Source organism: Lysinibacillus sp. FSL M8-0355, from assembly GCF_038008985.1.
Lineage (GTDB): Bacteria > Bacillota > Bacilli > Bacillales_A > Planococcaceae > Lysinibacillus > Lysinibacillus fusiformis_D.
Window position 1 is genome coordinate 3,805,341 of record NZ_JBBPAI010000001.1, and the last position, 230,686, is coordinate 4,036,026.

Here is a 230,686-nt window from a genome sequence, read left to right on the forward strand (position 1 = left end):
CTTGGCGGTTTCGTTGGAAGCCGTCTAGGAAAGCTAAGTTACCAAGACCACCTGCACCGATAATCCCTGCCATTGCAGTATAACCAACGAGGGCAACAGCCGTTACAGTAATCCCTGAAATTAGTGCTGGTAAAGATTCAGGGATCAGTACTTTCCAAATAATTGTGGATGTTTTTGCCCCCATTGAACGGGCTGCTTCAATGACACCTTTATCTATTTCACGTAACGCAATCAATACCATACGAGCGTAGAACGGGGCTGCACCAATAATTAGAGCAGGTAATGCCGCATTTGCTCCCCGAATCGTACCAAGTAAGAATTTCGTAAATGGAATTAATAAAATAATTAACACGATAAATGGGATGGAGCGGAAAATATTAACGATTGAACCCGTTAAAAAGTTAACCATTTTATTAGCCCATAGCTGATTAGGGCTTGTTAAAAATAGAACGATCCCAATGACTAACCCAAGAATAAATGTGACAACTGTAGAAATTGCCGTCATGTACAATGTTTCATACATAGCTTGCCACATATTTTCCCAGTCTACGTTTGGAAAAAGATTAGTTAGCATTTGCGATCACCTCCGTTTGTACTTCGACTGTATTTAAATAACGAAGGGCTTCAGCCACATTTGTTTTCGAGCCATCAATTTGCACAATCAGTGTACCGTATGCACCGTTTTTCGTTTGCGAAATATTACCATGAACAATGCTTACTTCTACATCAAATTGTTTCACAAGATGTGAGATAACCGGCTGTTCTGTCTTTTCACCAACAAAAATCAGTTTGACAAGTTGTCCAGTTGGATAATTTGTTTTGATTTGTGCCACCGTATCCTGTGTTTCCTTTGTATCTGTAATCTGAGATACGAATTTTTTAGTAATAGCCGCTTGTGGTGCTTGGAAAACTTGCAATACCTCACCACGTTCCACTATTTCGCCTGCCTCCATGACCGCTACACGATGACAAATTTTGCGGATGACATGCATTTCATGTGTAATCAAAACGATTGTTAAGCCTAAACGTTCATTGATATCAACGAGTAAATCAAGAATGGCATCCGTCGTTTCAGGATCGAGTGCGGAAGTCGCCTCATCACATAGTAAAACCTCTGGATTATTCGCTAATGCACGGGCAATCCCTACACGCTGCTTTTGTCCACCAGAAAGCTGGGATGGATACGCCCTGTCACGTCCCTCTAGACCAACAAGTGCAATTAATTCCTTTACTCGTGCTTCACGTTGAGCCTTTGAAACACCTGCTATTTCTAGAGGAAATGCAATATTTTCGGCAACTGTTCTAGACCAAAGTAAATTGAAATGTTGGAAAATCATACTTACCTTTTGTCTAGCTGCTCTAAGCTTTTGCCCTTTAATCGATGAAAACTCTTGACTGTTCACCGTTACTGTTCCTGTTGTCGGTTTCTCTAAACCGTTTAATAAACGAATCATGGTACTCTTACCAGCGCCACTATAGCCGATAATGCCAAAAATTTCACCTTTATTGATGGTAAGGTTGACGTCTTTGACTGCCGTTAATTCGCCATTTGCTGTTTTGTATTTCTTCGTAATATTTTGAAGCTGGATCATAGCGAATACTCCTTTTCTCATATAGAAAACCCCTTCACTCACAGACAAGTAGAAGGGGTCACGTATAATAACGTTAAACCGTTCTCTCATCTTTCAAAGAAAAATCTTTGAGTGATTTGGCACCTTTTCACTTTGTGATGGTTGCCGGGCTTCATAGGGCACTTCCCTCCGCCACTCTTTATAAGAGTTCGATATATTTAATGTTTTAGTAATATATTTGATACTTTACCACGCTAGTAAAGTTCAGTCAATTGATTTTTTTAACAATTCGTATAAAAATGGTACGGATTGAAAAGCATAAATCTTATCTGTCACTTTTCCGCCATCACTAACAAGTAAACACGGAACACTTTCAATTTGATGCTCAACAGCAACATGCTCTAAAAAATTTATATTCGCTTTACCTATTGGTAGCTGTGGCAGTAATTGTTCAATAATGGCCATCATTTTAGATGCCACTGCACACGTTCCACACATCGGTGTATATAAATAAAATGCAGCTTTCTGTCCCGACTGTTTTGCCGTTTCCCACTGCTCTTTTGACCATTCTTCCATTTCCTCACGCAACCTTACAAAATATATTCATTATGGATTGAAAAATGTGCACGCAGTAATATCATCGCTAACACTTTTCTTGGTGTCGTCTCTACTTCCTTATAGGTTGGCATTGTACGTAAATGCTCTGCCTCTGGATAATGTCTGTCCATTAATGCACGTAGCTTATCGCCTGAATTATCTGCATCAAAAAAAGTAAATAGCTCACAGCTCTCATAGGGATCGAGCAGCTCTTCTAATTGATGCACACCAATTGTACCATTCGTACATAGTATTGTAACATTCTCATTTAAAATTGGCTCAATTTGTAGCTTATCTGAGCGTCCTTCTACTATTAAGCATTTTCCCTCGAACATTACGCCACCTCCATTTAGACATCCCCATTATAAGTCATTATATAACAAAAAACGCCGGTAGTTTCCGACGTTTTTCGATTATAGCTTGTCTTATTCAGCGATCATTTCTTCGTATTGCTCTGCTGTCATTAGTTTTTCAACTTCTGATGCATCAGCAGGCTCCACAACGATCATCCATGCTTTTTCATATGGTGATTCATTAACGAATTCTGGGCTATCTTCTAAATCTGCATTTACTTCAACTACAGTACCTGAGATTGGTGCATACAATTCAGAAACAGTTTTAACTGATTCTACGCTACCGAATGGATCATCTGTTTTGATTTCGTCGCCAACTTGTGGAAGCTCAACGAAAACGATATCTCCTAATTCAGATTGTGCGAAGTGAGTAATACCAATACGTACTTTTCCATCTTCTGTTTTTACCCATTCATGTTCTTCAGAATAACGTAAGTCTTTAGGTGTGCTCATGCAAAAAACCCCTCCATAAATATGTAATATATTCACTTTCAGTGTGCCATACTTCTCCTATAAAAACAAGATTCAATTACGTGCCAGCTTAATTGCAGTCCACAATTTTTTCAAGTTACTTGAAATACATCTCTGTTAAAAATTTGTGACATCTGCCAGTGACTTTATCTCGGTTAGAAGAGTCGTTCGATCCTGTTTAAATACGGCTATTTCCAAGTTTGCTCAAAATCTGATTCTTTAAACCCTAGCGTTACTTTTTGGCCATCCGTTACGATTGGACGTTTGATTAACATCCCATCAGAAGCAAGTAGCTCCAGCTGCTCATCTTCAGTCATTTCCGCTAGCTTGTCCTTTAAACCAAGCTCACGATATTTCATACCCGATGTATTAAAAAATTTCTTCAAAGGCAGTCCACTGGCTTGCCAAATGGCTGTTATTTCATCCTTTGTTGGCGATTGCTCTACAATGTGTACCTCTTCATAGGAAACCTCATGATCATTTAACCACTTTTGTGCTTTTTTACATGTCGTACATTTCGGATAATGGATAAATTGAATCGTCATTAAAATGCTCCTCTACTGTCTTTTTCTGTAGTATACCATCATAATTGTTTCGAATGGTGGAACTTCTCTCATTTTCGTAAGCCTAACCATCCGTTTTGCTGTTCTATTCATCACTTTCTCCATTTTATCCGTCAATCTAGCTGTTCTATCCGTCAGTTTCAAGCTTCTATCCATCTCTCATAAAAAAACCTAGCTATCCTCTTACAGATAGCTAAGTGAAAGTGTATGCTATTAAACAATATATTTTTCAGCTTCGATTAGTTTAACAGAAGCTTCACGTTTCTTCGCAATTAAGTTATAAGGATTATTGCGTGTTAATTTACGAAGTGCAGATAATGTCATACGTGCTGCATCGCCATCTGCTGAAGCAAGAATTGTGTCTTTTGCTTCCTTTTCGATTTCTGTGAATGCTTCTTGGCAGAAGATTTGCGTGTATAGCAATTTCTGCTGTGCTTTTTCAGCGCCATCACGAGCAATTGCCTTTTCTGTACGTAAGACAGCTGACTCCATTGCAAATAATTGGTTAGCGATATTGGCAATATTCACTAATACCTCTTGCTCCTGATCAAGCTTCGCACCAAAGCGTTGTGCTGCTAAGCCTGCAGCTAATACAGCAATCTTCTTAGCATTTTTCACTAAATATTTTTCTTGTGCTAGTGGCTCTGTACCGATGTCTTCTGGCATTAACATTAGCAGCTCTTGCTGTAAATTTTGAGCAACTTGTAATAAAGGAAGTTCGCCTTTTAGCGCCTTTTTCATAAATGTGCCAGGGACAATCATGCGGTTAATTTCATTTGTACCTTCAAAAATTCGATTAATACGAGAATCACGGTAAATACGCTCTACCTCATATTCAGCCATAAAGCCATAACCGCCATGTAATTGTACGGCTTCATCTGCAATATAATCTAATGTTTCCGACCCAAATACTTTCGCAATAGAGCATTCAATTGCATACTCAGCAATAGCACCTGCAATTACTTTTCCTTGCTTTTGCTCTTCAAGGCTTAACTGGCTTAAACGATCCTCAAATAGACCAACAGTACGATAGTTTAATGATTCGGACGCGTACAATTGAGAAGCCATTGTTGACAATTTCTCTTTTGTTAGATTGAAATCAGAAAGCTTTGTTTTAAATTGCTGACGTTGGTTTGTATACTGGATAGCTAACTCCAATGCACGTTTAGAGCCACCAATTGTGCCCACACCAAGCTTATAACGACCAATATTTAAAATGTTGAAGGCAATGACATGCCCACGACCAATTTCACCTAATAGATTTTCTACAGGTACTTCCGCATCTTCTAATACTAATGTACGAGTTGACGATGATTTAATCCCCATTTTCTTCTCTTCCGGGCCTACTGAAACGCCATTGTAGGCACGTTCTACGATAAAGGCAGAGAATTTATCACCATCAATTTTTGCATAAACAACAAATACGTCAGCAAAGCCTGCATTTGTAATCCATTGCTTCTCACCATTTAAAATATAATGTGTGCCTGCCTCATTTAATTTCGCAGTCGTTTTTGCCCCTAGAGCATCTGAACCTGAGCCTGGCTCTGTTAATGCATATGCTGCGATTAATTCACCTGAAGCAAGCTTAGGTAAATATTTTTTCTTTTGATCTTCATTACCAAATAGAACGATTGGTAGTGAACCAATCCCAACATGTGCACCATGTGTGATGGAAAAACCACCTGCAACAGACATTTTCTCAGCAATTAAAGCTGAAGAAACTTTGTCTAGTCCAAGCCCTTCATATTCTTCTGGCACATCTGCTCCAAGCAAACCTAATTCGCCTGCACTTTTTAGGAGACGCACTGAATGCTCAAATTCATGGTGCTCTAAATTTTCAACTACTGGTAAAACTTCATTTGCTACATATTCCTCTGTTGTTTTAGCAATCATCTTATGCTCGTCAGTGAAATCTTCTGGTGTAAATACACGATTTAATTCCACATCTTCAATTAGAAATCCGCCGCCTTTAATGAAATCAGTTGTTTTTTCAGTCATGATAAATTCCTCCCAATATATCTATTTTGATTGTTTAATCCCCAAATGAACATGTATAGAAAAGCTTGATGTGAACATGTTCGGAGGCAACCGTAAACCGTACACCTCAAGCTGATCTAGAAAATTTTATAAAATTTCAAATACACCAGCAGCACCCATGCCGCCGCCAATACACATTGTCACCACGCCATATTTCTTCCCTTGACGCTTCAATTCATGAATAAGCTTTAACGTTAAAATAGCTCCTGTAGCACCTAGAGGGTGACCTAATGCAATTGCTCCACCATTGACATTGACTTTTTCTTGGTCGATGCCTAAATGACGTACTACCTGTAATGATTGAGAAGCAAATGCTTCATTGATTTCCCATAAATCAATGTCATCTATGGATAAACCTGCAATTTCTAACGCTTTAGGTACTGCCACAATCGGACCAATTCCCATTACTTCAGGAGGCACACCACCAACTGCAAAGCCTAGGAATTTTGCCATTGGTGTCAGTCCTTGCTGTTCGGCCTCCTCACGATCCATCACTAGTACAGTTGCTGCACCATCAGAAGTTTGAGAGGCATTACCAGCCGTTACACTGCCCTTTACATGGAAAGCTGGACGCAATTTTGCTAAGCCTTCAACTGATGTACCTGGTCGTACACCTTCATCCATACTAAATGTAAATTTTTTTACTTGTGGTTTATTGTGATCGTCTACGTAATGCTGTTCCACTTCGATTGGTACAATTTCATCATTGAATTTGCCTTCTTTAATCGCCTTTTCAGCAAGAACATGCGAGCGAACTGCAAAAGCATCTTGATCTTCACGACTAACATTGTACTGGCGAGCCACTTCCTCAGCCGTATGCCCCATACCCATATAATATTGCGGAGCCGTTTCAGCTAATGTCGGATTTAAGCGTGGTGTATTCCCCACCATCGGCACCATACTCATAGACTCGACACCGCCAGCTAGAATCACCTTTGAATGACCTAGCATAATTCGTTCTGCTGCATACGCAATTGCCTGTAAACCTGATGAACAAAATCTATTAATCGTTAGCGCAGGAGTTGTATCTGGTAATCCTGCTAGTGCCCCAATACTACGTGCTACATTCATCCCTTGCTCTGCTTCAGGCATCGCACAGCCTAAAATTAAATCATCAATCGGTCCTTCATAGCCCGCTCTTTTCAATGTTTCTTTGACTACAACAGCACCAAAATCATCTGGTCTTACTGTTGCTAAAGAACCTTTTTTTGCTTTTCCAATTGGAGTTCGTGCTCCTGCTACAATAACGGCTTCACGCATCGTATTAATCCCCCTTTGTTTCATGTGCAAGATTGATCTATTTTGTCAATTAGTTACGAAGTGGTTTACCTTTTAACAGCATGTGTTGCATTCTTTGCTGAGAAAGTGGATCAGCAACAAGGCTAAGGAAAGCCTCACGCTCTAAGTTCAATAGATACTGTTCGTCAACTAATGTACCGTACGGAACCTTACCACCCGCAATGACATAAGCTAATTTTTTAGCAATTTTTAAATCATGTTCGCTAATAAAACCTGACTCAAACATGCCTTGCGCACCGATGAGTAATGTTCCGTAGCCTGATGCACCGACCACTGGCACTTTTGTTGGAACAGGTGGTTGATAGCCCGCTTCGTAAAGCGCTAATGCAGCTTGCTTCGCATCGTATAGTTGATGGTCTGGGTTAACAGAAATACCATCTGCAAAGTTTAAGAAGTTATTTTCACGTGCTTCCTCACCAGAAGTTGAAACCTTCGCCATTGCAATTGTTTCAAATACTTTATTAGCAATATGTTGATAGTCTACATCTACGCCGTTCGGTAAGCCCTTTAGGAATTTTTGATAAAGCGCTTTATTACCACCACCGCCTGGAATTAAACCAACGCCAACTTCCACTAAGCCCATATACGTTTCCATCGTTGCTTGAATATGTGCAGCTGGTAAACAAACCTCTGCTCCTCCACCCAATGTCATGGCAAAAGGTGCTGCCACAACAGGCTTACGTGAATATTTGATTTTTTGCATAGCATCTTGGAATGCCTTAATCACGAAATCTAGCTCAAAAATATTATCATCCTGTGCTTCTACTAAAATCATCCCTAGATTTGCACCTACACAGAAGTTTTTCCCTTGATTGCCGATTACTAAGCCCTTATAGTTAGCCTCTACTTCATCAACCGCAAAGTTAATCATTTGGATAATATCTAAACCGATTGCGTTCGATTGTGAATGGAACTCAAGCAGTGCAACTCCATCACCTAAATCTATTAAACTAGCACCTGTGTTTGATTTAATAACACCATGCTTTTTCTTATAGCGTTTTAAGTTAATCTCTTTTTCATTGACTGGAACTTTCACATATTGCGAACCATCATAGTAAGCTACATCGCCATCTAATTCAGAATAAAATGTCTCAAAGCCATTCGCTAACATCTCTTTGACAAATGCAGGGACTTCTCGACCTTCAGCCTCCATTTTTGCTACAGATTCTTGTACACCAATAGCATCCCAAATTTCAAATGGTCCTTGTTGCCAGCCGAAGCCCCATTTCATAGCATTATCAATGGCTACAACATCATCTGCAATTTCACCGTGTAGCTGTGCTGAGTAAATTAATGTTGGAGCAAAGATCCCCCACAATAACTCACCTGTACGATCCTTTGCATAGGTTAATGCCTTCACTTTATTAGCTAACCCACGTGTTTGTTTCGCCATTTCAATAGAAGCTGTTTTTAACTTTTTCGCTGGACTATACGATAATGTTGTTGGATCAATCTCAAGTATCTCTTTTCCTTGTTTTAAGAAGAAACCTTGACCCGATTTTGCACCTAACCAGCCGTTTTCAACCATTTTTTGTAAAAACTCAGGTACTGCAAATACTTGCTGTTCCTCACCTATTGTTTGGTCGTAAACATTTTTTGCTACATGAATAAATGTATCTAAACCAACAACGTCTAGTGTACGGAAAGTTGCAGATTTTGGACGACCAATAAGTGGACCTGTTACAGAGTCTACTTCACCAACTGAATAACCACCTTTTAACATTTCCTGTAATGTGATCAGTAAACCATATGTTCCAATGCGGTTTGCAATAAAGTTTGGTGTGTCCTTCGCCAGTACAACACCTTTACCAAGCACATCTTCCCCAAATGTTTTCATGAAACTAACTACTTCAGGAGCAGTTGTATTAGCAGGAATCACCTCTAGTAATTTTAAATAGCGAGGTGGGTTGAAAAAGTGTGTGCCAAGGAAATGCTTTTTAAAATCATCTGAACGTCCCTCTGCCATAGCATCAATACTAATACCAGATGTGTTTGAACTAATGATTGTTCCCTGTGTACGAACAGCATCAATTTTTTCATAGAGACTTTGTTTAATTGGTAAATTTTCCACAACAACTTCGATAATCCAATCTACATCTTTTAGTTTCCCTAGATCATCTTCAAAGTTGCCAACCGTTAGTAGTGATAAATTTTTCTTAGAAGTAAGTGGTGCTGGCTTTTGCTTTAATAACTTTTGCAAAGCTCCGTTTACAATACGATTTCTTACAGCTGGATGCGCTAAAGAAAGACCCTTTGCTTCTTCCTCTTGCGTTAGTTCCTTCGGTGCGATATCCAATAGTAATGTTGGTATACCGATGTTTGCTAAATGTGCTGCAATTCCAGAGCCCATCACCCCAGAACCTAGAACAGCTGCTTTTTTAATGTTGTAAGTCACAAGCAATTCCCCCTTATTCTCCCATTGAATGAATAGCCATTCATTTTTTGGCCAAAAAAATATCAAGTGTACCTTAGTGGATTTTTGTCTTGTTGTTGGATGAGAATCACTCCATTCAACCAAGCACTACTAAGGTTTATCTCCGTTCTCATTACAACTCTTAATGAATGAAGATAAAACTACTTTTCTGTTTTTAGTGTAGATTATTTTGTCTAATTTAGCAATCTTTTTTCAAGAATTATTTTTGCAATATACATCTTTTTTTGTTCTTTACGAGCTAAAAGCAGACAATATGTAGCGCTCAAAACAGCCAAACAGAAAACTTTCAGGTTGAGAGAAAAATGTGTAGAATGAAAAGCAAGGAGAGTGAATACTGATGAAAACAATTACTACTGCAGAACAATTTAATGAACTAATCGCTGGTGACCAAAAAGTGCTAGTGAAATTTTACGCTGGCTGGTGCCCAGATTGCACACGCATGAATATGTTCATCGATCCAATCATTGAAGAGTACAACCAATATGATTGGTATGAGCTAAATCGTGATGAGCTTCCAGAAATCGCTGACAAATATGATGTTATGGGAATCCCAAGCTTATTGATTTTCCAAAACGGTGAAAAACTTGCACACTTACACAGTGCCAATGCCAAAACACCTCAGCAAGTAACAGAATTTTTAGCTGCACAATAATAATGAAAAAAGAGCTGCATTTCTTCTTGAAATGCAGCTCTTTTTGGAAGGGAAACATGATGCACCAACAATTGGCCTTATATGGAACATCACAATATGATGCATCCATTGCACCAAGCTATCGAAATTCTGCCTGTGGGCCCACTACGATTTACGTCATTTTAAACTATTTGAACAGTTCAGCTCCTTCTATTAATAAGCTTTATCGACAGCTTGGTGGCACAAAAATTGGTTTGTTCAAATGGCGACTGATTCACAACCTCCGCGAACTGCAACCCACCTGGGATATTCGAACTTGTTCACTAAAAGAAGCTTTACAAGAAATTGACGCAGGTCGCCCTGTTGCTATGCGTTTTGACCGCTATTTTAGCCTACAGTGGCAGAATAAAAAATCAACCTTTGCCTACCATTGGGTATCGCTTATTGGCTATACCATAAAAAATGATACGTTATCGTTAATATTTCATGATAATGGTGGGCCACAACGTGACAGTCAAATTCGGCAGGCTCTCTACAAAGACAATGACAAAGTATTATCGTTCGTTAAAATAACACCTCAGTAGGGCAAATAATGAAACGTCCTTATTTGCTCTCTCCACTCATTTCTCATAAAAAAACAGAGCATATTGCTATACTCTGTGATGATCCATTAAATAAGGGAATATAATGAGCGTGCATGCTTTGCAATTAGCGTGTAGCCTCTCTCTTCTATCTCTTTAAAAATTTGCGGTTCATAGTTTGGTAACATAAGGCTTGTAAAATCGGCATCAATTGGAACATTCGTTTGAATTGTTGCAAGCTCATGGGATAATTTCAGCATGTCCAAATTCTCTTGAATTTTTGTCCGTTGCCCTGGCTTTAATTCACCGAGCGACGCTAAAATTTTGTCAATCGAGCCATATGTTTGGATTAACGTTAGTGCTTGCTTAGGACCAATCCCCTTCACACCTGGATAGCCATCACTTGTATCACCCATAAAGGCTTTGACCTGTGCAAACTGTGTTGGTTCAATACTATATTCTTCTTTAAAGCGAGCATGTGTATAAATATCGTATTCTGTGTAGCCTTTTTTCATAAAAGCAATTTCTGTAGATGGTCTTAAAAGCTGAAGCAAGTCTTTATCACCACTAATGACAGTAATATCTGCCTGTTCCTGCCATTTGGTAATCATCGAGCCAATTAAATCATCAGCCTCCATGCCCTTCACTCCGAAATTTTGCCAGCCAATTTGCTGTGATAAATTTTTCGCCATATCAAATTGAGGGAGCATTTCCTCTGGTGGTGCTGGGCGATTCGCTTTATAGCCATCATATAAATCATTGCGGAATGTATGTGCCCCCATATCCCAGCAAACAGCCATATGCGTTGGCTTCATGATCGATTGTGCCGTTAACACATGTCGCACAAATCCTTGGGCTCCATTAGTCGGTGTTCCATCTGCCAGACGAATAAAATGCCCCATTGCAGCGGAAGCGAAAAATGACCGGAATAACAGTGCCATCCCGTCAATAATCAATAGTTTTGGTTTTGTTGTCATGCTATATTTCCTCTCTATTACAATACAAAGTTTGTATCTATTATTGTTTTCTACTTAAACATTATAGCAAACTTTCAATAATCAGCATTGTTAATACACGGAAATACGCTTACTTTACAACATAACCTTCCCTTTTTTCGAGATGCGATTGCGGTGATCCAGTTGAATCCCTGTTAACCATTGTAAAAAAGCTGTCACTCCAATCTTAACAGTTTCTGGACGCAGCACTCCTTCCTTCGGGTCGGCGTAAACAAAATCAATATGACGAACCCCTTCATTTTCACCAATTAGTTTAAGAATATCAAACAATTCATAGGCCGTTAAACCACCTGGTGTTGCTGCCGGAACATCGCGCGCAAACATAATATCAAGAGCATCTAAATCAACGGAAACATAAATGCGATCTACCTCATACATAAGCTGACGTAGCATTTCGCGGATTGTGAGCTGAATACCATCACGTCGCATTTGCTTTAACGTAATCATATGAATCCCTTGCTCTCTTGCATAATGAATCATTTCAGGAGAATTAAAAAAGCCATGCAGACCGACATTATACACATGTTTCCCCTCCACAACCCCTGCTGCCATTAACTGATGGATTGGCGAATCTTGCGCTAAACCAACCTCCTCTTGATTTCTTGCATCTAGATGCGTATCAATTTGAATAATGCCAATCCGATCTTGTGGAAAAGCATTCTTTATGCCTTTTAGTGAGCATGCTGTAATGGCATGATCGCCTCCAATCAAACAAGTAAAGCTTTTTTGAAAGGCGATACTTAAATTTTCCGCCGCCGCCTCGATGGCCGATTCTGAAAGCATTCTATCTTGTTCATGAATCGCCACATCTCCTATATCAACGACTGATAGCGCACGTAAATTTATCTGCTCATCTAAATTATACGATTGAAAGCTTGGCCAAGCTTTCCGAAATGCTGTTGGGTATTGCGCTTTTGTTGAGGCTCCACTGGCATACGATAAATGAGCACCATATACGACAATATCCACATCATTCGGGTTCGGATTTAGCTGCTGCTTTATCCATTGATGCATCGCTGATCCATTTTCTTGCTTCCATTGGCATTCTGGTTGTATAAACATATTCATCTACCACCTTTATATCTTTTCTATTCAAGTTAAATTGACCTATACGAACTTACGCTCTCCCTAAAAAGTCTTAACATATATCCTCTATAGTAATAGTACCATTCGTACATTCAACTTCGTCACTGTTTTTCTTTTTTCCTCTTTTCTTTTAAATTTTCTCCTTATACAACAAAAGAGCAAACTAGAAATCAGTTTGCTCTGCCCATTTTATATGAATAAATATTTGTTTTTCGTCCCGAGTTGGTGTCTTTCACGAGAGTTACCACTATTTTAGAACGCTTGCTCTTCTTTATAAGCGGCTTTCTCACCTCGAGAGCTATTGGACCACTTTCATGAGCAAGCTACCCTTCGTAAAGAAGATGTGAACCCCAACTTTGTTTCCAAAAATTCTCTACTTTTAATAAAAGCACTCGAATCCTCTACTTCTGCTGTTTAGAACGACTTTCACAAAGTTCTGCTACTTCATACATGGAGTAACTTTGAAAATCATATTGACTGCGCAAGGTCTGAAAATAACTTAATAGCTCTTCTAGCATAGCTAAATTTTTATCAAGATGTTTGCCAAAATTATGAGGATGCCACCATAAATGATAAAATGCTTGTGCCTGAGCAGCCTCGAGCATGCCTTCCTTTATGCGATTTACTTTTAAACCCTCGAATACACGTAACGGACTACAATAAGGTCTTAAAAAGGCACTTGATCGAATATTAATTAGTTGGTCCTCTTGCATATCCTCCAGTGTAGCCATATGATGACCAGTTAGATTCCAATAGCTATCTAGCCACTTTTTGGCACCCAAAAGTCTCCCCTTTTTCGTAAACTTTTGGGCATCATACAGAACATGATTTTCGGTACCTCTGTAGCAAACATAGCCCGCTTCTAAACATGCTGCTAAATAATCTTTGTTTACTTGATTACGGGGAAAGACTATGGATTTCATCGGAGCAACATACCCCTCACTAATCGTTTTTGTCGCATGTAAGTCTGCGCAAAAGGCTGCTTCTGTTTGACCATTCTCTAAGCAATAGAAATGAGAAAAGGTATGACTTCCTATTTCCTGATGTGGTGTACGTTTAATCTCCTCAATTAATGATTTCCCAAAATGCAAGAGATCCTCTTGTTCATTTTCGCCTACTTTTGCTAGCTGGCTATGCGCCGCAAAGCGCATGTTATCATATTTCACAGGGATACCTCGTAAATAATGAGCCATTTCTGCCTTTGATTCTGCAAACAATAATCCGACTGTAGCCCAAGTCGCATGTATGTCATATTGCTCAAATAACGCTAGTATCCTGGGCAAGGCTTTCCGTACACCATAAAGGTTCTTATTATATTGTCCATATCGAAATACATCATGGACACCCCAATTCAGCTCAAAATCTAATGAAATAACGAGACCCCCACCATTCATGTAACTACTTCCTCCATTTTTGCACACCTAGTAACAGTGCACGTATTTTGGATTGAGTAATATAGCCTGAGTAAACATGGACAAGCTTGCCTCCAAAGCTTAATTTAAAGGCTCGTACATTTCGATTGTCCGTTAACTCACCCATATCATATAAAACAAACCCTTGTGCTTTTAGATGCAGTAGGTTATGCCAGATTAAAAAACGATTAGCATAACGGATTGGGCGTTTTAAATGAGCTGGCATAGCTGATGCATGACAAGTTGCCACATAATAGGACATCGCTTTTTTCTCATGTACAATATCTAATCGATAGCACAATGTTTGTCCACAAATACTTTGGATCTCAGATAATAATAATGCCCCCTGTTCGTTGAGGAGCATAATAGTTTCCATTTGCGACTTGCCAATCGCTTCAAGCTTTTTTCTTTTTGCAAAATGATTATAAAATTGCTGAAAGGCTCGTAAGTTCTCCAGGGATGGCTCTTTATACAAAATGACTTGATAAGATTCCTTTTGGGCACGTCGTAAAATTTTGCGATTGCCTTCAGAAAGCGCTAAATACAATGATAGCTCATGCTCTTGCAAATGAATGTGAATCGTTTCACTTTTTACAAGCTTTCGACTAGGTACCAATGAATGTGTATACCCTACGACTTTCATTGATTTTCGAAAATTCGCTGGTTTTTCTAAAAAATAAAAATGCTGCATTGCGATATTCCATCGCTTACTTTTAATGGACAGAATGAACATCGCCCCCACTCTCTGTATATTTTTCTACACGCTGTCGCTCAAAACGAGCGATTTTATAATGTTTCATTCGAGAAATAGGTTTATAGCCTAGCTGTACTAAACGTTTACGTTTCCGCCATTGCCAAAAGCTTGCTGTTACCCACAATGTTTGTGCTGGTTTTATTTTTCGGAAATACGCTGTAATAATATCGATTTGTTTGAAAACATCATAGGCTAAAAAATAGGTTTCCTTCGGTAAGGCTTCTACAATTTTCATTGAATCTACACGCCAATTGGAGGCATGTAACGCAAAGGCTGGCTTATTCGTTTCCGCAAAGGAGTCTTTATAGATCTTATAGCCCTTATAATAAAGAGCAATGACTTCTTCCTGATCAAGCTGCATCGCTTCCTGAATGGACATTTCTTCAAATAAATTACCTACAGGCTGCTGTGGCGATACGTCCTCTAATGGGGATAATTCATACAGCTCCACTTGTTTCAAACGAATACATTTTTCTACGAATTGTTGTCCATATTCTAGCCAATCTTTTATCTTTCCATACTTTACTAAATAACGTAAATAGCCCAGTGTATTACGCTTCCAGTCCACAATTCGTTGATTGCCCTTTACGTGTTCTTTGAGCCGTTCCTTTAGCGTCAAAAAACCTGCCAATAGATTTGTACGTTTCGTACCACTGCTAGCAAGCATATGCCTCGTAAAATCAATGCTAGAACGCCAATCAAATTTATAAGGCTCATAGCCAATGCTCATATCAAATAAGTTATAGTTTGCTGCAAACGTTCGCTGAATGGTTTCCTGATTGACTATACGACCAGCACCAAATAAATTGAAGGTTGGCTCATGTGCCAGAGCATAAGTTACATAACGACCACGACAGCCAAGACCATAGGTGAAAGCAATCCACTGGTTTTCAAAAACAAGTGCATCGACCTCCACCTGTAATGCCTCTCCTTTTAGCATTGTAAGACGCTCAAAAAAATCTCTTTTCTTGCCCTTTGTAAAATCACTTGTATCTAGCTTCTTTGCCCAGCGTCTATCAAACAACCGAAACATTTGCCAAAGCTCGTCCTGTGATGGCTCACGCCTTGTTAAGGAGCCTAAATTTCGGAGCTTTCGTTCGCGACGATCAACACCATGCATTTTTCGCCGTTGCTGGAAATGATGCTGAAAATCTACTTCTGAAAAGGCGAGATAGGGTGTCACAACACGGAAAATACTTGTACGTAATTGTCGCTCTACAAAGTATTGCTCCACGACTTTTGTAGACACTTTACTTTCTAATAAGCCATGCAGTGAAAAAACAATATGCCGATGCCTCTTAATCAGTTCATCAAATACGAAGGTCGTTGCTTGTGGTAACCATTGATGTTTGGCAACAACCCCTGTATAGTTAGCAATATTTTCACCTGCAAAGGCATACACTCTTATCCCCCATCGAACAGATACCTTAAAGGGGAAAAACGCAATGATTGTCCCGTCATGTTCAATGGCGTAAAGCTCAACTCGTTCTTTACGCCCTACAATTTGCCACCAATTATAAAACCAAGCAAATTCTATAAACGGGTTATCATTGTCCTCTGCTTCTAAAATGGCATCCCAAATTTCCTTGTACCACATAAGCTCATCATCTGTTCTAATGCGAATTAATTGCAATTTAATCCCCTTTCTTCACAAGTTCTGAAACAGCCTGTTGATACACTGTTACTGTTTTTTGATACATGGGGATAAACGTGAAATCCTGCAAGTAACGACGTTCACTTGCATTCCCCATTTGTTGCCTTAAAATAGTATCCATTAACAATGTACGAAGCCTCTTCTTCAATAATTCATATTCTTCTCTCCCTACTAAAAATCCATTATCCTTATCTGCAATAAGTTCGTTCACACCACCTACATTTGTTGCAATAATTGGAAGACCTACACGCATTGCTTCAATGATAGAAATCGGCAAGCCTTCCCAATCTGACAACAATACAAATACATGGCTCTTCTCTAGATATGAATGAACGTCTAATTGATTGCCTAAAAAGGTTACACGATTCGTTAAACCATGCTGAACAACGAAACCCTCAAGAGCTGGACGTAAAGAGCCATCCCCAATTAATTGAAGATGCCAAGATAGATCTGTGAGCTCTGCTAATGCCTTTAGTAAAATATCCTGTCTTTTTGGCACTTCAAAACGAGCAACCATGATAATGATTGGCTGCTCCACGAATGTCTTTTCAGTTGCCTTGCTTCTCTCAATTCGATCAATTCCATTATGGATGGTCAGCAATTTATGAGCGGGCGCAACCTTTTCCAAGAGGGCTAGTTCCCGATCATATTCAGATACTGTAATTATTTTTGTTGTGAATGGCTGAACCGATTTTTCCACCCGATGATAGAGTAGCTTTTTCTTGCGGGGAACACCTTCTGTAAAACTCCAGCTATGTGCAGTAAAAACAGTTGGGATACGTAGTAAACTGCCAACGACACGACCTATTACACCTGCCTTAGATGAATGGGTGGCTACAACATCAGGTTGTATTCGTTTGAAGATTGCTCTTAATTGCCAAAATGTTTGAAAGTCTTTCGTTACATGAATATTTCTTTGCAAGGTAGGGATGGTGATCACTGGAATTTGTTGTTCTTGTAAGCACCATAATGAGGGCTGATAGGAACCTGTCACGACAGTGACTTCATGCCCATCTTGTTTGAGCTGGATAGCAAGTGCCTCCACATGCTTTTGTGCTCCTCCCACTTTATCCATTCGTGTAATAAGCTGAACAATCTTCAGTCTAGCCACTCCTTATTTCTTTAATAGGCACCTGTTCTTGCTACTACGACATAAAGTGTCTTCAACACAATTTGAACATCCATCCAAAAGGAATAATTTTCAACGTATTCAACATCATAAGAAATTTTTTGTCCATGTGAAATATTCGACCTACCGTTAATTTGGGCAAGACCCGTTAAGCCGGGTTTTACCTTCAGACGCCTGGCCTGTAGCGGGTTATACGCATTTGTAATGGTGGGAACCTCTGGGCGTGGTCCGACAATGCTCATCTCACCCTTTAACACATTTAAAAGTTGTGGAATTTCATCAATACTGAGCTTTCGAAGGATAGCACCCACTTTTGTAATCCGTGTATCTTGCTCTGTTTTAAAATAATAATCATCAGGGATACCGTCAGCACAAATAGCAGGCATATTCACTGGAATTGCTTGAATACACATGGTTCGTAGCTTCCAAATCACAAAGCGGTGATGATCGAGGCCAGTTCTTATTTGTTTAAAGAAAATAGGGCGACCTGTCGTCATGAGTAAAATGAGGAATACTATTAGCATAAGAGGGATTGTCATGAAAAGTAAAAATAATGCTCCAACTATATCAAATATTCTTTTGCCGTACTGACCATAGAATGTGAGATTCTGAGCTGTCTGAACGTGCAATACATCATCCTTTGCATTTTTTTAGCACTTATCACTATATATTCATTTTGAACATTTCTAGAACTATTAAAAAAAAGTGCCTCCTTTTATAAAAAAAAGAGTTATATCAGCGACCTATGCTGAATAACTCTTTTTGCCTTATTATATGCTTGCTTCCAAAATTTGAACATCACATTCAATCATAACGTTACCTTTTAACGCTTTACTAATCATACACGTTTGTTCCGCCTTTTGTGCTAAACGTTCCACTCTTTTTGCAAGTTGTTCTGATAATGCTTGGACAACAATCCTTGGGTTATGCACAATTTTCTCATAAGTAAATACACCATTTTCTACACTGACAAACCCATGCGCTTGCATGGATAATTGCTGCACCTCAATTTCTGATCTTTCAAGGAGGGCTGCTAATGTAATTAAATAACACGTTGCCGCTGCCCCTAACAGCATTTCATCAGGATTTGTCCCAATGCCAGGTCCATTCATTTCCTGAGGAATAGAAATTTCTGTTTGCAAATTGCTTGCTTTGATTTTCCCTGTACCATTTCTTCCCTCTGCCCATGTTAAATCCATTGTAAATTTATGCTGAACCATTCTATATCCTCCTTCTGGAGATGAGTATTCCTTTTATTCAACTATTGCTGTGTTTTTTTCTGCCTCAACATGACGACCTTTTTTAGTTACGGTTTGATACTCAGCAAGGCGAGCCGTTGTACGCCAATAGTGATAAATAAGGCGATCAAGCCACAGTAAAGCCTCCACTTTCGATACGGCTGTCTCTAACTCTACCACATTTTCAACAGTATGCTCGAAGTACGCATTTCGTTTGTCACGTCGAACTGCCGCCATTTCGGAGGATGTAACCTCAAGCAGAGTTGCAATCTCAGGTAAACGCTCATCCTCATCGATAATCAATAGAACTTTTTCCAATACCTCTAACCATTTTTGAGTTAACGTCACCTGCAATTGGAAGGCATTGGGGTTCTGCTCACGTAATGCCTTAGATAGACGGTACAAATGATCTAAAGCATGTAAAAGTGCTATATGCTTAGAACGTTCCTTTTGCGAAGAAGATTGTATAGCATCCATAAATAAACGTGTTTTTTCAATCGCCTCATCAATTTGAGCTAATTGACTGTCTATTTCGGCTGTTCGTTTTTTCCCTTGTATAAGGATAACAATGACAGTCGTCAATTCCTTGGTAATGTCCTGTAACGTATTGAAGGATACTTCTACAGCTACCCCTGGTAATTTAGCTACACTATCATCTAAATTCCGTGTTAAATGATTTCCTTTTTCAGGAATCATTTTTTCAATAGCCTTTGCGAAAGGGCGTACAAAAGGCACAAAAAGAATGGCTCCGATGACACTAAATAATGTATGGAAAACAGCAATGCCTAATGTTTCATCGAAGCTACCATTGATGGATTTCGTGACAAATTCGGTTAGAGTGAACATAAACGTTGCACCAAATGTTACTAGAATAGCCGTTACTACGTTGAACAATACATGTGTCACGGCTGTTCGTTTAGCAGCTGTTGATGCACCAATTGCAGCAAATAATGCTGTAGCAGTCGTACCAATATTTTGGCCAATAACTAAATAAGCTGCCTGTTCAAAATCAATAGCGCCTGCATATAAAGCTGTTAAAGTGGCGGCGATTGCGGCACTAGAAGCCTGCATAATAACTGTCATAATAAGACCTAAAACAATTAAAATTAGTATTCCACTAATAGAATTTGCACTAAATGCATCGAATGGAATTTTATCCTGTACAGCTGCCATTCCTCCCTGCAGGACATCAATACCTAAGAATAATAATCCAAAACCAGTAACTAGCCCACCAACTGCTTTGTAGTCACGAGGAGCAAGCAATTGCACAAACACACCAAGAGCAATGAAAGGCAGTGACATTGTCTGCATATTAATTTTGAAGCCGATTAGTGAAATAATCCAACCAGTACTTGTACTCCCAATATTGGCGCCAATAATGACACCAATTGATTGGACAAACGTGAGGAGACCCGCACTGACAAAACCAATGGTAATCAAGGTAGTGGCGGTGGAGGATTGCACTAGCATCGTCATCAATGTTCCTGATAATACCGAACTAATGGTCCCACCTGTAAAACGATTTAGCCATTTTTTCAAGGCATCTCCTGCCAATTCCTTCAAACCGTTAGTTAGCATCGTCATCCCAAGTAAAAATAAACCGATGCCCCCTAGCACATTGATCAACCTATCAACACTCCCTACTAAATAATCTCTATTGATGCTCGACTCCTCTTTGGAGACATTTTATTTCTTCATCGTACCATTATTGAATTTGAGAAAATAGGGATGTTTTCCTTTAACGAACAAAATAATCCATAATTTTACGAAAAACAAGATGATAATTTTTATGGTAGAATAGAATAAATAATTATTTAGGAGATTTTCAAATGATTTTAACAAAGCAAGAAGCAATACAAGCACTTAAAAAGAATAAGTTTATCGGTTTTACAATTACAACAGGCAATATTATTATGAAAAAGATCAATAAAACCGAATATAATATTTTTGTCTTTGAAGAAGGGCGAGATAAACCTTTACGTTATGTTGGTTCTATTATGAACGTTATGGCGACCATGAGCGATAAAGCTTCTAATAAAGATTTTGTCATTGTTGAACAACTTCCAGCAGCAAGCAGCAATGAGGAATCGCAAACATCTAATCAACAGGCAGCAACAGAAGAAAAAGTAGCACCAGCGGTAGAAAAAGAAGAAACTGTAGCTGAAGGAACAGAAGAAAGCCGTGCTATTGCTGGCTATGAAGGGCTATATGAAATGACAGTGAGTGGTCGCATTTTAACGGTCCGTGAAAATCGTCCTTTAGCTCGTTGTAATGACGAATACGGCTTCCATATTGCACGACTAACGAAGGATGGCAAAGCATCCAGTCATAATGTCTTTGAGCTTTGGAAGCAAACATTCCCTGAACTTGAGCACACTCAATTCAAAGGTGCGTTAAAAGCAAAATATGGTACAGGCTGTAAACTAATCGATAAACCTGGTATCCATTTTTAATGAAACACCCTCAGCAAAAAAGCTGAGGGTGTTATTTTTTAGAATTAATATATTTTTCGCCATTTGAACAACTTCACAATGTGAATTTTGGCTACCTTATGGAACCCAGCATACTGAAGCTTGCGCCGCCTGTGTCCATCATACCATGAAGCGATTGTACAAACCGCTCTCCCTTCACGCTGCACATCAGCAACAATGTCAGCTAGTCGCTGGCTATCATATTCCCTGATAAAGGACATATTTTCTGGCAGCTCATAAGAATAGTCAAGCATTTCTTCAATTGCTATTTTATCGTGTCTCCTATATAAAACTTGATTGTTTTCCCCAAACAGCCGATAGCCCTTATAGAAACTTGCAACATAATGTGCTCGCTCATTCAGCGTCATGATATCCTTCATTGTTATCTCTTGAAAGTTTACTAATTCTTTTGCTTGATTTTGCCCTGCGATATAAACGTCTAATATATGAATGGCTAGAATTCGTTGGAGTCTGCTTGTTAAAGCCTTTAACCAATTTTTTGCACTGGCATTCTTCACAAAATAACGCAGTTCCCCTAGTCGATCTCTCTTCAATTTCACTAGCTGATGATTATTCGTTAATAGACCTTTCAGGCGATCACGAAATACCATCCATGTTCGAATAACACGCTCTTTGACCCCTTTTGTACTCATGACAAACTTCCTTGTGAAATCAATATGTGTATACCATTCAAACTTATATGGCTCATAGCCACTTCCTAAGTCATAATAACGATAGCCAGAGTCATGGGCTTTTAACATATTTTCTTTTTCTATGATGCGACCAGGACCAAATAGATTGAAATCAGGCTCATGTCCCATTGCCTGACAGAAGTTACGCTCTCTACAGCATAGATCAATGGTAAAAGCAATCCACTGCCCTTCAAATTGCAAATGATCTACTTCTACTCGTAATACCTTGCTGTTCGTTTTGGCTAATCGTTCATAAAATAAGCGAGTTTGCTTTGCTGTAAAACCACTTTTATCAATTTTCTTTTGCCATCTTCTTGTAAATAACGTAAACATATCCTGTATATGATTGTGCTTCACACTTTGAAAGACTACTTGACCAAGTGACCTTAATTTATGTTCACGACGCTTCAAGCCTTTGAATTTTTTCCGGTGCTTTTTCAAAAACTCATCCAATGAGATCGATTGAAAATCTATATAGGATGTTACTGTTCGAAATATAGAATAAGGCATCTGGTATTCTATGGCATACTTTTCAAGCGCTTGCGAGGTAATTTTACTTTCTAACAAGCCATGAAATACTAACAAATAACGCTTATATTTTTGGCTAAATTCCTTTATTAAATAAGCAATTGCCTGCTCTAGCCATCGCTTTTCTGCTATGACTTCCATATAGGTCGCAAATCCTTGTCCTATAAAGCTAAAATGATGGATTCCATACCTCACAGAATGAATGAACGGAAAAAAAGCAATGGCCATGCCTTCATTTTCGACTACATAAATCTCTACATTGTCATGAGCCCCTAGTGTTGTCCACCACGTTGAGATCCATTCGTATTCAATAAAAGGATTATTATTATGCTCTCGTTCAAGTATTCCTGACCAAGTACTTCTATAGGGCTCTAATGTTTCAATGTCCGTGATGAGTCTATAAGCTAGCAACGTACTAAATCGCTCCTTTTTCCGTTTTCATCGCCATACATTTAGTAGCCACTATATTCCTAGCAAGAAAGTGTTAGAACATTTCCCCAATGTAAAAACCCTTCCTCATCAGCGTGCTGGAAGGGTTCCATCCAATTTATACATTCACAAGTGATGCCTCTTCTTTTGCTACTCCTTTGGCCATATATGTTGTCGCCACATAGCTTAAAGTCATACCAGGTCCAATTGTCGCTCCTGGTCCGGGATACGTTTCTCCCATAATAGACGCTGAACAATTGCCAGAAGCATATAAACCTTCAATTGGTTCACCATCTTTCTTAATCACCCGAGCATATTCGTCCACAACTAAACCACCTTTTGTACCAATATCTCCTGGATATAAACGCAATGCATAGAACGGGGCTTTCTTTATCTCTGCCAAATTTGGATTTGGTAATGTCGGGTCCCCATAGTAATTATCATAGGCGCTATCTCCTCGATAAAAATCATCATCATGACCGTTTCGTGCAAAGTCATTAAAACGATCTACCGTCGCTACTAGCCTCTCAGCTGGCACATCCATTTCTCTGGCAAGCTCTTCAATCGTCTCCGCACTTTTCACGATGCCATGATCATACCAACTTTTCGGGAAGGCTTGTCCTGGAAACAGCCCTGTAAAAATATAACGGCTTTTAGCAGAGGCATCAATCAATATCCAGGAAGGAACAGCCTGCTCTGTTGCTTCTTGATGCTTGTACACTTTCTCTACAAATTCATGGTAGGGTGCCGCTTCATTAACAAAACGTTGCCCTGTGCTATCCACTACCATCATATTCGGTACACCGCGATCTGCCACTAGGAAGAATGGTTGCCCTTGCGGATCAATAACAGAAGGCGCTCCCCACACTTTATCCATTAAATCTAACGTAGCGCCAATTTTCACGCCAGGTTCAATGATGTCGCCTGTCTGCCCTTCTGGTGAAGAAGTCCACGCAGCATTCGTTGGGCTAGGTAAATACTTTTCGCGGAGTGCCTGATTATGTGAAAAGCCACCTGATGAAAGAACAACACCCTTCTTTGCCTCAATGCGCTGCTCTTGCCCATCACGTTCCACAACGATGCCAATCACTCGTCCCTTGTCCATAATGAAATCTTTAAAGGCAGTTGATAGCCAAAGCTCGCCATTTGCCTCTGCAAGAGAGAGCCGTAAACGAGCCACTAAAGCCTCGCCTAAAGCTACTGGGTCACTCTTTGTCACCTTTGATTTTACTAAACGCGCCCCTAATTTCAGTGCAGTCGTTTTTCCTTGCAACGTTCGTGTAATCATATTCACCTTATGAAACTCGTAACTATTCATCGTAAAGCCTTTTGTTGATAGTGTTGCCCGACGCATAGTATTCGCTAAAGAACCCATTTTCGTTAAATCGAAAATCAGTGGTTCAATGGAACGTCCCTGTGACAAGCCACCGGGTTTTTCAGGATAATAATCCGAGTAGCCTTTTGCATACTGGAAGCGTATATGCTTAGTTTTATTGTATAAAAAGCGTAACATTTCAGGTCCTCTCGTAATATAAGCTTCCTTTAATGCTTCTGGCACACGATCACCGATTGTTGAATCTAAATATTGGCGTGCAAGCTCATGTGTATCTGGAACACCTGCGCCTTTAATGACATGATTATTCGGAATCCATAAGGCACCGCCTGAAATAGCAGAAGCACCGCCGTAGCGAGCTGTTTTTTCAATCACTAATGATTTCAATCCTTGTAATTTTGCTGTTAAACCTGCTGTCAATCCTGCTGCACCTGATCCTACTACAACTACATCATAACTTGCATCCCATTTCATTCAACCATTCCTCCCTATATGAGCTTAATCGATGAATCTGGTCTTTCTATTAAAAAGTATAAAATTAAACTAATATTCAGTCAATTGAATGAATTCGCTATTTTCCTACATTATGAAATTATCCACCGCTTTCTAGATACATTCTTGCAAGCATATTCATGTCCAATTAGCATATATTTGGAAAAATGACATTCAAGTTTATGATAGGGCGGAGGAACTTTACAGGTGAGTGCAATGATACTTGGCGGATTTCTATTTTTCAGTGTGAGCATTGGGGGTGCGATTGCCTGGATTTTCTCTAAGCTATTTCAGCATACGACACAGGGATTATCATTATTATGTGGGGGCTTTCTAGTAGGCATACTTGTGCTAGATATCATCCCTTCTTCATTTCAAATCTATCAATCATTCGGTATTATACTAGGCATTTTTATCGGTTATTTCATCTTTCAACTACTAGACACCTTATTTCATGCTTCACATACACAAAATCCATCGGTTTCTCTCCTAACTCTTGCTATGATTATCCATACAATCCCTATTAGTCTCACTGTTGGAAACTTACTTGGAAATGCTGCCTTAAGTATTTCTCTCACAGCCTCTATTATTCTTCACCATGTTCCAGAAGGCTTTGCTCTTTCAACCGCACTTATTTCTCAAGGGGAAAAGCTATGGAGACTTTTCATTTATTTCTTTATCTTCTCTATTTTCTTTAGTATCTTTATTTGGTTTGGACAATACTGGTCTTTACCGGAGAAAGCACAAGGGGTCTTAATGGGGATATCGATAGGATTAATTGCCACGGCTAGTATTTCTGAATTTATTTTGCATCAGCTACAGAAAGTCTCATTTAAATCATTTTTTATCTACCTCTTTTTAGGCTATTTCCTCAGCTATATTTTCCATATACTTGTGGAGTAAAAAAAAGGGTGTCTCTAATATAAAATGTACCCTATAAGATAGACACTTTCCAAAAGGTCATCTTATAGGGTATTTTTATTTATAATGAAGAAAAAAACGAGCGGTGGTAAATAGTATGACTAAAAATTTTTTTTCGGAACAACAACAGGCACAATTAAAATTAAATCCATACGTCAAATCAGTAAGCGCGAAAGCCATTACTTATACAGATGAATTTAAAGAATTTTTTATTGATGAATACGATAAAGGAAAATATCCAAGTGAAATTTTCCTTGAGGCGGGTTTTGACATTGAAGCCCTTGGTCCAGCGCGTATTCGGAGAGCTTCGAATCGTTGGCGCACAGCTTATAAAGAGCATGGGCTAACAGGTTTAGAAGATGCTAGAAAACATGCTTCAGGTCGCCCTTTAGAACGCGTATTAAGTATAGAAGAAAAATACGCCCGCTTAGAAGCGAAGATGAAATTGTTAGAAGCAGAAAACGAATTTTTAAAAAAGCTAGATCAACTCGAAAGGCAGCTGATAAGGAAGAAATCAAAATAAGTACTACACAAAAATTTGAGTTAATCCATCAAATTATTGAAAAATATCAATTAAAACGAATGGTACGATATCTTTGTGAAATGGCACATGTTTCACGCTCAGGCTACTATCGCTATTTTAGAGTAGAAGCTGTCTTAACTCGTCAAAAACAGAATGAAGAAGATGAAGTGGTGAAAGAAGTCATTTTAAAGGCCTTTCATTTCCGAGGACGAAAGAAAGGCGCACGTCAAATAAAAATGACACTAGAAAACCAATATGAAATTACGTACAACCTTAAGCGTATCCGTCGCATTATGAAAAAGTTTAATATTATCTGTCCCATTCGAAAAGCGAATCCAGCGCGTCGTATGGCAAAAGCAACGAAGGAACATCGTATATGCCCTAACAATTTACACCGCAACTTCAAGCAAGGTGTGGCAGGAAAAGTATTACTAACCGACATCACATATTTAATATATGGAGGCGGTAAACGTGCTTATTTATCAACGATAAAAGACGCCGAAACAAATGAAATTTTAGCTTATGAAGTATCTTCTACATTGAGTATAGAAATTGCGCTCAATACCTTACATAAATTGAAGAAACATCGCCATTTAAGGGAAGATGCCTTTATCCATTCGGATCAAGGTTTCCATTATACGAATCCAAAATTTCGAGCCTTAGTGAAGAAAATTGGCTTAGGACAGTCCATGTCACGTCGAGGAAACTGTTGGGATAATGCGCCACAAGAATCATTCTTTGGGCATTTTAAAGATGAAACAACTATTAGAGCATGTGAAACGTTAGAAGAAGTAAAGAAAGAAATTAAGAGTTATATGATTTACTACAATCATTATCGAGGGCAATGGAATTTAAAAAAGCTGCCGCCTGTAAAATACAGACAGCAGCTTCAAGAAGTTGCCTAACCTTTTTCAAAATGTCCTTTACAAAGGGTACACTTTATATTAGAGACATCCTTTTTCATTATTCTTCTTCACTTAGTAGCATTAAAGTAAGCGTTAAAATTTTAGAAACCTCTGCACGAGTCAGATTTCCTTTCGGGTTAAACTTCCCATTCGTGCCATTTAAAATTCCTAAATGCTGTAAGAGACCAATAGCTTCTACTGTTTCTTTACGCATTTGATTTTTATCTGTGAAAGTATTAGTTGTGCTCACTTGTGAAACATTAACTTCCATACTTTCTAAATATCTAGCCGTAATGTATGCCATTTCCTCGCGTGTAACAGGCTTTTTCGGCTCAAATTTTTCACCATTAAAAATATCAATTAAGCCATACTCTTCTAGAATCGCTACTTCCTTTGCACCCCAGAATCCATTCAGGTCCGTATAAGTAGCTGGTCCCTCATAATCTTCATTTACATTTAAGCCAGATGCTCGGAAAATAATGGCCGCTAATTCTCCTCTAGTTACTTGTCCATTCGGATTAAAAGTTGTGGCAGATGTACCCGTGATAATATCAGCTTGATATAGCAATTGGATATAGCTCTCAGCCCAATGACCAATGGCATCCTTAAAATAACCACCTGGCTTTAACTCAACATCTGCACGAGCAAATACTTGAACCATATCATTTAAATCCTCTGTGCTAACAGCTTCCCATTTCCCTGCTGTATAAACTTCACTCTTAAAACCATTGCCAGTTTGCGTAATTTTTATTTGAATCGCATTACCGAATAACTTTTTAAGCTCTTCGTAGTTTTCTTTAAATTCTTTTTCTCCCTCTGGATATAGGTTTGTACCATCCTTGTAGGATTGAAGAATCGACTCTAACGAAATTTTTACTGTAATACTATTTTTCGTTGTAACAATCGAGACTTCATCATTCTCAAAGCCTATTTTAGATAGCAATAGCATTTTATAAATATCTTGATAGGACATTGCCTGTAATTGACTAGTAGCTGCAACAGCCTGCTTTGGATGGATAATATTTGCCACATTTACAGTTTCCTGTGCCTGTGCCTGTCCACCAAATCCTCCTGTTAAACATGCAATACTTAGTGCACCAGCTAACATTACTTTTTTCATCGTTCTTCCTCCTTCAATTCATACACCAAGTGTACTAAAACAGGACTTAGTAAATCTATAAAAATATGTAAATAATTCAATAATTATAAGAAAGACCTATTTATTACATACTAAAATTTTACTACTTCCCTTTTTATTTCGGCATGTATTCAATTAAGCGACAAGGTAATTTTTTATTATTTCTAAAAAAATTTAATAATATTACCGCCTTATATTAATTACTAGCATGATTTTTATGTGTGTTTCTAGTCATAGATGCTATTGAAACCATCCGCCTCACATGTCCTAAATTTAACAACGACAAACATACAATAGAAAATCATGCTTACAGGAGGCTTCTTAATGGTTATCACCCCTGGTATTAAAGATTTACCCTATGTCACGCAAGTAAATGGTACGAAGTTTTTCACTTTGATTGCAGAAGAAATAACGTGGGAGCTTGTCGATGGAATCTTCATTCAGGCGTGGGGCTACAACGGTTCCACACCTGGGCCAACCATTCGTGTTTATCCGGGGGATCATATATGTATTCGTGTCATTAATCGACTACCTGAAAAAACTAGTGTACATTGGCACGGCTTACTTGTCCCGAACACAATGGATGGTGTTCCTCCCATTGAACCGTCACCTTTTATCGAGCCAGGGCATTATTTCGATTATCATTTTACAATTAAAAACCCTCCCGGAACATATATGTATCATTCGCATGTGAATGTCGCTGTGCAAGATAATGCTGGCCTTTTAGGCGGATTTATCGTTGAAGACCCATACTTACAAAACATTTCTCAGCACAAGGATTATCTATGCCTATTACAAGAATGGGCTGTCGATCAATTATCCTGGGGGAAGCTTACAAAAGGTACGTATCCTTTAAACTTTATTAAGCCTGAATTTAATTTCTTCACGATCAATGGCAAATGCTATCCTTTCACAAAGCCATTAGCCGTACATTTGGGTGATACTGTAAAAATTCGTTTTGGCAACATCCAAATGCATCACCATCCCATCCATTTACACGGTCACCAATTCCATGTCGTTGGGGCAGATGGTTTTCCTATCGCTAGCCACACACAAATTGCTAAAAACACCATTCTTGTTGCCTCTGGTGAAACATGGGATATAAGCTTTACGGCTAATAACCCTGGTATCTGGCCCATCCATTGCCATATGCCCCATCATGTTACAAACAATGGCGCACCTGGTATTGGGGGCATGTTTACTACAGTGAATTATCTTTAACATGGAGGACAGCTTAAAAGCTGTTCTTTTTAACGTTATATTTCTTTATTATTGGGTACATACTTGATAAGGAACATCACATAAATCTTTATATCTCTATAATATTAGAGTCTATCATTTGATTTTTATTGAAGGTTAGAAGTAGTATGGAATTGTAACGAAGGATTATCTACCTATCCACACTATTATATTAATGTAACAATTTCAAAGGAGGAATTTCGATGAATTATCAAAACATTACGGTTGCAGGTAGCGGTGTATTAGGAAGTCAAATTGCTTACCAATCTGCTTTCAAAGGTTTTAATGTAACCGTTTACGACATTAATGACGAGGCTCTAAGAAATGCACAGGATCGCATTACAAATTTAAAACCCTTGTATCAACAAGACCTAAGTGCAACACAAGAAGAAGTAGATGCTGCTTATGCACGTCTTACTTTTAATAGTGACTTAGCTCAAGCTGTTGCGAATGCAGACCTTGTAATTGAAGCAATTCCTGAGGTTGTGAGCATCAAAACTGAGTTTTACACAAATCTAGGCAAAGTAGCACCAGCAAAAACAATCTTTGCAACAAACTCGTCTACTTTATTACCTAGTCAATTTGCTGAGGCAACTGGACGCCCTGAGAAATTTTTAGCTCTCCACTTTGCAAATACTATTTGGAAAAACAATACAGCTGAAATTATGAAACACCCTGGTACAGATATGACAGTATTTGATGAGGTTGTAGAATTTGCACGTGCAATCGGCATGGTACCTCTACCATTATATAAAGAACAACCTGGCTATATTTTAAACTCATTGCTTGTGCCATTTTTAGATGCAGCTGAATCTTTGCTTGTAAAGGAAGTAGCTGATCCAGAAACGATTGATAAAACATGGATGATTGGTACTGGTGCTCCACTTGGGCCATTTGCTATCCTAGACATCGTCGGCATTAACACAGCCTATAACATTGTGGAAGCGAAAGCAAGTGCTACTGACGATGAAAACATGAAAAAATTAGCTAACCTATTAAAAACAGAGTACATTGAAAAAGGTAAGCTTGGTCGTGCAACTGGCGAAGGCTTCTACACATATCCAAACCCAAGCTTTGCTAAACCAGACTTCTTAAAAGGTTAATGCTTCAAAAGAGCAATTATCCCATTAAAAAGGAAAATTGCTCTTTTCTTTTGTTTCATGTAAAGAAATCCCAAAATCCAGGTGTGTCCTTAAATTCTTTTGTCGCCATTTTTTCAATAATTTTTAATTTGATCTCCTGTTCCAGATCCTCTCTTTCCTGATAACTTGTTTGATGAAGACACTGCTTAATTTTTGGCATGAAGTTCTCAATGATTATTAGCGTCTCCTCATTGTAGTTGTTTTCCATTGATTATCTCTCCCCTTTTTTAAGCATCTGCTGAAGTTTCTTTAATGCCTTTCGATGTAGATTGGATATATTTTGAGGTGATGTGTGTAATGTTTCTGCTATTACTTTAATCGTACAATCTTTGACATAAATCAGCTCTAAAATTTGAAGTTGCTTGCCCGTTAATGTTTTTAAAGCTTTAAAGAGCTGTTCGTTTTCAACCATGTCCAATAATCCTCCCTCAATTCTTACGTCTCCTCTAGTACACTCAGTCTCAAATAGGTCATTATCTACGATTAATAAGAAGCGGTTTTGCAATCTTCTCCTTTTTTTATCAAAATCCAAGCTGAAGAAATAAATTAAACTGCTGACATATGTTATTTTTCGAACCCTTATATAGTGAGTTTGAAAAATTTCATCAACCATTTTCCTATTACAATCGGTTGGATATAAAATGGCATTTTGAACCAAATAAAGATTTTTAGCATCAGCTAAAAAACTTCTAATAATTGGATTTTTAATCTGCTCTATATTCCTGCGAAAAAACGCCTCTATTTTTTGATACTCATTACACATTATTATCACTCCTATCTATCCGTCTTCTTGCTAAATAAAGTGAATATCCTCTCTCTATTATAAACCAAAAACAGAACAAATGTTCTATTTAAGATTAATTTATATTGATTTTATGGTGCAGCAATTCACTTTAGTCATTGTAAGGCACAACAATATTGAAGGAGGAAGATGTCATGATTACACCTGAAACGATTCAAATATGGGTTAGCTTAATTGGAAACTCTGGTTTCCCTATTGCCATTACCATCTATCTCTTTGTGCGATTCGAAAAGAAAATAGAGGTTTTAGAAGCGGTCATCTTGAGATTATTAGATAAAATGGAGCAATAATCAGCCTAAAAAAATTTACGGCAGCACTCTTTAAAAGGAATGCTGCCGTGTGACTTAACCGTGCAAATTCATACAATATATGTAAGAACAAATACTTTTTAGATGGGAGGGGATTTTATGAATCACAATAACATGCTGTCACCGAATATTGTCATGACCCTTTTTATCATGCTTGGCATTTCCTATAATTACTTTTACGATTCATTCGCCATTCAAATTGAATACTTAGGCAATCTAGGATTTTGGCTGACACTCCCCTTATCAATTATTATTATTGTGTTGAGTATATGGCTACTTAAAAAGAAAGTGTCCATTGTTAGCACTTTACTTATACTTGTTATGGCTGGTATTACTTTAGTCATTGCATTATTTTCATTGTTCCATTGGAGTTCACCATAAAAATTTATAGCCTTTGAAGGCTGACTTCAAAGGCATTTCTTTTTTTACTAGATGTACAGCACCATATAATCTTCATCAACATATTGCTGTCCTATTTTTAACGCACGCTTTTCTGTTCCAAACACCTGAAAGCCTAGCGATTTATATAGCCCTTTTGCTGAATCATTGGAAGACACAACCGTTAAATTGATCTGCTCAACGACCGCTAATACCTTTGCTTGATTAATGACGGCTAACATTAAATGTTTACCTAAGCCAAGCCCTCGCTTTTTTGGAGAAACATAAACGGCAAAAATGTTCGCTTTATGCTTTAGCTTCATTTTATTTTCCTGTACCAATGTCGCAACGCCCAGCAAATCATTCTGTTCAAATGCCCCGAATGTAAACGATTCCTGACCCTCGAGTCTACTTGCAAATAAGGCAAGCCCCATATCCTTTTCCTCTTCAAAGCTAGAACCAAATGCCTCCGGATTCATTTGTAGTCCCTCTAATCTCAAATGACGATATACCTCAGCATCTGCTGCTGTTAAAAGCCTAATTTCCATTCTTCCCCTCCTATAACACTTTTCATTTTTATCGACCCTAGCGAATAGCATTTGATGTATTTTTTCAAGAAAATGAAGGAGGTTAAAATAGATGTCTAGCAGTATCGCGAAACACACTCTTATACTGTCGGTGAACACTATTAGCAGTACAAGAAAAATACACTTTGTACTAAGTAATCAAGACATAGAGCAACCTTAACGAAACAATCGTTTTGCAAGAGTTCTTAAAAGATTTTGCTAGGCAAACCCAATGCATATTTTCAAGCTATACAGTTGCTGGTTATTTATAGAAGACATCATTTTCGTATAACACTAGGGATTTTTCAGGAGATTTGTTTTCTTATCAAGCATAACCTCTACTAAATAAGTGATATAGTATCAATTATTTACGGAAATGATTTTATTAAGCATAAAGGATAATTATATATGAAACACCTTACTTTTAGTGATTATAATCCGTTGTTGATAAAATAAACAAACCAAATTACATACATTAAAGAGAAAAAAAGATATATATTCAGAAAATTACGACATATTATATTGACACTGTGTCATTTTTAATTTAGTATATGCATAGATTCACCAGATTTTTTAGAAATGATAGAAAGAAGTTGATCTATGAAAGATGAAATTTACACAAAGGGGATGAAAGAATGGTTAAACATAACCACAGTATGGAAGACATTATGGAACGTGAGCAAGGTTTAAACAAGGGATTAAAGACAAATCAAATTACGATGATTGCCATTGGAGGTGCCATTGGGACAGGGTTATTTCTCGGCAGTAGCTTAGCCATCGGTCTAGCTGGTCCAAGTGTTATTGTGAGTTACGCTATAGGAGCTCTCATTGCACTATTACTAATGGGTTGTCTCGCAGAAATGACGGTTGCGCACCCTACAACTGGATCATTTGGTGCTTATGCTGAAAAATACGTAAATTCCTGGGCAGGATTTGCTATTCGGTATTCCTATTGGTTCTCATTAATCTGTTCAATTGGTACAGAGGTGACCGCTGTTGCCCTTTATATGCGGTATTGGTTCCCAAGTGTACCCAATGCTGTATGGATTATATTATTTGCTGCTATACTGCTTTATGTAAACGCTACCACAGTGAAATTATTTGGCGCTGTAGAATATTGGTTCTCCGTTATTAAAATCACTGCGATTGTCGGCTTTATTATTTTAGCTAGTATTGTTATTTTCGGGGCAGATAGCTCCTCCAATATTGGCATCCAAAACTACTTCAATGATGGCGGCTTTTTCCCACATGGTTTTTGGGGAATGTGGATGGGTATATTTATTTCATTATTTAGTTATCTAAGTATTGAAATGATTGCTGTAAGTGCTGGGGAAGCAGAGAACCCAAGGAAAGCTGTCCCAATTGCATTAAAATCAGCTGTGATTCGTTTAATTTTATTTTATATTGTAACACTTGTACTAATGCTGATGATTGTCCCTTGGGGAATGGCAGGTGCAGACAAGAGCCCATTCGTTAAAGTAATGGAAATATTAAATATTCCTGGTGGCGCATCCATGATGAACTTTGTTGTTCTAATCGCAGCGCTTTCGGCTATGAATAGCCAGCTTTATATTTCTACTCGTATGATGTTCTCACTTTCACGGGGTGGCTTTGCTCCGAAGCAATTGGGTAAGCTTAACAAAAGACAAGTTCCGACGAGGGCATTGCTCGCATCTGTTATCGGTATTATCATTGCTACAGCATTTTCGATTTTCAAGCCAGAATCAGCTTTATCGCTTATGATTTCAATTTCAAGCTTTGGCGCTATGTTTGCGTGGTTTATGATTTTCATTACGCATCTATTTTTCCGTAAAAAATACAAACCAATAGATGGAGAAAAACTACCTGTACGTATGATTGGTTATCCTTATTTAACCATTTTAGGAGCCGTTCTATTAGCTTCTGTCGTATTATCAACATGGTTCTCTCCTGATTTTAAAGCAACATTACTTGTCGGCTTCCCTTGGCTTATCTTCATTTCCATCTGCTATTATATTTGGAAACGAATAAACATAGCAAAAAATCGTGTCATCACAAATGATCTTGAGGAAGAGCAAGTAGAAACCATATAGCATAGTTGTTAAAGCGCTAAAACTAATAAGATACCTCCAAGACTGATAAAGGATAGGAAATTCTCTATCCGTCTTGGAGGTATTTTTCAGATGAATAAAATGGAAAAATAGCTCCTAGAAAACCAGATGTAAACTTGATCTTAATACTATTAGAAAGCAAAGCCATTCAGTTCAAAAAATCTATTGATCGTACACATAGCTAACAGCCAGATAAAGATGCTACTATATAAAAGGCCTGAGTTCCTATACTATACTGAACTCAGACCTTTTCAATTTCTTTTTACATTCATATAATCTCAGTTCTTCGAGTACAATTACACAATTTGACCTTTTAATAGATCCTCTGCGCTTTCACATGGTAGCTGTAAAGCTTCAGCAACCTTACGCATTGTAATTATACCTTGATAAACATTCAAACCTTTTCGCAATGATTCGTTTTGTAATAGTGCTTCCTTATAGCCCTTTGCTGCAATTTGTATAGCATATGGTAATGTCACATTCGTTAAAGCCATTGACGATGTTTTCGGCACTGCACCTGGCATATTACCAACTGCATAATGCACAACACCGTGTTTTTCGTATGTTGGATTATCATGTGTTGTTACACGGTCTGCTGTTTCCACAATTCCGCCTTGATCAATGGCCACATCTACGATAACAGAGGCTGGCTGCATGGCTTTCACCATCTTCTCTGTCACAAGTCGGGGCGCCTTGGCACCAGGAATAAGTACTGCACCAATAACCAAATCTGCTGTTTTCAATTGTTCTGCAATGTTGAAGCTATTGGATAGCAACGTTTGAATACGATCCCCAAATATCTCTTCAAGCTGGCGAAGTCGAGCGGGATTGACATCTAAAATCGTCACATTTGCACCTAAGCCTACAGCAGTTTTTGCTGCATTATAGCCGACAACGCCACCACCTATAATGGTTACATTCCCTTTTGCCACACCTGGCACACCGCTTAGTAAAATACCTTTACCACCATTTGTTTTTTCTAAATAATGTGCACCGATTTGCGCAGCCATTCGACCAGCCACTTCTGACATCGGAGCAAGAAGTGGCAGGCTTCCATCGGCTAATTGGACCGTTTCATAAGCAATGGCTACTACTTCTTTTTCTAAAAGTGCCTTCGTTAATGCTTCATCTGCTGCTAAATGTAAGTAGGTAAATAAGATTTGTCCTTTGTAAAAATAATCATATTCTGAAGCGATTGGCTCTTTTACCTTTAGGACCATTTCGGCAGCCCATACGTCCTTCGCCTTTGGAACGATGGTTGCACCAGCTTCCATATAGTGCTCATCTGTAAAATTCGAGCCAAGACCTGCGTTCGATTCAACAAGTACTATATGACCTGCAGCTATTAAAACACTTGCACTTGCAGGCGTTAAAGCAACACGGTTTTCCATTACTTTTATTTCTTTAGGTACACCAATAATCATTCCATTACTCCTTTATTATGCAACGATTTCCCGTTCATTTTTGAATTGCTCATACAATTTTTCATCCATAATTGTTTTTAGTATTTGAACGACTTCATACACCTCTTCAAAGGTGTTATAAAGTGCCACAGGTGCGATACGAATACCATTTGGTGCTCTAAAATCAGGAATAACTCCCTTCGCTTTTAATGCCTTACAAATACGAGCCGCTTCTGTATGTGTTAAAAAGATATGTCCACCTCGTTGCTCATTGATTACTGGGCAATTAACTTCGAAACCATATTCGCCCAAATATTGATAGTATAGTGCAATGAAATACTCTGTTAGCTGAATTGATTTCTTACGAATACGTTGAATGCCTGCTTCATTAAAGAGTTCCAACGCACCTAGCAGTGGCGCAAGGTTTAATAAATGTGGTGAGCCCATTTGATAAGCACCTGCATCTGGTGCCTGTATAAGGCTTGTTTCCATATCAAATTGCTTTTCTTTAGCCGAGCTAAACCAACCTGCCAAGCCTGGCTTTGTATTAAAATGCTTCTCATTGACGAATAATCCAGCGACAGCACCAGGACCTCCGTTTAAATGTTTATAATTACACCAGAAGGCAAAGTCCACATCCCAGTCATGTAGTGAGTGCTCTATAGAACCCACTGAATGACAAAGATCAAAGCCAATTAGAATACCACGCTGATGCGCTTCCTTTGTTAGCGCTTCCATATCAAGAATCTGGCCACTTCGATATAACACACCAGGAAGGATAATCAATGCCACATCATCTGTCATCGCAGATACAATATCATCATGCGCATAAAAGTGCCCGTCCTTACTACGAACATATTGAATATGCTCCTCAATATTTTCATAATGCAAACCTAATTGACTTTGTACTGCATATAAGTCAGTTGGGAAATTTAATTCATCAATAACAATTTTTGTTTTATTACCTGTTGGCTTATAAAATGTTGCAATCATTTGATGCATATTCACAGTAGTAGAACCTGTTGCAATGACCTCCTCTGGTTTCGCGCCTACAATCTTGGCCAGCTGAGCACCCACTTGCTCAGATAAATAAAACCAAGGATATTCCCCTTGCGTCCACCCATCAATGCCGTACTGTTTCCAAGAATCTAAAAGCGTCAACAGACTTGCCTCAGCTTTCTTTGATAAAAGCCCTAATGAATTCCCATCAAAATAAATGGTCTCTGGCTGAAGATAAAATTGTTCTCTAAATCCTTGTAAATCATCATTTTTGTCTAAAAAAGCTGCGTATTCTCTTGTAGGATTAAACTCCATATTAAACACCTCACCTTTCTAAAATAATGGTAGCATGGTCATCTTTTAACCACCTTATATTCATCTTATCAAAAAGTGACACAGTGTCAATATTTTTAAAAAAAGAATTTTTATGTTTTAAAATTGATTTTTAATACATAAAACAGAAAAAACCTCCAACAGGGGGAGGTTAATCAGTATAGAGGCCTTTCATATAAAAATGTACCATTAATTCTACATTTTGCTCGATTGAGACATTTGGGTCTTGCAAGCAACGCCAAAGGAAACTCTCATTAATGTGATACCACATATTTGCAACATCTTTGGCATTTAGATGGGCGTATGCAATATTATTATTTTGCACATATAAAATATCTTTCTCAATATGATCAATAAAGTGTTGCTGAACAAGAGACCATTTTTGACGAATTTCCTCTGAGCTCCCTATTGCCTCAAGAACCAGCTTCATGAGCTTCTCGTTTTCTATACCTTGCTTATTGAATGCCTTTACCTGGAATGTAATTTGCTCTCTTGCTTCTTCCTTTGATTTCGGAACAAAGCTTAACTTCGCAATATTGTACATTTTTTCAAGAAGCGAATCGATTATTTCTATTAAAAGTGCATCTTTATTGGAAAAATAAACATAAGCTGTGCCATGCCCAACACCAGCTTCCTTAATAATTTGCTTCATCGTTGATTTCTGAAAGCCCAGTTCGAAAAATACTTTTTTCCCAGCCTCAATTAATGTCCTACGCGTTTCATGAGCACGGTCTTGTTTAATTTGACTACGATTCTTCATATTACACCAACTTCCACTTTCTCATTATACAGTGATAAAAAATAACAAGGTATTACATGAGGTTGAACAGAACCAAAGCCAATTTTGATTGTACTTCAATCAAAACTGGCTTTCCTTTTCATTATAACATTTTTATTATGACGAAATAAGAAGAAACCTTTTATTACAGCACACTACGTTTTTTCTGCACCCTAACAACACTTAACTTCCCAAAACGAGTAAGCTCACAATCGCTTGTTCAAAATATTTTAATACAAAGTGAAAAGAGAAAGATACGCTGCTTGCACACGGTTAAGTAATAAACTTAGCTAATAGAAATTAAAAAGGCTTCCCATATCAAACTTATAACCTCAATTGTATTTTTTAATATTTAACTTTAAATTCTACGCACATTATTTAGTCACAAATAGTGCCCTAAAATAAAAGCGGCGTGTAAGCTCATATTAGCCCCCTCGCCACTCATAAATTTATCAATCCTTCAAGAAAATCAAATGACCCTTTTTCAAATATCCAATAGAGGAAATCAATAATAATCTAAAGTAGCATGCGTAAAAACTGTTCAAAATGTACGCCTGCCTCGCGTGGAACTTGCTCCTTCGATGTAGCTTCGATCGCGGCGGCTAAAAATGTCTCTGCCAGCTTCATAGACTCCACTAAATCTTGCCCACGCATCATGCCGCCCATCACAACGGATGCAAATAGATCACCTGTACCTGAATAGCTCTCACCGTTATAGTTGCGAATACTATGGAAAGACCGCTCCGCATCGACAAACATATTGCCAACATAACGCTTGCCCGCAGCTGCTGTTGGTGGATTCAATCCAGTAATAATGACGTTCGCTCCAGTCGCCTGTTGTAGCTGTTGTCCTGCCTCTTCAAGAGTCTGAATATACTCGATATCGTTTTGATAGCGCTGTAGCTTCTCATACGACAAACCTGTAAGCAAGCAGCATTCCGTAACATTTGGTGTAATAATGTCAGCACACTTCACTAACTCTTTCATTCGATCAAGTAACTCACCCGTAAACATTTTATAAACCTCGCCATGATCGCCCATCACTGGGTCAACAAGCAATGTCGTTTCATTGGCGTGAAACACGTCCAAAAAACGAAAGATATTATCGATTTGCTCCTTCCCTGTGACAAATCCTGTGTGAATGCCATCAAAGGTAGTTCCAAGCTTGCTCCACTCATCTACAAAATAGTCCATCTTTGACGTTAAATCCTCACAATAAAAACTCGAATACCCTGTTTGCGCCGTTAAAATAGCTGTTGGAAGCGGTACTGCTTGTACGCCCATTACAGACAGTACAGGTATCGCAGCCGTTAACGAGCACTTCCCAAAGGATGACATATCTTGAATTACAGCAACTTTTTTCATCATTCATTCCACCTAACTCATCCTGCTTATACTTACCTCATCGTATCACAATTAGAAAGATGCGAAAATAACCTCAATCTGACCTCTAATTTTTTTATAAAATTGACACTTTCACAACAGTCAGTCCTTTGCTAAAGTAAAAATCATCAAAATATTCATCATAGTGAGGAAGAGATAAATGCAAAATATACAAAGGCCATCATCCTTTACAAAATCACGCACGAAAACATTTGATTTAGTCATTACAGCTATTTTAGCAGCACTTGTTTTCGTAGCTACCATGTTCATCAATCTTAAGCTACCGATCGGGCAAGGTGGACTTATTCATTTAGGGACATCCATGCTTTTCATTTCAGCCATTTTATTCGGACCTAAAAAAGGGGCACTTGCTGGAGCCATCGGAATGGGTTTATTCGATATCGTAGGCGGCTGGTTAATCTGGGCACCGACTACTATTATTTCACGTGCATTACAAGGCTTCATCGTTGGTAAAATCGCCTGGTCAAAAGGACATACAGGTGATAATCTTGGGCTGAATATTTTAGGGGCCGTCGTATCCATGCCTGTGATGATTGCCGTTTACTATGTGGGGCAAGCCATTATGTTCAATAGCTGGATTGCACCGATGGCATCCATTCCAGGAGACGTCATTCAAAACTTTGTAGGCTTAATGATCGCCATTCCAGTATGTGTTGTACTGAAAAAAACACCTTATTTTAAAAAGAATTTTTAATCTAAAGACGCCATCTTGCTGTTTTGTACACTGCAATGATGGCGTTTTTTTATTGAGTAGTATGAAAAACAACGAATTTCTAGATAAAGCGAAACTAGCCTTGATCTTTTTCATACTATAGGGTGGAGGTGTAAAAATGCCAAGAGTAAAATACCGCGATGCAGACGTTGCTTTAATGGCAAGGATGATGAGAGCTGAGGCTGAGGGTGAAGGACAACAGGGTATGCTATACGTTGGCAACGTCATTGTCAATCGTGCAGTAGCATCTTGTTTAGACTTCAACGATGTTAGAACCATTGAACAAGTTATTTACCAGGTACAAGGTGGAAATTATTCTTTTGAAGCCGTTCAAAAAGGCAATATGTTTTACCAAAGAGCGAGAGAAACCGAAAAAAGATTAGCGAAACAAAATTTAGACTTCTGGCGAGATCATCCAGCAAAATATGCACTCTGGTACTTCAATCCATATGCCCCATGTCCCCCAACATGGTACGGCCAGCCGTTTACTGGTCAATTCAAAAATCATTGCTTCTATGAACCAGCTCCAGATACTTGTGAGAGTGTTTATATGGGATAGTGTAATATTTGAGTTCGCTACGCATTTTTAGTTATTCCTATATTAAATAAGGAAAAACATATTATTGACCAATGAAATAAAGGGGAACAATCTAAAACTTAGATGTTCCCTTTTTGAAATTGAGTTAGGATCATTCAGAAGATGGAGCACCAACGTTCAAACGATTTTTATACATTTACGAACAGTAAATAATAAAATGCATTAGTGAAATTGATTTAAACTCCTTATTTAATCTTGGAAACTAGTTAATATACCATCTTCAAAATAAAGATATTGCCCGTTTCCATAAACCCATTGTTCATAAGACCCGTATTCTGTTACTGTTCTATTAATATCATAAGGTGCGCCCCATAGTGATGCTAATACTTCGTCATATGTCATTCCAAGTGTAGGATTCATCCCCCTTGCATTTTCAATTTTTTCGTTCATTACTTTTTTTTCTTCAGCTCTTCTCTCCATTGTATATAAATTACTTCGATATTCATGTTCTATCCATCCCCAATCATTTAGAGTTATTGGCCCAAACGATGATGGATTGACATAAGACGTATTTGTTATTCCTGCTACAATTTCATCCCTCATTCTTCCAAAGTATTTAGGATTTACAGCAAGTGCTAGTGCTCCTGAAGCCTTATAGGAATTCTGATCGGTTTGTAAATATAAAGCATAATTATACATTGCTAAAAATTCTTCATTGTCTTCTAGTACTTTTGTATTCTCATATAGTTCTTGAACTTTTAGGAAATCTTTTGTTCTGACTGCTTGTTCCATCTCATCTAATTTTAACTTTTTCTCTTCTTCTATAATTTTTACAACCTTATTCCAATCTTCACGATTCAAAACGATTCTCATTCTGTTATATTTAGATCCCAAGAATTGTACATTTTTTTCCTGTATTAATTGATCTACAAATTTTGTCCCAACTGCTCTAACTTTATCAATTTCTGATTCTGATACATCTAAAGTTTCCATTTCAACTAAAAGATCCTCATATTTCCTTTCTTTTATAAGTGTTTCTAATGTTAAAATCTCTGCCTCAATACCGCTTTCCATATTTTTTTCTTTTATAACTTTTTCATCATTACAAGCAGACAACATTAAAATTAGACCAACACCGATTGCAATATGTTTAACTTTTAACACTGTTCATTACCCCTTTACGCTTTCCCCATTATGTAATATTGCTATAGAAAATCTTTTGTTCTTGAATGCAAAAAATAATAACGATCCATTGGTACTATTCTTATTTATCAATCTTTTCATAAAAAATAAATCCTACTCAGAGGAAACATCTTTTTAAATACCTAATTATGAAATATGTTACAAAAAGCTCAATATATACATTTTATATTTCTATGTAATTTTAATCAATAAGATAGTAAATTTATACTGTAATGATTACGTTGAAGGAGTAATATGGATTCGTTTTGTACAATAAAAGGGAATTACCTTTAATACAGGTATTCCCTTTCGTCATTACATTATGGCGCAGTTTTATTTAAATAGTCACCTTCAAAATCCATGCTCTGTTTATAAGTAGGATAAAAGGCTGTTCTCAACCTCCTGTTTCCACACGCCTTTCCTTAAACAACATCACCCCAATTAAGCCCATAACAGAGAATGCGACTGGCGAGATGAAACCATAGTAATATCCATCACTGATGTTACCTGAGGCAGACTGAAAATAATCCAAAATATAGCCAAACATAATGGGTAATAATGCTGCACTTAGAAAGCCCCCTGTATTGGCAAACCCCGAAACGATACCTGATTCAGCTAAAGGGAAAGTTTGGCGAACAGCTGCAAAAGTCAAGGCACTTGCACCATATCCAAAGCCGATGATAAAGAACAGGACAATGAGCATGAAAATGGATGGATGCCCTTTCAATAAAAGAAAGGCAAACCAACTCACTAAAACTGCAATATGAACAACAATATAAGGCTTTTTAATCGTTCCTAACCAACCTGCAACCCAACTCGTTAACGGAGCTCCCATCAGTGCCCCAATCAATCCAATCATAATGAGCTGGCTTGCCTCAGCACGTGTCATCTCATACATATTGATCCCATACGGAACAGCCCACGAGCTGATAAAGCCAACATAGCCTCCCACAACGCCAAAATGACAAAAAAATAAAGCCCACGCTTGTCGACTCGAACATATTCTGCGTAATAAAACAGAGGTTTTTTCACGTTGTACTTCCTCAGTTACTACTACTAATTCTTCTGCAAAAATTCGTTTTGTAGTTTTCACAAGCACAAAATAAAGAAGCACTCCACATAAGCATAATAAGAGCCCCGTTGAAAAAAATGTGATCCGCCAACCAAATAACAGGATCAAGGTCGCAAAAGGGACTGTCGCCAATAAGAAACCAAGACTCCCAGTCATCCCAGTAAAACCAATTAATCGGACAAACTCCTTTTTCTGAAACCATTGCGCCAAAATGAGCACCATATTCACCCATATGGTCGCATCTCCTACCCCAGTAAGCATTCTAGAGAAAAACAGTACGAATTCATGTGTACCTAAACTATAAAGAATTGTACCTAATCCTGTAAGGGCAGCACCAACGATAAGAAAAAAATTCGGCCCAAACCGATCCGCTAAAATCCCCATCGGAATCTGCAAACCCGTATACACAAAAAATTGTATACTCGTCAATAACCCGATTGTCGATGCTGTCACACCAAAATCCTTCATCAATTGATCCGTAATTAACCCTGGAGCAGTTCGCTGACTTGCCATTAACAAATAGGTAAACAATACAGCAACAAACACAACCCATCTGTACTTATGATGTTGTTTGTCCAATAATCACTACTCCCATTAGCTTTTATTTTATGTATATGAATTTTAGGTTGGGGAGAAGACCTTCTATTTGAGGTAGTTTTGAAATGAACATACATGCTGACATTACATTGAAAGAAAATGCACCTAGCCTAGACTAGGTGCATTCCATAGTGTTGAAAAACAAAACCATCAATAGACTTTTTGTGAAAGGTGAAAATAGATTTCCGTTGCAGGCTACTTGCTTTCCTGTGGGCGAGCGCCGAGCCGCTTCCTCCGCTACCGCTCCGTGTAGGGGCTCGCCTGTCTCGCTATCCCACGGGAGTCAAGTAGCCCTCCACTCCAATCCATAAAAATATTTCTTTTTAGTAAAGGTTTTCAAATAAAGGGAAGGTGTTCACTACTTTTTATGAAGAGGTGTGTCACGCATCACTTCTCCATATTGAAAATAAGAGTTTATCCCCTCTAAGAATACAGATAGTGGGCTATTTGATCGCTCTACTACTATGAAAAAAAGTAAAGACACTTTGCAGAATGGTTGATTGGAGTGGAGCCAGCGTCACTCCTAGGGGATTTGGTGAACTGACCCCAAAAATTTGAACTTTTAAGAAACTCTTCGAAACTCAACTGGACTTTTTCCGTTGAGTTTTATTTTTATCCGTTCATGATTGTAGTAGTGAATATAGTCTACTAACGCTTTTTTGAATGCTTCGTAGTTCTTAAACGTTGTTGCGTATAGAAATTCTGATTTCATAATGCCAAAAAAGCTTTCTATCACGGCATTATCTAAACAATTTCCTTTCCGTGACATACTTTGCTTGATTTCATGTGTTGCCAATAACGCTTTAAAACGTGGTATTTGATATAACCATCCTTGATCAGAATGGACGATTAAGCCACTCTTTTTCGATAACTTTGTATACGTAAACGCCTTCTTAAAAGACTGTTGAACTAACTCAAAATTAGGTGATTTTGATACCTCATACCCAACGATTTCTCGATTGAATAAATCTAATACAGCGGATATATAGATTTTTTGACCGTTTATTTTAAACTCCGTTACATCGGTTACCCATTTCTGATTGGGTGCAGTGGCTTCAAAATCACGTTGGATGACATTCTCTGCGACATAGCCGACTGTCCCTTTATACGAACGGTATTTTTTAGGGCGTACCGTCCCTTTTAAGCCCAATTCTTGCATCAATCGTTGGACCGTTTTATGGTTGATGAAAAACCCTTCATTTCGGAGGGCTAAACAAATACGACGATAGCCATAACGCCCCTTATGGTAATGAAAAAGCGTCTGAATTCGTTCTTTGATCGCCTGATATTTATCTGGTTTTACCCATTTTTGGAGATGATAATAATACGTACTTTTCTTAAGTTTCGCGACTTTTAATAGAGCTTGAAGAGGAAAATCCAACCTTAGCTCATAGACAGCTCTTACTTTTTCTTGGATTTGAAGGCATCCTTTTCTTGAACTAAGGCTTTCAACTTTTTTAAATAGGCATTTTCCATCCGTAAATACTCAATTTCGGCTTTTAACTCATCCGTTGTTTTTCCATTTAAATCGGACGAAGGTGGTTGTTTTTTTGGCATTGATTGGCGCTCCTTTTCTACTTGATAGAGCACCTCACCAGCCGTTGACATCCATTGTTTTTTCCATCTCCGAACGGTTTCACGGGAAGGAATATTAAACTTCGCAGCAGTCTGAAGGAGCGAATCGCCCGTCTCTATCAGGTGTTGAATTACTTTTATTTTAAAAGAATCTTCGTAATTCGTGAACCCTTGAGGACGAATAATTCCTTCGATGCCATGATAGCGATATAATTCAATCCATAATCGAATGTACTGTCGATCCCTCTGTAATCGATTGGCAATCTGATACGTACTTTCTTTTTCTTCAAAGTAAGCTAGAACTGCGGCTAATTTTTGTTCATCAGAAATCACTACCTGCACCCCCTATAGTAGATTTTTAAGTCCAATATTTTGGGTGCAGCTCATTGGCGTCACAGATGAGACCCTGGAGCGAGCGTAAGTGAGTGAAGCGGCTCATCGGACGCCCCCTGGAAAGGGCGCTGGCGGAACGGAAATCAACCTCTCACCTTGCAAATTTGCTTTTTCTGCCGTTGACATCATCTTTTTTCAACAACATGAAATGCACCTAGCCTAGACTAGGTGCATTCATGCTATATTATATGGCTGGAGGTTGTGCTTTACTCACATGTACTTTAATGAACCAACTAGTCTCTTGAAAAATATTTTACTGGAATCATTAACAACTCACCGTCACATTTTCTGTAAAGTATTTATTACTTAAACAGCTAAGATATTATGTGACTTTATTAAGTTTGTCCGAAAGAATTGAAATAACAGGATTTCCATATTAAAACTTCACAAAAAAATGGAACTTTTATACTTTAAAATCATCAAATAAAGCTTTTTTATTTCTGCAAATATGACTTTAATTCATCATTTTTTTGTTCCCAATCTAATAAATAATTATATGCTTCTTTTATATTCATATACATAATTTTACTATTTTTAGCTGTGCTTAAATCTCTTCTCAGTTGTAATAAATTTTCAAACTCAAGTATATTGTTACCTGTTTGATCATTATACTCATAAACTTCAAACTTACCTAACAAGTTTTTGGTTACTTCATATTTAGGATATTTGATTATTTTGCCGCTATATAACGCAAAACAGAATAAGATTAAACAACTTGAAATTATGATTTGTATTATGTGAATAATTCCAAAGAATATACCTTGATCAAGGGAATATGATACATTAAATAATTGTGTAGCGAAGCTTCCCAAAAACAAATTAATTATATTTTTAACTTCAATCGAACTACTGCTTAAATCATTCACTAAATAATAATAAGTTACCTTCACAATGAATGATAGAAACGCAATCTCGATTAGACTTTTTATAATCAGTAATATTCTATCCATTGAGTTTAAAGAAGACGACTTTATGCGATCCGAAATTACATCGGCAATAAACGCTTTTAAAATCTCATATCCTCTCATTAAAAATCTTGTGGAAATAAACAGAAGTGACATGATTAAAAATTTTAAAAAATAGTCATTAGAAACTTTCAATAACAATAATGCTGTTGCGAATACAATTACTGTAATATAAAAACTTATATATAAATTCATACTATTACGGCGTTTAATTATACGCGCTCTCTCATTCGCAATTTCTCGCCTACTATATCTTTTTCGCTTAAAAAAACTAATCTCTAATGATGAATAAAAGCCAATCTTTTTATCAACAGTAAAATATTCAACAAACAAAATTTTTTTCTCTAAATCTGCTATTAAATATTCAAACTTAATCGTTCGATAAAATACCCAAATTATAATAACCATCATACTTATAAAAGAATATGTAGCTGTAAAGAAATCAATCATTTTTAATAATTTTTTATATTCTATATGAAAATTATAAATGATTATAAAATCCAAAATGATTGTAATTACTAGACTTATAGCAATGATTTTATATGTCCTTACATATAAATACTTCACAAAGAGAAATGATATTAACAAAACAATGATAATTAGTAAAGCTGCGTTCCAATCAAAATTAAAAATTAGCGGCAATAAAAAAGGTACAGTATATAGACCGTTTGTTAAAACCTTTTTCAACGAAGAGATATAAGTTAAATTATGTTTCATTAGTTTAAATAATAAGGTAAATTGTCTCAATAAATCAGTATTTAAAATTTTCATTAGAAATAACACAAAATAATATATTACTAATAACAATATTAATAACAATATTACTTCATTAACAAACGATATACTTTTCGTTAATAATGATAAATCCAACTGATTTGAATCTGGATTATATAAACTTTTAATGTTTTTATCAACAGAAGTGAAAAACTGTTTATCCTTCAATAAGGAAAAAAATCGAATTTGATCGGTAAAATCCACCGTTTTAATAGCCAAAAATAAAGTGAACACAAATGCACTAATAATAATTATAAATTTCTGTGCTTTGTGTAATCCTATAGGTTGTTTCCTACCCATTTTTAACTTCCTCCAATTCTAAGTATTGCTATATAAATTGCTCTCTCCACTTTAAAGACAAAAAAATACTTTTCGAAAAGTACATACTCACTACTGATTTTTTAATAATCCATTTGAAAGCTATGCTATAAGCGGAACCATGAATAATATAATTACTTATTTTTAACACATATTATAAAAACAAAATTTTGATATAATTTACAATTTACATAGTAAATAATCATAAAATAACCAAAAACAATTTAAGTTTTCAAATATAGACCGCCCCCTAATATATAAGGAATTTTGATATTGTTAATAAGCTGAAATTATAATTAAAAAGTATGCGGTAATCGCAAATATTGACATAGAATTAGAAATTACAATGCATTGAGCTTTTTCTAATTGTCTTAAATCCTATTTAGAAAAAACTCCGCTTCAGTAATCCCTGTATATAGCTAGTAATAGGTATAAGTAAAAGTTTTCATCTAATCTATAAAGTTATTTTGTTTGACTTGGCATACTAGAAAACATATAGTGTTGAATCGTTGTTTATCCTTGATAAAGAAATCTTGTATACTCAATAAAAATTTCTTCTAAAGATCCATACACGTTATCTGTGGTCAATCAATAATTCAGGCGGATTATTGCTATCATTTAATTTTCAGTTTTTCATTTATCGTTTTTATAAAAGGCTACCTCAATATCTATTAATGTCAGAGGAGGGCTCGTTTAAATACCGACATCGCCACATTCTACCTACTAAAAATTAAAAAAAAACGGGGTTTCTTCATATCTTCGGCATTTACTTAAAGACTATCCATGCATTTGGATATTAAAACTAAACTGCTCTCTATACTCACACTACAGAAGAATTAGATAATTAGGGATAAGTTACCACTTAACTACCACTATAGTATATAATAATTTTATAAGTTAAGTTTTTATATTTAATGATGTAATGTGGTTTTATGCAAAATTAAACCAAAATGAGATGTTAAATAAAAGAACTTTTTATTAACAATATTAAAAGATGCATTTAAAAAATAAAGCCTTTAATTTATAATAAATGCCAATAAATATATTTAATGAAGCATTTAGGTATGAATCTGATATTATGTTTTTCATCAACAATTAGGAATGCTTATTTTTGAAGTAAAATCCTATAAATTCGATCAAATAAAAGATGTATTTAGGGCAGAATGGTTATATTTCAAGGCATAATTTGGGGGTTATTGAAAAATGAAAAAGAATAACGTTTACAAAGTAATAATTGCAATTTTAACATCTATTATAGTGATGGCTATTGTAGTTATAGGGTATCTCTTATCAACCAATGGTTATCTTACAGAGAACAAACAAGAAAGTTTGAGCCCAGAAGGTGAAAATCCTGAGGTGATAGAAACCAAAGAGGTAGAAGCAGTTGAGGTAATAAACAAGCCAGCTACTGATAAATCTTGTCTATCACCTGAATACGCAATTGCTTTAGACGAAATGTATGCTAATTACCTTGAGTTTAAACGAGTGGCACTTAATGAAGGTGGATCACTAAATTTCGATAACGCAATCAACGCTTATAACGGCATCACACAGAACTTAGCTACATCGGTCCTTATAACTAAAAAAACGGCTTATGACAAAGAAGTATATAAAGTGGTGAACGAATGGGCTGTGGATGCTTCTAACGTCTCGAATGACATGCTGGGATTCATTCAAGGTACGCTGGAGCCGACTGACTTTAATTTAAATGTCTTCAGAGCTTCGTTTGATGATCTTGATAACTTCTATGGAAATAAACTGAAATGGGAGAATTGCCAATGACTATGATGTCGAGAAGTGAGTAACTCCTAATGATATATGCCCAGTTGGGAGGTCGAAAAATTATTCTCCGTCGCTGGTGAAGCGGTAGGATGTCTTAGCACAGTGAAGGATAAAAATAAATATAATGGTGATGGTTTATATTGTTGAAACAGAGAAAATCAAAGCTAATATTTAATAATATATGAACTATTAGAACAAGCTCTTTTTTAGACTTGTTCTTTTTATTTTTCTACAAACTCTAATTTGTCTATAAACACTATAAATAATATGATAAGTATGTAAGGTACTACTCACCTTACACTCTGTCTCTGTAAGCAGTACGGAGGAGGAATTACTTGGACGAGAAACTCCCAAATCAAAGAGTATACATTAACTGCTAATGATGCTAAATCACCCATTGATTTTATAAAATCTGCGGTTTGATAAGCGCTTGTAAAAATTGAAATCGGTTCTTTTACATCCATTTGATCCACTGTTCACCCCCTCCTAACTGCTGTTCCTGTTCATGTGCTTCTTGCACTTGGGCAGCATAGTTTTCGATTGAATGGTACCACCCCCAACAATTTTCACCGTTCCCTTAACTAAGGTGGCAGCATATTTAGCAATCGTAATACCTGCGCTAATGCTGAAGTACTCGCCTATGTCTAACAACATTCTGAAAGGTCCGCCAACTGCACTTTATTTTCTCACTAACAGCTAAAGGCGAGCAAGTAGCCGTTTATATCAGGTTCGAATGTCGATTAAATATCATAAAACTACTTTACCTTTTCAAATAGCCTACAAATGATGAAACACTTAATTTTGGTGGGATACTTATCAAATATGAAAATGATAAGATAGGCGGTTGTTTCAATAAATTCTACACCTCATATAATTGGCGAAGAATTCTATCTATAACTACTTTAATTTGACCATAAATAATTTGCCTTCTATACTTTAGTGCAAAGACGATGTGATACTTACAATTCCATGTTATATGTGCTAAACTTTTATTATCCATTTGGATCCCCTTTCGTACGAAGTCGTTTGACCAGACCTAGATTCATTGTACGGCTGGGGATTTTTTTCTTGTCCATAGCTAAAAGCTTATTGAAACTACTCGTATTGTAAGAGGCTTTCAAAAGAATATAAAAAAAGAGCCTGTTAAACAGACTCTCGTTTCCTCTTCATAATATGGCTGTCTTCACCTCTTTAATTTTTATCGATGATAATAGCTTTCTTCACTACTCAATAACCGTTTGCTATATTTTTTTACTCTTTTCTTGTTCTTCAACTTGCCATTGTTTAATTTGTAGCTACTTTTGTAATAAATCATCAACTTTTATAGTTCCTCTTGCCTTTGGATTGTCTTCCAACATTAAAAGTGATCGATATCGATATGTGAATTATTTCAATCCATTTTTACAATGGGCATATCAATATCGTTTACAAAATAATTTTCATATTAGCATCAAAATAATTCCTATGTAACTATACAACCTTACTATCCATTACTTTCGCAAACTTAATTTTACCCCTTATTCTACTCTATTTATTTCTCTCAACAATCATCGCCTGGCTTCCCAGTTCTTTATAGCTTCTGAAAAACTTCTCGGCATTATGTGAGACTCTTCCTTTTAGCGGATTCATCACATGAACGGTATTATTGAGCTCATTATATCCAACTAACACAACAGCATGTAGATTAATCGGTGCTTTAAAATATTCCTTTGTATCACTGAAATACCAAGAAGACGATACTTTTGGCGTACTTAAATCCAAGGTTACCCAAATGACTACTGGAACGTTATGATTAATTTTCTCATAGAAAAACTCTTTTTCCTTGCCGCTTACATCAGTTGCTGTATATTTAGTCGTTCTTCCAACGAAAAAATTTTCAGCAGCCGCAACAATGGGAGGTGCATAAGAAAAGAAGCCTGTCTCTAAACGAGGGTCACCTGCATATGCCTTATAAGGATTCGGACCGTATCTTTTATTATTTTGATAGGTAAATGATTCCTTTGGTAAATAATTATTGGCCATTTCCATTTTGTTTGTGGAAAATCCATAATAGTTTAAGACAGCTGTTAAAGAGGTTATTTCACAGCCATTTGGCAATTCTGGATTTTGCTTAACAATTGGAACCGTTATGTACATTTTATTTAGCTGAGGTTCTTCTACAGGAGCTTGCGCTTTTGGCGGCTCTGGTGCTACACGATATGTTTCATCTAATAACCTCGCCATCATCACGGCAAATTCTGCTCTCGTTAAAAAGCGTTCTGGTTGAAACGTCCCATCCGCAAAACCAAAAACAATTTCATTTTTCACTAATGCCTGAACAGACGAATAAGCCCAATCGTTCGGTGTAACATCCTTAAATTGAACTGAAGAAAGACCACTTAATTCAAAAGCTCTTGATAGAATCGATGACATTTCCTCCCTTGTCACAAATGCGTTCGGTTTAAATTCTTGCCCCTTTACAACATCATCAAAAACCCCTTCAGCCATGACGGCAGAAATGATATCGAAATGAGCATCTTCATTTTTTACATCAACCAACTGTGGGTCAGGTCGATCGATCACACTATATCCCTTCGCTCTCGTAACCATTAACGCAATTTGTAAACGCGTTAATTTATCATTAGGTGCAAAACTCCCATCCGGACTTCCTTGAATAATATTTTGTTGAGATAAGTATTGGATTTCCTTTGCTGCCCAATGCTTTTGATCCACATCGTTAAAAATCATTTCAGCTGCATAAACATTTGATGCAAAGTAAAGATTATTAATCGCAATCGTTAAAACAACCATTAGTAATAGTATCTTTTTCCTCATATAACGCTCCTCTGTTTTCAAAAATAATCATATTTATACTAAATTACAATAATTATATTTTCTGCATAAGAGGATTTTGTATCATAATAGGAGCTTAGTAAAAAAGGGGGGCATTTTGTAAAAATTTCACTGAATTTGTTTATAGTTTGAACACACCAAATCTACACTATGTAAATTCTAGCTATATTTTACTGCTGGTTGAGGTTGTCTCGCACATATACTGATTCAGTATGACCATCTAGTTGGCTCGTTCTCATCTTTGCAAATAAGAGGGACAAATTAGAGTACATTCACTTTACTACATTTCAACTTCTTTAAAACTTTCAATAGTTTCTTGTGCTTTAGTACGATATAAATAATGAACTCCTTCAAATATCATCACTTTCCCATGTATTAAATCTTTTATTATTTTTTTCCAATGAGAGTGTCTTCCCTATGACAACAAATAAAAAATGCTAGGGTGGGACAAGAAATGTCAAAATCGATTAATGAGGAATCGATATTTGATGAAAGGTTTTCTGTCACCGAATCTGCAATTTGAAAAATTCTACCGTTAATATCAAAGAAAAACATAGGGAGATTTTAGTCTTCCTATGTTTTCATTCAAATTATTAATCTGTTTGTTCTTGCTTCTTTTTCAAATACTCAGCACGTATTTTCTCAAGTTGCTGCTTTTTATCAAATTTGGCCGGCTTATGTTTTTCATGATACTTTGCCACAGCCACCTTACCTTTAGTATCCAATTGATATTTCCCCACTTTGGTTCACCTACTTTTCCTGCCTTTAAAGAAATCTATTCAACAAATATAGTATACCTTATTTTGTTGATGTAAACCTTTTTCCTATATTGGTGTACTGCTTAACCTTAGTTTCGGTAAAAGCTTAGTAAATAAATCATAACCAAATGTATTTAAAATATCTGTATCCGCACACATTTCAGATGATGATCCTTTATTCTTATATACCGCTATAATATTGCTCACCTTTATGTATGGAGACGGCGGGAATTTGAACTAATTGCCTATAAAACTAGTCATATCAACGTTTTCAAGCACTTTAAATTATTATTAGCCAGATTATAGCCAGACGTGTCAACACCATATTATAAATCTCCATACAGGGAAACTTGCTTCTTTTTATTGCCTAACAAACACCCTAATACATCTTCTCGTATGAGTATCAAACACCCACTACCTAACATATGACGATGAACATTTACATTCACATGACTAAGAAGATTAAGTCGGAGACGATACAGAATTTTGTAGATTATTTAGATTTCAAATAGAAAGAAATCTCCAAGCGAGAACACTTTCTATCTTTTTATAAATAGAATCTCTTCTTTTAATTCTTTATTTTCTTGAATCCACAATTTATGATTTTCATATTCATGAATTGCAATATTATATAAATCACTTGATACATCATTTTTTCCCCAAAGTTCATTTAATTTCCCAATAGAATTAAATTGCAAAATTCTTTTGGTAGTTGTTTGACCATTACCTAAAAGTTCTTCGTATAAATAAAAAATATTGTTACTATTTTTCTCTATATAATAGAATGAAGTTGCTACCGATCTACCGCTATATAATGCTATACATAATAAAATTAAACAAGCTGATATTAATATTTGAACAATATGAATTATAGCGAATAACAAACCATTTTCAATACTATATGATATGTTAAAGAATTGTATTGAAAAACTTTCAAAAAGAAAACTTACACTGTCTTTAATAGTTTTTGAAGACAATTCTAAACCATTATTTAAAGAAAAATATATAGCCTTCAATAATGTAGAATATATTGCAATTTCAAATAAACTTTTAATTACTAGCTTAATTCTATCTATATAAGTTAAACTAGATAATTTTAAGTCGTTAGAAGTAGCATCTTTAAAAAATGCTTTAATTATTTCATAACCACGGGTTAAAAACCGAATAAAAATAAATAAAAATGACGTTATTAATAAACTATTAAAAATTTCGAAATTAAATACTGCACAAATAAAAATTAATAAAGTTAAATAAATTGTTAAATAAATACTTATTACTAAATTTTCCAAATTCCTAAAATACAATAATTCCTTCCTTTTTTTCATCCTTTTAGACTTCTTTATTATTTCTCTATTTTTAAATTCTATTGATAAATCCTCATTGAATTTCTCTTTAGATTTAAAATTAATCTTCGAAAAATTTATACATATATACCTTTTGGAAATTCTCGCTATATTGTATTCGATTCGAATTAAAAAAAACAATATGTATAATAACAAAGTTGTTAAAGAGACTACTGAGTATGTTGAAGCAAAAAGTTTAATTATTGTTATCAGTACTGCAATACTCAATATATCGTTAAAACTTATGTTATTCAAGATAATTACAGTATCTAAAATAAATGATATTACTACATTTAAATAACACATTCTTAATATTAGATTGCAATCTAATTTTTCATAAATTAAATAGACAATTACTATTCCTATTAAAAATAGAAACCCTATTTCGTTGTTATTATATAGAATTATACCAATAATAAATGGGAGGTTAATAAGTAAAACTTTTATAACATATTTTAATAATTTTTTAAAAATCTCTTTTTCTCCCCTTAAAATTAATTTATCTTTAAATATAAATAAAACTAAGAAGTATAATTTATTGTTATCTCTAAATTCACCTAAATATTGTTTGACAAAATATAAAACATAATAGACTACTAGTATAACTATTAAAAAAAGAGCTATTTCATTAAGTAAATTAAAACTTTTATTAATAAACTCTATACTTTCACCATTAATAAACGAAATAAAATTTTTATCTATAGTTTGATATAATGTTCCATTCTTAATCTCCCTAAAAAGTAAATTCAAATATACTATAGAGTTAAAGTTATTAAAAAATAATATGAATAAAACCATTAAAGCAGCAAATCCGCTCTGTAAATTAAATAAATAGCTAAAATAACTCTTTTTCTTATCAAACAATTTTATTCCCTCCTACTGTATTCTATATATAAGTTCTAGTTAAATTATACCATTATAAAATTATTTGGTTATAAGATGGTATCTATATCTGCAAACCAAAATCGTATTTAGCAGTTTTTTTCTTGCTGTAATTCCTCAAAAACGGAATATATCAATAACCCCCTGCTTATAGTAAACAATCAAATAAAAATGGTGTCTTCATAACAATTGGAAAGGAATCGTAGAAATGAACGTAGTAGCTGGTAAATTAGAATTGCAATCGCTTTTGCTGGAGCAAGATGTCTTTTACAATGGTGAAATAATAAGTACAGACATGAAAAAAATCATTCTTTCAATGGCATTCGATCTATTAAATATTTCAAAAGACCATGCTAATTGCAAACTAAAAATACCATTGCTTAGTACATACTAGGCGATGGTATTTTGCGTTTTACTGAAGAAATTCCGCCTATTCATAAAACCGCTTGCTTCACTAAGCTTTCTAAATAATTCAGCTTGTACTTAGGTGGGATCGTGATCGGATTTATTCCATGCTCATTGAACAGCTTCAAATACTTTCGATATGTGCTAGCTGAATATTTTTCAGCTGCCGTGTCTAAGCTTCCTTTAGAAACACATTTCACAATTTCTTTCATTTGCAATTTTTCTCTAGTTGATAAATCCAGTGAAGCAATTATTGCTTCTAGCTTCGCGTAAGAATAGAAATCACCTGTTGGGCAAATATTCAAAATGTAGTTGTTCATATAGTGGGCGTATTTTTCTTTCTTAAAGTAGTCTTTTAAAAACCGTGGCTCACCTTTTTTATACTTTTTATACTTCAAATGATTTTTTTCAACGCTCACCTCAAATCTCATCACCCCTCTTTCCCATCTTTCTACATGTTCATTTTTATCTCCACGTTCTTGTTCCTTATCATAGAAGATGATGTGGATGCTTTTACATTGATGATATTGTGACGTAAAATAAATCTTTTTTTCCAAGTGAGCCGTTTTCTTTTTTAACTTCCTGAATAATTCTAAGTAAATCTTCCTAATATTTTCATTGGAAATCTCAACATCAAATCGATAATCGATTCTACTAAGATTGTGCTGCTCGAATAACAGCACATCCCCATATACGATGCTTAATGCTCTTCTTATATAGCTTTCAACTTGCTCATAATCGTTCTCGTCCACATTCCCTCTATTTAAAATCAAAGGAATATCTATTACCAGCTTGCAAAATGCAATTGGCTTATTCGAAAATTCAACGATACTAATACCTTTAATCATATGCATATGTAAAATTTGGTTTATCGGTTCCGTGCCATAGTGATTCTCTCTAAATTGCAAATGTTCTTTATCTAGTACGATTGATAACTCCGCTGTATGTATCATATTTTATCCTCTTTTGAAGCAGCTGAATTTCTAATTAACGTAGGTATCCCAACGGATTGCCGTTTTTTCTTACGCCAAATCAGCCTCTTATTTATTTTTCTTAGCTGCTTGTATTTCAAGTAACTTTTTCATTCTACAAACTTCAAAGAGAAACTATTCCAAAAAAATATGCTTTACACCTAAATTAATTTTCAATGTTATTTAGCTAACATTTTAAGAGAGGGAAAACGGTATGATTGAGGAAGGTTAATAGATTAGTGGAATCAATGAAATTACGTGGAAGAAAATGAGCTAAAAAAATCCTACACCATATATGATGTAGGATAGGAATCTAATATAGTTTGTGAAAAGAATTTTCTGACCGCTAACCTCGTGGGAAATCAGATAAGTTGGATAAATAGAATATACGTCATTAGTAATGATATTCGAAGTTGTTTAATATACCAACAAAACGCTAAAAAAATGGCACACCATATATCAAAACATGATTTTTAAAAAATTCTAATTTACAAAACTAGTCCGCAGCACACTTTAAATTAAACCTTTTCTTTTAAACTCTTCAATTATTTTTAATTCTTCAGCGGTTGGAACTGGAGTAGATTCTTCCTGATTAGGTATTTCAAATTGATTTAAGCCCCAATCATTAAGTATGATTAATAGCTCATCAGAAATCCGAATGTCTCTTTCTCGAATTTCATTTAAACCCCAATCCTTATACTGTTTAGAAAGATTAAGCAATAGCTGGACTTTTGATTTTTCATAGCTTTGTTGCTTCTTTTTAAAATATCCGTTTCCTGCAATAATGTTTAGTTTTTTCTCAAATGGAATCTTATTTCCGATATGTTCTACTAATTCTTGTACTTCGCTATCAGAGTTACTTGGAAAATAATTTGTTTGCCATTTTTGAGGAAAGATATGCTCTATTTCCCACTTTTCAGGAAGTAGGTCCTTTTGATTTTGATAAGCAAGAATCTTTAATATCATTCGAACTGTATTACGATGAGCGAGCTTGATTTTATCTTTTAATTCTTGTTCACTCACTCTCGGAAAGTTAAATTTTGGAACTGGGGATTTGATAATTTCAGAGTTTAAATTTATAATTCCTCTCTTAACAGCGTTAATAGTCGGGGTAACTATATATCTCGCTGCCAAAACTGCAAGTAGTTTCTTTAGAAATTTCAAAAATAGTTCTTCAAAATCTTCCGAATCATTGTATTTAAGATAATATATAACAACTGGGTACTTCCAAAATTCATTGGGATATGAAGTTAATATATCCAGTACTTGTTTAATCTCAATATTTTTTGACCATTCTTCATCTTCAATTTCTACTCGATTATTCACTACAAGCCATAAGTTTAGTAACGTATTCAAATTTTTCATTACATCGCTCTTGTATAACTGTTCAAAATTATTTCTTGAATAGTATTTTCTTATTCCTGGTGTTGTGGTATTTCTATCATTTTCTAACGCTCTCAAATAGAACATATAATAATAAAACAGTTTTTGAATACTTTCATTCGCATTAGTTGCTTCATCGTCAAGTTTCTGCCATTGCTCAATGAAAGTTGCTTTCCCATTAGTATCTAACTGATTGTAAATCTTAGCTTTAAAAATATCTGCATCTGATAAAGCTAATCCTCTATCGTTCAAAGTGGAGAAAATTGTTAATGCTGTATCTTGGGAATCTGCCGTAATAGGTAATAAAATCGCTTTATTTAGTACATTTCGAATGAACCAGAAAAACAACTCTGGCTCACTTGTAGCATACTTCTCTATTAGCTCTGTAAATAATTTGTAGTTTAACGAATAGTTATCTTTAGCCAAACTCTCAACATTGCCTGTAATAAGTATTTCTGAAAAAACTTTGTTTCCTTCGTCTCTCATTACTCTGGATTCAATAAGTGTTTTTTCGAAATCGACCTCAGCAGTTAATTCATCTTGTTCCCACAATGCAGATTCAATTTGTCCCTTAAAGTTTTTAACTTCTTTTGTTTCTGTCATTGAATTTAGTTTTGAATAAAGTGCACGTAGTAATAAAAACAAAGAGGTAATTCGCTGTTGACCATCTATAATTTCTTGTTCGCCATTCTCATTTTCATAAGAAACAATTGTCCCTAGAAAATAAGTACTTTCGTTATTATTTTCTGTATATTCTACTAAGTCCTCAAAGAGCGTTTGAATTTGTTCATCTGACCAAGCATATGGACGTTGATACTCAGGAATAATGAACTTATTAACTTTTCCTGTTTCTAATAATTGTTTAACACTTTGTTTGTTCACTTCGATTGTCGTTGCCACTTCCGATTCCCCTTTCTGTTTCACCCCAATAATACTAAATACAATTTTATTAAATCTTTTACTACTTACAAATATTAATCATCAAAAATACGTTAATTCACCAATACTTAAAGCTAATCAGCTCACCCCTAATGCCTTATAAACCGCATCTATCGGATCTAAATAGAATATCGGTTGAACTTTTACAATTAAATCTGATGGTACTGTATAGAAGTCTCCTGCTGATGGTGCTGGTAGCAGAATTTTCTTTGCACCTGCATCCACACATACTTGAAGAATATTTGCTAATTCCTCTACTTTCGAAATCGTCCCACCTACTGTCATATTTCCAACAATCACAAGACCCTCCTGTACAGGTTTATCTAACGCTCCTGAACAAAGACCTATTAACTCTGCAATTGCAACTTGAGCCGTTAATCCAATACCCTGTAAGTCTGTAAGATGCATTAAATAATCCTTCGTCTTGATACTGATCGAATTGCTGACACTCTTACTATTTGCAGTGAAATAGCGGAATGCTGTATCGAGACTTTCTTTTACTTCTCTATTAGAGCCTATACCAGCTTTATCAAACTTGCCTGTGCCACTGACAACTTGATTTTCTAATTTATAGACACCTATCATACCTGTCAGTGCTTGACCTACAACATAGACATGCCCTGGTCGTAACATCCCCTCTGGAATAAGCTTTCCACCGCCCTGCTCAGGAACAGCAACATGCTCTTCTTGCATCGTTTCTTTATCTAAATAAGAAAACATTACATCATAGAATTCCATACCGCCAATTTTCTTCAGCTGTTCTTTTACTCTGCGGCGTCCCTCTAAAGCATATTTCAGGACTTCTTCAATATCCTCACGTGTATATTCACCATGTGGATACAATAGCTTCACTAATCCTGACACCGTTTTACGCACTGCAATCGTATCTCGCTGATTTAAGTTATTCCCTAATTTAAAATAGCGATCAATTGAATCCGCAAACGAACGCTTACGCATTTCACGGAAAAATTCTGCAACATAATCCACAATAAAGCCATAGCGATCCGTAAAAAATTCAGGACGCATTTTAGGAATTTCCCAGCCTGGCATATAATAATGCATTCGGTCAAAGAAAGCAGTGTCGTTCGCCATTTCAGGTGGGAATGGGGCAAATAAATGAGATGTTTTCAAAAGAACATCTACACTTTGATTAATATTGCCGACGAATACCATCGATGCGGATGCATTTTTTTCTTCTTTGCCACGTGCAAATGACCCAGAAGCCATATAATCCTTCATTATTTGAATGCCATCTTTATCCTTAAAGCGGATGCCTGCTACTTCATCAAATGCTACACAATCCCACATACCAACCAAACCTACTTTGCGTGTAGACATATTATAAAAAAGGTTGGCAACGGTTGACTGACCGCCAGATACTAATATAGAGTTTGGTGAAATTTCTTTATATACATGCGATTTACCTGTACCACGTGGTCCTAATTCACACATATTATAGTTGTTTTCCACCAAAGGCACTAAGCGTAATAATAAATGCCACTTCACACGTTCTTCAAGCTGTGTTGGTTCCATGCCTGTTGAACGAATTAACACATCAATCCACTCATCTTTCGTGAACTGTTTACGCCCCTCAAAAACCTCTGTTATGTCCATATTCGGCATTTGAATTGGCTTTAAATTACTTACACTAAACGGATTTGTATTACGTACTTCCTCATCAAAGAAGTAATCGATTTTCACCATACACCAAATACCACCGACTAGCAGCTTATCAAACTCCTTCACATAACTTGGTGGCACTGGGACACCTTTTAGTCCTAAATTTGAAAACTCTGCTTCATACGTATCAATCTTAGGATTTAGGGCAACCGTTACTTTATCGATAATGGAATATTGACCGAGTTCTCGAATTCTCGATTTAATTTTTTCTGCTTCATCTGGTCGCACAAAATTTTCAGCCAGGATTTTCTTCACTCGCTCTACGCCCTCACGAATACTTACCTCATCGTCCGTAGCTGCATACATACCTAATAGATACTCCAATACGTAAACAGGTACGTTTGCCCCTTCTTTAATCAGCTTGGTTAAATCTTTACGCACCACTCGCCCAGCAAAATGTACATTTAATTTTTTATCTAAATTTAGTGTCGAAACCTCGTCCATTTTCACACCTCTTTACTAAAAGTCAAAATCACTGACAATGCCTAAGTTAATTGAAAACGGTATTTTTTCAATTACAACACCCGTTTCTACATCTTTTATATTCAAATAATAGGTTTTAGCACGGTCATACGTAATGCTTTTTAATACAAATTGCAGTTTAAATGTTCGCTCTTCAGGTTTATCGAATGTTCGATCCCCAATTATTGTTTCTTCATTGGATAATACGCTTCCCTCATCATCCGTCATATAAATTAAAACGGTACGTGGAATCTGCTTATCTTCTACCTTTTCAGTTTGGAAAAACTCTAAGTTAAAAATGCTATTTGTAATTTTTCGTGTCGTATTTGTTAGCTTAATATCCACTTTCTGAATCGCTTGGACACCTTTTTGACCAACACGTTTATTTTTAAATGTTAGCAAGGGAACAACCACTTCCTGTAAGCTCGCTCCACCGTGTACAAAGTTTACACCTGCACCTTGCAGGCGATTGCGAATTGTACCATTTGGTAAATAAACCGTTAATGCTTCTTCATTTTGAACAATTGTAGATAAATCCACGGCAATTTGCCCCTCTAGTTCACGGTGCTCCTTCGATAAAATATGGCGGCGTTTCACTTCGATTACATCCATCTTCTCCTTCGCCAATTTATCACTATCAGGAAGCTCTTCACGTTGATACAAGAAACCATGATCGGCTGTAATATAAACATTCGAACCACTTAAATCATCACGTATCACCTTTATTAAAGCGGATAATTGATCTAACGCTTTTTCAACGGCATTGAACGTATAGATTTCTGTAGACGCTTTATCACCCATTGCATCAATCGTGTCATGATAGAAGTAAATGAGCTTCTTCCCTTTAAAGACCTCTCTACGTCCTGTCTTATTCATATCTAACACATCCTGAAAATGCACTGCAATACTATCTTCCACATACGATTCAAGTATTTTTTTACGATTTTCTAAACCAGATGAATCCGTATCATCAATCATTACTCGAGCAGTTGCATCAAAATCAAGCTTACGATGAGGCAACAGAGCCGCCATCCCTAATTTTGTTACAGAAGGCACTACACCTAACAGCGTGCCTACCTCACAATCACCTATTGTTTCAGCATTTAATCGTTCTGCTAGTTCTACGCCAACTTCATAACGCATCGCATCAGAAATAATAACGAACACTCGCTCACCTTTACGGATATGGGGTGCGATAACTGACGAATAAAAGCTTTGTTGACTTCTCACTCCTGGCAACGACCAACCCTCTGTCATCTCAGCTTTCACAGCCTGTGACCAATTCGTACTTAGCTCTGCCACAAACCAATTAGTATAAAGGTTTTCTACTAGTGATTTCAGTTTTTTAAGCAATTCATTATTACTAGCCTCATCAAAAGCAACATAAAATTTACGGTAATACATATCCATAGCGTAATACTCTTTCACATACGCCTCTTGTATTGCGATTGGTTCACCCTGCATAAGCCCCTGCTTATGCTCCTTGTAAAACTCATGCATTTTTACGGTATAATACAATGCCTCATAAACAAATGTGAATTGCTCATAATAATGCTTCGCTCTACGCAGCTTAATTAGCTTTGTATAATTTTCAAAGTCCTCTAAATTCTCTAACAAGCTATTCGCAATTTTAATAATAATCGCCTTATCAAAATAGGGAAAAATGTCTGCTTGCTTGAATTCTTCAACAGGAATCGATTGAATGATGCTTGCTAATTTCACTTCTTGCTCAATTAATGCTGCGTACTCATCAAATACAGCGTAATCCGTTTTATGGTGTCGCCAATGGTCGATGAATACTAATGAATTCGTGCGATTACGAACTGCTACAAAGTCCTTTAATCCCCCTAAATATTCCTCTTTCATTGCATGACTAAGTGACGTAACTGTCAAATGAATAAATAATGTTTTCAAGGTCTTTACTTCACGCTCATAGCCATAAAGCTGCTCTACATGTTTCCAAAAAGCAGCTAAATCAAAGAACTTCTCCATCTGTGCGATGTATTTATTTTCAGTATCCTCTAGCGTATCCATTAGCACCGTTTTTAAGACCAATTCAAAATTTGGTTTCTTAAAGCCACAAAGAACGCTCATAATCGCAAGCTCAATCGATTCTTCTGTATAGTTCGTCAAACCAAAAGCCTGAAACTTCTTGAAGCGTTCTTTGTTATTAAAGAACTTTTCATATTTCTTAATAATCATTCGCAACGATGGATCAATATGTAAGTCACTAATAATTAATGAAATACGATCCGCAAAAAACGTTTTTGAATAAAGCACAATATCGTACAACCAGTTTTCTTCCGAATTCAATTCCAAATTCGTGTAAATCAAATAATGTGATTGCGTGTCCTCTTCCTCTAATAAATGCTTCATATAAAATTGATTGTTATTCGTTAATTTCTGTATGTGTACACCATCTATTGTCATTTGATCAATTTCATCAATAAATTCTTGATCCTTATCTACCCAGAATACAATTTTACGCTGCTCGCCACTTTTCAACGGCTCACTAAATGCATCCTGTAACGCAGATTCTATTTGTTCGATATTCAAAAGAATCACCTCACCTTATATTATAGCTGAAAACACAAAAAAGCCTCTTCTAATTTGAGAGGCTTATAAGGAAACACGTATATAGAATATTTTTTATCGGAAGCTCCCATCAATAATTACAATCTCTACACAAATCAGTAGATATATTATTAATCAAGTACCCCGCATGAAGCATGCCTATTATTCCCTAGAAACACTTATTTTATTTATTCTTAATTAAACATTTCAACTCATCTATATGTTCCGCATCAGGAGAATAATCAATAAAATTTAACTGCTCCGATATGTCTCTACGAAGCTTGGAAAAGGCTTCGTTATTAAAATCTCCTTTATTTGCAATATAGCCAATGACTAATTCTTTTATAGCTTCCTTACTTTCAAAATAATTCTTGTTATTATTATACAACTCCTCCAAATAGCTTTCGGAATAAATAATTCTTTTTCGAATCAATTCTTCAGCCTGATTATTATGGTATTTATATAATGTTTCTATTTGAAAGAAATCTAAATAATTATCGATGCTCTTATCAGAAGTTTTCTCTATATAAATATCCGGCATCTTTTCATCTAGCCAATTTACTTTAAATTTAAAATAATCATCAAAATTAGCCTCGTATGGATTAACATCATCAAAACCAAATTCTTTTATATTTTTTAAAGAAGAATTACAAAATTTACAACATGGCACTAAATTATATAGAGACATAGCCAAATACGGATATTTATCTTTAGGATAAAAGTGATCTAAGTCCGCTCGTAATTTATGTTTTTTTGAATAAATATTCGAATGTTGATAAATCGGGGTTATATATTGCCTATTACAATACGGACAAATCCTTATGCCCGTCATCATTACAAATGCATACGGATTCCAAGATTCTTTTATTAGGTTAGGTTTTATTTCTTTATAAACATTTTGTGTAATCATTTCATTCGCAACAATATTGTTTAGTTCACTAAATTTTGTATAGTTGAAGATTTCTAAAAGGTACTTACAATAACCAACCTTCTCGCCTCCCTCTGTTATTCTATAAAAAGTCGGGTTATCTTGAAGTAGTTTTCGGGATAAATCAGGTATATTTTTCATAAACTCTTTTAATAAAGATGGTTTCCCTATCGCTAGTACTTCGTAATGTTGCTTACAATACCGCATGAACTCCCTATGATGGTCTTCATATTCTTCAAAATATAAATCTACAGAAGTACCATCAAATCTACAAAGAATTGTTTGTTCGAAGTATTTCAAATGCTTAGATTCTACCTCTCTAGAAAGCTCTATTTTTATCATTTACTTAATCCCCTAGGTTCTGTGAGTTAATTATATGCTTAATCAATGCTTCTTTGTCTGTTGAAGATAAGTTATTATATTTTTTTATAGCATCTGTTAATTCAATAGTTTGAAATCCTTTTTTTTTATCTCTTAACTTTTCTTGCAGCATTGATTTTATTACTGGTTCCCCTATCTTATTCACAATATATTCTGCACCAATCATTTCCAAATCTGATGCAGTTCCATTATCTAAGCATTCCTTAACTTCTTCGATTTTAAAATGCGAATACGCTCCGAGAGTAGCATTCATAAAAAATGCATCCCTTAGAAGTACATGAACATTTTGGGCAAATGTATCAAAAGTGCAAGTCTGAACAATACTAGAAAAACCGGATTTTTCCACTGTTAAAACATGGGCTTTTGGTATATCGCTAACAAGAAACGGTGAGTGACTAGCTAAAATAATTTGAAATGTTTTGTTTTTATACTGACCTAAGAAATCCAACAGCGTTTTGATAAATGTTCGGGCTAACTCAGGATGCATCCTAGTTTCTGGTTCATCTAGTAATAAAATAAAATGATTTTTCCCATCTAGTTTCACTGTAATTTGCTCATCAATTATAGACATCAATCCTAAGTATCCTAGCTCTCCATCACTTAAAAAACGAACATCGAAGCTAAAGAAGTTTTGAAAAACTGAAAATGGCTTTTGCTTTATTTCACTCTCCTGTGGTTCATCAATTGTTAATTCAATTAATTTTAATAATGGTTCTTTTTCTATCTTGCTGTTAATTTTAATTTCTATGTAATTTTCGTTTATTTCGATAGCTGCTGTACTGCTTACTTCAAGAAATAGTTTCTCTAAAAATCCTACTAGATCTGTATAACGTTTGAAGAAGAACTCAAATTCCTCTGATTTACCTTCAAAAAAATTTGCAGCAACAACATTTAAGGCTGTATCATAATATTTTTTTATTTTCTGATACGTTACCTCATTCGAGTTCAGTTGAGGCATACGCTCCTTAAGATGCGATACTTTTAAATCCCCCTCTCTTTTAGTTAATCCGATAGAATTTATAAAATGAAAATAGAAACTTGAAAGCAGCTCGCAAATCCATGCTTCTTTTTTTGTTACGTTTGCTCCTTTTATATTTTTAAATCCGCAAATATTTAAATTCTCATCAGAATAATCATACACATCATTAGCATAACGAATATTTAACGTATAATGGTCATCTGCATAAATGGACCTATTTTCAACAGACATTTGTTTAATTAAAAATTCTATCTTTTTATACAAAAAATCAGATGTAAATTTTGCAACTCTTCTTGGAACGGCTATTTTATATTCATCTTCGTTTACAAAAGATTGGTTATCAAAATATCTTGGATTATATTTTTCTCTAAGCAGTATAATTGCTGAATTCTCTTTGAGTGAGAGGATTTCGGTATGATTTACAAATGTATCTTGAACAGTAGCGTTATATCGTAACTTTTCCACCTCAGAATAACAAATAAAAGAAAACCAATACTTAGATTTATAATACTTAAAATCTATATTTTCTTTATTCTCAATCAACTTACCATACTGTTCGATATCATTCCCTTCAAAGCAATATAGACTTTCACCATTACTATCTTTACCAATATAATAAATAAAAAAGTATTGCGAATTTTTACGTTCCTCTTCTATATCCTGAGGGTATCTTATAACACCAAATTTTTCTTTTGGTCTGCTATATTTGATTTCAAATTCCTCGCTTAAATTATTTCTATCACGTAATTTCATACCGATTAAATCAAGCAAATTGCTTTTCCCAGCTGCATTTTTCCCTAAAATAGCAGAAACATTTAAAATATTATCAGGAAAAATATTATAAAAATAAGGATTTTCTTTAATTATGATGGTATTTTTCTCAAAGTCATATTGAACTTTAAATTTATCAGACAGACTTACACCTGTATTATTGAACGTCCGATACTTATCAATCCATATGTATATTAACTCCATAAACTTCTCCCCCTTTAAAAATAAGACAATTCTATGGTAAGTGTATTAATAAAAAATATATCGGAGTAAATTTAGTCTCTAATTTTACTCCGATAACTTCACCTATATTTTTGCTACTAACCCTTTAAACGACTCATAATTATGCTTCATACCGTCATCTAAATCGATTTCAATTTGCTGATCCGCCATATGATGCAATAGCTCATCATATTTTTTCAATTCATCAATTTTCTTCTCTAGCAATTTCAACTCTTTCTTAGCACTTGCAATTTCTTTAACTGTTGAATCACCATTAATGATATTTAATAAATCATTTTTCTCTGCATCCATTCGATTTTGTACTTCATGTACATAATCAGTGCGGATACGTGATAGAGTTGTTTTATCATAGCGATGCATATAAATTAAGCAGTTGAATGCTTTTTCTTTACCTGATGTAAATAGCCAATAGATAGGACGTTTTTTGTATGTTTGAACATGATCTTTGAAGAAGTCATTTATGAAATAACGGCGAATCACTTCGCGTGCCGTTTCTGTTTTCTTACGCCCAATTGCATCAGCAATAAAATCGAGGTTTTTTTCCAATGTTTTCTCGCTAAATGTTATACGAACAAAATTAATAAATTTCGTTACAATATCGTCTTCGAAATATGCACCTGATAAAATTGGTAAGATATTATCTGCATCTGCTTGGAATGTTTTATAACGTGAAGCGTCAAATTCACCACCAGCATAGATAAGACCTTCTTCGTCAAGTGAATAACGACCTAAAGAACAACCGATAGCATACGAAATAAACGACTTTACATCACGTTCTAAATCAGCTTTTCTAATAGTAATTTCTTCATCTTCAAGGCTAGAAGATAAATCATCTTGTAAGTCATATATATCAATAAAAATCTGGTTTAATTCCTCTTCATTTTGTTTTAAAAGAATAAATTCTTGAGAACTATGAACTTCCCAATCATTAAACGCTTCTTCAACCGTTGCTTTTTTATTTGATAGAAATGGATGAACAGTGAATTCCCATGATATTTCAAACGAATCCCATTCCGTCTTAGCAATGTTCAAATTATTATCTACTAATTGAATTACTTTATTTACAACTTCTTCTTCATATAACACCGGGAAATTACTAAAGTCACCTATTTGCAAATGAATCGTTGGATTTAGCATTTTAAAAATATAATTGGATATTTTTGTTGCCATCAGACCCAATAGATATTTCATTTTTCTTGTATCATTTGTAAATGCAGACATACCAGAAACATCATGAATGCTACCTTTACTTCTATATCTTATACTAAATCCACCACTTGTTACATCCGACCAAGTAATTGCCTCTTTAAAATAATATTGGGGACTCCTAACAACAGATCTTAATTTACCTTTTTCATTTTTGAAGTTCTTAATCTCTTCACCATCATTCTCCCAATTTACAACATAGTCATAATTACCATACCATTGACGACGTTCTCCACCTTTATTATAAGGAACCCATTTATAGCCACTTGTCTTCGATTCTTCGGTAGAAACTGTGTCATATTTTATTTTAGATGGATTTAACTCCCACCAAAACCTCAAGAACTGATTATTTTCTCCTGTTTGTAAACCTACTTTGGGTTCTATCAATTCATTCATACTCGAACCCACTTCAAAATCTTTTAACAAGTTATCACTTGCCCAATAGGCAATTGGATTACCAGGGATCTTCTTAAAACCATTTTGATCAGTAGTATATCGATACTTACAATCTGGCTTAGCTACTGCTTCTAATGTTTTAATTGGCTGATTTGCGACCCCTATAAAATCCGAAAGCTTAATATATTCACCTAAAAAAGAATTATTATAGTTTCTTAAAGTAAATGTACATATTGGAACCGTCGCTCCATCGAAACCTGAATATTCTAACTGAATTAAACTACTTATTGTTTTATCTGCTATAATTTGATTTCTAAGCTTTTCATATGACACAATGAACATCCAAACAAATGGCGTCATAAAACCAATTTGTCCATTAACCTTCGTTCTATCAAAGCTTGAAGAAATAAACGCTGAAAATAAGTCTGTTTTTACTTCACTATAGTTATTAGCCAAATAATCAGTAACTTCATCTGTTATATACTTATTTCCCGCATATGGCGGATTCGTAATATATATGTCATACTGACTACTCATTAAAAATGCTTGTTTCACAAGACCTTTAAATAAATTTAAGATGCGGTCTTTCATTTCTAATTCAAATAAATCATTTGATTGCTGCTCAATTACTTTTAATCGCTGTTGTAATAAATCAATATCATACGCTTCTACTTTAAGCAGAGAACCAATTGCTTTTGCGTGTTTAAATTGTTCAACAAAAGATTTCATATGATTAAATGATTCACCTGTAGGTTCTCCTGCTAAATAAGCAATAACTTCACCAGCATCTTTCTCTAAAACAAGATTCGTTTCCTGTATTGCAGCCAAATTCATTTCCAAAGGTTCACGCTCAATACTACGCAAAAAACGCTTATTATATTGTTGTGCCTTCATTACCACTGTAAAACTAGCTAGTTGAAATGCTCGCTCATCAATATCCAACCCATACAAATTCTTTTCAATTATCAATCTTGGTATTTCGCGATCCATATATCCACATTTACTATAAATCTCGTAAAGCACATCAAACATATAAGCAAGGATATGCCCACTTCCCATTGCAGGGTCATAACATTTAATATCTTCTACATTTAACTCCTTATTAATATACGGTGCAATTTTTTCATTAAAATCTGGTTCAGGATTAGGATTTTCTAAATAAAATTCCCAGTTTTGAATTAAATCTCTATGTTCTGGGTGTGATTCAATCCAGTAACGCCCTAATGCATTTTGTACCATGTACCGCACAATCCACTCAGGTGTAAATAGCTGTGTGGCAAACGGAATTTCCTCTGCTTTATAACGTTTCTTCGCTTTAATTACACGCTCATTTTCTTCTGAAATGTAGTATTGATACAGCCAACCTACTATTTCAACATTTTCCCAATCCTCTTCTGGTATCACATTCACATCAGTCATAGCACGTACAAATGTATCTGTCCCTAACAATCCTTCTGGGAACAGTACTTCTGTATATCCTTCAATCGTTTCAAACATAAATGGCATATAGCGATTCAGATCATTACAATGAATTTTGATTAGATATTTGAAGAGCTCATCCGTGTTGTTTTCAATTTTCAAGTTATACACAAGCTCTTTATCAATCGGTAAATCCAAATTCAATGCCTCTTTAAACATATCTGGCTCTGTACTATCAGGATTCACAGAAGAAAGTACACGCACCTTTGTTGGTAAGTAATCATTTACTTCCATATAACGTAGGGCGATAAAACGGTTAAACCACGTATAAGCAGCCTCTTCCATAACACGGTCATAGCCAATTTCGTTAACACGTGTAATTAATTTATTACGTTGCTTACGTTCAACATCAGAAAGCGGCTTGCCATCAATAAAGATAGCGTCCGAACTTTCTAATGATGCTTGCTGAATTGCATCGGGCGTAATCCCTAGCTTACGTGCTTGTATTTTAATTTTTTCAAGTAGTTCGAGGCGTGCTTCTGTTGCAAAGCTCTTTAAAGCCGATTTATTCATTGCTCAACATCCTTTACTCAATAAACTCAATTTGTTTATTTGATTTAATAATTTGCTTTAATTTTGCAGACAGCGTTGAAATATATTGATCCACATCTTGCTCCGTCGCAAGTGTTTTCATTGGCACTAATTTCGACACTTTTATAGATTCTTTTTGAACAATCGGTTCTTCTACTGGTGGGACATTTGTTTCCCCACCGATTATACGCTGCTGCTCAGCTTTACGTTTTTCTTCCTGTGCTATGTCTTGATTGATGATTCGGCTCATTCTATCCTTCAAGCTTGCACTTTGAGAAATCGTAGCATCCACCTTATAAATGTCTGTAAATGCTGCAATATCAGCTAATAACTTAGTAAAATAAGCTTCCACGTTTTGCTTTGTTTCAGCTGATACGCCATATTGTCGAGATAATAATGCTACCTCATCGTAATCTAGCTGCACCTTTTCTTGTGCAAAGGCAATTTTGTCTGTTAAGACCTTATTAAATGAAACATCGAGAGCATTCGTTAGCTCTGGGATTTCTTTAATTTTCTTATATGGAATCGGATCATTTAGTATCGTCTGTAGTTGCTGCATTGGCTGTTCAATTTCTTCACCAAATAGGTACGATTTATTTTCCTCGTATTTTTTTAATGCCGCTAAGCCTTTATCGAATAACTCTTTTTGATTCGTTTCAAAGAAGCTCTTCACATAAGCAATGTCCTCTTCCCAATCTAACAAGTTATTCTCTAGCTCTTTTAGCTTTTCAAAGAAAGAAACACTATCCAATTTGGCATCAAACTGCTCGAAATACTCTAGCCCTTTATTTAATAAGCTCATCCCTGGATATTTACGTCCTTCATAACGAACCTTGTAGCCTTTAATTTCACTGATTTGCGTTTCCATTAAGCCTTGAATGTCTTTTAATAAGCCATCCTCATCATCTGCTAAGTTTGTTGTATTAAACACGTCCTTACAAATACTTTTAGCAGTTCGAATTAATGCTTCATCTACTTTAGTACGTTTGACAACAATCGCTTTTTCTGACTCTGACGACTTGACTAAAGCTGTTATGATTTTATTCGTATCTTTTGCTGGCTCAATATATTCAGAATTGTAACGAATACGTATTCGTTGCTCGATTAAAAGCTCTACAATAAGTGCAGCAATATCTATAGGTTTCCACCCATATGGCTTATCCTGATAACGATCATATATTTTCTTTACCGTAATTTGTTTCTTAATTTGATCCTGTAAATCAACAAATTCAAATACCTTACGCTTTGCCTCTTGATTAGGCTTTGTCACAATAGAATCATCTAATGATAGTTGGCTGTTATCTGTATCTAACATAGTTGCCAATTCTTTTTCATTATCTAAAAACTCTTGTATATGACCTAATTCATTAAAGACATTTTCTACTAACACTTTAAATGCCGCATTGATTTTTTCTTTTACAGAAGAGCCTTTAATTTCTACCTTTTCCCCGTAAATATAGAACTCAGCTTCCTTAATAGCCTCCGTTAATAAATCTCTTACTCGGCGTTTACGATCCTTCACTTCGACTTGCTTGTTATTTAATATGTTTTGAATGTTTTCAGGTTGCTGCAACGGATTTTTCTTTTTGCGATAGTCCTCAATTTTTAATGCTTCTTCCATTTCTTCTACATAAGAATCATTCGCACCTAGCTTGATAAGCATTTCTCCACTGCCAGATGTAAGCAGCATTAGCTCCTGCTGCGATTTTTGATAATGATCCGATAATGGTGAAATAATTTGCACACCAATAGAAGAAGTTTGGTTGCCATAATTTTTTTCATCCATCTTTTGATTAAATTGGAAGGCATAGTGTTTCGAATAATTGAAACGTTTTTCATCATAAAGGTCGAGGAATATTGTATTTGCTAACTCACGTTTTAGTACATCCTCATCGATAGTCACTTGCTTAATTTCACGGTTAATATCTTGCTCATCATCTGTCAAGAACACATAGTAGTCACCGTTTTTCTGAATTAATGTTTGTCCAATTAATTTACGAACAGCAGATTTAATTTTTTCTTTTAACTGTAGTTTATCCTCATCAATGTTTGTTACCATCAATGTTGCGATATTATCAATCGTAGCTGGTACCTCTTTCACGTACTTGATCATGAATAGCACTTTTAATAAATCGATATTAAATTCATCATCTTTTAAAGCTGGGTTTTCTTTTGCCCCTTCAATTACACGTGAAATCGCTGGGTTTAAAAATTCTTTAATCGTGTCATAAAATGCATAAAATGGAATTAAAGCACCTTCTTCTGCTTCTTTATAATAAAGTGCAGCTTCCTTAAAGGCAGAAAGCATTGAACGCTCGCCCTCCGATAAATGCTTTCCAGATGAACCGTGCTTACGTACTTGTTCAAATACATTTTGTAGCAATTTAAATTGATACGGAATAAATGGGTATACTTCCGCAAATTCTTGTTCATGATCATAGCCTCTTAAATCAGCTGTGCTTTCACGGAAGCTAATTAGATTTTTTAATATCGCACTTTTCTCTGGATAAATCGCCTTTAATTTATCTGTTACATGTGGATGCTTTTCTAAAATACGCTTTTTGATTACTTCATCAACTGAAATTGAAGATAAAGATAAACGAGTATCAAAACGTCCTTGAATACGTGAGAAATCATCACCTTTTACTTTAATAATCGAATCGATACTTTCCTGAGAAGTAACCATTACCCATACTTTACCTTCAGCGTATGTACCTAAATCTTCTGTTAGCGTTTGCAAATTAAGCATTAAATTACGGTTGTCGCCAATATATTGTCCAATCTCATCAACTAAAAATACTAAATGGAAATTTGGTCCCTTTGAATCTATGTAATCCTTTACGTCTTTCGCAAACGTTTGAATATCCATTTCAAAGTCATCTACTTTTTCTTCAATCCACTTACGTGCAGAAGCCTCTGACAAATTAATCACTTTTCCTAAAGCTTCAATGACAAAGTCTTGATCAAAATAGAATGTGCTACGACGTTCTTCCCAGCTTTCGCCTACAAGCGATTGGAACTCCTGCTTAAATGCTTCAAATTTGCCTTGCTTATCAAGGTATTTCTCCATTTCAGCAACACCTGGAATATCTCCGTAATAGCCACGGTGTTCATAAAATACCTTCATAAATACACGTAAAATGGCATCTTCTTTTGATTTGTTATCTAAAGAACTTTTTGAATCAATATTGAATAAAACAACTTCTGTTTCAATATCTGCCGCTTTTTTCATATTGGCATATACTAATGGATCTTTAATCTTATCTTCAAATAGATTTACAGGGAATTTATTTTCTACCATACGGTTTTCTAATAGGTACGCTAAAATCTTTAAGAAATGCGATTTACCAGAACCAAAGAACCCACTAATCCAAACACCCATCTTGTCTGTTTTTCCAACAATTCCTCGTTGGTAGTTCTCATAAAACTTCGAAAGGTGCTTATTTAATTCCTGCGTCACAACGTATTCATCAAGTTCATTATGAATATCTTTATCACTCGTTTGAGCTACTTTAATAACGCCACGAATATCACGCTCAATACTCTTTAAAAACATGTCCTTTAAAATCATCTAAAAAGCCTCCCTATTCTAATCAATTAATCGAAATGCTCGGTAATAGTTGTCATCCTTAAATTTGCTAAATAGCTGTAATGATTGCCCATCATATTGCCCTGGGAAAAACATAACAACTGGTGTCTTGTCTAAAATTTCTTGTAGGTTGTTCAAAATGTTATGAGAACGCACAAAAGGATATACTTTCCCTACACCTGTAAGAAAAATCACATTATGACCGTCTAATTTTTCTTTGATTTTATTGAGGAAGATTTCTGGCTTTGCAAACGTTGTCATTGCTTTAAACAACGCTTCCTTACCCTGCCTTTCTTCCATTTGAAAAATTCGCTCATAAATACGCTTTTCTTTCGTTATTTCAAGAAGCGTCTTATATAAGTCCACCTCTAAAATTTGTCGTGTTGAGCCATCATAGTCGAATTCTTTTTTGATGTGCTGTATATAATCTCTCATTTCAAGTTCATGAACAGGTTCGTAATCAAATACATAGAAGCTAATTTCGTTACCTAGACCTCTACCTTCAATAAACTTGTCTTCTTTTAGCTTTGGAATAATTTTGTCCAGTCTCTCATTAAAATTAACCATGATAGCCTCCTGTTTCTCCCATGGCTTGTAAATACTTAGCATCACCAAGATGATTCAGATGACTTTTCACACGCTCATCGATATACAAACGGTTTAACTCATTCGATTGTAAATCTTTCAGTAGACCTGCATTTAACAAAATCTTCTTAAACACCTGTTTAAGTTTCGCTACTGTTGTATCCGACCAGCCAGCCATAAATTCACTTTGCTCCATCTTTGCCGCAAAAAATACATTCACGTCAACCTTATCGAGGTAATAATCATTGTTGTTTAACTTTTCAGCTACAACTTCCTGCATGAATTCATAGAAAAGACGATCAAATTTCATGATGGCATAAAGGTTGATCACTTTCCCCACCTCATACGGTTCATCAATCAATAATTGCATTAGTAATTCGTCTAGTAAGTCCACTCGCTTTAAAATATACGGCATTGCTCTTTTAACACTTGATAGCTTTTCATATTGAAAAATGTTTTCCCCTAATACTTTATATCGAATTTCTTTATCCGAATAACCTTGTTGCTTTAATTTTGCTACTTGCTTCACCTCGTAAAGCATAAATCCAGCACCTGTTAAGACAGAAGAATATTCTAAATCCATTGTCATTGATTCCTCACTCTCTTACAAGACTATTTCACTAATTAATTTCTACAATTTTCTTAATCAATAAAAGTCTTCTTTTTCCACATTGCTGCTGAACGATTTTTGTAAAAACCCCATCCTTCATTAGCTTGTCAGAGTTATTTAAATACATACTATGTACATCTGAAATAAGTTCTTCTTCAGTTATCGCCTCTTGCCAATACGCGTCTACTACTTCATTTATAGCCTTTGCTAAATCACGCTGTGTTCGATAAAAACGTTTTACAACCAACTGAAACACCTCAATTACATTATTAGTACAATATTTATATCCTATTCTTACTTTATTCTCATTAAAGGGTTACTTCAAGGACAAAATTAAATATATTAACATAAATTTTTGAACACCTCAATTAGTATGTTCATTACATATATTGAATCAGCAAGCTATGAAGTTACAAAACTAAGCTCATTATCTTCTACAAAATACAAGCAAGTGTATGGTTTAATCATTTTTGCCGATCCACCTACTTAACGCCACTAAATTTGGCAAGCAATCATTGCTACTTTCCCGTTTTAACTTCAACCATGACAGCAAGTTCAGCAATGCAATATTTCTCCTACGTGTAAGCGATTAGTTAGGGGGATATTGCCGAAGCAATTATGCCCTTCAGCCCTTGATACTAAAGGATTTACAATGAAAAAACGAAATATTTTTTCAACTTTTTTTCGAAATTTTTTTCAGAATTTAAGCTCTAATTAGGCTAAAATCCTTGGAGGAATCAAATAATAGTTTTTTCAGTCGAATCCTTCCATTGCTATTTAACCCCATTTTTACTGGATATTTATTTAATAGTTTCCCTAGTCATTTCCTTTCAACAATAATCCCTCTATTTTTATAAATGTAGCTTGAACATTCAAGAAACCTCTATGGCTTTTTTGATATAAGTTGTATAAATGTTATATAACTTATATTGTTTTTGGCATAAGTTATATAATTGTTATATAACTTTTTTTGCATTATTTTGCTTTGTATGAGCTTTTTCATTGGAACAATCTAATTGTAGTTTTTTCGGTCATTCTCTTCCTCTTAAATTTTCTTTAAACTTATATAACAGTTGTATATAAGTTATATAAAAGTTGTATAAACGTTGTATAACTTATATCATTTTCCATATAATGCGGCACTAATATCCGAGAAACACCTATGACTTTTTCGATATAAGTTATATATGTTGTATAAATGTTGTATAAATGTTGTATAACTTATATCATTTTCCATATAAATGTGGCACTAATATTCGAGAAACACCCTATGACTTTTTCGATATAAGTTATATATATGTTGTATAAGTGTTGTTTAACTATTTGGCAGTATAAAATCAAAACACTATTAATTAAAAGGAAATTGGTATTTAAACCTCAAATGTGGCTGCTGGTTCGAACGTTCTTATATCCCCTATTCGTTTGAAATTATTGGCTTATAATTTAGTTGGCTTTACGACTGGAATGCTCTGTTTTTGTCCAAATTGTGACAACTGTGTACAACAAATTCCTATATGTGTGTACGCACTCGTTTCCTCCTTCGAACTAGAGGCAGGTATTGGTGTACATTCGTACGTGCGTAATCCTACTTGCTGTCGGATCACTACAAGCGAGCTTTACGGATTGCTCTCGCCCCAAGCCCGCTTATGCCATTTCGTTTACTGGCACGCCCCATGGAATATCAAAACACTGTTAATTAAAAAGAAAAAGGCATTTAGACCTCAAATGTATCTGCTGATCTGAGTACTCTTATAGCCCTTATTTGTTTGAATTTATTGGCTTAGAATTTAATTGGCTTTACGGCAGAAATGCCACAATGGCGTCTGAAATATGACAACTGTGTACAACAAATTCCTATATGTGTGCACGCACTTGTTTCCCCCTTCGAACTAGAGGCAGGTATAGGTCCATGTGTAAACCTACTTGCTGTCGGATCACTACAAGCGAGCTTTATGGATTACTTTCGCTCCAAGTACGCTTATGCTATTTCGGTTACTAGCACGTACCACGGAATATTAAAACACTGTTAATTAAAAGAAATTGGTATTTATACCTCAATTGATGCAAGTCTTCCCCTAAGATTTAAGAATTACTTTCATTACTTCAAATCGTTTAGAGTCGACTTTCTTATACTTAATATGACATTTTGTGTCGGTTCCAACCCTAAAATATAAGATAAACATCTCTCTGTAATCCTTCTCCTCAAATCTAAAATTTCCAATCAAACAACATAGCTACGTAATTCAAATGTTTAGAAATAAACAATTTAATTATCTTAATTCTGGTTTCTGTCGTACTTAGAATGCTGATGAATTGCTGATTCTATGTATCCGACACTTTTTCATGAATATTCATTTCTGCAATTATATAGAGTGTCATAGCTATACTTCAGCTAGCTTCACATCTCATAACTGACGATCGGATGTGTCCGACACTTTTTCGAGAATTTTCATTTCTGCAATTGTATAGAGTGTCGAAGCTATACTTCAGCTGGCTTCACATCTTATAACCGACAATCAGATGTGTCCAACACTTTTTTATGAATATTCATTTCTGCAAGTTTGTAGAGAGTCGTAGTTATACTTCAGCTGGCTTCACATCTTATAACTGACAATCAGATGTGTTCGACACTTTTTTATGAATATTCATTTCTGCAAGTGTATAGAGTGTCGTAGCTATACTTCAGCTGGCTTCACATCTTATAACCGACAATCAGATGTGTCCGACACTTTTTTATGAATATTCATTTCTGCAAGTGTATAGCATGGGGTAGCAATTCTTTACTGACTTAATAACACTTACTATCTATTACGGAGGAAACAAATGGAACAAACTATTGAAAAATCAATCGAAGAAAAAATTGAAAGCCTAATTACACAAAGCCTTGAAAAAATCCTTGAAAAAAATATTGAATTAATCCTTGATACAAAGCTTGATTCTTACCTTGGAAAAAAGCTTGGATTTTCTTCTGATAAAAACCTTGAAAAAACCTTTGAAAATAAACTTGGTGAAACAATTGAACAGCATAATGAGCATGCAGCTAAAGAATGGCTGAACGTTCAAGAAACTTGCGATTATATCGGAATTTCATATAAAAGTTTACAAAAGCTTATTGATCAAGGTCTTAAAGGCAATTCAATTGGTCGCAGCAAGCGATTCTCCAAAACGGAAATCAATCACTTTTTAAAAAATGTACAAGCATAAAAAATAATGGAAAACACAAAAGGAGATCATTCTAATGACAACAATGGACAAAGCAGTTAAAGAATATATGAAAAGAGGCGTTCCTCATTATATGGTGAAAATGTATGGGGGTATCGATCCTTATACGAAAAAGCAAATCGATATTACAAAGCGTGGTTTTAAAACAAAAACTGAAGCAAAAGCTTTTTATGCTCAAAAACAAGCCGGAGTACTACAAAAAAGTGCTACTGACATTTCAAATCTTACATTTGAGCAATTCTATCATAATCGCTATGAAAAACACCTTGAAAATAGAAGTATCGAAAAAAGTACTTTAGGGAAAATTAAAGGAATGTTTAAAAACCACATTCTACCCTTCTATGGAAATTTAAAGATTAAAAATATTTCCTACCCAGATACTTTACGGTCATTTGAAGTATGGGATAAGAAGTTAGAAAGACCTTCAAAGGTAGCGAGTGAATTAAACAAATGCTTAGTACATGCAGTCAAGTATGGAATTATTTCAAAAAATCCCGTTGATCTCGAGGAATTGCGTTCTAATGAAAAAATGGCACTTCGTAAGAAAGGTAATAAACAAACTGAAAAACTGTTCTATACACCAGATGAATTGGATGTATTTATTCAAAAACTGAAAGCAACAGATGATATTTCAAAAATTGCAATTTTCCTCGTGCTTGTAAATTTAGGATTACGCAAAGGGGAGCTTCTTGCACTGCAATGGCAAGATATTGATTTTCAAAACAAAACAGTTCTTATTCATCAAGCTATTGGTACAGATGACTCGAATAAACCCTATGTTAAAAGTACGAAGAACACGGAGGAAAGAACACTTGATATTAATGAGGAAACTTTCAAAGCATTATTAAAATGGCAGGAATATCAAGCAGAGCAATTAAAGTGGCAAAATCTTGAGCATCAAGGCAGCGAGCAGTTTATCTTTCCAAACAATAAAAATACTTTTTATAATAACTGCAAGTTAAATGCCTGGTTAAAAAGATTCCAAATCCAACATGGTTTAAAGCTCATTTCAGTTCATGGCTTACGTCACAGTTGTGCTTCTCGTATCTATTATCAAACGAATGATGTAAAATTTATTCAACATTTCTTAGGTCACTCAAAAATAGCAACAACGATAGATACGTATATTCATTGTATTCCTGAATTATACACTCTATCAGATGAGTAAATTAATCATACTGCAAAAGGGATTGTTAGTTGAATCTCAATTTGTGCCAAAGTACATTTGTATTTTGGCATTTTTTCTTTCTCTTTTTTAACGGGTATTCGCAATAAATATAGAAATACTTAAAACTAACCCTTTTATTTATACATTAATCATAAAGAAGCTTGGTAAAAACCTTATTAGATAAGGCTCTACCAGGCTTTTTACATTTTCATTAATTATCTTCCCTCAATTGTCTCACTTGTTGCTGGTGGCTTAGAAGAATATCATACAGTACGCGGTTAATGCCTTGTACTTCGTTGACGATGCGTACTGAGATTCTTTCTAGGACGTCCCAAGGGATACGTACCCAGTCAGATGTCATGCCGTCGATTGACGTTACGGCACGGATACCGATTGCGTAGTTATTTGTACGACCATCACCCATAACACCTACTGAACGAATGTCTGGTAGTACACAGAAGTATTGCTAAATGTCTATGTTATGTTAAATTTAAAATTGAAATTTTTAGTAATTATAACATTTAAATAGTAGCACGAAAAAATCTCATTCACAATAAAATATCAATAAATATAATGATTAATTTAAATTGAAAACCTCTCTGTTTCAACTAATACAATATCTCTAATTAGTTTATTCAGTATATATTTATTATCATCTTCTACATTTGGGACAATCAAAGCCCTAACTTCTTCTTCTGTGACAAATAAGTTACTAAAGTTATACATCAATTGTTTTCTATAAATATAATTATAAACATATGCTTTTCTTATTTGTTCTCGGACAAATTTCCTATGATATATATTATATAATTCTTCAACTTTAAATAATTTTATATTCCCATCAATCTTCTTAAAAATATTTGGAGGTGCTGAAGAATAATCCACCCTAATATTAAAATCATCATTTATACCTAATAGTGCTGATACGTAGTCTATCTCTGTTGCTTCTTCAATTTTTAGCTGTTCAATAATATTGGGTACAATTTTTTCATCTTCATTTTGGATTAGCATTTTACGAAATTTGATATAATCTATAATTCCTTTTTCATAAGGTGTATAATGATTTTCTAAATCAACTGTGAGTGTTCTCTTAAAATCTGAATTACAAACTTTACAAGCTGGAATTAAATTATAAATAGACACTGCAAATATCGGATATTTCCCTTTATCAATGAAGTGATCTAAAGTACCTCTTGTTGATCCACTTTGCGATTCATATAAAAATATAAATTGAGTACCACACAAAGGACAAATATTAATATCTAGTAACGATTGTAACTGATATGCGTTAAATACAGGATCGCTATAAAAGTATTTATATTCAGCATGAAACATTTTCTTAAGTTTATTATGTACCCTTTTCTTAGTAGATTCTGTAGATATTCTATTCAATACCTCTGTGTACTCTTCTTTAATTTCAAATAATGTTTCTAAATCACTTAATACTATTTCTTTAAAATGATCTATTACAAACTTAAATACATCCTTACCTAATTTACTTCTTTCACCACGATAAGCTGCCTCAAGTTTTTTATTAATTCTACCACTTTTATTTACATTTTCTTCTCCAAATATAAATTCCGTATGTCTAGAAATTATTTCTTCTGTCACATTTAACTCAATCAATTCTATCACTTCGATTCTTAATTTTATTTAATTCAGATTCGAGATATTTAATACGGTATTCAATTGAACTATTTGAAGCTAGGACAACTTTTTCATTATAAATTTGTAATAACTTATTTTTTATTAGTGGTTCACCTATTAAATCTATGAACTGTTTATATTTCTCTTTATTAGCGTCTACTTCATTTGGAGTAGCATTTAAAAATTCTTTGATAAAACCATTTATTTTATTCTTAGCAAATTTGCCCATTAATCCATCACTAATAAAAAATGAATTCGTAAACAATTCATTAATATTAGCACCAAAAGTTCTAATACTACCTTCTAAATCATTTTTTGTTAGTGAACTATTAGATAAGAATGTCACGTTGCTATTTGGAAAATCTGATAAAACAAAAGGTGAATGTGTAGTTAAAATTACTTGTACATTTCCTTTGAATAAAATTTCAATTAATCTCAAAAAATAATATAACCAATCTTTTTGCCATTGAGGGTGAAAATATAAGTCGCACTCATCAAGTAATAATAAATAGTTATAGTCTTTTAATTTTTCCGATACTGTGAATTTCTCTACATCATCTTCCATTTCAAAGTATTCTTCATTGAGATCCATTTCATTTAAATTCGATAATAAATCTTCCTCTACTTCGTGTAATGCATTATAGAATCTACCAAAAAGATTCAACAGCCCCAATTGTCCACTACTCATATCAGACCAATGTAAGCTAATTAATCCTTGTGAGTAAAAATTTTCTCTATAATATTTAATGAATTTAGATGTAGCTTCATCATTAATTAAATAATGGGTTTCATTTAAACCTTCATAAATTTTTATCTCTCTGGTTAATTCTAAAAGCTTTGTATATTTCTCACCTATGCTATTTAGCTTTGATTTTATTTCCGATAAATTTTTCACTTGTAAAAGTTTTAATACTTTAAGTATTCCTTTGTAAATGATTTTTATTATATCCCTATCATTTGATCCGTAGAAAAATGCTTCCTCAACCATATCTTCATGTAAATCTGGATACTTTCTCAGAACCTTAGCTACTTCAATACAATAGGTTTTTACGATATCTAAAGTTAGGGTATCAATTAACTCATTATCTGGCTGAAAATTAAAATGCATATTAGCAACATCTTCAAACGAAAAATCATTTATATAGTTCTCAAATTTTTCAGATAGCATGGATAAATTTATATTTTGTTTACCATTTTTTATGTAAATTTTATTCGGTAGTTCTAAAATCTTACCTATTTCTAAAGTATCTAGATACTCATTAGAAAAGAATATTTGATTTGTAGAATCTGCATCTAATACCATTGCAGCATTGTCATATGTAGCTAATAGTTCATTTGTTGTTATATTCATAATACTCGGGAGATCCTTTAATCGAGGATTTCCAAAATCTTTTAATTCGTTTTCAAAAATCTCTATATTTCTATTCTTATTATCGAAATAACGTACATCAAACACATTAGAAAAAAATATAGTCACTAAATTCCCTAATATAGGATCTAGAGATTCATCTTTTAAAGAAACTATATTTGATTCATCTTCAATTCTGACATCAATATTAGTATCTATATAAAGTTTTCCCATATCTTCAAATATAGTAATAAAGCCTTTGTCAAAACTACCTTTTTGTATATATTCAAGAATAAAATCTAATAAAGTGGATTTCCCTGTACCATTCTCTCCAACTATCGCAGACATATGAATATTAATATCACTTTTATCTACCTCAAAAAAATCTTTAACAAAGTGGTTATTAGGTTTAATACTAATTTGCTTTTCATTAAATTCAATAATATACTTACTACCAAAATTAGTTTGAAAGTTTTTTATTTTTTTATATTCCTCTATCCAAACAAATATGAGATTCATAAACAACCTCCAAAATTATCTATTTTAAATAGATTATCATGATAAAGTGTTTGCTACAAAAAAATTTCAAACTAGCTTATATATATACCATATGCTAGATAGCACTTTATACACCTCCCCCTTATGCTCCTTCTTCAAATCGTCTACTAAACGATGGTTTTATATACAATTTTACAGTCTATTTTTTCAATTTGTTCAAAATTTACTTTTTGCAATTATTTAGTTGGAAATGTTTTAAAATGTTATTAGAAAATAACAACAAATAGGGCTAAAATGTAGATTTAACAACTCTTATAGCCCTATTCCGATACCCCCCCCTAACTCCTTGTTAATGGTAGGTACTTTTTTATTAAAATTAAAAGTTCGGTATCCGAGTAAGATTTTATATTTAACTGCATCCGGTTATTAATCAATGTAATTAATTGTTGGATAGCAGGTATTATAAATTCGAAATTATTACTATATTTTTCACAAATAATTAGTTCTTGATTTTCGTGATATTGTAATTCAGGTAATCCTTTTTCGCGTATTCTTATAAATAATGACATACCTATAGTTTTACGGTGTTCATGTAACAAGTCATTTTTAGTTTGGTCTCTTTTTACTTGTTTTCTTTTTTTGTGATAATTACCATCAAATTCAATGCCTATAAGTAAGGAACTTTCTAATAAATCTATTTCAATACGATGTCCATTTTCCCACGTTACATTAAGATACTTCTTATCAAAATCACCAACAATTTCATTTAATTATACAAAAAGTTTTATTATGCTCATTTTTTTATAAAAAAATACATTTTCGGTCAATTATTTTTTACACTTTTTTTAATTAACAGTGTTAATTGAATTTCATAATTGAAATGTGAGCCATATCGCAATCAAAACATTAGACCATTCTGGTGGACAAGATTATCGAGACAGCAAGTTTACTGGTAGGCTTTACACAGATTCTTTGCGGACATAATTCACGTTTAAAAGGCATAGTATAAATGTTTCTTAATATACATTTTACTAGGCCTAAATCACACATATTTAAGAACATTAAAATTAATATTTCAATTCAAACCGTATTGAGAAAATTCGAAAATCAAGCTATAATTCGGTGTGAAGAGATTATAAATAAGACTGTTTAGTGGTGGTACACCAAGCATTCTTAGCAACAAGCAGAATCGATTCAAAGGCGATTAGCGAGTAAAAAGTAAAAAAGTAAACCACTACTCAGCTTTGGGGGCGAGGGCGGTTTATTTTTTTAGTAAAAGCAAATAACAATGTAATTCCAGATACGGTAAGTGTTGAAAAACGTATAGCCATATCATTTCTTCGCCCTTACCAACAGCTTACTTCTCACGATTCTACAATACTCTGTCCGAACGAGTAATACGCATGTAAATTGAAGTGGGAAAGCGATAGGCAGTATGTAATCATAAAAAAAGCTTACCGATCTTATATGACCAATAAGCATGAGATGAATTCAAATGGATAAATTTGTTTTTAAAGTTAATTCTCGATTCATCTGAGAGCCATTTAGTCAACAATCTCAAATTGCATCGTTTCAAAATTTAGCTCCATTGGAATGTAATTCGATACGATTATCATTAATGGGAATGCCAGCGTCACTGTATAAGCATATACGTGTATAAATTGTAGCGGATCAACCTGTGCATATGTTACCATCACCCAATGAGCGAGCACATACGGAACATAGAAAACGATAAAAAAGTAAGCTAGGCATCTGGCGGTTTGTTGCATACTCGAATAAAAGCCTGATGCAATATATAATAACATGTCTCTTGTTTCTTCTTTCATAATACAATCGCCTCCATAATATCTAATGTTTCTTCCATTGTATTATAAAAATAGTGTACTGCGATATTCTCTAATACACCATAAGACATGTTTTTAATTGTTTAGAAAGTAACTTTATACTATAGCATAAACAGCAGCATACACCCTTCGAGTTTATTCATGTATTAGATCTCCCCTACTCATTTTGAGCAAAAAAAGAGATGCAAAATATGCATCTACTCTATTTTTCGCCAATCAATGATCTCAATCGTTGCATTTGAAAACTGATTGTACAAGATTAACCAATTGCCAGCGATATTTAGTTGAATCATTATTTCACCGTTAATATTTTCTCGAAATACAAGAACAATAATAGAGAGTTCTTTATTTTCGGAACGCTCTATTACCCCAGCCTTCACCATGTAGTCATTAAAATGGCATTCTACGTATTGTTTTTCATCTAGCTGAGCGTCAAGTAGCGTTCGAATCGTCTGAGCTACATGCTTGTACAGGTTATGTGTATTGAAATCGTCTTGTAATGCTACTGCTAAATCGTGCTTAATTTGCTGTGCTTGCAAAGAATCGCTCCTTTCATAGTGTGTTCGTATCGTCAATCTACATGCTTTGAATCGCGATATTCAATTGGTAGGTAAATAAACTAGATTGTCGAATAAATTAAACGTTCTCCACAGGACAAATACGAAAAGAGGTTTTTTAATCTTTTTATTTTACCTGGGGTACAGACAAAAAACGAGAAAATTGTACATATATTTACTACCGACCGACATTAGAAAAAATAAAATACAGAAAATCCATTGGAACAAACGTTCTTTTTTTGATATATTAAAAGTGCTTTATAGGCGATTAGCGAGGAAAGTAAATCATTATTCAGCTTTGGGTGCGAGGGCGGTTTACTTTTTTTAGTGAAAGTGACTACGGATGTTCTATCATCTGTAGTTTTTTTGCTTATTTTAAATCGAAGTCATGAGTGCTGCGGTTTTTCTGTGTTTATTTTTTGAATGGATTAATTGCAAAATGTCCTCAAATGTCGCTTTGAATTAATTTAAATACACACAAAGAACTTTTTAAGTAATTTCTAATTTTTAAGCTTACTAAATGAGCTATTTTCGTTCAAGCAGAGCAATCGCCTTATCAATTTTCTTAATCGTGTTATCAAATCCAAAAGTAGTTACTTTGGTGTGAGGCTGTGTAGATTTTCTTTTTATAGTACGTTTCAAGCCCATGTTTGACCCTCCTGTATAGCTTTTTCATTAAAATTCTCCTTTAAGACAAGGTTGGTTCAATTTTAACATTAAATAACGCTCTGAGATGCTCCGAAAAATCATTTTAAAGAATCATATAATAACACATTTTACTAGGGCTAAATCATACATTATTGAGAGCAGTATAATTAATAAATCAATTCAAAGTATATTGAGTAAATTCAAAAATCACGCTATAATCCGGTGTGAAGAGATTATAAATAAGACTGTTTAGTGGTGGTACACCAAACAATCTTAGCAATAAGCAGAATCGATCCAAAGACGATTCGCGAATAAAAAGTAAAAAATTAAACCACTACTCAACTTTGGGGGCGAGGGCGGTTTATTTTTTTTATAAAAGCAAATGACAATGCAATTACAGATACGATAAGTGTTGAAAATCGTATAGCTATCATCATTGCTTCGCCCTTACTATACACCTCACGATTCTACAATACTAATGTCCCAACAATGGGTAAAATTTTAATAAAAGGAGTTATTACAATGAACAAAATCGAAGCTTTTTGGCAAAATTATTGTGAAATAGAAGGTTTGGAAAACATTCGTTATACGGAAACACTACAATTTGGAGAGAAAGCAAATTTGCTTACAAGTTTAGTAATGAATGAAATAAAAATAGCAACATGCTTAAGCTATCCATTATATGAAATTGAGGGGAATCCACTACCTAAAATGGGCGATTATCAAATTGCATTGAACAATCACAATGAGCCAGTTGCAATTTTAAAATCCTATGCCATCGATATTTATCCGTTTAACGAGGTACCATTAGACTTTGCACTAGCGGGAGGCGAAGGTACATATGAGGAATGGAAGGAAGTACATGTGGCATTCTTTAGCCGCATTTTGCCTCAGTATAACTTGGAGTTTACGGAAGATATGCTGACAGTTTGTACTCGGTTTGAGAAGGTTTATCCAAAATAATTAAAACATGCACCACCTAATCCAGTCCAATCCCGTTCCAAAAGTATCTGGGAACGTTATTTAAATACTATGAAGCACTCAATAATTCCAAACGAATGTGTAGCAAAAATTTTACAACTAACTAACCAGAGTACTTATTTTTAGTAATCGGATAATGGTAAATTTCAATATCTGAATCAATGAAACCTCTCCGTTTCGCTCCACGTAGTGTGTGATACATATTCTCTCTACCAACAGGGTTGTCCGTATGAATATATATTTTGTTTGCCCGTAATCCTTTTTCACAAATATATTTTACTAAGTCATAACCTGTTGGCAATAGATTACCTTGTAGATCCTCTCCTAAATCATGATCAAGAGAAAGCATATCTACTTCGTGATTTTCAAGTAAGTGAATTGCTTCTTGAAACGTTCTTGCCACAACAAAACCACTCGGACAATCTCTTAAATCATCCACATAGAGATTTATTTTTTGTGTACCCAAAATAATCCCCCCTTTATGCATCGTTTGTTTCAATTGTGTAGTGTAATAAAATAATTTGCAAATATTCAACCACTAATTACAAATAGCCTTTTTACTATCGTCATTATTTAAACACTAAATGCTCCCAAAACAAAGGTAGTTTATTTATTGGGAAACCATTTTTTATAAGCTATACTAACAATATAGTTAATCGCAGCATTAACTGTATCCCTAGTTTCCCTGTATGGTTCTAGGAGGCATTTTAATGAAAGACCCTATTAAATCATATACAAAAAAAGATGGCAAGACCTACTACATGTTTAAGCTTTATTTAGGAATAGATAGCCAAACAGGCAAACAAATTCACGTTACTAGACGAGGCTTTCTAACAAAAAAAGAGGCTAGTCTCACTTTAGCTCAATTAAGAGTCGAAGTTAGTAAAGGGGAATATAAGAAGCCTATAACTGAAACATACGAGGATCTATATAATGTTTGGATTCAACACTACGAAAGAACGGTCGAAGAAAGCACCTTTGTCAAAACACTAGGAATTTTCAGGAACCATATTCTCCCTGCATTAGGTCACTACCGAATTGAGAAATTGAGTGTAGCAATCTGCCAAGGCTTTGTTGATGACTGTTCCTTGAAACTAAAAAGATTTCGAATGGTTAAAACTTACGCTTCTAAAGTAATTGATTTCGCTATTAAGCGTGAGTACATCAGTTCAAATCCATTCAAGCTAGTGGATCTACCTAAAATCAAAGCTTCTGCTGTATTAGATACCGAGGTCAACTACTATTCAAAAGAGCAGCTAATTGATTTTCTTCAATGCTTAAAGCAGTATGGTAACGCTCAAATAACCGCATTTTTCTACCTGCTTGCTTTTTCAGGTATTCGTAAAGGTGAGGCACTTGCATTAACCTGGGCGGATTTAAATTTCGATACAAAGGAACTGCTCATTACAAAAGCTCTTTCAAGAGGTAAAAATAACAAGCTTTATATCAAATCAACGAAAACCGATACGATACGCCAGCTTTTAATTGATGATGAAACATGCAGCATCTTATCTGAATGGAAAAAGATCCAGCAAGTTAAATTTTCAAAAGCGAATGACAAAAGCCAATTAATGTTTACAAACGAACAAAACAGCTTATTGCAACAAACGGTTCCTAGAAAATGGCTCATGAAAATCATCGACAATTACAGCTTGCCCTATACGCATGTTCACTCATTTCGTCATGTGCATTGCTCTTTACTTTTTGAAGCAGGTGCAAGTGTCAAAGAAGTACAAGAACGATTAGGTCACACAGATGTGCAAACAACGCTCAACATATATACGCACCTATCAAAGCGTGCAAAAAACGATACAATTAATAAGTTTGTGACGTACTTAAACTCATAAACTTGACCCAAAAATGACCAGTTTTTTAGCCAGTTTCTGCTGAAAAGCCCAGAAAACTCAGTACAACAAAAATAGAAAAAACCCTTGATATACAAGGGTTTTGACCACTCTAGACAACTCTAGAAAATTCAATTATGGAGACGGCGGGAGTCGAACCCGCGTCCAAAGACTCCAATACTTCAGCTTCTACGCGTGTAGTTTGCCTATTTAGGATTCACGTAACATTATGCCGACAAACAGGCGTCCTGTACGCTAACCTGGAAATCTCTTGTCGATGACTCAGGTGGTACCATCGACCGTATCCCACTAAAGTTGGGCCCCACGTTCTCTACATGGGCGATAGAGAGGCAGAGCGCTTACGAGCTTACGCTGCGAAAGCTAAGTTTTGTTGTTTGCCAGTTATTATATAACTGTCGTTGATGACGGAGCCGAGCCCTCCGACGCGCGACTAAAGCTTGAACCATCCCTGTCGAATCCGTAACGTCCCCTTGATATATGAATCAAAGCGGTTGGGCTTCGTTCAAACAAAGAGCTAGAATTGCTTCTAGTACGGTGGGAGCTTAAAGTACGCTTCCATGAAATCTGGCAATCAGTAATACATATTATAAAACAAAACTAGCGATAGTTCAAGTATCCCGCTATTGTATAAAAAATTGGCTTAAATACCTAGGATATCCGCTAGATTGGGCTTTCTATCCATCACTTTTGTTGTTCTATCCACCACATTTCAATCTCTCTCCGTCACTTTCGCCGTTCTATCCGCCTCGCCCAGCATCAACACCTAAAAAAGCTCACCAACAACAAGGTGAGCTTTCTCGAAATCTATTAATATTGATTTTTTGATTTGAAGGTACGTTCCATTTCGCGTTTGGCTTCTTTTTTGCGCATGTCGTTACGTTTATCGTAGTCTTTTTTTCCTTTGCCGACGCCGATTAAAAGCTTGGCATAGCCGTCTTTGATGTACATTTTCAATGGAACAATTGTGTAGCCGTCACGCTTTACGGCACCGACTAGCTCGCCGATTTGCTTTTTATGGAGCAGCAGCTTGCGGGCGCGTAGTGGGTCGTGATTGAAACGGTTGCCTTGATCGAAGGGGCTGACATGCATGTTGCTAATCCATGCTTCGCCATTGGTGATTCGGACATAGGAGTCCTTTAGTTGGGCCTTGCCTGCACGGATGGATTTGATTTCTGTGCCGGTTAGGACCATGCCTGCTTCGATTGTTTCCTCAATAAAGTAATCATGTCCAGCTTTTTTGTTTTGTGCTAATACTTTTCCAGAACCTTTTGCCATATTCTTCACCCTCTACTTAAAGGTTGAGCATTAGCGAAAGCATCCTTACTTAGGACACTTTCGCTAATGCTTATTTACGTTTTGATTTTTTCTTTTTGTTTTTCTTTGCAATGCCCTCATAGAACTTTTGCTTTTGTTTCACGCGTTTTTTAGGACCTGGGCTTGAGTCTTCTTTGCGGCGACCACGCGGGTCACGATCGCTTTCACGACGTTCACCTTGCTTGGCGCTACGACTTCCACGGTCATCCTCTTGGCGACCGCCTCTACGGTTGCCACCGCGTCCGCCTTTTTCTTCGTCGCTGCGTGTGCTTCGTTGACTGCGTCCACCCTTGTTATCACTATAATTTTTACGTGCATGGATGACAGTAGGAGCTGCTTTACGTGTTCGTCCATATGAAGTTACCATTCCAACGATTTCAAAGTCAATGGATGACTCCTCAATAATGACATTGGCAACACGGACTGTCACTTCATCACCAATACGGAATTGACGATTTGTTCGTTCACCAATCATAATCATTTGACGATCATCGAAGCGGTAGTAATCATCTGTCATATTACTGATGTGAACAAGTCCTTCGATTGTGTTTGGCAGCTCCACGAAAATACCGAAGTTTGTAATGGATGAAACGATCCCTTCGAATTCCTCGCCAATTTTATCAGACATGTACTGTGCTTTTTTCAGAGCGTCCGTATCACGTTCTGCATCAACAGCACGACGTTCACGCTCAGAAGTATGGTCAGCAATTTCATCCATTGCCATACTCCACTGTGCAATCGTTTCTCTAGAAGTATCCTTATTAATTATATACGTACGAATTAAACGATGTACGATTAAGTCTGGATAACGACGAATTGGTGATGTGAAGTGTGTATAGAAATCCGTTGATAAGCCAAAGTGACCAAGGCTTTCAGGATAATATTTTGCCTGTTGCATCGAGCGTAGTAGCATTGTTGAAATAACGGGCTCCTCTGGCATACCATCAATGGCTTTTAAAACATCTTGCAGTGCCTTGGGATGCACTGTATTACCAGTACCTTTAATTAAAATACCGAAGTTCGTAACAAATTCAAAGAAGCGTTGGAGCTTTTCAGGCTTTGGATCTTCGTGAATACGGTATAGGAACGGTACATTCATCCAGTGGAAGTGCTCTGCAACTGTTTCATTGGCAGCAAGCATGAAATCCTCAATTAGCTTCTCCGCTACTGTACGTTCACGTAATTCAATATCAACTGGCCAGCCTTCGTCATCGACAAGGACTTTTGATTCTTTAAAGTCAAAGTCAATCGCTCCTCGTGTTTCACGTTTACGACGTAAAATACCTGATAGCTCAGCCATATTTTTAAACATTGGCACAAGTGGCTCGTAGCGTTCGATTAGTGCCTCATCCTGCTCCTCTAAAATCATGTAAACGTCCTTATATGTCATACGCTCTGTTGTTTTAATGACACTTTGGAAAATTTCGTGTGAAATGACATTACCATTCCCATCAATAATCATTTCACAGGATAATGTTAGACGGTCAACCTGTGGATTTAATGAACAAATACCATTTGATAGACGATGTGGAATCATAGGGATTACACGGTCTGTTAAATAAACACTTGTTGCACGGTCATAAGCTTCGATGTCAATGACAGAGCCTTGCGTAACATAATAACTAACGTCTGCAATATGTACGCCAAGCTTGTAAGTACCATCTACATTTTTCGTTACGGTTACCGCATCATCCAAGTCTTTTGCATCTGCACCATCAATGGTTACGATCGTTTCATGTCGCAAATCACGACGACCTACTAAATCTGCCTCTGTAATTTCATCTGGTACGCGTTGAGCAGCTGCGATGACTTCGTCTGGGAATTCAGGTGGAATGTCGTGCTTATATAAGATCGATAAAATATCCACACCTGGATCATTTTTATGCCCTAAAATTTTGGTAATATAGCCTGTTGCGGATTTTAAATCCTCGGGCCATGTCGCAACCTCAACAACAACCTTATGACCGTCAACAGCTCCTAATGTGTCTCCCTTTGCGATAAAGATATCCATCGGTAGTTTTTTATCGTCTAAGACAACAAAGCCAAAGCCTCGATTAGCCTGGAATGTGCCGACAAAGCTTGTTTGACCGCGCTCGACGACCTTTGTGACAGTCCCTTCTCGTCGGTCCCCAAATGATTCTTTTAAGACACGAATTAAAACGATGTCTCCATTAATCGCACCATTAATTTCATGCGGTGGAATGAATACATCATCCATGCCCTCGACATCAGGTGTCACAAAACCGAAGCCCTTCGCATGTCCGATAAATTTACCCCTTAGCAAATTCATACGCTCTGGTAGGCCATAACGATTGGAGCGAGAACGCACAACTAAGCCTTGCCCTTCCATACGGACAAGGGTTTTGACAAGCTCCTTGAACTCCTCAGCATCCTCAAAACCGAATTCATCCTCGATTTCACCGACAGTTAATGGTTTATAATCATCTTTGCTGAAAAAATCGAGTAAACGACTTTGTAGTGTATCTTTTTGGTCTTTCATACATATTCCCTCCTTCATGAGAAAATCCTATTTATAATTATTGTGCCCAATTTAGGCTTTCTAAAAAGCGATAAATATCTTCATGTAATTGATCTTTTTCTTGATCCAATGTAATAACATGTTTTGAGTTTTCATACCACTTGATATGCTTTTCAAGTGACTCAGTTTGATTATATATAATGTTGGCAGATTCTGTCTCTATTACTTCATCATTTGTAGCTTGTATGACAAAAATAGGCGCATAAATCATGTCAATTTCTTGTCGTGTACGGGCAATAAATTCACGTAGCTCTTGTAGAGATGGCATCCCTTTTTCAGCAATGAGTGCTACTTCTGCTTCAATTTGCTCATCTTGTTTTCCTAAAAACTTTTTATAATCCCTTGCATATTTCAAGACACCCTCAAACATAATGTCTGTTGTACGCATTGTCATAGGGGCGCACATTGTGACAATTCCTTTAACAGGATTATTTAATGCCACGTTTAGTGCCATCACACCGCCTAATGAAAGACCAGCGACAGCAATTTCTTGATAGCCAGCATCCTGTAACTGTTTGTAGGCGGCAACGACATCCTGCCACCAGTCTGCTGGACCTGTTGTGATTAGTTCTTCTGGTTCCACACCGTGACCTTTATAGTGAGGTGCCAAAGTAGTATACCCTTTTTTCTCTAAAAATCTACCAAGCATTCGTACATCTGCAGAGCTACCAGTAAAGCCGTGTAATAATAATACGGCACGTGGTCCTGCTTGAAAGAAAAATGGCTGTGATAATGATTTGTTCATTGTAAGCACTCCTTCATCCTAAAACACTCATCCATACTATACCCATTATAGCCATCTCGATTATGTCTAGCGAATAACAAGCTGGATCGCAAATTACAATTCAATTTTTGCTATGGAGAGAGAATTTACCATTTAGTTTTGATAAAAGAAAACGCCCAACCAATTTGGTTAGGCGATATATCTTCAACTATTAGATTTTTGTAATAGCAACTGCTAAAATGAAAAATAGTATAGCTAACACAATTGTTGCACGGTGAAGGATTAAATCCATACCACGTGCTTTTTGCTTTCCAAATAGTTGCTCAGCTCCACCCGAGATGGCACCTGATAAGCCTGCACTTTTACTAGATTGAAGTAATACCACAACGATCAACGCTAATGATACGATAACTAATGAAACTAATACTACTGTATGCATTCACTGCACCTCCCGAACTTTGAAACATCACAACACCTTTTAGTATAACAAAAAGTGGATTATGTGACAACTTTCATGATGAAATCATTTACAAGCTCTATTGAAAATTTACTAGAATCTTGAATTTTATCAATTTCCTCGTATGATTAGGGCTAGCGTTCATTCTAGAAAAATTCTTCCTGAGGTCGCAGTTAGTATACATGCTCTTGTGGTACTGCATTCAACGTGGTGACTATCAGCTATGATGGTTGGACTTTCTTGACAGTAAATAGTGCTATTACCATCAATATGGCACAGCAGGCAAATAGACTAATTAAAAAAATCCCACCTACCAAATAACCCCAATATTCCACAAGTGAACCAAAAACCGGTGGAATTAAAAATACACCTATGGATGCCACCATTATACTAAACCCACTTGCAAAGCCACTCATAGATTTTTCTACACTTTCAACAGCTAGCGTCATCCATATACCATTAAAGCCCGCAAGAGAAAAACCTATAATTGCTATACACATCACTATAAAAAAGGTGGAATAGGTAAAATACATAAGGATTATCCCATTTGCGCTTAGTATAGTAATGATTAATAATACAGCCCATCGATTTTTATTAAAAAATTTATCACTAATAATCCCCCACAACACTCGCCCGCTTGCCCCACTAATTTCAGCAATAGCCAAGCATATGCCAGCACTATAAATAGGCCAGTCCTTTATTTCATACAAAAATAATATAATGTAGGTGTTAAATGTCATTTGAATACCCATTAAGATGAATGCAGAGCTATTCGTAAAAAAGAGCCATTTTGAATGAAGGAAAATGCGTAACTGCTGACGTAAAGGCAATTTAGTAGCTATCTCAGTTTGTGAATCTTCTTTTGTTTTTAATACAAAAGGCATTATGAAACTAAACATTAATAATACTACTGCCGCTACAGACAATGTATAACGCCAACCAATGAAAGCTACTAATGGAATCAGGACAACAATCGAGCCTGCTGAACCTAGTGTAATAGACATCTGTTTTAACCCCATTAGCAATGAAACTTGATTTACTGGAAGTATGTTCATAAGGAAACGATTTGTAACAGGATGCATTCCTCCATAACCCATCCCTGCTAGTACAACAAATACTAAGGCCAACGTATAATTGTCTATCCAAGCAAAGCTTAAAAAGCCTGTTCCAACAATAATCATCAAACAAACCATTATTTTACGGGTACTCAATCGATCTGCTAAATAGCCAACTAGCAATGTTGCTATAAATTGACCAATAAAAAGAGCAGTTGGAAGAAATCCTAACTGCCCTTTATTCAATGATAAGTCTACACTAATATAGAACATTAGAGGACTAATGCTTCTCCCAACAAAGGCAGTTAAAAATTGAGCAATGATGATCCACATTGCAATACGTTTCATCTGTTGCATAATCCATCAAAACCACCTTTTACGCTCGATGAGCTAATTCATTTCCACCTAATACAGTGGTCGATTTTTTCAAGTGTGTTGTGATTAGCCTACTTTAACTATTACTATTAAAGTTGTGGTTGGTTTCCGCTACGGGATGCTCGTTTTCAGGGCAAGCAGAAGTCGTGCATCCTCCTCCACAAATAACTAAAAAAATGTAGTATCATATATTAATTGACTATAAAAGCAACCATAAGATAGCCTAATATTCTCCTAATTAACGTACCTGCTACTCCCTACATCCCCAACCATCTTGGTACGAATAATACAAGGTCTGGAATATATGTTAGGAATAGTAGCACGATAAAGGAAATAACAATAAAAGGAAAAACACTCTTTACTAGCGTTTCAAACTTCACTTTTGCCATCGATGATACGATGAAAAGTCCTGTCCCTACTGGCGGTGTTAATAAGCCTAACGTTAAGTTAATACAAATGATGACTCCAAAATGCACCGGGTCAATATTAAATGCTATTACGAGTGGCATCATGACAGGTACTAGAATAATTAATGCGGCAATTCCATCTAGTATCATGCCGATTAGTAACAATGCTAAATTCACTAATAATAAGAATACCCATGGACTTTCTGTAATGTTTAACATATTTTCTACTAACAATTGTGGAATTCGTTCAAAGGCAATCATCCATCCAAAAATATTGGCCATAATAATTAAATATGTTACTGTAGCTGTATTTGTCACCGTATTGATTAGCATTTTAGGGAGCTTTTTGATATTTAACTCTCTATAGACAAATAAACCGACAATTACTGCTAGTAAACAAGCGATAGCAGCAGATTCTGTTGCTGTAAATACACCTGTTAGAATACCTACAACAATTGTAATGGGTATTAATAGTGCTGGGATTACTTTTAATGACTTGCTTCGAATATCTGCCCACGAAGCCCGTTCACTTTTCGGGAATTGTTGTTTATAGCCCATATAAGAAATAACTAAAATAAAAACAAGACCATAAATAATCCCTGGGAGAATCCCAGCCATAAATAGAGCGCCAACAGATGTACTTGATAACGTACCGTAAATAATGAAAATCATACTTGGTGGAATAATAGGTGCGATAATAGAAGATGCTAATGTTATAGACGCTGCGAATTCACGTTTATAGCCTTCCTTCTCCATTTGCGGTACCATTACTTTACTCATCATTGCAGCTTGCGCATTTGCTGAACCTAGAATCGATGCTAAAAACATATTAGCAATAACTGTCACATAGGCCAGCCCTCCCCTAAAATGCCCAAAAAGGACACGAGCAAATTGAACAAGCCTCGTTGTAATACCGCCCTCATTCATAATTTCACCCATTAACATGAATAACGGAATCGCTAATAGGCCAAAATTTTCAAGCCCTGAATACATACGTAATGGTGTAGAATCTAATAATGTCACCTGACCATTTAAGATGAAATAAATAACTGTCGTAATACCAAGCACCATTGAGATGGGAATACCAATGATAAGTAAAAGAAAGAAAATAACGAGTACAATATAAGTCATGTATTTTCTCCTTCTCTATTTTTAAGTGTGTCAATTAAATGTGAAAGAAGATGAATTGCTGCAAAAATTAATCCTATAAATACTGCACTATAAGGAATCCACATTGGTAATTGTAAGGAGCTCGATTTTTGTAGCAACATGGCAGGATTCATCATCCATTTGTAAGCGTAATAGATTAATATAAATAAGAACGCAATCATCATGCAATCCTGAACAATTTTAAAAATCCTTTTACTACGCTTAGATACAGCATCATATAAAAATGTAACTGAAGCCTGAGTACCATATTTCAGACCCCAGCTTCCTCCAATAAACGAAGTCCATATTAATAAGAAAATCGAAACTTCACCAGCCCAAGGGATGGGATCTTTAAAGAAATAACGAAAAATAACCGCAAATATCATTAAGATAGCAAGCGCAGCCATTAAAATGATCATCAGTAGTTCTTCGATTTTAGTAATAACTTGACTAATTTTCGCCATCTAGCCATTCCCCCATTTACTTACGGAATTCATTAATAAACTGTTTAATTAAAGCAGATTTTGCACTATACTCGGCGTCAAATGCTTCGATTTGCTCTTTAAATACATCTGCCCCTAACTCATAAACAGTCACTCCTTGACTGGCAAGTTCTTTTTTGAATTCTTCTTCTTGTCCAGTTCGTGTTTCTACTGCATAAGCTATTGTTGCTTGTAAGGAATCAATAATGATTTTTTGAGCATTTTCAGATAATCCATCAAACATTCCCTCATTTGCTACGACAATTGATGGCCATACCATGTGATTTGTTACAGCTACATATTTGGCTACTTCGGAGTATTTATTTGTGATTGTCGCATCTAAGTCCATATCCATTCCGTCAATAACGCCTGTTTGTAATGCTGAATATACTTCTGGTAATGGTAATCCTTCTGGTGCAGCTCCCGCATCTTTATAAAATTTTTGGAGCGGCGGACTTGGTGTTACTCGCATTTTTAAACCTGCTAAATCCGAAGCCTTTTTAACTTCTTTTGATTTCAATACCATCGTACGTTGACCAGCGAATAGATAATCTAACCCTTTTAAGCCCGTTCCTTTTATTTCTCCTAAAATCTCACGTGCAATATCAGTATGACTTGCATCTGAAGCTTCTTGTAAATTTTCAAACATGTATGGTGCGAACCACGCGGCCATCTCAGGTGTACGCGTACTTAAAAAAGCGGCTGTAATAAAAGCAAAGTCTATCGAGCCTGCCTCTACTTGTTGTGCCATATCCGCTTCAGTCCCTAATTGACTTGCAGGGTAAATTTCAAGCTCCATTTTGCCATCTGAGCGTGCCTTTAATTCTTCATTAAATTTTTCAGCAGCTTTATGCCACATATGATCTGTTGATGTAATATGGGCAAGCTTAAATTTCTTCTTTGGAATATCTTCATCCGAACTAGTTGCTGACACAGCTGATTTATTGTCCGTCTTTGCATCTGTTTCATTTGTTGTGTTTGAGTTACCACAAGCTGCCAAAACGAATAAAAGTGCGAATAAACAACTAACTAGCTTAAACTTTAGCGGTTTTTTTATCATAAAATATCCCCTCTATTTTTGATTTAATATGTTGCATTGGTTATGGCTCCGCCTTCGTCTTTCCACTAATTCCCCAATGAACGGGTGGCACTTCTATTAAAATAACTCTTACACTATCAATTGGAACTCGTGCCGTTTGAACAATGGTAGTTGTAACTTCCTGTATAATTTTTTTCTTTTGCTCCACAGACCGTCCTTCTAATAACTGAATTTGAACAATTGGCATATTTAGTCCCCGCTACTTCACAACTAATGTTAGCTTGCCAAGTGTCCCATAGTCTGCTTCTATTTCATCACCAGCTTTTACTGGAATTGCATCTGTTATGCCACCTGTTAAAACGAGTTGACCAGGCAAAATACCTCTACCTTCTTTTGCTAACATCGCTAATAATTCAATGACCGAATAAATGGGATGACCAAGTACCGCAGCTCCTGTACCATGTAGTTTCTCTTCTCCATTTTGTTTCAAAATGACTTCTATAGAAGCCCAATCACATGTATAAGGTGAAAATGCTTGCGCACTCAGCCAAATTTTCGATGAAGAAGCATTATCAGCTATTACATCAGGTAAAGTAAATGAAAAGTTTTTATAGCGACTGTCAATGACTTCAAGTGCTAGAAATACGTTTTCAATCGCATCCCATACTTCTAATGGTGTTAAATCCGCACCTTGTAGCTCTTTTTTAAAAACAAAGGCTACCTCTGCTTCCACACGTGGATGAATATATTCAGCAGCTATAATTTCATTTGTCCTAAGATTCATTTGTGAGGTTAAACGCCCATAAATTGGGGAATCCACCCCTACTTGTTGCTGTTTAGCAATACTCGTTAGGCCCATTTTCCAACCGATAAACCGATTGTCAGCTGTCATCGTTTTTTCCATACTAATTTTTTGAATCTCATAGGCTTCTTCTACTGTCAAATTTGGTTTTGAGTTAGTAATCTTTTCAACTGCCTCTTTTGTTGCTTGTGCTTCCGCCACCCGCTCAGCATATTCAAATAAAGACACTATGCACTCCCCACTTTCTGTTGTGCAATTTTTTGTGCTACTTCAATGATCGTATCCTCTTGTCCACCTACAACATTTAATTTGCCTAACTCTACTAAAATATCTCTAGCATCAACACCCACTTTTTCAGCAGCTATATTGGCATGACGTAAAAAGCTCGAATATACGCCTGCATAGCCCATTACTAAACTACCTGTCGTAATATCTTGTGGATGTGGCAAAATATTGGCACGAACATAGTCAGCCAAATCGAGTATTTGGTATAAATCTATGCCTGTTTCAATACCCATGCGATTTAATACAGCGACCAATACCTCAGTTTGTGTATTGCCTGCACCTGCACCTAAACAACAAATACTGCCATCGATACGTGTAGCACCTTCTTGAATCGCTACAAGTGTATTGGCAACAGCCAGAGACAAATTATTATGCGCATGAAAACCAATCTCAATGTTTAAATGAGCACGTAATAAACGAATACGATTCTGTACATCAGCCGGTAGCATAGCTCCTGCTGAGTCCGTAACATACACGGCATCAGCCCCATATGATTCCATTAACAACGCCTGCTCTAATACTTTTTCAGGTGATGCAGAATGTGACATCATTAAAAACCCAAATGCCTCCATCCCTAGTGCTTTTGCTGTTTCAATATGTTGCTTTGATACATCTGCCTCCGTTACATGTGTAGCAACACGAACAACTCGAGCACCTGCCTCATAAGCCTCTTTCAAATGATGTATTGTGCCAATTCCAGGAATAAGCAAAACCGTTATTTTAGAATCTCCAGCAACTTCTGCTGCCGCTCTAATTAACGCAATATCATGCTCTTTAGAAAAACCATATTGAAGGGACGAGCCTCCTAAACCATCTCCATGCGTGACTTCAATATACGGTACACCGGCTTCACTTAATTGCTTCGTTACATAACGAACTTGCTCAGAAGAAAATTGATGGGCAACCACATGGCTACCATCACGAAGTGCAACCTCTGTTAAATAGATTTGACTCATCGCACTTCCACCTCCCTAACGCTCATTGTTTTTGCCATTTCTTCAGCCACCTTCAATCCAGCGGCCGTCATAATATCCAAATTTCCAGCATAGATTGGTAAATAATCTCCCAATCCCTCTACTTCAATAAATACGGTAACTTTCTTTCCATCTACAATCGGATCTAGCTTCAAGCGATAACCTGGTACATATTCATTTACTTTTGCGACCATATTTTTTACGGATTTAATAATCTCTTCCGTATTCGCTTCTTCTTCAAGGAGACATAACACCGTATCACGCATCAATAAAGGTGGCTCTGCTGGGTTTAAAATAATAATTGCCTTTCCTTTTTTTGCACCGCCAATCAGCTCAATTGCATTGGATGTTGTTTCTGTAAATTCATCGATATTAGCTCGTGTTCCTGGACCTGCACTTTTCGAAGCAATTGTTGCAACAATTTCAGCGTAATCAACACTTTGTACACGGCTAATGGCGTAGATGATTGGTATCGTCGCCTGACCTCCACACGTAATCATGTTTACAACAGGCTTTTCCATATGCTCTGTCAAATTCACCGTCGGTACAACAAATGGACCTACAGCGGCTGGCGTTAAATCTATTAGTCTTTTGTTTAAACCTTGTAAAGCTTTCACATGAGCAATATGTGCCTTTGCTGATGTTGCATCAAATAAAATATCCGCCAAATGTGGTTGCTCTAGAAATCCTTCAATCCCATTGGAAATCGTCTGAAAACCTGCCTCTTGTGCACGTCTTAAGCCATCTGATTCAGGATCAATGCCAATAAGTACTGACATCTCTAAGTACGGAGATCTTTGAATTTTCATCATTAAATCCGTACCAATATTACCTGAACCAATAATGCCCACTTTCATTTTTGTCATGGTAGCTTCCTCCCTTTACACAAACTCTAGTTCGACTGTACCTAATAGTTCACCGAAGTCGGCTGTGAACTTATCACCTTGTTCAGCATCCAATGCTGCCGATAAAGCACCTGATAATATAACTTCTCCTGCTTCAACACCAATATCGAAATCTGCTAGACGGTTTACAAGCCAAGCGACACAACTTGCTGGATTGCCTAAAACATCTTCTCCCTTTCCTTCATTCATAAACGCTCCATTTTTATAAAGCTGCATTTCGATTGCTGGTAAGTCAACATTGAAGACCTCACGTTTCACTTGACCTAGTACGTATTTTGCAGAGGAAGCATTATCTGCAATGGTATCGAGCAATTTTATTTGCCAATTGGCAATGCGACTATCTACGATTTCAAGACTAGCTACAATATAATCTGTTGCTTCAAGTACCTCCTTAACAGTGACATTAGGTCCCTTTAAAGGAGACTTCAGTACAAACGCAATTTCGCCTTCGACTTTCGGCTTTAAATAACTTGATCGCTCGGTTTTTCCTTCTGTAATTTCCATATTCGATAAAAGATGCCCATAATCTGGTTCATCCACGTTTAATAGATTTTGCATTGCTAAAGATGTCAAACCAATTTTTTTACCTGTAATTTTATGGCCGTTCAGTAACTTCCTATTAATGATTTCAAGTTGAATGGAGTAAGCATCTTTCAATGAAATATCTTTAGCTGATTGAGTAATCGGCTCAATGCCAATGCGTGTTCTTTCTGCTTCTAATAATTTGTTAGACCATTCAATTAGATTCACTACCATGCTTTCCCCCCAAGTTATAATTTAATTGTTACGTTTGAGACCTCGCAGTAGAATTCAAAGCTGTGTGCGCCACCTTCACGTCCGATTCCGCTGTGTTTCATCCCACCAAATGGTGTTCGAAGATCTCTTAAATACCATGTATTTACCCAAACGATACCTGATTCAATTTGACCTGCAACACGATGTGCACGTCTTAAATCATTTGTCCAAATAGTTGCACCTAAGCCGTAATTTGTATCATTTGCACGGGAAATCACGTCATCTTCTGTATCAAAAGGTAATACTGTAACAACTGGGCCAAAAATTTCTTCGCGTACACAACGGTCCCGATCCGTTAAACCTGTAATAATTGTTGGCTCAATATAGTAGCCTTTATCGATAGTAGCTGGGCGACCACCGCCTGTAAGAATATTGCCACCCTCTTCTCTGGCAATTTGAATGTAACCCATTACTTTTTCATAATGCTCTTTCCCTACGACAGAGCCGATATCTGTCGTTGCATCAAATGGATCTCCAATTTTTAATTCTTTTGTACGAGCTACAAATTTCTCCACAAATTCTTTATAAATATCACGTTCTACATATATACGAGAACCACAGAGACACACTTGCCCTTGGTTTGTAAAGCTTGATTTTAGCGTTGTTGCAAGAACTTCATCTAGGTCCGAATCTTTAAAAATAATAGTAGGATTTTTGCCCCCTAATTCAAATGAAACTTTTTTCAATGTAGGGGCAGCAGCCTTCATAATAGTAGTGCCTGTTTTAGTTTCCCCTGTAAATGTAATAGCATCTACATCAGGGTGTTCTGATAGAAAAGCACCTGCTGAATTCCCACCAAAACCGTGAACTAAATTTACAACACCATCTGGTATCCCCGCTTCTTGACATAATTCAACCAAGCGAGTAGCTGTCATTGGTGTAAGCTCCGCCGGTTTCATGACAGCAGTACTACCTGCTGCTAAGCAAGGGGCTAATTTCCAAGTTAAAAGTAGTAATGGTAAATTCCAAGGATTAATCATAGCCACGACACCTACTGGTCGTGTCACTGAATAATGAAGTGCCATATTGTCTTGGTTATAAGATTCATTGCCAAGTGAAGTAACGTAATCCGCAAAGAAGTGGAAATTATGTGCTGCACGTTTAATATCCATTTCTATCGCTAAATGATACGGTTTGCCTGTATCTATCGTTTCTAAAGCAGCAAGTTCTTCAACATTTTCTAAAATGAGGTCGCCAATACGTCGTAACAGTAGAGAGCGCTCTTTGACAGTGAATTTTCCCCACGGTCCTTTCAAAGCAGCTTTTGCAGATTGTACTGCTGCATCGACTTCTTCCCTAGTCGCTTCTGCTACCCATCCAATGACTTCTTCTGTAGCAGGATTTATATTTTCAAACACTTTCCCATCTATAGCGTCAATGAATTCACCGTTTATGAAATTACGACAATTAATACTTTTCGTTTTAAACGTTGCATGTTGCATCACTTTTCACTCCCTCAATTATGGAGCGACTTTAAGAAAAAGAGTGTTTTACCTTTTTCTTAAAGTCGCTTTTTGATTATTCTGAAATTTCAACAACCATTTCTATTTCAATGGCTGTATTATTAGGAAGTTGGGCCATCCCAACTGCTGAACGGGCATGTTTTCCTCGTTCTCCAAAAACATCCACTAATAAATCTGATGCACCATTCATAACTTTTGGCTGTTGTGTAAAATCAGGCGTAGAATTGACCATTCCTAAAATTTTTACAATACGCTTCACCTTCGATAAATCACCTAATTCAGATTTCAATACAGATAACAGGTTAATCATCGATTGGCGACAAGCTGCATAGCCATCATTTACTGTTAAATCTTCACCTAATTTGCCATGATACTGATCGACACCTTGACCTGATGTAAAAATTAAATTACCTGTTCGTACACAACCAACGTAATTTCCAACTGCTTCCCTTGGCTCAGCAAGTTCTATTCCAAGCTCTTGCAAGCGTTCTTCAGGCGTTTTCACTTGATTTACCATTTAGAACCCTGCTCCTTTCTACATTTAAAAATGACATAGCGTTTTCACCTAGAATGGCTTTACGTACTTCTTCTGATAAGTCCAAGGTTTCATCTATGATTTTTCCAGGGTTAATTTCTCTTAGTAAAAATGGATAGTCTGATCCCATCATAATTTTCTCATGGCCAAAACGTTCAATTAAGTAATGTAGATTTTGTGATTCATATACTAATGAATCAAAGTAAAAATTTTTCGTGTAGTGGCTTGGAGGATATTTTGTACGTCTAAGGCTTGGCCAAACATCCCAACCTTGGTCTAGACGTGGAAGAATATAAGGGAATGATCCGCCACCATGGGCAAAACAAACCTTTAAATTCGGACACTTTTCCATTACACCACTCCACACCAAGCTCGCTGCCGCTAAAGCTGTTTCACTCGGCATGCCAATTGTATATAAAAAGTTATGTCTTGGTGTTCTCTCTTGTGCTAAGGTTTCCCAAGGATGAATAAAGAGCGGCATTTCATATTGTTCTGCCGCTTCAAAAAATGGCAGTAAATACTCGCTGTCCAAATTTTCTCCATTGATATTAGTGCCAATTTCAATTCCGGCTAGACCTATTTCTTTGCACCGTTTTAACTCCACAACAGCCGCTTTTGCATCTTGCAACGGTACAGTTCCTAGGCCGATAAAACGATCTGGATGTGCTTTAACAACATCTGCAATAAAGTTATTTTGGAATTGTGCAAGCTCTACCGCTTGTTCAATAGGTGCCCAATAAGAAAATGTGACAGGTACGGGTGAAATAACCTGCATATCTACACCCTCATGATCCATATCCTCAATGCGTTTTTTTGTGTCCCACACTTGATTGGTCACTTCCCTAAATACTTCACCACTTACCATAATATCCGCTCCACAAGAACATTTTTGCTCTAAGACAGGCCACTTATCATTATCATACTTATTAGCAAAATTCGGTAAATCTCTCGGATAAATATGTGTATGAAAATCGATTCTCATTGCCATTCACTTACAGTCTCAGGCATTACATGTCCACAACTATCACATTGACGTAAATCTTTAGAAGCGTTGAAGTAATCAATACCATCTGAAATTTGTTTCCCAATGTTTGTTACTTGTACGCGTAGACGATACAATTCATGGTCACATTCACTGCATAGCCATACTAAATCCTCTAACTCGCCTTCTTTACGTTTTCTCTCCACGACAATTCCATATGTGTCTGCAACGCGGTGTGGTGAATGAGGGACGTTTGCTGGTAGCATAAACATTTCGCCTTCCTTCACTTCAATTACTTCACGTTTACCTTCATCATTAATAACCTCTACAAAACAAGAACCTTTAATTTGATAGAATAGTTCATCTGATGGGTCAACATGGAATTCACGACGAGCATTTGGACCACCAAGCAACATAATTAAAAACTCAGAGTCTTCCCATAGCACTTTATTATTCACTGGCGGTTTTAGTAAATGCTTGTTCTCCTCAATGATTTTAAAAATGTTTTGAGAACGGGCTTGTAATTTACTTACTTGCGTTGAATTGGACATAATTGAATTCCTCCTAATTTTAAATTTAATAATTTATTGTCATATAGCCTAGTTGTCTCGAAATTAGTTCTGCTGAACGAATTACCTCACGAACAATCGCCTGTTTATCCTTACCGTTCATATAACTTTTTTCACCTACTAAGTTAAGGGCTGCTACAACTTGACCATTATAGGTTTTAATAGGTGCTGCAACCCCATAAGTATTGGACGCATTTTCCTGATCGCTAATGGCATAGCCGTTTTTATAAACTACTTCAAGCTCCTTTTTCAAATCATCTACAGAGGTGATAGTATTGGCAGTTTGCTTAAACATGCCTTTTTCCAACATCGGCAACATAAATGCTGGATTATACGTTAATAATACTTTCCCAATGCTTGTTGAATAAGCAGGATAACGAGTCATACCGACAAATGTTGGTACTATATCCGCATGTGGAGACATAGCCTTGTATACAAATCGAACTTCCCCATTATCAAACATCCCAATATGTGAAGTACCTTTAAAACGCGCAACCAAATTACTTATTATAGGGCCTGCTTCAAAATTAATTTCTTGGTAATACATAACTTTGTTACTCCACTCAAGAATTTTCCAGCCTAATCGGTAACGCTTATCACTGCCTTGCAAGAGAATACTTTCTTGACACATTGTTTTTAAGAAATGATGGACTGAACTCGGAGGTAAATTTAGCTTTTCTGCGATTTCTTTATTACTTAAAGATGGTTCGCCATCCAAAAATAAATCGATAATGCGTGAGATTTTTTTTACCGATGAAATCAAATGCTTCACCTCCAAGTTCAATTTATACTGTTTGTTTCTCGCCTACATCTTCTTTCGCAAGAATGGATTCAACTAAATCAAAGGAGTACCGTTTCTTAAATTTATTGTAGTAAATAGCACGTTTCCGTATTGGATCTCCTGTATAATAGCGTTCGTATTGAAGCGCTCTCATACCAAACCCTTCACCACATAAATCCCAGGCTAGCTTAAAGATTTTCATTCTTAGTTCTGCATCTACACCTTCTCGTCCACCATAATGACGATCAATGCTTGGACGAAGCTCTGGATTTAAGAAATCAGCTTCAGTTGGCATCATTAGCAAACCACCTGCACCAATTGTTTGCATGACTTCAATGGCTCTCGGATATATTTCTGGCATCATGCCGCGAATGGTCTCTAAAGCATCTGGATTTAATCGCGCTTCACCATGCTCTGTTACCGTAAATTCATGCTCCGCTGTTCGAATCAATGCACGAATGACTTCTACATATTGCACTAATTCGCCTAGGTCACGTTGCACATTTAAATATTGATCTACACCAATCGAATCAGCGACCTTACAAGCTACCTCTACAGCAAATGCCAGTTTAATGTATCCTCTAACCCCTGACTGATGTGCGGGCTGTTCAGCAATACCTGTCATTGGATACAGCAAGTTCGCAGCCTCAACGTTGTTATATAAAAACACACGATCCCATGGTACTAATACATCTTCAAAAATAAGTAGTGCATCCATTTCCTCATAGCGAGAAGCCAGTGGATGATCGAATGTTGAACGTGTACCATCTTGAACGGGTTCACGACAAATAATTTTTAACCCTTTCACATCAATCGGTACAGCAAAAGCTAATGCATAACGCTCGTCTCCTGGTACAAATCCTGGGTATGAATAGATAATGACTTCATCCGTAAACGCCGCTAATGTTGCTAGCATTTTTGCTCCGCGGACAACTAATCCATCTGGACGTTCTTCTACTACACCTAAGTGCGTAAACTTATCTGTCTGTTCATGTGATGCTTTACTTCGGTCATTTTGTGGATTCACAATGGCATGAGTTAAGAACACATCATTATCTCGTATATAGCGATAATAAGCTTCAATATTCTTAGCCCAATCTTGGTTGTATTTCGCCAAGAACCAAGAATTTTGTGCTAAAGAAGTTACCACTGTATTTAAAAAATCTGGTGTTCTCCCCATCAAGCCAAAAGTTTGGCGAGCTACTACTTCAAAAGCTTTACTACGTTTCATAATATCTTCGTAGGATTTTGCAAAAAGGAATGAAGTGGCTACACGCTCCCCTGTTTCATCACATACATGCGTTAAATCTTCTTGATATTTTGGATCATGTTGTAAATCATATAACTTTGCAATTTCTTTAATTGGTTGTTGAAAATAGGGTTCATCGTAAACACTCTCTACTAAACGACCATTTAGCCATACTTCTGGGTTTCTTGACTTTAATGCATCCATAAATTGTTGCCCTGTTCTAATTCCCATAATTAATAATCCCCCTCTACTAAATAACTATTGTTGTATGAACTGTTTTGTCGAGCCCATCTTGCCTTCAAAAAATGTAAGCGCTTCACTATTAGTGCGTCCAAAATTAAGGATTTCTCCTATAAATAAAACATGGTCTCCCGCATCCACTTCTTTCCATGGCTTACATTCGATAAAAGCACAAACATCTTCAATTTTTGGAGCTATACCATCTTTAATCCATGTAATTTCAAGCCCTTCTTGCTTACGTCCTGCAAACTGCCATGCTATAGACTCCTGTTGATCTGATAAAATATTAATTGTAAATGCATTGTTTTTCATTTGAGATAACGCATTTGCTTTTTTATCAATAGATACTAGTGCTAGAGCAGGCTCTAACGAAACTGAAGTAAATGAGTTCACTGTAATCCCATTAATCCCCACACCATCAAACCAAGTAACGACCGTCACACCTGTAGGAAATTTTCCAAATGTTTGTCTAAGTAATTTTGTATCCATTTATAGCACCCCCCTTTAATTTATTATCAGTATCATAACAACTTCTCTTCTCCTTGAAATGCATTATATTTCAAATAGTGAAATCAAATAAAATTATTTTTCTACTTTAAACCTCTTTTTTCTATAAAAAATCATTTTTATCTATTTTAACAAAATGATATTTTTGTTCGATTTGATAATCTACTAGTTTAATATGTTATATTTCGTTTGAACTCTCTTTATCTAAAACTATATCAATATTTTTATCGATTCACACTGGAATTAACTGAAAAATCTAAAAATATTTCTATTTATCGCCTGTTTATAAGCTAAAAAGGGAAATATCTATATAGATTGCTTCATGCCATTGTTTATTAATAATTGAACTATGGCATGGTGACGGCTTGCCATTTAATAGAACTTGTACTATACACGGTAATAAAAAGTTGCCTCCAAAGCATTTTTACATACTTCTGAGGCAACATATATTTAGTGAACTAATAGGCAATGAAAATTACCTATTGGCGGCATCATTAGCTACGGCTTTCAAACTAAGCAAACCCACTGTTGAACCAAATGATTTTAAATGCGCAGAAGTTAAGTGTATTTGGCAAGTTAGTGTTGATGGTCATTGGTATCATCTTCATTTAGCCCTACCCTCTGCAGTTTCCTACGAATATTTTTTAGTTTGTGATGAAAAACTAAGTTAAGTCATTTATGGACTACTGATATTTATTTTGCTGCGACTAGTGCCAACTATACTTATGCAAAGACTCCATTTATTGTAGTGACTATGACAATGCTGGCTATTTAGCAATAATTGAAATTGAAAGCGGTTGAAGAAGTATTATTCGAGGATGAAGTTCTTAAATTAGACGGCTCACAGCATCACCAAAGTTATACTGCCTCAATCGAATCCATGTGATAAACGCACAGATTCTTTCCTTCCATTCTTATCTCTTCATTTACAGTATTACCATATTTTATTAACAAATATTTAACAGCAGCTTTACACCCTTCCTTTACACTTACAATTGAAATCATTTAAAGGAGGAAAATCATGAAATACGCAAAAAAATGGACTTCATTGTTTTTAGCAAGTGCTGTAACGTTATCCGCAGTTAGTATCCCACAACAAGAGGTAGAAGCAGCCGAAGTAAAGAAACCGACAAATGTCATTATGCTTGTAATGGATGGGAGCAGTAATAATGCGGTTACCCTTTCTCGTTGGTATAAGGGTGAGGGCTTAGCAATGGATGAGATTTTATCTGGTGCTATGCGCACGTATTCTGCTGAATCAGCCATTACAGATTCTGCGCCTGCTGCTACGGCTTTAGCAACTGGTCATAAATCGAATGATAAATATGTAGGCGTTTTACCATCCGTGATTAATTCCCCTGGTTTAGCACAAATTGCTCAACAAGATGCCTTCCGACCTGTAGCCAATGTGCTAGAAGGAGCTAAACAAAAGGGCAAGGCGACTGGACTGATTTCTACTTCTGAAATTCAACATGCAACGCCAGCTGGTTTTTCAGCGCATGTTAACAATAGAAGTCAATATGGTGATATTGCTGAACAGCAAGTTTACCAAAATATTGACGTCGTTTTAGGTGGTGGCTTAGAGTCGCTGTCACCAGGAACTACAAAAAATGCCCGTCAAGATGGTGAGGATTTAATCCAGGTTCTGAAAGAAAAAAATTATGATTTAGTTCAAACACGTGATGAACTATTCAACAGTCAGTCTTCAAAAATTTGGGGAAGCTTTGCACCAAGTGCACTTGCCTATGATTTAGATCGCGCTAAAACAAGAGCATCTGAGCCTACGCTTGCTGAAATGACGAACAAGGCAATCCATACGCTAAAAAAGGATGAGGACGGCTTCTTCCTCTTTGTTGAAGGTAGCAAGGTCGACTGGGCAGCACATGCCAACGATACAATCGGTATCATTAGCGATATTTTATCGTTTGATGATGCTGTAAAAGAAGCGGTTAATTTTGCGAAGGAAGATGGCAATACATTAGTTATTGCCGTAACAGACCATGGAAATAGCGGGATTACGATGGGGAATGCCAACACGACTAATACCTACTCCAGTATTCCAGTCTCTGCTTACATTGATCCGTTGAAAAAAGCGTCCATGACCGTTGAGGGAGCATTAAGTCAATTAAAAGAAGACCGTTCTAATTTAAAAGAAGTGGCTGCCCTTTATGGCTTAGATCAATTAACAAAGACTGAATTGACTAAACTAAAACTTTCTAAAGACTTAGGCAGTGAAATGGTCAAAATGCTGGCAAATCGTGCGAACATTGGCTATACGACAGGTGGTCATACCGGTGAGGATGTGTTTTTATATTCATTCGGTCCATCTAAGCTGACAGGGCTAGTAGAAAACACTGATTTAGCTCATACAATGGCGCAATTCATGGGCTTTGACTTAAATACACTTACAAATGATTTATATGTGCCAGCAACAAAGGCATTTACGGAAAAAGGCTTTACAACAAAAATTGACTTATCCGATAAAGAAAACCCAATATTTATTGCACAAAAGGCAGATGTGATGGTGAAAATCCCAGTCAATAAAAACACAATGCTGTATGAGCAAACTTCAACAAACACTGTAAAGACCCATACATTTGACACAATAAATATCTATAATGGCTCTGAATTTTATGTATCAAAAAAAGTTTTGAATGCCGTGAAATAAAAACAATAGCGCGAACATAAGTTGAGATTATTCCCTTATGTTCGTGCTTTTTTTACATAAAAAGACCAACCAATAGTTTGTAAAATCCACACTTTCCCCCATAACCTTAAATTTACCTTAAATTAATCTTATGATTTACTGAATTCACCTTAATTCAGCAACATTTTTCTCCACATTCCGTCAAATCAGTGTTAAAAACATAAGGTAAGGATTTTTCACTAGTAAATTACTATTTTTTGAAAATTTAATCCTATACTTTTTTCATTGGAGGTGGACAAATGCAATCCATCAAAAATAACGAGCCTTTGCGCTTTATTGCCTTGACGCTATTTTATTTGATCGTTTTGGTACTGCTGTTTCTTATACATGGTTTCCATGATATGAACGCTGGACCATTTATATATACGGAATTTTAAATAAAGGAGATTTTATAATGTTAAGTATTTTAGCAGCTATTGAACGCGTGGCCCTCCAGCAGCCACAAAAAACTGCTTATCAAACGCACCATGCTTCCTTAACATACGGTGAGCTTTGGCACTTATCGGATAATGTAGCTGATTATCTGATGAAGCTTAACTTGCGGAGACAACAACCTATTGTCGTTTATGGACATATGTCCCCTCTACAAATTGTCGCCTTTTTAGGTGCTGTAAAAGCTGGTCACTCATACGTACCTGTTGACTCTTCAACGCCAATAGAAAGATTACAGCTTATTTTAGAAGCATCTGGAGCAGGTTTATTATTGACAACAGAGCCATTACACATGCTCACGAATATCCCTGTTATGGCGGTGAGTGATGTCTTAGCGAGTTCCTCAAAGGACGTTACCCTATCATCAGCGACATGGGTGCAAAACGAGGAAATCCATTATATTATTTACACTTCTGGTTCAACTGGTCAACCAAAAGGTGTCCAAATAACAGCTAGTAATTTAGCACATTTTGTCTCTTGGATGCACGAAAACTTCCCTTTACAGGACGACGGTGTATTTTTAAATCAAGCGCCTTATTCCTTTGATTTATCTGTCATGGATCTGTACCCGGCTCTTGTTGGAGGTCACACACTTTACGCGATTACACAGCAAGAAATCGCCAATCCTAAAGCATTATTTGATTCTTTAGCTACGTCGAATACTCGTGTTTGGACTTCTACACCTTCCTTCGCCAAGATGTGTTTAATGAACAAAGAGTGGAACCAGCAGCTCATACCGACATTAGATACTTTTTTATTTTGCGGCGAGGTTTTACCAATAGCGGTATGTAAAGAGTTAATGTCACGCTTTCCACAGGCTACCATTTATAATTTATACGGTCCTACGGAAACAACGGTTGCGGTATCCTATGTAGAGGTGTCCAAAGCATTAGTGGAACGCTTTGAACAATTACCGATTGCCCCTATAACGGAGCCGAACGTCGCTTTATTAGAAGATGGTGAAATTGTTATTTCAGGCCCAACTGTCAGTGCAGGGTACTTGGGAGCGCCTGATTTAACAGCGAAGGTTTTTTCAACAGTAGCTGAACAACACATCTATTTAACAGGTGATTTAGGCTATGAGCAGGATGGTTATTTATTCTTTTCTGGGCGCAAGGATTTCCAGGTTAAACTACATGGTTATCGTTTGGAAATTGAGGAAATTGAAAAACAAATTAGCAACCTACCACCCGTTTCAAGCTGTGTTGTTGTACCGATTTATAAAGAAAAGGAGATCATCTCGCTTAGTGCACATGTTGTTTTGCGCGAGCCATTAACAGACTCTCCCTTCAAAATGACAAAGCAGTTAAAAACACTTCTATCAGAGTATTTGCCTGCTTATATGGTACCAAAAACGTTTAAATATATGGACGCTTTACCATTAAATCCGAACGGTAAGGTTGATCGTAAAGGATTGGCGGTTATGGAAACAGTATGACGCCTTATGGAAATATAGCATTCTTTGTGATCATCGGACTTTTATTACTACCAACAATCCTATTGGGTTTACAAGGCAAATCTTCTAAATACTATAATCTATTTGTGTCATTGATTGTCTTAGCTCTTATCTTTGGACATTCATTGAATGGGTCCATTTCGCTCATTCTATTTACGGTCTTTCAGATAGTCCTTATTGTGGCTTATCAGCGTTACCGCCTTCAGCAAAATAGTGGAACAATCTTTATAATAGCTGTACTCTTGTCGATATTACCACTTGTCCTTGTGAAGGTACTACCGATTCTTGGATTACATCATTTATTTGGCTTCCTTGGTGTGTCCTACATTACATTTAAAGCAGTGCAAATGATTTTAGAAACCCGTGACGGCTTAATGAAAGAGAAAATTCCTGTCATAGAGCTAGCATATTTCTTACTATTCTTCCCTACAGTATCATCAGGGCCGATTGATCGCTGGCGACGTTTTACAAAGGATTTTCATACTGTACCTTCCTCGGAGGATTATCAAAAGCTGCTGTTAAGTGGGCTCAACTATATCTTTGTCGGCTTTTTATATAAATTTATTTTGGCGTATTTAATTTACAACTACACCCTCATTTATTTGCCAAATCATACGTATAACTATTTGACACCTTTCCAGGGGCAATTAGCGTATATGTATATGTATAGCTTTTACTTATTCTTTGATTTTGCTGGCTATAGTGCATTTGCTGTTGGTGTGAGCCGAATAATGGGCATACAAACGCCTATTAACTTTAATCGTCCATTCGCAAGTCGCAATATTAAAGACTTTTGGAACCGTTGGCATATGAGTCTTTCCTTTTGGTTTAGAGATTACGTCTATATGCGCTTTGTGCTTTGGATGACGAAGAAAAAGTGGCTGAAAAATAAATTCGCTATTTCGTATATAGGCTTCTTTTTACTATTCTTTTTAATGGGTATTTGGCATGGCCTAGAATGGCACTTTGTGGTCTACGGACTCTATCATGCCCTATTAATTATTAGCTTTGATAAGTTTGAACGCTGGAATAAAAAGCATAAGCGCTGGCCTAAAAATAAGTGGACCCATGCTATTGGCGTCTTCATTACGTTTAATGCCGTATGCTTTGGCTTCTATATTTTTTCTGGCAAATTATTTTAACCAAGGGCTGAAAGAGCCTGTTCAATAAAGGAGAATTATTAATGGATCAACAACAAGTTTTAGAAATGCTAGTCGAGTTATGTGAAGATGAAATTATTGTAGAGAACCCAGATATTGATTTATTTGAAGAAGGTTTGCTAGATTCGTTTGGGACAATTAATTTATTAGTAGAAATTGAAAACCGCTTTAATATTTCTGTACCTATAACTGATTTTAATCGTGAAGAATGGAATACACCGAATCGAATTGTAGGGAAATTAGCTGAAAGACAATGATGAAGAAAGGCTTTCTCTCTCTATTTATCGCCTTTGCTCTTTTTACTGGCTTTGTCTTCTTTCCGAATGCATGGATCAAGGCGTGGATTTCCGATGAGGATGTGGAGCAAGCCAAAACAAACATGTCTCCACTTGTCTTTCAAGGTACGTATTTACAGGAACGCATGTTACAGGAGCCTCATTCCATGCCTTTGTATGGCTCCTCTGAATTAAATCGTTTTGACCCTTTCCATCCCTATAATTATGCGCGAGCATCTGAAGCGCCGTATTCAACATTTATGATTGGGCGTGGGGGAATGCAGTCCATTACTCATTTTTTAAATTTTGCTGCTCAAGAGGGAAATTTAAAGGATAAAAAATTAGTTTTCATCATCTCCCCACAATGGTTTACAGAAAAGGGCATGGGTGAATTTCACTTTTCACCGAATTATTCGATGTTACATGCCTATGATTTAGCTTTTAATCAAGAGATGGATGCCGACCTTCGTAAACGCGCCATGGAACGACTGCTAGAATTTGATACCGTTGAGCGGGATCGTCTCTTAAAAACGATGTATCAATATCAAATGTCAAACGGTAAGGAAAAGCCGATTACGGGACGTTTGGCGATGGTGGCAGGGCGCTTCCATAAGGAATTGCTAGAAAAGAAGGATTTATATTATTCCCTTTTCCCACGTAAAGGTCATCACTTAAAAAGCAATGACAAGCTCATTGCTAATCAAAGCTTTGAACAGCAATTACAGCATGCTGAGGCGTACGGAAAGAAACGGGTTTCCAATGACTACATGATTGAAAATCGCGCTTACCAGCGACTTGTTAATGCTAATTTTTCAAAGTTTAAAGGAATGCGAAAGAAGGAGGATTACACGAAGTCTCCCGAATATAAAGATTTTCAATTGGTCATGGATGTGTTAAAAGATGCTGGTGCCAAGCCATTATTCGTATCCATTCCGGTTAATGGCTACTGGTATGATTATAATGGCTATCCAGAGGAACGTCGTCAGCAGTACTATGATAAGATGCAGCAAGTATTAAAGGCTGCCAATGTTGACTACGTTGATTTTACAGACCATGAATATGACCCTTATTTTATAATGGATACGATTCATATTGCCTGGAAGGGCTGGGTCTATCTCGATCAAGAACTAGACCAACATTGGGCACAGCCATAAAAAGGAACTGTAGACAAACTCAAAAAAATTGAGAGTTTGTCTACAGTTTTTTTCTTTTATAATGACATAAAGTAAAGCCGTTGATTTCCACTTCAATAGGCACAAAAAGAAATGCCCCAAAGTATCAATAAACTTTGAGGCATTTTTTGTCTATTATTTAAGGTTGTAGAAAGATTGTAATCCAAGGAACTCTGCTGTTGAACCAAGTTGATCTTCAATGCGAAGAAGTTGGTTATATTTTGCTACACGGTCTGTACGTGAAGGAGCACCTGTTTTAATTTGACCAGCATTTGTAGCAACGGCGATATCTGCAATTGTTGCATCTTCTGATTCACCAGAACGGTGAGAGATAACAGCTGTGTAACCAGCACGTTTCGCCATTTCGATTGCTTCAAATGTTTCAGTTAATGTACCGATTTGGTTTACTTTGATTAGGATTGCATTTCCTACGCCTTGCTCAATACCAGCCGATAATTTTTTCGTATTTGTTACAAATAGGTCATCACCTACTAATTGCACACGACTACCGATGCGATCTGTTAATAGCTTGTGGCCAGCCCAGTCGTTTTCGTCTAAGCCATCTTCAATTGAAATGATTGGGTATTTGTTTGTTAACTCTTCGTACCAATCAACCATTTCTTCAGAAGTTTTCACAACACCTTCACCATCTAAGTGATATTTGCCATCTTCTTTGTTGAATAGTTCAGATGATGCTACGTCCATAGCAAGTCGAACTTCTTCACCTGGTTTGTAGCCTGCTTTTTCAATCGCTTCTAAGATAACTGTAATCGCTTCTTCGTTAGAGCCAAGGTTTGGTGCGAAACCACCCTCATCACCTACTGCCGTGTTGTAGCCTTTTGCTTTTAGAACCGCTTTTAGGCTATGGAAAATCTCAGCGCCAATGCGTAATGCATGACGGAAAGATTCAGCCCCAACAGGCATAACCATGAATTCTTGAATGTCTACATTGTTATCTGCGTGAGCTCCACCATTTAAAATGTTCATCATTGGTACTGGTAATTGTTTAGAATTAAACCCACCAAGATATTGATAAAGAGGTACATCTAAATAATCTGCCGCAGCATGTGCAACTGCCATCGATACACCTAGAATTGCGTTGGCACCTAGCTTGCCTTTGTTTTCTGTGCCATCTAGCTCGATTAAAGCTTTGTCGATGACAACTTGGTCAAGAACTGAATAGTTACCCTCTAATTCTTGCGCAATAATTGTGTTTACATTTTCAACTGCTTTTAATACACCTTTGCCTAGGTAACGAGATTTGTCACCATCGCGTAATTCCACCGCTTCGTATTCACCTGTTGATGCACCTGATGGTACGATTGCGCGTCCAAATGCGCCTGATTCTGTAAATACTTCAACCTCTACTGTTGGGTTCCCACGTGAATCTAAAACTTCGCGCGCATAAACTTGTGTAATAAATGGCATAATTAATTCTCCTCTTTTTCAATTAATGATTGTCCTGTCATTTCAGTAGGCTGTGACACCTTTAATAATTCTAACATGGTTGGTGCTAAATCGGCTAAAATACCACCATTTCTTAACATTATATTTGCTTTTGTCACAATTACTGGAACAGGATTTGTTGTATGAGCTGTCATAGGCTCACCTGCTAAAGTCAATACTTCATCAGAATTACCATGGTCAGCTGTAATAATAGCTGCGCCTCCTTTTGCAAGAAGAGCATCTACTACTTTGCCTAAACATTCATCTACCGCTTCAATCGCTTTAATCGTTGGCTCAAGCATTCCACTATGACCCACCATATCAGGGTTGGCAAAGTTGAGAATAATGCCATCAAATTTCTCAGCAGCAATTTCTGCAAGCAAGGCTTCTGTTACCTCATAGGCAGACATTTCAGGTTTTAAATCATATGTTGCCACTTTTGGAGAGGCAATTAAAATACGTTCTTCACCTGGGAATTTTTCCTCACGTCCACCACTCATAAAGAATGTAACATGTGGGTATTTTTCAGTTTCAGCAATGCGTAACTGTGTTTTCCCATTCATTGCTAGTACTTCACCAATCGTATTTTTTAAGTTGTCATTTTCATAAGCAACTTGTGCATTGACGTTATCACTATAGTGTGTGAAGGATACAAATTTTAAATTCTTTGGATGCTTTGCAGATACAGCAAAACCATCAAATCCTTCATTTGTGAACACTGTGGATAGCTGAATAGCACGATCAGGACGGAAGTTAAAGAAAATCACTGCATCATGATCGTTAATTGTTGCTACTGGCTCACCATGCTCTTGAATGCTGAAGGGAATCACAAATTCATCAGTTACTTCACGCTCATAGGATGCTGTTACACCACTTTTTGCACTTTCTGCTGTTTGACCAACACCATCAACAAGTACATTGTACGTGAGGGCGACACGATCCCAGCGCTTATCCCGATCCATTGCATAATAACGTCCGTGAATCGAAGCAAACTGACCAATACCAATTTCAGCCATTTGTTTTTCTGTTTCTTCGATATAGTCTAATGCCGTTGTTGGACCAACATCACGTCCATCTAAGAAACCATGAACATAAACTTCATCTAATCCTTGCTGTTTTGCTAGCTTTAATAGCCCAAACATATGCTCATAATGACTATGAACACCACCATCTGATAATAAGCCCATAACATGAAGCTTGGAGTGATGAGCTTTTACATATGCTACTGCATCTAAAAATGCTTGATTCGTAAAGAAATCCCCTTCACGAATCGATTTATTTAAGCGTGTTAAGCTTTGATAAACAATTCGTCCAGCACCGATATTTAAGTGCCCTACCTCAGAATTCCCCATTTGGCCGTCAGGTAATCCAACGGCTTCTCCCGCCGCAGTTAATGTAGCGTGAGGATATTGACTCCAATATCGATCAAAATTTGGCTTGTTGGCTTGTGCTACTGCATTCCCGAATGTTTCATCTCGAAATGCAAAGCCATCTAAAATAATTAATGCTACTGGCTTTTTAGGCATTTGCTGCCGCCTCCAATAATGTTAAGTAAGATTCTGGCTGTAAGCTTGCTCCACCAACTAAAGCACCATCAATATGCTCTTTCGTTAAAAGCTCCTGAATGTTATCAGGCTTCACACTGCCGCCATATTGAATGCGTACAGCATTCGCCGTTTCAGCATTATATAGCTCTTCGATAACTGCACGAATCGCTCCACATACTTGATTTGCATCGTCTGCTGTAGCAGTTTTACCAGTACCAATCGCCCAAATCGGTTCATAGGCAATGACCATATGCTCAACTTGCTGTGCATCAAAACCAGCAAGTGCCGCTTTAATTTGTCCAGCCACCTTTTGCTCTGTCGTGCCAGCCTCACGTTCCTCTAGTGTTTCACCACAGCAAATAATTGGCACGATATTATGTGCAAGCGCTGCTGCTACCTTTTTATTAATCGCTTCATCTGTTTCATTGTAGTATTCACGACGTTCTGAGTGCCCTAAAATGACATAGTCAACATCTACACTTGCTAGCTGGGCTGGGCTAATTTCACCAGTAAAGGCACCTTCATTTTCAAAGTGCATTGTTTGTGCACCAATCGCCAACTCTGACTCACTAGCAACCTGCACAAGTGTAGGTAGGTAAAGAGCTGGTGCGCAAACAACAGCATCTACTTTGTCATTGGTAGGAAGTTTATCCTGTACTGCATCTACAAACTGAATAGCTTCTTCAAATGTTTTAAACATTTTCCAGTTACCCGCAATAATTGGTTTACGCATCATGTTGCCTCCGATTGTTTAGTTAGTTTATTTATCGTTTAGTGCTACAATTCCTGGAAGTTCTTTACCTTCCATTAATTCTAGAGAAGCACCGCCACCTGTAGAAATATGATCCATCTTATCTGCTACTTCAAATTTTTCAACAGCAGCTGCTGAATCACCGCCACCGATTACTGTATAGCCTGCTGTTGTTGCCATTGCATCAGCAACCGTTTTTGTGCCGTTAGCAAATTTATCCATTTCAAAGACGCCCATTGGTCCATTCCAAATGATTAATTTAGAGTTTTTAATAACTTCCGCATAGTTTGCAGCTGTTTTTGGTCCAATATCTAGACCCATCCAATCAGCTGGAATAGCATCCACATCAACGATTTGTGTTTCAGCATCTTGTGAAAATTCATTTGCCACAACAGCATCGACTGGCATATGTAATTGCACGCCTTTTGCTTTTGCCTTTTCAATAAAGGACTTTGCTAGCTCAATTTTATCTTCCTCTAACAATGATTTACCGATATCGTAGCCCTGTGCCTTGATGAATGTAAAGGATAAACCACCACCGATAATTAAGTGATCTACTTTCTCTAATAGGCTTTCAATAACACCAATTTTATCTTTTACTTTGGCACCACCAATAATCGCTGTAAAGGGATGCTCTGGGTTCGACAATGCTTTACCGAGTACATCTAATTCCTTTTGCATAAGGAAACCAGATACAGCTGGAATATGCTTAGCAATTCCTTCTGTAGAAGCATGTGCACGATGAGCTGCGCCGAAAGCATCATTGACATAGATATCAGCTAGCTGTGCAAATTGCTGTGCTAATGTTGGATCATTTTTCTCTTCACCTGCATGGAAACGCACATTTTCCAGAAGAAGAAGATCCCCATTATGCATGCTAGCAACAGCCTCTTCCACCACTTGACCAATAGATTCATCCAGCTTCGTAACAGGCTTGCCCATTAATTGTGCTAAGCGAACACCAACTGCTGTTAAACGCATATCTTCTTTTACTTCACCCTTTGGACGACCTAAGTGAGAGGCTAAAATAACTTTCGCACCTTGCTCTACTAAATACTCAATTGTAGGAATAGCTGCACGAATTCGCGTTTCGTCTGTAATGGCACCATCTGCCATTGGAACATTAAAATCTACACGTACAAATACGCGTTTACCCTTTACATCAATATCTTTCATCGTCTTCTTATTTAACATGAAGAAACTCCCTTCAAAGCTGTTTTAGTCTTACATTCTTGTGTTTTACCCATCTTGGCGCGACACCATGCTTGCTAAATTGAAAAGGCACTTTGGTACTTTTTTGGCACATCAGCTAAAAGAATTTCAATCTCCAACTTTTGATAATGCACCCTAATACTTGTTTTTATAGTAGCAAAAGTTAAGTGTTATGTCTTGCAATTGCTTGTCCTGTATAAAAAGAGAGCAAGGGTAAAATCCCTTACTCTCTTTACCCTTGTATATTATATCTATTCGATATTATAAAGGCTATACTTTTTGTGCATAAAAAGCAGTAATATGTCACACTTTTTACTCAAAATGTCGAAATATGATACTTATTTATGGTTTAATCCTTGTTCAGCAATGTATAAAGCTAAATCCATTAAACGAGTAGAGTAACCAATTTCGTTATCATACCAAGCTAGAACTTTCACCATTTTGTTTTCTAATACCATTGTTGAAAGGCCATCAACAGTAGAAGAATGATGGTTACCGTTATAATCAATCGATACTAATGGTAGCTCATTGTAATCTAAAATGCCTTTTAATTCATTTTCAGAAGCTTCTTTTAATACAGCATTAATTGTTTCTTTTGTTACGTCTGCTTTTAGCTCTACTACTAAGTCAACACATGATACGTTAGGTGTTGGCACACGCATAGAGAAGCCATCTAGCTTACCTTTTAATTGTGGTAATACTTTTGATACAGCTACTGCTGCACCAGTTGTTGTTGGAATCATAGATACCGCACCTGCACGAGCACGACGTGGGTCAGAGTGTGGGAAGTCTAAAATTCGTTGGTCATTTGTGTAAGAGTGAATTGTTGTCATCATACCGCGTTCAATGCCAAATTTTTCATCAAGCACTTTAGCTACTGGTGCTAGACAGTTTGTTGTACAAGAAGCATTTGAGATTACGTCATCAGTTGCTGGGTTATAATCCTCGTGGTTTACACCCATAACAAATGTTGGCATTGCCCCTTTGGCTGGTGCAGATAGAATAGCTTTCTTCGCACCTGCTTCAATATGCTTGCCTACTTCTTCCATTGAACGGAAATGTCCAGTACATTCAAGAACTACGTCTACACCTAGCTCACCCCATGGTAACTGTGCAGGGTCTTTTTCAGCATAAACTTTTATGCGTTGACCATTTACTACGAAAGAATCTTCATCTGCATTGACTTCAGCATCATAGATACCGTGGACTGAATCATATTTCAATAAGTGTGCAAGCTGACCAGCATCTGTTAAGTCGTTTACAGCTACTACTTCAAATTCATCATGCTTCATTGCCTCACGAAATACTAAACGTCCAATACGTCCAAATCCATTAATCGCTAATTTTAATGCCATTGTTAATTCCTCCAATAATGTGTAATGTCTGTTTCTAATGAATAGAAACTTTAAATTTGCTTTATGCTCATTCAAAAAGTGTTTCACCACTTTCTGAGATCGAGTGACAAGTTTGGTACTACCCCATCATTTAAGATGGTTGTTTTCTATAGAAGATAAATTTGCCGCAATGGCTTTTGCAGCTGCTTCATCTGTTATAAATATTGTTTGTTTGGGTGCTACTTTAAAAAAAGAAAGCATAGCATTGACCTTTTGTTTCCCCGCTGCCACTGCAATAACTTGCTGACTATTTTGTACTTGCTCCAGTTGAATACCAATCGTGCGTATACGATGGACAATTTCACCTTCTGCATTAAAATAATAGCCAAAAGCTTCACTTACAGCACCTTTCTCCTCAAGAATTCGTAAATCCTCAGGAGATGAATTACGACGAATCGCCATTTCCTCTGCGGAGCCAATTCCATGAATGACACAATCTGCTTGATCATAAAATGCCATCATTTCTGTAACCATAGGCTCTGTTAACATGGCTTGATAAGCTTGCTCACTTAAATGCTCTGGTAAAAATAAAGTACGGTACTGTGTCTCCATCTGCATGGCAAATGTTGCAACAAGTGTATTGGCTTGCATTTGCATTTCATGTCCAATACCTCCACGTGCAGCAACAAATGTAATATCCTTTTGTATATCGCCAGGATGTAAAAATTGTGCAAGAGACGCAACGGATTTTCCACCTGTGACAGCTACTACCTGCCCATCAAAGGCTGAAGACATAAATTGTAGTGCCGCTTCTTTGCCAAGTAAGGTTAAAATCGTATCGTCTTCATTGTAATCACCAGGAACTACAACTACACGCTCAATACCAAAATGCTGTTCCAGCTTTTTCGCAAGCTGAGTTAAGCCAGACCATTCATAAACGATAGCTCTTAGTTTTTCAATAACTATTTCACCATCATCTGTACATACCATACCCGACTTTTGTGAATCTAATAACCCTTGCTCGCGTAAAATATCAGTTTCTTTACGAATTTCTCTTTCTGTCATTTTCAGTGAATCGGCAAGTGTACGTCGTCCGATTGGCTGCATGAGCTGAACAGCTTGTAAAATTCGATATCTTGATTGCAGAAGCGGATACAATTCAGGAAGTAGCCTTTGTTGTGCCTCTGGAACAGTGAACATATTTATCTACTCCCTTATTAATAGATGTGGGTTATTTTTTATCCCACAACATTATTTTGTGTCCCACTTATGGTTTTATTATAATATGCATTGTTTTAAAGCGCAAGTAAATGTATAGTTTTGGCTAAAAAAAAGCCTCATAGCTTTGAAAACAGCTACGAGACTTTGTTGCGTTTATTTTGTGAAAGATAAAATTGCGTTCTTCTTAAATCCTTCTAAAGCTTTTGTTGCTTCACTTTTATTTGTAAATTCAAAAATACGAACATCCTTTTTCTCAAATACTGTAATAACCCACATTGTAAAATCTCCCTTCACATCATTTATTTTTGTAATATAACAATCACGAAACTCTGTGATACATCTGATAATCTGTTTTATAACAACTTCTTACTTGATACCTATTCTACTCCGTTTTTTCTGAAAAGGAAGTCAAATGTGAAGGTCTTCACAAACTGTTCAAATTCAAAACGCTTTCATTGAACAATTTGTGAATTGTGTGGAATACAGCTAACAATAGTGTCATTTATACCGTTATTAATTCTTTATTAGTCTGGTGCATCAACTACTTAATTGCTCCAGCAATGTAGCATAATCTAGATTGCCATACTGAATCACAGCACCATCCTTTTCGACTACCGGAATCATTAGCATATATTTTTCATGTATATCATCATCCTGTTCGATATCAACGATATCAATATCAAATGGTAGATCCTCCTGTACAAGCTTTAATGTCTGCAAGCCTTCCACACATAATGGGCAATTTGCTCGACTAAAAAATTTAACAATCATCGATAGCACCTCCTCATCTTATTATAAACGAAAGTGTGATGAAGGAATGTTTTCTATTCTTTGATAACTTTTGATTGAACTGTCTTAGCTTCCCTTTTCGCATCCATATAATGGACTATTGTAATAAAAAAGGCATTGACTGTGCGGAAGCCGCACATCAATGCCTTTCGGTTATAATTATTTTAAATGACTGTCGAAGAATTTCACCATGGCATTGTAGAATTCAATTCTGTTTTCTTCATTAGCGAAGCCATGTCCTTCGTTATCCTTTAGCATGTACTCAACATCCACACCTCTAGCACGTAAGGCTTCCACAATTTGATCGGATTCTGCCTTATTAACACGTGGATCATTTGCACCTTGAGCGACAAATAATGGTGTTTTGATTTTATCTGCGTGGAAAATAGGTGAAACAGCTGTTAATAAGTCTTTGTCCTTTTCTGGATGACCTACACGTTCATAAAACAAGTTACGCATCGTTTCCCAGTATGGAGGAATGGTATTTAATAAAGTGAAAATATTAGATACTCCTACATAATCAACTGCTGCAGCATATAAATCAGGTGTATACGTAATACCAGCTAATGTTGCATAACCACCAAAGGATGCACCATAAATGCCGATACGCTCAGGGTCTGCAATACCTTGATCAATCGCCCATTGCACACCATCTGTAATATCGTCCTGAATTTTAAGTCCCCATTGCTTATTACCAGCTTGAAGGAATTCCTTCCCATAGCCAGTTGACGAACGGAAATTCACTTGCAGTACGGCATAGCCTCGATTAGCTAATAATTGTACTTCTGGATTGAAGCCCCACATATTGCGTGCCCAAGGTCCTCCATGTGGATTGACGATAAGAGGAAGATCTTTAGCTTCTTGATTTTTCGGTAAAGTTAAATAGCCGTTAATTGTCAAACCGTCTCGACTCTTATAAGAAATTGGATGCATTTCAGCAAGTCCTTCTGGTTTTAACCAAGGGCTTAAAGTAGCCAACTCTGTTAAGTCACCTGTTATGGAATCATAGTAATAATATTTTCCATACACGGTATCACTTGAAACGCTCACAATAAATTTTGTCATCTCTTTATTGTAATCATTGATACCTAATTCACTTTCATGCACCCCAAGCTTATTTTGTATTTTACGGAACAGCTTTTCAAACTTTTTATCAAAGAATTGATAATGCAGCTTATCAGTAACATAAGCACCATATAATAATTTATCTTGTTCAGCGCTATATAAAACACCCGAAACATCTACTTCATCATTGGACATTATAACTTTTTCATTGCCTTCTAAATCATATTTTACAACTTCTACTTTATCTCTACCTTTGTTGGAAGTTGCATAAATTGTTTGATTGTCTTTAGAGAAAGCCAGTGGCACTACTTCATCCCCTGCTTCCACTTCAATAAACGGTTTAAATTCATCCTTTTCAGAATCTCGATAAAGGATTGTTCCTGCCACACCATCTGTTGCTACGGCAACACGCACATTTCCATTCCGATCTGCTAACCAGTTTGTAATATTACCTGGATTTTTAGCAACATGCTTTGTTTTACCTGTCTTGACATTCAGCTTGTACACATCAAAGACAGTGGCATCCTCTTTATTCATCATTATAAGAATTTCATCTTTAACACCCTGTAGGCCACTTAATATTCCTACTGTTACATTTGGATATGGCGTTAAATCTTTTTCCTTTGACCCATTAAATGTAGTAGAATAAATATGGAAGTTTTCATCTCCACCTTTATCCTTTAAATATAATAAACTATTTTCCTTCCAGAAAAATCCTGCAATATCACGATCTTTAGAGTTCGAGACGCGAACAGGCTCACTATCATCATTCATTTTTTTTACGAAAACATTGGATCTGTTGTTCCATGCAGAGGCAAATGTGATGTAATTACCATCAGGTGAAAGTTCATAGCCGAAATTCCCAGGATTCTTCATGAAATCTTCTACAGAAATTTCCTTTACACCTTTATTATTAGAACCATTTTTAATTTGTTTTGCATTGTTTAACATTTTAACTGCATCTTGTTTAGCAATAGCATCCGTGCTTACTGACACATTTTTAAATATACCAAGCTTATTGGCTTTCTCTAAATACTCAGCAAGCGATGCTTCTTTTTCTTCTTTATTTAAAGCTCTTACTAAAATACGAGCGGCTTCATCACGTTTAATCGATAAATTTAAATCCGCGAACTCCTCAGCCTTTACCCATGTATCAATAATTTGTTGCCGCATTGAATCTGATCCGTGTTGGAAAGTTAATGCTGTTACAGCTAAATTCAAAAATTCCTGCACTGAAATGCGCTGCTCCTGCGCTATTACAAAGCTATTTGTTTCATTGGCAGCACGTACTTCTTGCATGGTTGCAGGAATAGCTACAGATGTTGTTAAAATGATCGCTAATGATGCAGATAAAAATCTTTTTTTCAAAATGATTCCTCCCTATATCAGTTTACGTTATATCGAAAGTCGATATATTCAAATTATACCAATTTTTGTATTATTGTCAATGTTTGATATTTTTTATGATCATTACTTTTTCTTCACTCATAATGAAAGCGAACTAAACAATTAGTTCGCTAGGTATTACGATTAAAATTTTCTGCTCGCTCCTCCGCCTGCGGAAGATCCTCCACCGAATCCTCCAAAGCCGCCTCCGCCTGAACGCCCTCCACCAAAGCCACCTGGATAACCACCATAGCCTCCAGCACGAGGACCTCCACCACCTTTCGAAAAGAACGTATAAATAATAAGAACAACGAGAACGATCAATATAATTAACCAAGTTGGCATGTCTTCACCTTCGTCTGCTGCCGCTGGTAATTCACCATTCCAATTATACTCCTTGGCAACAGTGCGAAATATTTCAGCATATGTCGATTGGAAGGCTTGATCTATGTCACCCGTACTTGCAGAAGGATAAAATGCCTCATCTAAAATACGTCCTAATTTTCCATCTGGTAATGGCCCCTCTAATCCTTGACCAACAGCTATTACTACGTCATTATTCCCTTCACCCTGTCCAAATGTAGCTAAAATTAAAACACCGTTATTTTTCTGTTCGTCACCTATTCCCCAAGAACGAATCATTTTTGTAGCATACATCTTTGGCTCCTGTCCATCTAGACTATCAATGGTTACAATCATGATTTCAGCGCCTGTGCCTTGATCCAATTGCGCGGAGTAATGATTTAATTGTTCTTTGATACTTGCAGATAATACATTGGCAAAATCATGTATATACGTATTTTTCATCGGTGACGGCATAGTTGCCTTTGCCATGTTCGTAAATAAAAGAAACACCGAACAAACGATGATTATCTGTACAAGGCTACGCTTCATTAGTGTGTACCTGATTGACTAAAATCGATTGATGGTGCTTTGTCAGCTCCTGCTGCGGCTTTAAAGTATTCTTTTTGTTCAAAGCCAAACATTCCTGCCATCAAATTACCTGGGAAACGTTTAACTTGCTTATTAAATTGCTGAACTTCATTATTGTAATCCTCACGTGCTACCGCCAGGCGATTTTCAGTGCCTGCTAGCTCATCCATTAACTGACGAAAGTTTGTATCTGCCTTTAAGTTTGGATAATTTTCAACAACTACAAGTAAACGACTAAGTGCTCCAGTTAAAGCATCATTTGCAGCAGCTTGCTCCTCTGGAGTGTTTGCACTACCCATTTGTGCACGTGCTTGTGTAATACTTGCAATCACCTCTTGCTCATGGTTCGCATAGCCTTTCACTGATTCGACTAAATTTGGAATCAAATCATAACGACGTTGGAGCTGATTTTCCACTTGTGCCCATTTCGAATCTACATTTTCCTCTGCAGTCACCAGGCTATTATATTTAGGAATGAATAATAAGGCGAATAGAACAAGAATAAGAACAATTATCCCAATTGGTCCAAGCAACTTTTTCAATTTATAGAACCTCCTCGACCTACTTTTCCTTTCTTCAATAGTCTACATTTTTGTCTTTACATTTATACCGTATGAATTTCATTTGACTTGACATACTAATTACTGCATCAAAAAATCATTGAGGAGGCGTTTTTTTTGTCACAATCGTTTTACAATGAATCATCAAATCAAACCAATTTCAATCAACAGCATAGTTTAAATCATGGTGGCCATGAAATGATGGACATGCATGAAACAATTGGCGAAATTATCGCAGGTATGAACCAAGCCATAATTTTACGCCCACATGTACAAGATCCTGAATTATTGAATATTTTGGATCGCCAGTATAATTTTACCCTAGGTATGTACAATACAATTGTAGAGTCCTTCAAAACAGGACATGATCCATCTGTTCCAACAGGACGTTACCAAATGGAGACAGGAAATGACTTTAAATATGGCGTAAATCCTGGTCAACCAAAAAAGCCAATGCAAAATGCCAATGAAATTAATGATGAAACTATTTCAGGGTTCTTACTTGGTGCTCAAAAAGGTTCAGCAAAATGTATGACAACGGCTGCTTTAGAGACAACAAACCCAGTTGTTCGTCGCGTTGTTGCTGATAGTATTCCTAACTGCATTGAAATGGGCTACGAATTATCCATCTATCAAAATAAACATGGCTATTATCAGGTACCTCAATACTCACAACAGGATATGCAAACGATGCTGAATGCATATGACACAACAACTAATCCCCTTCATTAACACGAAAGAGCAGTCTCTGGTGGTAAACACCAGAAACTGCTCTTTATTCATTAAGATTATAATACCTTCCCTAAAAACGCCTTTGTACGGTCACTTTGTGGATTGCCAAAGAGTTCCTCTGGAGAGCCTTCTTCTACAATATAGCCACCGTCCATAAAGACTACTCGATCCCCTACTTCACGAGCAAAGCCCATTTCGTGCGTAACAACAACCATGGTCATCCCTTCAGCTGCTAGATTTTTCATAACATCTAGCACCTCTTTGACCATTTCAGGATCAAGTGCTGAAGTGGGCTCATCAAATAAAATGGCTTTTGGCTTCATGGCTAAGGCACGTGCAATGGCTACACGCTGCTGTTGACCACCCGATAGCTGCTCAGGATAGTTATATGCCTTGCTGTCGAGTCCAACCTTTTTTAACAGCTCATGCCCTAATTCTTCAGCTTCTGGACGACTCATTTTACGAATTTGCATAGGGGCCATCGTGACATTATCGATAACTGTCATATGCGGGAATAGATTAAATTGTTGAAACACCATGCCAACTTCTGCCCGAATCTCATTGATATTCGTTTTTGGCGCATTAATTTTCACATTTTCAATATAAATAGCACCATCTGTTACATCTTCTAGCATATTGATGCATCGTAAAAATGTACTTTTGCCTGAGCCAGATGGTCCAATCACACAAACAACTTGTTTCTCTTGGATTTCATAATCAATGCCTTTTAATACTTCAAGCTTTCCGAAATATTTGTGTAGGTTTTCAATTTTTATCATCTTGCTTCCCGCCCTTCTGCCTTAGCTTTACGAGGGACATAACTATTGCTAAATCGTTTCTCGATAAATGCCACGATCTTCGTTACACCATATGTTAAAACTAAATAGAGTAGTGCAGCAACGATGTACGGTTCCCAGAAGCGGAAGCTTGCACCTGCTACTACCTTACTTGCGTATAAAATATCTGGTGCTGCAATAACTGTTACTAATGAAGAATCTTTTAATAATGCGATAAATTCGTTCCCTAATGGTGGAATCATACGTCTAAATGCCTGTGGTAAAATGACCTTACGCATCGCTTGGTTATGTGTTAACCCTAAAGAACGAGCTGCCTCCATTTGCCCCTTTGCAATACTTTGAATACCTGCACGGAAAATTTCCGCATTGTAAGCAGCACAGTTTAATACGAGCGCTGTAATCCCTGACACCATATATCCTAAAGAATGACCAAAAATTGTTGGAATAACTGCTAAGTGAATTAATAAAATTTGCACAAGCATTGGTGTTCCACGGAATAAATCGATATATAATTTTGATGGCCAATAAATCCATTTTTTACTCGATAATTTTCCTAGGCCTAAAAATAGTCCTAATAGAATACCTCCAAAATAACCACTAAGTGTCAAAATAATTGTTACGCCAATACCCCGTATAAACATATCTCGGTAGTTCCAGACAATGTCCCAGCGTAAGTCAAAGATGTCCATCCGAAAACCCCATTTCCCCTTTAAAGTGAATGAGCCGCTAGCATACTAGGGGCGTCATCATTCATTTATTACTTGAAATCAGAACCTGTAATTTCTTTTAATTTACCGTTTTCTTTAATCTTTTTAAGACCTTCATTTAATTTATCTAATAGCTCTTTGTTTCCTTTTTGAACCATAAAGCCATAATATTCTTTTTCAAATGCATCATCTTCGATTACTTTTAGTTTTTGATCTGGATGCGCTTTAATGTATTCGTAAACTACCGCATTGTCTCCAATAGCTGCATCAACGTTACCGTTTAACATCTCTTGAATTGCGATTGGTTGACTTTCAAACGCCATAATATTTGTACTTGCTTCCCCTTGTAGCTTTTTCGCCGCCATATGACCTGTAGCATTAATTTGTACTGATACCTTTTTATCTTTTAGTTCAGCTAGAGATTTAATTTTTGAATCTTCTTTTACAACAATCAATAATTGAGACTCATAATAAGGCTCTGTAAAATCAAATGATTCTTTACGCTCTTCAGTAATTGTGATTCCTGAAGCACCAATATCTGTTTCACCGTTTTTAATTGTTTGGAAAACTGGCTCCCAACCAATGTTATTCCAGTCAACTTCAAAGTCCATTTCATCAGCAATAGCTTTTAAAACATCGACATCAATCCCCACAATTTTCCCTGAATCGTCAACAGATTCAAATGGTGCGAAAGTTGCCTCTGTACCAACTTTATATATTTTCTTACCATCTTCTGAAGATGAGCTTCCTGAAGATGCACCATCCTTTGTACCACATCCTGCAAGTGCTAATGTTAATGCTGCAACCATCATCAGTAGCATCCAACCTGTTTTCTTCATTGTATTTCCCCCTATTTCGATAATTTTCCGAAATGCGTATTATTTTTCGCAATTCGGAAATGTTAGACTATTAGGTCAATTATATTAATATTATAGTATTTAGACAACAACTTTTCGCATAAAACTAAATATTTTTTCATATTAATTTATAATAAACTTATATAATTAGAAGAAACATGTATAAATAACAAGAAATCTAATCTAAAATTAATATATATACACTACAATCCACACCAAATTTCGATAAATTTAGGCAAAAAAAAAGAATCCCCTCAGATAGGATTCTTTTTTTCGACTATTTCTAGTCTTCACGTACAGTATGTCCACTAAAAAATAATTTGGAGTTATTGCTTTTTTGAAGGTTTGAAAGGAATAAATAGGGGAATAATGCCAACTAGGACAGTATTGCACCTATATCTCCCTCTCGATCTCCGCTAAGCAGGCTGCTAAACTACTTATTAGGAGATGAGCTATAACAAGTCTATCTATATTCAGTAAAATGGCGCCCTCGGAGGGAATCGAACCCCCAGTGCAAGAACCGGAATCTTACGTGTTATCCATTACACCACGAGGGCAAAGGCACAAAAAAAAAGTACTCACTCTAGGCTTACGAAAAGCATGATGTAGATAACCCTCATTTTTTGAAGCATACCTGCAAAATAGTGTACTGTACTTTAAACTTATAACCTCAATTATTATACAAGCCTATCACATATAATTCAACCATAGAATGCAAAAACATTTTATTTTTTTTATTTCACTTTAGCAGGGTTAATATTTGACCTTCCCTGACTATAATGTGTATGATAAGGATACAGCTGAAATAACAATGGAAATTTTCAGCAAAGGTATTCGAATTTAGTTTTTTAAGGAGGATTTAACATGAATTTAATTCCTACAGTTATTGAACAAACAAGTCGCGGTGAACGTGCATATGACATTTATTCACGTCTACTTAAAGACCGTATTATTCTTTTAGGAAGCGCTATTGATGACAATGTGGCTAACTCCATTGTTGCACAACTTCTTTTCCTACAAGCGGAAGATCCAGATAAAGATATCTCTCTTTACATTAATTCACCAGGTGGATCAATTACGGCTGGTATGGCTATTTATGACACAATGCAAATCATTAAACCACAAGTTCAAACAATTTGTATTGGTATGGCTGCATCAATGGGTGCTTTCTTACTAGCTGCTGGTGAGCCTGGTAAACGTTTTGCATTACCAAATGCAGAAGTAATGATTCACCAACCACTAGGTGGCGCACAAGGTCAAGCGACAGAAATTGAAATTGCTGCTAAACGTATTTTATTCTTACGTGAAAAATTAAATGGCATTTTATCTGAACGCACAGGCCAACCACTTGAAGTCATTGCTAGAGACACAGATCGTGATAATTTCATGACTGCTGAACGTGCTAAAGAATATGGTTTAATCGATCACATTATGCACCGTAGCGATAATAAATAAAAATGAGAAGGCATCACAGACTCGCTCTGTGATGCCTTTCGTGTTGTTGAAAAAGGTGATGTCAACGACAGAAACAGCCATTTTGAAAGGCGAGGGGTTGATTTCCGTTCCGCCAGCGTCCTTTCCAGTGGGCGTCCGCTGATCACTGCATTCGCTCCAGGGGCTTCTCTAGGACGCTAATCCCCTAGGAGTGACGCTGGCTCCACTCCCATCAACCATTCTGCAAAAGTGTCTTTTCCTGAACAAAATTAGAAAGAGGATAGGCTCTTATTTTCAATGCGGAGAAGTGATGGATGACAACACTTCTCCATAAAGCGTAGTGAATACCTTCACTTTATTTGAAAACCTTTCTAAAAAGAAACATTTTTATGGATTGGGGTGGAAGGCTACTTGACTCCCGTGGGATAGCGAGACAGGCGAGCCTCTAAACGGAGCGGTAGCGGAGGAAGCTGCTCGGCGCTCGCCCACTGGAAAGCAAGTAGCCTGCAATGGAAATCCATTTTCACCTTTCACAAAAACGCTATGGATGGTTTTGTTTTTCAACACTATGAAGGCATCACAGATTTGCTCTGTGATGCCTTTTGTGTTCAATGAATGTTAGTCTTCATTTTCGATAATTGTAGCCAATGCTGTAACCGCTTGCTCCGCATCGCTGCCGTCACTACTTAAAGTAACTTCAGTGCCTTTAGCGACTGCTAAGCTCATGACACCCATAATGGATTTGGCATTTACTTTTTTCTCGTCTTTTTCCAGAAAGATATCCGCACTAAAACGATTTGCTTCCTGCACAAATAGTGCTGCTTGTCTAGCTTGTAGTCCTAATTTTAATTTGACCTGGACTCTTCTCTCAATCATACTCAAAACTCCCCTTCACTACCGTTCATCTATTAGTTTTATCTTACCTCACTTACTAGCAAAAGAACAATAAGCGATTACGCATGACATTCATACCTGAAAAGTATGAAAACTTAACCACCTATTTTTTCACCGCGTCTTAATGCATCAGCAATCTCATCAATTTTTCTCAATCGATGGTTAACACCTGATTTACTAACCGTTCCACTTGATACCATTTCACCAAGCTCTTTTAATGTCACATCCTGATATTCTACCCGTAGACGTGCTATTTCACGTAGCTTTTCTGGTAGCTGATCCAGACCAATTGAATTTTCAATAAATCGAATATTCTCTACCTGTCGTAATGCTGCACCAATAGTTTTGTTTAAGTTGGCTGTTTCACAGTTCACAATACGGTTGACGCTATTTCGCATATCTCGCAATATGCGCACATCCTCAAACTTCATCATGGCCTGATGTGCGCCAACAATATTAAGGAAATCTGAAATTTTCTCTGCTTCCTTTAAATAGGTGACAAAACCTTTTTTTCGTTCAATTGTTTTGGCATTAAGTTCAAATTCATTCATCAAATCCATCAATGCCTCACCATGCTCTTTATACAAAGAATAAATCTCTAAATGGTAGGCTGATGTTTCTGGATTGTTGACAGAACCTCCTGCTAAAAATGCTCCTCTTAAATAAGCTCTTTTTTGACCACTCTTTTTGATGAGCTTTCTTGAGATTGTATGGTTAAATTGAAAGTCGTCTGAGATGATTTCTAAATCAATTAGCAGCTCGCGCGCACCTTCTCTTACACGGCAAATATACACGTTATTTTTTTTCAGTCGCATCTTCTTACGAACAAGCAATTCTACATTGTACGGATACAATTTTTTCATAATCGTATATAGTCTTCTAGCAATTGCAGCGTTTTCAGTTTGCACGTCTAAACTTAGTTGTTTATTTGCAAAGGATAATGAACCATTCATACGAATTAGGGCAGAAACTTCTGCTTTCATACAATGATTGTCCGCTTCTATTTGCGTTAATTCCTTTTTTGTTTCAGAAGCAAAAGACATATCATGCCCCCCTTTCAATCATGATTTCTATGTATATGTTCATCTTACCATATACAATCAATCCATTATGTTTCTATAATGGGTCTTCTTACTTTTTGCTGGTAAATATCAGCATAATCTACCAGCCATTCTGCAACATTGATAGCATTATGTCGAACAGTCCCATCTGACCGAATTGTAGCAATATCACGTTGTATAACCTCTAAGCCCATACTTTCAAGCTTTGCCACATCAAATGTCACTGGCTCTGCTCTTTCTTCTTTATATAGTTCTTTTACAGGGTTAGGGAGTTCTTCGTCGTTTACTAAAATAGAATCAATAAAATCGCCGCCAACATGCTTATGTATGGCTGTTACATGATCACCTGCTGTATAAGAAATCGTTTCACCTTTTTGCGTCATTAAATTACAAACATATATTTTTCTGCCTTTCGCTTTCACAACAGCTTCCCCTATCTCCTTCACAAGCAGATTTGGAATAATACTTGTATATAAGCTTCCTGGACCTATTAAAATATAGTCTGCACGCTGAATCGCACGAATGGCTTCTGGTAACGGTTGCACATTTTCGGGTACTAAAAAAACACGATCAATGCGCTTTGATGCTGTTGGAATTTTTGATTCTCCTTCAATAATTGAACCATCCTCTAGCACAGCATGTAAGTTTATTTTTTTATTTGCAGCTGGTATGACACGACCATGAACTTTTAAAACCTTGCCCATTTCACTTATAGCATGATTAAAATCTCCAGTAATATCAGTAAGTGCCGTAAGCATTAAATTTCCTAAGGAGTGACCTTTTAAATCCTCTGATGCTGAAAAGCGATATTGAAACATTTGCTCTACAAGTGGTTCAATATCTGATAATGCCGCAATCACATTACGTACATCACCAGGTGGCGGAATATCGTAGTCATCACGTAAACGGCCTGAAGAACCCCCATCATCTGCCACTGTCACAATGGCAGTAATATCAAATGGGTGATGCTTCAGCCCGCGTAGTAATGTGGAAAGCCCTGTACCACCACCTATTACGACAAGCCTTGTTTGCTTTTTCCCCATTCACTCATTCCTTTCTACGATTAATATCACGATGCGTAATAACCGTATTTTCCTTGCCTGCTAAATATGCCCCAAAAAATTCTGCTAATGTCACTGAGCGATGCTGACCGCCAGTACAACCAAAAGCAATGACAAGCTGTGACTTACCTTCTTGTCGATAAAGAGGAATCATAAAATCTAATAAATCCGTTAGTTTTTTTATGAGTATTTGCGTATCTTCCAAAGCTAAAACATAAGAGGATACCTCTGTTTGTAGTCCTGTTTTGGGACGTAGCTCCTCTACATAATAAGGGTTTTTAAGAAAACGAACATCAAACACTAAGTCTGCATCAATAGGCATCCCATGTTTAAAGCCAAAGGACATAATGTTCACAGTAAAAATAGTATCTGCCTCACTAGCAAATTCATTGACGATTCTTTCACGTAATTGCTTCGGTTTCATGTTCGATGTGTTATATACAAAATTAGCACGGCCCTTTACTTCAAATAAAAGTGCCCGTTCCTGTTTAATGCCATCTAAAGGTAAACCATTGACTGCTAGTGGATGGGCACGTCTTGTTTCTTTATAGCGTCTAACTAATGTGGCATCGTCTGCATCTAAAAATAACATACGAGTATCAATATCGCCTTCTTTTAGTATATGGTCTAACGCGCCAATAAGAGCATCAAAAAAGTCGCCACCACGCATATCCATTACGGCTGCAATACGCGTACTATTTTTACCAGAATCTCTTAGCAGAGTTAAAAAAGTTGTAAGTAACGCTGGTGGTAAATTATCAATACAGTAATACCCTAAATCCTCAAAGCTTTGAATAGCTACGGTCTTCCCAGCCCCAGACATTCCTGTAATAATAACCAATTCGTGTGTACATTGTTGGCCTTCAACCACCACTGTCATGCAACTCCTTTATTGTTCTTTTGATATTTGTATTTTCTGATGAAGTAATTCAAAATTCGTTGTATAGTCAAACGTGCCATATTGAATGCCTGATTGCGAAACCGCAAATTGTAAATTAGTTCGATCTCCTTCAGCCATTGGCAAATGTGCTAAATCCTCTACTGGGTGCCATGCAAGCTTGCCTTCTCTCGTTTCTTCGAATGGTATACCTTCTACATCCTTTGCAACAAATGTATAGAGCATCCACTCATCCACTACATCATTATTTTCTTTAATAATCATCGTATAAACACCCTTTAAATGAACATTTAAAGGTGTGACATTTGTTTCTTCTTGAAACTCACGTACAGCAGCCTCAAAGATGGATTCACCGCTCTCCATTTTCCCTCCTGGAGCAACGTACCAGCCTCGTCTTGGTTTCTGAAGTAATAATACTTTACCGTCTTTTACTGCAATTAAATTTGCAATTCTTTGCATAGGCACACCTCTAATCACTTTTGCATTCTACTCCCCATTATAGCAAGACCTTGCAAGATTTGTCCTCATTTACAACTCTCTAGTAAAGACAATTAACAATTTAGGTTTATTCATGTGTAATGCTTTTATGTTAGGCGAAAAATACGTTTATTTTTTTAATTTGTACAAATAAAAAAGTAGGTTGCTCCCACCTAATTGAGGCGGAAACAACCTACTAAACAAAATAAAAGGGGGATTGCTAATTACATTTTTTATCATACACCTTTTATATGTCATTCAAGTTACAGCAATATTAAAACCACATTAAAATTGTATTTTTTTCCTTTAAATAGCCATGTTAGGCATTAATTTTCTCTAATAGCTCTTCCACATAATGTTGTACAGCTTGTGCGGCAATACTACCGTCACCTGTCGCTGTCACAATTTGGCGAAGTGTTTTTTCACGAACATCTCCAGCTGCAAAGATACCTGGGATTTTAGTTTCCATATTGGCATTTGTCAAAATATAGCCAGCGTCATTTAAAATGCCTAATGATTCAAATGGTTTAGTTAAAGGCAACATACCAATATAGATAAAGACACCATCTGCTGCAAATTCAGATTCTGTACCATCAACAGTTGATTGTAATGTGACACTACCAACTTTACCATTAGCTTCATTAATTTCTTTTACAGTTGCATTCCAAATGAAATCAATTTTGTCATTGGCAAAGGCACGATCTTGTAGAATTTTTTGGGCACGTAATTTGTCACGACGGTGGACAATCGTTACTTTATCAGCAAAGCGAGTTAAATAAACGCCCTCTTCAACAGCTGAATCGCCACCGCCTACAACTACTAGATTTTTTTGTTTAAAGAATGCCCCATCACATACTGCACAGTAGCTGACACCACGACCGCCTAGCTCTTTTTCACCTGGCACACCCATTTTTTTATACTCCGCACCTGTTGTAATAATAATGGCACGTGTTTTATATTCTTTTGCACCAGATTTAATTGTTTTATATTCTTCACCATCAATGATTTCTGATACATCACCATAGGCATATTCTGCACCAAATTTTTTAGCGTGCTCAAACATTTTTGTAGATAGCTCAGGCCCTAAAATGGTATCAAAACCTGGGTAATTTTCTACTTCCTCTGTGTTTGCCATTTGCCCACCAGGAATCCCACGTTCAATCATTAATGTTGATAAATTTGCACGAGATGTATAAACAGCAGCAGTCATCCCAGCAGGACCTGCACCAATTATTACTACATCATAAATTTTTTCTTCTGACATCAATACTTCCCCCTAAACAGAATACTTTTTATCTTCATTCAACCAATAAGTGTAACGTCACCTACAGAAGAAGATAAAGCCCTTGACGGATAGGATAATGTCGCCAAGGAACATTGGTGATAACGTTAGTATGTTCATCGTATGTGAAAGTATAAAGTTATTCAACTATGTTGCTCACACGTTAATTATGACTATTAGGTAAAAACGTTAGAATTTCATCAATATACTTCGATAACGTTGATACAGATACTCCATATTGTTGGGCAATTTCCTTTTTTGTCACTTTGAGCATCTGTGAAGATCTAAATAAATAATCATTGGCTCCTGCAATTGCTGTTGGGTTTGTAAAACGATAGTTTTGTATTAGTGCTTGTTCACATAGTACAAACCACATTTGAAACATTGGTACAATGAGTGATGAGAGCTTCCCATACTGTTCTAATAAAATTTCTGGTACGTTGACAGCACGTAAAAAGCTCGCTTCTACTTTGTTCTTCTTATCAAATTCGTGGCCGAGTGAATAAGCTAAAAACAATTTCTCAAATGTGTCTAATTGTTCAACATTAACCAATTTCGGATGAGCGATAATTTCTTGCTTATGTGCAGTACCCTTCAGTAAAAACAAACCAAAAATGCGCTCACTCGTATAAGTGCTTTCTAATTTTTCAACAATAAAATCACGGTCATGCTCCAATGCATCAAGTGCAAATTCATTTTCTTGTTGGCGCCATGGCTCAAAGCCCTCTTTGTCAGGGTCTAGCTCTAGTAGCTGATCCCATGCACTTTTCGATACTTCCTCATGACCTGAGAAATAGGCCGCATGTGACAACCAAAAGTAAAAACCAGCATCTCCAACATAGCCTCTCTTTTGCATACTGCGCAACCATTTATAGGCTAATTCATACTGTCCTATTAAGGCTAATGTAGCCCCTAATTTATAACGGTGCTCCCATGTGTATGGCTGAATTTTGACAAGTATATTTAGTAGTTCTTGTAAATCCTCTTCATTTTTTTCATAATAAGCAATCACCGTTAAATTACATAGTGCATGTAAGTTCCCCTTATTTTCACGTAGCACGGTATGTAAGAGAGCCTTCGCCTGCTCTTCTTCTCCTACATAAAAATAAGCAAGTGCTAAATTATTATAGGCTGACCAAAAGGCTGGTCGATCTTCAATTAAATCTTCTAAAATAGTAATAGCTTCTGGAAAATCCCCTTTTTCCATACAACGACGAGCTTGCTCCTGACGATACAAATCCTCACCAGATTCTTCAGGGTCTTCCAAATCATCCTGCTCAAAAGCGACAAATTCTAGTATTTCTGCTGCTTCATCTGCATAAGCACCCTCTGGTTCTAGCCGCAAATACTCTTCTGCAAAACGTTTCGCATCATGCATGATGCCCACACATCCTGATACTTCTGCCATATAGAAAATGATTTCTGGATTATCTGGATCAATTTGATAGGCATGACGAAGCAGATCATACGCTTCCTCAAAACGTTGACCTTCTAACTCTACGATGGCTAGCTGCAAGATAATCATAGGATCATCAGGGCTTAAATCTACCGCACGTTGTAAATATTTATAAGCTTTATTCATTTGTCCACTATTCATTGCTTGAATTGATTTTTTATAATAATAGTCGCCTGTTGGAATGAACGACACTATATTCGATTGAGTCTCATTTTGACGTTTCTTTTCCAATATATTTCCTCCGAAACAAGAAATAAGGAACGCATTTTACGTTCCTTTACACAGTAATTTCTATTATACCATACAATCAATAATATGCCGTTATTTCTCCTCGTGACGTTTTTCCAACACATGTAGAACATCATAAATGCTTACTTTTTGTTCTTGTAGCAATACTAGGAGGTGATAGATTAAATCAGCTGCCTCCCATTTTACTTCTTCGGCATCGCGGTTTTTAGCCCCAATGACAACCTCAGTTGCCTCCTCCCCAACCTTTTTACAAATTTTATCGATACCCTTGTCAAATAAATATGTAGTATAGGCTCCTTCTGGCATTTCCTGCTCACGCTTTGCAATCACACGCACAAGTTTAGCGATGATGTCTACAGAGCCAATCTGCTCATTTTGTTGAATCACCTCTGTAAAGCAAGAAGTTGTACCATTATGACAAGCTGGGCCAGCGGGTAGCACTTCCACCACTAATGCATCCTGATCACAGTCTGCTTTTATGGACACCACTTGTTGTCTATGACCACTTGTTGCTCCTTTATGCCACAGCTCTTGACGAGAACGAGAATAAAACCAAGTTTCTCCTGATTCAATTGTTTTAGCTAATGATTCTTTATTCATATAGGCCACTGTTAGCACTTCTTTTGTGTTGGCATCTTGTACAACAGCTGTAACAAGACCTTTCTCATCGAACCGAATATTCTCTATCATCTTACTGCCACTCCTTTGTCACGTAAGTATTCTTTTACTTGTAATACGTTCGTTTCTTTGTAATGGAAGATTGAAGCCGCCAATGCAGCATCTGCATCTACCTCTTGTGCTAATACTTCGTAAAAATGTTCGGCATGTCCCGCTCCACCACTAGCGATAACAGGAACTGTCACTGCCTCTCTTACCGCTTTAGTTAAGGCCAAATCAAAGCCAGATTTTTCACCATCTTGATTCATACTTGTTAATAAAATTTCCCCTGCTCCTAAGCGCACAGCTTCTTGTGCCCACTCAACGGCTGACCAAGTTGTTTTATTGCGTCCACCATGTGTATAAACCATCCATGTATCATCTTCTTCACTATAGCGAGCATCGATTGCAACAACGATACATTGTGCACCAAAGAAATCAGCGCCCTCTTGAATAAGAGCTGGTCGCTCCAAAGCAGATGTATTCACGGATACTTTATCAGCACCTGCACGTAAAATACGCTTCATATCTTCCAACGTACGAATACCACCACCAACTGTAAAAGGTATTGCAAGTGTAGCAGCTGTTTGACGAACAACATCTATCATCGTTTCTCGACCTTCATGTGAAGCAGAGATATCTAAAAATACAAGCTCATCTGCGCCCTGCTCATCATAGAACTTTGCAAGCTCCACTGGATCACCTGCATCACGGATAGATACAAATTGGATACCTTTTACAACGCGACCTTCCTTGACATCAAGACATGGGATAATACGTTTTGTTAGCATGCCTTCACACCTTTCAGCCATTGCTCTAATAAATAAATGCCTAGTTCTCCCGATTTTTCAGGGTGAAATTGCATGCCTGTCACGGAACCATTCGTTACAATACCAGGTACTTTTATGCCACAATAGTCTGCATAGGCAACAAGCTCAGATTCCTGAATATGTGTCGCATAAAATGAGTGAACAAAATAGACATGCTTCGCTGATACTTCACCGTCCAACCATGCAGGGCGATTCGTCAAGATCAGTTCATTCCAGCCCATATGTGGCACACGATATGCTTGATCTCCTTCGATACCACTAAAGCGTTGAATATGTCCCTTGAAAAAACCTAGCCCTTGTGTTGGGGTTACTTCTTCACTTTGCTCAAACAATAATTGCATGCCTAGACAAATTCCCAATAGAGGGCGATTTTCACTTTGTGCCTTTTGTAAATAACGGTCTATTTTAGTTTCTGCTAAACGCTTGCGAGCATCAGGAAATGCGCCAACCCCCGGTAATAGTAGTGCATCTGTTGCATCTAACACGCTCTCATCAGCCGTCACAACGACCTCACAGTCTAGTCGTTTTAATGCTTGTTCTACACTAAATAAATTGCCCATTCCATAATCAATAACACCTATCTTCACGTTAACAGCCCCTTAGTCGATGGTACTCCTTTAACACGTGGGTCAATTTCAACTGCCGCATCAATCGCACGTGCTAATGCTTTGAAAATCGCCTCAATAATATGATGTGTATTATGGCCATAAGGTACAATCACGTGAACATTCATGCGTGCCTCTAGCGCAAATTTCCATAAAAATTCATGCACTAATTCTGTATCAAACGTTCCCACTTTTTCCTTTAAAGTTGGCACACGATACTCTAAATGCGGACGATTGGAGCAATCTACAACTACCTGTGCTAGTGCATCATCCATCGGCACAAATGCTGTGCCATAGCGTTTTATGCCCTTCTTATCACCAAGTGCTTCACGAACAGCCTGCCCTAAGACAATGCCAAGATCCTCTGTTGTATGGTGATCGTCGATATAGGTATCACCATTTGCTTGTATGGTCCCATTAAATAATCCATGCTTCATAAATAAATCGAGCATATGGTCCATAAATCCCACACCAGTTTGAATATTTGCTTGCCCTTCACCATCTAAATCGATTGCTACTGAAATTTGCGTTTCATTTGTTGTACGCTCTACCTTTGCATATCTCTTCTTTACTGTCATCGCCCTATTCCTTCTCCCATCCGCGTGATTCCACTGCACGTGCATGCCCCTCTAAGCCTTCCATACGTGCTAGACGTGCAATTTTTGGTGCATTTTCTTGCCATGTTTTTTCACTGTAATAAACAATGCTTGATTTCTTTACAAAATCATCTACGTTTAAGCCACTTGCAAAACGAGCCGTGCTATTCGTTGGTAATACATGATTGGTTCCTGCAAAGTAATCTCCCACAGGCTCCGAGCTATACCGACCTATAAAAATACCGCCAGCATGTCTTATCTGTTCAACAATCGTTTCAGCATTTTCTGTCACAATTTCTAAATGCTCAGGCGCTAATGAATTAATGGCTTCCACCGCATGTGACATCGTTTCAGCTACATAAATGACCCCGAAGGTTTCTATGGAGGCACGAGCTACTGCCTGACGTGGCAATTCCAGCAATTGCTTCTCTACTTCCTCAGCTACCCTTTGAGCTAATGGCTCTGAGGTAGTGACAAGGATGGCACAAGCCAATGCATCATGCTCTGCCTGTGATAACAGATCTGCAGCTATTTCATCAGGATATGCTGTATCATCTGCCAAAACCGCAATTTCACTTGGCCCCGCGATCATATCAATTGCTACTTCTCCAAATACCTCACGTTTGGCGAGAGCCACAAAAATATTCCCTGGACCTGTAATTTTATCAACTGGAGCAATTGTTTCTGTACCATATGCAAGTGCAGCAATCGCTTGTGCACCACCAATTTTATAAATTTCATCCACCCCTAAAAGATGAGCTGCCACAAGGACACCTGCTGGCAGTTTCCCATTCTGACCTGCCGGAGAAGTAATGACGATACGCTTCACACCTGCAACCTGAGCTGGAATCACATTCATTAATACAGATGAAGGATATGCTGCTGTACCACCTGGAACATACAATCCTACTGCGTCTAGTGCTGTTACGCGTTGACCTAGCCAAGAACCTTGTCCTAGCTCTAAGCGATAGCCTGAACGTATTTGTTGCTCGTGATACAGACGAATATTTTCGGCTGCTTCTGCTAAATCCTTATGAAGTTGCTGGTCTAGCGTATTTACTGCTTCCTCGATTTCTGCCCCTGTAACACGTAAGCTCTCAGGGGCATAGCCGTCCCATTTTTCAGTATAAGTACGGAGCGCTATATCTCCTTGTGTCCTAACATCTGCTAGCACTTGTCGCACAACTTTTAATTGTTCCTCATTTCCCCCTTCAAGTGGTCTTTTTAAGGAAATGCCTTTTTCAAGCTTTGTTATTTTCATAGGATTAATCCCCTTTAGTCCTTCATATGTAGCTAAATATGATTCCTTTTTTGCTCATTCACACATTTTTTTAATCGCTTCACAAGATCAATAATACGCTCACCCTTCATACGATAACTTACGGGATTTGCAATTAATCGTGATGAAACAGCTGTAATAAACTCATATTCTACTAAGCCATTTTCTTTTAAGGTACGCCCTGTTGAAACGATATCGACAATACGATCAGCTAAACCAATCATTGGTGCTAATTCAATAGAACCGTTCAGCTCGATGATTTCAACCTGCTCTCCAATGCCCTTGTAGTACTTCATTGCGATATTCGGATATTTCGTAGCGATTCGAGGCGCAATTTCATTCATTGGTGTGTTCGGTAATCCCGCAGATGCGATATAGCAATGACTAATTTTTAAATCTAATAACTCATGCACTTCACGCTGTTGTTCTAACAAAACATCCTTCCCAGCAATGCCAATATCAGCAACACCATGTTCAACATAGACAGGGACATCCATTGGCTTGGATAAAATAAAGCGAATTTTTTCCTCTGGTATCTCAATCATTAATTTTCGTGACATTTCTACCTCTTCTGGTAAATTAAAACCTGCCTCTAACAGCATTTGATATGCCTCTTCAAAGATTCGTCCCTTTGGCATTGCAATTGTTAATTCATTCACCGCCTACTTCCCCCTGTCCAACAACCACCACTTCTGTAAAGTATGCTAAAAAGGCTGCCTCATCAACTAGGCTACTACGCAACTGTAAAGTAGCTAATTTTCCTGCTGCCCGTAATGTTTTCACCTTTAATAATGCTGCCTCGAATTGTTCTTCTTCAAAAAGCACAACTGTTGCTTCCTGTCGTTTCTCTGACTGGCCATTGAACGTTTCTAATAAACGATCCACTCGAATACTAAAACCTGTTGCACCAACTTTTGAGCCAAATACTTCTAATAAACCATCATAGCGACCACCATTTCCTAATGGAAAGCCACTTCCTACCGCAAAAACTTCAAAAAGCATACCAGTGTAATAACTCATATGACTCGAAAGGGTGAAATCAAAAGCTATATACTCAGCTAAGTCAGCCAATTCCAACAGTTGAGCAAGTTGTTGCATGTATTCTAATGCATCATTTTTACGCACATATTTTTCAATATCCCGGATGTCTTTAACATTCATTGCCTCCCCAATAAATTGTAGGAGGGCATCAGATTTAGCTTTGGGTAGATCAAATGATTCTACTGCTTCTTCAAACCCTACATAATTTCGTTGAACCAACAATGTTCGAAGTGTCTCTTGCTGTTCAATACTCTCTGTGTAATCTTGTAAAATGCAATTTAGTATACCCGCATGACCAATCGTGACTTTAAACTCTTCTAATTTAAAATGTTTTAATAGCTCCATTGCTGTCACAATAACTTCTGCATCGGCAAATACAGATTGATCCCCTATTAACTCAATCCCCATTTGATCGAACTCCGCTGGTCTTCCACCTTCCGTTTCTTGAGCTCGAAAAACACTTGCGAAATAAGCAAGACGTAAAGGAATCATTTCTTTTAATAATTTCGCTGTAGCTACTCGAGCAATCGGTGTTGTCATATCAGGTCGTAATACTAATGTATTTCCTTGGCTATCCACTAGCTTAAATAAATGAGCATCAGCAATAGCTGAAGCTTTCCCCACTGTATCGAAATACTCTACAGCGGGTGTTTTAATGAACTCATAACCCCTTTTATATAAAAAGTCTCTGCCAGCATGCCTAACGGCTTCAACCTTCTCATAGATTTGCGGAAATGTATCGCGCATTCCAAGTGGTTTTTCAAACATTTTTATCGACGACATATGAACACTTCCTTACATTTCACTTTAATTCACTAGAGTGTTAGAGAATTAGATTATGAAAGAATTCTAACTTATTTCTTTTAAGCAGTCAACTTTTCTTCTTTAATTAACGAAATCTTTAAATACTTATTATTCTGTTAATTATACCTATTACTTAGTGAACAACGGTATAAAAACAAGACATCATTTCTCTTAAATTTTGACAAAATGTTTTACTGAGAATGAGAATATGTCTAAAATGTGACATGATGATTATAAATCAACTAAAGTATTCACTAAAAAATTGAGAATGATTCTCTCTTATACAATTGTTGGAAAAAATTAAGTTTTATCAACAACCTATTCTCAATACAGTCACGCATATATTATATAGATATAATATTATTGAATGAAATATTAAAAATGATTCTCAATCTCATTATCAATAAGAATACCTTAATATCAATACTTTTATTGATTATTACTCTCATTCTATTTTTTCTTTTACTTTTTTAAAAGCTTAATATAGAATAGCATTAATAACAAAAAGCACCATATAAACTACACATTGGAGGGATTTATTATGGCATGTCCATTCGTACAACTAAGTGAGCAAATGATCGTAAGTATTTGTAAAGGTGAGTTTTACCCTGGCGACAAAGTAACACTTCATACAACAGAAGACATAGATGGGACTGCAATTAAATCAACCTTTGTTGAATCAACTTGCTTAGGTGATCACGACAATTGTGAATTCAAATCAGACTATGACGCAGCGCTTGCATAAATATTAAAAGCTACTCCAAAACCGGAGTAGCTTTTTAATATGAAAAAACTCACGAAGTATGTAGTCATACAACGTGAGTTTTTATTATTTTTTTGGTGTACACCATTCTACAACCTCATTGCGCTTACGCTCAGCCATTTGTTCAGCCGTATAAATAATTCGCATAGGATTGCCCCCTGCCAAACACCCTGCCGGCACATCCTTATGTACAAGGGTGGCGGCTGAAACAATGGCACCGTCTCCGATTGTTACACCTGGTAGAATCGTTGAATTTGCGCCAATCATTACTTCATTTCCAATATAAACATCACCTAAGCGATATTCCTCTATTAAATACTCATGCGCTAAAATTGTCGTATTAAAACCAATCACTGTATTTTCACCAATGAAAATACGTTCGGGAAACATGGTATCTGGCATGACCATTAAGGCTAATGAAGTTCGCTCGCCAATAGTCATGTTTAAAAATGTACGATAAAGCCAGTTTTTCACACGTAAAAATGGTGTGAAGCGTCCAATTTGAATGACAATGAAACACTTCATCACCTTCCAAAAGGACACCGTGTCATATATATTCCAAAGCGAATTGGCTCCTTCGACACGATAACGTTCTGTTTTACGCGCCATCTGCCCTTACCCCTCTTTCACAATATCCAATAAATCTGTCATATGCTGTAGCATATATTCTGGTTGATATTGCTGTAAGTATGCCTCACCTTTAATTGCCCAAGCAACACCTGCTGCTCTTACACCTGCACGATGCCCTGCTTCAATATCGTGCGAATTATCACCAATCATAATGGCATCTTCTTTGTCTATTCCTAAACGTTGTAAAGCAAGTAGTACTGGCTCTGGGTCAGGCTTCACATTTTTTACATCATCTGTGCCAATACGCACATCAAATAAATGTGTCGCACCCATAATAGAAAGCCCACGATCAATAGTCTCATTACGTTTTGTTGAAACGATAGCCAATCGAATACCCTGTGCTTTTAATTGCTCTAATGTTGACACAACATCAGGATATTCGCTAACTAGTTCATCATGATGCTCTATATTCCAAGCGCGATAATTTGCGATCAAAGCTTCCTCTTCATCTGGTGCAATGTCATTAAATGTCTGTTTGAGTGATGGACCAATGAATTTCAAGCAATCTTTTGGCGAATATTGCCCGGGAAATCGCTCATTTAATACATGCATAAATGTTTGAATGATTAAATCATTCGTATTAAGTAACGTGCCATCAAAATCAAACAATAGTGCTTTAACAGCCATATTTTACATCCCCTTATTTATTATCCAAGTATTTTACGGCTGGCTTTACCTTTATTCTGCGATAAATAATGGCACCTAGTCCAACTACAATACCAATAATGGACACTACCTGTGCTGAGCGTAAATCGCCTACTAGGTAGAGACTATCTGTACGCATACCTTCGATATAGAAGCGACCAATAGAATACCAAACTAGATAGCTAAAGAAAATTTCCCCACGATTTAAGTTTACTTTACGTAAGACTAATAAAATGATAAGCCCAATCAGGTTCCAAACGGATTCATATAAAAATGTCGGATGTACATAAGAACCTAATTCTTCGATATACATTTGATTGATAATCCAATCTGGTAGCATTAGATTTTCTAAAAAGGCTTTTGATACTTCCCCACCATAAGCCTCTTGGTTCATAAAGTTGCCCCATCGACCAATAATTTGTCCAATTAAAATACTAGGTGCTGCAATATCTGCTACTCGTAAAAAGCTTACATTTTTTATACGAGTAAATATGTAAGCTGTGACAAATGCTCCAATAAGTGCACCATGGATGGCAATACCGCCATTCCAAATCTCAATGATTTTACCTGGATTTTCACTATAGTAATCCCATCGCATGGTCACATAGTAAATACGTGCACAGATGATGGATATAGGAACTGCCCATAACAATAAATCTGCCAGGAAGTCTTCAGGCAATCCTCGCTTAACGGCCTCTCTCTGCCCGACAATATATGCTAAAATGATTCCCGACACAATTAACAATCCATACCAACGAACCGGAATAGGCCCTAAATGAAAGGCAATCGGGTCAATCTGTAATAGTAGTAAATCCATCTTCTGCTCCTCTCAATATGTCATTAACATACTTTAGTTCACAACTGTTTAATCATCTAACTCATCATTAGATGAAATTACTTCATCTAAACGTCTTGAAAACTCCTCTGCTGCGTTTACGCCCATTCTCTTTAAGCGGTAATTCATCGCAGCCACTTCAATAATAACGGAAACATTCCGTCCTGGTCTTACAGGAATCGTTAGTTTGGTTAGTTCCGTATCAATTATTTTCATTTTCTCTTCTTCTAAGCCTAATCGATCATAAACTTTTTGCGGGTCCCAAATTTCCAGCTCAATAATGAGTGTAATCCGTTTATACGGACGCACTGCACTTGCACCAAATAGCGTCATAATGTCAATAATGCCGATTCCGCGTATTTCCAATAAATGCTCTAGTAAAGGTGGGGGACTACCAATTAAAAGGTTTTCTGATTCTTGACGAATTTCTACACAATCGTCTGCTACTAAACGATGACCCTTTTTAACAAGCTCAAGTGCTGTTTCACTCTTCCCAACGCCACTTTTACCAATAATAAGCACACCAATTCCATACACATCGACAAGCACGCCATGCGCTGCTGTCATTGGTGCTAAGCGTCCCTCTAAATAGTTTGTTAATCTACTCGAAAATTTGGTTGTCGTCATATGTGTTTTAAAGACAGGAACATGCTTTTCGTTGGAAGCCTGAATCAGCTCCTCGGGGACTTCTAAATCTCGAGAAATAATAATAGCAGGTGTATCTTGCGAACAAAGTAAACGCATACGCTCAAGCTTGACATCTGCTGGCAGCATTTCGAAAAAAGACAGTTCCGTTTTGCCAAGCAATTGGACGCGATTTGCCGGATAATGTGTAAAGTATCCTGCCATTTCAAGTCCTGGTCTTGAAATATCACTAGTGACGATCGTTCTTCCAATTCCTTCCTCGCCAGCTAATAACTCTAACTTAAATTTCTCCATAACATCTCTTGTTAATACTACGACCAATGAAAAAGCCTCCAATCAATGGATAAGGTTCTTCTTATTTTAGCATGTCTATGTCTAAAAGGAATGTATTTACTCTCAACACAGCGTTTACCTCCATAAAAAAACTAGCGGCTCTCCAGCCCGCTAGTTTTATAAATACTATTTTTGAGTTGCCAACCATTTGGCTACTGCCTCAGCATCTGCCCCTTTTACAACCCCTGGAGGCATACCGTTTTTACCGTTATTGATAATATCTAAAATTTCTGATTCAGATAAACGAGCACCTACGTCATTTAATGCTGGACCACTTGCACCTTGTAACTCGCCACCATGGCAAGAAACACAAGATTTCATGGCAATCGCTTCACCATCTGGCTCTGTAGCACCTTCATTATTACTTGCAGTTTTATCTCCGCCACCACATGCAGCTAAGAAGATTGCTGATCCGAACACTAATGTTAACATTGCTTTTTTCATTAGTACCCCTCCTCATAATAAATACCTTACGCCGCCATTATACCAAAATTATGCACGTTTGAAACCTTCTCCTAATACCTCATAAGCATCAGAAACGATGACAAACGCTGATGGGTCAACGCTTTTAATGAGTTGTTTCAGCTTTGTGAATTCTGTTTGATAAACAACAACCATGAGAACTGGTCGTGCTTCTCCTGTATAGCCACCGATTGCTGGTAACTTAGTTATACCACGATTGATTTCAGCATAAATGGCTTCTCTTACCTCATCTTGTTTCAATGTAATAATATAGACCATTTTAGATTGGCTAAAACCTAACTGAATGATATCAATCGTTTTTGTTGTAACATAAAGTCCAATCAGAGCATACAAACCTTTTTCTAAATCAAAAACAACTGCTGCACTAATTGCGATGATTCCATCAATTAACAGTACACTTGTTCCAAGCGACAACCCAGTAAACTTCGTTATGATTTGCGCTAGTAAATCAGTGCCACCAGTTGAAGCATTCCCTTTAAAGACCAGTCCTATTCCTAAGCCAACAACAATTCCACCAAAAAGAGCTCCCAGTAAAGCATTATCAGTCCAAGGCTCCCAGCTATTCGTTAACAAGACAATAAAAGGTAACGTAATGGTACCGATAAATGATTTAATCCCAAATTTTTTGCCTAGCAATAATACACCAGCAATAAATAATGGTACATTAAATGCATATTGAACAATTCCCGGATTCCATCCAAACAAACCATGTAAAATCGTACTAATTCCACTTACCCCACCTGAAGCGACTTGATTTGGTAATAAAAAAACATTAAAACCAATAGCAATTACTGCCGCTCCAACTATCACATACACATACTCCACAATGTTATCTCTCACATCATGTCTCATTTCCCCACGCCCACTTCAACTATCAGAATTTTTTAAAGACGAGATGATTATAGCAAATACTCTTCATATTGAGAACTTCATCTTGATGAAGGGAATATGCCATTGTGGAAATATAAAAAAAGCTATCTTAAATGAAACGTTAAGATAGCTTTTGCACAGTTTAAAATGATTTTTCAGCCCATTCCATGGCTTCATAATATAAATGATCAATATCAACTAGTGGAATATTCAACTGTGTCGCTAGCTCTTCTAGACGTGGCCAATCTAACTTCCCTAGTGCGATACTAAACTCTAGATAGGGTGTCATATCCGTTTCAATGCCCAAAATGGTGCTCGTAATATCCTCTGAGAACGGTAATTGTTGTAAAATGACCTCTATAGGTCTTTGAAGCAACGTATCAATGAGTGAAAACATGCCTACTAAGAAATATTCTGAGAAATTCTTTTTGTAAGAAAGCTTCGCTAGCTTTTCACAAACCTTTGCTCGGAATAAAGATGTACACAGCACTTCTTTAAAAAGATCAGAATTGGCGTCTATATCGATTTCTCGCATGGCCAATAAATAGATCCATTTTCGTAAATTTGATACGCCCAGTAACACAATGGCTTGTTTAATGGAGCGTACCTTCGATTTAGATCGTTTAGATGAATTATTAATCATTTGTAATAATTTATACGTCAATGAAATATCACGTTCGATATTTTCCGCTAATAATTGGATATTTGGCTCTTCTTCTTTTAATAAAGAGATGATGTGAATATATTGAATTGTATTCGCTGGAATGTCTGTTGCTCGTATTATTTGAGGTTGTTCAAAAAAATAACCTTGAAATAACACATAGCCAGAAGATTTAGCTACTTCAAACTGATGACGCGTTTCTACTTTCTCAGCGAGTAATTGAATGTTTGGAAACTTATCCTTTACTTTAACTTCAATTTCCATTCGTTTAACGATAGATGATGCTAAAAAATCAACCTTAATATAATCAATCTGCTCAAATAATTCATCATAAATTTCCACATGCTCATCCATAATAAAATCATCTAAAGCAATTTGGAACCCATGTTTTTTTAGCTCAATTACACGTTCCACTAACTGAGGAGTAAGCGGAACATCTTCTAGTATCTCAATCACAACCTGTGAAGGATTTAAAAATTCATGAATGGAGCTCATCAATAAGTTTTCAGTAAAATTAACAAAACCCGGTTTACCTTTTGTTACCTCTTCAAAACCAATTGAAAGAAATGAGTTCACAAGTACGTCAATCGTTGCTGCATCTGAATCGACCATTGGAAAGGCATTGACGTTTTTGCCACGATATAATAATTCATAAGCAACTACCTGCTCATGAAGATTAAAAATAGGCTGTCTGCCAATAAATACTTCCATTTCGCTGCCCCCATTTCTTCATATTCTAGTAATATATAGTATATCATTTTTACGACCTGTTGTTTATACTTCACACTAATTTAGTATGGTCACTATTAGACATATAACACAAGAAAGGACAGTCCTAGTGATGATCCATTGACCACTTTAGGACTGTCCTCATTATTTACCTACTCTAGATTTGATAGCACCAATAACTGCAGGCACAACTGATATAAAGATAATCAAAATAAGGACAACCGAGAAGTTATCTTTAATAATAGGAATATTACCAAAGAAATAACCTAGTAATGTACAGCTGAATACCCATAATATTGCACCAAAGATATTATAAAATAAGAAATAACTATATTTCATTTTACTTGCACCCGCCACAAACGGGATAAATGTACGAATAAATGGCATGAAACGAGCTATAACAATCGTTTTCCCACCATGTGTATTAAAGAATTTTTCAGCTGCCTCCATACGTTCTTTTTTAACAACTCTTCCGAGGAGGCTCTTTGGAGGGATTGATGTTCCTACCTTATGACCAATATGATAGTTCATCGTATCTCCTAAAATAGCTGCTGCTAAAAATACAGGAATTAAAATCCACATATCAAAGGCACCCATTGCAGCTGCTAATGTTCCACTTGCAAATAGCAATGAATCACCAGGTAGGAATGGGAAAATGACAACGCCTGTCTCTACAAAAACAATCGCAAATAAAATCAGATAACTCCAATTGCCAAAATCACGAATAATTTCTTCTAAATGCACATCGATATGCACAATAAAGCTTATTAACTCCTTAATGAGTTCTAACATGTTTTTGTATGCTCTCTTTCAATAGTATTTTTACCTAAAAGCTTTGACGTAGCTTCACATCAAAGGGTTCCAGTTTTGTACGTCTTTTTACATTACTTCCTCACTATATGACAAGCTCTTGAAAAGTATGTAGAAGATTTCACATGTTTGATTTTATCACTTACAGACAACTACTCTCAACTGATTTTACTATTATACGAATAATGTACATAAAAAAAAGCTACCATTTTTCAATAGTAGCTATACTCGTTTAAACTTTTTCTTTTAATGAACGTCGTAATATTTTCCCTGTCGTGTTTTTCGGAAGTTCATCCAGTATCTCAATCATCTTTGGCACCTTGTATTTCACCATATGCTTGGCACAATAAGATAGCAGATCTTCTGTCGTAGTGGCTGCTACTTCTTTTAACACAACATATGCATGTACAGCTTCCCCTAAGTTAGGATCTGGAAAGCCTACCACCGCCGCCTCTACAATATTATTATGGGCAAACAGCACTTCCTCAACCTCACGAGGATAAACATTAAAGCCACCTACAATAATCATATCTTTTTTGCGATCGACAATGTAAAAATAGCCTTCTTCATCTACCCTAGCTAAATCCCCTGTATAGAGCCAGCCGTCGCGAATGGCCATGGCCGTTTCTTCAGGCATTTTATAGTATCCCTTCATCACATTAGGGCCACGTACAATCAGCTCGCCAACTTCGCCAACAGGTACTTCCTGACCGTTCACATCAACCACTCTATTCTCCACATTGCTTATCGATGTACCGATAGAGCCAGCTTTTCGATCACGATCAAGTGGATTAAAGCATGTAACAGGCGAAGCTTCCGATAAGCCGTATCCCTCTGACACACGCACATTAAATTTCTGTTCGAAATTATGTAAGAGTGCAACAGGTAAAGATGCCCCACCTGAAATGGCCAAACGTATTGTCGAGAAATCTTCAGGATCACCTTCAGGTAATTGATACAAGAAATTATACATGGTTGGAACACCAGCAAATACCGTTGCTTTTTGCTCTCTCGCTAAAGCAAAAATTTCAGTAGGGCTAAAGCGAGGTGTAAGTAAAACTGTTGCTCCGCTTAATAAAGGCGCATTGACCACAACCGTTAAGGCAAATACATGAAACACTGGTAATGTAGCAATAACGCGATCATCTGCCTTGATTCCTAAATAATGGGCAACATCACGAGCATTTGAATACACATTACCATGTGTCAGCATAGCACCCTTTGGACTACCTGTAGTTCCTGAAGTGTATAAAATAATAGCATTGTCATCATCTGCAACTTCCACAGGCTCTAAAGATTCAGCAGCAGTGGCGATGACCTGTGTAAATAAATGCGTTTTTTCTTGTGCTTGCGGTGATAACGCTGCCATTTTTTCCGCTATATCTGGCGTCGTTTCACAAACTATAAATGTGCTTACTTGTGGAAATGCTTGTACACCCTTTTCAACTAATGGAAGCAAAGCGTCGAGTGCAATGACTGCTTTTACATCCCCGTTATGCAAAATATAAGAAATTTCATCTGGTGTATAGATTGGGTTAACTGGTATTGCTGTTGCCCCTAAACGCATTGTTGCATACAAGGCAATTAAATAGTGTGGCGTATTGCCGAGTAAAAACGCCACATGGTCCCCTTTTTCAACACCTAAATCTTGTAATCCCTTTGCAAAACGACCAACTGTATGCTCAAATTCCCCGTAAGTTGTATCTTTCCCCATAAAATGATACGCAACTTTTTCCGGCTGCTCTGTTGCCTGTTGGCGAACACGTGAAACTAAATTCAATTACACCATCCCCTTATCGTATAAAATGAATCGTTATTCAGTAATATTATATAAGAAATGTATCTAAAAGACAATGAATCTTTTTATTTCATGTCATAAATTACGTTAAATAATTCATTTTTTTCTCTTTTAAACAAAGACATCATGAGCGGATATGTGAGATGTAACGCCAACGAATTAAATAAAAGTAGACTACTTGTATTAACACAAAGAAGCCAAAAGCAAAGAATACTTCTTTTACAATCGAAATATTTGCTATGTCTCTCAAAATTCCTTGTACCATTAGAAAAGCAAAGGCACTATGCATCATTGCAACACCCCAAGGCAAAAAGAATTGAGGAAATAAATGACGATTAACAAGCTTTTTCAGCTCCGCATCAGTTAAGCCCATGCGCTTTAACACATCAAATTTACGCTTTTCACGTTCAAGTGATGTATGCAATTTAAAATAGATAAAGCTCCCAGCCGCAAGTAAAAATACAGTGGCAACCAATACACCCACTAAAGTAAATAATGAGTAGGTAGCTAGTATATAAGAATAATTTAATCCTGCATTTTCAAAGTAAAATGGACTAAATTTATCCTTTTTAAGAAAATATAAATTGGATTCTAGATGGTCTATAGCCCTCCCGATATCTTTTGTTTCCATCCATTGTGGTATAACGAATGTAAATAGATGATAACTAGGTTGAATAATATCTTGATCAGAGATCGGATGAATCAGCTTTGCGAAGTCCTCATCACTAATGACAATTGAATTGACACTTACAATTGAACCTGGAAACACTATTTTTGGATAGACACTATCGATGGTAATCGGAATATTATTCTCTTCTAAAACGGTGTGCACAATTCTATTTTTTAATTTTTTTAACGAATCCTCTGAATAAGGGATAAATACTGCCTCACCAGCTCCCAGGTTCAGTAATGGATAACTATACGAAGAAAGCAAAACATTCATATCGGACTCTCGAAATACCTCCACTTCATTTCGAGTGAAAGAAGAGGTTTGCTTCACTACAATAAAACGGGACAGCTGATAAGATAAACCTTTCTCCTCTAATTGCAGTCGCAATGAATTGATATGCTCTCGCTCAAATGGATTATCCACATCTCCTTTATAAACCAGCCCTAATGGATTTAAGCGATCATATTGAGTTGTATAGGAGGACATAGTCGCTAAAACGCCCACAGACAAAAAGGCAAGTGTTGATACCATCGTAACAACGAAAAACATTTTCACATTATCCATCATAATATGGGTTTGTTCAGCTAGTGAGAGAAGACGGTAACGTTGCCAATGAAACTTGCGTTTTCCACGTGCTAAATCTAAAAAGCACGGAACGGAATCACTGAAAAAATAATATGTGCCGAATGTTGCTGAAAATGGTATTAATAAAGTTAGCCAGATGAATGCCGTATGTCCTACAACAAACGCTAAAATATACGTCGTTAAAATTAAAGCAATACCGTAAATAGCTCGGATTTTGGAATAGGTTGTTAAGCTATTTACATAATCACTGCCTTTAATAAGATCTCGTAATTTTCTCTCTCGTGTAAAATACACACTAATAAATGAAATGACGACAAACGCACTTGTAAAAACACCAATTGTTAGTAAAAACGGCTGCCAGGAAACATATAATGGTAACTCATCTAAATGCAAAATTTCTCGTACGATCATAAAAAAGAATTTTGAAAACGAGAAGCCAAACACGATACCTACAATAATAGAGCCTGACCCAATAATCATTGTCTCTAAAAAGACAAGTCTATTCATCTGGCGCTTTTCCATTCCTAAATGCAATAAAATGGCGAATTCATGTGATCTTGCCTCTAAAAAGGCACTCATGGAATAATACAAAAAGAATAATGTAAAGAGGACGAGAACAATTTCAGCACCCACCATCCCGATAAGTGATACCTCTCCTAATATCCCGCGCTCAATATCAGGATGAAACATTAGCATTGAATAGATAAAAAATACAGCCACAGAAAAAAAGCTCGCCATGAAAAAGGCACCATATATCCGGCTGTTCCGCACGACATTACGGTAAGCGAATTGTCGAAAGGTCACCTACTTGCCCTCCTCCTAGTAAGCTCAAAACATTTAATATACGTTGGAAAAACATTTGACGACGATCATCTCGATAAATTTCATTGAAAAATTCACCGTCTTTAATGAATAACACCCGATCACAATAGCTAGCTGCAATCGGATCATGTGTGACCATTACAATCGTCGTTTGTTTATCCTGATTGACTTTTGTTAGCAGTTCGAGCACATCACGTGAAGAATTCGAATCTAAATTACCCGTAGGCTCATCCGCTAAAATCAGACTCGGATTATGGATAAGTGCTCGACCAATAGCCGTTCTTTGTGCCTGTCCACCAGATATTTCATTTGGACGTCTATGAAGGAAAGAAGTTAAGTCGAGCTTTTCTACAATACTAGCTAGACGTTCCTCCATTACTTCTAAAGGCTGTTGGTCTAATGTTAGTGGCAGCACGATATTTTCCTCAACCGTTAGCATGTGCAAAAGATTGAAATCCTGAAACACAAAACCGAGCTGTCTTCTTCTGAAGTAAGCAAGCTCAGTTGCATTTAATTTATGTGGATTCATGCCATCCAGTATGATTTCACCGCTAGTAGGCTCATCAATTGTCGAGATAATATTCAGCAAGGTCGTTTTGCCACTTCCGGAAGGTCCCATAACAGCTAAAAACTCCCCTTCTTCTACATCAAAGCTCAACTGATTTAATGCCCTATGTGTCACTTTACCTTCATATACTTTTGTCACATCTTTAATTTGTAAAATAGGCATACGTCATTCACCTTATTTCTTCATTAATTCTAAGGATTGTGGTAAAAGCCACTGTAATACGACCTCAAAGCCGATTTGAAAATGAGGCTCTGTTAATGTCAGAACGGACTCTTCCTCTACTAAACTAAAGCAATGCTCCCCAACAATCACATCCCAAGCATCTATTTCTCCCTCTAGGATCTCACCGCACACAGTATAATACCCACTGTACATCATCTGTTGACCTTCGATAGGAAATGCATTCAATAATGTAGGTTGCTGTAAGTTTAACCCAAGCTTATTTGAAAAATGCAATAGTTCTTCATCGAGCCTCTCATTTGCCTTCAAGAAATTTTGATAGGCAAAATGATCACCCTCTTGCATTTGTGTCATATAAAGAGCTTTTGTTTTCTCCTTATCAATAGTTAATACCCAATCTTCTATACGTACTTCTCCCATCCTAGCGCCCCCCTAATTTGTAAATGTCACTGTCACAATTGTCCCTTTTCCTACCTCTGATGTAATAGCCAATTCATGTCCTAGCTTTTCACAGATTTCTTTGGCTAAGTAAAGGCCCATCCCAGTAGATTCTCCTGTTTTCCGCCCATTTTCACCAGTAAAAAAGGCTTTCGTAACACGTGAAAGATCGGAAGCTGGAATCCCAATTCCCTCATCGCAAATGGCTAGCTGTACATAGTCATCCTTTTCAATGGCAGAAATCACAATTTTTTTATTGCTTTCAAACGTGTATTTCACCGCATTTGTAATAAATTGGCCAAGAATGAAGCGAAGCCATTTCGAATCACTGGCAACAATAAGATCATCCTCAATATGAATTTCTGGGAAAACTCTTTTCGTAATAAATAAACGTTTATTTTCATTAACAGTTGCAGTGACAATTGCTTTCAACGCAACCTGTTCCACTTGCATATCATCCTCAAAATTTTCTAAACGTGCATTAACAAGCACCATGTCCAAGCCTCTACGTAAACGATCAATTTCCTCCTGTACGTTCTTTTTATCAAGAGGTCGGTCATCCTGTAATAATAATTCAATCACTGAAATAGGTGTTTTCATTTGATGCACCCATTGGTTCATAAACTGATCATGTCTTTTTTGACTTGCATATAGCGCATGCAGCTCATGTTGATAAAGGCGATACAACTCGTGCATGTACTTTTCGGTTTGCATAGCTTCTGGCGTTTTTGCGTTTTTTTGTAGCACATCCTCCATTGCTGTTGGGAGATGAGTGATTTTCATCAAATAACGTTGGCGCATTAAATAACGCACAAGTAAAAATGAAGCTAATAGGACAAGGCTAATACAGAAGGAATAAATAGCCGTATCAATATTTCGAAAGCCATCTAGCATATAAATGACCATAATGAAGCCAACTAATAAGAGCTGGAACACAATAAATGATGCATAGTCACGTAAGAATAATTTCCAGCCCACTATAGCTCACCTGCGCTTAATATGAACCGATAGCCCGCACCACGTACGGTTTCAATTGTTGATGCTATGTGATAATCTGCTAACTTTTTTCGTACGCGCGTCATATTAACATTCAACGTGTTCTCATCGACAAATGCCTGATCGTCCCAGAGTTCCTCTAGTAGCTGTTCACGCGTCACGACTTTCGGTGCATTTCCCATAAGCAGCTCTAAAATGATGCATTCTTTTTTCTGAAGTGGAATTTCTAAATCATTTTTATGTAGCTCCATTCTTTCTAAATGAAGTACAAGCTGTCCTTGCTTGATTGTCCGTTCCTCTTGCCTTGCTGCATACTCACCATATGTACGGCGTAGATGACTACGGATTTTAGCCAAAACAATTTCATAGTTAAATGGCTTTGTAATGAAATCGTCGCCCCCATTTTCAAGCGCAAAAATTTGGTCCATTTCCCCAGAGCGAGCAGAAATGAAAATAATCGGGCATGTTGTAAGCTGGCGTAGCTGGCGACACCAATAATAGCCGTCATAAGCAGGTAAATTTATATCAAGCAGCACCATATGTGGATTAAATGCTGTAAATTCTTCGATGAGATGATCAAATTCTTGGATTGTTGCAACTTCGTATTGATATTTTCTAAGCGTTTCCGCTAGTAATGATGCAATCTTGACATCATCTTCTACTATGAATATTCGATGCTTTTCCATATCAACACTCCTTTCTTTCTATATTGTATCAAAAAAAGGTTCGACGACATAATTGTCAGCGAACCTTTAGGCTAAAACATTACACGAAACCGTATTTTCCTTAATAAATTAATTGTAAAAAGTCCTCAGTTGAAATTCCACCAAAATATGTAGGAATATCGATATCTGCTAATGCCTTAGCAATGGCAGCTCTATCATAGTTTGTCCCAACTAAAAGCTGTTCTATATCAGCCATATCCCCTACACCAAAGAAGTCACCAAAAATATGTGCCTCTTCAATCACACCATGATTAACTTCTAGGCGGATATCAATGCCACCTGTTGGAAAACGATGTGTTTTTTGAATATTAAAGCGTGGTGATTTCCCAAAATTCCACTCCCATGTTTGATAACGCTCTGCGGATAACTTGTGTATATTTGCCCAATCTTCCTCTGTTAACTCATAATAGCGAATATTTTCTTCTCCACCGAAAATGGATTTCAAAACTTCAAGACGGAATTCTTCTACTGTCATTTGTTCTTTTAAAAACTCCGAAATATTTGCTACTCGTGAACGGATGGATTTGATACCTTTTGATTCAATCTTATCTTTTTTGACTTTCAAAGCTGACACTACTGCATCAATTTCTGTATCAAACATTAATGTGCCGTGACTGAACATACGTCCTTTTGTAGAGAACTGAGCATTTCCAGAAACCTTTCGCCCTTCTGCTAGAATATCATTACGCCCTGAAAGCTCAGCATTGACACCCATTTTAGCTAGAGCATCTACTACTGGCTGTGTGAATTTTTTATAATTCATAAAGCTATTACCATCATCATTTGTAATAAAGCTGAAGTTAAGATTCCCTAAATCATGATAGACAGCACCACCACCTGATAAACGACGCACAACAATAATGCCATTGTCCTCTACGTAGTCTGTATTGATTTCTTCAACTGTATTTTGGTTTTTACCGATAATAATGGACGGTTGGTTAATATAAAAAAGAAGCACTGGCTCTTTCTCAACGTCCATTGTTTTTAATAAATACTCCTCAATAGCAAGGTTAATACGTGGATCATGGATCCCTTTATTATCAACGAAAATCATAGTTCACGTTTCCTCCTTCACAAATTATCCATATTTATTTTAACGTAAATTAGGCATTTTGTGTTGACGAAAAGCATCTGTTATAATACACTAGGAAATATCAAAACAGTAATAGTACAGATGAACTTAAAGGAGGAGTCCACAATGTTAGAAAACGTAGTTGAATTTTTCAAGAATTTACCTGCAAAGCAATGTACTGAGTGCGGTGAAAAAATGGAAGAACAAAGCGAATGCTACAGCAACACTTGTGAAAAATGTAACCACCTATAAGCATTTGCCTATACTGTAATTTGTCATATACGTGCCCCACACGTAGCAATCATGACACACTTCATCACATTTGATGAACCCTTAATTAAATCTCTTACACTTACAAAAACAACAGCTGATACGCTCATATCAGCTGTTGTTTTATGTTATTGAAAAAAGGTGGTGTCAAGGCGAGGGATTACTTTCCGTTCCGTCAGCGTCCTTTCCAGGGGGTGTCCGATGAGCCGCTTCACTCACTGCGTTCGCTCCAATCAAGCATGTGGAGAAGTGCTGCGTGACAACACCCCTCTATAAAATGAGTAGTGAACATCTTCCCTTGAACCTTTGCTAAAAAGTTAACATTTTTATAGATTGGCGTGGAAGGCTACTTGACTCCCGTGGGATAGCGAGACAGGCGAGCCTCTAAACGGAGCGGTTGCGGAGGAAGCAGCTCGCCCACAGGAAAGCCAACGGAAATCTATTTTCACCTTTCACAACTATGCTATTGATGGTTTTGTTTTTATTTATATAGAGAGATATTGTGCATTTAGTGGAGACTCCAATAGGGCTAGCGTGCAAGGAAAACGCCAATTCATAGAGAAAACCAATAGTTGCCTATATATCCTTTTACCAAAAGAAGCACTCACCGAATAGTCGATGAGTGCTTCAAATGTATTATTAGTTTTCTTCTGCTACTTTAGAGTAACGTTTGTTGTGAAGTAGCATGAAGTAACCGAATGTAATGGCTAAGAATGCTACTAAGAATCCAGCTAGAACACCATAGTTTTGCATTAAGAATGTCATATCGCCAGTTGAAATACTTGATTTAAATGCTTGAACCGTATATGTCATTGGTAAAAGCTTGTTAAATACTTGTAATGGTGATGGAATTAATTCTAGTGGGAACGTACCTGCACTTGTTGTTAATTGTAGAATTAACACAACAATTGCGATGAAACGTCCTGGATCACCAAAGATCGAAACAAGCATTTGAATTAAGGCTAAAAATACATAGCTTGTTAATAATGCCGTTATGATAAAGTAGCCCATGTTATTTACTTCAAGTCCTAGACCCCATTTTACAATACCTACTGTTAGTAATGTTTGCACTAAACCTACAACGGCTAATACAGTCACTTTACTTGTAAACCAAGCTGCACCATTTTTTGGTCGGATAGCTGGTTCAACAAATGGGAACACAATCGAAATTAATAATGCCCCTACAAATAAGCCAAGAGAAATAAAGTATGGTGCAAAACCTGTACCATAGTTTGGAACATGGTTTACAGACTCTTTTTCAACCTCTACTGGACTACCTACCATATCATACGTGTCTTGATTTGCTTTGACCTCATTTGCTTTTTCACTAGCCTCACCTAGTTTGCTAGATAACGTTGTCGTACCATCTGCAAGCTCTGTAGAACCATCTGCAAGTGTTGCGGAACCTTGTGCTAGCTCACCAGATTTCGAAGCAAGCGTAGAAGTACCTTGATTTAATGTTGTTGTACCATTTGCTAATTCATTTAATCCAGATGCTAATGTTTTTGAACCTGTTACAGCTGTATTCACACCTGCATGTAGTTCACCTAATTTTGCAGCTAATGTCGCATTACCTGCTTGTAGACCTTTTGCACCTTCCATTAAAGCATTACTTTTAGCCGTTAATGCATTTGCACCAGCTAATACTTCTGCCTGACCTGCTGCAATTTGACTTGCACCAGAGCTTACTTGATTAGCACCAGCTTGTAATTTTTCTGTACCAGCAGATAAAGATGTTAACCCGTTATGCACGCTAGCACTACCAGCTTGCAGCTCTGCTAATGTTTGCTTTAATGCTGCTGCTTGTTCCTCAGGCATTGAAGCCATCATCGTTTGTAATTGGCTAGATAAGGCTGTAATGCCTGCCTCCACTTTCGCAGAACCAGCTGTTAATTGGTTGGCTGCACCATTTAATGCACCTGCATTTTCAGCAATAGAAGCTGCGCCTGCACTAATTTGTTGTTGTTTATCGTTTAAAGTGTTTAAACCTGCCCCAACTTTTGCAACACCTTGAGTATATTGTGATAACCCTTGTTCAAGACTAGTTGCACCATTTGCTGCTTGCTGTGCACCTTGTTGTAATTGGACAGTACCATCTTGTAGTTTGACTAAACCGCTTGATAAATCATTCGCACCTTTCGCAGCATCTCCAGCACCTTTTGTCAGTTTATCTGTCCCATTCGACAGTTCAACTGTGCTTGAAGCTAATTGCTCTAGATAGCCTTTTAAATCTTTTGCACCATTTGCTACTTTTTGTGCACCCTCATCTAACTTATTCGAGCCATCAGCTGCCTCTGTAAAGCCATCTCCAAGTGTTGCAATGGAATCAAATAATTTTTCAGCATACGTTGCTGATACTTGTGAATTTACTTCAGCACGGACACGATCCATTGCAGTCTCACCAATTTGAGCACCAAGGAAGTTAAGACCTTCATTTGGAATGTAGTTCATCACTAATTTCGAAGGTTTGTCATCTAATAATGTTGTAGCATGCTCAGAGAAATTTGTTGGAATTTCTAAAATCATATAATAATCACGACTATTTAAGCCTTTTTCAGCTTCATCTTTTGAAACCTCTATAAAGTTAAATTGTTCGCTATCTATCAATTTATCAACTAAGGTATCCCCCAAGTCTAATTTAACGCCATCCATCTCAGCACCAGTATCCTCATTAACTACAGCTACTGGGAGATTAGGAAGCCCTGCATAAGGATCCCAAAACGCCCATAAAAACATACCTGCATACATTACTGGAATAAATAATACAGCAATGATTGAAACAAGCATTTTTCTTGTTTTAAAGATCTTCAGCCACTCAGCTTTAATCATATAATATCCTCACTCCTAAACTATTTGACCGAAAACGTCATTTGGTCATTTTCATTCAAAAAAAATAGTCAACCTCGGCAATTTTGCAAAAAGACACTTGATTCGACACTTTTATATCTGTCTTTTACCGAATCAAGTTAGAATCAAACCTCGAAAGATTGTTTCCTTGAAAAGATTAAGAATCTTTTCTTCAGGGATTACATCACCGTGTAACTCATGCCAATCGACAACAAAAGCAAGATATGCCTTTAACAATAAGTAACCGACCAGTTCTGCATCGCAATCTCTAATTTCACCTTTTTTAATACGACGCTGTATTAACTCTGAAACATACGATAAGATTTCTGTTTCGATGCGAAGTAGCACCTGTTTAACAGCTGGTGTTCGTAATTCTTTTTCTTCCTCGATTAGCTTTGCAAATAAAAGATGTTTTTCACGGAACTGTAGCATTTTCATTAAAGCATTATGCGCATTATCCATAAAGCTTGCTGATGCATCCAACACTGCATCTGCTTCCGCCTTCATCTCTCGTACAAGTGACATAGCAATCTCTTGAAATAAAATTTCTTTATTTGCAAAGAATGTATAAATCGTACCTTTACCGACATTAGCGATTTTCGCCACTTGCTCCATCGTTGTTGCTTTGTAGCCAAACAATGTAAAAGATTTTGCAGCTGCTTCAAGAATTTCCTGCCTACGATCCATTAGTAACATCCTTTCTTGTTAGGTTATGTACCTCTAATGTACACTTCAATAAAAATGACCAGAAAACCATTTCGGTCATCTGGTCATTATCATATTCCTATTTTAAAAAAAATGCAAGCATTTAATGATGATTTTTTTCATCTTTTTCTTCGTCATCATGATCAGCATCATTTGACGTACCATTACCATGATTCATCATATTGTTATCCATGCTGTTATTAGATTTCTCATCCTCTGGTAAAACCTGTGTCATATCTGGGCTACCAGCAATAATTTGCTGCTTTGGCATATTATGAACACCATTAGCTGTAGTATGTGCATACATATAGTAAACACCGTCATGATCAAATGTAGTCGTTGCTTTATAGACGCCGTCCTTTTCTAATTTCCCATCAATCATTTGTCCTTCATCACGTTTCCCTGATTCCCAAACTTCAAATTCTACTACAGCATCATCAACGTTTTCTCCACCTTGTTCAACGTGTGCCGCCAGCTCAATTGTTTCATTGAGTACTACCTCTTTTGGTGTTAAAATCTCTACCTCTGGAATTTGAGGTACTACTGGTTCTGGTAAAGCCTCTTTTTTTTCTCCACATCCTACTAATAATGTAGGCACTGCAATTAGCGCGAATAACCACTTTTTCATCTTTTAATCCTCCATTAATGGCAACCGGATTTTAACGGTTGTGCCTTTTTCAACAACACTTTCAATTTCTAACGATCCCTGTAACTGCTTTAATAACTGTTCAACAATGGATAACCCTAATCCACTACCACCGTCTGCACGACTCCGTGCTTTGTTAACACGATAAAATCGCTCTGTGACATGTGATAAATCCTCGGATGGAATACCGATTCCATAATCCTTGATTGTAATTTGTGCACTGCCAGTCTTTTCAACAGCAACAATTTCCACCTTAGAATTTTCATACGAGTAATTAATTGCATTTTCAATAATATTAATAAAGATTTGCTTTAGCTTTACTTCATCCGCTTCAATAATGAGCGCATCATCTACATCTACATGTAATGTTATGTTCTTTTTATCTGCTTGATGTGTTAGGATTTTTTGAACCTCTCGCAATGTCTCCCCTAGTGGAATAGGGTATAAAACTAAATTGGTTTGTTCATTTTCTGTTCTTGCCAGTTGAAGTAATTCGTTTGTTAACCGCTCCATTCGATTCGCCTCACGGACGATCAACTGTATGGTATCTTCTTTTTGACTTTCTGTAATGATGCCATTTTGCATAGCCTCGCTATAGCCTTTTACATAGCTTATAGGTGTGCGTAATTCATGCGAAACGGTTGCTAGAAACGTTTTTTGTGCTTCATCCTCCTGCTGAATGGCCTCTGCCATTTTATTAAAGGTACTAGATAATTTACCAATTTCATCTCGTGAATTGACAGGCACACGTGTCTCATAATTCCCATAGGACATCTGTTCCACTGCAAGTTGTAAATCGTTTAATGGTCGCATAATGTGCCGGATACCTTTATAAATCAAATAGCTAGCCACTACTAAAAATATGAAAGCACTAATAAACAACAAAATCACGCCACTATTAGCTAACTCACTAATTTTGGCTAATGGGAAATAAATATAAATGATACCCTCTAATCGATTTTGATCAACGAGCGGTATAACTACGGAAATAAGTTGTCGATCAAACCGTGGCTCATATCCAATTTTTTGCACATATTTTCCTGCTAATAATTTCTGTCTTTCCTCAGGGCCAATCAGGGTCTCATAATCTATATCAAATGGAACACAGGCACTTAACTCACGTGGATTCCTTACCGCAAATATATTTAAATTTGAGTAATCATTAAATTGTTCAATATCTGCAATAAATTCATCCGTCACCTTCCCATTGTCATACATGGTCTGTAGCTTCAAGCCAACTTCGACCATTGTCTCTTCTGTATCTTGTACATATAAACGTTGATACAAAAAGTTTGTGAGAACATACATAAAGACAACGGTAATGATTAAAAATGCAAAAATTAACAACCAAATGCGAGTGGCAATCTTTTTCATTCGCCAGGATCAAAGCGATAGCCCACTCCCCAAACGGTTTGAATATGCGCAGCCGCATCCTTTCCAAGCTTAATTCGTAAAGTTTTAATATGTGTATCGACCGTGCGTGTGCCACCTACATAATCAATATCCCAAATGCGTTCTAGTAATTGCTCTCTCGTATAGGCATTTCCCGGATTTTTCATAAATAAGTGCAATAGCTCAAATTCCTTTAAGGTAAGCGGAATACTCTTTCCATCAACAGATACTTTACGTGCAATTTCGTCTATTTTAATAGGACCAATAATCACGTACTTTTGCTGTAGCTCTGTAATATTCGCGCCGCTTCTTCTTAATACAGCATAAATTCTCGCCACTAGTTCATCATGTGTAAAAGGCTTAACAATATAGTCATCTCCACCAAGTGTAAGACCTTTCACCTTGTCCTCATTGGCATCACGTGCTGTCAGGAAAATAATCGGTACATTGGACATAGCACGAATACTTTGACAAACGACAAAGCCATCTTCATGGGGCATCATCACATCAAGTAATACTAAATCAATATTTTCACGTACTATCACATCATAAGCCTCAGTACCACTTGCGGCAGTAAATGTCTCTATATCCGAATTATTTAGCATCATCTCAATTAAATTACGCATATCCTGCTCATCATCAACTATTAACACAGTTGTCATCATTGTTCCTCCCTTACTAACAGTTGAAAAGCACCTTTCCCTACATCAACTGTTTTTTCCTTCTGATCACCCTTTATAAAGTACAATGTGTGATCGTCATAACCAGCGACAACAATATAGTCTTTAAACTGGTTCACTACAAAGGGATTTGCACCAACCTCTTGGTGCCATTTAATATGGCCATCAAAATCAGCAACATACAACTCATTGTGACCATGACTTACAACAAGAACGGCATCCTTGGTCTTTTTTAACCCTACTGGCATTAAAGGCATATCAATCTCTCCGTTCAGATGGCCAGTAGTCAAATCATATTTTTTAACGGAGCTGTTGGGCTTACTTCCTTCCCCATGCCCACCTACCCATAGCTCATGTGTCTCTTCTAAAATAGCTATGCCATGTGCGGATTTTTGAATTGGCCACTCTTGTTCAATGGTCAAATCCTTCATGTTTAACACTGATAATTTTGTATCTTTAAAATTAATAACATACAGTTTATCTTTATACGATGCCATTGACATAGGATAATTGCCAAGTTGTTGTCTGACTAGTTCATCTCCCTTTTGATCAAAGCTTGTCACCGTATTCGTTTTACTATTCGTTATAAAAAATTGCTTAATGTTGTCATCATAGTACACATTCGTTGTACCGATCTCTACTTTTTTGGAATAGCGCTTTTCTCCGGTCGATAATGTATAGACGTCGATATTATTTAATTGGTGTCCATACAATAAAATTTGGTCATTCCCTAACAGTATTGCCCCAGAATAAGCTTTATCAAATGACCAAGTAGCAAATACATTGCCATCTTCATCAATAAAATCTAATGATGGTTCTTGTATGTTTAACGAAGCTATAAAATTCCGATCCCTTTCAATGGGTTCATATGATTTTTCAGTACAACCTGCTAACCATATAATTTGTAGTAACGAAAAAATGAAGAATGCCCATTTTTTCAACTTTATCACCTCTGCCCCTTTACTATACTTCACAATTGTGAAATTCGGGTGAAACTTGGAAGGTAAATTTATGACAAACCATAAAAATACTTTTCACATTTCAAACTCACGAACCACCTCTCAGTTCAATCATCCAACCCATACTGTCAGCGTTACATATACTACAAAGATACTGGTAAGGAGGAATATAGCGTGATTTCCATTAGCTTATGTATGATTGTAAAAAATGAAGAAGATGTTATTGGTCGATGTCTTGAGTCCGTCAAAGATATAGTGGATGAAATTAATATTATTGACACTGGTTCAACCGATAGTACAAAACAAGTGGTTGCACAATTTACAGACCGAATTTTTGATTTTAAATGGATACATCATTTTGCAGCGGCACGAAACTTTTCCTTTCAACAAGCAACAAAGCAATACATCCTCTGGCTAGACGCAGATGATGTTTTTTTAGAGGAAGATCAAGAAAAATTGAAGTCGCTCAAAGCCTCTCTAACCTCTGATATAGATGCCGTGTCCATGAATTATCATCTAAGCTATGATCATGAGGGAAATGTGGACGCCTTAATAAGGAGATATCGCCTTGTAAAAAGAGAAAAGCATTTTCAATGGATCGGTGCAGTTCATGAATATTTAGAAGTAGGGGGCGTGCTATTTGATAGTGATATAGCCGTTAGCCATTTACCATTAACACATGATCACTCACGTAATATTACGATTTATAAGCAACTTATTGAAGCAGGAGAAACACTAACACCGCGAGATACATTTTATTTTGCTAATGAATTACTAGATCATGGTCAGTTTGAGGATGCCATTTACTATTACGAATTATTTTTAACCTCAAAGTTAGGCTGGGTAGAAGATAATATTCGCGCCTGTTTTAAATTAGCAGATTGCTATTCCAATTTAGACGATAGAGAAAACAACTTCAGTGCTATTTTACGAAGCTTTGAATACGATGTCCCCCGCCCCGAAGCCTGCTGTCGCCTTGGCTACCACTTCATGGAACAATTCAGGAATTACGAAGCTATTTTTTGGTACGAACAAGCACTGGTAATTAAACAAAATCCAAACGCTCCTTTTCAAAATAAAAGCTTTTCAACATGGCTCCCACACTTGCAGCTGTGCGTACTTTTCGACCGTTTACAGCAATACGAACTAGCAAATACCCATAATGAGCTAGCCAGCTCCTTCATTCCAAATGATCCAAAAATTTTACACAATAAAGAATATTTCAATCGTATTTTAACAATCGATCAAAATGACTCTTAGAAAATATCAATAACTAAATAAAAAGGATTTAGCCCCTATCGATATAGAAAACCTTCTACTATTTTAAGCGTAGTTGCAACGAATCTATAAATAACTTTAATAAGTAGATATGTGTCTACCCCCTCTATCATTGTGCAGAATACGATATTTGAGAGAGGAGGTGAGATTATGCATTTTGGAAAATTTATAGATAGAGTTTGCACTAAGTGTCATTCCTACCCTTGTTGTTGCAAAACTGGACCTATTCCCAGTTGTCCAATTTGGCCTGTAAAACCTACAGGACCTACTGGGGGGATAACTGGACCTACAGGTAGTACTGGACCTACAGGTAGTACTGGGGTTACTGGCGTTACCGGGGCTACTGGCGTTACTGGGGCTACTGGCGCTACTGGCGTTACTGGGGCTACTGGCGCTACTGGAGATATCGGACCTACCGGGGTTACTGGGGCTACTGGCGCTACTGGAGATATCGGACCTACCGGGGTTACTGGGGCTACTGGCGTTACCGGCTCTACTGGAGATATCGGGCCTACCGGGGTTACTGGCGTTACCGGGCCTACCGGGGCTACTGGCGTTACTGGGGCTACTGGCGTTACCGGCTCTACTGGAGATATCGGGCCTACCGGGGTTACTGGGGCTACTGGGGATATTGGATCTACTGGTGTTACGGGTGCTACTGGAGTTACTGGCCCTACTGGAGATGTTGGACCTACTGGAGCTACGGGCATTACTGGCGCTACTGGCGTTACTGGTTCTACTGGGGTTACTGGCCCTACTGGAGATATCGGGCCTACCGGGGTTACTGGCTCTACTGGCGTTACCGGGCCTACCGGGGTTACTGGTACTGCTGGCCCTACTGGCGTTACTGGTTCTACTGGGGTTACCGGGCCTACTGGAGATGTCGGACCTACCGGGGTTACCGGCTCTACTGGGGATATCGGACCTACTGGTATAACTGGAGCTACTGGCTCTACTGGCGTTACCGGAGCTACGGGCATTACTGGGGCTACTGGCTCTACTGGAGATATCGGACCTACCGGGGTTACTGGACCTACTGGTGCTACTGGGGATATCGGACCTACCGGGATTACTGGACCTACTGGTGCTACTGGGGATATCGGACCTACCGGGGTTACTGGACCTACTGGTGCTACTGGGGATATCGGACCTACCGGGGTTACTGGACCTACTGGGGATATCGGGCCTACTGGCGTTACTGGAGCTACTGGGGTTACTGGCTCTACTGGGGATATTGGACCTACCGGGGTTACTGGTGCTACTGGGGATGTCGGACCTACCGGGGTTACTGGCTCTACTGGGGTTACAGGGCCTACTGGAGATATCGGACCTACCGGGGTTACCGGCGCTACTGGGGTTACAGGGCCTACTGGAGATATCGGGCCTACCGGGGTTACCGGCGCTACTGGTACTGCTGGCGTTACTGGACCTACTGGTGCTACTGGAGATATTGGACCTACCGGTGTAACTGGACCTACTGGTGCTACTGGTGTTACTGGAGCTACTGGGGTTACCGGAGCTACGGGCGTTACTGGGGTTACTGGGGTTACTGGGGTTACTGGCACTACGGGCGCTACGGGCGTTACTGGTGTTACTGGACCTACTGGTGCTACTGGCGCTACTGGGGATATCGGACCTACTGGCGTTACTGGTTCTACTGGCTCTACTGGCTCTACTGGCTCTACTGGCTCTACTGGCTCTACTGGCTCTACTGGCTCTACTGGCGTTACCGGAGCTACGGGCGCTACTGGCGTTACCGGCGTTACTGGACCTACTGGTGCTACTGGCTCTACTGGGGATATCGGACCTACTGGCGTTACTGGTTCTACTGGCGTTACTGGCTCTACTGGCGTTACCGGAGCTACGGGCGTTACTGGAGCTACTGGGGATATCGGGCCTACTGGTATAACTGGAGCTACTGGGGATATCGGGCCTACTGGGGTTACTGGCGCTACTGGGGATATCGGACCTACCGGGGTTACCGGCGCTACTGGGGATATCGGGCCTACTGGGGTTACTGGCGCTACTGGGGATGTCGGACCTACCGGGGTTACCGGCGCTACTGGGGATATCGGGCCTACTGGGGTTACTGGCGCTACTGGGGATGTCGGACCTACTGGTATAACTGGAGCTACTGGGGATATCGGGCCTACTGGGGTTACTGGAGCTACTGGGGTTACAGGGCCTACTGGAGATATCGGGCCTACCGGGGTTACAGGCGCTACTGGTACTGCTGGCGTTACTGGACCTACTGGAGCTACTGGAGATATTGGACCTACCGGTGTAACTGGACCTACTGGTGTTACTGGGGTTACCGGAGCTACGGGCGTTACTGGCGTTACTGGGGTTACCGGACCTACTGGGGTTACCGGACCTACTGGGGTTACTGGAGCTACTGGGGTTACCGGACCTACTGGGGTTACTGGAACTACTGGACCAGCGTTTACAGAAGGATTCTCTGCATTTAAAAATACTTTAGCTGTTAATGCTTCTACCTCCATCACTAACTGGAGTGTAGCATCACCTTACTTTACAACGCCTGCTTTCAATCCAACAACTGGAATATTCACTGTACCAACTACAGGTAGATATTCCTTTGAAGCGACCATTAACTACTCTACTACAGCGGCTATTAGTGTCACTTTAGGGGGTGGAATAAACCCTTCATTTGCAATACGACAAAATACTACTACGAATTTAATCAGTGGCTTATTCCCTGTATTAAACGTAAACGTCGCGCTCATATTAACATTGCGTGCGGTTCTTGGAAATGGAACGGTAACTTTGGCAGGAGAAGTACAATTAAACGCTGGAGACACTATCGATCTGTTCTATGAAGCCAATGGTTTGACAATCGGTCTTACACTAGGTGGTGCTAACTCTGGTGGTATCGTTTGGTCATGTCATCGAATTTCTTAGATTTAGATGGTCATCACTATTTGAAGCAAGTGGAAAAAGCAAACTACGAAATCGTGGTTTGCTTTTTCTTTTTCAAAAAACAAAAAATAGCACAAACATTTGTTATGCATGTTTGTACTATTTTTCATCTATTATTTAAACATTTTCATTAATACTTCATCTGCAACATGTTTACCTTGCTGCACACATTCTGGAATTGATATTCCCTCAAATGAGCTTCCTGCAAGCTTGACATTTGGAAAATGTTCTTGTAATTCCTGCTTTATACGTTGAACTTTCGCCTCATGTCCAACTGTATATTGAGGCATCGCATTTTTCCAACGTGTAACCACTGTCGTTAGAGGGTCCCCATCTATGCCAATCGTTTTCTTTAAATCCTGTAGCACCGTTTTTTCGATTTCAGTATCAGATAGTGCCACAATCGCTTCATCTCCCACTCGCCCAATATAACTACGTAATAGTACATAATCGTCTGGTGTGGTAGCTAGCCATTTTCTGTTCATCCATGTACAAGAAGTGATTGAAAAATCACTATTTCGAGAGACATAAAATGAAAGGGCATCTAGATCACCAAGTTGATCCTTTTTAAAGGCCATTGTAACGGTTGCAATCGTTGCAGCCTTCATTGTTCCCAATTCATGTAACAGATTATGCTTACTAAACATTTTTTCTGCCATATTAAAGGGAGTAGCAATAATAACAGCATCTGCTTTTATATGTGAGAAATTATTGAGCATTACTTGAACTGATCCATCTTTGCCATGCTCTATTTCTTCTACTTTGACACCCTTCATGACTGTCCCTGGAAGTAGTGATTCTTCTATACTTTCAATGAGTGTTTCAAGACCATTACTAAAGGTTTGAAAAATCCCTTTGTTTTCATCAATATGATGATTGCTTAAGAAATTTGTTCCTGACTTTTTCATGCCAATCAACAAACTCCGATATTTTTGCTCTAAACTATAAAGCTGCGGGAAAGTCGAGCTCATACTTAATTGCTCAATATCCCCTGCAAATGTTCCCGCTAGTAATGGTTCTACTAAATTTTCTACTATTTCAGAACCAAATCTTCTTCTAAAAAACGCGCCTAACGGCTGATCGTCATCTTGTGCAGAACGAGGGATGAAAAAATCCCCAGCCGCACGAACTTTACCGCTAAGTGAAAACAGACCTGATGCTATAAAGGATGAGATATGTGGTGTCTCTCCTGACAAGAGATGACTAGGTATTGGATATAACTGACTACCAACAGCAACATAAGTAGGCCCTGCATTGCTTGTCAATAATTTCTGTTCAATCCCGAGGTCCTTTGCTAAATCATTAACATAATTTTCACGATCAAAAAAAGATTCTGGCCCACGCTCAATAATAAAACCATCTTTTCTTAAGGTCTGAATTTTTCCGCCAAGACGTAATGACGACTCGACAAGTACGATATCTAATGGCAATCCTTTTGCGCCTGCTTCTTTTTGCATATAGAATGCGGCTGTAAGGCCTGTAATGCCACCGCCTACGACAACTACCTTTCGTCTTTTCTGAGTCACCAACATCATCACTTTCTTTTCGCTTAGCTTAATTTTTTATGAATCGCATCTACCATCGCATCAATAAATAATGGGTGTGTATTTGGCATCGCTGGGCGATAGTATTTTGCGCCAAGTTCATCACAAACAACTTTACATTCAAAATCGTTGTCATATAACACTTCTAAATGTTCTGTTACAAAACCTACTGGTGTATAAACAAATGAACGGAAGCCTTTTTCTTCAAATAGCTCACGTGTTAAATCTTGAACATCTGGGCCAATCCAAGGCTCTGGTGTTTGGCCTGCTGATTGCCAGCCAACCTCTACATTTTTTAGACCTGTCGCAGCTTGAATAAGACGTGCTGTTTCAATTAATTGATCTTCATACGGATCGCCCAAGTTTTTAATTTTTTCAGGCAATGAATGTGCTGACACAATTAAACAAGCTGTTTCACGTTCTTCTTGTGGCATTGCATTAAATGTATCATTTACTTGTTGTTCCCAATACTCAATGAATTTCGGCTCATCATACCAAGATTCTACAGAAGTAATCGTTAAGCGACCTCCTGCTGCCTCTTCCGCACGACCGTTATAAGACTTAATAGAGAACGTAGAGAAGTGAGGGGCTAGAACAATAGAAACCGATTCTTTTATGCCCTCTGCCACCATTTGCTCTACTGCATCTTCAATAAATGGATGAATATGTTTTAAGCCAATAAACAATTTATATTCTACAGCATCCTGCACCTCATTTAAACGTGCACATAGGGCTTCAGCTTGTGCTTGTGTCGCCGCAGCTAATGGAGATAAACCACCGATAGCTTCATAGCGGCTACGTAAATCCTCTAAGTGCTCTGCCGAAGGTTTACGTCCATGACGAATATGCGTATAGTAAGGTTCGATATCTTCTTCTTTATAAGGTGTTCCGTATGCCATTACCAATAAGCCTTTAACTTCTTTCATTACCCTTTTCACCTCTAAAATTGTTTTATGTTTTCATACATTATGTGACAAAAAGAAGCTGCCCAATCTTTAATATTGGACAGCTCCCTTTCTATATGGAAAATAAAATTTCCTATGTAGAAAGGGACATATTTTTCACATTTGATTCACTTCTATTAAGAACGAGCTTGAATTTGTTGTGCACTGTATTCATGAATAAGTGTAGTGAGACGTTTTAAGATATCTGGGTTAACCTCTGGGAAAACACCATGTCCTAGGTTAAAGATATGACCTGGCATTTCTAAACCTTGTTCAATAATATCTTTTGTTCGTTTCTCAATGACTGACCAATCTGCTAATAAAAGGGATGGATCTAAGTTACCCTGTACCGGTTTTGTAATACCATTCGCACGCGCTTCTTTTATTGGCAAACGCCAGTCTAAGCCTACAACATCAATCGGTAAATCATTCCATTCTTTTGCTAAATGGCTCGCACCGACACCGAATTGAATGAGTGGCACATTTTCTTTTTGCAGCTCTGCAAAAATACGAGTCATAATTGGTTTAATAAATACACGATAATCCTCAACATTTAAGGCTCCTACCCAAGAATCAAATACTTGGATTGCCTTTGCACCAGCTTTAATTTGAGCAGTTACATCTGCAATAATCATGTCAGCTAGTTTATCCATTAATGCAAACCAAGCTTGTGGCTCTGATACCATAAATGATTTTGTTTTATTATAGTTTCTTGAAGGGCCGCCTTCAATCATGTAGCTTGCAAGTGTAAATGGTGCTCCAGCAAAACCGATTAAAGGAACATTCAATTGCTCTTCTGCCAATATCTTGATTGTTTCTAATACAAACGGTGTATGCTCATTAGCATTGAATTCACCTAATTTTTCTACATCTGCTACTGATTGGATAGGGTTTGAAATAACAGGACCAACGCCTGCTTTGATCTTTACATCTACCCCAATCCCCGGAAGAGGTGTCACAATATCTTTGTATAGAATGGCTGCATCGACATTATAATTTTCTACAGGTAGACGAGTGACATATGCACATAGCTCAGGTTGATGTGTAATTTCCTCTAAGGAATATTTTTCTTTAATGGCACGGTATTCTGGCTGAGAACGTCCTGCCTGACGCATATACCATACTGGCGTGTGTGCTGTCCTTTCTCCACGTGCAGCACGCAGGAGTGTATCATTAAAAGTTGTCATGAATAGTTCCTTCCCCTCGATAAATTCATACTATAAAATTGTCTTAAAAAATGTTCTGTTTATTCCTTTATTATTGATATCCGTTTCCAATAGTAAACGCTTCCTCCGTAATTGTATAGTTTTCCTAGTGAAATGTCATAAAATTGTTCTTTCTCGGCAGATTCTTTTTGAACAGAGCGTTAGACTTACGCTGAAAAGGGTATAATCACGCTATAATTAGTAAGATCGTAAGGAGGATAAATTGATGTATATTTATTTAACTTCTGGCACTGGTGATTTTTTAGAACAGGTAAAAAATAAGTATCCAAATGAGCATATGATTTTAATTCATGGGGATGGAAACTCTGTACTGATTCATGAGACAGAAGGAAAGACAGTTTTTGCGACACCACGTAAATTTGAGGTACTGGATTCAGTAAATGAATTAGAGGAACGAGGCTTCTTTGTATTTAATAATATTCCTGTGACAGATGAAGGACGACCTGTTTTCGAACACCGCTTTTTAGAGCGTTCACGCGCCATTGAAAATGAGCCTGGCTTTGTGGCGTTCCGTTTATTACGTCCGATCAAGAGTGATACTTACATTGTCATGACGCAGTGGAATGGACCACATTCATTTGAAGCATGGAAGAGCTCTAGAGCCTTTGAATCTGCACATGCTAAAAGAGATGATTCATCAGGTGTAAGCCAGCAAAATATCTTTTCAGCAGCTTCTTATGTAACAACTTATAGTGCTATGCCAAATGAGGATACAGAATAGTAGATAAAATAAAAGCTCATTTTCCGAATACTAGCATTGGAAAATGAGCTTTTCAATTTATCAGCTACAATCTATTTATTTGGAAATTTTTGCTGTTAATTCGCTAATTACAATAACAATGACAATGGCTAAATAAAACATTGGCTGTGTGATAGCACATAAACCAACAATAATAGCTTGTGTAACCATTGCTAAACGGACAGTTTGCTTTACAGCTAATTGGCGGGCATGCTCTGGTAAAGGATAGAGCATGTCCATTCGAAATTCACCACTTGATAGTAAGGCTTGTTTTAACTGAATTGTGGTCGCAAAGCTGAGTGCACCAGCAACAATCCATGTCACTACAGGAATATCAACAAAAACTGCGATGACTCCCGAAATGGCCGTAAGACGAAGCCATAAATAGAAATGGTCATCTGTACGGACAAAGGTACGAAACACCAAATATTTTTGAGCATTCTCTTTACCATATGGCACAAATCTATACAGCCAGTCCATCCAGCGTCGACGTCGGATACTTCCGTGTAGATGAGGTACATCTGTAAAATAATTAGCAAAACGGTAAAAGCTCATCATACGATTCTGTTCAATTTTGACAAAATGTTCATAAGGCACAGGTTCGCCAACTGATTTTTTCCTAAAGATAATGATATAAACCACACTAATAACTGTCGCTATTACCGCTAGTATTAGCTGAGCATGAAGCCCCATGTATAAAACAGCCCCGAATATGACAGCTCGAATAAGCCTGTCCACCCAAACCATTTGACCTCGCTCACTGTATCGGTAGCTGAATTCTCCTTGCACACTTATATATTTCAATACAATGATAAGTAAAAAGATCGTCCATATTTCAGTTGTTGTTAATGCCGTTACGGCTTTCAATAATGGAATACATACAATATAAACAATCGCTACAATCCATACTTGGGACCAGAACGTCCAAGCCAATGCTTTGCTAAAATATTGAGACATTTTTGATTCTAAAGGTAATAAGTATACTTGATCTGGTTCTCTCAACAGCGTAGTAGGACGGCTAAAGGCCAATAAAATCCCTATCATAACAGCTATGACGATTTCTGCTGGAAAGTCTGTTTGGACAACTTTCAGCCATTCGCTATATTGGTAGCCCCCTGCTCCAATAAGAAATACAAGTACAATTGCAATATGCCCTGTAAAAATAAATTGCATATACTTTTGTACTTCTCCTATATAATGCACGAAGCGAGAGGACCATACATCACGCAAATTCTTCATGGTCCCGCTCCTTTGTCATGGCAATATAAAGATCATCTAATGTCGCATTCGGCATAGCAAATGATTGACGCAATTCCGCCATCGTCCCCTGTGCTCGCACTCTTCCTTCGTGCAATAAAATAATTCGATCGCAATGCTTTTCAGCCGTCGATAGAATATGCGTAGACATTAATATAGAAGCACCTTCTTTTTTCTTTTCATCCATCTGATCTAGTAATGATTGAATACCTAGTGGATCTAACCCCACAAAAGGCTCATCAATAATATATAGACTTGGATTCACTAAAAAAGCACACATAATCATGACTTTTTGACGCATCCCCTTTGAAAAGTGTGAAGGGAACCAATTTAATCTTTTCTCCATGCGAAACTCTTTTAATAGCACCTCAGAACGAGCATCGAGGGTTGCCCTATTAATCCCATAAGCCATCGCTGTCAATTCTAGATGCTCTCTTAATGTTAATTCATCGTATAATACAGGAGTTTCAGGAATATAGGAAAATGCTGTCCGATATTTGTCCGTATCTTCCTTCAATGTCACACCATTTAAACGAATATCCCCTTCCTTTGGCAACATCGTTCCGATAATATGTTTAATCGTTGTACTTTTACCAGCTCCATTTAAGCCGATTAAGCCAACTAATTCTCCTTTTCCAATTGTAAAAGATAAATCTTTAATCACAGGCTTTCTTGTATAACCACCTGTCACATGCTGTACCTCTAATACTGACATATCCTCACTCCTCTTCTTGTTTTATATTTTATCAAAAATTAGCAAATGATACAGGTTTGAGTATGATAGAATGTACTTACATATACGTTAAGGGGGAAATTCTCATGAGCGATTGCCTATTTTGCAAAATTATTGACGGATCTATTCCAAGTACCAAAGTTTACGAGGACGATCATGTCTATGCATTTACAGACATCTCACCTGTTGCAAAAGGTCATACATTATTAATTCCAAAGCATCACTGTCAAGATCTATTTGAAATGCCAGAGGATGTAGCACGTAATCTATATGCAGTTGCACCAAAAATCGCTAATGCTATTAAAGCAGCATTTCAGCCAATAGGTATGAATACGATTAATAACAATGGTGCTGCCGCTGGACAAACTGTTTTCCACTACCACTTACATTTTATTCCGCGTTACGATGAAAAAGAAGGACTAGGCTTAATTTGGCAGACTCAAAAATATTCACCAGAGCAGTTAGCTGAAGTTGCAGAAAGTATTAAAGCCAATCTATAAGTCATTTGTAATATATTAACATTAAAATGTTCAGAAAACTGTATTGCAAATTGAAAAATTTTGGCGTACAATCACAAATAAGTTTCGCTAACGATCAAGAGGATACGTTAGGAGACAAATAGATTAGCTTAGTCGAGGAGAGATACAGATGAATACAAAAAATTTAGTATTAATGGCATTATTAGTAGGTGTCGGTGCAGCCCTTTATGTGGTGACACCAGGTATGGTGAATGGCATGAAACCTGATTTCATGTTAACAATGATGTTTATTGGCATTTTATTGTTCCCCACTGTGAAAGAAACGTTCTTACTTTCGCTTTCAACAGGCGTACTTTCAGGTTTATTTACAACATTCCCAGCAGGTCTTGTCCCAAATATTATTGATAAAGCAGTAACAGGCTTTGTCTTTTTAGCCGCTTTATTGATTCTCAAAAAACTAGCAAATCATTTCGCTGTATCAGCTATCTTAGTTGGATTAGGAACTATTCTTTCAGGAACTGTCTTTTTAGCCGTAGCACTTTTTGTGTTCAATGCAAATGTTGGTGCAACGTTTGCGATGTTATTTATTGGCGTTGTCCTGCCAGCTGTCGCATTTAATGTCGTTGCTTTTGCCGTCATTTATCCCATTGTCACAAAATTAGTGAAGCGTTCTAAATTCAATACAGCCATTTCTCAAATATCATAAACACTTACTTAAAATAATTAAAAGAAACTAAACGGTGATGGTAAATCACTCGTCTAGTTTCTTTTTTCTTTTTGTATTTGTACAATTCATGGTTTAATAGTAGATAAACATGACTAGAAATGAGGTATCAATATGAAAGCAAAACCATTTTTACTTGGACTAACAACAGGCATTATCGGTGGGACAGTCGCTGTACTTTTTTCAACGCCACAATCAGGACAACAGCTACGTGCTTCTGTCAAACAAAATGTCGATCAGACAAAAGGAATGCTCCTTGATGTCAAACAACAAGTAGGGACTGTTAAACAATCTGTCAACACTTTAACAATTGAAGTAAAAAATAATATCCCACAAATAATAAATGATTTAAAACAAACAATTACAACTTTCACTGAAGAAATCGAACCAACTAAAAATAATTTGCAACAAGAATTAGATGCATTACAGAATTCGATTAGCGAAATCGAGAAAAACATTGCACAAATTACAGAAAATAAGAAAAAACCACAAGAAAAAGTTAGCGACTAAAGTCCTTTTCGAATGGTAAAAAATCTATTTTTTTATCAAAAATCATTACTATAATATTATTTTTTAACCACTTTTCAATTTTTTAATTTTTCTAACTTTAAACTTTTTTTCTTTACTGCTATAATATTTTTAAAAATGTGAAAGAAAGCAGTAGGTGATGGCTTTGTCAGAGGAATTATATACACAAAAAGAAGCGATGCTTTATAGTCAAAGAATCGCACAGTTATCTAAAGCGCTATGGAAAGCGGTAGAAAAAGATTGGCAACAATGGATTAAACCTTATGATCTAAATATTAATGAACACCATATTTTATGGATTTCATATCATTTAAAAGGAGCATCCATTTCAGATGTAGCAAAATTTGGCGTGATGCACGTTTCTACCGCATTTAATTTCTCCAAAAAGTTAGAAGAGCGTGGCTTCCTTAAATTTTCGAAGCGTGATGACGACAAACGTAATACTTACGTGGAGCTAACTGAAACTGGGACAGAACTCATTATAGAGATGAATAAAAACTACCATAATACGTATCATTCCGTATTAGAAGGATCACTAGCATTAAAAGATCTATATGGCCGTTTCCCAGATTTTTTAGATGTGATGGCTGTTATTCGTAATATTTATGGTGAGGATTTCATCGATATTTTCGAACGTTCCTTCCAACATTTCCGCGATTCCTTTGACACACTAGAAGAACGCACACCTGTAAAAGGATAAGACGAAGCTTCAAACTGCACAAAATTTTTCCTGCCCTTATTTATTAGTTGAACATAATGAGGTATACTACTGTTCATTCAGGAATAAATCATGTGAAAGGAGGTATTTCAGAAATATTTCTGAAATACCTCCTTTTTCTTGCATTCTAACATCATTCAATTTACATTAAATAGGACACTTCCTATTTCGGAGTTGATACTAAGCCATGCATTGTTGGAAAATTTTAAATCTAGAACATCATTACGGTACTACGCGTATTATTATAATGAGTGTTATTACCTTTTTGTCGGTCTTTTCTGTTTCGTATGTATTGTTTAATTTATTCAACGAGGAGCATTATACAGATCGTTTATTCTGGCTCTTTGTCATAGCAGCCTTAACACTTTATCCAGTTCATAAATTTTTACATTTTCTGGCACTATACGATTTACGCCAGCATTTAAAATTGCGTGTACGTACTCAATTTTATATAATTCCAGTTTTACACATGCGTATTCGTGAGCCTTTATCAAAAAATCGTTACATCTTAGCATTACTTACGCCTTTTATCATTCTAAACACAAGTATTATAATAGGAACTTGGCTTTTACCGGCATATACACATTATGGTACATTGCTGCTAGCCTATCATTGTAGTCTATGTTTGATTGATATCCTTTACGTGAAATACCTTTTGCACTCACCTAAAAATTCGCAAATAGAGGAAACTCCTAAAGGTTATGAAATTTTAGTTCCACCAACCGTTCACTAAATGCTTGTACTTGTTTTTTAATGACGTTCTTTGTTATGCTATTACTATTGAAAGAGGGGAGGAATAGACTTGCTATTAATGATTGTAGTTCTATTCTCGGTATTCTATTTATTTCAAATTAACCGCATGACATATGCTCTATGCATGCGACGTGAAATTCCCGAAGAAAACCAACCAAAAATATTCCGAACTATAAATATACTTATTACCATATTACTTGTCTCATTCTATATTGAAATTTTATATGCAGTATAACAGTACATCCGCGCCCGTCCGCACGCTCGAAGAATAAGTCAAGCCCCCCATGCAACAACTTTTTCTAACCAAGAAGATTGGTAGTATCTAAGGCATGCGGCGCGAATGTCTAACATTGTTAAGAAAAGCTAAGAGTTAGAGCTCTTAGCTTTTCGCTGTTTTATTAATTAGTATAGGAACGCTGCACCAACGATAATTAATAAAATAAATAACACAACTAATAAAGCAAAGCCTGAGCCGTAGCCACCGCCACCGTATCCTCCGTTGCCCATAACTTCACCCCCTTTCTTTTCTATATCCTATGCGCTTCAAAATTTGAAATATAGGCAATACTCAAGGGGGAACCATTTTGTTTTTAAAACGTTTATGTTATAGTAAAAAATGGACGAAACCATGTTAGGAGAGAATATCCACTATGAAAAAGACAGTTTTATCTTTAACTCTAGCTGCATCTGTATTAGCGCTTGGTGCTTGTAGCGGCGGAGACAGCAAAGCAATCGTTACTTCTAAAGTGGGCGATATTTCAGTAGCTGATTTTAATGAAACAGCAAAAACTTTAGCGGGGTCTGTAGTACTACAACAATTAGTTGCAGAGAAGGTTCTCGCAAGTAAATATGATGTAACTGATAAAGAAATTCAAGCCAGATACGATGAATATTCCACACAGTATGGTGATGGCTTAAAAGACATGTTAGCCCAAAGTGGTTTAAATGATGAATCATTTAAAGAAAATTTTTTAAGATTAGAAATCTTACAAGATAAAGCTTTAAAAGATCAAGCAATTAAAGAAGAAGATGTGAAAAAATACTACGAGCAAATGAAAACGGAACTTAATGGTCGTCATATTTTAGTAGCAGATGAAAAAACAGCTAAAGAAGTTATTGAAAAAATTAAGGGTGGCGCTAAGTTTGAGGATGTAGCAAAAGAGTACTCAACAGACACAGGTTCTGCTCAAAAAGGTGGAGAGCTTGGATGGTTCTCTGTTGGTTCAATGGTTGATGAATTTAACAACGCTGCTTATGCGCTAGAATTAAACACTTTAAGTGAGCCAGTAAAGTCTAGCTTTGGCTATCACATAATTGAAATTACGGACAAGCGTGATGTGGAAGGTGTGGGATCATTTAAGGAAGAAGAAGACAACATTCGTTCACAAATGCTAGCTAAATTAATGAACAATGGCGAAGGTCAACAATTACTTAAAGATATAGTAGCAAAAATGGCCAAAGACGCGAATGTTAAAACATCTGATAAGGAATTAAAAGCAGCTTTAGAATCCCTTACAACAACAAGTGAAGAACAAGTAAAAGCAGCTGAGGAAGCAGCTAAAAAAGCTGAAGAGAAAGCAGCCACTGAAAGCAAAGATGAAAATACTGAAAAAGAAGGTAAATAAATTTTATTTATAAGGTTTTGAAAAGGGTTACGCTAGGTTAGTCTGGCGTAACCCTTTGACATTTATATTGTTTGATACAATCTTTAAAAGTAAATAATAAAAAAATATACTCACTTGAATATGGTATAGTGTCAGACGCAAACCTATATATTAAAAGGTATTGGTTCACAACAAACGCAAAGGATTTTTTATATAAAAAAGGTTCTTCACCAAAAGTCATGGGTGACAAAATCAGCGACCTGTTTCTAAACGTAAACGAAGAAATAAACGGTCTTCATTTCGATAGCCAAAACCACGTCTTTTGATGAGTTTAATTTTATTATTTGTGCCTTCCATCATGCCATTTGATAGCGGTGAAATAATGGTATCCAGCAATGCTTTTTCACGTGTTATCAATGTTTTTGCGATTTTAGAAACGGCACCACAAAGATGAAATTGATACCTTTTAAACCATTCTGTTAATCGTCGTTTTGCTTGTGTCATCGTTGTCGCTTTCAGTACATAACGCATATGATTCAATGCTTGATAAATATGTTTTGTAGGCAAATCTTCCTTGTGCCACTGTGCAACAAATCCACGTTCTTCTTCCGTCAATTGTTCAGGTTTTCGTGCCGAACAACGGTCAATGAATCGCAATTTATGTTGCTTTTTGGCTTCTCCTGAATACCGTCGTCTTCGCTGCTGGGCTTCGGTAAAAAATTGCACGAGATGAAAGCGATCCAGCACATGAATCGCAGTTGGATAAACGGCTTGAATTGCGTTCGCCATCGCTGGAGCAAAATCACTGACCACCGCACGAATAGGCCCTGTTACTTTCTGTAAAACAGCAGTAATTACGTCTTGATTTCGGTGAGGAACAATCGCCAAAATACGACCTGTGTCGGCATTTAAAACACTGGTCGCATAATGATGTCCTTTGCGCAAAGCGAACTCGTCTACACAGATAGTTGTGGCAATTTCTTCGGTTAATTCATCAGCTGCCAGCAAGTAATACCAACGCTCAACAGTCGTGTAGGGTAGTTCATATTCACGTGCTACATCAGCAATGGAACGACCGTGGCAATGCCTCACAAGTTCTCTACGAAACAGAGCCGAAGTCATAGGTAAATGTGAGGTCGCAAGCAACACAACGATGACGTGGAATCGCCATCTCAATCCAAATAAATCCAAGGTGCCAAGCATAGCCATGACGAAAACGACGTAATGTTTGTGCATGACGAATTGTTTTTTTTGGCAAGTTGGACATGGCACTGAATAAACACCTAATGTAATAGGAAATACATTTGGTTCTTCATCAGATGGAAAAGAAACTTTGAAAAAAGATGGTAACGGTAATAGCATTTTGATAAACTTGGAGTACAAAGCGAAAACTCCTCTCGTGGTTTGTCTCGACAACAATTACGATACGTGAGTTTTCGCTTTTCTTCTATAAGAAAATGTAAAATTATTGAATTAATAGAAAATCAACCACAAGTTATGGTGAAGAACCATAAAAAAAACAAAATTTACTATTTTTTATAATATGGTATAATTATATTGTAATTTATTTAATATCTATTTTTTACATAAAATTCATTTTCAAAAATGTTTTTTTGTAATTCGGTTAGATATTTTAACTTACATTACTCTAGACAAAATAGGAGATGATATTTATGAAAAAAGTAAAATTATTCGTTGGTATTTTAGCAACATCTACATTTTTATTTTCGGGAGCAATTGTACCATCTGCACAAGCAAGTCAACCAAGTGCTACATCTAATGCTCAAATTCAAGGAAATATTATAACGCCTTACAAAGGGGAAAATGTATCAAGAAGTATTTCTTTTGAAGGAAGAATAATTCCACCTACTTTCCTCGATTATGGGTCAAGAGGACGCCTTATGCTTGGAAATTGGTATTATATAGAAAGTGAAAACAGAACAGTAGCTCATTATACAGGATGGCTTATCCATCCATAACTAAAAAAAGCGCCTCAATTATTATGAATTGACCCCTTTGGGTTATACAAAACAAAGAAGCATCTTCACTTGAATTTAGGGTAATATATCCTAACATCTATTGGAGATGCCTTTTTTTATAGGAAATAAAATTATTCATCACTAAAAAAGTAAAATTAAAGAAAATAAAAATGAAGTTATAAGGTATTCCCATAAAGATTAAATTAGAAGAATTATATTCGAAATGACAAACAAATTGAAACACGGACACGACGGTATAAGTTGGGTGATGCATCATTTCAAACAGCCTGTGGGGAAGCAATATACTTTTGGGAAAGGTACAGATGGTCTTAACAAATGGAGTTTGAAAAAAATTTACAAAGCAACAAATCGAGGTTTTAAAAAGTACGCCAAATCCCCAATTGAGTCGTTTCAGGCGACACTAAAAGCAGAAACATTTTATCTGGACGGATTAATTCGCACTAAAACGACCATCATAGATCAAACCGTGAAGATTTATATAAAATATTATTACAATACTCTAAATCAATTGAAATTGAACAACCAGTCTCCGATTAATTATCGGAAACTGGTTGGATGATGCTTTTTGAGACTATCTCACTTATGGGATTCTGTATTGGGGCACTTTTTTAATCAGAGAGTAATGAGTAAAATTAAAATGTATCTACTCCATCACTTCATTAACCCTACACTAAGAAAACTTGGAGAGTTACTCCATAAATCAATTGTCATCCCCAAATGAACATAAACTAACCTTCTGTTTATCTTATAAAAATGTTGGCTTATAAAATGAACGATTATCAAGTGGGAAAAGCCGCTCAGTAAATTCACCTGGTGTCGTTTTCCCTAATGCTCTTGTTAGCATGTTCATCTTCGCGTCTATATTATCAATATAATGTAAGATTTCCGCTTCTTGAAGCATCGGTTTTTTCGGACTCCCCCACTCTTCTTTCCCATGGTGAGACAATACCATATGCTGCAACAGCATGACTTCTTCGCCTTCAATTTCTAGCTCACTTGCAATTTTGGCAATTTCATTCACCATAATGGTAATGTGACCTAATAAATTGCCCTCCACTGTATACATCGTGGCAACAGGCCCAGACAACTCCACAACCTTGCCAATATCATGCAAAATAATGCCTGCATATAACAGGTCACGATTAAGTGTTGGATATAAATCAGCAATGGCTTTTCCTAGTTTGAGCATGGACACCATATGATCTAATAAACCAGACGCATAGTCATGATGGTTTTTAGTTGCTGCCGGAAAAACTAAGATGGCATCATAATGTTTTTTAATAGCCGCTCTTGTAATACGTGAGATATTTGGATTTTTAATATCAAAGAAAAATTGTGTCAATTCTTCATACAATTGTTCTTTTGGTGTTGCAGAGGATGGTACTAAATCATCGATCGCAATACCTTCCTCTGGCTTGGCAACACGAATAGATTTGATACGCAATTGATTCTTTCCTCTATAGTCGTGAATCTCTCCACCTACACGTACAATGGCCTCAGCATGATACATTTTTTCATGATCCTCATTTGTATCCCAGAGCTTTGCCTCAATATCTCCACTTTTATCTTGTAGTAATAGCGACATAAATGGCTTTCCAACGGTTGTAACACCTTTTGTCGCTTGTTTTATTAATAAAAATTGATCAACTGCTTCTCCAACTTGGAGCGTCGTAATCCCTTTCATGTTGACGCCACTCCCCTTTCATTTGCTAATGCTCCTATATCGACAATTTGCTCTTTCTGCCAATGTTTGAGCATTGTATCATGACAAGTAAAATATAAAATTTGACGTTCATATCCTACTTCTTTCATTAATTGTACCATTTTGTTTGTACGGTTTCGATCAAAATGGACAAATGGATCGTCCATAATAATTGGAAATGGAGCAGTGCTCACTAGTGTTTTTGCAAGGGCCAGACGTAATGCAATATAGGCTTGTTCTTTGGTAGCCTGAGATAATTCAGCCATTTGATAACGTAATCCTGCTACATCTTGTGCAACAAAATAACCTTCATCATGAATCGAAAGTTTATCGTATCTTCCCCCTGTTAGTAAACGGAAAATCGCATTCACCTCCACAAGGACATGAGGTAATTTTTCTTCACGTAGGCGGAATAATGTTTCGTGAATGGCTGTCGCAACAGCTTTTTTAGTTGCCCATTGCTCAATCAGCTGCTGCAATTCTGCTTTCTCCTGCTCAAACTGTTGTAGCAATTGCCCATACTTTTCATCATTTAATAGCTGATCTTTTTCAATGAGCAAAGCAGCACGTTGCGCAAGACATTGGTCGATCGCTAGCTGCGTTGAATTTTGCTCTTGTTCTAAAGCATGTATATCCTCGTTAACAGTATCCTCCACTAGACTCTCTCGCTGTGGAAGATTGAGTGAGGCGAGTTGAGCCTGAACCGTTTGTAACTCTGTCATGATGTTTTTTTGCTGCTCAAATTGCTCATACATTTCATAATAAGCCTGCTCGTTTGGAACTTGTGCTTCATTCAATAGCTCAGCCATTTCAGTTGTATAACGGTCCAGTTTTGATTGCCCACCATCCATTTTTATCTTCAGGCCAGCTAGCTGTTCTTTTGTTTGCTGTACTTGCTGTTGATGTTGTTGTGCTTCAAGGTAGGCTGTCCGTAAATACATATATATTTCCTGTTCATCATAGGCTCCCTCTAAAACCTGTTGAAGCTGTTTATAAATATGCTGCTTTTCTTTTTGAACTTCTTGCATAAGGCTTAGGGTACTATTTTTTTTAGCTGCTAGCTCTTGCACACTCCGAATACGCATAAATAATTCGGGCATTAACGTTCTGGCGATTGTTCCCTGTAATCGATAACGTTTTAAAAAATGCTGGAGTGTGTGAGTGGCTTCTTCAATCTCTATCTCAGCCTGTTGAATTTTATATTCAAGAGAAGCGTATTGCTGCTCCTTCTCCTTTTGCTGTTCATTGACGTGTACCCAACGATCTTCATATCTTTGCTTCTTTAATAGCACCGCTTGTACCGTCATTTCCTCCTGCTCTAACTCTCGAAGAAGGGAACTATGCTCTTTACTAGTAGGCTCATCCGCTTGTTTAACATATCGGATAAATAACAGAGTCAGCAATGATAAAACAGCTCCGATAATGGTCGTAACTATGTTTTTTTCAAATACACCATAAATCAATGACAATAAACCGATTAGCAGTACAAGCCAGCTAAAATAATGAGGTTGCTTTTGTTTACTACGTTGCGATTTGGCCGCACGTAATTGCTCAAGCTTACGCTTTTGTTGGGGCCACTGTGCTAAAATATGTTCTTCTTCATTTGTTAATGACTCTTGCATGAGCCGTTGCTTTTGTTTGGCAATTGTCTCTAATTCTAGATGGACTTGCTCTAGTGAGCGTAGATGAAACTTTAGCTCGTCCTCTGCCTCCTCCAATTTACTTAATTGAAGCTGAAATTGTTGTTCCTGCTGGAGTGAAACCGTTTCTTCGAGAAGATTCTCCTGTGCCTCTGTCTCGAGTACGCCTAATAAACGAAACTGTGCTTTTATTTCTTGCTCAAACATAAAGAGATCATCATGTAAATTTTGCTCCTTCACCATCAGCTGATGCCACGTTGCCTCTTTTTGCATAAGACGAGCCATTTCATTGACTGTATGCTCATCCGCTATGGTAAGTACTTGATTTTGTAATGTTTGATATTGCTCCTTTAATTGCATTAGCTGCTGGCTTTCGTGTAATAGACGATCCTTTAATTGCTCATAGCGTCTTATACCTTCTGGCGGAAACTGTACATGTTGATAATTGACCAGTGTCTGCTGTAAAATCTGTTGCTGTTTGAGGAGAGGTAGTGCCTGCTTTTGAATCGTTAACTGCTGCCATTGTTGTTGCAGCAGTTTTTGCGTACTATAAAGCTTTTCTAGATTATGCTCAAGTAGTTGTAATTGCTTTAATTTGTCCTCAAATGTTAGAATCTTTCCCTGCTCCTGTTTAATCGTACGCTCAAGCTGCTTTAATTGCTCAACCTTTTGATTAATCACGGGTACTTTACCTGTTTTTTTAAACAGCTCATTTGCCTCTTTCTCCATCTTCTTTTCAAGAGCTGATAAATGTTGAACCCCTGTTGTGCCAGAGGCTAGTAGCAAATGGGTTAGCTCCTCCTCTGACATTTTTTCAATGCCCTGTAGCTCATGCAATGAAAATGAAAAAATGGATTCAAAGGACGTTCTAGAATACCCATATAAAAGCTTAGTTAATAGTTCCTCGTGTCCCGTTGTTCCATCCTCTAGATAAACAGAAACATCGCCCGCTGCCTTTCCTTTCACACGTTCAATAGTGCACTGGCCATAAATAGGATGCACGAGTGTGAGCTGACCACCATATTTCGTCGAAACTTTTGGTTCATATTTGCGCTGTGTCTGCTGCCGTATGGGGAAACCAAAGAGCATTTGTAGTATAAACTGCTGAATCGTCGTCTTTCCTGCTTCATTTAATCCATAAAAAATAGTGACACCCTCATTTAAGGAAATGGTGATGTTTTCATGCTTACCAAAGCCATATATTTGGATTTTTTGTATAGTCAGCATGTGATCACGCCCTTTGAATTTCTTCTGCCAATAATGCCTGTGCATTTTGCGTTAAGTTTTCAATATCCTTGTCACTTAGTGGCTCTATCAGCCTTGCACCACCAGCATATTGGTATAAATCTTTTAGAATATCTTTCCATTCATTACTGTCCCACTGCTCCATTAAGCTGACAACGGATTGAGTTGCTACTGTCTGCTCATAAAGACTTGCTGTCTTCTGCAATACCAACTTTTGTACCCAACACATCGGCTCAATGCCTTCCTCCGTCTCTCGCACAGTATCTAACCATGCATCTACAGTTGCGTGTTCAAATAAAGCTTCCGTTTGTTCATCAATGTTTTGCAGGTGAAGCTCAACTACTGATGCCCCGTACTTCGTCCTATTCGTTGTGATCGCTTCCGAACATCTTTTTAGTAATTCATTGGCATGTACAACATTCGTACAATCCACTTCTATCGTGTTATAAACGACAGTAGATGTAGGGATAAAATCTAGCTCATTCGATGTTTGGGATAACGTCACGTCATAAAAGCCTTTCAGTCCTTGTTCTTTACGATGTCGACTTTGAATATTGCCTGGATAAACAATGGGAGGGTTTTGATGTAAAAGCTGTCGTTTATGAATATGTCCCAAAGCCCAATAATGATAGTTCTTTTCTATCAACTGCTGCTTAGTGAAGGGGGCGTAAACATCATGGGTCGTGTTGCCTGCCTCACTGCCGTGTAGCATACCAATATGAATGGCATGCTGATCCTGTGCAATTGGATAACTTTCAATAACTGATTCCTTTAAATGGCGTTCATGATAGCTGAAACCATATATATTTACTTGCTGGCCTCGGATTTTTAATTGAACCACGGTCGTTTCCGCTGGTAGTTCATAGACATTGCTTGGCAAAGCAAAGCGTGTCCAAGTGCCATTTAAATGATCGTGGTTACCATAGCTCACAATCACAGGGATGTTGTGTTGGAAGAGCTTTTCCATTGCATCCTGAAATCTTCGTTGTGCTTGCAAGCTACGATTTTCACCATCATAAATATCTCCAACAATTAATATAAAATCAGGTTTCTCTTGAATTGCTTTATGGATAATTTTATCGAATGCTTCAAAAGTACTCGACCTAATGTTCTTTAAAATGTGCTCAGGTAATCCAAATAAACCTTTAAATGGACTATCTAAATGTAAATCTGCCAAATGAAAAAAACGAATTGCTGTCATCCAATCACCTCAAATAGTAGATAATTATCGCCTCTGTACCGTAATATGTTCACTAAACAAAACCGAATATTTGTTCTATTTTATCATAGTTCACGTTTTATGAAAAATGGTATTACATAAAAAACAGCATTGCCTTACTTTTTCCACAATTTTCGTAATTTATCAAAAAATTCACTAGTTTTACCGTGAAGTTTATAAATCTTCTATGTATAATAGAAATATATTTAAGTAAAAGGGTGGGGTTTGTATGGAGAATTATCGTTTTACAGCTTTTGAAAAAACAGGGGAAACATTATTTGATGAAACTTGGACATTTGAAAATGATGAGGCTGCTAAACTAAACGGACAACAACAAATTGAGGAAAAAGGTGTTGCCGACAAAACTCATCGTCTTGTAAACGCTTCGGGTAAATTAATTTTATTCCATGTTTAGTGGCTAAAAGGCACGTAGTCAATGTTGCTACGCGCCTTTTATGATTGTTATTTTCCTACAAAGACAGGCATTCTTTTCTCTACAAATGCATGAATGCCTTCTAGATGATCTGTTGTTTTACGCATAGCGGATTGCCCCTCTGCTTCTAAAGCTAGGATATTTTCTAGCTGAGGCAAATTTTGAGCATGTAGAATTTTTTTCGTTGTAATCATGGAAGAAATAGGTGACGCAAGCATTTTACCAACAAGCTGATCTGCCATGGCAAATACAGTACCCTCTGGTGCAATAAAGTCAATAAGCCCTTCATCTAATGCTTCTTTTGCTGTTAATACCTTCCCCTCCCAAATCATCTGTTTCGCTTTAACAGTCCCCACACGTTCCTTCATGAAGAAATGACCACCTCCATCTGGGATTAGTCCTATTCCAATGAAATTCATAGCTAGCTTACTATTTTCACAAGCCACAACTATATCTGCCCCAAGTGTTAGACTAAACCCTAGACCTGCCGATGCACCATGAACAGCCGCAATCACAATCATTGGTAACTGATAATACGCTTTCACAATACGTGAAAGATAGACCATTGCCTCATCAATATTTAATGGTTTATTTTCATCTAACATAGCCTTGATATCGCCACCCGCAGAAAAGACTTTTCCTTCTCCACGAATAACAAGCACCTGTATATTTTGTTCCTGTTGGAGAGCCTCAAAGCATTCTGCGAGTTCTCGCATCATAACATCATCCATAGCATTCATCGCCTGCGGACGATTCAATGTTAACGTTGCACGACGTTCTAATTTTTCTAAAGTAATCGTTGAAAATTCCATCTCTATTACCCCCAAATATGAATAGTCATTCACTATGTACTATTCGTGTTTTTTTAGAAAACTCCTTCTACTCTAAGCAAAATTGCTCTTGTTATGCTATATTAAAGGACGAATATTGAGTTAAAGGTGGTAACGTATTTTGATACAGAAGGACTATCGTGTATTACTTTATTATAAATATATTACAATTGAAGACCCTGTAGCATTTGCAGAAGAACATTTAGCATTATGTAAAGAAATTGGACTTCTTGGACGTATTTTAGTAGGCTCTGAAGGCATTAATGGCACCGTTTCTGGTACCGTTGAGCAAACAGATGCTTATAGGAATCATATGAAGGCAGATGCTCGTTTTAGTGATATTATGTGGAAAATCGATGAGGTGGAAGGACATACCTTTAAGAAAATGCATGTACGTCCTCGTCAGGAAATTGTCCATTTAGGTTTGGAGCATGATATTAATCCTTTGGAAATCACAGGCGATTATTTATCGCCTAAAGAATTTATGGAACAAATGCAAGAAGAGAACACTGTGATTATCGACGCCCGAAATGACTATGAATATGATATTGGTCATTTCAAAGGTGCTGTACGACCTGATATTGAAACCTTCCGTGACCTTCCAGCTTGGATGGAAGCACATAAAGAAGATTTTTCAGATAAAAAGATTTTAACTTACTGCACAGGTGGTATTCGCTGTGAAAAATTCTCTGGTTGGCTAAAACGTGAAGGCTATGGTAAAAGTGTTGGTCAATTACACGGTGGTATTGCAACCTATGCAAAAGATCCTGAAGTAAAGGGCCAGCTATGGGATGGTCAGATGTTTGTTTTTGACCGTCGTCGAAGTGTACCGATTAATCAGGTTGAGCATGTCATCGTTGGGAAGGATTACTTCACAGGTGAACCTTCTGAACGTTATACAAACTGTGCAAACCCTGAATGTCATAAATTAATGTTATGTGAGGAAAAACACGAAGCATTTTATATGCGTAGCTGTTCAGATGATTGCCGCCGTGCAGAACGCAATTTCTTTGTCGAAGAGAATGGTTGGACGAAGGAGCAGGTTGAGGAGCAAATTGCTAAGATTGCAGAGATTCAAAACGCAAATCGTTAATACTTGGTGAGATAGGGTTTAGCCGTGTGCGTAAATGGTCTAAACCTTAAAATAGTAAGCCATCTACTAGCCCATCCAAAAAGAGCATCGTCCTGATGAACGATGCTCTTTTTCTTATTATTCCTGCGCTAAATAGCGCCCAACCTGCCGTCCACTAAATAAACAGCCTCCGACAAATGTCCCTTCTAAAGCACGATAGCCATGAACACCCCCGCCACCGAAGCCACTTACTTCACCAGCAGCAAATAAACCTGGTATAGGTTGACCATCCATACCCAACACCGCACCATTTAAATTTGTTTGTAAGCCACCCAAGGTTTTCCTAGTTAGAATGTTTAAACGTACGGCAATTAATGGCCAATTTTTAGTATCTAGAATTTTATGTGGTTTGGCAACACGCACTAATTTATCTCCAATATAATGCCTTGCCCCATGAATAGCGTTAACCTGTAAATCCTTCGTAAACTTATTGTCCATTTCTCGATCCCTTGCCAAGATTTGCTCTTTCACTTTCATGAAATCCAGTAGCTCATTCCCTGCTAGTTTATTCATGCCTTCTACTAGTTCTTTTAAATCATGTGCAATCACAAAATCTTCGCCATGATTTTTAAAAGCTTGGATAGGGGCTGGTGGACCTGGCATTATACGCTTAAGCACATCACTAATGCTTTTGTTTGTTAAATCTGGGTTTTGTTCTGAACCAGATAGTGCAAATTCCTTCTCAATAATTTTTTCCGTTAAAATAAACCAAGAGTAATCATAACCTGTTTTTTGAATTGCCTCTAACGTACTGAGCGTATCAAAGCCTGGGAAGTTGGGTGCATGGAATCGATTACCTTCTGCATCAAACCATAAGGAGGAAGGCCCTGGTAAAATACGAATGCCATGGTTGGGCCAAATTGGATCCCAATTTCTTAATCCCTCTGTGTAATGCCACATGCGATCGCGGTTTACAATACGTCCTCCAGCATGTTCTGTGATTTCTAGCATTCTCCCATCAACGTAAGCTGGCACACCACATACCATATTTTTAGGAGGAGTCCCAAGTCGTGCAGGCCAATTTTTTCTTACTAAATCAAAATTAGCCCCAATACCGCCACTTGCTACAATCACGGCATCGGCTTCGTAGGAAAATTCGCCAATCCCCAATCTCGAACTTTTTTCACCTCGATTAATAAAGGTTTCTGCTAGCACTGTTCCACTGATTCCTGTAATTGTTCCATCATGTTGTATAAATTCATCCACACGATGTCTTGGTCTAAAATCGATAAATCCATCTTTCATAGCTTGCTTTACTTTATTTACAAACGGCTTTACTATGCCAGGACCAGTTCCCCATACAATATGAAATCTTGGTACAGAATTGCCATGTCCTCCCGCTAAAGAGCCTCCCCGTTCTGCCCATCCAACCACAGGGAAAAATTTAATACCTTTTGACTTTAACCAGTCATATTTTTCACCTGCAGCAAAATCAACATAGGCTCTGGCCCATTTATAAGCCCAGGAATCCTCATCTTCTAAACGATCAAAGCCTGCAGTTCCTTGCCAATCTTGCCACGCCAGTTCTTTACTATCTTTAATTCCAAGCCTTCGCTGCTCTGGAGAATTTACTAAAAATATCCCACCAAAAGACCAATATGCCTGTCCCCCTATTGAATTTTCAGGCTCTTGATCTACTAAAAGAACTTTTTTCTTTGCATCGATTAACTCACAAGCAGCAACTAAACCCGCAAGTCCAGCACCAACTATTGCAACATCGTACTGCATTTTTACACCCCCAAATCAAATCATCCTTAACTAACATTCTTCTCTCACAGCCTGTTTACCTTCTAAAATCTAATTTTTTGTCTAAAATGTGACAAGCGAAAATGTTCGCTTTCTTACACTAAAATCATCAAGGAATAGCATAAATCATCTAATTTATTCCATTTAATTACCATATAATTTTTTAACCGTAAACTACATGGAACACTGATACTATCGCACTTTTCAAATATCGTTAACGCTTTCATTGTATCCTCCAAAAAGACGAATATTAAACACTAAGAAAACAAATAATGTTCGTTTTTAGTTATTATTCAGACTTTTGAAGTCTATATTTTTTAAGTTTTTCAGAAATATCGTTGACAAAGGTGAACAATAGGGATTATGATGTTAACAAATTTAATCACACAAAATATAACGACGGAGACATACTAGTCACAAGAAAATCCAAAGAGAGCTGATGGTTGGTGTAAATCAGTGATTTCTACGATAATAGTTCCACTCCAGAATAGATAAGCCGAACAACTTAACAGTAAGCTTATCCGTCCCATGCGCGTTACGCATATAGCTAAGACTGCCAGAATAAATTTTCCAGCAGTGATTAAGGGTGGTACCGCGAACCAATGTTTATTCAGCCTTTCGCCCCTTACAACACAATAACTGTGTCTGTAAGGCGTGGAAGGCTTTTTATATTGTTTTCGATTTAGAAAGGAGATCGTTTGCATGCTGTAAGATGTTCGAATTTTACAAATTTCAGACTGTCGTAGATAAATCCACAACCCATATTTATTAAAAAGGAGCTAATTATAATGACTACTGCAACAAAAAACATTAACGTATTTATCGCTGATCCACTAAGTGAGGATGGTATTTTCCCATTACGTCAGGAGCAAGATTTAGATTTAAACATTATTGTGGACACTGGTCTTGCACCAGAACAATTAATCGCTAAAATTGCAGATGTGGATGTATTACTTGTTCGTTCTCAAACAACTGTGACACGTGAAGTGATCGAAGCAGCTAAAAACTTAAAATTAATTGGTCGTGCTGGTGTGGGTGTCGATAATATTGACCTTGCTGCTGCTACTGAACATGGCATTATCGTTGTCAACGCACCAGATGGTAACACAAACTCAGCTGCTGAGCATACAATCGCAATGATGACTTCACTTGCCCGTCATATTCCACAAGCTTTTAATACATTAAAAAATGGAAAATGGGATCGCAAATCTTATGTTGGTGTTGAGCTAAAAAATAAAACGTTGGGTGTTGTAGGCTTTGGACGAATCGGTGTTGAAGTAGCTTATCGTGCAAAAGGTCAACGTATGAATGTTATGGCATACGATCCTTTCCTAACAGATGAACGTGCAAAAGAATTAGGTGTAACAAAAGCAACAGTTGAAGAAATTTGCGAAGCAGCAGATTTCATTACAGTTCATACACCACTTCTTCCTGAAACACGTAATCTTATTAATAAAGAAAAATTTGCGATGATGAAAGATGGCGTGCGTATCATTAACTGTGCACGTGGTGGAATTATCAATGAAGATGATTTATATGATGCAATCGTAGCAGGAAAAGTAGCTGGTGCTGCCCTAGATGTATTTGTTTCTGAACCAGCAACAGATCATAAGCTACTGACATTACCACAGGTAATCGCAACGCCTCACTTAGGTGCATCGACAATTGAAGCACAAGAATCTGTTGCGGTTGATGTATCAAACGACATCATTAAATTTTATAAAACAGGTACCGTAACAAACCCTGTAAACATGCCATCTATTCCGAAAGAGCTTCTTGCACAAGTTGAGCCTTTCTTTGAATTAGCTGAAAAACTTGGTTCATTCCTATCACAATTAACAACAGAGCCTGTAAAAGAAATCAACCTATCTTATGCTGGTGAAGTAGCAAACTATGATGTACGTCCATTAACTTCAAATGCACTAAAAGGCTTATTAGCAAAAAATCATGGTAATCATGTAAATGATGTCAATGCCCGTTACTTATCTGAACGTATCGGCATGAAAATTAATGAGCACAAAACAACAACTGCTAAAGGCTTTACAAGCTTAATTACGATTGAAATTATTACTGCTAATGAAACACATACAGTAGCTGGTACATTATTAAACGGTTTAGGTGCACGTATCGTAAAAGTAGAAGACTATGTTGTGGACGTCATTCCACAAGGTCACCTTCTTTACATTAAAAATACGGACAAACCAGGTGCAATTGGCCGTGTAGCAACAAAGCTTGCAGAAAAAGAAATCAATATCGCAACAATGCAAGTTGGCCGTGCACAGGTTGGTGGTACAGCGGTTATGATGCTAACGGTTGATAATGTTGTAACTGAAGAAGATTTAGTTTTTGTAGCACAGCTTGAAAACATTGATGAGGTAAAAGCCATTAACCTATAATTAATCATAACAAGAAGCAGGGAGTCTCTACTCTCTGCTTTTTATTTTGGTAAAATGATACTTTTCTAAGGGTTCTTCGTCTTTAAAGAAAAGGAGGTGTACAGCTTGAAGATAGAAGAAATATTTTACTTACATAACCACACCATTTTTAAATACTTATATTACTTACTAAATGATGAAAAATTAGCGGAGGATTATACACAGGAAACCTTTGTCCGTTATTTGAAACATCACCAAACAATAAAAGAAGGAGCCGATCTCGCTTGGTTGCGGTGCACTGCACGTAACCTTGCCTATGATCATTATCGTCGAAAAAGGATAATTCAGTTTGTCCCTTTTTTACAACAGCATGAAGAACAAGCGTCACCTTCTCCTCATCAATGGCTGATGCAACAAGAAGATGCCAAGATGCTATATCTTGCTATTCGTAAACTAAAAATCACCTATCGTGATGTAATCATTCTGCGCAAAATAGAGGGACTATCCATCGAGGAAACCTGCACTATCCTTGGCTGGAATGAGGGAAAAGTAAAAAACACATTAAAACGAGCACTCATCGCATTAAAAAAACAGTTAGGAGGTGAGATGGATGAAGAATGATAAGAAGACATGGCAACACTTAGATGATTTAATGTTATCTGATCAGCAGCAAAAAAAATTATTACGCAATATGACAGAGCCCTCAGTAATTAATAAACAAAAGACTAAAAATAGATGGAAAATTCCTTCTGTGTCATTGCTATTTATAGTAGTTCTTTCTATATTACTATTATCTTTTGTTCAAAGTCCTACTAATTCTCCTACAACAATGGATTCCTCCAAAGCAATCCAACGAATCTATTTAAAGGAGAATATGAACAAGGAAACCTTTATAGCACAGGATTCTTGCCTTTATGTTCCTCAGCAATGCTATGCTCATGCAAAGGCTATCACACAGCTACAACAAAATTGGGACAACGCTTCTCCTGTAACAATATCCGCTAGTCAGTGGAAAAGTGGTACTATCTATGATATTTTGATTCTCTATAATGACCGTACACAAGAGAAATGGAAGGTACTCAATAACAAGATTTTCTTCAATGTTGAAACACAGCAAGCCTTTCTGATTGAAGAGTCATTTGACTCACTACGCTATTTTTATGATGAGAAGCGGTCGACGAAACTTATTATTGGGAACATTTTCATCCTACTTATGCATTTCATACTGTGGATTGCTAAAAAAAGAATGCCTTATACAGAACGTCGCTTTTTTGCTGCGACAGTTGAGCATGCCATTGCCAATGCCATCATGCTCGTGTTGTTTGGAGGTATTTCATTTGTTATCTATTTTGTACACCATACTATTCATGCAGTAATTATTTATGGCCTTTTCTCACTCTACTCCTTTATGCAAATCTATTATCGTAAAAAGGCTGGTGAACCTCAGGGTTACTTAATAGCTAGCGCTCTTGTCCAGCTTTGTCTAGCTATAGCTTTTACATGTTTATATCTTGGACTAAATGTCTATTTTTAACAAAAAATGTACTGACTCCATGAGGGATCAGTACATTTTTATATTATAGCTTATTTACAAGCTCCATCAATGCTGTCAAAGAGTCTACCTCATAGGAAGGTATCACAGCACCATCAGCAATATGGTTTTCACGATTAATCCATACATTGCGCATACCCACACGTGATGAGCCTAAAATATCGGTATTCAAATTATCGCCAACCATAATGGCCTCATCAGCGGTAATTCCTACTTTTTCCATAACATATTCAAAAATGGACGCATCCGGCTTCCCTTTACCAAAGTCTCCCGAAATAATAATGTGATCAAAATAGGGGGCAATTTCTGGAGTGATTTCTAGTTTTAAGTTTTGCAGACTTGGTGCACCATTTGTTAGCAAGACAAGCTGATATTTTCCTTTTAATTCATCTAACACCGCAAAAGTATCTTCGTATAAAAATGGCGCTACTTTACGCTCGGCTACAAAGCGCTCTCCTAGCTCGGCTCCAAACGCTGTATCCTCAATACCAAGAGCAGCTAACCCTTTTGTCCAAGCCGCTGCACGATAACTAGGAACAATTTCTTTCATTTTTTTGAAAGAATCTGTAGCGTCATCAAAAGTTCCCCAAAGACCTTCAAACGGATTAATACCAATTAAAACGGTATAATCATATGTTTCATAACCTTCATATAAAGCACGTGCCTCTCGACGAACCGCTTCCTCTAGCTCAGCAGGGTTCACATGATGTACTGTTGCAGCATAGTCACATGTTTTTTCAAATGCTGTTTTGACCGATTTTTTATCCCATAGTAATGTATCATCTAAATCAAAAATAATTGTATTTATCGACATTTTGTCCGCTCCTAGCTCACGATTAATACTACTATTTTAGCATATTTTCAAAATATTTAGGATAACAAATTAAGTACAATTCCTCTATCTAAAAACAAGCTGTGCGTCAAATCTTCACAGCTTGTCATCTATTAATTATGTTTATTACGCAAACGGTTCATTAAACTTTGAATGTCTGCTCTTTTTTGTTGTGTTTCATCTTGTAAAATTTCAATATAGTAAATGCCATCTTTTTCTTCTATCTGCACACGATCACCTACTTGCACTGGCTTGTTCATGGCTGACTGTGAAATAATGAGTTGTTCCTCTTCCTCTGGAAACATTAAGAAAATCGCATAGCCATCTTCAATACGGTCTAATGTGTATTTACTCGAGCTCACTGACAAGTTCCCCTTTCTCATTGCGTAATTGCGCAGCATCTCCATCATTTAACCAAATCTGTTTAGTTGTCCATTTCAAATAATTTTGCCCTTCTCTTGCATTAGCTCCACTTGTAATATAAATTATTTTCCCTGGCTGTAAAGTGAGATTTGGAAAATTAAACACTTGATTCCCTTCAATTGAAACAAGCTGCCAATCCTTTAAAGAAACAGCTTGTTGTCCATTATTTTTAATGCCTACAATTTCAGTAACTAAATCCTTGCTGACGATCTCAATAGCTGGAGCGGATACTTCTATTTCGGTAGTTTTTTTGCTAGTTTCCACTTTAGAAGTTTCCTTCCCATTCACTGTATAGTTTACCCCATCTGTGGATACCGTAATCGTTCCTAAATCCGCTGTAGCATAGATTTTACTACCAATAGCCTGCAAACGATCTACTACTTCTGCATGTGGATGGCCATATTTATTATCTTCCCCGTAACTTAATATCGTGACTTCTGGTTTTACAGCCCGAATGAATTCCTGTGAGCTACTTGTGTTAGAGCCATGATGCCCTGCCTTCAGAACAGTTGCTGTTACATCATACTGCAGCATTTCTTTTTCTAATGCTACTCCAGCATCTCCTGTTAATAAAAAAGAGACATTGCTATAAGTCATTTTTAAAACAATGGAAGCATCATTATTATCTGATGCCTGCTCATTCGCATTCAATACTTTCACAGTTACATCCTTATCAAACTCAATAGTTTCACCTGTTTTTGGCACATAATAAGGGATATTTTTTTCATCAATTAGTGTCAGCATTTCTTCAAAGGTTTGGGATGTATGTACTTTACCCGAATCATAAAATTGCTCAATCGTAAGTGAATTTAACACAGGAATGAGACCGCCAATATGATCTGCATCTGGGTGTGTCGCTACAACTACATCGAGCTTGCTCACTCCAAGTTCCTTTAAATAAGAGACAATCTGCTGCCCTGCACCTTTCACTCCTCCATCCACAAGCATTGTTTTACCATTTGGTGATTCAATCAATATAGAATCCCCTTGACCCACATCAATAAAATGAACGCGCATATCATGACCAGCCGTTACAGCCATTTTCTCTGGCTTGATTGCCTCAGTACAGCCTGCTATTAAAAAAATACAAAGGAGCAATACTATTATCTTTTTCATCAACTAACTTCCTTTCTCTTTTTCTATTATACAAAAAGAGAGCTAGCCATGGGCCGCTCTCCTTCTTCTTTAAACGAATATCCACCATAAAATCATCGTAATTGTAATTGTGACAAGACCCTGCAATAAAGTTGCGACCGTTTGTGCTTTATAGGCCTGTGTGACTTCCATGCCACTATACTGTGTAATTACCCAGAAAAAGCTGTCGTTCACATGACTAACTGTCATTGCTCCAGCACCAATTGCCATCACCACTAATGCTAACGGTACCGCTCCCTCAATTCCTAATGTTACAAGCATTGGCGCTACTAAAGTAGAGGTGATCACAAGTGCCGTTGTGGAAGAACCTTGAGCTGTTTTCAATGCTGCCGCTACAATAAATGGCACAAGAAGGAATAATGTACCTGATGCAAACATGCCTAAATCCATTTCCTGAAGCATTTCTCCAACACCAGCATTTTTAATAACAGTTCCAAATGAACCGCCAGCTCCTGTAATAAGTAAAATAGGAGCCGCTTCTTTTAAGCTTTCACCAATCCAGCCCGTTAATGTCGTTTCACTAATTTCAGGTAATAATAAAAATGCCGATGCTACACCTAAAAATAAAGCTACTGTTGGTGAACCTAAAAATTTAAAGATTGTATTGAATGTCGATTCTGTATCACCAACTAATGCTGCTATAGAACCTAGACCAATTAACACAATTGGTAAAACGATTGGCAAAAAGGCTTTAAATGTTGACGGCATTTTGCCAAAAGATTTAATCACTTCCTCATAATCTAATGCCTCTACCTCATCTTCGGGTACTCGAATCTTTGTCGCCACTTTCACCGACCATAGATAACCTACAAATGTCGCTGGTATCGCTACTAATAAACCAATGACAATGACCGTTCCTAAATAATCCGCAGCACCAATATTCCCTGCTGCTGCAATAGGTCCTGGGGTTGGTGGCACTAATACATGTGTAGCAAATAAGCCCGTTGCTAAAGCTACTGCCATTGAAGCAATTGTGACATTTGCTCGCTTTGCCAATGATTTTTGCAAGCTAGATAAAATAATAAAGCCTGAATCACAAAACACTGGAATGGACACGATATAGCCAATTAAAGACATCGCTAATTGAGGACGCTTTGGCCCTACAATTCTTAACACGACTTCCGCCATTCGATAGGCAGCACCTGACTTTTCTAATATTAAGCCTATAATCGTACCAGCGATAATAACTAAGCCAATGCTTGTCATCAAGCCACCAAATCCAGTATTAATGCTTTCAACGACTGATAATAATGGCATCCCTGATGCCATTCCAACAAAGAAAGCACTAATTAATAGCGCTAAAAACGGGTGAAGCTTTAACTTAGCCGTCCCCAGTACAACAAATAATACCCCTATTAAAATAATGATGAACAACATCTAGTCATCCCCCTTTTGTATGGTACGCTCAATCAATCTCTTAGTTTTTAAGCGAATATAGTGAGTAGGATCTTGCATCGCCTGCTGCACACTAGTCTCCTCATCTACTAAAGATTCGACAACTGAAAAATACTCTTGCAGAGCTGCCTTTGCCTTTCCATCGATTCCTCCCGATAATAACAATGCCTCTACCTTAGCAAGTCTAGCAGCCTTTGCCACACCCAATGGTGCCTTACCATGTAATGTTTGTAGATCGGATTTACCTTCTCCTGTTATCACAAACTGTGCCTCTACTAAATGTGCCTGAAGCTGTACAGCATCTAATACAATATCAATCCCTGCATAAAATGTTCCATTTAAAAATGCGATTAAAGCACCACCCATTCCCCCAGCAGCTCCCGCACCTTTATAATCATGCAGCCGAATGGAAAATTGGGCTTCAACAATATCTGCAAAATGCTTTAAACAGCGATCAAATTCGGCAATCTGCTGTTTTCGGACACCTTTTTGTGGACCAAAAATGGCTGTTGCCCCTCGTTCACCAATGAGCGGATTATCAACATCACAGGCTATTGTAAATGTCGCCTCGGCTAATCTAGCATCTAGCTGGCTAATATCTATAACATTTAATTTCACTAAATTAGAAACTCCAGCCTCTAGCTCTGAACCATCCTCCGTCATTAATCGAACGCCTAATGCCTGTAACATTCCAATCCCAGCATCATTCGTGGCACTTCCACCAATGCCGATAATAAACTTTCTATAGCCTTGATCGAGTGCGGCTTTAATTAACTGGCCAGTGCCATAAGATGTAGCTAGCTCTGGATTTTTCTCATTATCTTGTAGCAGCATAATGCCAGATGCTTGGGCCATTTCTATAACACATGTTACTTGATCCCCCAACACTCCATATTGAGCCTGAATTGCCCTTCCCAATGGATCTAGGACGTTTACAGAAAAATATTGACCTTCTGTAGAGGCAATCAGTGATTGTAGCGTGCCTTCTCCCCCATCTGCAACTGGTAATACGATTGTTTCAATCGATTGATCCGCATCCAGGATTCCTTCCTGCATTGATTTTGCTACTTCAACTGCTGACAGAGTACCCTTGTAGGAATCTGGACTAATGATGACCTTCATGCTATACCTCCACTTATGTCGTCCATTGACATTTACGTAAATTTTCATATCCTAAGTTAAGCGCTTACAATTTATTATAATGACAATAAATTCAGAAAACATTATAATGGGTGTACAATTTAACTGTCCTATAACAGGCTGTTTTTTATGCGAGGTGTATAAACATGTTGACGAAAAAATTAGCAGAAGAAATCGTACATCAAACGATGCTACGTTTGCGCCACAATATTAACGTCATTAGCCCAAGTGGCGTGATTTTAGCCTCTGGCGATAAAATGAGGGTGGAAAATATTCATGAAGGTGCCCTTCATGTGACACAAACAAAAGAGACATTAATTATTAACGAAGAAAATATCGAGCAGTATCCGAACACAAAACCAGGCATTAATATGCCAATCATGTATCAGGATGAAGTAGTAGGGGTTATTGGCATCACAGGAGAGTCTGAGGATATGTTTGAAATTGCCAATCTTGTACAACTCACAACAGAAATTATGACACACCAAGCCATTGTTGAATCTAAAAGTGAATGGCAACGAAAAAATAATGATTATATATTTGAAGCACTTGTTCATGGTAGTAAGTTAGATGCAGCCTTAAATGAACGAATTCAAAAATTACCCTTTGCTCTAAAAGCTCCCTTTCAAGTGATTTTAGTGAGCTTTAATGAGACATCTTACGTAGAAAATTCAATTCCCCTCTTTTTTGAGGATTTATTTTATAAACAGCCTATTCTTGCCGGCCATAGCCAATTGCAAGAATACTATATTCTGCTGACAAATTGTGAAGAACAGAGTTGTCGTCCCATTATCAAAGCGCTACGCAAACAGAAACAGAAGCTGCCTTCCCTTCAAATAGGTATTGGTCCTGTTGTGCAACATCTATCACAGCTTCCCTATAGCTACCAAGGCGCAAGAACAGCGCTAGAATTTGCAACAGTCCAGAATGAATTAACCTTTTTTGAAGATGTCGAGTTATTTTCTCTTTTTAAGCCTCGAGAATCAGAAGAAGTACAAGCATTTCATCATCGTATACTGAAAAATATGGATGCTAAACAGTTGGAAACATTACAATCATTTTTTGACTGTAATTTACAATTAAAGCTTTGTGCACAACAACTGGCTATTCATCGTCATACGCTTACCTACCGATTAAATAAAATAAGAGAAATGACAGGCTACGACCCACAATATTTCGAGGATGCCGTTATTTTAAAAATGGCCTGTACATTGCGAACACTACAAATAATGAAGGCAACCTGAACAACGCAGATTGCCTTTACCTTTATGCTTTATATAATTCATCTAAAAACTCTATTTTTTTCCCAATAGCCTCTTCAAAGGTCATAATATAGGCTGCTGGATCTTTCGGATTGTGGAATTGCGTAATTCTTCCTGTCTCAGGATGAACAAATTTAGAGGATGCTCCACAGCCAATCCCTAAGATTGTCTGCACCTCTTCCATAATCACAATATTGTAGATACTTTCTTCACCAGCCTTACTATAGCCGACATTTTCTAAATTACCTAAAATATTTTTTTGACGGTATAAATAATATGGAACATAGTCATTTTCTTTAGTCCAAACCTGTGCCATTTCCATCATTTCGGCCACTGTATCGCGATCCGCTACTTTGTATTTATCCTTATTACGTGTCATCTCTGACGCTCGTTTAAATGATAGCGTATGAACCGTTAATGATTCTGGCTGCATCTTAGCAGATTCTTCTAAAGAATGCTGGAACTCGTCTACCCCTTCATTCGGTAATCCAATAATGAGATCCATATTAATATTGTTCATACCTGATTCTCGTGCAAGCCAAAACTTATCAATGGTTTCCTGAACCGTATGATGACGACCAATTGCTTTTAATGTTTCATCTGTATATGATTGCGGGTTAACGCTAATACGATCAATGCCCCATTTTTTTAGTACCTCTAATTTTTCAGGTGTGATTGTATCTGGTCTGCCGGCTTCAACAGTCACCTCTCGAATTGTTTCGGGATTTGGGAAAGACTCATACATTGTTTGATATAAGGCGTCCATTTCATCTGCCTCAATTGAAGTTGGTGTGCCGCCTCCCCAATAGATAGAGGTGATTTTCATATTATTGTCCTTTAACCATTTGCCCATTTCGCGCAACTCAATATGCAAGCCATCTAAAAAGGTTGCCACACGACCTTGCTTACGGTTACTACCAATCGCATAGGCTGGGAAAGTACAATACGCGCACTTCGTCGGACAGAATGGAATGCCGATATAAACACTAATCTCTTGCCCAATCTCATCTATATCAGGAATGGTTACTAATTGTCGTTCCACAATTTCCTTTAATAGTGCCACCTTGTCCTCTGATAAACGGAAATCTCGAATCAAAAGATCAGCAATCTCTTGTTCACTTTTCCCTTCTTTTCTAAATTTATGATAAAGCTTTGTTGGGCGCACACCTGTTAAAATCCCCCATTGCTGATGCATCCCCGTATGCTGCTCAAGCACATTTAAAAATACATGTGATAATGCACGTTTCATACGAATATTTAGCTCACGATCAGTCGCTGCTGATTCATATTGAATGCTATATTCATTTGTATATTGCTGCCCATCTACAGTCAATACGGCTTTTGTAGAAATGGAAAAATCGTCCCCAGTCTGATAATCAAATGATGCAGACATATCTGCTCCCTCTGGTTCTACCTTCAGCTTGGAGTCCTCAAAAAATAAATTCGCTATATGATTTAATACCCTTATCCAATCCTCAGGATATTTTTGATCTATGTGAATAATTTTCATCTTATTTCGCTCTCTTCTTTTCTTATTCCAGATATAGTGCAGATTTAAGTTTAACAAATTTCTATGTCTTTAAGCAAAGTAACAATTACAATCCTAAAATAACAGAATATTCAATTTTCAAATAGACAAACTATTTCTTTATCATTATAATTTTTAAAAAGGTGGTGTTGATAGTGTTTATTTTAAAAAATAGCAACCGAATAGACATTTCTCGCTTTATACATCAAATAGAAATAACATTTCACCAGTTTGACTTAGAACGTTGTGATGAAAAAACATTATATGTAACGGTTTTATTTAGATATGGCACACATCATGTTCTTTGTGATTTTATCTATATAATCAACCAACAAGACATTTATGGTGCCATCTCTATCAATGAGCACTATGAAAAAGCAAGAGAATTTATTCAACAACACTCCCAGCAATTTTTACTGTATTCAGATGAAATGACATTAGCCAAAAATTTTATGAATACAGTGTCTTTTAAGCAATGTCTTCAACAATTTGCAAAAAGGTATCCTACCTATGCTTCCTTGAAAAACTACTATCCCATAGCAATAGCATAATGACCACAAATGAAAAGAGTATGCCAAAAACTTTCGGCATACTCTCCTAGTGTTAAAAAACAAACAATAAACTTTCGAAAAAGGCTTTTCGTTTTAGGCCACTTACTTGCTGCTTTTACGCCGAACAAAATCAGTTTCGCCGTCTCGCTATCCTCCCAGAGTCGGACGTCCATGGAAAGGACGTTGGCGGAGCGAAAATCAACCTTTTGCCTTGGTCAAAAAGACTTTTTCAGCTATTGATATCATCTTTAATCTTTTATTTTAAATATTCTTCAACAAATTCAACCGGTACATAGGTTTTTGTGTCTTTCAGTGTTGGTGCTACTTTTAGTGTGCGTAATGCTTTATTATAGCCAAATGTTGTTTCTCCACGCGTCAATGTGTAAGACATATTTCCCTTTGTAAGAATAGCCCCTTTACCAGTTGAGTCCACTTTGAAGCCAAGCTTTTCAGCAATTATACGTAATGGCACCATTTTTGTACCAGCTACTTCGTAAGAGTCTGATGTGATAATTTTATCAATTTCTTCATTTACTGGATTCGTCGTAGTTGCGGGATAATCATCCAGTACAATCACTTTAGATGGTGTTGTTTGTGCTGGAATACTTTTAGTAGAGGCTGTATAGAAAACAACTAGGTGCTTCTCTGTTAAATCTTTAGCCTCTACTTTTTCACTTTTTGCGTTTAATAGCTCTGTTTCATTACCGATATTTAGTTTTAACATATCATACGTATTCGTTAAATCCTCAAAGAAATAATCAACTTCAACAAAGCCAACTTCTTCTGATTCTACAATGACAACCTCAGGATTGAATTGTGGTGGATAAATATATTTTTGAGGCTTGTTGGCAAATGTATAAGCGATTACTTTATCTCCTTTTTGAAGATCCACTTTCTTACCTGTATTGTCAAACACAAGAGTATCTTTCGTCATTTCTAATACATTTATTTGCTCGCCGTCTTTTACAGTGTAGTATGTAATGTTTTCTCCAACACGAACATCTTCCACAGTACCACGCGTATTATTGAAAATGTGTACTGGATCTATTTGAATTTGTGGTACTTCTGCTTCTGTAGCATGCTGCTCATTTGCTGAAGCTACTGGCACCATGGCACTTCCAAATAATAATGCAGTCATTGCCACTGGTGCTAACTTTTTCATGTTCATAAAAATCTCTCCTTATTGTTTGAGTTCAAAGGAGTAGTAGTTTTAAAATGGGAAAAGTTTCATCATAAGCAGAGAAATTTATGAAAAAAGGTGATGTCATCAGCAGAAACAGTCATTTTGAAAGGCGATGGTTGATGTCCGTTCTGCCAGTGTTCTTTCCAGGGGGCATCCGATGAGCAAGCTTCACTCACTGCGTTCACTCCAATCAACCATGTACAAAAGTGTCCTTTCCTTATCTTTCATACGAGCCGTAGTGAAAATAACTCATTATTTTTTATGAGTAGAGAAAGGATAGTCTCTTATTGTCAATGTGGAGAAGCGATGAGTGACACCCCCTCCAGAAAGAGTAGTGAATACCTTCTCTTTATTTCAAAACCTTTACTAAAGTGAATACTTCACTTTATTTCAAAACCTTTACTAATAAGAAACATTTTTATGAATTGAAGTGGAAGGCTACTTGACTCCCGCTCACCCACAGGAAAGCAAGTAGCCTGCAACGGAAATCCATGTTCACCTTTTGCAAAAATTCTATGGATGGTTTTGTTTTTCAACACTATGAAGAGGTAACAGTCACTACTGCCTCCTCTTCTTCGTTAGTCTTTTACAATCTCTCTCAAGCCCGTAATATCTATACCATTTAACGCTTGTGTAGCAAGACGATCCGCTTCAGCATTATCTTTACGGGAGACCAGCTGATATTCTGGTTGAATGTTAAACTGCTCTAGCTTGGCATCGATTTTATCTGCCCAGCTTGCTAACTCCTTTTCTAAAGCAGGCCATTCCCCATTTAACTGATTGATGACTACTTGCGAATCTCCTATAATTTTCACAGGCAAATGGTGAACATTTAACAATTCTAGCTCCACTAAGCCTAAATAAAGTGCCGCATACTCTGCTTCATTGTTTGATTTTAGTTCAGACGAAAAGGCATTTTTTCTTAATCGGAAAGGTTTACCATTTTGTTCATAATAAATGGCACATCCTAACCCTGCCTGCCTTGTCCCAAGGTCAAACCCACCATCAAAATAGACAGTAATATTATGCGGCTCCGTCTCTATTTCCTTTAAATAGGCTTTTAGCTCTTTCAGTGACCAATTGGTATCTTGCCGATCTATGCAATGTAACGATTTTACTCTTCCCGTTCTTTCCATATCCTCTGCTAGTAATAATGCTTGAGCAGCAGGCATTTCAGCTGAACGTAAAACAGTTGTTGCTCCTTTTGGTGTTTTATAAGTCCATTCAATGATGACATGCATAATCATAACCTCCGATACTCCCTAACTTATACATAAAGTAAAAACGTGTACCGACCACTTGCGGATACACGTTTTCTTCTTACTTGTTATATGTGCAATTCCGAGGACAATTATTCCTTTTTAAATTGCAATTTATCACATTTTTATTTATTGAATTCCTTCGTATAAACCTTGAATAGGTTTTATTAAAATGCGATTCACTTCTTCGATTACTTTACTTAACTTCATTTCTGACTCAAGCATCGTTGAGATTTTTTCATTTTGCTGTGCAAGCTGTGCTGCTTTTTGTGCATAGACAAGCTCATCTTCCAGTATATCCTCACCTGCTAATTGTTTTTTCTGTAAATCAATTTGGATTTTACGGAAGTTTTTAAAGACATTTAATGCCTCTTCATCATTCTTTACAACTTCAACTGCAGCTTTTAAAGCTTCAAACTCAGGAATCTTCCGAAAAGTTGCCTCTAACGCATTAATGTCATTATAAATATTAATCATTCATACATTCTCCTTTTAAATAAAGTAAACAATTAAACCTTGCACAATCCCAATCAATCCACCAAGAACTGCACCTAATACGGTAATCATTTTAAACTCACGTTTTGAAATACCTAATACAAGCTCCTCTAATTTTTCTACTGGGAAAGAGTCTACCTGCTCTCTAACAACCTCTTGTAAGTTTAAACGTTTTAGTACATCCTCAAGTTTTTCCTCAGCTTTCACAAAAGCTTTTTCTATAGCTTGTGGAATCACCGTATACTTCGCCCACTCATTTCCTTCAGGCCAGTAATAAGAAATCGGTTGATTTAAACGTTCAGCGATTGCTAATTGCTCTTTCACGTACACTTGTAATTTCGATAAAATTGGTTCAAATTGAACGTCTTGTAAAAAGTCCATTGCTGGTCGATCTTTTAATTTTTCCAATTCCTGTGTAAATATTTTTGTTAGTAATGTTGACGTTCCTGGCGCTTGTAAAAACTTCACAAGCTCACGTTGAACTTTACCAACAAGTGAGGAGGAATCACCTAAAAACATATTGATCATGCCACCAAGAGAGCCTTTTGATGATAAAAAATCATCAATCATCGCCTTGATTGTCATTTCGCCTTCTGGTGATAAAAAGTAATCCTCACCTTTTTCTAAAATATGATGAACCGCTACAGGAATTTTAGCATCAATCGTATTTTGAATATCATCAGATAGCAGAGAACGAATTGATTTTGTTGATAGTGTATTCTTTACTGCCGAAAATTGTCCCTCAACTATCGCTTCAACCTTCTGCTCAATGGTAGCTGACAGTTGCGAAAATCCTGCTAAGTTTAGCCAATCCTGAATGGTTTTATCGTTTGTAAAGACTGTCTCTTCAACCTTTGCTTGCACAAATTGTTCTACTTTGTCCTGAATATCTTTTGAGAAAAATTTCTTTCTAAATGTTTCAGGCGTTAATAAGTAATTTACTACTGTGAGACCTAGCTGTTTTGCTAATTCATCACGTCGTTTTGGAATAAGACCTGGCGTAAACGGTAATCGCCAGTTTTTAATATATATTGCTTTATGTGGACGAAAAAGCATTTTAATGGCCAGATGATTTGTTACGCCACCAATTGCCGCCCCAATAATTGCCATAAAAAGTAATGTCACGATAAAATTATCCATTAGTATCCTCTCATTTCAATTGTATTCACGATTGGCGTATTTTGTCGCCTTCTGCACTCATTATAGCAGAGCAATGATTTTCTACGAAAGAAATATCCTCTTTAGAATTTCCAATCTTATGCTATTAACTTCTATCCTAAAAGCGAATAGTTGCAAAATTACCATTATCCTTGAATAATATGAACTACATACAATAGAAACGAGGTTTAGATGATGATTCAGCATTTCAGTTTTAAACCATTATTTTACAATGCCCAAATTCCTGGGTGGGCTATTTCATTTTTTTATCAACGACAACGATATCAGGCTGAATATATAAAGGATGGGACAATTCAATGGATAGGACCAATTCCACCAAACGAAGAGGATGTTAAAAAAATGATACATGAACTCATGCTGTTCCACGTATACGACTAAAAAAGTAGTCATTTTTTCGTAATAATTCCGTATAAAACTACCTATATTTACTAACTAATAGCACGTCCTTTAAGCTAATTATGTTGATTCATGTTGAAATTTGTATATTTTTCTTATACATTTATGGTATCAGCTTAATAGTAAATGTTTTTTATGCAGGGGGCCATTTCAATGAGTAAAGTCACACTTTCGGATGACTTAAACAGCTATAATTCAAAAGCATTAATTCGTACAAAAGTAAAAGAATTTTTTTCAGAATTTTCAACCAAAATATTCGAACTAACCGATGAAGCGGGTACTATGAATAGTAAAAAATTCGAAGAACTTTCTGGCTATAAAAGCGACTTCTACAATGAATATTGCAGTCAATTAAAGGGCTTTTTTGATTCTTCTACTAGCTCTTTCGGGAAGAAATCAAGTAAAATGTTCTATTTAACGTATAATGGAAAAAATTATGTATTAACACAGCAGGGCATTACAGAAAAAGCACCTGTATCTATTGCTCCCTTCACAGGCGTAATACCTAGTAAGGAAACCATTCATGATGTTGAAAAGGCATGTTTAAAATTACGGTTCCAACAAGAATAACCGAGTAAAAAATGGCAACATTTTTTTTGCATAGAAAAGGGGAGTCTCAAATAATCGAGACTCCCCTTTTAGCTATAAAAAATAATTCATTTAAAAAAATCCGCAAGCTAAAGCACTCTTGAGATTTTTTGACGTGTCGTAATATATGAGATGCAAAATGCTTCTTTCCCTAAACAAACTATCTTTGCTCTTTTTAAAGTTAGCATATAGCTATGGCAATTACAATCTTTTGGTATTTGAATCTAGTTACTTTTTTCAAAAAGGTACTGGAAAAACTAGCGAAAAAATCGTTGTCAATATTTGTGTTTTTCTTTTAAATAATTTATTATTGAGACATCCAACAATTTTTTAAATCATAGGAGGTGTACACTTTGTTTACTTCCCTCATTCGGGCGGGAACAAAGGAATTATTTGGACGGAGACATATTGGAGATAACCATTAGGTTGGCGGCATTCGCCCTACTAATTATAATGACAGGATTTTTCGTTGCAACTGAATTTGCAATCGTAAAAGTGAGATCTACCCGCATTGATCAATTGCTCGCAGAAGGGCATAAGAAAGCGAAAAATGCAAAACGAGTTGTTTCAGATTTAGATGAGTATTTATCTGCGTGTCAGTTAGGTATTACCATCACTGCACTTGGTTTAGGTTGGTTAGGTGAACCTACATTCGAAATCATTTTGCACCCAGTGTTTGAATTTCTAAATTTGAATGGTAGTATTACATCTATCCTTTCATTCATACTTGCATTCTCAATCGTAACGTTTATGCATGTTGTTATTGGGGAGTTGGCGCCAAAAACATTAGCCATCCAAAAAGCAGAATTTGTCACATTAAACTTATCTGGCCCATTAATTTTATTCCACAATATTACGTATCCAATCATTAAGTTATTAAACGGATCTGCCCGTGGTTTAACTGGTCTTTTCGGCTTAAAAATGATGTCAGAATCAGAAGTAGCCCATACAGAGGAAGAGCTGCGAATGATTTTATCGGATAGTTTAAAAGGTGGAGAAATTAATAACTCAGAATATGAATATGTTAACAGTATTTTTGAGTTCTCAGATCGTCTTGCAAAAGAAATTATGGTTCCTCGGACTGAAATTGTCGGCATTGAAAAAGAGCTAACAATTAAAGAAGTGTTCGATTTAATGGGTGTCGAGCAGTATACTCGTTATCCAATTCTTGATGGAGATAAAGACCATATTATCGGCTTAGTCAACATGAAGCATTTGTTAACCGCTTACATTAAAGACTCCAAAAATGGTGATAAGCCTGTTATGGACTATATGCAACCGATTATTCGAGTGATGGAAACAACGCAAATTAACGATTTGTTACTAAAAATTCAACGTGAACGTATTCATATGGCCATTTTAATGGATGAATATGGCGGAACATCTGGTCTAGTGACGATTGAAGATATTATTGAGGAAATTGTCGGCGATATTCAAGACGAATTCGATGAAGATGAAATCCCAGAAGTACAGGAAATTGCAGAAAATCATTTTATTTTAAATGCTAAGATGCTTCTTGAAAATGTAAATGATATACTAGGTACTGACATAGAAGATGATGATATTGATACGATCGGCGGTTGGTTCATGACGAAGCGTTTTGATGCAGTCGAAGGAGACAGTATTCAGGAGCAAGGTTTTGAATTTATCGCAAAAGAATTAGATGGGCACCATATTTTATACTTAGAAGTTCTGAAATTACCTGAAAGTGATTTATCAAATGAATTTGACGCAGTCATGGACTGAAATTGAATTGCCTCGTTGTACTTGTCATGGTATTATTGAAATCACGCTTGTATAATCCGAGCTATAAATATGGTCTTTCCTTCACATCTTATAGATGGGAGCAAATACCGTAATAAATAGATCGAACGACTCCCTTTTTAAGAGGGAGTCGTTTTCTAATGTCCGAAAGTTTTGCGAGGGGGAAACAAAATGGAGCTCTATACAAATTTACGGCAAGGGGAAAAAGGTGCTTGGCTATCCATTGGTACATATCTAATCCTAAGCTCTGCCAAACTTACTATTGGCTACATTGGTACATCAGAAGCATTAAAAGCAGATGGTTTAAACAATACCACGGATATCATCGCCTCCATCGCCGTACTGATTGGATTACGCATTGCTCAAAGACCGCCTGATTCTAACCACCAATACGGACATTTACGTGCTGAAACGGTTGCCTCTTTAGTTGCATCATTCATTATGCTTGTAGTCGGTCTCCAAGTACTTATTAATTCTTTACAAAATTTATGGCAGCCAACTGGTACAACACCTTCCCTGTTAACTGCTTATGTAGCAATCGGTAGTGCCGTTGTCATGTATGTCGTTTATCGCTATAATTTGGCACTATCTAAAAAAATTAAAAGTGCCGCTGTTAAGGCAGCAGCATTTGATAATCGCTCGGATGCCCTTGTCAGTATCGGCACAGCCATCGGTATTTTTGGAGCTATTTTTGGCTTTCCGATCATCGATTCTCTGACAGCCCTCATTGTTGCCTTTTTAATTATTAAAACAGCAGTAGAAATCTTCTGGGAAGCTGTTCAAAGTCTGACAGATGCATTTGATATTGATGAAGTGGAGACATTATCGGTCTTAATCCGTAATGTGGATGGTGTAATCGAGCTCTTGGACTTTAAAGGGCGTGCACATGGAAATATGTACTTCATCGACATAACGGTTACCGTTGACCCTTATTTAAATGTTTTTGAAAGTCACCGCATTACTGAAGAAATTGAGCATACCATTATGCGCGAAAATCGTTTTTGTCAGGTTCTTGTGCATATCGAGCCCCATGTAGAATTGATTCCTCCACAAAACGACGACAAGTCTCCTACCAATTAATTGGTAGGAGACTTGTTTTTATTTAATGGCGATATAAATATCTACCTGTGCTTCTTGTGGATTAGCGCATCGTTCATCATACAATTCAAAATCCCCTGTATATGTTCGTTCAACTGTAGCATTTGCAAACCATGTCCAAATCTCTTGCCAAGCTTGGATAACAACCTCTGGCAAGCTTCCTTTCTCAGATGTAAAAACTAAATATTTAGCTGTTGGCATCGTTTTAACGACTAAACCAGCTGGTGTTTCATCATCATTGCTTGACACTTCTACACCTAGTGTAACGGCGTAATCTCCATTCACATCCGTCTCATAGTCTGAATACAAACCATAAATATTGTTATTTTTACGTTCAGCTATTTGGCCTGAAATATTTTGTTGGTAAAAGTGATCCCATAATTGTGGGATTTTAGCTTGTGCTGTCATTTCATTTGCATTACTTGTTTGAGCTGAAATTCCTATGATTTGAAAGGACTCCAATTCCACCATTTTTGGCTCTTTCCATTCATCTTTTCTCCATCGTTTTAAACTTGGTAAAAAGGATGTCAGCATATGACGTGCCTCATTTTCAGGCATACCATCTTCCTGAAGATGTGGTACGCATATTTCGATCATTTCTTTCACTGTTAATTGAGGTTGTTTAAACTCTCCTCCCTCATAACAATATGTACAATACTCCTGACTTTTGTGCCCTTCTTTTTCACTACCTAATAATGCCTCATCTACTAATGGCATACCACAGCTTTGACAATAGCTTTGCATCATCATTCCACCTTTCGCTTTATTTGTTCTTACTATAGCAAAGGAAACCTGACAGCTGTATGTCATCAATTGTCTTGATTTTTATATAAAAGGACAATTTCTTGTGCGCGTTTTTGGATAATATCTCTTATATATAGCGGTTCTATGATTTTTATACGATGACCAAAGCTAAGCAAGAAGCCATAAAGCCATTCATCCTCTGGTATGGCAATATTAATGATAGACTGCTCATGATCTATATACTCTGCTCCAAAAGATTCCTCCACCAATGTTGTGATGGCTTTATCAAAAAAAATAACTAAATTGACGACGTTTTGTGGTTGATGCCATTTTTTCCCCCATGGCAGCTCACTTAAATTCACTTCCTTACGCTCAAAGATAGTCTCCTCTTGCAATAAATTCTTGATTCTCGCAAGTTTAAATAAACGAAAGTCCTTTCTTAATGTGCAATAGGCATATAAATACCAGGTCTTTCCTTTCTGAACAATTGTATGAGGTTCAACTATCCGACTTGTTTGTTCACCATGCGTAGTAGAATAGTAAAAGCTTACACAATGCATGCTCTCTATTGCATTCTTTAATGTCGTCATATGCTCTTTAAAAAGAACGTTCGGCCCCCAAGGACTAAAATCTACAAAAAGGTGATCCATAGATTGTTTGACCTGGTCATCAGCAATACATGTTAATTTTTCAAGAACTGCTTCAGCGTGCGAATCCTCATAGGTAGTCAAGGCACTTTTAATAGCTGTAGAAAGTGAAATAAGCTCATCCTTCGTCAACACTTGTTTATCAACACGGTAACCCTCCATTAAATGAATGCCACCATTCACACCTTGTTGACTAATAACAGGGATACCTGCACAGCTAAGTGTTTCAATATCTCGATAAATCGTCCGAACGGATACATTAAATAGCTCCGCTAGTTCTTGTGCCTTAACTTTTTTTCGATTGATTAAAATCATCGTCATTGTTAGCAGACGTTCTAATTTCATAGCGAAATCCTCCTCCATCCATATCCCATAATTCCTATATAACTTTTCGTTTCAATTACTAACAACCTATCTTTTTAAGTATTTTTTAAGTACTTTTTGAGTTTTATTTAAGACAAATGTACTATAATAACGCCTGATTAATTATTACAATGATTATACTATTTTTACAATATAAGAAAATACAATGCTTTGGCTACATGTCCAGCTTTTATTTCCCAATACGATGCTATTTCATTTTTTTATAAGAATAGTTTAATAATAAACGCCTAAACAATTATTTCAATTCTCTTACACAACATAAAAAACTTTTATCTTCTATATAATGAACGGCGAATACTTTCTATGAAGGGATTTGACGTGGTGTGTGACAATATACTACAGGATTCTTTGACTCTCGCCTGTGAAAATCCTACAACATTGATTGCTTTTTTCTAGTATCAAATTTTTAATAGAAAAGTTACGTGATGTTCACTTTTCTTGCCCTTCACTCTATATAGGAAGCCTTTCACCAAAAATGAACTAGAGTTTAATCGTTATCAATTTAATTGTAAAAAGGAGAGTTTGATATGATTCGAGCCGTTTTAATAGACAATGAACCTTTAGCTTTACACTATTTTCAAAATAAACTACATGCCTTTCAACAAATACAGGTTATTCAAACCTTTACAAGTGTCGAAGTTTTTCTGAATGAGCTGCCTAATTTAGAGTTTGAGGTTATCTTTTTAGAGGTAAAACTCCAAGAATTATCTGGACTTGAAGTAGCTGATATTATCAAAACGGAACGTCCACAAGTGAGCGTAATTTTTATTACCTCCTATCATGAATTTGCGTTACAAGCCTATGAGATTGGTGGTCTGGACTATTTATTAAAGCCTATCAGTCCTGCTCGTTTAGAAAAAACGGTAGCTCGCATTGAGCATGAATATTCTATTCAGCAAATGCTTCAGCAAGCTACGCAAACTGTGTTAAACGTACAATGCTTTGATCAATTCGCAGTCTATAGCAATAATAGCTTAGTGGCTTTTAAAACAGAAAAGACGAAGGAATTATTTGCTTACTTTATTTTGCACCCAAACATACCGATTCATCGGGATTACTTAATTGAAATCCTATGGCCAGATTTAGACTATGTACGAGCTAAATCTAATCTCCATACCGCTCTTTCTTATTTAAGAAAGACTTTGAATATGATCGGCTATGAAAACTGTATCGTCTTTTCAAATAAATACTATATCTTTGAGAAACCAACTATTGTGTGTGATCTATATGATTTTCAAAAACTTCATGAAGATTTTTCACGCTTGGAGTTTCCCTCCATATCTTTGATTAATCAATGTCTTTCTATTTATAAAAATGGCCTCTTTGTATTCGATGATTATGAGTGGTCAACTGCCGCTAAAGATAGATTAACGAAATCATACATAGAGTTATTAGAGAAGGGGTTTCAAACAACGTTTCTTTCTGATACTGAGAAGGCTCTTGAATTTCTACATGCTTTATTTGAGTATGACCCTTACAATGAACAAAAGCTTGAACATTATTTATACACGTTGACTCAGGCAGGGCTTCACGAACAAGCTTATAAAATTTTTCAAACATATAAACAAAAGCTTCAGGAAGATTTAGCACTGACACCAAGTGCTACCTTATTAGAGATTTCCCAAAAATTATTTGTTCAATATAAATAATGTAAAAACGGCGAGTACTACTTTGTTTTGTAGTAGCTCGCCTTATATTTTTGTACGTATTTTGAAACATGTTTAAATACCGCTACCCTCTGTTAGACCATGCTTCACCGCATATAGTGCTGCTTGTGTACGGTCTTGCACTTGTAGCTTTGTAAAGATATTGGAAATATGCGTTTTCACTGTTTTTTCTGTGACAAAAAGTGAGGATGCAATTTCTCGATTACTCTTTCCTTTTGTCAGCTCTGCAAGCACATCTTGTTCACGAGGTGTTAGTGGATTTAATAAATGTGGTGCATTTTGTGACTCTTGACGATCCATTTCAAGCGTTGTCGTTGCTTCTGGATGCAATGTATTTTCGCCACGCATAATACGACGAATGGATAAGACCAATTCATCTGGCTCAATATCTTTTAACTGATAGCCTGCTGCTCCCGCCTCCATTGCTGGAACTACATGATCTCGATCCGAAAAACTAGTCAGCATTAGAATTTCTATTTGTGGAAATTTTGCTTTGATGCGTTTTGTTGCCTGAATGCCGTCCATCTCAGGCATCACTAAATCCATTAAGATAATATCTGGTTGAATGCTTTCTGCTAATGATACAGCTTCATGCCCATTTTTCGCCTCTCCCACAACCTCAATATCCTTTTGTGTCTTTAAAAAAAACAATAGTCCTCGACGCACCACATGATGATCGTCTGCAATTAATACACGTATCATGTTCTCTCCCCCTTAATATGGCAAGCGGATGAGCAGCTCCGTACCTTTGCCAATTTCACTTACCCAGTCAGCAGTGCCACCTACTGATTTTGCACGATCCTTGATGGATTGTAAGCCCATTGAAAGCAGCTTTGTATTATTGTCGATGACAAAGCCTCGTCCCTCATCTCGAATCACCAATAAAATATCTGTTGATGTAACCGTAATATACAAGGCTGCTTCTAGCACCCCTGCATGACGACGCACATTATTGAGCGCCTCTTGTGCTACACGAAATAATGTTTCTTCAATACGAGAGGGGAATTGCAGTACACCTGAAACCATAACATGTAGCTTTAAGCCAAGCATTTCAGCGTATACTTTAATGGCTTCAAGTAAACCATTTTCTAATCCCTTCGGTCGCAATTGCCAAATCAGCGCACGCATTTCTGTTAGTGCATCTTGTGTTAAATGCTGGATCTCTTTAAATGTTTCTTTCACATCACAATCATCCGTCATCTCAATACCAGCTCTCGCTGTCAACGTAACAGAAAATAGTAGTTGATTAACGGAATCATGTAGGTCACGTGCTAGACGGTTACGCTCCTTCACAAGTGCCATTTCTTGCTCCTGCTTTGTCAGTAAAATTCGCTTAATAGCTGAACCCATCTGAAAAGCAACGGATTCTAATAAAGCTAGATCCTCCTCTGAAAAGCGTACCGTGTCCTTGGATGCAACATTTAATACACCAAAACGTTCTTGTCCAGATTGAAGGGGTACCGTGGCATGATGTGTAATTCCTTCATGATCGCCAACATTTGCTGCAATGGCACTTTCAATTCGTTGACACTCAATTATATTGGAGGCTTTTTTTAGCTCTTCATTGCGATAACGGGAGACGCACCAACAGCCACCCTTGTTTAAATAATGACAATTATTAAATTCCAATGCCTCTGGTAGATTTTCATGGACAACAAGCTCTGAGCGTCCCTTTGCATCAATAAAAAAAATCCAGCCTGTTTCAAATTTAGTGCCATTTAAAAATTTGATGAGTGCACCTTTTAGCATTGTGACAATTTCAGTTTCTTCATTTAATAGTTCAGCAATTTCCTTTAAAATACTAATATTGGAATGCTCATTCTCCCTCACGAAAACACCTCTTCTTTAGCATTACTACTGTTAATGATACCATTAAGGGATTGGAGACGTCTGCTTGAGTCGTTCATACTTTAGACTGAAATTCATAACATACCTTATTTTGTGTAAGTTGATTTACATATAAAACTAGAACAACTATAATCGAACAAGTACATGGTTTTATGAAGGGAAGAATGGATATGTCTAAAAAAGAGGAAAATGGCTTATTATTTATATGGATAGTGTCTGCTGTAGCGACACTAGGTTCATTATACTTTTCTGAAATTCGTCACTATGAACCTTGTAAATTGTGTTGGATTCAACGTATTTTTATGTACCCAATCGTCATTATGACGACAGTAGCATTGATCCAAAAAAATGCGCGTATCGCTGTCACAACAGCTGTGTTTTCTGTGATTGGAGGCTGTATATCACTTTACCATTACGGAATTCAAAAGCTAAGTTTTTTAGCTGACAATGCCCCTTCCTGCGGCGCGGTTTCTTGCACAGGACAATATATTAACTGGCTAGGCTTTATTACTATTCCGTTTTTAGCATTAACTGCATTTATTTTAATCGCAGGGGCAAGCTTCTATTTAATAAAAGCTTCAAAAGCTGCAAAATAATCGAGAGACCGTGTTCTACCAATGGAATGCGGTCTTTTCTACGGAGGAAGATCTATGTTTCATTATGAAATAACTGAAGATAACTTACATGTTGAAGAGCTGTTACGCAATCAATGGCGACTTGGCAAAAAGCTAGTCCATGAATTACGTATGGCTAAAGCAATCACTTTGACAAACGATGAGCTGGTTCAATGGAATACACCTTTACAGGCAGGGACAATTATAAAATTTACATTTCCTATTCCGACATCTAACTACAAACCAACACCTGTTTGTGCTATTGATGTAGTCTATGAAGATGAACATTGTTTAATCGTCTCCAAGCCAAAGGGCATGGCAACACATCCGAATGATGCTCGTGATACACATACTTGTATGAACCATGTTATGGCACATATTAAAGAACAAGGTGGTGTATACGCCGAGCATGTTCATCGTCTTGATAAAGGGACACAAGGTTTATTACTTGTAGCAAAACACCCATTAGCAAAGTCTATTTTTGATCGAATGATTGAGGAAAAATCCATTATTCGTACGTACGCCGCAGAGGTACAGGGTAATTTACGTACATCATCAGGAACGATTGCTGAACCAATTGGAAAGGACCGCCATCATGCGACAAGACGGGTTGTATCCAAAACGGGACAGCATGCCGTAACTCACTATGAAGTGGTGGCCCGCTACAAAAATTCCTGTGTTGTCCACCTCATTCTTGAAACTGGACGAACGCATCAAATTCGTGTTCATTTAGCCTATATCGGCCATCCAATTATTGGTGATACAATGTATGGCGCACGAGAAACAGCAAATGATGACTACGAGCTCCATGCGATTCAATTAGAATTTGAACATCCATTTTTAAATAAACGAATTACCGTCAAGGACGAGCAGTAAGTAAAAAAATCCCGCCCTCTATTTGAGAGCGGGATTTCATAGTGTTGAAAAACAAAACCATCCATAGAATTTATGTGAAAGGTGAAAAAGGATTTCCGTTGCAGGCTACTTGCTTTCCTGTGGGCGAGCGCCGAGCCGCTTCCTCCGTGCAGGGGCTCGCCTGTCTCGCTATTCCCACGGGAGTCAAGTAGCCTTCCACTCCAATCCATAAAATAAAAATGTTCACTTTTTAGCAAAAAAGTGAAGGTATTCACTACTCTTTTATGGTGGGGTGTTGGCACACATCACTTCTCCACATTGAAAGTAAGAGGCTATCCTCTCTTATACTATAAATAATGGGCTATTTTGTTCAGGAAAAGACACTTTTGCAGAATGGTTGATTGGAGTGGAGCCAGCGTCACTCCTAGGGGATTTAGCGTCACAGCGGAGACCCTGGAGCGAACGCAGTGAGTGAAGCGGCTCATCAGACGCCCCCTGGAAAGGACGCTGGCGGAACGGAAATCAACCCCTCGCCTTACAAAATTGCTTATTATGCCGTTGACATTACCTTTTTTCAACAACATGAAATCCCGCCCTCTATTTGAGAGCGGGATTTACTTATTTCCTAAAAATCAAATTTGAAATGATCAGGATCTTGCCCAAATCGTTGATTTCGATTTAATGTAGCCATTTTCTCCATCTGGGCTTGTGTTAATTCAAAGTCAAAAATCTGTGCGTTTTCCTCGATTCGACTTGGTGTCACTGATTTAGGAATAACCAATGTATTGTTTTGTAAATGCCAACGTAACACTACTTGAGCAGCCGTCTTTCCGATTTCTTGCCCTATTTCCACTATTGTAGGGTCAGTAAGTACGCCTCCGCGCCCTAGCGGTGACCATGCAGTAACAGCAATTTGATGTTCACTGCAAAATGCGCGTAATGGGAGTTGCTGTAAATAAGGATGTAACTCCACTTGATTGACCATCGGAGCCGTATTTGCCTTTGCCAGTATTTTTTCTAAATGATGCTCATGGTGATTCGATACACCTGTCGCTCGAATTAATTTTTCATCGTATAGACGTTCAATTGCTCGATAGGTTTCTTCAAAAGTTTCTGGGACAGCCCAATGGGTTAAATATAAATCTAGGTAATCTATATTTAATTTCTTTAATGAAACCTCAAAAGCGCGTAATGTGGCATCATATCCTTGGTCATTATTCCACACTTTTGTCGTAACAAATATATCTTCACGTTGAATGCCTGAATGACGAATCGCTTCTCCTACCTCTACCTCATTGCCATATAACGATGCTGTATCAATAGCTCGATAACCAAATTTAAGTGCTTTATCAATAGCCTGTAATGTTTCTTCACGTTCGGTCATTTTATAAACACCTAAACCAAAGCAAGGCATTTCTACACCATTTGATAATGTTTTCGTTGATTGTAAATGCAAGAAGCACAACTCCTTTCTTTTCCTAGTACCATTATACAAAAAATTGGATTTAAGAAAAATAAAGCAGCTGTTTTAAACCTTACTTTTTCTCGATTTCCGTATCCTCCTCCAATTGTATGGGGTCAGCAATACGTTCATCCTCTGCCAGTTCAAGACCATCTCGTAAATGCTCCATCTGTTTCCCCAAATCTTTTAATTCTTTCATATCTCTAGCCATTGAACCATTTTCAATGTTTGGCACTTTTTTTTCCATAATGATCACCTCATTTATAGTTTTCCCGATATCGAGATGTTTGAACCATTTCTGACATATTTTATTCCGCTATGTCGTTTCATTTTTATAATAGATAGGCTATACTAAAAAGAGATGTCTTTAGAACATGAGGAGGGTACTTCCATGAAATTATTATTAATCATTGGTGTAACAGTTGCTTTCTTAACAGCTATTTTTACCGCTGGATACGAAGGCGACTACAAAGCAGACAAATAATAGCTCAAGAAAATCACTAAGCATTTTGCAAGGCTTAGTGATTTTCTTTTTTTTGTAGAACAACAGAAATACTTGACTTTCCTTTGTTTTTAAAATAAACTAACTTACATAAAGTAACTTAATAAAAAAAGATAACTATTTGGAGGTATCCTATATGCATTTCCATGAAAAACCTAACACCTATGTAACGAATGTTGAAATAAAAGTAAGCGATCTCCAACGCTCTTTAACCTTTTATCAAGAAATAATAGGCTTTAAAATTTTACAGCAAGAATCACATAAAGCTACGTTGACTACCGATGGAGAAACTGCTCTTTTAACCATTGTTCAGCCTGAAGCAGTGGAAGAAAAGCGAAGCATGACGACAGGGCTTTATCACTTCGCCTTATTATTGCCAACTCGCCGTGACCTAGCCAATGTCATTACTCATTTTCACGACAAAGGTGTACACCTTGGGGCTTCTGATCACGCTGTCAGTGAAGCACTCTATTTAAATGATCCTGACCATAACGGTATTGAGGTGTATGTGGATCGTGATGAAAGCGAATGGACATGGCATAATGATTACGTGCATATGGTGACAGAACCACTCAATATCCGTTCTATTTTAGAAGAAGGAGATGGAAATTGGAATGGACTTCCTGCTGGTACAGTGATGGGTCATATTCATTTATCTGTCTCCAACTTAGCAGAAGCTGAGCATTTTTATACTAAAGGCTTAGGTTTTGAGATTGTCACACGCTATGGTTCCCAAGCACTATTCATTTCGACAGGTCGTTATCATCATCATATCGGTTTAAACACGTGGCACTCAGAAAATGCTCCAAAGCTTGGCCAAAATCAAGTGGGTTTGAAAACATTCTCCTTGCGACTAGATAACGAAGAACAAGCAGCCACTATGAAAGGAAACCTTCGTGTAATGGGTGCACCAGTCATAGAAATTGCTGGTGGATTCCAAACAGAAGACCCTGCTGGTAATGTTGTGTTATTGAAGTTTTAGTATTAAAAAGGCAGTTCTCACATGCGGAGAACTGCCTTTTTAATGTAAACCTGGATAGCCTTGTTGTCGTAATGCCTCATAAATGACAATGGCAGCCGTATTAGACAAATTGAGTGAACGTATATGATCACTTTGCGGAATACGCAAGCACATATCTCGTCGATCATATGCAAAGTCCTTTGGCAACCCTGTCGTTTCTTTTCCAAACATAAAATAAATATCTCGATCTTGATCACTAAAATCATGCGTCGTAAACGGCTCATCACTATACGTTTCGATTAAATAAACATCTCCATTTTTAGAATGCTCTATAAAATCATCCAGTGAATCATGATAGACAATATTCACACTATGCCAATAATCTAAGCCTGCTCGTTTCAACATTTTATCGTCCGTCGAAAAACCTAGTGGACGAATTAAATGTAACGATGTATTCGTACCAGCACAAGTACGAGCAATATTCCCTGTATTAGCTGGAATTTCTGGTTGATATAAAACGATATGCAATGGCATAACGACACACTTCCTTATTCAAAATTTCTTTCAGCAGGCTCTTGAACAGAGCCAGATTTTTTTAGAATGAGTAGCCCCTCGGATAAAATGAGACTCAGTTCTTTTGAGTCGGTTTTCCCTCTTGGTAAGCGGGCCATAGTTCTTTGGGAGCGACTTTTCCACATATTATGAGCAGGCACGGCTCTTTTAGAGCGAACCGACTTCCTTTATGAACGAAACCCCAACCTTTTGGAGCACCCTCCGCTCAAACTAGAGTCACTCCTCCGACAATTCGAGAGACTTATTTTACCCTCTAATGGAAAGCAAGTAAATCAATTGCCCCTGACTCAACTTATTGGAAAAACTGCAACCCTTTATGAATTTCACTGAGTACTTCTTCATCCTGTTCTGTAACTTCCGCTTCATGTAAAGCAGATTGGGCTATTTCTCCACCTATCTTGCCTAAAGCCCATGCAGCTGTGCCACGAATGACAGGACGTTCATCTTTTTGAAGAACATCGATTAAATCTGGTATGGCGGCTTCTTCTTTAAAATGAGCGAGTGCTAAAATGGCATTACGCTGGATAGGCTTTTTCCCACGCCAAGAGCCTGAGACATGACCAAACTTGGCCTTAAATTCTCGATTAGAAATCGTTAAAAGAGGAGTCAATAATGGCTTGGCAAGCTCTGGATCTGGCATAAATTCTTCATGCATCCAATTAATTTTCCCTTTATTTTTAGGACATACTGTCTGGCATGTATCACAGCCATAAAGACGATTGCCGATATGATTTCGGAACTCATCAGGCAGTAATCCCTTTGTTTGGGTCAGAAAGGCAATACAGCGCTGTGCATTCAGTTGTCCCCCTTGGATTAAGGCGCCAGTCGGACAAACATCCAAGCACAATCGACAATCTCCACATTCATCCTCCATTGGCTTATCTGGCGCAAAAGGGATATTTGTGATGAGCTCTCCCAAATACACATAAGAGCCAAATTCAGGCGTTATAATGGAACAATTTTTCCCACTCCAGCCAATGCCTGCACGTTCTGCTACGGCTCGATCTACAAGTGCTCCCGTATCTACCATCGATTCAATTCGCACACCCTCGACGTGTTCCTCAAGCCAAGCAGATAATAACTTCAAACGTTCACGTATTGCTGTATGATAATCGACACCCCATGAAGCTCGACAAAAAATTCCACGCCTTGCACCTTTTTTACCAACTGGTGCATTTTGCATACGCGAAGGATAGGCAACAGCTATCGCTACAATGCTCTCTGCTTCATTTAATAATTGAAGGGGTTCGGTACGTTTTTCAATATTACTTTCTTCAAAACCAGACTGGTAGCCTAGCTCCTGCTGGCGACGCAATCTGTTCTTTAGTTCTGTAAAGGGAGCTGCTGTTGTAAAACCTATTTTATCAACGCCAATGGACATCGCATATGCCACAAAGTCACGTTGTAGGTCATGTATGTTCATTTTATTTCCAACTCCTTACATGGTACAATAATAGAAATAGATAAAGTAGGTGATGTTCATTGGAAATTTCCATTAACCAATCTCTATTAGCACAACATCCCGAGCTAAAAATCGGCATTATTCATTATACCAAAATTGTCGTAGCAGAATCCCCTCAAATGATTAAAGGACGTATGCAATTGTATCAGGAAAATCTCTTTCTAGAAATGCAAGAACAACCCGTGACACAGCGTGAGGGTATCGCAGAATGGAGACAGCTATGGAAAAAGCTTGGTGCTGATCCAAACCGTTACCGTCATTCAGCAGAAAGCCTAATGCGTCGAATTAGTAAGCAAAACTATTTAACACCACTTCATTCAGGTGTTGATTTAAATAATTTCTTTTCTCTCCAATACGAAATGCCAATTGGGCTGTATGATGTCGCTCCAATCAAAGGGTCTGTGGAAATTGCTCTTGGTCATGATGAAATTAGTTACGAAGGTTTAAATGGGCGATTGAATACATTAACAAATATTCTATATAGTCGTGATGAAGTAGGAGCATTTGGCTCACCTTTTGTCGATTCTAAACGCACAGCTGTTACAGAGGAAACGACTGAGGCATTACATATATTTTATCTCCGACCATCGTTAACAACTGAAGCAGCAAACGAACTTCTTGCGTCAGCAGGAAAAATGTTTAATCAAATCCATGGCGGTCATTATCAAACCGCACTTTTGTCAAATAATGCGCCATCTACTACACTATAAAAAGGACGTGTTTTCATGATTAATCTTGCAGAAGCAGTTAAACTAAAAAGTATTTTAGGGAAGAAAACTCAAGAGCTTGTTAGTGAACTACATCGTAGTGCTGTTGTGACAGTAGAAAAAGGACAAGCTCCTAAAACAAGTAATCGCGCTCTCCCCCTTATTGAGGCTGACCTAGCACAAATTCGTCTCGATGCACGTACGCTAGACCGTTTAGTATATGAAGCGAACATTCAAAACACAGTCGATTTTAAAGGTGAAAAGTTAGCACTAGTAGAAGCCATCGAATTGGCGACACAGCTCCGTGCCGAGGCTGAATTGTGTAAAGAATTTAGTATGCGTGAAAAAGAAAGTGTCCGATTCGGCTATGGTGAAAATGCAATGTTATACGAAATCACTTTGTATGAGCCTGATGCATATCGAGAACGAGCAATTCAACTCGAAAAAGATGCGCATAAACTATCCAATCTTATTAATTCAAAAAATTATAGTATACAAATTAACTTTGACGATTCTCGTTATTTCTAATCTCGGGGCGGTGAGACTCCAAACCGAGTTGGATGTGCTGTTTTCAAATTCAGCTTTTGAGCTAACTTGCCTCAAACCAATAACAAGTTACCTGTTACTGTATGACCGATGACTAATGACCAACTATAGGCAAAAGCCATACTCAACCAACTTGATTCCGTTTGAAAACGCCATCCATGGCTCTCCTACATTTATGTATGGAGAGCCTTTTTATGTAGATTGAGCATTTTTTTAAGGACATAAACGGTAAATCATGGCATATTGATGCCAAGTTTAAATGTCGATGAATTCGAATGTCTAGTTTGCCCCATTCAAGGACAAAATGGAAGTATCTATAGGAAAGGGGTCATACTATGACACAGCAAAATGATTCAACACATGAGCAAGATACAACCTTAACAAATCGACAGGGCCATCCGATTACCAACAATCAAAATTTACGAACAATCAGTAATCGTGGTCCTGCAACACTTGAAAATTATGATTTTCTAGAAAAGATGAGTCACTTTGACCGAGAGAGAGTTCCTGAACGAGTGGTCCATGCTCGTGGTGCTGGTGCACATGGTTATTTTGAAACTTATGGTGTTGTGGGTAATGATCCAATTTCAAAGTATACACGTGCAAAAGTCTTTCAGGATAAAGGGAAGAAAACGCCTGTCTTGGTGCGTTTTTCAACTGTGATACACGGCGGTCACTCCCCTGAAACTTTACGTGATCCACGAGGCTTTGCAGTCAAATTTTATACAGAGGATGGCAACTGGGATTTAGTGGGCAATAATTTAAAAATCTTCTTTATTCGTGATGCCATGAAATTCCCAGACATGATCCATGCTTTTAAGCCAGATCCTATTACTAATATTCAGAGCGTCGAACGTTTCTTTGACTTTTGTGCTAGCTCTCCAGAAACCTTCCATATGGTCACTTTTGTCTACTCACCTTGGGGGATTCCAGCTAATTATCGTATGATGCAAGGCTCTGGGGTCAATACGTATAAATGGGTTAATGATGAAGGGAATGCGGTTCTTGTCAAATATCACTGGGAACCACTACAAGGCATTAAAAATTTAACACAAAAAGAAGCAGAAGAAATCCAACAGAAAAATTTCAATCATGCCACTCAAGATTTATATGATGCCATCGATCGTGGTGAATATCCTGAATGGGAGCTACATGTTCAAATAATGGAGGATGGTCCACATCCTGAGCTTGATTTTGATCCATTGGATGATACAAAGCTTTGGCCAAACGATCAATTCCCATGGTATGCAGTTGGCAAAATGGTATT

At 37.1% G+C, this 230,686-nt stretch carries 211 protein-coding genes, 1 tRNA gene, 1 other RNA gene, 3 pseudogenes and 1 riboswitch (2 of these 217 only partly in view); of the genes and pseudogenes, 59 read left to right on the plus strand and 157 right to left on the minus strand.

What is annotated here, in order from left to right:
• From MKY46_RS18620 to MKY46_RS18660, 9 genes are all read right to left on the minus strand, one after another.
• Positions 1–574: the 5' portion of a methionine ABC transporter permease gene (locus tag MKY46_RS18620; protein WP_036119643.1), read on the minus strand. It extends 95 nt beyond the left edge of the window; the window shows 574 of its 669 coding nt (coding positions 1–574); the start codon lies at positions 572–574; its stop codon lies off the left edge, out of view.
• On the minus strand, positions 564–1,592 hold the full coding sequence (locus MKY46_RS18625; protein ID WP_036119655.1) for a methionine ABC transporter ATP-binding protein: 1,029 nt from the start codon (positions 1,590–1,592) through the stop codon (positions 564–566). The genes MKY46_RS18620 and MKY46_RS18625 overlap by 11 nt, the downstream gene beginning before the upstream one ends.
• An 83-nt stretch (positions 1,593–1,675) precedes the next feature.
• A riboswitch (SAM riboswitch) is annotated at positions 1,676–1,779 on the minus strand.
• 56 nt (positions 1,780–1,835) lie between these two features.
• Positions 1,836–2,147: a thioredoxin family protein gene (locus MKY46_RS18630; protein WP_036119641.1), complete on the minus strand. Its 312-nt coding sequence runs from the start codon at positions 2,145–2,147 to the stop codon at positions 1,836–1,838.
• 14 nt (positions 2,148–2,161) lie between these two features.
• Complete coding sequence (locus MKY46_RS18635) at positions 2,162–2,503, minus strand: hypothetical protein (RefSeq protein ID WP_340835074.1); 342 nt, start codon at positions 2,501–2,503, stop codon at positions 2,162–2,164.
• Between the two features lie 90 nt (positions 2,504–2,593).
• Entirely contained in the window at positions 2,594–2,974 is a 381-nt protein-coding gene (gcvH, locus tag MKY46_RS18640) for a glycine cleavage system protein GcvH (RefSeq protein ID WP_036119635.1), read from the minus strand.
• A 206-nt stretch (positions 2,975–3,180) separates the two neighbouring features.
• On the minus strand, positions 3,181–3,537 hold the full coding sequence (locus tag MKY46_RS18645) for an arsenate reductase family protein (RefSeq protein ID WP_036119632.1): 357 nt from the start codon (positions 3,535–3,537) through the stop codon (positions 3,181–3,183).
• Between the two features lie 231 nt (positions 3,538–3,768).
• Positions 3,769–5,553, minus strand: coding sequence for an acyl-CoA dehydrogenase family protein (locus MKY46_RS18650; RefSeq protein WP_036119631.1), 1,785 nt, complete (start codon positions 5,551–5,553; stop codon positions 3,769–3,771).
• Between the two features lie 126 nt (positions 5,554–5,679).
• Positions 5,680–6,852: an acetyl-CoA C-acetyltransferase gene (locus MKY46_RS18655; RefSeq protein ID WP_058844823.1), complete on the minus strand. Its 1,173-nt coding sequence runs from the start codon at positions 6,850–6,852 to the stop codon at positions 5,680–5,682.
• A 49-nt stretch (positions 6,853–6,901) separates the two neighbouring features.
• Positions 6,902–9,286: a 3-hydroxyacyl-CoA dehydrogenase/enoyl-CoA hydratase family protein gene (locus MKY46_RS18660; protein WP_036119625.1), complete on the minus strand. Its 2,385-nt coding sequence runs from the start codon at positions 9,284–9,286 to the stop codon at positions 6,902–6,904.
• A 376-nt stretch (positions 9,287–9,662) separates the two neighbouring features.
• Here MKY46_RS18660 and MKY46_RS18665 point away from each other — a divergent pair, with 376 nt between their 5' ends.
• On the plus strand, positions 9,663–9,977 hold the full coding sequence (locus tag MKY46_RS18665; protein ID WP_036119622.1) for a thioredoxin family protein: 315 nt from the start codon (positions 9,663–9,665) through the stop codon (positions 9,975–9,977).
• A gap of 59 nt (positions 9,978–10,036) precedes the next feature.
• The gene (locus tag MKY46_RS18670; RefSeq protein ID WP_036119653.1) at positions 10,037–10,540 is read left to right on the plus strand and encodes a C39 family peptidase; all 504 of its coding nucleotides are present in this window, start codon (positions 10,037–10,039) and stop codon (positions 10,538–10,540) included.
• Positions 10,541–10,626: 86 nt separating this feature from the next.
• Here the strand turns inward: MKY46_RS18670 and MKY46_RS18675 are convergent, their stop codons facing one another.
• The 9 genes from MKY46_RS18675 to MKY46_RS18715 all read right to left on the minus strand — a co-directional run bounded on the left by MKY46_RS18675 (position 10,627) and on the right by MKY46_RS18715 (position 20,443).
• A complete protein-coding gene (locus MKY46_RS18675; protein ID WP_036119619.1) occupies positions 10,627–11,514 on the minus strand; it encodes a 5'-3' exonuclease in 888 nt (295 codons plus the stop codon).
• A 114-nt stretch (positions 11,515–11,628) separates the two neighbouring features.
• On the minus strand, positions 11,629–12,621 hold the full coding sequence (locus MKY46_RS18680; protein WP_036119616.1) for an agmatinase family protein: 993 nt from the start codon (positions 12,619–12,621) through the stop codon (positions 11,629–11,631).
• 419 nt (positions 12,622–13,040) lie between these two features.
• Entirely contained in the window at positions 13,041–14,033 is a 993-nt protein-coding gene (locus MKY46_RS18685) for a polysaccharide deacetylase family protein (protein ID WP_036119612.1), read from the minus strand.
• Positions 14,034–14,037: 4 nt separating this feature from the next.
• Positions 14,038–14,784 carry a hypothetical protein gene (locus MKY46_RS18690; protein ID WP_230593767.1) on the minus strand — a complete coding sequence of 249 codons (747 nt, stop codon included), beginning with the start codon at positions 14,782–14,784 and terminating at the stop codon, positions 14,038–14,040.
• Positions 14,765–16,438: a GNAT family N-acetyltransferase gene (locus MKY46_RS18695; RefSeq protein WP_036119609.1), complete on the minus strand. Its 1,674-nt coding sequence runs from the start codon at positions 16,436–16,438 to the stop codon at positions 14,765–14,767. Before MKY46_RS18695 ends, MKY46_RS18690 begins: the two co-directional genes overlap by 20 nt.
• A gap of 1 nt (position 16,439) precedes the next feature.
• Positions 16,440–17,570, minus strand: coding sequence for a glycosyltransferase family 4 protein (locus tag MKY46_RS18700; RefSeq protein WP_170829883.1), 1,131 nt, complete (start codon positions 17,568–17,570; stop codon positions 16,440–16,442).
• An 11-nt stretch (positions 17,571–17,581) separates the two neighbouring features.
• The gene (locus tag MKY46_RS18705) at positions 17,582–18,217 is read right to left on the minus strand and encodes a sugar transferase (protein WP_036119603.1); all 636 of its coding nucleotides are present in this window, start codon (positions 18,215–18,217) and stop codon (positions 17,582–17,584) included.
• Positions 18,218–18,358: 141 nt separating this feature from the next.
• Positions 18,359–18,808, minus strand: a complete 450-nt coding sequence (locus MKY46_RS18710) for an SACOL1771 family peroxiredoxin (protein ID WP_036119600.1) — start codon at positions 18,806–18,808, stop codon at positions 18,359–18,361.
• 33 nt (positions 18,809–18,841) lie between these two features.
• A complete protein-coding gene (locus MKY46_RS18715; protein ID WP_230593771.1) occupies positions 18,842–20,443 on the minus strand; it encodes a Na/Pi cotransporter family protein in 1,602 nt (533 codons plus the stop codon).
• 212 nt (positions 20,444–20,655) lie between these two features.
• On the opposite strand from MKY46_RS18715, the gene MKY46_RS18720 reads away from it, so the two are divergent.
• Positions 20,656–21,279: a hypothetical protein gene (locus tag MKY46_RS18720; protein WP_036119595.1), complete on the plus strand. Its 624-nt coding sequence runs from the start codon at positions 20,656–20,658 to the stop codon at positions 21,277–21,279.
• A gap of 44 nt (positions 21,280–21,323) precedes the next feature.
• Here the strand turns inward: MKY46_RS18720 and MKY46_RS18725 are convergent, their stop codons facing one another.
• Positions 21,324–22,928, minus strand: coding sequence for a GNAT family N-acetyltransferase (locus MKY46_RS18725; RefSeq protein ID WP_036119593.1), 1,605 nt, complete (start codon positions 22,926–22,928; stop codon positions 21,324–21,326).
• Between the two features lie 136 nt (positions 22,929–23,064).
• A complete protein-coding gene (locus tag MKY46_RS18730) occupies positions 23,065–24,753 on the minus strand; it encodes an FAD-dependent oxidoreductase (RefSeq protein ID WP_036119590.1) in 1,689 nt (562 codons plus the stop codon).
• Between the two features lie 234 nt (positions 24,754–24,987).
• Here MKY46_RS18730 and MKY46_RS18735 point away from each other — a divergent pair, with 234 nt between their 5' ends.
• The 3 genes from MKY46_RS18735 (at position 24,988) to MKY46_RS18745 (ending at position 27,120) form a co-directional block, all read left to right on the plus strand.
• On the plus strand, positions 24,988–25,674 hold the full coding sequence (locus MKY46_RS18735) for a ZIP family metal transporter (protein ID WP_230593770.1): 687 nt from the start codon (positions 24,988–24,990) through the stop codon (positions 25,672–25,674).
• A 115-nt stretch (positions 25,675–25,789) separates the two neighbouring features.
• The gene (locus MKY46_RS18740) at positions 25,790–26,215 is read left to right on the plus strand and encodes an IS3 family transposase (protein WP_036126546.1); all 426 of its coding nucleotides are present in this window, start codon (positions 25,790–25,792) and stop codon (positions 26,213–26,215) included.
• Positions 26,158–27,120, plus strand: a complete 963-nt coding sequence (locus MKY46_RS18745; RefSeq protein WP_230593935.1) for an IS3 family transposase — start codon at positions 26,158–26,160, stop codon at positions 27,118–27,120. Before MKY46_RS18740 ends, MKY46_RS18745 begins: the two co-directional genes overlap by 58 nt.
• A 58-nt stretch (positions 27,121–27,178) precedes the next feature.
• Here MKY46_RS18745 and MKY46_RS18750 read toward each other — a convergent pair whose 3' ends face one another.
• Positions 27,179–28,240: an S-layer homology domain-containing protein gene (locus MKY46_RS18750; RefSeq protein WP_036122855.1), complete on the minus strand. Its 1,062-nt coding sequence runs from the start codon at positions 28,238–28,240 to the stop codon at positions 27,179–27,181.
• A gap of 342 nt (positions 28,241–28,582) precedes the next feature.
• Here MKY46_RS18750 and MKY46_RS18755 point away from each other — a divergent pair, with 342 nt between their 5' ends.
• Complete coding sequence (locus MKY46_RS18755; RefSeq protein ID WP_036122857.1) at positions 28,583–29,479, plus strand: copper oxidase; 897 nt, start codon at positions 28,583–28,585, stop codon at positions 29,477–29,479.
• A gap of 221 nt (positions 29,480–29,700) precedes the next feature.
• On the plus strand, positions 29,701–30,600 hold the full coding sequence (locus MKY46_RS18760; RefSeq protein WP_036122861.1) for a 3-hydroxyacyl-CoA dehydrogenase: 900 nt from the start codon (positions 29,701–29,703) through the stop codon (positions 30,598–30,600).
• A gap of 55 nt (positions 30,601–30,655) precedes the next feature.
• On the opposite strand, the gene MKY46_RS18765 is transcribed toward MKY46_RS18760, so the two are convergent.
• Together MKY46_RS18765 and MKY46_RS18770 are read right to left on the minus strand one after the other, a co-directional pair.
• Complete coding sequence (locus MKY46_RS18765) at positions 30,656–30,847, minus strand: hypothetical protein (RefSeq protein ID WP_036122865.1); 192 nt, start codon at positions 30,845–30,847, stop codon at positions 30,656–30,658.
• Positions 30,848–30,850: 3 nt separating this feature from the next.
• Positions 30,851–31,402, minus strand: a complete 552-nt coding sequence (locus tag MKY46_RS18770) for a sigma-70 family RNA polymerase sigma factor (RefSeq protein ID WP_036122868.1) — start codon at positions 31,400–31,402, stop codon at positions 30,851–30,853.
• 173 nt (positions 31,403–31,575) lie between these two features.
• On the opposite strand from MKY46_RS18770, the gene MKY46_RS18775 reads away from it, so the two are divergent.
• On the plus strand, positions 31,576–31,731 hold the full coding sequence (locus MKY46_RS18775) for a YvrJ family protein (protein ID WP_080717074.1): 156 nt from the start codon (positions 31,576–31,578) through the stop codon (positions 31,729–31,731).
• A gap of 117 nt (positions 31,732–31,848) precedes the next feature.
• The gene (locus tag MKY46_RS18780) at positions 31,849–32,130 is read left to right on the plus strand and encodes a hypothetical protein (protein ID WP_230593837.1); all 282 of its coding nucleotides are present in this window, start codon (positions 31,849–31,851) and stop codon (positions 32,128–32,130) included.
• A gap of 47 nt (positions 32,131–32,177) precedes the next feature.
• On the opposite strand, the gene MKY46_RS18785 is transcribed toward MKY46_RS18780, so the two are convergent.
• Entirely contained in the window at positions 32,178–32,675 is a 498-nt protein-coding gene (locus MKY46_RS18785) for a GNAT family N-acetyltransferase (RefSeq protein WP_036122871.1), read from the minus strand.
• A gap of 653 nt (positions 32,676–33,328) precedes the next feature.
• Between MKY46_RS18785 and MKY46_RS18790 the strand changes: the two genes are divergently transcribed.
• Entirely contained in the window at positions 33,329–34,765 is a 1,437-nt protein-coding gene (locus MKY46_RS18790; RefSeq protein WP_036122875.1) for an amino acid permease, read from the plus strand.
• A 314-nt stretch (positions 34,766–35,079) separates the two neighbouring features.
• Here MKY46_RS18790 and ald read toward each other — a convergent pair whose 3' ends face one another.
• The 4 genes from ald to MKY46_RS18810 all read right to left on the minus strand — a co-directional run bounded on the left by ald (position 35,080) and on the right by MKY46_RS18810 (position 39,661).
• Positions 35,080–36,207 carry an alanine dehydrogenase gene (gene ald, locus MKY46_RS18795; RefSeq protein WP_058844806.1) on the minus strand — a complete coding sequence of 376 codons (1,128 nt, stop codon included), beginning with the start codon at positions 36,205–36,207 and terminating at the stop codon, positions 35,080–35,082.
• A gap of 15 nt (positions 36,208–36,222) precedes the next feature.
• The gene (gene kynU / locus MKY46_RS18800) at positions 36,223–37,509 is read right to left on the minus strand and encodes a kynureninase (protein WP_170829884.1); all 1,287 of its coding nucleotides are present in this window, start codon (positions 37,507–37,509) and stop codon (positions 36,223–36,225) included.
• A gap of 160 nt (positions 37,510–37,669) precedes the next feature.
• On the minus strand, positions 37,670–38,278 hold the full coding sequence (locus MKY46_RS18805) for a TetR/AcrR family transcriptional regulator (RefSeq protein WP_036122895.1): 609 nt from the start codon (positions 38,276–38,278) through the stop codon (positions 37,670–37,672).
• A gap of 534 nt (positions 38,279–38,812) precedes the next feature.
• A complete protein-coding gene (locus MKY46_RS18810) occupies positions 38,813–39,661 on the minus strand; it encodes a pyridoxamine kinase (protein ID WP_036122898.1) in 849 nt (282 codons plus the stop codon).
• Positions 39,662–39,839: 178 nt separating this feature from the next.
• Between MKY46_RS18810 and MKY46_RS18815 the strand changes: the two genes are divergently transcribed.
• Both MKY46_RS18815 and MKY46_RS18820 read left to right on the plus strand, forming a co-directional pair.
• On the plus strand, positions 39,840–40,394 hold the full coding sequence (locus MKY46_RS18815; RefSeq protein WP_036122901.1) for an ECF transporter S component: 555 nt from the start codon (positions 39,840–39,842) through the stop codon (positions 40,392–40,394).
• Between the two features lie 136 nt (positions 40,395–40,530).
• A complete protein-coding gene (locus MKY46_RS18820) occupies positions 40,531–40,971 on the plus strand; it encodes a cell wall hydrolase (protein ID WP_036122904.1) in 441 nt (146 codons plus the stop codon).
• A 228-nt stretch (positions 40,972–41,199) separates the two neighbouring features.
• Here the strand turns inward: MKY46_RS18820 and MKY46_RS18825 are convergent, their stop codons facing one another.
• The 5 genes from MKY46_RS18825 to MKY46_RS18845 all read right to left on the minus strand — a co-directional run bounded on the left by MKY46_RS18825 (position 41,200) and on the right by MKY46_RS18845 (position 47,808).
• A complete protein-coding gene (locus MKY46_RS18825; protein WP_036122908.1) occupies positions 41,200–42,114 on the minus strand; it encodes a hypothetical protein in 915 nt (304 codons plus the stop codon).
• A 412-nt stretch (positions 42,115–42,526) separates the two neighbouring features.
• Complete coding sequence (locus MKY46_RS18830) at positions 42,527–43,783, minus strand: MFS transporter (RefSeq protein ID WP_036122910.1); 1,257 nt, start codon at positions 43,781–43,783, stop codon at positions 42,527–42,529.
• 580 nt (positions 43,784–44,363) lie between these two features.
• Positions 44,364–45,218 carry an IS3 family transposase gene (locus MKY46_RS18835; protein WP_145991300.1) on the minus strand — a complete coding sequence of 285 codons (855 nt, stop codon included), beginning with the start codon at positions 45,216–45,218 and terminating at the stop codon, positions 44,364–44,366.
• Positions 45,203–45,709 (minus strand): helix-turn-helix domain-containing protein, encoded by a 507-nt coding sequence (locus MKY46_RS18840; protein WP_180957783.1) that lies wholly within the window; start codon positions 45,707–45,709, stop codon positions 45,203–45,205. The genes MKY46_RS18835 and MKY46_RS18840 overlap by 16 nt, the downstream gene beginning before the upstream one ends.
• 494 nt (positions 45,710–46,203) lie before the next feature.
• The gene (locus MKY46_RS18845) at positions 46,204–47,808 is read right to left on the minus strand and encodes a hypothetical protein (RefSeq protein WP_036122915.1); all 1,605 of its coding nucleotides are present in this window, start codon (positions 47,806–47,808) and stop codon (positions 46,204–46,206) included.
• 1,221 nt (positions 47,809–49,029) lie between these two features.
• Between MKY46_RS18845 and MKY46_RS18850 the strand changes: the two genes are divergently transcribed.
• Entirely contained in the window at positions 49,030–49,608 is a 579-nt protein-coding gene (locus tag MKY46_RS18850) for a hypothetical protein (RefSeq protein ID WP_036122920.1), read from the plus strand.
• 290 nt (positions 49,609–49,898) lie between these two features.
• On the opposite strand, the gene MKY46_RS18855 is transcribed toward MKY46_RS18850, so the two are convergent.
• The 5 genes and pseudogenes from MKY46_RS18855 to MKY46_RS18875 all read right to left on the minus strand — a co-directional run bounded on the left by MKY46_RS18855 (position 49,899) and on the right by MKY46_RS18875 (position 55,405).
• Positions 49,899–50,081, minus strand: coding sequence for a hypothetical protein (locus MKY46_RS18855; RefSeq protein ID WP_036122923.1), 183 nt, complete (start codon positions 50,079–50,081; stop codon positions 49,899–49,901).
• A 290-nt stretch (positions 50,082–50,371) separates the two neighbouring features.
• Positions 50,372–50,608: pseudogene (locus MKY46_RS18860) on the minus strand (transposase); the annotation flags it as partial.
• Positions 50,609–51,135: 527 nt separating this feature from the next.
• Positions 51,136–52,422 carry an S-layer homology domain-containing protein gene (locus MKY46_RS18865; protein WP_051891661.1) on the minus strand — a complete coding sequence of 429 codons (1,287 nt, stop codon included), beginning with the start codon at positions 52,420–52,422 and terminating at the stop codon, positions 51,136–51,138.
• A gap of 611 nt (positions 52,423–53,033) precedes the next feature.
• Positions 53,034–53,180 carry a hypothetical protein gene (locus MKY46_RS18870; RefSeq protein ID WP_036122926.1) on the minus strand — a complete coding sequence of 49 codons (147 nt, stop codon included), beginning with the start codon at positions 53,178–53,180 and terminating at the stop codon, positions 53,034–53,036.
• A 557-nt stretch (positions 53,181–53,737) separates the two neighbouring features.
• Positions 53,738–55,405, minus strand: coding sequence for a hypothetical protein (locus tag MKY46_RS18875; RefSeq protein WP_340835095.1), 1,668 nt, complete (start codon positions 55,403–55,405; stop codon positions 53,738–53,740).
• 226 nt (positions 55,406–55,631) lie between these two features.
• Here MKY46_RS18875 and MKY46_RS18880 point away from each other — a divergent pair, with 226 nt between their 5' ends.
• A complete protein-coding gene (locus tag MKY46_RS18880) occupies positions 55,632–55,817 on the plus strand; it encodes a hypothetical protein (protein WP_107949273.1) in 186 nt (61 codons plus the stop codon).
• Between the two features lie 40 nt (positions 55,818–55,857).
• On the opposite strand, the gene MKY46_RS18885 is transcribed toward MKY46_RS18880, so the two are convergent.
• The 11 genes from MKY46_RS18885 to MKY46_RS18935 all read right to left on the minus strand — a co-directional run bounded on the left by MKY46_RS18885 (position 55,858) and on the right by MKY46_RS18935 (position 75,791).
• Positions 55,858–56,781 (minus strand): hypothetical protein, encoded by a 924-nt coding sequence (locus tag MKY46_RS18885; RefSeq protein WP_340835100.1) that lies wholly within the window; start codon positions 56,779–56,781, stop codon positions 55,858–55,860.
• A 531-nt stretch (positions 56,782–57,312) separates the two neighbouring features.
• Entirely contained in the window at positions 57,313–59,082 is a 1,770-nt protein-coding gene (locus MKY46_RS18890) for a DUF262 domain-containing protein (protein WP_340835103.1), read from the minus strand.
• 117 nt (positions 59,083–59,199) lie between these two features.
• Positions 59,200–61,245, minus strand: coding sequence for a protease Lon-related BREX system protein BrxL (brxL, locus tag MKY46_RS18895; RefSeq protein ID WP_340835105.1), 2,046 nt, complete (start codon positions 61,243–61,245; stop codon positions 59,200–59,202).
• A 15-nt stretch (positions 61,246–61,260) separates the two neighbouring features.
• The gene (gene pglZ, locus MKY46_RS18900) at positions 61,261–63,819 is read right to left on the minus strand and encodes a BREX-1 system phosphatase PglZ type A (RefSeq protein WP_340835106.1); all 2,559 of its coding nucleotides are present in this window, start codon (positions 63,817–63,819) and stop codon (positions 61,261–61,263) included.
• 202 nt (positions 63,820–64,021) lie between these two features.
• Positions 64,022–65,107, minus strand: a complete 1,086-nt coding sequence (locus MKY46_RS18905) for a hypothetical protein (RefSeq protein WP_340835109.1) — start codon at positions 65,105–65,107, stop codon at positions 64,022–64,024.
• A 4-nt stretch (positions 65,108–65,111) separates the two neighbouring features.
• Positions 65,112–67,100, minus strand: a complete 1,989-nt coding sequence (locus MKY46_RS18910; protein ID WP_340835111.1) for an AAA family ATPase — start codon at positions 67,098–67,100, stop codon at positions 65,112–65,114.
• Positions 67,101–67,202: 102 nt separating this feature from the next.
• Positions 67,203–70,733 (minus strand): BREX-1 system adenine-specific DNA-methyltransferase PglX, encoded by a 3,531-nt coding sequence (gene pglX / locus MKY46_RS18915; protein WP_340835114.1) that lies wholly within the window; start codon positions 70,731–70,733, stop codon positions 67,203–67,205.
• Between the two features lie 13 nt (positions 70,734–70,746).
• The gene (brxC, locus tag MKY46_RS18920; protein ID WP_340835115.1) at positions 70,747–74,322 is read right to left on the minus strand and encodes a BREX system P-loop protein BrxC; all 3,576 of its coding nucleotides are present in this window, start codon (positions 74,320–74,322) and stop codon (positions 70,747–70,749) included.
• Between the two features lie 18 nt (positions 74,323–74,340).
• Positions 74,341–74,907, minus strand: coding sequence for a DUF1788 domain-containing protein (locus MKY46_RS18925; RefSeq protein WP_016993251.1), 567 nt, complete (start codon positions 74,905–74,907; stop codon positions 74,341–74,343).
• A complete protein-coding gene (locus tag MKY46_RS18930; RefSeq protein WP_340835118.1) occupies positions 74,900–75,514 on the minus strand; it encodes a DUF1819 family protein in 615 nt (204 codons plus the stop codon). Before MKY46_RS18930 ends, MKY46_RS18925 begins: the two co-directional genes overlap by 8 nt.
• A 31-nt stretch (positions 75,515–75,545) precedes the next feature.
• The gene (locus tag MKY46_RS18935) at positions 75,546–75,791 is read right to left on the minus strand and encodes a TIGR04540 family protein (protein ID WP_340835119.1); all 246 of its coding nucleotides are present in this window, start codon (positions 75,789–75,791) and stop codon (positions 75,546–75,548) included.
• 2,567 nt (positions 75,792–78,358) lie between these two features.
• On the opposite strand from MKY46_RS18935, the gene MKY46_RS18940 reads away from it, so the two are divergent.
• On the plus strand, positions 78,359–78,739 hold the full coding sequence (locus MKY46_RS18940) for a helix-turn-helix domain-containing protein (RefSeq protein WP_340835120.1): 381 nt from the start codon (positions 78,359–78,361) through the stop codon (positions 78,737–78,739).
• Between the two features lie 34 nt (positions 78,740–78,773).
• The gene (locus MKY46_RS18945; protein ID WP_340835122.1) at positions 78,774–79,925 is read left to right on the plus strand and encodes a tyrosine-type recombinase/integrase; all 1,152 of its coding nucleotides are present in this window, start codon (positions 78,774–78,776) and stop codon (positions 79,923–79,925) included.
• A 215-nt stretch (positions 79,926–80,140) separates the two neighbouring features.
• Here MKY46_RS18945 and MKY46_RS18950 read toward each other — a convergent pair.
• From MKY46_RS18950 to MKY46_RS18975, 6 genes and pseudogenes are all read right to left on the minus strand, one after another.
• A pseudogene (locus MKY46_RS18950) lies at positions 80,141–80,391 on the minus strand (GMP synthase (glutamine-hydrolyzing)); the annotation flags it as partial.
• A 116-nt stretch (positions 80,392–80,507) separates the two neighbouring features.
• A complete protein-coding gene (locus tag MKY46_RS18955; protein ID WP_340835124.1) occupies positions 80,508–81,551 on the minus strand; it encodes a hypothetical protein in 1,044 nt (347 codons plus the stop codon).
• Positions 81,544–83,439, minus strand: a complete 1,896-nt coding sequence (locus tag MKY46_RS18960; RefSeq protein ID WP_340835126.1) for an AAA family ATPase — start codon at positions 83,437–83,439, stop codon at positions 81,544–81,546. The genes MKY46_RS18955 and MKY46_RS18960 overlap by 8 nt, the downstream gene beginning before the upstream one ends.
• A gap of 1,523 nt (positions 83,440–84,962) precedes the next feature.
• A complete protein-coding gene (locus MKY46_RS18965; RefSeq protein WP_340835128.1) occupies positions 84,963–85,244 on the minus strand; it encodes a hypothetical protein in 282 nt (93 codons plus the stop codon).
• A gap of 215 nt (positions 85,245–85,459) precedes the next feature.
• On the minus strand, positions 85,460–85,801 hold the full coding sequence (locus tag MKY46_RS18970) for a hypothetical protein (RefSeq protein WP_340835130.1): 342 nt from the start codon (positions 85,799–85,801) through the stop codon (positions 85,460–85,462).
• Positions 85,802–86,344: 543 nt separating this feature from the next.
• The gene (locus MKY46_RS18975; protein WP_340835132.1) at positions 86,345–86,467 is read right to left on the minus strand and encodes a hypothetical protein; all 123 of its coding nucleotides are present in this window, start codon (positions 86,465–86,467) and stop codon (positions 86,345–86,347) included.
• A gap of 522 nt (positions 86,468–86,989) precedes the next feature.
• On the opposite strand from MKY46_RS18975, the gene MKY46_RS18980 reads away from it, so the two are divergent.
• Positions 86,990–87,430 (plus strand): ASCH domain-containing protein, encoded by a 441-nt coding sequence (locus MKY46_RS18980; protein WP_340835133.1) that lies wholly within the window; start codon positions 86,990–86,992, stop codon positions 87,428–87,430.
• Positions 87,431–87,551: 121 nt separating this feature from the next.
• Here the strand turns inward: MKY46_RS18980 and MKY46_RS18985 are convergent, their stop codons facing one another.
• Positions 87,552–87,935: a cyclic-phosphate processing receiver domain-containing protein gene (locus tag MKY46_RS18985; RefSeq protein ID WP_036221140.1), complete on the minus strand. Its 384-nt coding sequence runs from the start codon at positions 87,933–87,935 to the stop codon at positions 87,552–87,554.
• A gap of 223 nt (positions 87,936–88,158) precedes the next feature.
• Here MKY46_RS18985 and MKY46_RS18990 point away from each other — a divergent pair, with 223 nt between their 5' ends.
• Positions 88,159–89,295 (plus strand): site-specific integrase, encoded by a 1,137-nt coding sequence (locus tag MKY46_RS18990; RefSeq protein WP_340835135.1) that lies wholly within the window; start codon positions 88,159–88,161, stop codon positions 89,293–89,295.
• Between the two features lie 132 nt (positions 89,296–89,427).
• Here MKY46_RS18990 and ssrA read toward each other — a convergent pair.
• The 21 genes from ssrA to MKY46_RS19095 all read right to left on the minus strand — a co-directional run bounded on the left by ssrA (position 89,428) and on the right by MKY46_RS19095 (position 108,923).
• Positions 89,428–89,783, minus strand: a transfer-messenger RNA (tmRNA) gene (gene ssrA, locus MKY46_RS18995).
• A 337-nt stretch (positions 89,784–90,120) separates the two neighbouring features.
• Positions 90,121–90,588 carry an SsrA-binding protein SmpB gene (gene smpB / locus MKY46_RS19000; RefSeq protein ID WP_025116583.1) on the minus strand — a complete coding sequence of 156 codons (468 nt, stop codon included), beginning with the start codon at positions 90,586–90,588 and terminating at the stop codon, positions 90,121–90,123.
• 70 nt (positions 90,589–90,658) lie between these two features.
• Positions 90,659–93,127: a ribonuclease R gene (gene rnr / locus MKY46_RS19005; protein WP_340835138.1), complete on the minus strand. Its 2,469-nt coding sequence runs from the start codon at positions 93,125–93,127 to the stop codon at positions 90,659–90,661.
• Positions 93,128–93,164: 37 nt separating this feature from the next.
• Positions 93,165–93,911 carry an alpha/beta hydrolase gene (locus MKY46_RS19010; RefSeq protein ID WP_036116758.1) on the minus strand — a complete coding sequence of 249 codons (747 nt, stop codon included), beginning with the start codon at positions 93,909–93,911 and terminating at the stop codon, positions 93,165–93,167.
• A gap of 190 nt (positions 93,912–94,101) precedes the next feature.
• Positions 94,102–94,329 (minus strand): preprotein translocase subunit SecG, encoded by a 228-nt coding sequence (secG, locus tag MKY46_RS19015; protein WP_036116760.1) that lies wholly within the window; start codon positions 94,327–94,329, stop codon positions 94,102–94,104.
• Between the two features lie 239 nt (positions 94,330–94,568).
• Positions 94,569–95,759 (minus strand): MFS transporter, encoded by a 1,191-nt coding sequence (locus MKY46_RS19020; RefSeq protein WP_036116762.1) that lies wholly within the window; start codon positions 95,757–95,759, stop codon positions 94,569–94,571.
• A 275-nt stretch (positions 95,760–96,034) separates the two neighbouring features.
• On the minus strand, positions 96,035–97,315 hold the full coding sequence (locus MKY46_RS19025) for a TRAP transporter large permease (protein ID WP_036116764.1): 1,281 nt from the start codon (positions 97,313–97,315) through the stop codon (positions 96,035–96,037).
• Complete coding sequence (locus MKY46_RS19030; protein WP_036116766.1) at positions 97,312–97,797, minus strand: TRAP transporter small permease; 486 nt, start codon at positions 97,795–97,797, stop codon at positions 97,312–97,314. The genes MKY46_RS19025 and MKY46_RS19030 overlap by 4 nt, the downstream gene beginning before the upstream one ends.
• Positions 97,798–97,813: 16 nt before the next feature.
• Positions 97,814–98,875: a TRAP transporter substrate-binding protein gene (locus tag MKY46_RS19035; protein WP_080716999.1), complete on the minus strand. Its 1,062-nt coding sequence runs from the start codon at positions 98,873–98,875 to the stop codon at positions 97,814–97,816.
• A gap of 40 nt (positions 98,876–98,915) precedes the next feature.
• Positions 98,916–99,101: a 2-hydroxymuconate tautomerase gene (locus tag MKY46_RS19040; RefSeq protein ID WP_036116769.1), complete on the minus strand. Its 186-nt coding sequence runs from the start codon at positions 99,099–99,101 to the stop codon at positions 98,916–98,918.
• A gap of 12 nt (positions 99,102–99,113) precedes the next feature.
• Positions 99,114–99,884, minus strand: a complete 771-nt coding sequence (locus MKY46_RS19045) for a 2-keto-4-pentenoate hydratase (protein ID WP_051891551.1) — start codon at positions 99,882–99,884, stop codon at positions 99,114–99,116.
• Complete coding sequence (dmpG, locus tag MKY46_RS19050; RefSeq protein WP_036116773.1) at positions 99,884–100,897, minus strand: 4-hydroxy-2-oxovalerate aldolase; 1,014 nt, start codon at positions 100,895–100,897, stop codon at positions 99,884–99,886. Before dmpG ends, MKY46_RS19045 begins: the two co-directional genes overlap by 1 nt.
• A complete protein-coding gene (locus MKY46_RS19055; protein WP_036116775.1) occupies positions 100,894–101,781 on the minus strand; it encodes an acetaldehyde dehydrogenase (acetylating) in 888 nt (295 codons plus the stop codon). The genes dmpG and MKY46_RS19055 overlap by 4 nt, the downstream gene beginning before the upstream one ends.
• Before the next feature lie 15 nt (positions 101,782–101,796).
• Positions 101,797–102,576, minus strand: coding sequence for a 2-keto-4-pentenoate hydratase (locus tag MKY46_RS19060; protein WP_036116776.1), 780 nt, complete (start codon positions 102,574–102,576; stop codon positions 101,797–101,799).
• A 14-nt stretch (positions 102,577–102,590) separates the two neighbouring features.
• Positions 102,591–104,057 (minus strand): aldehyde dehydrogenase, encoded by a 1,467-nt coding sequence (locus MKY46_RS19065; RefSeq protein ID WP_340835148.1) that lies wholly within the window; start codon positions 104,055–104,057, stop codon positions 102,591–102,593.
• A 76-nt stretch (positions 104,058–104,133) separates the two neighbouring features.
• On the minus strand, positions 104,134–104,595 hold the full coding sequence (locus MKY46_RS19070; RefSeq protein ID WP_036121150.1) for a RidA family protein: 462 nt from the start codon (positions 104,593–104,595) through the stop codon (positions 104,134–104,136).
• Positions 104,570–105,601 carry an amidohydrolase family protein gene (locus MKY46_RS19075; RefSeq protein ID WP_340835151.1) on the minus strand — a complete coding sequence of 344 codons (1,032 nt, stop codon included), beginning with the start codon at positions 105,599–105,601 and terminating at the stop codon, positions 104,570–104,572. Before MKY46_RS19075 ends, MKY46_RS19070 begins: the two co-directional genes overlap by 26 nt.
• Positions 105,592–106,146 carry a 3-hydroxyanthranilate 3,4-dioxygenase gene (locus MKY46_RS19080; RefSeq protein WP_036121155.1) on the minus strand — a complete coding sequence of 185 codons (555 nt, stop codon included), beginning with the start codon at positions 106,144–106,146 and terminating at the stop codon, positions 105,592–105,594. Before MKY46_RS19080 ends, MKY46_RS19075 begins: the two co-directional genes overlap by 10 nt.
• A 25-nt stretch (positions 106,147–106,171) precedes the next feature.
• Entirely contained in the window at positions 106,172–106,927 is a 756-nt protein-coding gene (locus tag MKY46_RS19085; RefSeq protein ID WP_036121159.1) for an IclR family transcriptional regulator, read from the minus strand.
• Positions 106,928–106,949: 22 nt separating this feature from the next.
• Positions 106,950–108,425 (minus strand): 4-hydroxyphenylacetate 3-hydroxylase family protein, encoded by a 1,476-nt coding sequence (locus tag MKY46_RS19090; RefSeq protein WP_036121163.1) that lies wholly within the window; start codon positions 108,423–108,425, stop codon positions 106,950–106,952.
• A gap of 27 nt (positions 108,426–108,452) precedes the next feature.
• Positions 108,453–108,923: a flavin reductase family protein gene (locus tag MKY46_RS19095; RefSeq protein ID WP_036121167.1), complete on the minus strand. Its 471-nt coding sequence runs from the start codon at positions 108,921–108,923 to the stop codon at positions 108,453–108,455.
• Between the two features lie 1,039 nt (positions 108,924–109,962).
• Here MKY46_RS19095 and MKY46_RS19100 point away from each other — a divergent pair.
• From MKY46_RS19100 to dltD, 6 genes are all read left to right on the plus strand, one after another.
• Positions 109,963–111,609 (plus strand): alkaline phosphatase, encoded by a 1,647-nt coding sequence (locus MKY46_RS19100; protein WP_330493734.1) that lies wholly within the window; start codon positions 109,963–109,965, stop codon positions 111,607–111,609.
• Between the two features lie 278 nt (positions 111,610–111,887).
• A complete protein-coding gene (locus MKY46_RS19105) occupies positions 111,888–112,025 on the plus strand; it encodes a teichoic acid D-Ala incorporation-associated protein DltX (protein ID WP_036121175.1) in 138 nt (45 codons plus the stop codon).
• Positions 112,026–112,042: 17 nt separating this feature from the next.
• A complete protein-coding gene (dltA, locus tag MKY46_RS19110; protein ID WP_340835154.1) occupies positions 112,043–113,518 on the plus strand; it encodes a D-alanine--poly(phosphoribitol) ligase subunit DltA in 1,476 nt (491 codons plus the stop codon).
• Complete coding sequence (dltB, locus tag MKY46_RS19115) at positions 113,515–114,678, plus strand: D-alanyl-lipoteichoic acid biosynthesis protein DltB (RefSeq protein WP_036121180.1); 1,164 nt, start codon at positions 113,515–113,517, stop codon at positions 114,676–114,678. Before dltA ends, dltB begins: the two co-directional genes overlap by 4 nt.
• A gap of 41 nt (positions 114,679–114,719) precedes the next feature.
• Positions 114,720–114,953 carry a D-alanine--poly(phosphoribitol) ligase subunit 2 gene (gene dltC / locus MKY46_RS19120; RefSeq protein ID WP_036121183.1) on the plus strand — a complete coding sequence of 78 codons (234 nt, stop codon included), beginning with the start codon at positions 114,720–114,722 and terminating at the stop codon, positions 114,951–114,953.
• The gene (dltD, locus tag MKY46_RS19125) at positions 114,950–116,125 is read left to right on the plus strand and encodes a D-alanyl-lipoteichoic acid biosynthesis protein DltD (protein ID WP_058844371.1); all 1,176 of its coding nucleotides are present in this window, start codon (positions 114,950–114,952) and stop codon (positions 116,123–116,125) included. The genes dltC and dltD overlap by 4 nt, the downstream gene beginning before the upstream one ends.
• Positions 116,126–116,278: 153 nt before the next feature.
• On the opposite strand, the gene eno is transcribed toward dltD, so the two are convergent.
• The 11 genes from eno to MKY46_RS19180 all read right to left on the minus strand — a co-directional run bounded on the left by eno (position 116,279) and on the right by MKY46_RS19180 (position 128,369).
• Positions 116,279–117,571: a phosphopyruvate hydratase gene (gene eno, locus MKY46_RS19130; RefSeq protein ID WP_036124037.1), complete on the minus strand. Its 1,293-nt coding sequence runs from the start codon at positions 117,569–117,571 to the stop codon at positions 116,279–116,281.
• A 2-nt stretch (positions 117,572–117,573) separates the two neighbouring features.
• On the minus strand, positions 117,574–119,115 hold the full coding sequence (gene gpmI, locus MKY46_RS19135; RefSeq protein WP_340835157.1) for a 2,3-bisphosphoglycerate-independent phosphoglycerate mutase: 1,542 nt from the start codon (positions 119,113–119,115) through the stop codon (positions 117,574–117,576).
• Positions 119,108–119,869 (minus strand): triose-phosphate isomerase, encoded by a 762-nt coding sequence (gene tpiA / locus MKY46_RS19140; RefSeq protein ID WP_036124043.1) that lies wholly within the window; start codon positions 119,867–119,869, stop codon positions 119,108–119,110. Before tpiA ends, gpmI begins: the two co-directional genes overlap by 8 nt.
• Before the next feature lie 27 nt (positions 119,870–119,896).
• Positions 119,897–121,081: a phosphoglycerate kinase gene (locus tag MKY46_RS19145; protein ID WP_340835158.1), complete on the minus strand. Its 1,185-nt coding sequence runs from the start codon at positions 121,079–121,081 to the stop codon at positions 119,897–119,899.
• Between the two features lie 356 nt (positions 121,082–121,437).
• Positions 121,438–122,454, minus strand: a complete 1,017-nt coding sequence (gene gap / locus MKY46_RS19150; RefSeq protein ID WP_036124048.1) for a type I glyceraldehyde-3-phosphate dehydrogenase — start codon at positions 122,452–122,454, stop codon at positions 121,438–121,440.
• Between the two features lie 126 nt (positions 122,455–122,580).
• On the minus strand, positions 122,581–123,633 hold the full coding sequence (locus MKY46_RS19155) for a sugar-binding transcriptional regulator (protein ID WP_340835160.1): 1,053 nt from the start codon (positions 123,631–123,633) through the stop codon (positions 122,581–122,583).
• A gap of 174 nt (positions 123,634–123,807) precedes the next feature.
• Positions 123,808–123,930 (minus strand): hypothetical protein, encoded by a 123-nt coding sequence (locus MKY46_RS19160; RefSeq protein ID WP_255358808.1) that lies wholly within the window; start codon positions 123,928–123,930, stop codon positions 123,808–123,810.
• 261 nt (positions 123,931–124,191) lie between these two features.
• Entirely contained in the window at positions 124,192–124,425 is a 234-nt protein-coding gene (locus tag MKY46_RS19165) for a glutaredoxin family protein (RefSeq protein ID WP_036125682.1), read from the minus strand.
• A gap of 177 nt (positions 124,426–124,602) precedes the next feature.
• A complete protein-coding gene (locus MKY46_RS19170) occupies positions 124,603–126,876 on the minus strand; it encodes a S9 family peptidase (RefSeq protein WP_340835162.1) in 2,274 nt (757 codons plus the stop codon).
• A 162-nt stretch (positions 126,877–127,038) separates the two neighbouring features.
• A complete protein-coding gene (locus tag MKY46_RS19175) occupies positions 127,039–127,788 on the minus strand; it encodes a TPM domain-containing protein (RefSeq protein ID WP_340835164.1) in 750 nt (249 codons plus the stop codon).
• Positions 127,788–128,369, minus strand: a complete 582-nt coding sequence (locus tag MKY46_RS19180; protein ID WP_036125688.1) for a LemA family protein — start codon at positions 128,367–128,369, stop codon at positions 127,788–127,790. The genes MKY46_RS19175 and MKY46_RS19180 overlap by 1 nt, the downstream gene beginning before the upstream one ends.
• A gap of 135 nt (positions 128,370–128,504) precedes the next feature.
• On the opposite strand from MKY46_RS19180, the gene MKY46_RS19185 reads away from it, so the two are divergent.
• Positions 128,505–129,119: a spore coat protein gene (locus MKY46_RS19185; protein ID WP_036125689.1), complete on the plus strand. Its 615-nt coding sequence runs from the start codon at positions 128,505–128,507 to the stop codon at positions 129,117–129,119.
• A gap of 56 nt (positions 129,120–129,175) precedes the next feature.
• On the opposite strand, the gene MKY46_RS19190 is transcribed toward MKY46_RS19185, so the two are convergent.
• From MKY46_RS19190 to MKY46_RS19205, 4 genes are all read right to left on the minus strand, one after another.
• Positions 129,176–129,898, minus strand: coding sequence for an amino acid ABC transporter ATP-binding protein (locus MKY46_RS19190; protein WP_036125693.1), 723 nt, complete (start codon positions 129,896–129,898; stop codon positions 129,176–129,178).
• Positions 129,895–130,605: an amino acid ABC transporter permease gene (locus MKY46_RS19195; RefSeq protein WP_036125696.1), complete on the minus strand. Its 711-nt coding sequence runs from the start codon at positions 130,603–130,605 to the stop codon at positions 129,895–129,897. The genes MKY46_RS19190 and MKY46_RS19195 overlap by 4 nt, the downstream gene beginning before the upstream one ends.
• A 68-nt stretch (positions 130,606–130,673) precedes the next feature.
• Positions 130,674–131,462: a basic amino acid ABC transporter substrate-binding protein gene (locus MKY46_RS19200; protein ID WP_036125699.1), complete on the minus strand. Its 789-nt coding sequence runs from the start codon at positions 131,460–131,462 to the stop codon at positions 130,674–130,676.
• Positions 131,463–131,962: 500 nt separating this feature from the next.
• A tRNA-Arg gene (locus MKY46_RS19205) sits at positions 131,963–132,037 on the minus strand.
• Positions 132,038–132,344: 307 nt separating this feature from the next.
• Here MKY46_RS19205 and clpP point away from each other — a divergent pair.
• On the plus strand, positions 132,345–132,935 hold the full coding sequence (clpP, locus tag MKY46_RS19210) for an ATP-dependent Clp endopeptidase proteolytic subunit ClpP (protein WP_004228025.1): 591 nt from the start codon (positions 132,345–132,347) through the stop codon (positions 132,933–132,935).
• 597 nt (positions 132,936–133,532) lie between these two features.
• On the opposite strand, the gene MKY46_RS19215 is transcribed toward clpP, so the two are convergent.
• The 14 genes from MKY46_RS19215 to MKY46_RS19280 form a co-directional block, all read right to left on the minus strand.
• Entirely contained in the window at positions 133,533–133,790 is a 258-nt protein-coding gene (locus MKY46_RS19215) for an HPr family phosphocarrier protein (RefSeq protein ID WP_036126715.1), read from the minus strand.
• A 113-nt stretch (positions 133,791–133,903) separates the two neighbouring features.
• Positions 133,904–134,851, minus strand: coding sequence for a DNA-binding protein WhiA (gene whiA / locus MKY46_RS19220; protein WP_036126718.1), 948 nt, complete (start codon positions 134,849–134,851; stop codon positions 133,904–133,906).
• Between the two features lie 65 nt (positions 134,852–134,916).
• Positions 134,917–135,912: a gluconeogenesis factor YvcK family protein gene (locus MKY46_RS19225; RefSeq protein ID WP_036126720.1), complete on the minus strand. Its 996-nt coding sequence runs from the start codon at positions 135,910–135,912 to the stop codon at positions 134,917–134,919.
• A gap of 4 nt (positions 135,913–135,916) precedes the next feature.
• Entirely contained in the window at positions 135,917–136,810 is an 894-nt protein-coding gene (gene rapZ, locus MKY46_RS19230) for an RNase adapter RapZ (protein ID WP_340835167.1), read from the minus strand.
• A 9-nt stretch (positions 136,811–136,819) separates the two neighbouring features.
• Entirely contained in the window at positions 136,820–137,287 is a 468-nt protein-coding gene (locus MKY46_RS19235) for an NUDIX hydrolase (protein ID WP_036126724.1), read from the minus strand.
• A gap of 337 nt (positions 137,288–137,624) precedes the next feature.
• Positions 137,625–138,569, minus strand: a complete 945-nt coding sequence (gene trxB, locus MKY46_RS19240) for a thioredoxin-disulfide reductase (RefSeq protein WP_036126726.1) — start codon at positions 138,567–138,569, stop codon at positions 137,625–137,627.
• A 181-nt stretch (positions 138,570–138,750) separates the two neighbouring features.
• Positions 138,751–140,274 (minus strand): tetratricopeptide repeat protein, encoded by a 1,524-nt coding sequence (locus tag MKY46_RS19245; RefSeq protein ID WP_036126728.1) that lies wholly within the window; start codon positions 140,272–140,274, stop codon positions 138,751–138,753.
• A gap of 90 nt (positions 140,275–140,364) precedes the next feature.
• Positions 140,365–140,982, minus strand: a complete 618-nt coding sequence (hisIE, locus tag MKY46_RS19250) for a bifunctional phosphoribosyl-AMP cyclohydrolase/phosphoribosyl-ATP diphosphatase HisIE (RefSeq protein WP_036126729.1) — start codon at positions 140,980–140,982, stop codon at positions 140,365–140,367.
• Entirely contained in the window at positions 140,979–141,740 is a 762-nt protein-coding gene (gene hisF / locus MKY46_RS19255) for an imidazole glycerol phosphate synthase subunit HisF (protein ID WP_036126732.1), read from the minus strand. Before hisF ends, hisIE begins: the two co-directional genes overlap by 4 nt.
• A complete protein-coding gene (gene hisH, locus MKY46_RS19260) occupies positions 141,734–142,366 on the minus strand; it encodes an imidazole glycerol phosphate synthase subunit HisH (protein WP_058844362.1) in 633 nt (210 codons plus the stop codon). The genes hisF and hisH overlap by 7 nt, the downstream gene beginning before the upstream one ends.
• The gene (gene hisB / locus MKY46_RS19265) at positions 142,363–142,962 is read right to left on the minus strand and encodes an imidazoleglycerol-phosphate dehydratase HisB (RefSeq protein WP_036126736.1); all 600 of its coding nucleotides are present in this window, start codon (positions 142,960–142,962) and stop codon (positions 142,363–142,365) included. The genes hisH and hisB overlap by 4 nt, the downstream gene beginning before the upstream one ends.
• Positions 142,963–142,966: 4 nt before the next feature.
• Positions 142,967–144,241, minus strand: a complete 1,275-nt coding sequence (gene hisD, locus MKY46_RS19270; protein WP_058844361.1) for a histidinol dehydrogenase — start codon at positions 144,239–144,241, stop codon at positions 142,967–142,969.
• Between the two features lie 32 nt (positions 144,242–144,273).
• A complete protein-coding gene (gene hisG, locus MKY46_RS19275; protein WP_036126740.1) occupies positions 144,274–144,918 on the minus strand; it encodes an ATP phosphoribosyltransferase in 645 nt (214 codons plus the stop codon).
• Positions 144,911–146,083, minus strand: coding sequence for an ATP phosphoribosyltransferase regulatory subunit (locus MKY46_RS19280; protein WP_340809434.1), 1,173 nt, complete (start codon positions 146,081–146,083; stop codon positions 144,911–144,913). The genes hisG and MKY46_RS19280 overlap by 8 nt, the downstream gene beginning before the upstream one ends.
• 562 nt (positions 146,084–146,645) lie before the next feature.
• Here MKY46_RS19280 and MKY46_RS19285 point away from each other — a divergent pair.
• Positions 146,646–146,849 (plus strand): hypothetical protein, encoded by a 204-nt coding sequence (locus MKY46_RS19285; RefSeq protein WP_036126744.1) that lies wholly within the window; start codon positions 146,646–146,648, stop codon positions 146,847–146,849.
• Between the two features lie 84 nt (positions 146,850–146,933).
• Here the strand turns inward: MKY46_RS19285 and MKY46_RS19290 are convergent, their stop codons facing one another.
• The 15 genes from MKY46_RS19290 to MKY46_RS19360 all read right to left on the minus strand — a co-directional run bounded on the left by MKY46_RS19290 (position 146,934) and on the right by MKY46_RS19360 (position 161,344).
• On the minus strand, positions 146,934–147,476 hold the full coding sequence (locus MKY46_RS19290; RefSeq protein WP_036126746.1) for an acyltransferase: 543 nt from the start codon (positions 147,474–147,476) through the stop codon (positions 146,934–146,936).
• Positions 147,477–147,482: 6 nt separating this feature from the next.
• Positions 147,483–148,124, minus strand: a complete 642-nt coding sequence (gene ppaX, locus MKY46_RS19295) for a pyrophosphatase PpaX (RefSeq protein ID WP_036126748.1) — start codon at positions 148,122–148,124, stop codon at positions 147,483–147,485.
• A gap of 13 nt (positions 148,125–148,137) precedes the next feature.
• On the minus strand, positions 148,138–148,959 hold the full coding sequence (gene lgt, locus MKY46_RS19300; RefSeq protein ID WP_036126751.1) for a prolipoprotein diacylglyceryl transferase: 822 nt from the start codon (positions 148,957–148,959) through the stop codon (positions 148,138–148,140).
• A gap of 48 nt (positions 148,960–149,007) precedes the next feature.
• Complete coding sequence (gene hprK, locus MKY46_RS19305) at positions 149,008–149,916, minus strand: HPr(Ser) kinase/phosphatase (RefSeq protein ID WP_369802774.1); 909 nt, start codon at positions 149,914–149,916, stop codon at positions 149,008–149,010.
• A 165-nt stretch (positions 149,917–150,081) separates the two neighbouring features.
• Positions 150,082–150,399 carry a cytochrome c551 gene (cccB, locus tag MKY46_RS19310; RefSeq protein WP_036126754.1) on the minus strand — a complete coding sequence of 106 codons (318 nt, stop codon included), beginning with the start codon at positions 150,397–150,399 and terminating at the stop codon, positions 150,082–150,084.
• 48 nt (positions 150,400–150,447) lie between these two features.
• Positions 150,448–151,290, minus strand: a complete 843-nt coding sequence (locus tag MKY46_RS19315) for a YitT family protein (RefSeq protein ID WP_036128012.1) — start codon at positions 151,288–151,290, stop codon at positions 150,448–150,450.
• Between the two features lie 160 nt (positions 151,291–151,450).
• The gene (locus tag MKY46_RS19320) at positions 151,451–152,680 is read right to left on the minus strand and encodes an EAL and HDOD domain-containing protein (protein WP_036128015.1); all 1,230 of its coding nucleotides are present in this window, start codon (positions 152,678–152,680) and stop codon (positions 151,451–151,453) included.
• Positions 152,681–152,842: 162 nt separating this feature from the next.
• A complete protein-coding gene (locus tag MKY46_RS19325) occupies positions 152,843–153,490 on the minus strand; it encodes a VTT domain-containing protein (RefSeq protein WP_036128018.1) in 648 nt (215 codons plus the stop codon).
• Positions 153,491–153,740: 250 nt separating this feature from the next.
• Complete coding sequence (locus tag MKY46_RS19330; protein ID WP_036128021.1) at positions 153,741–155,288, minus strand: fatty acid--CoA ligase family protein; 1,548 nt, start codon at positions 155,286–155,288, stop codon at positions 153,741–153,743.
• A gap of 142 nt (positions 155,289–155,430) precedes the next feature.
• Positions 155,431–157,365, minus strand: coding sequence for an FtsX-like permease family protein (locus MKY46_RS19335; RefSeq protein WP_036128024.1), 1,935 nt, complete (start codon positions 157,363–157,365; stop codon positions 155,431–155,433).
• Positions 157,337–158,113 carry an ABC transporter ATP-binding protein gene (locus tag MKY46_RS19340; RefSeq protein WP_036128027.1) on the minus strand — a complete coding sequence of 259 codons (777 nt, stop codon included), beginning with the start codon at positions 158,111–158,113 and terminating at the stop codon, positions 157,337–157,339. The genes MKY46_RS19335 and MKY46_RS19340 overlap by 29 nt, the downstream gene beginning before the upstream one ends.
• A gap of 12 nt (positions 158,114–158,125) precedes the next feature.
• Positions 158,126–158,551, minus strand: a complete 426-nt coding sequence (locus tag MKY46_RS19345) for a hypothetical protein (RefSeq protein ID WP_036128029.1) — start codon at positions 158,549–158,551, stop codon at positions 158,126–158,128.
• A gap of 12 nt (positions 158,552–158,563) precedes the next feature.
• Positions 158,564–159,547 (minus strand): sensor histidine kinase, encoded by a 984-nt coding sequence (locus MKY46_RS19350; RefSeq protein WP_036128032.1) that lies wholly within the window; start codon positions 159,545–159,547, stop codon positions 158,564–158,566.
• Positions 159,547–160,251 carry a response regulator transcription factor gene (locus tag MKY46_RS19355; protein ID WP_036128035.1) on the minus strand — a complete coding sequence of 235 codons (705 nt, stop codon included), beginning with the start codon at positions 160,249–160,251 and terminating at the stop codon, positions 159,547–159,549. The genes MKY46_RS19350 and MKY46_RS19355 overlap by 1 nt, the downstream gene beginning before the upstream one ends.
• Before the next feature lie 100 nt (positions 160,252–160,351).
• Positions 160,352–161,344 carry a lipoate--protein ligase gene (locus tag MKY46_RS19360; protein ID WP_036128038.1) on the minus strand — a complete coding sequence of 331 codons (993 nt, stop codon included), beginning with the start codon at positions 161,342–161,344 and terminating at the stop codon, positions 160,352–160,354.
• Positions 161,345–161,488: 144 nt separating this feature from the next.
• Here MKY46_RS19360 and yhfH point away from each other — a divergent pair, with 144 nt between their 5' ends.
• On the plus strand, positions 161,489–161,614 hold the full coding sequence (gene yhfH, locus MKY46_RS19365) for a protein YhfH (RefSeq protein ID WP_004230455.1): 126 nt from the start codon (positions 161,489–161,491) through the stop codon (positions 161,612–161,614).
• 657 nt (positions 161,615–162,271) lie between these two features.
• On the opposite strand, the gene MKY46_RS19370 is transcribed toward yhfH, so the two are convergent.
• The 6 genes from MKY46_RS19370 to MKY46_RS19395 form a co-directional block, all read right to left on the minus strand.
• Entirely contained in the window at positions 162,272–164,461 is a 2,190-nt protein-coding gene (locus tag MKY46_RS19370) for a YhgE/Pip domain-containing protein (protein WP_340812084.1), read from the minus strand.
• 132 nt (positions 164,462–164,593) lie between these two features.
• Positions 164,594–165,166, minus strand: coding sequence for a TetR/AcrR family transcriptional regulator (locus MKY46_RS19375; RefSeq protein ID WP_036128535.1), 573 nt, complete (start codon positions 165,164–165,166; stop codon positions 164,594–164,596).
• Positions 165,167–165,287: 121 nt separating this feature from the next.
• On the minus strand, positions 165,288–165,812 hold the full coding sequence (locus MKY46_RS19380) for a FixH family protein (RefSeq protein ID WP_036128538.1): 525 nt from the start codon (positions 165,810–165,812) through the stop codon (positions 165,288–165,290).
• A gap of 3 nt (positions 165,813–165,815) precedes the next feature.
• A complete protein-coding gene (locus MKY46_RS19385) occupies positions 165,816–167,204 on the minus strand; it encodes a sensor histidine kinase (RefSeq protein ID WP_036128540.1) in 1,389 nt (462 codons plus the stop codon).
• Complete coding sequence (locus MKY46_RS19390; protein ID WP_036128542.1) at positions 167,201–167,884, minus strand: response regulator transcription factor; 684 nt, start codon at positions 167,882–167,884, stop codon at positions 167,201–167,203. The genes MKY46_RS19385 and MKY46_RS19390 overlap by 4 nt, the downstream gene beginning before the upstream one ends.
• Positions 167,884–168,852 (minus strand): YncE family protein, encoded by a 969-nt coding sequence (locus MKY46_RS19395; protein WP_230593975.1) that lies wholly within the window; start codon positions 168,850–168,852, stop codon positions 167,884–167,886. Before MKY46_RS19395 ends, MKY46_RS19390 begins: the two co-directional genes overlap by 1 nt.
• 183 nt (positions 168,853–169,035) lie before the next feature.
• On the opposite strand from MKY46_RS19395, the gene MKY46_RS19400 reads away from it, so the two are divergent.
• Together MKY46_RS19400 and MKY46_RS19405 are read left to right on the plus strand one after the other, a co-directional pair.
• Positions 169,036–170,121, plus strand: a complete 1,086-nt coding sequence (locus MKY46_RS19400; protein WP_036128547.1) for a glycosyltransferase family 2 protein — start codon at positions 169,036–169,038, stop codon at positions 170,119–170,121.
• Between the two features lie 168 nt (positions 170,122–170,289).
• The gene (locus MKY46_RS19405) at positions 170,290–173,058 is read left to right on the plus strand and encodes a beta strand repeat-containing protein (protein WP_340835171.1); all 2,769 of its coding nucleotides are present in this window, start codon (positions 170,290–170,292) and stop codon (positions 173,056–173,058) included.
• A gap of 131 nt (positions 173,059–173,189) precedes the next feature.
• Here the strand turns inward: MKY46_RS19405 and hemY are convergent, their stop codons facing one another.
• The 3 genes from hemY to hemE all read right to left on the minus strand — a co-directional run bounded on the left by hemY (position 173,190) and on the right by hemE (position 176,751).
• A complete protein-coding gene (gene hemY, locus MKY46_RS19410) occupies positions 173,190–174,611 on the minus strand; it encodes a protoporphyrinogen oxidase (protein ID WP_340835704.1) in 1,422 nt (473 codons plus the stop codon).
• 14 nt (positions 174,612–174,625) lie between these two features.
• Positions 174,626–175,546: a ferrochelatase gene (hemH, locus tag MKY46_RS19415; RefSeq protein WP_089933894.1), complete on the minus strand. Its 921-nt coding sequence runs from the start codon at positions 175,544–175,546 to the stop codon at positions 174,626–174,628.
• 155 nt (positions 175,547–175,701) lie between these two features.
• A complete protein-coding gene (hemE, locus tag MKY46_RS19420; RefSeq protein ID WP_036117406.1) occupies positions 175,702–176,751 on the minus strand; it encodes a uroporphyrinogen decarboxylase in 1,050 nt (349 codons plus the stop codon).
• 244 nt (positions 176,752–176,995) lie between these two features.
• Here hemE and MKY46_RS19425 point away from each other — a divergent pair, with 244 nt between their 5' ends.
• Positions 176,996–177,511, plus strand: a complete 516-nt coding sequence (locus tag MKY46_RS19425; protein ID WP_036117408.1) for an antibiotic biosynthesis monooxygenase family protein — start codon at positions 176,996–176,998, stop codon at positions 177,509–177,511.
• A 75-nt stretch (positions 177,512–177,586) separates the two neighbouring features.
• On the opposite strand, the gene MKY46_RS19430 is transcribed toward MKY46_RS19425, so the two are convergent.
• Both MKY46_RS19430 and MKY46_RS19435 read right to left on the minus strand, forming a co-directional pair.
• Positions 177,587–178,768, minus strand: a complete 1,182-nt coding sequence (locus MKY46_RS19430; RefSeq protein ID WP_036117410.1) for an ABC transporter permease — start codon at positions 178,766–178,768, stop codon at positions 177,587–177,589.
• Positions 178,752–179,501, minus strand: coding sequence for an ABC transporter ATP-binding protein (locus MKY46_RS19435; protein ID WP_036117411.1), 750 nt, complete (start codon positions 179,499–179,501; stop codon positions 178,752–178,754). Before MKY46_RS19435 ends, MKY46_RS19430 begins: the two co-directional genes overlap by 17 nt.
• Before the next feature lie 104 nt (positions 179,502–179,605).
• On the opposite strand from MKY46_RS19435, the gene MKY46_RS19440 reads away from it, so the two are divergent.
• The 6 genes from MKY46_RS19440 to MKY46_RS19465 all read left to right on the plus strand — a co-directional run bounded on the left by MKY46_RS19440 (position 179,606) and on the right by MKY46_RS19465 (position 182,956).
• The gene (locus tag MKY46_RS19440; protein ID WP_036117412.1) at positions 179,606–180,019 is read left to right on the plus strand and encodes an HIT family protein; all 414 of its coding nucleotides are present in this window, start codon (positions 179,606–179,608) and stop codon (positions 180,017–180,019) included.
• A gap of 148 nt (positions 180,020–180,167) precedes the next feature.
• Positions 180,168–180,704 carry a tryptophan transporter gene (locus tag MKY46_RS19445; RefSeq protein WP_036117414.1) on the plus strand — a complete coding sequence of 179 codons (537 nt, stop codon included), beginning with the start codon at positions 180,168–180,170 and terminating at the stop codon, positions 180,702–180,704.
• A 132-nt stretch (positions 180,705–180,836) separates the two neighbouring features.
• Positions 180,837–181,232, plus strand: coding sequence for a YtxH domain-containing protein (locus tag MKY46_RS19450; protein ID WP_036117416.1), 396 nt, complete (start codon positions 180,837–180,839; stop codon positions 181,230–181,232).
• Positions 181,233–181,389: 157 nt separating this feature from the next.
• Positions 181,390–181,950: an HTH-type transcriptional regulator Hpr gene (locus MKY46_RS19455; RefSeq protein WP_036117418.1), complete on the plus strand. Its 561-nt coding sequence runs from the start codon at positions 181,390–181,392 to the stop codon at positions 181,948–181,950.
• 205 nt (positions 181,951–182,155) lie between these two features.
• The gene (locus tag MKY46_RS19460; RefSeq protein WP_036118042.1) at positions 182,156–182,701 is read left to right on the plus strand and encodes a DUF3267 domain-containing protein; all 546 of its coding nucleotides are present in this window, start codon (positions 182,156–182,158) and stop codon (positions 182,699–182,701) included.
• Positions 182,702–182,770: 69 nt separating this feature from the next.
• Positions 182,771–182,956 carry a hypothetical protein gene (locus MKY46_RS19465; RefSeq protein ID WP_008173337.1) on the plus strand — a complete coding sequence of 62 codons (186 nt, stop codon included), beginning with the start codon at positions 182,771–182,773 and terminating at the stop codon, positions 182,954–182,956.
• A 167-nt stretch (positions 182,957–183,123) separates the two neighbouring features.
• On the opposite strand, the gene MKY46_RS19470 is transcribed toward MKY46_RS19465, so the two are convergent.
• Complete coding sequence (locus MKY46_RS19470; protein ID WP_004230765.1) at positions 183,124–183,228, minus strand: YjcZ family sporulation protein; 105 nt, start codon at positions 183,226–183,228, stop codon at positions 183,124–183,126.
• A 143-nt stretch (positions 183,229–183,371) separates the two neighbouring features.
• Here MKY46_RS19470 and MKY46_RS19475 point away from each other — a divergent pair, with 143 nt between their 5' ends.
• Positions 183,372–184,346 carry a peptidylprolyl isomerase gene (locus tag MKY46_RS19475; RefSeq protein WP_036118045.1) on the plus strand — a complete coding sequence of 325 codons (975 nt, stop codon included), beginning with the start codon at positions 183,372–183,374 and terminating at the stop codon, positions 184,344–184,346.
• Positions 184,347–184,577: 231 nt separating this feature from the next.
• Here MKY46_RS19475 and MKY46_RS19480 read toward each other — a convergent pair whose 3' ends face one another.
• Positions 184,578–185,708, minus strand: a complete 1,131-nt coding sequence (locus MKY46_RS19480) for an ISL3 family transposase (protein WP_051891573.1) — start codon at positions 185,706–185,708, stop codon at positions 184,578–184,580.
• A 290-nt stretch (positions 185,709–185,998) separates the two neighbouring features.
• Between MKY46_RS19480 and MKY46_RS19485 the strand changes: the two genes are divergently transcribed.
• Both MKY46_RS19485 and MKY46_RS23850 read left to right on the plus strand, forming a co-directional pair.
• Positions 185,999–186,304 carry a hypothetical protein gene (locus MKY46_RS19485; RefSeq protein WP_036118048.1) on the plus strand — a complete coding sequence of 102 codons (306 nt, stop codon included), beginning with the start codon at positions 185,999–186,001 and terminating at the stop codon, positions 186,302–186,304.
• Positions 186,305–186,704: 400 nt separating this feature from the next.
• Positions 186,705–186,884: pseudogene (locus tag MKY46_RS23850) on the plus strand (IS3 family transposase); the annotation flags it as partial.
• A 186-nt stretch (positions 186,885–187,070) separates the two neighbouring features.
• Here MKY46_RS23850 and yhaM read toward each other — a convergent pair.
• From yhaM to MKY46_RS19505, 3 genes are read right to left on the minus strand one after another with little or no spacing between them, the layout of a single operon-like run.
• A complete protein-coding gene (gene yhaM / locus MKY46_RS19495; protein ID WP_036118052.1) occupies positions 187,071–188,009 on the minus strand; it encodes a 3'-5' exoribonuclease YhaM in 939 nt (312 codons plus the stop codon).
• Positions 188,006–190,894 carry an ATP-binding protein gene (locus MKY46_RS19500; RefSeq protein ID WP_036118054.1) on the minus strand — a complete coding sequence of 963 codons (2,889 nt, stop codon included), beginning with the start codon at positions 190,892–190,894 and terminating at the stop codon, positions 188,006–188,008. Before MKY46_RS19500 ends, yhaM begins: the two co-directional genes overlap by 4 nt.
• 4 nt (positions 190,895–190,898) lie before the next feature.
• A complete protein-coding gene (locus MKY46_RS19505; RefSeq protein ID WP_036118057.1) occupies positions 190,899–192,113 on the minus strand; it encodes a metallophosphoesterase family protein in 1,215 nt (404 codons plus the stop codon).
• A gap of 247 nt (positions 192,114–192,360) precedes the next feature.
• Between MKY46_RS19505 and MKY46_RS19510 the strand changes: the two genes are divergently transcribed.
• Entirely contained in the window at positions 192,361–192,546 is a 186-nt protein-coding gene (locus tag MKY46_RS19510) for a YhzD family protein (protein WP_036075853.1), read from the plus strand.
• 47 nt (positions 192,547–192,593) lie between these two features.
• Here MKY46_RS19510 and MKY46_RS19515 read toward each other — a convergent pair whose 3' ends face one another.
• Entirely contained in the window at positions 192,594–193,376 is a 783-nt protein-coding gene (locus MKY46_RS19515) for an enoyl-CoA hydratase (RefSeq protein ID WP_036118062.1), read from the minus strand.
• A 139-nt stretch (positions 193,377–193,515) separates the two neighbouring features.
• On the opposite strand from MKY46_RS19515, the gene trhO reads away from it, so the two are divergent.
• Positions 193,516–194,487 carry an oxygen-dependent tRNA uridine(34) hydroxylase TrhO gene (gene trhO / locus MKY46_RS19520; RefSeq protein ID WP_036118065.1) on the plus strand — a complete coding sequence of 324 codons (972 nt, stop codon included), beginning with the start codon at positions 193,516–193,518 and terminating at the stop codon, positions 194,485–194,487.
• 117 nt (positions 194,488–194,604) lie between these two features.
• Here the strand turns inward: trhO and MKY46_RS19525 are convergent, their stop codons facing one another.
• Positions 194,605–196,254 (minus strand): FAD-binding dehydrogenase, encoded by a 1,650-nt coding sequence (locus tag MKY46_RS19525; RefSeq protein ID WP_036118069.1) that lies wholly within the window; start codon positions 196,252–196,254, stop codon positions 194,605–194,607.
• Between the two features lie 806 nt (positions 196,255–197,060).
• On the opposite strand from MKY46_RS19525, the gene serA reads away from it, so the two are divergent.
• The 3 genes from serA (at position 197,061) to MKY46_RS19540 (ending at position 200,181) form a co-directional block, all read left to right on the plus strand.
• Positions 197,061–198,668, plus strand: coding sequence for a phosphoglycerate dehydrogenase (gene serA / locus MKY46_RS19530; protein WP_036118072.1), 1,608 nt, complete (start codon positions 197,061–197,063; stop codon positions 198,666–198,668).
• A gap of 96 nt (positions 198,669–198,764) precedes the next feature.
• Positions 198,765–199,268, plus strand: coding sequence for an RNA polymerase sigma factor (locus MKY46_RS19535; RefSeq protein ID WP_230593750.1), 504 nt, complete (start codon positions 198,765–198,767; stop codon positions 199,266–199,268).
• Positions 199,258–200,181, plus strand: coding sequence for a hypothetical protein (locus MKY46_RS19540; RefSeq protein ID WP_036118076.1), 924 nt, complete (start codon positions 199,258–199,260; stop codon positions 200,179–200,181). Before MKY46_RS19535 ends, MKY46_RS19540 begins: the two co-directional genes overlap by 11 nt.
• A gap of 43 nt (positions 200,182–200,224) precedes the next feature.
• Here MKY46_RS19540 and MKY46_RS19545 read toward each other — a convergent pair whose 3' ends face one another.
• From MKY46_RS19545 to MKY46_RS19565, 5 genes are all read right to left on the minus strand, one after another.
• The gene (locus MKY46_RS19545; RefSeq protein ID WP_036118079.1) at positions 200,225–201,013 is read right to left on the minus strand and encodes an HAD family hydrolase; all 789 of its coding nucleotides are present in this window, start codon (positions 201,011–201,013) and stop codon (positions 200,225–200,227) included.
• A 131-nt stretch (positions 201,014–201,144) separates the two neighbouring features.
• Complete coding sequence (locus MKY46_RS19550) at positions 201,145–201,393, minus strand: DUF3006 domain-containing protein (protein ID WP_036118080.1); 249 nt, start codon at positions 201,391–201,393, stop codon at positions 201,145–201,147.
• Positions 201,380–202,570, minus strand: coding sequence for an MBL fold metallo-hydrolase (locus MKY46_RS19555; RefSeq protein WP_036118084.1), 1,191 nt, complete (start codon positions 202,568–202,570; stop codon positions 201,380–201,382). Before MKY46_RS19555 ends, MKY46_RS19550 begins: the two co-directional genes overlap by 14 nt.
• A 69-nt stretch (positions 202,571–202,639) precedes the next feature.
• Positions 202,640–203,986 carry a GntP family permease gene (locus tag MKY46_RS19560; protein WP_036118087.1) on the minus strand — a complete coding sequence of 449 codons (1,347 nt, stop codon included), beginning with the start codon at positions 203,984–203,986 and terminating at the stop codon, positions 202,640–202,642.
• On the minus strand, positions 203,987–205,126 hold the full coding sequence (locus MKY46_RS19565) for a glycerate kinase (protein ID WP_036118091.1): 1,140 nt from the start codon (positions 205,124–205,126) through the stop codon (positions 203,987–203,989).
• A 164-nt stretch (positions 205,127–205,290) separates the two neighbouring features.
• On the opposite strand from MKY46_RS19565, the gene MKY46_RS19570 reads away from it, so the two are divergent.
• A complete protein-coding gene (locus MKY46_RS19570; RefSeq protein WP_036118094.1) occupies positions 205,291–206,388 on the plus strand; it encodes a CdaR family transcriptional regulator in 1,098 nt (365 codons plus the stop codon).
• A gap of 22 nt (positions 206,389–206,410) precedes the next feature.
• Here MKY46_RS19570 and MKY46_RS19575 read toward each other — a convergent pair whose 3' ends face one another.
• Positions 206,411–207,916, minus strand: a complete 1,506-nt coding sequence (locus MKY46_RS19575) for a coproporphyrinogen III oxidase (protein ID WP_058843246.1) — start codon at positions 207,914–207,916, stop codon at positions 206,411–206,413.
• 173 nt (positions 207,917–208,089) lie between these two features.
• Between MKY46_RS19575 and MKY46_RS19580 the strand changes: the two genes are divergently transcribed.
• Positions 208,090–208,485: a hypothetical protein gene (locus MKY46_RS19580; RefSeq protein ID WP_036118100.1), complete on the plus strand. Its 396-nt coding sequence runs from the start codon at positions 208,090–208,092 to the stop codon at positions 208,483–208,485.
• A gap of 256 nt (positions 208,486–208,741) precedes the next feature.
• On the opposite strand, the gene MKY46_RS19585 is transcribed toward MKY46_RS19580, so the two are convergent.
• From MKY46_RS19585 to MKY46_RS19600, 4 genes are all read right to left on the minus strand, one after another.
• On the minus strand, positions 208,742–209,653 hold the full coding sequence (locus MKY46_RS19585) for a copper amine oxidase N-terminal domain-containing protein (protein WP_080717024.1): 912 nt from the start codon (positions 209,651–209,653) through the stop codon (positions 208,742–208,744).
• A 593-nt stretch (positions 209,654–210,246) separates the two neighbouring features.
• Complete coding sequence (locus MKY46_RS19590; RefSeq protein ID WP_036118570.1) at positions 210,247–210,909, minus strand: ribonuclease H family protein; 663 nt, start codon at positions 210,907–210,909, stop codon at positions 210,247–210,249.
• Between the two features lie 147 nt (positions 210,910–211,056).
• Positions 211,057–211,404: a YlbF family regulator gene (locus MKY46_RS19595; RefSeq protein ID WP_036118573.1), complete on the minus strand. Its 348-nt coding sequence runs from the start codon at positions 211,402–211,404 to the stop codon at positions 211,057–211,059.
• Positions 211,405–211,419: 15 nt separating this feature from the next.
• Positions 211,420–212,562 carry a DUF445 domain-containing protein gene (locus MKY46_RS19600; RefSeq protein WP_036118576.1) on the minus strand — a complete coding sequence of 381 codons (1,143 nt, stop codon included), beginning with the start codon at positions 212,560–212,562 and terminating at the stop codon, positions 211,420–211,422.
• Positions 212,563–212,775: 213 nt separating this feature from the next.
• Here MKY46_RS19600 and MKY46_RS19605 point away from each other — a divergent pair, with 213 nt between their 5' ends.
• From MKY46_RS19605 to MKY46_RS19620, 4 genes are all read left to right on the plus strand, one after another.
• Positions 212,776–212,979: a YheE family protein gene (locus MKY46_RS19605; protein WP_036118579.1), complete on the plus strand. Its 204-nt coding sequence runs from the start codon at positions 212,776–212,778 to the stop codon at positions 212,977–212,979.
• A gap of 171 nt (positions 212,980–213,150) precedes the next feature.
• Entirely contained in the window at positions 213,151–213,567 is a 417-nt protein-coding gene (locus MKY46_RS19610) for a hypothetical protein (RefSeq protein ID WP_036118581.1), read from the plus strand.
• Between the two features lie 444 nt (positions 213,568–214,011).
• Positions 214,012–215,331, plus strand: a complete 1,320-nt coding sequence (locus tag MKY46_RS19615) for a hemolysin family protein (RefSeq protein ID WP_170829877.1) — start codon at positions 214,012–214,014, stop codon at positions 215,329–215,331.
• Positions 215,332–215,520: 189 nt separating this feature from the next.
• Positions 215,521–216,429, plus strand: a complete 909-nt coding sequence (locus MKY46_RS19620; protein WP_036118586.1) for a cation diffusion facilitator family transporter — start codon at positions 215,521–215,523, stop codon at positions 216,427–216,429.
• 18 nt (positions 216,430–216,447) lie between these two features.
• Here the strand turns inward: MKY46_RS19620 and MKY46_RS19625 are convergent, their stop codons facing one another.
• Positions 216,448–217,191, minus strand: a complete 744-nt coding sequence (locus tag MKY46_RS19625) for an effector binding domain-containing protein (RefSeq protein WP_051891583.1) — start codon at positions 217,189–217,191, stop codon at positions 216,448–216,450.
• A 65-nt stretch (positions 217,192–217,256) separates the two neighbouring features.
• A complete protein-coding gene (locus MKY46_RS19630) occupies positions 217,257–218,183 on the minus strand; it encodes a helix-turn-helix transcriptional regulator (RefSeq protein WP_036118592.1) in 927 nt (308 codons plus the stop codon).
• Between the two features lie 566 nt (positions 218,184–218,749).
• On the opposite strand from MKY46_RS19630, the gene MKY46_RS19635 reads away from it, so the two are divergent.
• Complete coding sequence (locus tag MKY46_RS19635; protein WP_036118596.1) at positions 218,750–219,871, plus strand: response regulator; 1,122 nt, start codon at positions 218,750–218,752, stop codon at positions 219,869–219,871.
• Between the two features lie 72 nt (positions 219,872–219,943).
• On the opposite strand, the gene MKY46_RS19640 is transcribed toward MKY46_RS19635, so the two are convergent.
• Together MKY46_RS19640 and MKY46_RS19645 are read right to left on the minus strand one after the other, a co-directional pair.
• Positions 219,944–220,591, minus strand: a complete 648-nt coding sequence (locus MKY46_RS19640) for a response regulator (RefSeq protein ID WP_036118599.1) — start codon at positions 220,589–220,591, stop codon at positions 219,944–219,946.
• Between the two features lie 12 nt (positions 220,592–220,603).
• The gene (locus MKY46_RS19645; RefSeq protein ID WP_036118602.1) at positions 220,604–221,719 is read right to left on the minus strand and encodes a GAF domain-containing sensor histidine kinase; all 1,116 of its coding nucleotides are present in this window, start codon (positions 221,717–221,719) and stop codon (positions 220,604–220,606) included.
• A gap of 188 nt (positions 221,720–221,907) precedes the next feature.
• On the opposite strand from MKY46_RS19645, the gene MKY46_RS19650 reads away from it, so the two are divergent.
• Positions 221,908–222,333 (plus strand): disulfide formation protein C, encoded by a 426-nt coding sequence (locus tag MKY46_RS19650; protein ID WP_036118605.1) that lies wholly within the window; start codon positions 221,908–221,910, stop codon positions 222,331–222,333.
• Between the two features lie 54 nt (positions 222,334–222,387).
• Positions 222,388–223,227: an RluA family pseudouridine synthase gene (locus MKY46_RS19655; RefSeq protein ID WP_340835178.1), complete on the plus strand. Its 840-nt coding sequence runs from the start codon at positions 222,388–222,390 to the stop codon at positions 223,225–223,227.
• Positions 223,228–223,831: 604 nt separating this feature from the next.
• On the opposite strand, the gene MKY46_RS19660 is transcribed toward MKY46_RS19655, so the two are convergent.
• Together MKY46_RS19660 and MKY46_RS19665 are read right to left on the minus strand one after the other, a co-directional pair.
• A complete protein-coding gene (locus MKY46_RS19660; RefSeq protein ID WP_036119032.1) occupies positions 223,832–224,662 on the minus strand; it encodes an aldo/keto reductase in 831 nt (276 codons plus the stop codon).
• Between the two features lie 79 nt (positions 224,663–224,741).
• Positions 224,742–224,915 carry a hypothetical protein gene (locus MKY46_RS19665; RefSeq protein WP_170829926.1) on the minus strand — a complete coding sequence of 58 codons (174 nt, stop codon included), beginning with the start codon at positions 224,913–224,915 and terminating at the stop codon, positions 224,742–224,744.
• A 391-nt stretch (positions 224,916–225,306) separates the two neighbouring features.
• Here MKY46_RS19665 and MKY46_RS19670 point away from each other — a divergent pair, with 391 nt between their 5' ends.
• Entirely contained in the window at positions 225,307–226,152 is an 846-nt protein-coding gene (locus MKY46_RS19670; protein WP_089934987.1) for a VOC family protein, read from the plus strand.
• A 39-nt stretch (positions 226,153–226,191) separates the two neighbouring features.
• Here the strand turns inward: MKY46_RS19670 and trmL are convergent, their stop codons facing one another.
• Both trmL and queG read right to left on the minus strand, forming a co-directional pair.
• Positions 226,192–226,665, minus strand: a complete 474-nt coding sequence (gene trmL, locus MKY46_RS19675) for a tRNA (uridine(34)/cytosine(34)/5-carboxymethylaminomethyluridine(34)-2'-O)-methyltransferase TrmL (RefSeq protein WP_058844476.1) — start codon at positions 226,663–226,665, stop codon at positions 226,192–226,194.
• Between the two features lie 331 nt (positions 226,666–226,996).
• Positions 226,997–228,127 carry a tRNA epoxyqueuosine(34) reductase QueG gene (queG, locus tag MKY46_RS19680; protein WP_058844477.1) on the minus strand — a complete coding sequence of 377 codons (1,131 nt, stop codon included), beginning with the start codon at positions 228,125–228,127 and terminating at the stop codon, positions 226,997–226,999.
• 59 nt (positions 228,128–228,186) lie between these two features.
• Between queG and MKY46_RS19685 the strand changes: the two genes are divergently transcribed.
• The 3 genes from MKY46_RS19685 to MKY46_RS19695 all read left to right on the plus strand — a co-directional run.
• Positions 228,187–228,876: a B3/B4 domain-containing protein gene (locus MKY46_RS19685; RefSeq protein ID WP_340812116.1), complete on the plus strand. Its 690-nt coding sequence runs from the start codon at positions 228,187–228,189 to the stop codon at positions 228,874–228,876.
• Between the two features lie 15 nt (positions 228,877–228,891).
• On the plus strand, positions 228,892–229,401 hold the full coding sequence (locus tag MKY46_RS19690) for a hypothetical protein (protein WP_036119262.1): 510 nt from the start codon (positions 228,892–228,894) through the stop codon (positions 229,399–229,401).
• A gap of 353 nt (positions 229,402–229,754) precedes the next feature.
• Positions 229,755–230,686, plus strand: partial view of a catalase gene (locus tag MKY46_RS19695; RefSeq protein ID WP_271910948.1) — the 5' portion only. 655 nt of this gene lie beyond the right edge of the window; 932 of the gene's 1,587 nt are visible here — the first part of the coding sequence; its start codon is at positions 229,755–229,757; the stop codon falls past the right edge of the window.

Bases quoted from the DNA above. Each gene is read 5' to 3' on its own strand.
- MKY46_RS19225 (WP_036126720.1), bottom strand. From the start codon at position 135,912: ATGGGGAAAAAGCAAACAAGGCTTGTCGTAATAGGTGGTGGTACAGGG.
- dltB (WP_036121180.1), top strand. From the start codon at position 113,515: ATGACGCCTTATGGAAATATAGCATTCTTTGTGATCATCGGACTTTTA.
- MKY46_RS18810 (WP_036122898.1), bottom strand. From the start codon at position 39,661: ATGAAAAAAGTTGCTGTAATTCAAGATATGTCATCCTTTGGGAAGTGC.
- MKY46_RS18740 (WP_036126546.1), top strand. From the start codon at position 25,790: ATGACTAAAAATTTTTTTTCGGAACAACAACAGGCACAATTAAAATTA.
- MKY46_RS18645 (WP_036119632.1), bottom strand. From the start codon at position 3,537: ATGACGATTCAATTTATCCATTATCCGAAATGTACGACATGTAAAAAA.
- MKY46_RS19145 (WP_340835158.1), bottom strand. From the start codon at position 121,081: ATGTTAAATAAGAAGACGATGAAAGATATTGATGTAAAGGGTAAACGC.
- MKY46_RS19445 (WP_036117414.1), top strand. From the start codon at position 180,168: ATGAATACAAAAAATTTAGTATTAATGGCATTATTAGTAGGTGTCGGT.
- MKY46_RS19290 (WP_036126746.1), bottom strand. From the start codon at position 147,476: ATGGCGCGTAAAACAGAACGTTATCGTGTCGAAGGAGCCAATTCGCTT.
- hisD (WP_058844361.1), bottom strand. From the start codon at position 144,241: ATGAAAATAACAAAGCTTGAAAAAGGCATTTCCTTAAAAAGACCACTT.
- MKY46_RS19020 (WP_036116762.1), bottom strand. From the start codon at position 95,759: ATGCAACAGATGAAACGTATTGCAATGTGGATCATCATTGCTCAATTT.
- MKY46_RS19080 (WP_036121155.1), bottom strand. From the start codon at position 106,146: ATGTCCAATTCAACGCAAGTAAGTAAATTACAAGCCCGTTCTCAAAAC.
- hisF (WP_036126732.1), bottom strand. From the start codon at position 141,740: ATGCTAACAAAACGTATTATCCCATGTCTTGATGTCAAGGAAGGTCGC.
- MKY46_RS19655 (WP_340835178.1), top strand. From the start codon at position 222,388: ATGTTTCATTATGAAATAACTGAAGATAACTTACATGTTGAAGAGCTG.
- hisB (WP_036126736.1), bottom strand. From the start codon at position 142,962: ATGACAGTAAAGAAGAGATATGCAAAGGTAGAGCGTACAACAAATGAA.
- MKY46_RS19670 (WP_089934987.1), top strand. From the start codon at position 225,307: ATGCATTTCCATGAAAAACCTAACACCTATGTAACGAATGTTGAAATA.
- serA (WP_036118072.1), top strand. From the start codon at position 197,061: ATGACTACTGCAACAAAAAACATTAACGTATTTATCGCTGATCCACTA.
- MKY46_RS19390 (WP_036128542.1), bottom strand. From the start codon at position 167,884: ATGACAACTGTGTTAATAGTTGATGATGAGCAGGATATGCGTAATTTA.
- MKY46_RS19635 (WP_036118596.1), top strand. From the start codon at position 218,750: ATGATTCGAGCCGTTTTAATAGACAATGAACCTTTAGCTTTACACTAT.
- MKY46_RS18675 (WP_036119619.1), bottom strand. From the start codon at position 11,514: ATGACAACAAAACCAAAACTATTGATTATTGACGGGATGGCACTGTTA.
- MKY46_RS19625 (WP_051891583.1), bottom strand. From the start codon at position 217,191: ATGCAAAGCTATTGTCAAAGCTGTGGTATGCCATTAGTAGATGAGGCA.
- MKY46_RS18625 (WP_036119655.1), bottom strand. From the start codon at position 1,592: ATGATCCAGCTTCAAAATATTACGAAGAAATACAAAACAGCAAATGGC.
- MKY46_RS19665 (WP_170829926.1), bottom strand. From the start codon at position 224,915: ATGGAAAAAAAAGTGCCAAACATTGAAAATGGTTCAATGGCTAGAGAT.
- cccB (WP_036126754.1), bottom strand. From the start codon at position 150,399: ATGAAAAAAGCAATGTTAACATTAGTGTTCGGATCAGCAATCTTCTTA.
- MKY46_RS19600 (WP_036118576.1), bottom strand. From the start codon at position 212,562: ATGGATAATTTTATCGTGACATTACTTTTTATGGCAATTATTGGGGCG.
- MKY46_RS18730 (WP_036119590.1), bottom strand. From the start codon at position 24,753: ATGAAATGGGATGCAAGTTATGATGTAGTTGTAGTAGGATCAGGTGCA.
- MKY46_RS19405 (WP_340835171.1), top strand. From the start codon at position 170,290: ATGCATTTTGGAAAATTTATAGATAGAGTTTGCACTAAGTGTCATTCC.
- MKY46_RS19610 (WP_036118581.1), top strand. From the start codon at position 213,151: ATGAGTAAAGTCACACTTTCGGATGACTTAAACAGCTATAATTCAAAA.
- MKY46_RS18685 (WP_036119612.1), bottom strand. From the start codon at position 14,033: ATGAATGGTGGGGGTCTCGTTATTTCATTAGATTTTGAGCTGAATTGG.
- dltC (WP_036121183.1), top strand. From the start codon at position 114,720: ATGGATCAACAACAAGTTTTAGAAATGCTAGTCGAGTTATGTGAAGAT.
- MKY46_RS18630 (WP_036119641.1), bottom strand. From the start codon at position 2,147: ATGGAAGAATGGTCAAAAGAGCAGTGGGAAACGGCAAAACAGTCGGGA.
- dltD (WP_058844371.1), top strand. From the start codon at position 114,950: ATGATGAAGAAAGGCTTTCTCTCTCTATTTATCGCCTTTGCTCTTTTT.
- MKY46_RS19590 (WP_036118570.1), bottom strand. From the start codon at position 210,909: ATGCATGTCATCATTGAATGGACTTATAAAACACCAAAAGGAGCAACA.
- whiA (WP_036126718.1), bottom strand. From the start codon at position 134,851: ATGTCTTTTGCTTCTGAAACAAAAAAGGAATTAACGCAAATAGAAGCG.
- MKY46_RS19030 (WP_036116766.1), bottom strand. From the start codon at position 97,797: ATGGCGAAAATTAGTCAAGTTATTACTAAAATCGAAGAACTACTGATG.
- MKY46_RS19690 (WP_036119262.1), top strand. From the start codon at position 228,892: ATGATTAATCTTGCAGAAGCAGTTAAACTAAAAAGTATTTTAGGGAAG.
- rapZ (WP_340835167.1), bottom strand. From the start codon at position 136,810: ATGACAGTGGTGGTTGAAGGCCAACAATGTACACACGAATTGGTTATT.
- MKY46_RS18965 (WP_340835128.1), bottom strand. From the start codon at position 85,244: ATGAAAGAAGAAACAAGAGACATGTTATTATATATTGCATCAGGCTTT.
- MKY46_RS18665 (WP_036119622.1), top strand. From the start codon at position 9,663: ATGAAAACAATTACTACTGCAGAACAATTTAATGAACTAATCGCTGGT.
- MKY46_RS18940 (WP_340835120.1), top strand. From the start codon at position 78,359: ATGGAACAAACTATTGAAAAATCAATCGAAGAAAAAATTGAAAGCCTA.
- MKY46_RS19595 (WP_036118573.1), bottom strand. From the start codon at position 211,404: ATGATTAATATTTATAATGACATTAATGCGTTAGAGGCAACTTTTCGG.
- MKY46_RS19235 (WP_036126724.1), bottom strand. From the start codon at position 137,287: ATGCAAAGAATTGCAAATTTAATTGCAGTAAAAGACGGTAAAGTATTA.
- MKY46_RS19650 (WP_036118605.1), top strand. From the start codon at position 221,908: ATGTCTAAAAAAGAGGAAAATGGCTTATTATTTATATGGATAGTGTCT.
- MKY46_RS18960 (WP_340835126.1), bottom strand. From the start codon at position 83,439: ATGAATCTCATATTTGTTTGGATAGAGGAATATAAAAAAATAAAAAAC.
- MKY46_RS18930 (WP_340835118.1), bottom strand. From the start codon at position 75,514: ATGACAATGGATTTAGAATATTCTTCTGTCTTAACAGGTGCTGGATTT.
- MKY46_RS19075 (WP_340835151.1), bottom strand. From the start codon at position 105,601: ATGGCAATGAGAATCGATTTTCATACACATATTTATCCGAGAGATTTA.
- MKY46_RS19640 (WP_036118599.1), bottom strand. From the start codon at position 220,591: ATGATACGTGTATTAATTGCAGACGATCATCATGTGGTGCGTCGAGGA.
- MKY46_RS19345 (WP_036128029.1), bottom strand. From the start codon at position 158,551: ATGGGAGAAGTACGTATAGAAGATTGGGTATTAACTATTGATAAGGAG.
- MKY46_RS18670 (WP_036119653.1), top strand. From the start codon at position 10,037: ATGCACCAACAATTGGCCTTATATGGAACATCACAATATGATGCATCC.
- MKY46_RS18925 (WP_016993251.1), bottom strand. From the start codon at position 74,907: ATGGTTAATTTTAATGAGAGACTGGACAAAATTATTCCAAAGCTAAAA.
- trmL (WP_058844476.1), bottom strand. From the start codon at position 226,665: ATGCCATTGCATATCGTTTTATATCAACCAGAAATTCCAGCTAATACA.
- MKY46_RS18635 (WP_340835074.1), bottom strand. From the start codon at position 2,503: ATGTTCGAGGGAAAATGCTTAATAGTAGAAGGACGCTCAGATAAGCTA.
- MKY46_RS19375 (WP_036128535.1), bottom strand. From the start codon at position 165,166: ATGGATCGTAGGCAGGAAATTCTTGAAGCAGCTGCAAAATCTTTTACA.
- MKY46_RS18770 (WP_036122868.1), bottom strand. From the start codon at position 31,402: ATGTGTAATGAGTATCAAAAAATAGAGGCGTTTTTTCGCAGGAATATA.
- rnr (WP_340835138.1), bottom strand. From the start codon at position 93,127: ATGAAAGACCAAAAAGATACACTACAAAGTCGTTTACTCGATTTTTTC.
- MKY46_RS19585 (WP_080717024.1), bottom strand. From the start codon at position 209,653: ATGAACATGAAAAAGTTAGCACCAGTGGCAATGACTGCATTATTATTT.
- MKY46_RS19025 (WP_036116764.1), bottom strand. From the start codon at position 97,315: ATGACTTATATTGTACTCGTTATTTTCTTTCTTTTACTTATCATTGGT.
- MKY46_RS19555 (WP_036118084.1), bottom strand. From the start codon at position 202,570: ATGAAAAAGATAATAGTATTGCTCCTTTGTATTTTTTTAATAGCAGGC.
- lgt (WP_036126751.1), bottom strand. From the start codon at position 148,959: ATGGATTTACTACTATTACAGATTGACCCGATTGCCTTTCATTTAGGG.
- gap (WP_036124048.1), bottom strand. From the start codon at position 122,454: ATGGCATTAAAATTAGCGATTAATGGATTTGGACGTATTGGACGTTTA.
- dltA (WP_340835154.1), top strand. From the start codon at position 112,043: ATGTTAAGTATTTTAGCAGCTATTGAACGCGTGGCCCTCCAGCAGCCA.
- MKY46_RS18775 (WP_080717074.1), top strand. From the start codon at position 31,576: ATGATTACACCTGAAACGATTCAAATATGGGTTAGCTTAATTGGAAAC.
- MKY46_RS18815 (WP_036122901.1), top strand. From the start codon at position 39,840: ATGCAAAATATACAAAGGCCATCATCCTTTACAAAATCACGCACGAAA.
- MKY46_RS19040 (WP_036116769.1), bottom strand. From the start codon at position 99,101: ATGCCAATTGTTCAAATTCAGTTATTAGAAGGACGGTCTGTGGAGCAA.
- yhaM (WP_036118052.1), bottom strand. From the start codon at position 188,009: ATGAAAGGGATTACGACGCTCCAAGTTGGAGAAGCAGTTGATCAATTT.
- ppaX (WP_036126748.1), bottom strand. From the start codon at position 148,124: ATGGCTGTTAAAGCACTATTGTTTGATTTTGATGGCACGTTACTTAAT.
- MKY46_RS19315 (WP_036128012.1), bottom strand. From the start codon at position 151,290: ATGAGACATGATGTGAGAGATAACATTGTGGAGTATGTGTATGTGATA.
- MKY46_RS18945 (WP_340835122.1), top strand. From the start codon at position 78,774: ATGACAACAATGGACAAAGCAGTTAAAGAATATATGAAAAGAGGCGTT.
- MKY46_RS19160 (WP_255358808.1), bottom strand. From the start codon at position 123,930: ATGTGGGTTATTACAGTATTTGAGAAAAAGGATGTTCGTATTTTTGAA.
- brxC (WP_340835115.1), bottom strand. From the start codon at position 74,322: ATGATTTTAAAGGACATGTTTTTAAAGAGTATTGAGCGTGATATTCGT.
- MKY46_RS19620 (WP_036118586.1), top strand. From the start codon at position 215,521: ATGGAGCTCTATACAAATTTACGGCAAGGGGAAAAAGGTGCTTGGCTA.
- MKY46_RS19575 (WP_058843246.1), bottom strand. From the start codon at position 207,916: ATGAAAATTATTCACATAGATCAAAAATATCCTGAGGATTGGATAAGG.
- yhfH (WP_004230455.1), top strand. From the start codon at position 161,489: ATGTTAGAAAACGTAGTTGAATTTTTCAAGAATTTACCTGCAAAGCAA.
- MKY46_RS19010 (WP_036116758.1), bottom strand. From the start codon at position 93,911: ATGAACAAATCATTATCACAGCCATTTTTCTTTCAAGCAGGACCACGT.
- MKY46_RS19470 (WP_004230765.1), bottom strand. From the start codon at position 183,228: ATGGGCAACGGAGGATACGGTGGCGGTGGCTACGGCTCAGGCTTTGCT.
- MKY46_RS19190 (WP_036125693.1), bottom strand. From the start codon at position 129,898: ATGATAAAAATTGAAAACCTACACAAATATTTCGGAAAGCTTGAAGTA.
- MKY46_RS19285 (WP_036126744.1), top strand. From the start codon at position 146,646: ATGGCATGTCCATTCGTACAACTAAGTGAGCAAATGATCGTAAGTATT.
- MKY46_RS18690 (WP_230593767.1), bottom strand. From the start codon at position 14,784: ATGTTCATTCTGTCCATTAAAAGTAAGCGATGGAATATCGCAATGCAG.
- MKY46_RS19630 (WP_036118592.1), bottom strand. From the start codon at position 218,183: ATGAAATTAGAACGTCTGCTAACAATGACGATGATTTTAATCAATCGA.
- brxL (WP_340835105.1), bottom strand. From the start codon at position 61,245: ATGGACGAGGTTTCGACACTAAATTTAGATAAAAAATTAAATGTACAT.
- MKY46_RS18865 (WP_051891661.1), bottom strand. From the start codon at position 52,422: ATGAGGAAAAAGATACTATTACTAATGGTTGTTTTAACGATTGCGATT.
- MKY46_RS19090 (WP_036121163.1), bottom strand. From the start codon at position 108,425: ATGGGAATTAGAACAGGGCAACAATTTATGGATGCATTAAAGTCAAGA.
- MKY46_RS18785 (WP_036122871.1), bottom strand. From the start codon at position 32,675: ATGGAAATTAGGCTTTTAACAGCAGCAGATGCTGAGGTATATCGTCAT.
- MKY46_RS19570 (WP_036118094.1), top strand. From the start codon at position 205,291: ATGTTGACGAAAAAATTAGCAGAAGAAATCGTACATCAAACGATGCTA.
- MKY46_RS18850 (WP_036122920.1), top strand. From the start codon at position 49,030: ATGAAAAAGAATAACGTTTACAAAGTAATAATTGCAATTTTAACATCT.
- trxB (WP_036126726.1), bottom strand. From the start codon at position 138,569: ATGTCAGAAGAAAAAATTTATGATGTAGTAATAATTGGTGCAGGTCCT.
- MKY46_RS19065 (WP_340835148.1), bottom strand. From the start codon at position 104,057: ATGCAACATGCAACGTTTAAAACGAAAAGTATTAATTGTCGTAATTTC.
- MKY46_RS18885 (WP_340835100.1), bottom strand. From the start codon at position 56,781: ATGATACATACAGCGGAGTTATCAATCGTACTAGATAAAGAACATTTG.
- MKY46_RS19475 (WP_036118045.1), top strand. From the start codon at position 183,372: ATGAAAAAGACAGTTTTATCTTTAACTCTAGCTGCATCTGTATTAGCG.
- MKY46_RS19450 (WP_036117416.1), top strand. From the start codon at position 180,837: ATGAAAGCAAAACCATTTTTACTTGGACTAACAACAGGCATTATCGGT.
- MKY46_RS19340 (WP_036128027.1), bottom strand. From the start codon at position 158,113: ATGCCTATTTTACAAATTAAAGATGTGACAAAAGTATATGAAGGTAAA.
- MKY46_RS19325 (WP_036128018.1), bottom strand. From the start codon at position 153,490: ATGTTAGAACTCATTAAGGAGTTAATAAGCTTTATTGTGCATATCGAT.
- MKY46_RS18720 (WP_036119595.1), top strand. From the start codon at position 20,656: ATGATTTTAACAAAGCAAGAAGCAATACAAGCACTTAAAAAGAATAAG.
- MKY46_RS18755 (WP_036122857.1), top strand. From the start codon at position 28,583: ATGGTTATCACCCCTGGTATTAAAGATTTACCCTATGTCACGCAAGTA.
- MKY46_RS19440 (WP_036117412.1), top strand. From the start codon at position 179,606: ATGAGCGATTGCCTATTTTGCAAAATTATTGACGGATCTATTCCAAGT.
- MKY46_RS18985 (WP_036221140.1), bottom strand. From the start codon at position 87,935: ATGCATAAAGGGGGGATTATTTTGGGTACACAAAAAATAAATCTCTAT.
- hemH (WP_089933894.1), bottom strand. From the start codon at position 175,546: ATGAAAGAAGTTAAAGGCTTATTGGTAATGGCATACGGAACACCTTAT.
- MKY46_RS19095 (WP_036121167.1), bottom strand. From the start codon at position 108,923: ATGGATACAAAATTACTTAGACAAACATTTGGAAAATTTCCTACAGGT.
- MKY46_RS18845 (WP_036122915.1), bottom strand. From the start codon at position 47,808: ATGGGTAGGAAACAACCTATAGGATTACACAAAGCACAGAAATTTATA.
- MKY46_RS19540 (WP_036118076.1), top strand. From the start codon at position 199,258: ATGAAGAATGATAAGAAGACATGGCAACACTTAGATGATTTAATGTTA.
- MKY46_RS19195 (WP_036125696.1), bottom strand. From the start codon at position 130,605: ATGGACATCTTTGACTTACGCTGGGACATTGTCTGGAACTACCGAGAT.
- MKY46_RS19435 (WP_036117411.1), bottom strand. From the start codon at position 179,501: ATGTCAGTATTAGAGGTACAGCATGTGACAGGTGGTTATACAAGAAAG.
- ald (WP_058844806.1), bottom strand. From the start codon at position 36,207: ATGATTATTGGTGTACCTAAAGAAATAAAAGTAATGGAAAACCGTGTT.
- MKY46_RS19455 (WP_036117418.1), top strand. From the start codon at position 181,390: ATGGCTTTGTCAGAGGAATTATATACACAAAAAGAAGCGATGCTTTAT.
- hprK (WP_369802774.1), bottom strand. From the start codon at position 149,916: ATGGAGAAATTTAAGTTAGAGTTATTAGCTGGCGAGGAAGGAATTGGA.
- MKY46_RS19515 (WP_036118062.1), bottom strand. From the start codon at position 193,376: ATGGAATTTTCAACGATTACTTTAGAAAAATTAGAACGTCGTGCAACG.
- hemE (WP_036117406.1), bottom strand. From the start codon at position 176,751: ATGACAACTTTTAATGATACACTCCTGCGTGCTGCACGTGGAGAAAGG.
- hisIE (WP_036126729.1), bottom strand. From the start codon at position 140,982: ATGATAGAGAATATTCGGTTCGATGAGAAAGGTCTTGTTACAGCTGTT.
- MKY46_RS18980 (WP_340835133.1), top strand. From the start codon at position 86,990: ATGAACAAAATCGAAGCTTTTTGGCAAAATTATTGTGAAATAGAAGGT.
- pglX (WP_340835114.1), bottom strand. From the start codon at position 70,733: ATGAATAAATCGGCTTTAAAGAGCTTTGCAACAGAAGCACGCCTCGAA.
- MKY46_RS18820 (WP_036122904.1), top strand. From the start codon at position 40,531: ATGCCAAGAGTAAAATACCGCGATGCAGACGTTGCTTTAATGGCAAGG.
- gcvH (WP_036119635.1), bottom strand. From the start codon at position 2,974: ATGAGCACACCTAAAGACTTACGTTATTCTGAAGAACATGAATGGGTA.
- MKY46_RS19525 (WP_036118069.1), bottom strand. From the start codon at position 196,254: ATGCAGTACGATGTTGCAATAGTTGGTGCTGGACTTGCGGGTTTAGTT.
- hemY (WP_340835704.1), bottom strand. From the start codon at position 174,611: ATGATGTTGGTGACTCAGAAAAGACGAAAGGTAGTTGTCGTAGGCGGT.
- MKY46_RS19510 (WP_036075853.1), top strand. From the start codon at position 192,361: ATGGAGAATTATCGTTTTACAGCTTTTGAAAAAACAGGGGAAACATTA.
- MKY46_RS19175 (WP_340835164.1), bottom strand. From the start codon at position 127,788: ATGAAGCGTAGCCTTGTACAGATAATCATCGTTTGTTCGGTGTTTCTT.
- MKY46_RS18655 (WP_058844823.1), bottom strand. From the start codon at position 6,852: ATGCGTGAAGCCGTTATTGTAGCAGGAGCACGAACTCCAATTGGAAAA.
- secG (WP_036116760.1), bottom strand. From the start codon at position 94,329: ATGCATACAGTAGTATTAGTTTCATTAGTTATCGTATCATTAGCGTTG.
- MKY46_RS18780 (WP_230593837.1), top strand. From the start codon at position 31,849: ATGAATCACAATAACATGCTGTCACCGAATATTGTCATGACCCTTTTT.
- MKY46_RS18880 (WP_107949273.1), top strand. From the start codon at position 55,632: ATGAACGTAGTAGCTGGTAAATTAGAATTGCAATCGCTTTTGCTGGAG.
- MKY46_RS18905 (WP_340835109.1), bottom strand. From the start codon at position 65,107: ATGATAAAAATAGAGCTTTCTAGAGAGGTAGAATCTAAGCATTTGAAA.
- MKY46_RS18735 (WP_230593770.1), top strand. From the start codon at position 24,988: ATGATACTTGGCGGATTTCTATTTTTCAGTGTGAGCATTGGGGGTGCG.
- MKY46_RS19560 (WP_036118087.1), bottom strand. From the start codon at position 203,986: ATGTTGTTCATCATTATTTTAATAGGGGTATTATTTGTTGTACTGGGG.
- dmpG (WP_036116773.1), bottom strand. From the start codon at position 100,897: ATGAGTCAAATCTATTTAACAGAGGTTGCACTTCGTGATGGTAGCCAT.
- MKY46_RS19425 (WP_036117408.1), top strand. From the start codon at position 176,996: ATGTATATTTATTTAACTTCTGGCACTGGTGATTTTTTAGAACAGGTA.
- gpmI (WP_340835157.1), bottom strand. From the start codon at position 119,115: ATGCCTAAAAAGCCAGTAGCATTAATTATTTTAGATGGCTTTGCATTT.
- MKY46_RS19545 (WP_036118079.1), bottom strand. From the start codon at position 201,013: ATGTCGATAAATACAATTATTTTTGATTTAGATGATACATTACTATGG.
- MKY46_RS19485 (WP_036118048.1), top strand. From the start codon at position 185,999: ATGAAAAAAGTAAAATTATTCGTTGGTATTTTAGCAACATCTACATTT.
- MKY46_RS19360 (WP_036128038.1), bottom strand. From the start codon at position 161,344: ATGATTTTCGTTGATAATAAAGGGATCCATGATCCACGTATTAACCTT.
- MKY46_RS19070 (WP_036121150.1), bottom strand. From the start codon at position 104,595: ATGGTAAATCAAGTGAAAACGCCTGAAGAACGCTTGCAAGAGCTTGGA.
- MKY46_RS19060 (WP_036116776.1), bottom strand. From the start codon at position 102,576: ATGGTAGTGAATCTAATTGAATGGTCTAACAAATTATTAGAAGCAGAA.
- clpP (WP_004228025.1), top strand. From the start codon at position 132,345: ATGAATTTAATTCCTACAGTTATTGAACAAACAAGTCGCGGTGAACGT.
- tpiA (WP_036124043.1), bottom strand. From the start codon at position 119,869: ATGCGTAAACCAATTATTGCGGGTAACTGGAAAATGTTTAAAACATTT.
- MKY46_RS18990 (WP_340835135.1), top strand. From the start codon at position 88,159: ATGAAAGACCCTATTAAATCATATACAAAAAAAGATGGCAAGACCTAC.
- MKY46_RS18765 (WP_036122865.1), bottom strand. From the start codon at position 30,847: ATGGAAAACAACTACAATGAGGAGACGCTAATAATCATTGAGAACTTC.
- MKY46_RS19370 (WP_340812084.1), bottom strand. From the start codon at position 164,461: ATGATTAAAGCTGAGTGGCTGAAGATCTTTAAAACAAGAAAAATGCTT.
- smpB (WP_025116583.1), bottom strand. From the start codon at position 90,588: ATGGCAAAAGGTTCTGGAAAAGTATTAGCACAAAACAAAAAAGCTGGA.
- MKY46_RS19355 (WP_036128035.1), bottom strand. From the start codon at position 160,251: ATGGAAAAGCATCGAATATTCATAGTAGAAGATGATGTCAAGATTGCA.
- MKY46_RS18790 (WP_036122875.1), top strand. From the start codon at position 33,329: ATGGTTAAACATAACCACAGTATGGAAGACATTATGGAACGTGAGCAA.
- MKY46_RS19215 (WP_036126715.1), bottom strand. From the start codon at position 133,790: ATGATTGAGAGAAGAGTCCAGGTCAAATTAAAATTAGGACTACAAGCT.
- queG (WP_058844477.1), bottom strand. From the start codon at position 228,127: ATGAACATACATGACCTACAACGTGACTTTGTGGCATATGCGATGTCC.
- MKY46_RS18910 (WP_340835111.1), bottom strand. From the start codon at position 67,100: ATGGAGTTAATATACATATGGATTGATAAGTATCGGACGTTCAATAAT.
- MKY46_RS18680 (WP_036119616.1), bottom strand. From the start codon at position 12,621: ATGAATATGTTTATACAACCAGAATGCCAATGGAAGCAAGAAAATGGA.
- MKY46_RS19505 (WP_036118057.1), bottom strand. From the start codon at position 192,113: ATGACAGCAATTCGTTTTTTTCATTTGGCAGATTTACATTTAGATAGT.
- MKY46_RS19380 (WP_036128538.1), bottom strand. From the start codon at position 165,812: ATGAAAAAGTGGTTATTCGCGCTAATTGCAGTGCCTACATTATTAGTA.
- MKY46_RS19605 (WP_036118579.1), top strand. From the start codon at position 212,776: ATGATTCAGCATTTCAGTTTTAAACCATTATTTTACAATGCCCAAATT.
- MKY46_RS19500 (WP_036118054.1), bottom strand. From the start codon at position 190,894: ATGCTGACTATACAAAAAATCCAAATATATGGCTTTGGTAAGCATGAA.
- MKY46_RS18650 (WP_036119631.1), bottom strand. From the start codon at position 5,553: ATGACTGAAAAAACAACTGATTTCATTAAAGGCGGCGGATTTCTAATT.
- MKY46_RS18975 (WP_340835132.1), bottom strand. From the start codon at position 86,467: ATGGGCTTGAAACGTACTATAAAAAGAAAATCTACACAGCCTCACACC.
- MKY46_RS18710 (WP_036119600.1), bottom strand. From the start codon at position 18,808: ATGGTTCAGCATAAATTTACAATGGATTTAACATGGGCAGAGGGAAGA.
- MKY46_RS18750 (WP_036122855.1), bottom strand. From the start codon at position 28,240: ATGAAAAAAGTAATGTTAGCTGGTGCACTAAGTATTGCATGTTTAACA.
- MKY46_RS19105 (WP_036121175.1), top strand. From the start codon at position 111,888: ATGCAATCCATCAAAAATAACGAGCCTTTGCGCTTTATTGCCTTGACG.
- MKY46_RS19280 (WP_340809434.1), bottom strand. From the start codon at position 146,083: ATGTCGTCGATAAAAATGTTTGAAAAACCACTTGGAATGCGCGATACA.
- MKY46_RS19430 (WP_036117410.1), bottom strand. From the start codon at position 178,768: ATGAAGAATTTGCGTGATGTATGGTCCTCTCGCTTCGTGCATTATATA.
- MKY46_RS19155 (WP_340835160.1), bottom strand. From the start codon at position 123,633: ATGTTCACTGTTCCAGAGGCACAACAAAGGCTACTTCCTGAATTGTAT.
- MKY46_RS19200 (WP_036125699.1), bottom strand. From the start codon at position 131,462: ATGAAGAAAACAGGTTGGATGCTACTGATGATGGTTGCAGCATTAACA.
- MKY46_RS19055 (WP_036116775.1), bottom strand. From the start codon at position 101,781: ATGACAAAAATGAAAGTGGGCATTATTGGTTCAGGTAATATTGGTACG.
- MKY46_RS19565 (WP_036118091.1), bottom strand. From the start codon at position 205,126: ATGAAGGTCATCATTAGTCCAGATTCCTACAAGGGTACTCTGTCAGCA.
- MKY46_RS19100 (WP_330493734.1), top strand. From the start codon at position 109,963: ATGAAATACGCAAAAAAATGGACTTCATTGTTTTTAGCAAGTGCTGTA.
- MKY46_RS19385 (WP_036128540.1), bottom strand. From the start codon at position 167,204: ATGAAAAAGATTGCCACTCGCATTTGGTTGTTAATTTTTGCATTTTTA.
- MKY46_RS19165 (WP_036125682.1), bottom strand. From the start codon at position 124,425: ATGATTGTTAAATTTTTTAGTCGAGCAAATTGCCCATTATGTGTGGAA.
- MKY46_RS19460 (WP_036118042.1), top strand. From the start codon at position 182,156: ATGCATTGTTGGAAAATTTTAAATCTAGAACATCATTACGGTACTACG.
- MKY46_RS19320 (WP_036128015.1), bottom strand. From the start codon at position 152,680: ATGGAAGTATTTATTGGCAGACAGCCTATTTTTAATCTTCATGAGCAG.
- MKY46_RS18805 (WP_036122895.1), bottom strand. From the start codon at position 38,278: ATGAAGAATCGTAGTCAAATTAAACAAGACCGTGCTCATGAAACGCGT.
- eno (WP_036124037.1), bottom strand. From the start codon at position 117,571: ATGCCATTTATTACACAAGTTTATGCGCGCGAAGTTTTAGATTCACGT.
- MKY46_RS19035 (WP_080716999.1), bottom strand. From the start codon at position 98,875: ATGATAAAAAAACCGCTAAAGTTTAAGCTAGTTAGTTGTTTATTCGCA.
- MKY46_RS18760 (WP_036122861.1), top strand. From the start codon at position 29,701: ATGAATTATCAAAACATTACGGTTGCAGGTAGCGGTGTATTAGGAAGT.